Here is a 175,555-nt window from a genome sequence, read left to right as displayed (position 1 = left end):
AGTGTTCGCCAGGCACTTCGTACAACCTCGTGTCACTCACCCTCGCAGGTGGGAGTCGGTGTCCGTGTCGCTCTGACCTGGAATAAGTTACGCGAAGATCAACACAACACCAAATCGCCTGGTCACAGCGCTGCGCTTTGTAAACTTCAGGGAACCCAGTACCTCTGCGCCAGTTCTTCGATGATCGGATCTCCCTCTTGCGCCAATTCGAGGGCTTCGAGGTCGTCCGACACCGACAACAATCGGGAATCGTCACCTTCTGCATCGTGAATCGGGCGTCGGCCATCCTCGGAGAGTTGGCGCAACAACTTCTCGCGCACGCGGGCCTTCAACGAATCAGCCATACCGCCAGCATGTGCCTCAGACCAGACGATGTCGAGTACTTACTCGTCATCCTTCTTGCCGAAGACCCTTCTGGCTGTCGGGATCAAGACGATCAGTGCACCGAGAAGCACGATCAGTGAGAAAACCTGCATTGCCATTTCGACCTCACTCACATTCAGGCCGGCGCTAGCCAGCTACCCCAAGGGGTGTTCCGCACAACCGTAAAGGCAACAAGCGTTCCGAGCACCGCGATTGTCATTGCCGGCGCAAGCACGATCATCCGATCGGTCAACCCGTTCCATCTGCGCACAACCCACCGCCCCCACGCGACAACCAGTATCGCGATGAACGGAACGATCAACACATTGCTCGACAACGACGCACCGATATCGAGATGCGTCAGATCATTGACTGCTCGAAGGCCACCACACGCCGGGCACCACAGACCTGTCACCGCATACATGGGACAGACCCCGTAGCTTCCGGAATTGTGCGGATCTCGGACGTGCAAAAGCACAAAAGCCGAGACCCCCACTGCAGCGACGCCGGCCGGAGCGCTCAGCGCCCGCCAGCCCCGCACTGCGGAGGTCTCGGTCTTCATACGATCCACTGTAGAAGCTGGTGGCCACCGACTGCTGCGGCCACGCGAACCCGTTCTATCTCGCTCGAATAACGACTGAGCGAACAATCATGTCGTGCCAGCACTGGCTCTTCGAATCCCAGAGCGGCCACAAGTAGTTGAGGAAGCACGCTCCGCCGAGGATCGCTTCCAATATCCATCGCAGGAGAGCCATGGGTGGTCCCAGCGGAACACCGTCGGACTCTCGAACCACGGAGATGCCCAGCCACTTCTTCCCCAATGACTGGCCGGTATTGCCCTGACGGAAGACGTAGTTCCAGACCTCGATCAGGAGGGTCAGAACAATCCCGATCCCGATGACCAAGAGGCCGACCGAATTTGCACCTTCCGTAGTGACGGTTCCGTCGTCATACGTGGTGACCTCCGCTCCCGAGAACGCGATCACCGCGCCGATGATCGCGACGATCACGCCAGGTAGCGGCACGATGAGGTAATCGAGCAAATACGCGCCGACACGCGAAATCCAGGAGGCGTACGGGTAGGCAGGTTGCGGAGGCCCATATCCCTGCGACGACACGGGAGGCATCTGCCCGTACTGAGGTGGCTGTCCGTACTGCGGTTGCTGCCCGTACTGCGGTGGCTGGTTCGGCTGCTCGCCAGATCCCCAGTTCTGCTCCGACATGGCGATTCTCCCCTGCTCAGGCGCGTGTACGCAGGATCAGGATAAACGGGGCATCGAGTATTTACCGGCAAACGACAAGAGCCCCGCACCAGAATTTCCTGATACGGGGCTCTTGGCCGAGCTGCCTGAGAGAATCGAACTCTCGACCTTTTCATTACGAGTGAAATGCTCTACCGACTGAGCTAAGGCAGCGTGCCTTTCGGCGATGGCGAGTCTAACTGGTCAACCCCCGGAACGCGAAAACGGGGGTCGGAAGGCTTCGCCGATACTCGCAACCATCGCGTCGAGAGCCCACTGCAACTTGACGTTGAAATCGACGGCTTCGCGGCATGCCAGCACTGCTTCGATGCACTTCAGTAGACCTTCCGGTGACGTCCGCGATGCCAGATCGGATGCCCGCTCGGCCATATCAGGATGAGTGGACGTGGACGACGACCCCAACGCGTACGACAAGGCGTCGCGGTACATGCCGGCAAGATCGATCAGCGTCCGGTCGAGAAGATCACGCTTGGCCCGCGTATCCCTCGATTTCTGCCGCGCTTCGAGTTCCTTGATCAATCCGGCAGACCCTCGGAGCGTGCCGGCTGTGCCCTTACCGGTTCCGCCGCCGCCGAGCGAGACCTTCAGTTCTTCGAGTTCACGTTCCTTGACGTCGGTGAAGAGTGTCTTGGTTTCGGACTCGATCGACTTCACCAGGTTTTCGGCTGCTTTGTACGCCGTCGATGCGGACGCGGCATCAAAGGCAAGCCGGAGCGACCGCGCACGTTCGTCCCGCGCGACATCGTCGGTAGCCAAGCGTCGCGCTCGGCCGACGTGACCACCGCTGATCGATGCGGCAAATCTCGCCTGGTCGGGAGCCAATCCGTCACGCCCGATCAACACCTGGGCAATCGACTCGACAGACGGCGTCACGAGAGCCAAGTGCCGGCATCGCGAACGGAGTGTGACCGACATGTCCTCTGGGTCCGTGGTGGGAGCGCAGAGCAGGATCACCGTGCGGTCCGGCGGCTCCTCGACAACTTTCAGAAGCGCATTGGCCGCGCCCTCGGTCAATCGATCCGCGTCCTCGACGACGATGACCTGCCAACGACCGGTCGTTGGCCTGCGCGACGCGATATTGACGATCTCGCGCATGCCTTTGACGCTGATGCTCAATCCGTCGGGAATGATCCGTCGTACGTCACCATGGGTTCCCGCCATCGTGGTTGTGCACGCATGGCACTGCCCGCATCCCGGTTCGCCGTCGGACGTGCACTGCAGGGCTGCGGCAAAGCACAGCGCTGCCACGGACCGCCCGGATCCGGGAGGCCCCGTGAAGAGCCACGCATGGGTCATATCGGATCCGCTGGAGTCGCCTCTGGCGGACAGCGCGGCGGCTCGCAAACTCTGCTCGACGTCGTGCTGACCTACCAGCCGACCGAACACACCACGTTCGGTCACATCACTACTCATGCAAAAACCTTAACCGTCGGCACCGACGAGTCCGGCTCAGTCCTTCTTCGCCGGAGCCTTCTTGGCAGCCGCTTTCTTGGCCGGGGCCTTCTTGGCGGCGGTCTTCTTCGCAGCGGCCTTCTTCGCCGGGGCTTTCTTCGCAGCGGCCTTCTTCTTCACCGGTCCGCGGGCACGACGGTCAGCAAGCAACTCCGACGCACGAGCATCCGAGATGGATTCGACGGCATCGTCCTTGCGCAGGCTGGCGTTGGTCTCACCGTCGGTGACGTACGGACCGAAACGACCGTCCTTGATCACCATCGGCTTCTCACTGACCGGGTCGACACCCAGCTCACGCAGCGGCGGAGTAGCCGACGCCTGACGTCCACGTCGCTTGGGCTCTGCGTAGATCTTGAGCGCGTCGTCGAGGGTGACCGTGAACATCTGCTCTTCGTCGGCCAGGGAACGCGAGTCGGTGCCCTTCTTCAGATACGGACCGTATCGGCCGTTCTGAGCGGTGATCTCTTCCTTGCTCTCGGGATCGACACCCACGACGCGCGGAAGGGACAGCAACCGAAGTGCATCCTCCAAGGTGACCGTCGCCAAGTCCATGGACTTGAGCAGCGATCCGGTGCGCGGCTTGGGGCCCGCAACCTTCTTGGCAGCCTTCTTCGCGGGAGCCTTCTTGGCTGCGGCCTTCTTCACCGCAGTCTTGGTGGTTCCCGCGCTGACCTCTTCCGGTTCCGGAACCGGCACGATGTCCGGCTCCGGCTCGGCCGGCGGTTCGGGGAGAATCTCGGTCACGTAAGGACCGAAGCGGCCCTCCTTCGCGACAATCTCGTTTCCGGTCAGAGGATCGACGCCCAGCTTGCGACCTTCTTGAGGCGTCGCGAACAGCTTCTCGGCGTACTCGGGGGTGAGCTCGTCCGGCGGCAGGTCATCGGGAAGATTGGCCCGCTGCGAGATCAGATCGCCTTCGGGATCGTCCGGATTCTGAACCATGCGCTCGAGGTACGGACCGAATCGGCCGACACGTACGTGAACCTCACGACCCTCGGCGTCGTCGAACAGCCGGATGGAGTTGACCTCGCGGGCGTCGATCTCCTCGAGATTGACGCCGACCATCTTCTTGAGGCCGCCTTCGCGGGCGACCGAACCTTCGGCACCGTGCTCGCCACCGAAGTAGAAGCTGCTCAGCCAGTTACCGCGCTGCTCACGTCCACCGGCAATAGCGTCGAGGTCGTCTTCCATGCCTGCGGTGAAATCGAAGTCGACCAACCGGCCGAAGTGCGCCTCGAGCAGACCGACCACGGCGAAGGCAACCCACGCCGGAACCAGTGCGCTGCCCCGCTTGTAGACGTATCCGCGGTCGAGGATGGTCTTGATGATCGACGAATACGTCGACGGTCGGCCGATACCGAGCTCTTCCAGAGTCTTGATCAGGCTGGCTTCGGTGTACCGCGCCGGCGGGTTGGTGCTGTGACCGTCGGGATCGAGCTTGGTTGCCGTGACTTCCTGGCCCTTGACCAGTATCGGAAGCCTGGATTCGGCATCGTCGGACTGACCGCCTGCCTCTTCGTCGACGCTCTCGACGTAAGCCTTGAGGAAGCCCGCAAATACGATGGTGCGACCGGACGCGGAGAACGTGCAGTCCTCACCCGTGCCGGCCGTGCCGGAAATGCGAAGCGTCAGCGTGTTGCCCCGAGCGTCGGCCATCTGCGAAGCCACGGTGCGCTGCCAGATGAGTTCGTACAACTTGAACTCGTCGGCGTCGAGCTTGGAGTGCAACTGCCCCGGCGTCTGGAACACATCGCCGGCCGGACGGATTGCCTCGTGCGCTTCCTGCGCGTTCTTGACCTTGCGGGTGTACTGACGCGGCGTCGGATGGACGTACTCCGGGCCGTACAACTCGGTGGCCTGCGCACGAGCAGCAGCGATCGCCGACTCGGACAGCGTCGTCGAGTCGGTACGCATGTAGGTGATGTAGCCGTTTTCGTACAGACGCTGCGCGATACGCATGGCCCGCTCGGACGTGAAGCGAAGCTTGCGACCAGCCTCCTGCTGCAGCGTCGACGTCATGAACGGCGGGTACGGCTTGCGGGTGTACGGCTTGTCTTCTGCAGACGAAACCGTGAGGTCGACGCCGTGCAAAGCCTCGGCCAGTCGACGCGCGTACGCCTCGTCCAGCACAGTTACGGCACTGCCCCTGAGCTTTCCGTCCGGTCCGAAATCGCGACCGGAAGCAACGCGGGAACCGTCGACCGAGACAAGACGCGCACCGAAACTGCGTGGGCTGGCGTCGGCGCCGGCATCAAGCGTGGCGGAGATGTCCCAGTACGAAGCCGACTTGAACGCCATGCGCTCACGCTCACGCTGAACGATGACACGGGTAGCAACCGACTGGACGCGGCCCGCCGAGAGCCTCGGCATGACCTTCTTCCAGAGCACCGGGCTGACCTCGTAACCATAGAGACGGTCGAGGATACGGCGGGTTTCCTGAGCGTCGACGAGGTCGATGTCGAGCTCGCGGGTGTCTTCGGCAGCAGCACGAATTGCCGGTTCGGTGATCTCGTGGAAGACCATTCGACGAACCGGAATCTTGGGCTTCAGGGTCTCGAGGAGATGCCATGCAATGGCCTCACCCTCGCGGTCGGGGTCAGTTGCGAGGAAGAGTTCGTCAGCGTCCTTCAAGAGTGACTTGAGTTCGGCGACCTTGCCCTTCTTCTCCGGGCTGACGACGTAGAGCGGTTCGAAGTCGTGATCGACGTTGACGCCGAGACGGGCCCACGGCTCGCCCTTGTACTTGGCCGGAACATCCGCTGCGCCGCGCGGCAGGTCGCGAATGTGACCGACCGATGCCTCGACTACGTAGTCCTTACCGAGGTAAGGAGCGATTTTGCGCGCCTTGGTCGGTGACTCGACGATCACGAGGCGACGAGGGTTACCGGACGCTCCCTGACCGCTGCCGTTGTCCGCTTTAGCCACCTGCTGCCCGAACCTTCCTTTGGACGATCACTGCCGTCGGCAGTTCTTCAGAACTAGACGTGTGGAGCAAGTTATACCCCGTGTCTCTCTTTACAGAGTGACATACCCGCACGACATTCGTGCAGATCAGTACAGTATGGACACGGTCAGATTTGTGGCCAGGCCGCTTCGACGTCCACGTGACGGGGTGCCTCGCCCAGGTATTCGACGAGCTTGGTCAGTCGCTTCTTGCCGGCGATACGAAGCCCTGGACCGGGCGTCCGGTTGCCCAGCTGAGTAGGTGCGATACCCACTCGCATCAAGGCTTGCGCCAACGGCGCGTGAGTCTGAGTCGCGTGCGGATCGAGGCCGAAAACGAAGCGTTCGCCGTCCTCTTCCATCCTGCCGGACGAGACTGCCCAGACCCGGAGCTGGCGGGGATTCGGAACCCATCCAGCCGGGACGGACTTCACGGCACCTTTGGTCCACTGCACGGACAGGGGCAGCAGGGCCGGCGTCGCCTGAGTTCGGACGAGCGGGCTTCCTTCATCACTACGCGTCACTTCTGCGCCGAGTCCGCATTGTGCGATCAGCTCGGCGATGGCCTGGGCCCGCCAGTCTCGATCTACGACGATCGAGATCCGAGCACGATCTTCGTTTGTCACCACCTGACCGTGTCCGGCCAGCATGCCGGCCAGGTCTGTCACGGCAGGGGGAATCGACTCGGCGGAGAAAAAGGACAGTTGGCTCACAGAGTGCAACGTAGGGCACGAGGACCGTTGCGACATAAATAATGGGACCTATTACGAAAAGGTCTGTCCCCCATTGCGGCGAGGCAACGAGGGACAGACCGTGTCCAGCTCGGAAGATTCAGACCGCGCGAACGCCTGTCGCCTGGGGCCCCTTGTTGCCCTGCCCTACCTCGAACTCCACACGCTGGTTCTCCTCGAGGGTACGGAAACCGTTGCCCTGGATCTCGGAGTAATGAACGAAGACGTCTGCGGAACCGTCTTCGGGAGCGATGAAGCCGAAGCCCTTTTCAGCGTTGAACCACTTCACAGTGCCCTGTGCCATGCTTTTCCTTCTCTTTCTAACACCGGATTCGATGAACTGCGCTTATTCAATCCATCGGGCCCGTTCCGGCCGCAGTACCAGCTGATTTCCCCCCAGGCTTGCATCCTCGCAGGAAAGGGCAAGAGCACCACGTCCGCAACAAAAGATCCTGCGAGCGTGCACTTTCTCAAGCCTACGAACACAGAAGCTGCGACCGGTTGTCAGTCAACCATGTTCTGCGCGTGCACAACAGTCGAAATACGTTAAGAATTTGCTACCGAATATCACCGGCTTCGACCCGCCGCAGTCGGCCGCCACCCCGTGCCGCCACTTCCGCCAGCCGATGCGTATCATCAAAACTGCAGGTAACGGCAGTTTCGAACTGTCGGGACACCCGAACGCCGATCCCGGAGAGTCACGTGAACGCAGCCTCCCGCATTCCTGATCCCGACGCGGCGCCGAGCGAAACCTACGGACAGATGCTCCTCGGTCGCGTCGTCGCCGGCGTGAGCGGGAACGAAGATCCACTGACGTTCACCGCTCAACTACCTGCTCGCAGCGCCCGGTTCGCCGAATGGCCGGAGTGGTTGCACCCCAGCGTGGTCCGTTCCCTGAACGAGCACAGTGTGACCGCTCCTTGGATCCACCAGCGCACTACCGCAGACCTTGCACACAGCGGAAACCATGTTGTGGTCGCCACCGGCACCGCCTCGGGAAAGTCACTGGCATACCAACTCCCCGTCCTGACCGCGATGGCTTCGGACCCTCTTGCCACCGCGCTCTACCTCTCCCCCACCAAAGCTCTCGGCAGCGACCAACTACGGGCAGTGCTGTCCCTCACCGACTTCGACGCCGAACTACGGGGAACCAATCCGAGCGCGTACGACGGGGACACGTCACAGGAGCTGCGCACATGGGCGCGTGAAAACTCCCGTTGGCTGTTCACGAACCCCGACATGCTGCACATCTCTCTGCTCCGCACCCATCAACGCTGGGCGCACTTCTTCCGCAATCTGAAATACGTGATCGTCGACGAATGCCACTCCTACCGTGGTGTCTTCGGATCGAATGTCGCCCTCATCATTCGCCGACTCCGACGCATCGCGGCCCGATACGGCGCCGACCCCACGTTCATCCTGGCCAGCGCCACCACCGCAGACCCCGGAACAGCGGCTTCGCGGCTGATCGGGGCGCACTGCACCGAGGTCACCGACGACGGATCACCCCACGGGCCACGAACCGTCGCACTCTGGGAACCGCCACTTGTGCCGGCACTCACCGGCGAGAACGGCAGTCCAGTCCGTCGCCCCGCCGGCGCCGAGGCCGCCCGGATCATGGCGGATCTGATGATCGAAGGCGCTCGCACCCTCACCTTCGTACGCTCACGCCGCGGCGCGGAACTGACCGCCATGACCACCAAACGGCTACTCGCAGAAGTCGACACCGATCTGGCCGAACGAGTCGCCTCGTACCGCGCGGGATACCTCGCCGAAGACCGCCGCGAACTGGAAGCAGCACTTGCGGACGGCACTCTGCTTGGTGCGGCAACGACCAACGCGCTCGAACTGGGCGTGGACATCGCAGGGCTCGATGCCGTTGTCGTAGCGGGTTTCCCGGGGACCGTTGCCTCGTTCTGGCAACAGGCCGGACGCTCCGGTCGACGCGGCGAGGGGTCGCTGGTGGTCCTGATCGCCCGAGACGATCCCCTCGACACCTACCTTGTTCACCATCCTTCGGCCATCCTCGAGAAACCCGTCGAGGCAACCGTGACGGACCCCGGAAATCCCTACATCCTGGGACCACAATTGCTCTGCGCAGCAATGGAACTCCCGCTCTCCGACGCCGAGGTCGACTCGTTCGGAGCCATCGACGTCCTCACCAAGCTCGCCGAAGAAGGCAAGATCCGGCGACGCGCCCACGGTTGGTTCATCACCGCAGATTCCAACCCGCACGGCTCACTGGACATCCGCGGCGGCATCGGCACCCAAGTAGCAATTGTCGACGGCGAATCCGGGCGGATGCTGGGAACCGTCGACACCGGACGGGCACCCGCCACCGTCCACCCCGGTGCGGTCCACATTCACCAGGGCGATGCGTACGTGGTGGACGAACTCGACCTCGAAGTCGGTCTGGCACTGGTCCATGCGGAAAATCCGGACTGGACCACCTCGGCGCGCGAAACCACCGAGATCATCATCACCGAACAACTCGAACACAAGAATTACGGCGACATCACCGTCGCACTCGTGCGCGTCGAAGTGACCCATCAGGTTGTGGGGTACCTCCGACGCCTCAACTCCGGCGAAGTCCTCGATTCCATCGAATTGGATATGCCCGCACATACGCTGGAGACCAGGGCCGTGATGTACACGGTCACACCGGAACTACTCGAATCCGTCGGCGTCTCACCCGAGCGGTTCCCCGGGGCGCTGCATGCGGCAGAGCATGCAGCGATCGGACTCTTGCCATTGGTCGCCATCTGCGACCGAGGCGACATCGGCGGAGTGTCGACGGCAATCCACGCCGACACCGGTCTGCCCACCGTGTTCGTCTACGACGGCCACGCCGGTGGCGCGGGATTTGCCGATCGGGGGCACAGTGAACTCTCACGCTGGCTTTCCGCAACCCGCGACGCAATTACGTCGTGCGAGTGCGCCAACGGTTGCCCCTCGTGCGTCTACTCCCCCAAGTGCGGCAACGGAAACGATCCACTCGACAAGGACGGCGCCGTGAAGATTCTGACGGCCGTCATCGACACCATCAGCTGACTAGTCGACAGGGCCCGCGCGCGCCGACGCCTCCGCATCGCCGATACCGAAGCGGGACAACAATACCGGCGCCCGCACTTGAACAATGACATCCCAGTCCTCGACAGTGCACTCCGCGAGTACTGTTCGCATCCGCGTCGCAACGTCGATTGCCGCGGCGCAGCCTGCCTCCGCGCCGCGCTCGAGCGCTCCGGCCCCCGCCAAGGCCGAGAGATCCGCAGACGACTGGGCGGTGTGACGAGCGGTGACCGCCGAACCCACGTGCAGCAGCCCACCCGTCACCGCGACGATCCCGGCCAGCGCAATACACGAAAACACTGTTGCGATACCGTCGTCCGCCTGCAGAGTCATCAGTCCGCTCCTGGTTCCACGGCTGCGACTGCTTCTGCGGTGATGTCCAACATCGGCAGCAAAACACTGTCGGCGCTCACCACCGCCACGGCAAATCCGTCCACGATCTGCACGGAAATCCGGGCGTCGGATGGTGCGATTCGGCGCGACGTGGTGACCGCGTTGTCCCCATCACCGCGGGCAGTCAATCTCGCCGCCTCACGAGCAGCATCCACACACCGAACCTGCATCGTCACCGCCAGAACCGCGCCGACGCACAGCACCACCACAGTGATCATCGAGGCGAGCGCAATTGCTGCCTCGACCGTGACTGCACCGTCATCAGCCTCGCGGATGCTACTCGTGGACAACATCACACAGCCGTCTTGAGCGCTTTGTCGATAATCCCGGTGAGCGCCGTGACAATGGAATCCCCGGTGACCACCGAATAGAGAACCGCTCCGAATGCCGCGGCCGCAATGGTCCCGATTGCATATTCTGCCGTGGACATTCCGTCGTCCTCGGCGACGAGCAACGTCAACCTCGCTGACAACTTTCCCATCATTCCGAACATCGTTTTCCCCTCCTGTAAGACCACGACAGTTGTTCTGCCGCGGAAGAATCGTGGTTCTTCTCAGATAAGCCCGTCGCCGAGTACCGACGACGCCAATCCGATCACCACCGGCACTATCCCCAGCGCGAGAAACGCAGGCAGGAAACAGAGTCCGAGCGGACCACTGATCAGCACGCCCGCGCGTTCGGCGGACGCGGCAGCAACATCCTCCGCGTCATCTCGACGGCGTTCTGCAAGTTCCGCCATCGAGACGGACAGCGACGTCCCCGACCGTGACGACCGGCGCGCCAGTCGGGCAAGTGATTCGGTGTCGGGATCCAACGCAGCTTCGCCCCAGGCCACATCCGGATCGGCGCCAAGGGTGAGCAGATCCGATACACGCTGCAAAGCGCCGTCCATCGGCGCCGGCGCAGTAGCGGCAACAGCCCCCACTGCTTCGGCAACCGGTAAACCGCCACGAAGGCATGCAGCTAGAAGGTCGAAACTTGCTGCGACTGCCAGAGGATCGCCGACCGGTGGCTCGTCCGGCAGAACTGTATACACGGCACTTCTGTCGAGCATTGTTGCCATGCGTGGCAGTGACATTCGGGTGTCCGGAACTATCCATAACGACAGCGCGATCGTCACTACTCCCAGCCAGATCACGAGGTAACCTTCGACGTGATCTTGTCGGTCCACAGGAGGCCGAGAGCTACCAACCCCGTTCCGACTACCAGCATCACTCCGCCGGCGCCACCCCCGAACAGCACCTGCAACGGCGCCGCCCCCATCAGCTCACCCAATCCGATGCCGAGGACCGGCAACCCCGCCAGTACCGTCGCGGTAGCTCGCGCGCCGGCCAGTCCGGCCTCGGTGCGCTGACGGAAACGGTTGCGACCCAACATATCCGTCCGCACAGCTCCTAGAAGTTCGGCCAGCGCCAGACCGTATCGTTCAGCGACAGACCACGCTGACGCAACACGCACCAACTCCCTGTCGACGAGCGAACCACCGGATCGGAATGCATCGGCTGCACTGCCACCCAACCGAGCTCGCGCCGAACCGCGACGGAATACTTCCCCCACAGCGCCCGAGCACTCCTCACCGGCAACGGAACACGCGGACGCCGGGTGCGCACCGATCCGCAACTCTGCAATCAGGACCTCCAATCCGGCAAGTAGCAACGCCAGTTCCGAGTCCCTTGCCAACGATGCCTTCGTCCGCCGAGCACGAAAGAGCGCAGTTCCCACTGCAATCGCGGCGGCGACCAATGCAGAGATACCTCCGAACAACGCACCCAGTACCAGTGGCAGTGCAGCGACAATCAGCGTCCACGGCACGGTGAATGATGCCTTCCCCCGCGAATCTGCGAATTCGAGGAGCCTGGAACGCGAATTCACCGTCGGAGCAACCATCACCGACAGCGCGCACAGCAGCAACGTGGCGCTCATGCCGGCAGCCCGTCCCGATCACTGCGCCCATCCCGATCACGGAGGCGCAGCATTCTTTCGAGTTGATCGCGCCCCGGACCCGCAGCCGGCCATGCCTGGTTGATGTGTACGAATCCGTCTGCGCCGCGGTTGATGACCCCGATCTGCTCGAGTCGCCGAGAACCGTCGGCGGAGCGATGCACGTGTAGAACCACCTGGACTGCGGCTGCAAGTTGACTGTGCAACGCATGTCGATCCATTCCTCCCAACGCGGCCAAGGCCTCCAACCGCGCCGGCACTTCCTCGGGCGAATTCGCGTGGATGGTGCCTGCCCCGCCGTCATGGCCCGTATTCAGGGCCGTCAGAAGGTCGATGACCTCGGCTCCCCGCACTTCGCCCACGACAATGCGGTCGGGTCGCATGCGCAACGCCTGTCGCACGAGATCACGTACCGCTACCTCGCCGACGCCCTCCACGTTCGGCGCGCGTGCGACCAGACGAACCACATGCGGATGTGGCGGAGCCAGCTCGGCCGCATCCTCGACGCAGATGATCCGTTCCCTGGGGTCGACCGCACCGAGCACAGCCGACAGCAATGTCGTTTTCCCCGCACCGGTGCCACCGATCACAAGAAAAGCCAAACGGCACATGATGATTCGATCAAGCAGCGCACGCGCCTCCGGTTCGATCGCCCCGCGAGCGCACAATGCGTCAAGACCTTGCGTTGCAGGTCTGAGCACCCGTAGCGACAAGCAGGTTCCCCCCTGTGCGACCGGCGCGAGAACAGCGTGCAACCTGACACCGAAATGCCCGTCGCCGACTCCGCGTAACCGGCCGTCGACCCACGGCTGTGCGTCGTCGAGTCGTCTTCCGGACGACAAGGCCAAACGCGCAGCAAGGCGTCGCACCGCTGCCTCGTCCGCAAATTTCACGCTCGTTCGTTCCAGTCCCACCCCACGATCGACCCACACCTGGTCCGGAGCAGTCACCAGGACATCCGCGACTCCTGGTTCATGCAACAAAGACTCGAGCGGCCCGGCGCCGGTCAGCTCGGTCTGGAGAATTCGCACGACCTCGAGCAGATCTGTATCACCGAGCACTCCGGCGGACTCAGCCCGAACGGCGTCGGCGACCGTCGCCGCTGTCGGCTCAGCGGCCGTCGACGCCGCCAACCGATCACGGACCCGATCGAGCAGTTCCGCCGTGACCAGACCACTCATGCTGCAACACTCCAGGAACGTGATCCCGCCGCGAGTCCGTCCAGCACCGCGTCCGCTCCGAGGGTCAGCGCGCACTTGCGTCGTAATTCCAGCCCGCCGCGTTCGAGCATCGACCCGAGCGAGCGGTGTCCCCGGACAACTGCGATCAACGGCAACCCGAGCATGGTCGCAACATCGGCCCCGCGGAGACCACCCGGAGCCGGTCCGCGCACCAACAACCCGATATTCGAATTATGTTGCGCCGCCCACATTCCCACCTTCTCCGCAGCGACGCAGGCTGCCACCGTCGCGGGAACAACCATCACGACGGCATCCGAACCCTCCAATACGGCCTCACCCTCCAGTCCTCGACAACCGGAAACATCGCACACGACAAGACCGCCGGATCGTCGGCCGGCGTCGAGCACCGCCCCGAGCGCAGTGACCGAAGGACCACCGATCTCCCCGCGGCTGCACGAGAGCACCCGCAGGTGCTGCCCGCGAGCGGGCAGAGCATCACGAAGCGCATCCGCCGACAAACGCCCACCCTCAACCGTCAACGCCGCCCATCGCAACCCTGGAACATTTTCGACACCGAGCACGACGTCCGCGCCGCAACCAAGTGCGTCGACGTCGACAAGCATCGTCGGGATGCGACGGGCGGCGGACGCCAAGGCGATCGCCGCGGCGCTTACCGAGGCACCAGCTCCGCCACACGCGCCGACAACGGCGACAACTGTGCCCTCGCCACGGCTCACCAAGTGCTCGGCTAACACTGCAACCAGCGCATTCTCGTCCGCCGGCAGTGTGAATATCGCCTGGGCGCCGATCGAGGTCGCGTATTTCCACTCGTCGAGCGTCGGTTCGGACTCACCGACAAGGAAGACGCGTGAACGCCTCGGGTTGCGGCTCGAGCACGCCTTCGCGTGTGCAATGTCCAGCACCACCGCGGATGCCCTGTTCCATTGTTGGCGCGACACCGGTTGTGGCCCCTCGTCCGCCGACTGATCAACGGCAGCCACGACGCGCCGCACGCTGGCAAGAACCAGCGGATCTTCGACCAACACAAGGACATCCGCGTCGACATGCCCTGATTCCCCTGAAGCATTCGAGTTCATGAGCACGAGCCTGAGCGTTGTCGCCGGTAAAGAACAGATACCCGAATCGAGCTGTGGACAACTCGGGTTCTGTGGATAACTCTCAGTTGACGAAGCCGAGTTGATGTACCCGAGAAAGTGGACAACCCCCGCCTGGGGGGAGGCGGGGGTTGTCTTGTCTGTTCAGCCCCGGGGGGTTGGGCTGAACACAGTCCGAGCAAGTCGAACTGCCGTAATCCTACACTGCAAATGTCCGGGAAATGCAAGCCTGAACAGCAGCGATTCGTAAGTGTCGCCGTTCATTTCCCGGTTGTGGTGACGCAACCGAACCGACTGTCGGACTATCCTCGGTAGCTGTGACCGACAAGCTTGGGAATGGACTGACAACCGGGCGGACTGCCGCTTTCTTCGACCTCGACAAAACCGTCATAGCCAAATCCAGCACGTTGGCTTTCAGCAGGCCGTTCTTCGCGCAAGGATTGATCAACCGGCGCTCGGTTCTCAAGAGCAGCTACGCGCAGTTCCTGTTCCTGCTCTCGGGCGCCGATCACGATCAGATGGAGCGCTTGCGCGCACACATCACCGCGATGTGTGCCGGCTGGGATGTGGAACAGGTCAAGTCGATCGTCGCGGAGACTCTGCACGACATCGTCGACCCCCTCGTCTACGCCGAGGCCGCCGACTTGATTGCCGACCACAAGGTGCGCGGCCACGATGTCATCGTGGTGTCCGCGTCGGGCGAGGAGATCGTCGCTCCGATCGCCCGCGCACTGGGAGCAACACACTCGGTCGCGACGTCGATGAAGGAAGAGGACGGGCACTACACGGGCGAGGTCGACTTCTACTGCTACGGCCCCGGCAAAGTGGAAGCCATGGAAAAACTCGCAGCCGAGTACGGATACGACCTCTCCGCGAGTTACGCCTATTCCGACTCGATCACCGACTTGCCGATGCTCGAGGCCGTCGGGCATCCGAGTGCCGTCAACCCCGACCGCGCGCTTCGCAAGGCAGCAGCCGGAAATGGTTGGCCCATACTGACTTTCTCGAATCCGGTCTCGCTTCGCGCTCGGCTGTCAGCACAGTCGGGCACCGCTGTGGCGACTACTGCAGCGCTCGGAATCGGAGCTGTGACAGCCGGTGTTGTGACGTTTGCACTACTTCGCCGAAAACGGTGAAACTTCAAGCACACAAACAAAAATTGACACTTGCTGTGAGCCGCAACACAGGGTACAAAGGAGTTACGGAAGAACGGAAGGCCAGGAACGGCTCAGAAGAGAAGGACCGTTTCCCCAACCCGGATTCCCAGCACGGGCACTAGGGCACCCACGCGGAGCACAAGCCACTATAAGGGCAGAAGTGTTGTGGGCCTGCGAGATTCGTTCAATTTGAGCGAGGACTCCGCACAAGTTGCGGGGACGACCTCAAAATGGCGATCCCTCGCCGAGGCCATCCACACAACCCACCGAGCACGCTTGGTAACGAGTAGTCCGTGCTAACGGGCGGCGAAGTCGATAATCGGCAGCGCCGCCCGTTTTGTGTGTGGAACGAGCCCGATGTGGAACCAGCCCGATGTGGGTTAGCTCGGACTCGCGGCGTCGGCAATCGACGTTGCCTCGCGAGCACCAGCTTCAAGCGCGCCGCAACACAGAATTACCCAACTCCCGACGCCTTCCGGACGACCGGAAGCAAATCCCGCGGCTCCATCGGCGTACGCCTGCGGCCTACGCAGCCAACTGACCTCAGGGACGCCGAGGTTGTGGGGATCCAAACCGGACGAGACTGCGACGAGTCGGGACGCGGCGCGCGCCACAATGCCGTCGGCGGTACCGAACGGACTCAGTGCCAACAATTCGCCGTGCACGACTGCCGCAAGAACCGGAGCCGGCGCCGACGTTCCACCCGTCACCAGTTGGGCGAGAGCGTCGAGACGCTCGCCGACGCCCGGATCCATGCGAGGTCGTCCCAGTTCGTCAGGATCCTCGACCAGATCTGCCGCCGCCAGTAGGTGCAACCTGGCCAAAGCCTGCAGCGGCGCCCGTTTCCACGTGGACTCCATCAGTGGCAGACCGTCACCGTCCAGCGCCTGCGCAACCCGCAGGGCGCCGGCAAGAATCGGATCACCGGCCATCCCCTCTGCCGGCAGCTCCGTCGACCCTCCCGCCAAAGACGCCGATGCCCGAGCGGCGCGGACTGCAGCTTCGGCAGCCGTCGTCGGCCATCCGCGTCGGTTGGTTTTGTGCCGATGCACCTCACCGAGTGCGTCGCGCGCGTGATCAGCGGCGGCGCGTACGCCTGGAAGATCGACGAGGGGCTGCAAGGGGTCCGTCACGATCAACGACGGTACCCTTGCAGCCCCTCTGTGGACTTGCCTACCTACCTGTTGCGTCAGCTTCCCAGCTTGATGGACCCACCGGGAATCGCGTCGAGCAACTTGCGTGTGTAGTCCTGCTGCGGATTGCCGAACACGTCGTCGATCGGCGCCGATTCGACGATCGAGCCGCGCGACATCACCAACACGTTGTCCGCGATCTGACGAACCACGGCCAGGTCGTGCGTGATGAAGAGGTACGTCAACCCGAACTCTGCCTGCAGGTCGTTGAGCAGGGTCAGAATCTGATCCTGTACGAGCACGTCGAGAGCGGACACCGCCTCGTCGCAGATCACGACCTCCGGCTGCAAGGCCAACGCTCGCGCAATTGCGACGCGCTGACGCTGTCCACCGGACAGCTCGTTCGGGAACCGTCGCATCACCGACTGGGGCAGACCGACCTTGTCGAGAAGTTCGCGGACGCGAGCCTCACGCTCGGCTTTGGTCCCGACCTTGTGGGTACGCAGCGGCTCTTCGATCGTGCGGTAGATCGAGTACATCGGGTCGAGCGTGCCGTAAGGGTTCTGGAAGATCGGCTGCACTCGGCGACGGAACGCAAAAGTTTCCTTCGCACCGAGTTCGGACACGTCCTGACCGTCGAAGACCACGTTGCCTGCAGTGGGCTCGAGCAAACCGAGAACCATCTGCGCGACCGTCGACTTACCGGAACCCGATTCGCCGACGATCGCCGTGGTGGTTCCGCGGCGGACCTTGAAGGACACGTCGTTCACAGCTGTGAAGTCGGTGGTCTTGCGGAAACCCTTGCGCAGCTTGAACACCTTGGTCAGATGATCGACAACAAGAACGTCGTCGGTCGCCTTGCCGAAGGACTCTGCCGTACTTTCCTCGGCCTTGACCGCTTCGGCGACCTCTTCCGCCTGTTCCCGAATCTCGGCGCGGGCCACCGACGAACTGAGTCGCTTCGACGCCAACGACGGCGCAGCAGCGACCAGCTTCTGCGTGTACGGATGTTGCGGACGCTTCAGAATCTCCAGTGCCGGACCGGATTCGACGATACGCCCCTTGCTCATCACGATCAGGTGCTCGGCGCGCTCGGCGGCCAAGCCCAGATCGTGGGTGATGAGCAGAACAGCGGTGCCGAGTTCCGTTGTCAGACCATCGAGGTGGTCGAGAATCTGACGCTGAACCGTGACGTCGAGCGCCGACGTCGGCTCGTCCGCGATCAGGAGCTTCGGACGAGCGGACAACCCGATCGCGATGAGTGCGCGCTGCCGCATACCGCCCGAGAACTCGTGGGGGTACTGCCCCAACCGGCTCTCGGCGTCAGCGAGACCTGCCTCCTCGAGCAGTTCGGCGGCCCGAACCTTGGCTGCCTTGCCCTTGGCGATCCCGTTGGCGGCCAGTGCTTCCTCGATCTGGAAGCCCACTTTCCACACCGGGTTCAGATTCGACATCGGGTCCTGCGGAACCAAACCGATCTGGCTGCCCCGGATGTGGACGAAGTCCTTCTCCGAGACCTTCGAGATGTCCTTGCCGTCGAAGATGATCTCGCCTGCCGTCACCTTGCCGGTGCCGGGAAGCAGATTGATGATCGAGTGCGCGGTAGTGGACTTACCCGAACCCGATTCGCCGACGATGGCGACCGTCTGACCCGGATAGACAGTCAGGCTGACGCCTCGAACTGCCGGAACCGGACCGGAATTGGACTGGAACGACACCTCGAGATCACGAATCTCGAGCAGCGGAGTTTCCTCCGAGGTGAGAGTTTCCTTGGTGGTCATCGTGCTCACCGCTTCCGCGACTTGGGATCGAGGGCGTCGCGCAGCGCGTCACCCATCATGATGAATCCGAGGACGGTGATCGCCAAAGCCGTTGCCGGGTAGAACAGAATGGTCGATCCCTGACGCAGCGTCACCTGAGCGTTGCTGATGTCACCGCCCCACGAAACCTCGGTGGACGGGAGCCCGATACCGAGGAAGGACAGCGTCGCCTCGGCAACGATGTACGTGCCGAGCGAGATGGTGGCCACCACGATGATGGGAGCCAACGAGTTCGGGATGACGTGGCGAATCAGGGTCTTGAGCTTCGAGACACCCAACGCTTCCGAAGCCATGACGTAATCGTTGTTCTTCGCCGAAATCACCGCACCACGAGCAATTCTTGCCATCTGCGGCCAGCCGAAGAGCGCCAGGACGCCGACGACGGTCCAGATGGTGCGATCGGTGAACAGCTGCATCAGAACGATGGCAGCGAGGATCAGCGGGATACCGAAGAAGATGTCGGCGACACGGGAGAGAATCGAATCGGTCCAGCCCCCGTAGAACCCGGACAGTGCACCGAAGATCACTCCGATCACCAGCACCGACGCCGTGACGCCGACGCCCACGAGTACGGATGCGCGAGCACCGTAGATGGTGCGCGAGTAGACGTCACAGCCCTGACGATCGAAACCGAACCAGTGCCCTGAGGTCGGCCCCTGCATGCTGTAGGTCAGATCGCAGAACCGCGGATCGGTGCTCGTGAACAAGCTCGGAAACGCTGCGATGACGATGACCGCGAGGATGATGATCGTCGAGATGATGAACAGGGGACGCTTGCGCAGATCGCGCCACGCGTCGGTCCACATGCTCGTCGGCGCCTGATCGAGCGTGACGGCGTCCGTCTCCCCCGGTGCCGCAACTTCGGGCGGTGCCACGAAATGACTTTGCCGGACTGCACGTCCGGTCTTCACGGTCTCAGACATAGCGGATCCTCGGATCGAGCGCGGCGTACAAGAGGTCGACGAGCAGATTCGCGATCAGGTAGATCACGATCAGGATGGTGACAAACGAAACCACCGTCGGCGCTTCACCTCTGGTCACCGCCTGGTAGATCGTGCCGCCGACGCCGTTGATGTTGAAGATGCCCTCGGTGACGATGGCGCCGCCCATCAACGTCGCGAGGTCGGCACCCAGGAAGGTGACCACGGGGATCAGCGAGTTGCGCAACACGTGCACGCGAACCACTCGTCCGCGGGAAAGTCCCTTGGCGGTGGCTGTTCGCACGTAGTCGGCACTCAGGTTCTCCGCCACGGACGTTCGGGTAAGTCGCAGTACGTAGGCAAACGAGACCGAACCCAGAACCAGGGCGGGGAGCAGGAGGTTCTTGAAGCTGGTGTTGCCACCGACCGTCGGCGGGACGATGCCCCATTTGACGCCGATGAAGAACTGAGCCAGGAAGCCGATCACGAAGATCGGGATGGCGATGAGAACGAGGCTGAACAGCAGGACGGTGCTGTCGAAGAATCCGCCCTTACGCAGGCCGGCGATGAGGCCGAAGCCGACACCGAAGACCGTCTCGACGATCAGTGCCATGAAGGCAAGTTTCATCGTGATCGGAAATGCCTGTGCCAGAACTTCACTGACAGGCCGTCCGGAGAACGACGTGCCGAAGTCCAGCGTGAAGATGCCCTTCAAGTACAGCAGGTACTGCTGATAGAAGGGGAGATCGAGGTGGTAGCGCTCCCGAAGCTGCTGTGCAACAGCCGGACTGAGCGCCTTGTCGCCCGCCAACGCGGCAATCGGATCACCGGGAAGCAAGAAGACCATGGCGTAGATCAGAAGAGTGGCCCCGAGAAAAACCGGGATCATTTGAAGCACTCGGCGACCGATGTACCAGAGCATCGGATCACCTCCTTGTCGATGATCGTGTCCGTCAGCGGACAATCCGACGTGAACACGAGTTCGGGGCGGCAGGCAGAGCGCCTGCCACCCCGAACTCACGTTTCAGATGCGAATCGTTCTACGCGTCAGTTCTTTTCGATGTCTTCGTAGACCGGAATACCATTCCAGCTGATGGTGACGTTGGAGACGTTCTCCGACCATCCACTGGCTGCGTTGCGGTACCACGTCGGAACTGCAGGCAGGTCCTTGAGCAGGACTTCCTGAGCCTGGTCGAGCAGTTCCTGAGCCTTCGCCTGATCGGTCTGGCCGGCCGATTCGCGCAGGAGGCGGTCGAACTCGGGGTTGGAGTAGTCACCGTCGTTGGAGCTGCCACCGGTCTGGTAGTTCTGCGCCAGGAAGCCGTACTGCTGCGGGTAGTCACCCTGCCAGCCGGCACGGAATGCACTCTGGATGGTGCGGTTGGTGGCTTCGGTACGGATCTGAGCAAAGGTGGGGTACTGCTTGCCCTTTGCGTCGATGCCGAGGGTGTTGCGGATGCTGTTCGACGTGGCGTCGACCCATTCCTGGTGTCCACCATCGGAGTTGTACGCGATCTCGAAGCTGCCCGACCACGGAGCAATTGCATCGGCCTTCGCCCAAGCAGCCTTGGCTGCCTCGGGATCGAACTTCACGTTGCCGTTTCCGGTCAGCGAGTCGTTCCAACCCTCGATTGCGGGACTGGTGAAGTCGAGCGCAGGCGTCCTGGTCTTGTTGTAGATCTGCTGCGTGATCTGATCGCGGTTGATCGCCATCGAGATCGCCTGACGGCGGAGCATGCCCTCTTCGCCGCTGAAGTGCGGCAGGCGCCCCGGGATCGTGACCAATTCGATGGTTGCCGACGGCTGGTTGACCGTGCGTCCGGGCAGGTCCGACTCGAAGGTCGTGACCGCGCTCGGCGGAACCTGGTCGAGAACATCGACATTGTTGGCCAGGAGATCGGTGTACGCCGTGTCGAGGCTGTTGTACATGATGAAGTCGACGCCGGCGTTCTTCGGCTTGCGGTTGCCGTTGTAATCCGGGTTCACGACCGTGTCGATACGGACGTTGTGCTGCCACGCACCCGTTCCGTCGAGCTTGTACGGACCGTTACCGATCGGATTCTCACCGAACGCGGTCATGTCCTGGTAAGCGACCTCAGGCAGCGGGTAGTACGCCGAGTGGCCGAGGCGGTCGGGGAACGCCGATTCGGGCTGCTTGAGTTCGATCGTGAAGGTGGAGTCGTCCACTACCTTCAGACCCGACATCGTCTGCGCCGTCGGGACCTCGGCTGCAACTTCGTCGAAGCCCTTGATCGGATCGAAGAACGAAGCCTGAATCTGAGCATTGGTGGAGAGAGCGCCGTAGTTCCACGCGTCGACGAACGACTTCGCGGTGACCGGGGTGCCGTCGGTGAAGGTCCAGCCCTCCTTGAGCTTGACGGTGAAGTTCTGACCATCCGTACTGTCGATGGACTCGGCCACCTCGTTCTCCGTGCCACCAGCGGCGGTGTACGAAACGAGGCCGGCAAATACGGCGTCGACGACGCGGCCGCCCATGTTCTCGCCCGTGTTCGTAGGGATCAACGGGTTCTGGGGCTCGCCCGCCCAGGCGTTGACGACCCCGCTGGACGATCCGCCCGACGAATCGTCGGACGAACATGCCGTGATCAGCACTGCCGTCATTCCGAGTGCGACCGCACCGGTCGCTATGCGTGAGATACGCAAAGGAGTTCCTTCCACATCTAATAGACCCCGAGCATGCTCGTGGCCTGCCGACAGCCGTAACTGCCGGCGTCGTGTCGCCTACAACTGAAGATGAACGTAACTTCGAGTTGCGGTCGAATAATGGTTTGACAATAGACACATCAACCTCGAAGTGCGCACCGCACCCATTGTTGAAAATTTGGGGGTAATTCAATTCGGACACATTCATTCGTCGTCGGAAGCGACCACCCGTCGCATCGATTCGACCGATCGTCGCAGGACAACGAGTTGCAACGTGATGCAACGGTGCGTTTGCGCGAGCTTGTGACTACCCTCACACGGAGTCAGAAAAGTGTCGATCAATGTGGAAAGAAGGCCGTCAGCCATGACAAGCGCAGCCGAAACGGACGTCCCCCAGGCATATCCGCCGAGCGCAGAGTTCGCTGCGGCCGCCAACGCGGGACCGGAACTGCAGGCTGCCGCAGATACCGACCGCCTTGCTTTTTGGGCGAATCAGGCTGAGCGCCTTCACTGGCACCAGAAATGGACCGACGTCCTCGACTGGACCGACGCCCCCGTCGCGAAATGGTTCGTCGGCGGACAGTTGAATGTCGCCTACAACTGCGTCGACCGCCACGTCCTCGCCGGCAACGGCGACCGCGTTGCCATTCACTTCGAAGGCGAACCCGGCGACAGTCGCGACCTGACCTACAACGACCTCCTCGCCGAAGTGAGCCGCGCGGCAAACACTTTCACCGACCTCGGACTCGTCGCCGGTGACCGTGTCGCGATCTACATGCCGATGATCCCCGAAGCGATCGTCACCATGCTCGCCTGCGCCCGCCTCGGCCTGACCCATTCGGTCGTCTTCGCCGGATTCTCCGCCACCGCGCTGCGCTCACGCATCGACGACGCGCAAGCCAAACTTGTTGTCACCGTGGACGGTCAGTGGCGCCGCGGCGCCGCAGCACCCATCAAAACAGCGGTCGACGAATCCGTCGCCGGCGCCGACTCCGTCCAGAACGTGTTGGTAGTCAACCGAACCGGCATCGATGTCGAGTGGACCGACGGCCGCGACCTGTGGTGGCACGAGACCGTCGCCCAGGCTTCACCCGAGCACGAGGCACAGCCGTTCGACGCCGAACATCCCCTGTTCATCCTCTACACCTCCGGCACCACCGGAAAACCCAAGGGCATCATCCACACCTCCGGCGGCTACCTCACCCAAGCCTCCTACACCCACCACAACGTCTTCGATCACAAGCCAGGCAAGGACGTGTACTGGTGCACCGCCGACATCGGCTGGGTCACCGGACACTCCTACATCGTCTACGGCCCCCTCTCCAACGGTGTCACCCAGGTCGTCTACGAAGGCACCCCCAACTCCCCGAACGAGCACCGCCACTTCGACATCATCGAGAAGTACGGCGTCTCCATCTACTACACCGCACCCACCCTCGTGCGCACGTTCATGAAGTGGGGGCGCGAGATCCCCGACGCCCACGACCTGTCCTCGATCCGTTTGCTCGGATCTGTGGGCGAGCCGATCAACCCCGAAGCGTGGCGCTGGTTCCGCGACGTCATCGGCGGCAACAAGGCTCCCATCGTCGACACCTGGTGGCAGACCGAGACCGGCGCGATCATGATCTCTCCGCTGCCCGGTATCACCGCCACCAAGCCCGGATCCGCGATGGCGCCGCTACCCGGCATTTCCGCGAAGATCGTCGACGACGACGCCAAGCCCCTCGGCCCCGGCGGCAACGGATACCTCGTCCTCGACGAGCCGTGGCCGGCGATGCTCCGCGGCATCTGGGGCGACATGGACCGCTACCGCGACACCTACTGGTCCCGCTACGCCGAAGAAGGCTGGTACTTCGCCGGTGACGGCGCCAAATACGACGACGACGGCGCCCTCTGGGTCCTCGGCCGCGTCGACGACGTCATGAACGTCTCCGGCCACCGCATCTCCACCTCCGAAGTGGAATCGGCACTGGTCAACCATCACGGCGTCGCCGAAGCCGCCGTCGTCGGCGCCGCCGACGAGACCACCGGACAGGGCATCGTCGCGTTCGTCATCCTGCGCGAAGGCGTCGAGAACACCGGTGAGGTTCTGATCGCCGAGCTCAAGGCGCAGGTCTCCACCGACATCAGCCCCATCGCCAAGCCCCGTCAGATCACCATCGTGCCGGAACTGCCAAAAACCCGATCCGGCAAGATCATGCGCCGCCTCCTACGCGACGTAGCCGAAGGCCGCGACCTCGGCGACACCTCAACCCTGGTCGACCCCAAGGTATTCGACGCAATACGCGGCAAGTAGGGCCTGCGGCCCCTGTACGCCTTTCTGGTAGTCCCCGCTACCGGAAAGGCGCACAGCAGGGCTACGCCCCTACATCATCGAGCGATTCGTCCTTCGTCTCACGCATGACGAGCAATGCAACAAACGTCAGAGCCGACGCGACGAGTAGGTAGATCCCGACCCAGCCGACGCCGTAGTGGTCGACCAGGTAGACCGCGATGAACGGCGCTACTGCCGCACCGAGGATGCTTGCGGTGTTGTAGGCGATACCGGAACCCGTGTACCGGACGTTGGTCGGGAACAGTTCCGGGAGAACAGCACTCATCGGTCCGAAGGTCAGGCCCATGAGGATCATGCCCACAACGAGGAAGGCCAGCATGCGGCCGTCACTCATACCGTCGGTGTGCAGGAAGAGTCCGAATGTGAGGCCGAACAGCATCATTGTCGCGGTGATGACGAGCAGCGTGATCCGTCGACCGTAGCGGTCGGCCAGCCACCCGGACACCGGGACCGCAGCTGCGAAGAACACAACCGCAATGAGCTGCAGGACAAGGAAATCGGTGTACTTGAAGCCCGCTCCCGTACCGCCGTCCGCAGCGGTTTTGCCGATTCCGTAGCTCAGGACCCACGTGGTCATGAGGTAGAACAGCGTGTAGGTGGCGAGCATGACGAATGTGCCGATGATCAGCTGACGCCAGCTTGTCTTGAATACCTCGGCGAGGGGTGTCTTGACCTTCTCGCCGCGCTCGACGGCGCGCGCGAACACCGGCGTTTCTTCGAGCCGCAGACGCACGTACAGACCGATCATCACCATGATTGCACTGAGCAGGAACGGAATTCGCCAGCCCCACGAGAGGAATGCTCCGTCGAGGTCCGGGTTGGCGCTGTCGTGGTCCATCATCAACGAGATGGTCAGGAACAGTCCGTTGGCAAGGAAGAAGCCGATGGGTGCGCCCAACTGTGGCCACATGGCCGCCCAGGCACGTTTGCCTTCCTTTGCGGTTTCGGTGGCGAGCAGCGCTGCTCCGGACCATTCACCGCCGAGGCCGAGGCCCTGACAGAAACGCATCAGCGCGAGTAGCGCAGGGGCGAGCAACCCGACTTGTGAATAGGTCGGCAACAGGCCGATGAGGAAGGTTGCGACGCCCATCGTCAGGAGCGAGCCGACGAGGGTCGCTTTACGTCCGACCCGGTCGCCGAAGTGACCGAACAGAATCGAGCCGAGTGGACGCGCCACGAATGCCAGACCGAATGTCGCCAGCGACGCGAGGAGCGCGGTGGTGTCGTTGCCTTTGGGGAAGAACAGAAGCGGGAAGACCGACACCGCTGCCGTTGCGTAGATGTAGAAATCGTAGAACTCGATCGACGTACCGATCATGCTCGCGACAACGATTCGACGGCGAGGTACGCCGCCGACAGTTTCGCCGCCCGCCGGCGTCGGCGGGTTCTTACTCAGTGACGTGCTCACTCGTGATGCTCCTGCAGCTGTACGAACATTGCGCTATACGAACATTGCCCAATTGGTGGGATGAATCTCAGTCAGTAGGAATTGAACACCCTGCGCGTTTTCTCGCGCAAATTCGGGTTCTGGGCCGAATCCGCGATAAAATTCCGTAAAGGTGAGCCGGGAAGTCTGGTCGGCACGTGATTCGTCGCGTCCACATGTCTGCAAACCGAACAAAGGCGTTGCTCCCGCGTGATCTCCACAATGCGTTCCGAACTGTCCCGATACCTACGCACCGAAACCGTTGGCGGCTCTATCCTGCTGATCGCCGCTGCCATTGCTCTGATCTGGGTGAACTCACCACTCGGCGACAGCTACATCGCGCTGCGCGACTTCCAGATCGGACCGTCTGCGCTGCACCTGAACCTCAGTCTCGGCACGTGGGCGCAGGACGGTCTGCTGGCCATTTTCTTCTTCGTGGCCGGCCTCGAGCTCAAGCGCGAACTGGTTGTCGGAGAGCTCTCCGATCGCAAAGCTGCAGCGCTTCCGATCATCGCGGCATGTGGCGGAGTTCTCGTTCCCGCGCTCATCGCGGCGTCGATCGGCTTCGGCACTCCGGGGATGGACAAGGGTTGGGCGATCCCCGTTGCCACCGACATCGCGTTTGCCCTCGGCATCCTCGCCCTGACCGGTTCCCGGATACCGGCCAGCGCCCGCGTGTTCCTACTCAGTCTTGCGGTAGTCGACGACCTCCTGGCCATCATCTTGATCGCGGTGCTCTTTACCGCGTCGATCGCGATGTTGTGGCTGCTCACCGCCGCTGCGGCGCTTGCGGTGTACGCCTACGCCCAACACAAACGCATCACGACGCCGTTCCTCTACGTGCCACTTGCCCTGCTCACCTGGTACTCGATGCACGAGGCCGGTATCCACGCCACTCTCGCCGGCGTCGCGCTCGGCCTGCTCACCCGAGTTGTCCGCGACAAGGACGAGGAATACGCCCCCGGCACCCGACTCGAACATCGCATCCAGCCGTACTCCGCCGGCTTCTGCGTTCCGGTGTTCGCACTGTTCGCGTCCGGCGTTCCCATCAACGCCGAGGTACTCGGCGACATCTTCACCGACCCCGTCGGGCAATCCGTCTTTGTCGGCCTCCTCGTCGGAAAAACTGTGGGAATCTTCGGAATTTCCCTGCTCGCGATCAAATTGGGCATAGCCACGAAGCCCAAGACACTCGAACGCAGAGACATGTTTGCCCTCTCAGTGCTCGGCGGCATCGGGTTCACCGTTAGCCTGCTTGTAGCAGACCTCGCACTGGACGGGGTCGGCGATGGCAGCGAGGCCGAAATAGCGAAGGCCGCAGTTCTCGTGACATCGTTGATAGCGTCGCTGATCGGATCAGCGCTGCTGTGGCGACGTGGACGGGTTCATGCGGCGCGAGCTGAAGCCAATGCCATAGCCACAGACGCGAGAGAACTACCTGGAGAGGTCGACAAGTGAGCGTGACCAACGGAGAGAGCCAACGCTTCACCGGAGATGGGGTGCCGAACACGGTGTCGTCCATTCCTCTCACCGACGTAGACGCCCGAACACCGGCTGAAGCCTCGATCGGCGCACTGGTCAGGGATGCGACGGCTCAGGTTTCGACACTGGTGCGGGCCGAAGTCGAGCTTGCCAAGGCCGAAGTCACCGGTGAGGTCAAGAAGGGGCTGCAGGGCAGCGTCTTCTTCATTCTGGCCTTCACTGTTCTGCTGTTCAGTTCTTTCTTCTTCTTCTTTTTCCTGGCGGAATTGCTCAGCGTGTGGCTCGAGCGTTGGGCCGCTTTCCTGATCGTGTTCCTGATCATGGTGCTGACCACCGCGGTACTCGCACTTCTCGGTTATCTGCGGGTTCGCAAGTTGCGGGCCCCCGAGAAGACGATCGAATCGCTCAGGGCCGCAAAGAGCGTCATTCCCGGCAGCCACGACGACACAAAGCCGTCGGTCGACTTCAACGCGCGCAGGTAACGAAGCAGCTGTGTCAGCCCCAGATCCATCCACCGTCAGATTCGACGGCCCCTGGATTCACCGGGACATTCATGCCAACGGCATCCGGTTTCACGTCGTCGAGGTCGGCGACGCTGATCCGGATGCCCCGTTGGTGGTTCTCCTGCACGGTTTTGCCGACATCTGGTGGTCATGGCGCCACCAGTTGACGGCTCTGTCCACGCAGGGTTTCCGAGTGGTTGCCATTGATCTACGCGGCTACGGTGACTCCGACAAACCGCCCCGCGGATACGACGGTTGGACGCTGGCCGGCGACGTGGCCGGACTGATCCGGGCGATGGGATACGGCAAGGCCACGCTGATCGGTCACGCCGACGGCGGCCTGGTGTGCTGGGCAACCGCGATCCTGCATCCGCGACTGGTGCGGTCGATCGCTCTGGTGTCGTCGCCGCATCCGCACGCACTCAAACAATCAGTCCTCCGCGACCGCTACCAGCGCAAGGCACTCTTTCCGGCGTTCCTGGCGAACCAGCTTCCGTTCCGCCCGGAACGGCGTCTGACTGCCGACAACGGCGCCGAGGTGGAGCGTCTGGTGCGCTCCCGCTCGGGTCCTGCGTGGCCCGAGCAGGCCGAGTTCGGTGACGTTGTCTCCAAGTTACGTTCAGCGATCCGCATTCCGGGGGTCGCTCATTCGACGCTGGAGTACCAGCGGTGGGCGTTCCGAAGTCAGCTTCGCACCGAGGGGCGCCGGTTCATGCGTCTGATGGATCAGACACTGCACATTCCGATCCTGCAGATACACGGCGAACTCGACCCGTACATTCTCACGCGGACAATACGACGCGGTCGGCGTTGGGCGCCCGGCGAACAGTTGCACCCCGTCTCCGGAGTCGGTCATTACGCCCATTGGGAAGCCCCACAGCGCGTCAACGACGCGCTCCGGGACTTCCTGGCAGCCGACTAGCTACTCAGAGGATGCAGACGCCGGTGGAGACCGGCGTCGACGCGCTTTCCGCCATGGCGAGTTGGCGCGACACCTCATTGGCAGTGAGGACGAACCCGGTGTCGGTGTCGTCGATGGCGGCACCGAACACGACACCGAGCACTTCACCCTGATCGTTGACCATGGGCCCACCGGAATTGCCCTGTCGAATCGATCCACGAACGGTGTACACCTCACGCTGTGTGGTGCCGGCTTTGTAGATGTCAGGACCGTTGAGGTTCAGGATTTCGCGAACACGAGCCGCGCTGGCCGTGTACGGACCTCCACCCGGATATCCGAGCACCAGTGCGTTGTCCCCCGTTTGAGCGGGCTGAGCGGCAAACGGCAGAACCGGCGCCTCGAGTCCGGGCACCGCGAGGATCGCGATGTCGACGGCCGAGTCGAAGAGCACAACCTGGGCGGGTAGTGCACCTTGCATCGTGTCGACGGTGATGCTCTCGGTACCCGCCACGACGTGTGCGTTGGTCATGACACGCTCAGGCGCGACGATGAACCCGGAACCTTCGAGCGCGCGCTGGCAACTCGGCGCGACGCCGTTGATGCGCAGAACGCTCGGACGCAACTGCGCGGCCAGCGGGCTCGCCAGAACACTCGCGTCCGGCGCTTCCACTTCGGTGATGGGTGTGCGGCCGAACGGACCGATGACATCGGGCAATCCCGAGGTGTCGAGCAGCGCCGAGAATTCCGTCGGAATCTGCCGCAACCATTGCGGCGCGAGGTCGTCGACACCGGCCAACACGTTCGACCCTCGGACTGCTGCTGCGACGTTGGGCTGAGACGACGACGTCAGCGGAATTGCCAAAAGCCACGCGGCAACCACCACGGCAACTGCTTGAAGCCCTGCACCGATCACGCTGTCCACTGATCTTGCGGCCGGAGAATGCATACCGCTGCGCGCGGCTCGGCCCAGAACCATGCCGGCAACTTCGCCGATGATCACCAACACGACGATCAGTGAGATGCCGGCGAGGATGCGCAGCTTGCCCTCGGTCACATGCACCAGAACATGCGGTGCCAGCAGAATTCCGGCGACAGCACCCAGAATCACACCGACAAAAGCCAACGCCGACGCTACCGCGCCCTGACGCCATCCCGATGTCGCGGCGATGAGAGCCACCACCACGATCGCAAGATCGACCCACCGCGAACCTGTCATCGGGGAACCGCCGAATCTTCGATGTCTTCGCCCAGTTCTGCGAGCGCTGTGTCCAGATCACGCACGTCGTGATGATCCCAGGGGATTTCCCAACCGGACACCTCGAAGAGTCCGGCCAGTATTCCGGCAGTGAAGCCCCACACGAGCATGCCGTCGGCCAAAAACGCCGGACCTTGGTACCCGGCCTGGTGACGCACCTGGAAGCGGTTGTCGGGGTCGAGCAGAGTGCGCAGCGGAACCCGCGCGACACGGCCGACCTCGCCGGAATCCTGGATGCCCACCGAGACCGGGTCTTCCCAATAAGCGATCACCGGGGTCACGTCGAATCCGGACGGCGGAATGAATATTTCGGGCAACGTCGCCAGCGGGAGCACACCGCGCGGGTCGAGACCTGTTTCTTCCTGCGCCTCGCGCAGCGCTGTGCCGATCGGACCGTCGTCACCGTCGTCGGCGGCACCGCCGGGGAAAGCGACCTGTCCACTGTGCTGGCGCATAGTCGACGCGCGTTGTGTCAGTAGTACGTCAGCGTCGTCCGGCATCCCACCGAGGCACATGGGATCAGCCTCTCGGGATCCTCCGAAGAGGACGAGCACCGCGGCGGGCCTGGTGGTCGTCCCGCGCGGCGGCCGACGGTCGAGCACGGGGTTGAGTCGATGTGGATCAGTGGGTTGGGTGCTGGCTACAGCACGTAACCATTCGGGAACGGATGAGCTCATACGACAACTCCCAAATACTGCGCCGTGGCGGCAGCTATCTCATCCGCACTGCGGAACGGTTGAGGCAACACCTTCGCGACGGTTCCGTCGGGACGAATGAGCACAGAGACCGGCAGCACAGGTGGCGCGCCGACGGCAATCTGCACCTTGCTCGAACCGTCCTGAACTCCGGGTAGTCGAACGGAATAGTCGATCAGTCGGGTCAAAGCGTTTTCCTGGTTCGGATCGGAATGCACGGTCAGCACAGTGATACTGTCCCCCGCGCGATCCGCAAATTCCTGCAAATGCGGCAGTTCTTCGGCGCATGGCGCGCACCAGTACGCCCACAAATTCAGCAGCGCGGGCTTACCTCCCAGCGCGGCAGCAAGATCGACCGAGCTTCCGTCTGCAACACAGTCGAGCGCGATCCCAGCGAGTGCGGCGCCGGCCGGAGCTTCGGCGGTAGGCGTCGGGCACGCTGTCAGTCCGGCTTGCCCACGAAGCTGATCGAGCGATTCGGACGACGGGGTGAACGTCGGCGGCCGATAGGCGGACGTCGAGGAACCGCCAGCCGAAACCGGGGTGTCATCTCCCCCGCGCGGCCAGATCGCAACAGCGAGCGCAACAACAACCGCAAGCACAACAAGGGACCACCGAGCAGCATTGGACATCTGGGTCACAACCCGGCCAGAGCAAGCAGATGCTCCGTCTCCGGGCCCTTCACCAGCGCAGCAGCTTCAATTTTGTCGGTAGGACCAAGCCCGTAGGACGGGCAGTCCTTGGCCAGAACGCACACTCCGCACGCCGGCTTACGCGCGTGACAGACGCGTCGTCCGTGGAAGATCACACGATGTGACAGCAGGGTCCATTCCTTACGTTCGATCAAAGCCCCGACAGCATGTTCGACCTTGACGGCATCTTCTTCCTCCGTCCACTTCCACCGACGCACCAAACGCCCGAAGTGGGTGTCGACGGTGATTCCCGGGACGTCGAACGCATTTCCCAGAACCACGTTGGCTGTCTTGCGACCGACTCCCGGCAACGTCACGAGGTCTGCAAGTTTGTTCGGCACTTCGCCGTCGTAACGCTCGAGCAGCGCCTGACCCAATCCGATCAGCGAGTTGGCCTTGTTCCGGTAGAAGCCCGTTGACCGGATGTACTCCTCGAGCTCGGTCCGGTCGGCTTCGGCGTAGGCCTTGGCGTCGGGATAACGGGCGAACAACGTCGGGGTGACCATATTGACGCGGACGTCAGTGCACTGCGCCGACAGGATTGTCGCCACCGTCAACTCGAGGGGCGTCGTGAAGTCGAGTTCGCAGTACACATGTGGGAAGGCAACGGCTAGTTTCCGGTTCATCCGACGCGCGCGACGGACCAGCGCGAGATGGGATTCCTCGTCGCGAGCGCCGGCAGACCGGCGGGTCGCTGAGCGCTCGGTCGGGGTGGTCTGCACTCAGACAACTGTACGGATACTCCCCGACATGACATTTGGTCGTGTCGATTCCGAGATGTTGGCCGTGTTTACTCTCCTCTATGCAAGGACTCGCCGTGATTCTCTTCCCAGTGCTGTTGATGCTTTTTGCGCTGGCCATGGAACGGGTCGAACGGAGACTGCGTCGACTCTCGGTTCGGGAGAACGAGGTGGCGGAGTTCCTCGACCAGGCTGGTCCCGACGACGTCGCGTCGCTGGCGACCGATGGGTTCCCTCATGCGTTTGCCCGCTTCCACCTGCGCCGGAAGGGTCGACCGGCCATCGCTCCGCGGCAATCGGGCGCAGAAGAACTGCCCACTCGCTAAGGCGATCGAAGAGGCATACAAGGTAGTCAATTTTATTCGCCATCAGGATAATTTCGACGCTTTCGTGGCATCAATCACTCGTGCCGAGCGCGTGGGACGTAGACTTCGATGCCGTACCTGTTGTATTCAACACGGACTGTGTCTGACGCAGCGTCTCGCTCGCACGAGTGAAGGCCTGCGTCTGGGCGGTTCGTGAGTACAAACCAAGCACAACCGGGTACAAAGTTAGATAGCGCAAAAAATGACACCACAAACGAACAAATCCCAACAAGGAGCGCACGTGGACGACGTCCTGGCAAGAGCCGGCATCTTCCAAGGAGTCGAGCCCTCAGCGGTAGCGGCGCTGACCAAGCAGCTGCAACCCGTCGACTTCCCCCGTGGACATGTCATCTTCAACGAGGGTGAACCCGGTGACCGCCTGTACATCATCGTGTCCGGCAAGGTGAAGATCGGTCGACGCTCACCTGACGGTCGCGAGAACCTGCTGACGATCATGGGTCCGTCCGACATGTTCGGCGAACTGTCCATCTTCGACCCGGGTCCCCGCACCTCGACGGCCACCACCGTCACCGAGGTTCGTGCCGTGAGCATGGACCGCGACGCTCTCAAGGCTTGGATCCAGCAGCGCCCCGAAATCGCCGAGCAGCTGCTCCGCGTTCTCGCACGTCGCCTGCGTCGTACCAACAACACGCTCGCCGACCTGATCTTCACGGACGTTCCCGGCCGTGTCGCCAAGGCACTGCTGCAGCTCGCACAGCGCTTCGGCACCCAGGAAGGTGGCGCGCTGCGCGTCACTCACGACCTCACCCAGGAAGAGATCGCCCAGCTGGTCGGCGCTTCCCGTGAGACCGTCAACAAGGCTCTGGCCGACTTCGCTCATCGCGGATGGCTGCGCCTCGAAGGCAAGAGCGTCCTGATCTCGGATTCCGAGCGTCTCGCGCGTCGCGCACGCTAGTTCTACCGTCTCGACTCTTTCGGCCGCTCCCACATCGGTGGGGGCGGCCGAAGTCGTTTCCGACGCTCGGCGCGACGGGTATAGCGCGCAACCACATAGGCATTTGTGTCACGTGCGAGCGCTGGCATGCTCGATGGAACAGCCACGACTCCAAGGGGATGCATGTCCGAGATAATCGCTTCCGCTGCTGCGGGGAAGTTCCGCGGCATCCGACGCGACGGTTCGTTGTATTTCGGCGCGATCCGCTACGCAACCGCGGCCAGATTCCAACGGCCCGAACCTGCCGCATCTCATACCGGCATTCTCGACGCCACCATGCCAGGCACCGTGTTTCCTCAACCACCGTCGCGACTCGAGCGTGTCATGGGAGCGCCGCACCCCGAGCCTGAGCAGAGTGAGGACAGTTTCACCGTCACCGTCACGACGCCCTCGTTGTCCGGTAGCCGGCCCGTCATGGTGTGGCTGCACGGCGGTGGATACTCCAGCGGCGGAGGTTCACTGGCGTGGTACGACGGCGGCGCGTTGTCGGCCGAAGGCGATGTCGTGGTCGTATCGGTCAACTATCGCGTAGGCGTACTCGGCTATCTCCTCCTCGAGGGCGTCAGCGAGGGCAACCTCGGCGTCCACGATCAGATCGCGGCCCTCGAGTGGGTACGCGAGAACATCGCGGGATTCGGTGGTGATCCCAATTCGGTCACCGTGTTCGGCCAGTCCGCCGGCGCTCATTCCATCGTGAACCTGTTGAACAGTAATAACTCTCGGCCTTTGTTCCACCGGGCAATTCTGCAAAGCACCCCGCGGCTGGACCTCAACTTCACCAAGACCGCTGCGATCGAGAACGGCGAGACCTTTGCCCGACTGCTCGACGGCGATCCGAATACCGCTCCCCTCCCCCTAATCCTGGACGCCTTCCGCGCCACAGCCGTCGAGTTCGGCAGACGGTCTGAAAATGTTGTTCAGCCACCCTTTGCCCCGATATCCGACGTTGCACCACTTACCGCAAGCACCGACAGTGGCGTGACAGAGGTAGTCATCGGATATACCCACGACGAGGGATCCGCCTTCGTTCGCGGGCTCCCCGGCGGCTCCATGGCCGACGAAACCACGTTGACGCAGAACATGTTTGCCGAGACGGTCGCAGAACTGGCCGATACCTTCACTCAGGCGGGTACCTCGGTCTACACCTACCGATTCGACTGGACACCTCCCGAGAACATCTTCGGTGCTACGCATTGCATCGAACTTCCGTTCATCCTCGGCACCGAAAAGTCTTGGCACGGTTCACCCATGCTGGGCATAGCCGACTGGACCACCGTCGACGAAATGGGTAGACGCATCCGCACGCTCTGGACTTCGTTTGCACATAACGGAAGTCCGGACAACGAGAACACCTGGAAGAAGTTCTCGCCCGACGAACCGATCGGAATCACCTTTACCTGAGCAACTTCGGGCGGTATTCCCCGCTAGGATTGCAGATATGGACATGCCCAAGCTCCTCGACGGGCGACTCAAACTTCGCCACCTGCTTCTGGTCGACGCCCTGAGCCGTCAGGGCAGCGTGGTCGGCGCCGCTGCCGCACTGCACATCACACAACCTGTGGCAACCCGCAGCCTCCACGACATCGAGTCCATCCTCGGCGTCTCCCTGTTCGATCGCGGACCACGCGGCATCACCCCGACAATATTCGGCGATGCCTTCACCACCCACGCTCGGGCGGTCATCGCTCAGCTCACCGAAGCGGGTCGACACGTCGTCGAATTGGCCGACGCACACCGCGGAACCGTCATCGTGGGAACACATCTCGCCGGTTCCAACGTCTTGCTGCCCGGCGCCATTGCGCGGCTGAAGGTTCAGCATCCGCTACTGACCGTGATCGTCCGCGAAGGCACTCCGGAGCAGTTACTCACCGACTTGGAGGCCGGTCGTATCGACCTCATCGTCGGCCGACTCACAGCACCGACAGACGACCGCGCCGTCAGACGCAATCTCTACGCCGAGTCAGTTGAACTTGTTACCCGCGTGGATCATCCACTGACCAACCGTGACGAGGTGCAGCTCGATGAACTCCGCGAGTTCCCCTGGATCCTGCCCGGCGTCGAAACGGTGCTCCGACGCGAACTCGAGGAGTTCTTCGCCAGGAACGGTCTCCCCTTACCCGAGAACCGGGTAGAGGCAACGTCTTTCCTCACGGTGCGACAGCTCTTGCTGGAAACCGACATGATCGCTGTCCTTCCGAGTCTGATTCATCGCGACGACACCCGCTTGACCACACTCCCGATCACCCTGGATCCCATCGGTCACAGCGTCGGTCTCACGTCGTCGGCGACGAGGACGTCCAGTCCGTCGGCACAGGCACTTATCGCGTCGTTGCGCAGTTTCGCGGAAGAACTCATGAACCAGTAAACGTTCGAAAGCCCGCTCCCGGAGCGGGAGCGGGCTTTCGAATATCGTTACACGTCAGGCGTTTTCTGCCACCCGCTGCTCTTCGTGCTGCAATCCCCGCGATGAGTCGGGCACCACCTTGAACAGCGCTATCGCGCCAACCAGACTGATCGAGCAGATCGACGCCAGGTACCACGTCACGCCCACAGATGATCCCGTGGCGTCCAGCAGAGCCGTCGCAATCATCGGAGCCAATCCGCCGCCCAGAATTGCACCACTCTGCAGAATCAACGACGAACCCGAGTATCGAACCTTGGCCGGGAACGTGTCGGCAATGATGCTTCCCTGGACACAATGAGTCACCGGAATGATCAGTCCCATTCCCAGGAACGCCACAACTGCAACGACCTTGTTCTCGGTGTTCAGCAGCGGGAAGAACGCGATGCACCACAACAGGATTGCGGCGGATCCTCCGATGAACATGTGCCGTCGACCGTACTTGTCGGCCACCTTGGTCCAGATCGGGATGGAAAGGAACCACAGGACCGCTGCCGCGGTGACACTGAGCACCAGGAATTGTTTGTCGTAGCCCAGATGTTGAGTTCCGTACGACAGAGTGAACACCATGAAGGCATATGCCACGGCGGAGTTCGCCAAACACGCGGCCAGCGTCAGTGACAACCGGGGGAACCCGACCTTGAGCGACTCACGCAGCGGGAACCGGACTATCTCGCCCTTCTCCATGATCCCGGCAAACGAGGGCGATTCGGTAACCCGCAACCGGATCACCAGACCGATCGCCACCAGAACGAAGCTGAGCAGGAACGGTATGCGCCAACCCCACGATTGGAAAGCCGAGTCCGACATCAATGCACTGGTGGTCAGGAAGATGCCATTGGCCAGAACAAGTCCGGCTGGGGTGCCCATCTGTGGGAAACCCGCATACAGGTTCTTCTGCCCGGCTGGTGCGTGCTCCATCGACATCAGCGTGGCACCGGCGCCCTCACCGCCGAGGCCGATGCCCTGGACAACTCTCATCGCCACCAGAAGTACCGGCGCCCAGAAACCGATGGAATCGTAATTCGGAATGAGTCCGATCAGTGTGGACCCGACTCCCATCATCACCAGAGACACCACAAGCGTCGCCTTGCGACCGATCCGGTCACCGAAGTGCCCGAACACCAAGCCGCCGACGGGCCTGGCGATGAACCCGACCGCAAAGGTGCTGAAGGCTGCGAGGGTGCCGGCGGTCGGACTCAGACTCGGGAAGAACTGCTTGTTGAAGATCAGCGCTGCGGCTGTTCCGTAAAGAAAGAAGTCGTACCATTCGAGGGTTGTGCCGGCGAGGGTTGCCATGGCAACCCGGCTGCGGGCAGCTTTCTCCGGCAACGGCTTTCCGTCACTGGTTACGCTTGTGGTCATCGCGGATACCTATCGATTGGATGAGTGGCAGTACGGTACGGTGAAATCTGTTTTTGCCGAGCATGTTTCAAAGGTTGTCTGAATTATGCTCATTAGAGACATGACTCACAAATGCCGAAATCACCGTGCGGCATACCGGAAATGGTATAGCTGAAGGATCAGCCGATCCCCAAGAAGCGTTCCGCATTTCCCCGCGAGATCAGTTGGCGTGCAGTCTCGTCCAAGAACTCACTCTTGCGCACCACCTCACCTACCGGTCGCTCGCCGAGGGGATACGGGTAATCGCTTCCCACCATCACCCGGTCAACGCCCACTGTGTCCACCAGTAGTCGCAGTGCACGTTCGTCGAAGACGACAGAATCCACGTAGAACCGGCCCAGATAGTGCGACGGCGGGAATTCCGATGTACCGATAATGTCGTTGCGGCCGTACCAGGCGTTTTCCATCCGGCCGAGCCAGAACGCGAAAGATCCGCCGCCGTGGGCAAATCCGATCTTGAGTCGGTCGTCGATCTTGTCGAACACGCCGCCGAGAATCAGCGCGAGTATCGACAGATGCGTTTCTGCGGGCATTGCGGTGAGCCACTGCGCCATCCACCGATCCAGGCGCGGTGAGGACGCCATGTCCCACGGGTGCACGAAGACCGGAACATCCAGTGACGCGCAGTGCTGCAGGAATGTCACGACTCCTTCGCTGTCGAGATCGAGGTCGCCGACGTGATTGCCGATCTCGACGCCTCGGTGCCCGTTGGCGATGCATCGTTCGAGTTCGCGGCACGCAGCATCGGTGTCCTGCAACGGAACCTGACAGAACGGGATAAGTCGATCTTTTGCCGGTTCGACGATCTCGAGCGCCAGGTCGTTGAAGATCCGAGAGATACGACTGGCCTGCTCGCCTGTTCGGCCGTAGTTGAAGAATGCCGGTGTCGGCGAGACGACCTGGGTGTGGATACCGTCGGCATCCATGTCACGCAGGCGCACCTCGGCGTCCCAGGCGTCGGATTGGATCCGTCGGAACTCCTTGGTGCCCATCATGATCATGGCTTCGGTTTCCGACTCCACTTTCAGCCACGGCGCGTCCGGGCCGGCATCAGCCGTGAGATCGGGCCACCCGTTGGGCACGTAGTGGGTGTGGATGTCGATCATGTTGCTCATCGCTCAGCCCTTGCCGGGATGGAGCGTGCCGCACTTGTCACACGTGCGGGCGTCTTCACTCTCGTAGAACGTGACGAAGACGGGCGGAAGGTCGGCCACGATGTCGCGTACCTGAAGTTCGACTTCGTAGATCTTGTGATTGCACTCCAGGCAGTACCACTGGAAGTGCTCCAATGTTCCTTCCTGCCTCACTCTTTCGATCACCAGACCGATCGATCCTGCGGTGGGGCGCTGCGGCGAATGGGGCAGGTTTCCCGGCAGCAACCAGCTCTCGCCCTCGCGGATGTCGACCCGCACCGGTCCGTCTTCGGTCATGACGTTGACGTGGATGTCGCCCTCGACCTGGTAGAACCACTCCTCGTACGGGTCGAGGTGGTAGTCGGTCCGCTGGTTGGGCCCACCGACAACCTGCACGATGAAGTCGTCTCCGAGTGCCATCGTCTGGTTGTTGACCGGTGGCTGCAGCAGGTGGCGGTTGTCGTCGATCCATTTCTTGAAGTCGATGACGGGAGGAATGGTGGTCATGATGCGTTCTCCGTGTTCTCGATTGACAGCCGTCGGGCGGCGGGGTTCTCGATTGACAGCCGTCGGGAGGCAGGCACGTAGGCCACACCGGAAATCTCGATGAGCAAGTGCGGGTGGGGCAATTGGTGAACTGCCACTGTGGTTCTCGTCGGACCGTTTTCATCGAATAGTTCGGCGTAGACCTCGTTGTATCCGCCGAAGTCGTTCATCGACACCAGGTATGACGTGACCTGAACCAGATCACGCAGTTCACCACCCACCTCGGCGAGGATCGCCGCGATGTTCTCGATGACGGCACGTGTCTGCGCGCGAATGTCGAGCGCCGTGGTGCCCATCTCGTCGACCTCGACGCCCACAAACGTATTGTCGGGCCGACGTGAACTGGTACCGGAGACGTAGACGAAGTCACCTACCACCTTGACGTGCGGGAACTTTCCGCGCGGCTTTGCCATCTTCTCGATGACCTGCGCCCCACTCATCGCCGTACACCATTCACCGAGACGGTACCCAGTCCGTCGATGCTGCACTGTGCGACTCCCTCGTCGAGTCGCACGGCAGCAGTCGCTGCGCCGGCCAGAATCACGTAGCCGGCCCGGAGCGGAATGTGCCGACGGCGGGCGATATCCACCAGGGCATGCAACGCGTGCACGGGATCTCCGAGGATTGCTGCCGTGGAACCGGTTACCGTTTCGCTTCCTACCTTCATGCGCACCACCAAGTTCGCGGCACTGCGCATCGACTGCCACGGGCCGATGACATATCCGGCGGCACTGGTGTTGTCGGCGACAACGTCGGTGTAGGTGAAGCGGAAGTCGCGGTAGCGCGAATCGATGATCTCCATCGCCGGAGCAACCGCGTCGACGCAGGATTCGATGTCCACGCTCGGGTCGTCGAGATCGACGTCCTTCGACAGTCGGTACGCAACTTCGGGTTCGATCTTGGGGTGGATGAACGTCGATAGTTCCAGGTCACCGCCGTCCGTCACCGCCATCGCGTCGGTCAACTGCCCGACGATCACTTCGGAGACACCCATCTGCGCCATCTTCGCTTGGCTGGTGAAGCCGAGCTTGATGCCCACCACCGATTCGCCACGGGCAGTGCGTCGTTCGATGAGTTCGTTCTGAATCCGGTAGGCGTCGTCGATGTCGATAGTGTGATCGTCGGCGAGGCTCGGAGTGTCGGTACGGCTCTGCGCAGCGTCGTCGAGCCGACGCGCGAGCGCGGATACGGTGTCTTCTGGGGCTGTCATCACGCCTCGCTCATTTCTCTGGAACTTCCTGCGGTTTCGATGTTCACAGTTGCACACACACATTTGTCGGTTCGGTGTAGAAGTGCAGCGAGGACTCGCCACCCTCACGTCCGATGCCGGACAGGCCCATGCCGCCGAAGGGGGATCGCAGTTCACGGGTGAACCACGTGTTGACCCAGGAGATTCCGACGTTCATCTTCTGCGCGACGCGGTGTCCGCGGCGCAGGTCGTTGGTCCACACGGAGGCCGCCAAGCCGTACTCGGTGTCGTTTGCCAAGGCGATCGCTTCTGCCTCGGTATCGAACGGGATGAGTGCTGCGACGGGTCCGAAGATCTCCTCGCGCACGACGCGATTCTTGTTGGTCAAGCCAGTCCACAGGGTGGGTTCGATCCACGATCCACCGGACAGATCCTGCCCGAGATCCGGAATTCCGCCACCGGTAAGCACTTTCGCGCCCTCCTGCTCGGCGATCTCGAAGTAGTCGAGAACCTTCTTCCGGTGCGCCTGCGAGATGAGCGGGCCTGTCGTCGTCGCAGTGAGCGTCGGGTCACCCAGACGCAATCCTGCGGCCCGCTCGACCAGCCCACCGGCGATGTCGTCGAAAATGCTGCGGTGCACGTACACCCGTTCGGTGCACAGGCAGACCTGGCCGGTGTTGGTGAACACCGACTTGGTCAGACCCGTCAACGCTTCGTCGATGTCGACGTCGTCGAACACGATCGCGGCGTTCTTGCCGCCGAGCTCGAACGAGACCGGACGCACCCGTGGTGCAACGGTTTTCATCACGTGCGAGCCGGTTGCCGAAGATCCGGTGAAGGTGACACCGTCGATACCGGGGTGGGTGGTGAGGAACTCGCCCGCAGAATTCGCACCGAATCCGTGCACGACGTTGTAGACGCCGGCAGGCAGGCCGACTTCTTCGAGCACCTCGGCCAGCAACGACGCCGTCGCCGGCGTCTCTTCGGAAGGCTTGACCACCACGGAGTTTCCGCACGCCAGCGCGGGCGCCACCTTCCAGGTCAGGAGAAGCAGTGGCAGGTTCCACGGCACAATGACCGCAACCACACCGAGCGGCTTGCGGATCGCGTAGTTCAGCGCCTGCTTGCCGCCGGCCAGATCCGTGACAAACGATTCCTGCCCCGCTGCGGCGACGATGTCGGCAAACGTACGGAAGTTCGTGAGGGCACGAGCAACGTCGAGTTCGCGCGCCTGCGTGATCGGCTTGCCCGTATCCGCCATCTCCGCGGCGACAAATTCCTCGAACCGCTCCTCGATCCGATCCGCGGCCCGTCGCAGCAGCGCGGTGCGCTCCCGGACCGGTGTATCCGCCCAACCGTTGTCCAGAGCACGTCTGGCGGAGGTCACAGCCCGATCGACCAGGGCCCGGTCGGCCTCGTGGACCTTGGCAAGAACACGGCCGGTTGCGGGGTCCACCTGGTCGAAGCTCGACGACGCGTCGGGTTCGACGTAGGAGCCATCCACGTAGTTGCGGATCCATCCGTCGCATTGTGAGGTCATGGACTAACTATTGGCCCCGAACCCATATCAAACAAATGCAAAAACTGCCGCCAGCTATACCTCAATTGGCATAACAGGCACATCCCCGTCGCTTCGCTCGCCCCGGCGGCAGTTCCGCAACACAGTTCAACGACGCAGATACGCCAACTGCACGTTGACCGATTTTTCTGCCACCGGCCAGAGTTTCGGATCGACATCCGAATAGACGTGCTCGACCACGTCGCGTACCGACGCGGAATCGCCGAGCGAGACCAATGCCGTTCGCACCTGATCGAGCCGTTCTTCGCGATGCGCGAGGTAGTGCTTCGAAATCTCCTGCAGGTCAGGCAATTCCGGGCCATGCCCAGGAAGAACGGTTCGCCCGTCACCGAGTTCGATGAGCGCACGCAGCGATGCGAGGTAGTCCCCCAGATCGCCGTCCGAATCATCGAGAACCGTTGTGCCACGGCCGAGTATCGTGTCACCCGTCAGCACACTGCCCTCGTTCTCGATGACGATCGAGACCGAGTCCGCGGTATGACCGGGAGTTGCCACGATACGCAGGCGCAGCCCGGCAACCTCGATGAGTTCACCGTCGACGAGCGTCGTACCGCTGCCGCGCAGAAACTCGGGAGAAACGGAACGCACTGGCGCCGAGGTCAATTCGTGAAAACGGCTCACTCCGCCGGTGTGATCGAAGTGCCGATGCGTGATCAGGACCAACGCCACCGCGCCGACTCCGGCCACTCGCTGCAGATGTTCTTCGTCGTTGTCACCGGGATCGACGACTACATACTGGTCACTGCCCGGCGCCCGCAGAATCCAGGTGTTGGTGCCGTCGAGCGTCATCATGCCCGGGTTGTTCTCGAGCATGACCGACGCGATGTCGGTGACGCGGCGAAGCTGCGCGTATGCGGGATGAACCGTTGTCATCAGCGAACTTCTACGATCAGTTCCACCTCGACAGCGGAGCCGAGGGGAAGTTCTGCAACACCGACAGCGGAGCGAGCGTGAATGCCTGCGTCGCCGAAGACCTCGACGAGGAATTCGGACGCGCCGTTGATCACGCCGGGCTGACCGGTGAAGCCTTGCGCGGAGGCGACAAATCCGACGACCTTGACCACACGAACCAGGTTGTCGATGCCAACCAGAGCGTTGATCGCGGCAAGAGCGTTGAGCGCGCAGACACGCGCGGCGGCCTTTGCGTCAGCATCCGACGCGTCCGCGCCTAGCTTGCCCGTCAGCGACAGCTTTCCGTCGACAAAAGGCAACTGGCCCGAGGTGTAGACGTGATCGCCACTACGAACCGCAGGGACATAGGCAGCGACCGGCGCCGCAACCGCGGGCAGTTCGATGCCGAGTTCCGCGAGACGCGCTGACCAGGTCTGTGTTGTTTCGGTCATGCGCCTGCAACCTTCGGACGCTTGAGGTATGCGACGTGCTGTTCGCCCGACGCGCTCGGAAGAACCGTCACCAGCTCCCAACCGTCGACGCCCCAATTATCGAGGATGGCCTTCGGGTTGTGGACCAGCAACGGAGTAACGGTGTATTCCCAGGAAGTCAATTCACTCATGCGGTGAGCCTATCCCGCGCACATCTTCGGCCCCAGACTTATAGGCTCGCGGTGTGGTTGCATCCCAAGATGAGCTGAGCAAGAGCTGGCCGGAGTCCGCATCGAAGGCCCGCCTGCATTTTGTGTCGGGAAAAGGCGGGACCGGTAAGTCGACGGTAGCCGCCGCCTTGGCGCTGGCGTTAGCCGAAGGCGGCCGACGCGTTCTGCTGGTGGAAGTGGAGGGCCGCCAGGGAATTGCGCAGCTCTTCGACGTGCCACCGCTGCCCCCGCAGGAAACGAAAGTCGCAGCTGCCGAGGGTGGCGGTGAGGTGATGGCGTTGGCCGTCGATATCGAGACGGCTTTCCTCGAGTACTTGGAGATGTTCTACAACCTGGGCTTCGCGGGCCGCGCGATGCGCAAGTTCGGCGCCATCGAGTTCGCCACGACCATTGCACCTGGCCTGCGTGACGTACTGCTCACCGGCAAGATCAAGGAGTGCGTCATCCGCACCGATCGGACCGGGAAGCGCGTATACGACGCTGTTGTCGTCGACGCCCCGCCGACGGGCCGGATCGGCAGTTTCCTCGACGTCACGAAGGCTATGGCCGATCTCGCCAAAGGTGGGCCGGTGCATTCGCAGAGTGAGGGCGTCGTGCGACTGCTGCACTCGCCGGAAACAGTGGTGCATCTGGTGGCGCTACTCGAGGCTCTGCCCGTGCAGGAAACCGCGGATGCCGCCTTGGAATTGGCGCGCGACGAGCTCAATCTCGGCGCGATCATCGTCAACCGCACCAGCCCGAAGTTCCTGCCGGAGGGCACTCTGGCGGGTGCTGCGGCCGGAGAGATCGATGCCGCGTCCATTCGATCCACGCTCACGGATGTCGGCCTCGAACTGTCGGACGACGACTTCGCCGGATTGCTGACGGAAACCATCGAGCACGCGTCTGTTCTCGAAGCGCAGGAATCCAGTGCGGAGAAACTGCAGGAGATCGACGGCGCCCGACTGCACTTGCCTACTCTGGCCGACGGCGTCGATCTGGGTGGCCTCTACGAACTGGCCGAATACCTCATGGAACAGGGTGTCCGATGACCGAAACCACCGAAAACGCGGTCCCTGACAATGTCATGGTCGGCAGTTCCAGAACCGGACGCCGCAGTGCTCCGGTGCTCGACATCTCGGCGATCATCAACGATCCGACCGCACGAATTGTGGTGTGCTGCGGCGCGGGTGGCGTCGGCAAGACCACCACTGCGGCGTCGTTGGCGTTGCGGGCGGCCGAGCAGGGCCGACGCGTCGTCGTTCTCACGATCGATCCGGCGAGACGGCTGGCTCAGGCTCTGGGCGTCGCGGAACTCGACAACACACCGCAACCAGTGAAACTCGGTCCGGAAGCAACGGGCGAGTTGCACGCGATGATGCTCAACATGCGTCGCACGTTCGACGAGATGGTACTCGAGCACTCCAGCCCCGAGAAGGCTCAGCAGATCCTCGCGAACCCCTTCTATCAAACCGTTGCCACATCGTTCTCCGGCACTCAGGAATACATGGCGATGGAGAAGCTGGGACAGCTCGCGTCGAACGACAAGTGGGACCTGGTGATCGTGGATACGCCGCCGTCCCGGAACGCACTCGATTTCCTGGACGCTCCGCAGCGACTGGGAACCTTCCTCGACGGCCGGATGATCCGGTTGCTCTCAGCTCCGGGGCGGGGTTTGACCAAGCTTGTTGCCGGCGCCATGGGATTGGCACTCAAGGGTGTGTCGACGATCGTCGGAAGTGCGATGCTCGCTGACGCGTCGGCGTTTGTTCAGTCGCTCGATTCGATGTTCGGCGGCTTCCGTGAGCGCGCAACCAAGACGTACGAACTCCTGCGTCAGCCAGGCACCCATTTTCTGGTGATCGCTGCTGCGGAACCTGACGCGTTGCGGGAAGCGGCGTTTTTCGTGGACCGCCTGGCCGGAGATTCGATGCCGCTAGCCGGGTTGGTGTTGAACCGAACACATCCGACTCTGACCGCACTGCCGGCTGATCACGCGGCAACGGCCGCGGACAAACTCGCAGCCAAGGAGACCCCGACCGACGCCGAGGCACTAACGGAGGCGGTGCTTCGCATTCATGCTCACCGCGCAGCAATCGCCAAACGTGAGGTGGCGCTGCTGAGCCGGTTTACCGCAGCTCATCCGAGGGTGCCGCTGATCGGCGTTCCGTCACTGCCGTTCGAGGTATCAGACCTCGAGGCACTGCGCGCTGTGGGCGATCAGCTCACTCGGAAGGGCTAGATCAGGAAAGGCTAGACCAGAAAAAGCTAGGTCAGACAGCAGTTGACTGCTGGTGGCGTCGATCCTCGAAGAATTCGGACCACGAGTCGACGTCGGGGTGCTGCTTGAGGAGAGCGCGTCGCTGGCGTTCGGTCATCCCGCCCCACACTCCGAATTCGACGCGGTTGTCGAGAGCGTCGGCGCCGCACTGCATCAGGACCGGGCAGTGTCGGCAGATTGTTGCTGCCTTACGTTGCGCGGCACCTCGAACGAAAAGCTGATCCGGATCTACTTCGCGGCAGCGTGCCTGTGTTACCCAGGCGATGCGAGCCTCTGCTTGTTCGACATCCAAACGGCTACTCGGGGTGGCTGTGTACATTCTCTGGTCCCCTCTACAAAGTATGTCCGTCGCCTCGAGGGCGAGCAGCACAACATCTCTGCTTCCGTCGCGGGATATCACGACGAAAGCTGAGACACATTCGTGATCGAGTGTTATGTCAATCACACCGTTCACACAATTTAGGTAAAGAAACGCCCAGACGCAAGACGGGCGTCCACCTTTTTTGGTACGGCAGTACAAACCGGGTGTTCAGGACGTTTTATTCGGCACGAATTCTTCGCGTGCCACGTCCATGGGGTGCGCACACGTACTCTGTAGATCGTGTCGATTGCAAAAACAGTGGCGAAGCTCGCCGGAAGCTCTGCCTTGGCCGGTGTCCTCGTTGCCGGAGTGATGTTTCCGCTGGCAGGCGGACTCGGATTCGCATCCAATCGAGCCGCGGACACGGTCGACAACGTTTCAGCTGAGTTGGTCGACGGCACGGTCCCCGCGGTATCGACGATGGTCGATTCGGCGGGCAATCCCATCGCCTGGCTGTACGAGCAGCGCCGGTTCGAAGTCCCGAGCGACCAGATCTCGAACAACATGAAGTTGGCGATCGTCTCCATCGAGGACCGTCGATTCCCCGATCACAAGGGAGTGGACTGGCAGGGAACGCTGCGCGCCTTCCTGACCAACACCACCTCCGGTGAGGTCCAGCAGGGTGCGTCGACGCTCGATCAGCAGTACGTGAAGAACTACCAACTGTTGGTCGTCGCAAAAACCGATGCTGAGCGCCGCGCCGCGATCGAGACCACTCCGGCTCGCAAGATCCGCGAAATCCGGATGGCGCTCACCCTGGACAAGGAACTCACGAAGGACGAGATCCTCACCCGCTACCTGAACCTGGTGCCGTTCGGTAACGGTTCCTTCGGAATCCAGGATGCCGCTCAGACGTACTTCGGCATCGACGCCAAGGACTTGAGCGTTCCGCAGTCCGCGATGCTCGCCGGCATGGTTCAGTCGAGTTCGGCCTTGAACCCGTACACCAACGTCGAAGGTGTCACCGAGCGCCGCAACACCGTGCTCGACACCATGATCACCAACATTTCCGACCGGGCCAACGAGTTCCGGGCGGCCAAAGACGAACCGTTGGGTGTTCTACCCACCCCAAATACGCTCCCGCGCGGATGCATCGCGGCCGGTGACCGCGGATTCTTCTGCGACTACGCACTCAAATACCTCTCGGACGCCGGGATCAGTCGCGAGCAGATCAATGAGGGCGGCTACCTCATCAAAACCACGCTCGACCCGGCGGTGCAGGCATCCACCAAGGCTGGTCTCAACGCAAACGCCAAGGCGGACCTTGACGGCATCGCCAACGTCATGAGCGTGATTCGGCCCGGCCAGGACTCGCACAAGGTCGTGGCGATGGCCAGCAGCCGCACGTACGGTCTCGACGCCGACGCCAGCGAAACCGTCCTGGCTCAGCCGTATTCACTGTCAGGTGACGGTGCCGGCTCGGTGTTCAAGGTCTTCACCACCGCCGCCGCCATGGAGAAGGGCCTCGGCATCGACGCGATGCTCGATGTTCCCCGCCGCTTCGACGCCAAGGGCTTCGGTAGTGGCGGCGCGGCGGGATGTCCGGTGTCCACGTACTGCGTCGAGAACGTCGGTAACTATCCGGCGACGATGTCGGTGACGGATGCTCTCGCGCAGTCGCCCAACACCGCGTTCGTGAAGCTCATCGCAGCAACCGGTGTGACGCCGACAGTCGATATGGCCGTGCGTCTCGGCCTGCGTTCGTACGCCGAGCCCAATACGTCGGGCTTCGACGATCGCAGCATGGCCGACTTCCAGAAGGAACAGAATCTCGGCTCGTTCACGCTCGGCCCGACCTGGATCAATCCGCTCGAACTGTCGAACGTCGCGGCAACATTGGCGTCGCACGGCAAGTGGTGCCCGCCCAGTCCGATCGATTCCGTCGTCGACCGCAACGGCAAGCCGGTGACGGTCACGGAACAGGGCTGCGAGCAGGTAGTCGAGCCCGGATTGGCCGATACCCTCGCCAATGCGCTCAGCCGCGACGACGTGGGTGCAGGTACATCTGCGGGTGCCGCAGGCAGCGCTGGATGGTCTCTGCCGATGTCCGGTAAGACCGGTACCACGGAGACCCACAAGTCTTCGGCGTTCCTCGGCTTCACGAACAATCTGGCCGCGGCCGTCTACATCTTCGGCGACTCCCCGACTCCGGGTGAGATCTGCTCGACTCCGCTTCGCCCGTGCTACAGCGGAAACCTGTACGGCGGTACCGAACCGGCTCGGAGCTGGTTCGCCGCGATGATGCCGGTTGCCAACAATTTCGGTCCGACGGCGCTTCCGCCGATCGATCAGAAGTATGCACGTGGCTCGCAGAACGGACAGGTTCCCGAGGTTGTCGGATTGAGCCAGTCCGCTGCCACGTCCCGCCTGCAGGAGTCGGGATTCACCGTCAACGCGGTGACGTCCGCATCGGGCGCGCGTGCCGGAACTGTCACCGGCGCGTCTCCGTCGGGCTCGGCGATACCGGGTTCCACCATCACGATCTACATCAGTGACGGGTCGGTACGCGCACCGGTAGCACCGGCGGCACCGGACGGCTCACCTGCTCCGGCCTCACCGGCACCCGATTCGCCGGCACCCGGAGCGCCACAACCGCGCTAACACCCGCACGAAAGAACGGCCGCACCCTCACACGAGGTTGCGGCCGTTCTCTTTTGTCGGTGGAGCTGACAAGCGCTGTCGGTGACGCCTACAGGCGAGACTTCACGGCAGCGGAGATACGCGCGCCATCAGCCTTACCCTTGGCCAAAGCACTGGCGGCCTTGATGACCTGACCCATCTGACGCATACCCGGACGCTCGCCGAGCTCCTCGGCTACCTGCGCCATCGCCGTGTCGACGACGTCGACAAGTTCTGCGTCGGTCAACGGCGTCGGCAGGTACTCGTCGATGATCTGCGCTTCGGCGCGCTCTTTCGCGGCAAGTTCACCACGGCCGTTCTCGGTGTAGATTTCGGCGGATTCCCCGCGCTTCTTCGATTCCTTGGCAAGAACCTTGATGATTTCTTCGTCGGTGAGGACTCGCGCTTCCTTACCGGCAACCTCTTCGGTCTGAACTGCTGCGATGAGCATCCGGAGGGTGCCGGTGCGAAGCGGATCCTTGGCCTTCATGGATGCGACCATGTCGGAACGGAGTTTGTCTTTGAGCGTTGCTGTCGTGTCGGACATGGGGGAAACGCTACGCGCACGCCCCGCCTCCCGTCCCCTTAGTTATATCCTTGACTGGTGTCTGACCAGTTCCGCACCAACCTGACCCGCACCGCACTTGGTGCCGCGGGCGTCGCTGCACTCGGAATCGGGTACGCATCCGGCATCGAACGCAATGCTTTTACGTTGCGCGAGGTGACGATGCCCGTACTCGAGCCGGGGTCGTCGTCGTTGCGGGTTCTCCACCTCAGCGATCTGCATATGATGCCTAACCAGCGATTGAAGCAGAACTGGTTGCGTGAGCTCGAAAGCCTCGACCCGGATCTCGTGGTGAACACCGGCGACAACCTGTCGCACCAGCGCAGTGTCCCCGCAGTTGTCCAGGCACTGGGCGACCTGCTCGCACGCCCCGGTCTATTCGTGTTCGGCAGCAACGACTACTTCGCTCCGAAGCCGAAGAACCCGTTGAGCTACCTCTTCGACAAGAAGAAGCGCATCACGGGCGATCCGCTGCCGTGGGGAGACCTGCGGGCTGCATTTACCGAACGTGGTTGGCTCGACGTGACGCATGTACGACGCGAACTCGAGGTGTCTGGCATCAAGATCGCGACGGCAGGCGTCGACGATCCGCATCTCAAGCGCGATCGTTACGACACCATCGCGGGCCCGCCCAATCCCCTGGCTCAGCTCAAGCTCGGTTTGACGCACTCCCCCGAACCCCGGGTGTTGGATCGGTTCGCCGAGGACGGCTACGACCTTGTTCTCGCCGGCCATACACACGGCGGGCAGCTGTGCCTGCCGTTCTACGGCGCGCTTGTCACCAACTGCGAGTTGGACCGCTCCCGCGTGAAGGGCCCGTCCAAGTGGGGTGCTCACACACAGCTTCACGTGTCTGCCGGCATCGGAACCTCGCCGTGGGCTCCGGTACGTTTCTGCTGCCGCCCCGAGGCAACCCTGTTGACGTTGGTGCCGTCTACCGGCCGCGAACCGGAGCACTCCACCGAGCGCGGTTCCGCTCACTCAGCTGCGCCGGTTTTACGCAACTGACCTGCGGATTTAATGCCTGCCGACTTCGTGCTGTAAGCTAACCGAGGTTCGACACGGGGTGTGGCGCAGCTTGGTAGCGCGCTTCGTTCGGGACGAAGAGGTCGTGGGTTCAAATCCCGCCACCCCGACAGTGAAGAACTTGAAGAAGGCACTTTTTCCTCGCGGAGAAGGTGCCTTCTTTTGTTGTACCGTGCTCTCCAGGAGGTGGTTACCCATGGGCAAGAACGAGGACTTCGCGCACAACGACATCGCCAGTCGCAGTCGACGTGAGAAGGCGGTGGGTCTGGCCAAGTTCGCATGGAATCGTGGGATCACCGCCGCCGAACTACTCGACATGCCCGACGATCGACTGCGCAAACTCGCGCGTGCCGCCGACGCGAATCCCCCGAGCACCCGGGAGACCTGGACCATCGCAGCCGGTCTCATCGACGAGAAGGATCAGTGGGCAGCGGCGCATCCTGATCGCGCTGAGGCGCAGCGCACGCACGCCGACGAGAAGATCATGTGGGTGAAGAAGCCTATCGAGCCGTGGCTTTAGTACTTCGTTCCTCGAGGCACGCCAGGACGCGGGCCGCGTTCTTCTCCAGGACAGCCGCGTAGATATCGATGTCACCGCTGTCCGGGGTTCCGCTGAGTACCGAGATCGCAAGCACGTCACCCACCGAGTAGATCCCGTGATTGAACGGGCTCCGCGGCGACACGTACGGAAATGACGTGGTCGAAACGATTCTTGAATCGCCGAGAGTCATGACGGCCGGTCCACGATTGACGCTGCTCGCTACAGTTCCCAGTTTCGGATCCGATGACAATTCAGGTTTGACCGCAATAGCCGGAAGTTCGTATTGCAGCGCACGTACGGCCCGGTATGCGTCAGGATATTCCGCTTTGCCGTGGTTGTTGTTTGTGGTGATCGCGGCAAGTCGTTCCGCAATATCTTGTTTATCCATCGCCAGATCGACGTGATAGCAACCCATGTGATTTTGTCCGCGCACCTCTGCCCCTACGGGGGCGCCGGACATCACCTGCATCGAGCGTGGACTCTTGTCACCAAAATGTTCTTCCAGTGATAACGAGATGATCGTCTGGGCGATAGCCGTCACTGTCACGCCTGGCCACATTTTCTTGGCTTCTCGAATCGCCACCAGATCGAGCATGATGGCGGCAGCCGACCGCTTGCCCGTAAAGGTCACGGCACCACCGCCGGAATCCGGTGCGTCGTATTTCCGGGTTTCCGGCAGAGCACGAAATGCGCGGACATACCGGCGCGGAGTTCCGAGGAGTCCTTTGACGGACGACCACCACGGGTTCGGCGCCGTGAGTTCCGGAATGAAGTCGGGTAAATGCTTCGACGAGAACAGGTCGTGAACAATCGCGTTGTACACATGCCCGTCACCTAATGCATGCGAGCCCTTGAGGATCACCACCGTTGCTTCACCCTGCACCCCTGGGGCATCACGAACACCTCGAACAACGTGCAACCGCCACAGACATTCGTAGGGATCGACGATCCGTGCGGCAATGTCGGCGAAGTATTCGAAAACACCTTTCCACGAGGATATTTCGACATTGTCTTCGACATGCTTGGTGATATCGAAGGGTGCGGAGTCGATCCAATAGGGAAACCCGAACCCGCCGGGAACTGTGGTCACGGTCCACCGCAATTGTGGGATCCTCGACGCGCGTGCACCGAGGAACTCGAGTAGTTCCTTCTTGTCGAGCGGAGTCGAGTCACCCGAATCGAACAGGAAAATCGTCAGGACATCAGTGGAGCGGGTTTCCATATTTGCGGGAATCAATTCGAAATCCACTGAGGTCAGTTGTTTGGCAGGCACGACAAATCTCCGATCCAGCCTAATCGAGACAAAGCGGGCATGAAAAGGGTAAACAACCACTACCCGCTTCGCGAAATGTTCGCCCGATCGTTTACACCCCGGCGACGACGCATAGGCCGCGTTTCCGCACCCAACCTGTGCAGCGTCGCTTCCAGAACTCCCCATCGTTCGCGACTTGATTCCGGCAGAGAACGAACGATCTTGGCAACTTCGCGCAAGGAATCTGCAAGTGCGATCTCTTCACCATCGAGCAACCCGCTGTAGTTCACATCCAAGAGATACGGCGTGTCGACGGTTGTCAGAATTGCAAGGTTGTCGAGAAATATCTCGAGATCGCGAGCGGCAGCAGAGTCGTTATCTGCTTCCGACGCCGCGACATAGTCGAAGTCATTCTTCCATAATTCAGTTCGCAGATTGTCTTGGCGCAGAGTTATCACTGTTCCGATCTTTCTCTGTCGACCGTTATGTTCGTCGAGAGCGAGCACCTCGTGAGCAAGCCTGAGCACGTTGTCATCGGTCATTGAAGCCCCGACAACAACCAGGTGACCAGTAGCCATGAGGGACTGAACAATTGATCCCAGCGGGCGCCGCTCTGCGTCGTATCTGACGAAATCTCGTCTGCTCAGCACGATACTGTCCGGGTCTCCGCTGTCGCCATGCATCTTGAGTATCCAGGGGCGGCTTGCGGTTGCTTCCTCCCTTGGGAGCACCGCTATCGAACCTCGGCCGTGAGCAGATTCGAAAGCTTTCTCGTAGAGCGAGTCGTAGTTGGTGGTGACCACTTTGGTCACGCCCAGTGAAGCAAGTAGGCAATGAGACAGCGTCGGCTTGGCGCCACCCCCGGTCAACTCGACAACGCTGGCGCCCAATCCTTGAGGATGCAATGCCTTGGACAGCAGTTGTGCGCGATCCAAAACTCCGAGACCGGAGAACAATTCGGCATCGATAGACGGAAGCGCTTCGCTTCGAATCCGGTCAAGGAGACTGTCCCACGAAGGCAATCCGGCCGGAATACTGACTCCCGCACCCAACAACAACGAGACGTCACCGGCACGCAGTCGATCTGCTAGCTGCTGGACCTGCGGAGGTACTCCGGCGCTACACAGATGCCCACGCCGAACAGATTGGTAGGCAGCATAATCGGCGGCATTGGCAACGACAAATGCTATATCGAAGTCGTATTTGTCGGCGCACACTGCTGCGGCGTCGATCAGTGCCTTGATTACGTGGCCGCGTACTCCACCCTGGCCACCCAAGCCCACTCCGAACGTCGGCAACGCAACGAGCGGTTTGACTCGGCTACCGCCCGGCTGAATTCCAGTTCTGGCGATCACGTCAAGGACTTCGTAGACGCCCTCCACCAACCAGTCCACCGAAATCCGCGACGCGACATTCAACAGCCAAGCTGGACGCCCCTCCTTCGGAAAGGACCGAACCCGACCAGCGCCGGCCGGTGCGAAGTCCAACTGTGCAGTGAGTCCAAGCACAGGCCACCAGTGCTCGCGTGGTAGGAAACTACCGCTCGTCGAGACGACAGCTGCGTCCCAGTCAACCGATTCGAGCCGTCCGCGAACAACAAACACATGCCCTGCACCTGCATCGTTCCCAGCCACACACGACTCCCAGCGATCTCCAGCACAGGTGTCCGCAAACCGCTGCGCTTACACCCCAGCGACGGTTTCCTTGGCCCAACGGTAATCCGCTTTTCCGCTCGGTGAGCGGAGGATCGCCGGTACAAGAACGATCGAACGGGGAATCTTGTACCCCGCCACATGAATCCGGCAGTGCTCGGACAGGGCATCTGGTTCCACATCTTCGAACCCAGGCCTGATCTGGACAACCGCAGCCACTTTCTCCCCGAACCGCGCGTCGGGTGCACCCGCCACGAGGGCGTCGAAAACCGCTGGGTGAGTCTTGAGCGCCTGTTCCACCTCTTCGGGATACACCTTCTCTCCGCCCGAGTTGATGCACATGGAACCGCGTCCGAGCAGCACGATCGTGCCGTCCACTTCCATCGTTCCCATATCGCCCAGGACTGCCATCCGTACACCGTCGACAACGGGGAACGTCGCGGCTGATTTCTCCGGATCGTCGAAGTAGGCCAGTGGCACATGCCCCGCTCGTGCGATGTAGCCGACGGTATCCGAGCCCGGTTCGATCCGACGGAATTCCTCGTCGACCAGAATCATGTTGGGGTTGGAGCGAATTCGCTTCGTTCCGTCCTCGCCGAATTCGACGACGCCGTCGTTACCGGATTCGGAGGCACCGAACGCATCTTTGATCACCAACCCGGGAATTCGAAACTTCAACTCTTCCTTGAGGTTCGGCGAGAACAGCGCGCCGCCGGATCCGATCAGTTTCAACGAGGAGATGTCGTACTTACCGTCGGCCGCGGCGATCGCATCGGCGATCGGACGGGCGATCGCGTCGCCGACAACAGTGATGCCGGTGATCTTCTCGGCCTCGACGAGCCTGAGCACGTCGAGGGGGTCGAAGCTCCGGGTCAGGACTCGCGGCGCTCCCATCAGAAAGGCAGTGAGCAGCGAGTAGATGGCAGCGCCATGCATGAGCGGTGGAATGAGCAGCAGCACAGTGGGATTGGTATTCGCAATCGCAGCGTCGACCACTTCTTCGAGACTACGACGCGGCGGCCCGCTGAGGTTGGCTCCGGACAGAGCAGCGAAGAAGAAGTCTTCGTGGCGCCAGACAACGCCTTTGGGCATACCCGTAGTTCCGCCGGTGTAGATGATGAAATGGTCATCGTCTGAGCGAGTCTCGAAATCCCGGACGTCGGACGCTGCGGCCAGTGCAGTTTCGTACTCGTCGCCGACGATGAGAACGTGGTCGATCTCGGGGCACTGCGGTACAACGCCCAATGCAATCTCCGCGAATTCATCCTCGACCAGTAATGCCACCATCTTCGAGTTGGTATAGACGTACGCAAGTTCGACGTCGGTGTAGCGGAAGTTGACGTTGATCGGAACGGCCCTGATCTTCATGCAGGCCAGTAGCGCTTCCACATATTCAACGCAGTTCCTCATGTGGATTCCGACGTGCTGCCCCGGTTTGACGCCGACGGACTGAAGGTGGTGCGCCAATCGGTTGGACCGTAGTTCGAGTTCCCGATAAGTGAGACGCCTTTCCTCGAGAATCAGCGGTGTTCGATCGGGAATCGCATCGGCAACGGCCTCGAACAGATCGGCAACGTTCAGGGTCATCGGGTTCCTCACGTGTCTTCGCTCACAATTGGCAGGTCTTTCGCGAAGCTAACACTTTTACCGAGTCGCCGAATGCAAAATGCGGAGTAGGTTCCGTTAGTCGGGATCAGCAATGTTCGCCCCGAGACCAGCTAAAAGTGCCCAATACCACAAGCGTAGCCTTGCCTAATGCTCACTCGTACTTCATTCCGGACCCGCACATCGGTCCGGATCGCCATGGTTGCGCTGGCGACAGTATTTGCAGCAACAGCCTGTGGAACTTCCGACGCCGGAAGTAACGCCAACGGAAACACCGACGTCGCGACCGGCGGCAAGCTGTTCAGCACCGCCGACACGGAAACCGCGAAGCTCGGTAGTGACTCCGCTCCCGGCGAGTTCCCGCGCACCGTCACACATGCACTGGGCGAGGTCACACTCGAGACCAAGCCGACCCGAGTCGTCGTCCTGGACAGCGGAGAGTTGGACGAAGTCCTCTCACTCGGCATCACCCCGGTCGGTATCGCCAGCCCGGAAAGCGCAGCCGGCCAGCCGTCGTACCTCGCCGACAAGTTGGTGGGCGTCCCCGATGTCGGCACCACCAACAATCTCAACCTCGAAGCCATCACTGCCCTGAAGCCCGATCTGATTCTGGGCAGCAAACTGCGCCAGGACAAGCTGTACCCGCAGCTGTCCGCGATCGCGCCGACGGTCTTCAGCATCCGTCCCGGATTCCCGTGGAAGGAGAACTTCCTCCTTGCCGGTGACGCACTGGGTGAAGAGACGAAAGCCGAGCAGATCCTCAACGACTACCAGGCCCATGCCGACGAGGTCCGCGCGTCGATCGACGGTTCCCCGACCATCTCGCTGGTCCGCTTCATGTCCGGCAAGCTGCGTCTGTACGGAAACCTGTCCTTCATCGGCGTCATCCTGAAGGACGTCGGACTCCCCCGTCCGGCAATCCAGGACATCGACGAACTGGCCGTCGAGGTTAGCCCGGAAACGATCACCCAAGCCGAGGGCGATCAGATCTTCTACTCCAGCTACGGAAGTCCCGCTGACACCGGTCAAACCACCGTCACCGCCGGCCCCTTGTGGGCAACGATGGACGCCGTCAAGGACGGTCGCGCCAGCGAAGTCAGCGACGAAACCTGGTTCCTGGGTCTCGGCCCGACAGGCGCCAACTTGGTTCTCGAGGACCTGCAGGCCAAGCTCGGAAAGTAGTTACGACAGAAGACGGCGAGGGGAATTGCTATTTCCCTCGCCGTTTTTTTTGATTCGGCCGATGGCTACAGTGTTCTCGTGCCTCTTCTCGGTCCAGAAGATCGCTTGCCCGGATGCCCAAAGCGCATTCTCGTAGCGGGAACATCCGGTTCCGTAAAAACGACCTTGGCCTCCCGAATTGGAACGCTTCTCGGCATCGAACACGTCGAGATCGACGGTCTCTATCACGGCCCGAACTGGACACCGCGAGAGCAATTCCTGTTCGACGTCACAACATTCAGTTCGGCGCCGCGGTGGGTGACGGAATGGCAGTACCGGTCCGTTCGCGATCTACTCGCCGATGAAGCGGATCTTCTTGTGTGGCTGGACCTGTCGCGCTGCACCGTGATGCGCCAGGTTATCGTTCGGACGGTACAGAGGCGGCTGGGGCGAAAAGTCTTGTGGAACGGCAATATCGAGCCACCACTACACACGTTCTTCTCCGACCGAGATCACATCGTTCGCTGGGCCTGGAACACGCACCGTACGAGTGCACTCCGGATCGCGGCACTGCGAGATCGGCGACCGGACCTCACGATTGTCTGCCTACGGACCCATGCCGACATCGAACGGTGGATCGCGGGACCGCTGCAAACTAGGGCGTGAACCGGTCGACTCTCCGGAGTCGAGCGGCATTTTTGTTCAGCGATTGTCTTGCTCGAGGTGTTCGTTCATCGTCGAGTGCAGGTCGACGAGAAATTCCTCGAATCGACTGAGCAGTTCAGGCGGGTATTTCTCCATCATGGCGTCGAGTCGTACGGCGAGTGGTCCGAAGAACTCGTCAGCCAGGTCCTGCACATGCGCACTGCTGTGCAGCGTGACCACTCGACGGTCTGCATTCTCGCGGGTCCGGACGATATGTCCCGCCTTTTCCAGGCGGTTGAGCAACGCGGTAGTGGCGCCCGACGTCAGTGAGATCCGCTCTCCAAGACGTGCGGGTGAGAGCGGCGCACCTTTCTCCTCAGCCGCGGTGATTTCCATCAGAGCAGTTGCGTCGGTGGAATGCAGACCAAGCCACGACGCGAATCGATGGCTGAATTCGGTGAACGTCGCACCGTACGCGCGGAATTCATCCATCAGCCGCTCCCGCTCCACGGAGATGTCGCGCGGTGCTTCCACCTCGGTGATCCCACCTTTCCTGTGCCAGACGGCGGCCGGTCGAGCCCAGCGCGCACATTGACAACTTACCGTCCCAAATATACCTTCATCGTGAAGTTACTTCACAATGGAGGTTTATTCATGAACATCTCACCCACCACCCGCAAGTGGTTGGGCCTGATCGCCATTGCACTCGGCGTGGCACTGATCGTCGTCGACACCACCATCGTCAACGTCATAGTCCCCTCGATCATCGAAGATCTCGGAATCAATTCCGTTCAGGCTCAATGGATCCAAGAGTCCTATGCAATCGTGTTCGCGGCACTCCTGCTTCTGGTCGGCAGAGTTGCCGACCTGGTCGGCGCCCGTCGCGTCTTCATCGCCGGTGTCGTCGTGTTCGGCGCAACGAGCCTGCTGGCCGGACTGGCACCGAACGGCGGCCTGCTCATCCTGGCGCGATTCCTGCAGGGCGCCGGCGCGGCCATGATCCTGCCCACCTCACTGTCGCTTCTGAACGCGATGTTCACCGGCAAAGCCCGCGGCCAGGCATTCGCAGTGTGGGGTTCCACCATCGGTGCAGCTTCCGCCCTCGGCCCATTGCTCGGCGGCTGGCTTGCCGAACACGCTTCGTGGCGTTGGGCATTCGGGATCAACATTCCGCTTGCTGCGCTCATTCTCGTCGGCGCAGTGCTGTTCATCGCTCCCTCGCCGCGCACCACTGGGCGCATCGACGCCACCGGAGCGGCACTGTCCATCGCCGGCCTGGGCATGCTGGCCTTCGGCCTCGTCGAGGGACGTACGTACGGGTGGCTGACCACGAAGCAGCCCTGCGAACTGTTCGGCCTGTCATGGTCCAGCGGACCGTCCCCGGTTCTGATCGCGCTGGTTCTCGCCGTCATCTCGCTCGGCGCATTCGCCTACCGGCAAACCATGCTCACCCGTAGTGACGATCCGTCGCGGGCACTGATGGACGTGCGGTTGTTCTCCATCTCGTCGTTCCGCAACGGCAACATCGCGACGCTGATCATCGGACTCGGTGAGTTCGGAATCGTTGCGGTGCTTCCACTCTGGCTTCAGTTCACGCTTGGATACAGCGCACTCCAAGCCGGACTCGCCCTGGTCCCCATTGCCATCGGCAGCTTTGTCGCCAGTGGCGCCAGTTTCGGACTGGCATCGAAGGTCTCGCCGTTGGGCTTGGTCCGTATCGGTCTGGCTCTCGAAGCGCTCGGCCTCGCTGGTCTCGGATTCATCGCTGCGACAGACAGCCCCTGGTGGACCATTGCCGCAGTGCTGTTCTTCTACGGCATCGGCGTCGGATTCGCGACGGCGCAGGTAACCAACGTCGTGCTCGAGGAAATTCCCGAACAGAGCGCCGGTCAAGGCTCCGGCATTCAGAGTGCGTTCCGCCAACTCGGATCCGCACTGGGTATCGCCATCCTCACCACGGTCTTCTTCAGCACTCTCAATTCCACTCTGAACAACGACCTCACCGAATCCGGTGTCGACCAAGCTCAGGCCGATCAGTTGACGCGGGCGGTCACCGACAGCGCCGGCGCGGCCATCGACTCGCTGGCCGGCTCGCCGAGCACTGCCTTCGTTGCCGACGCAGCCCAATCCGCAATGACACATGGCATCACACTCGGCGGATACCTTGCGGCCGGATTTGTTGTAGTTGGCCTGATCGCCACGGCACTCATCCCGAACAAGCCGTTCTCGTCACCCGAGCAGGAAACGAAGGCAGCAGCGGACGTCGGCTGACGCAGAAAAACTTGCACGGTGAGACTCAGGCAGACGGCATGAACCGGTCGATGAAGGTGTTGCTGAAGACTCGGTGCGGATCGTATTTGTCGAAGGTCGCGAGGGCGGCGTCCCAATTTCCGTCACCGCCCGCCCGGAAGGTGGCAGGGATTGTGCGCGTGAGGAATTCGTCGTCCTGATAGGCGGCGTCGTTGGTGAATGCCCAACCCTTCGACCATTCGGGCCGGAAGGTGGCGTAATCACCGGAGTAGTTCGCGACCATCCACCGTTCCATATCCCGAAGGAACGCCGGCAAACCCGGAGTTCCGGGAATGGACACCACATTCATCCAGATGGCGGTGTCCCAGTCGTCGCGATCCGACCGCGGCCGCACCGCCGATAGATCCGGCACGCCGGCACTGTCCACCAGGACTTCGCCGTTGTCGTCGACGCCGCACAGGCGCACTTCGAAGGGCATGTTCACGGGATACTGCCCCATCGATGCGAGGTGCGTCATCCGCTCGTTCAACCACGTTGTCATCTCGTGGATGACACGGGCGATGTTGGAACGCTTCGTGATGACCGCACCGCCGCCCGCGACAACTCGCACCGTGGTGTGTCGCAGATAGAACAGCACGTCCTTGGACCAGCCCCACAGGTCGTCGGTGTCCGTGAGCACCAATCCGGCTGCAACGGCGCCGAACTGGGAAGCGCCGAACAGCGGCGTAGCCGCTTGCAATCCCTTGGCCACCATCCCGAGTGGGGTGGTGACTGCTTCGGGGAGTGCATCGGAGAAGAAGTAGTTGTACGGGCCGTGCACTTCCCTCGACTCGGGCGGTTTGACCGGCGTCGGTGTCCAGATTTTCAGCCACGGCGTGGACGTGAAGGGGAACCAGATAGCTTCGACGCGTCCGGACGCTTCGACAAAGCTCTCGTAGGTGCGACCCGGCGATCCTGGCGGTGCAAAGAGTTCCTGCCACGGGATATCGGTGAAACTCTGGCAGCGCAGCCGGTAGTTCTCGCCGGCTTGCAGGGTGACGGAGGTGACGAATGTGCGCCCGAGATGGGTCAGAAATGCCGTGCTCTCGACATCGGAGCGGGCGAATTCGCGAAGCGTGTAGCTCCCCGAACTGCTGTCCCACACCACGACGGTCATGGCCGTGATCAGGTTGCTCAGTGATCCGAACGACTGTCCGGGGGTAATGGTTTCTCCCGCTGCAGGATAGGTTGCGCCGTGGGCTCCGATTGCGAGCGCGCCGGCAATGGACAGATCCCCGATGGCCGGAGAGTTGGCCCAACCCAAGCCATGGTCCTGCAGCGCCGTGAGGATCGACTCGATGCTGGCACCGGCACCGGCGGTTACGACGGATTGCTCTCCGTCGCTGTGCACCTCGACGGAATTCAGGTGAACCATTGTGTCCACCAACAGCACTCGATCCACTGGTGCACCCGGGACCACTGTCAGCGGGCTCCACCCGTGCATCGTGCCGCGAGCGCGGACGGTGTACCCGTTGCGGTGCGCCCAGTTGGCAAGGGTCACCACGTCATCGGAGCTGCGAGCCGTTGCCGTCCACACGTGATCGAGAACGATCTCCTTGGACCAGTTGGCGTAGGCCTGCTGGGAAAGCGGGATACCGGCCGGGAAGTCGGGCGGCGGAGCGAGGGTGGATTGTGGGCCCCATGGCACCGCTCCGGCCGGCGACCAGGTCAGGCCTGCGAGCGCAGCGGCGCCGACACCGGCCGCCAGGAATCCCCGCCTGCTGACGGATCCGGCGTTGGATGGTCGATCCACTGCGCTTTGATCTGCTGAACCGCTGCGTTCCACGGACTACTCGTCTCTGCCGAATCGGACTTACGTTAGAGATGAACCTAGAACAAGTTCCATTACGATGCCAGTGGTTCCGTAATAAAAAGTTACGGAGTCGGTGAGAACACCGCATAGATGGCTTCGGACGCACCGTCGAACGCACCGACGATCAGCCAGACAGTGAGGAGCGTGAGCGCCGGGCCGATCAACACCTTTTCGAGGTTGCCACCCGCGCGGATCGACAGGAACGACGGAAGTCGCTGTTCCCACCACCGTTTGCCACCCAACGGAATGAGCGGCGCAAGAAACGGCACGCCTTCCTTGGTGATGGCATCACCCAGACAATGCGTCGCACATCCGAGCGCAACTGCGACGCCCAATCCGGTGGACCCAGCCTCGCTCGGATACTGCTGCCACGTCACCGCAGACAGGACCAGCGCCAACGCGGAGACGACCAGCCAGCCCTTGTCCTTCGCAAAGTCCCCCGCGAGACCGCGAATCGCCAACCCCAGACAGAAGAACAACGTGATGATGATTGCGGGCTTTCCGAACTGGACAACCAGCGCGGAAACGCCGGCGCCCAACCCGGCCGCAAACAACGCCGTGTGGGTGAGTGTCCGGTGACCACCACGCCGCTTACCGTCCTTCTTGCCTTTGGTGATCCGATAGAAGGCAACCGATATCGCATCAACACCCTGTGCCAGCGCCTTGCTCAGTGGCCCGAACGACCGGGAAACCGTCGACTGGCTCGTGTCGAGATCCGGAAGCAAGGCAGCACCCGCACATACCCCGGCAAACGTCAGGGTTTCGGCAGTGGAGGTAGGCCCACCCCAGTCGAGGGGCAAGAGTTCGGCAACCACCAGACCCACAGCAGCACCGGACATCGCGTGGGTGGGGCCCATGACCATGAAACACAACACCTTTCGAAACGCGCCCTGTGTCTAGTCCATCGGACTCGACCCAAGACACCACACACATGACGCCGATGGCGACGGCCTCGGCATGTTCGCCGAGACCGCCACGAACGTAGCAAGTGCTACCGACAGACTTCACCGTCGTCGTTCTCGAGTTCAGTACGGTCGTACCGTTCCCGGTCAAAACGGTTCATGCGTAGCTCCTTTCGCGTGTCACCCCGCTGAGCTATTTCGCGTGTCACCCCGCGGCGACAGCGCAAGACAGAGCAACCCCTTCAACCAGCGGAGCGACCCCGGCCACGTCGAGTACTTCTGCCGGAACACCCTCGATCGCCGGGGCCCACTCGACGGTCGGCAGCGCCGGCATTCCCTCACGTGCAATGAAGGTCGCAGCTTCGCTCGGTACTTCAATCGTGAGCGCCGCTGTACCGGCCTCCTCCGCGCGCACAACCTTGCCCTCGTCGATGAGCTTCTGCAGCTCCTCGTCGGAAATCGGCGTCGCGGCACCGCACGCTGCTTCCGGTTCCACACCGGGCTCGGACGGAGCAGTCGCGATGGATCGCACGGCCACCGGCGATCCGTCGGCAATGGGGTTGGAAGCCCAGGCGATTCCCGGAGTCACGGCCAGCCCGAGTACCGCCATGGACGCCACCACCACACCGGTCCGCCTGGCCCGCTTGCCGTTCACTGTCAATCGCGTCATCGTTGCTCTCCTTGATCGAACGTTCTCGAATTCTCGGCGCGGTCGCATCCGAGAAACCCGAGGCTATGAAGCCAACCCTGCAGATCTGTTGTCGGTTTCTTAGGAGTTGATGAGAAAGCGGTGGCCCTCGCTCGGCGCGAGGCCGTCGACCGAAATCCGGTGGCACTATGGCTGGGGTGAGTACACGCGAGCGCATCCTGATCGTTGACGACGACGCAAAGGTACTGAATTCGCTCGAACGTGGACTGCGACTGTCCGGCTTCGACACGGCAACAGCGGTAGACGGCCGTTCTGCCTTGGCCTCGGTGAGCAAGCAGTGCCCGTCTGCCCTCGTTCTCGATGTCAACATGCCCGGTCTTGACGGTGTCGGGGTGGTGACAGCCTTGCGGGCGATCGGCAACGACGTTCCGATTTGTGTACTCAGCGCCCGAAGTTCGGTGGGGGATCGCATTGCCGGGTTGGAGGCGGGCGCCGACGACTACCTCACCAAGCCTTTCGAGTTGGCGGAGCTTGTTGCCAGACTGCGCGCCTTGCTACGACGAACGACGCGAAGCGCCCCGACTCTCGATCACCCGATCACGGTGGGACCTCTGACTGTGGATCTCCGCGGTCATCGCGCCCATATCGGCGGCCGGCGAATCGAACTCACCAAACGAGAATTCGACCTGTTGTCCGTCCTCGCCGAGCATGCCGGCGTGGTGCTGAACCGCGCACAACTCCTGCGACTCGTCTGGGGCTACGATTTTGCCGCCGACACCAATGTCGTCGATGTGTTTGTCACCTACCTACGCAAGAAACTCGAGATCGACGGTGCACCTCGGGTAATCCACACAGTCCGCGGGGTCGGCTTCGTCTTGAGGGCCGAACGGTGAAGCGGCCGCTGTCACTGCAGACCCGAGTAGCCATCGCGTCGGGTCTGGCCGCCGGCATCGTCATTGCCGCGATCGGAATTGCGTTTGCGGTCTTCCTGCGCGTGGGCGGCTCCGAACAACTGGAACGCACTCTCGATTCGGTCACTCTCGGCATTGCGTCGAGTTCTCCGGCTGCAATTCTGTTCGAGTCACCCACCGCAACAACACAACCGCTCGTAGTCGACCCCGGCTTCAATGCCACGGGCATCAGCGCGTTGGCTACTACCGACGTCCGCAGTCGAGATGTGCTCCTCCCGGGCGACAGCGGAGCTGCACTCGCCGTCACCATCCCCGAAGATCCACTCGCGCAGGCAATCCGCGAGCAGCAGTTCCAGGTGGCGGCTGCGGCAGTGGTCGCGATTCTCGCCGCGGCCGGGCTCGGTTGGTTCCTCACCGGCCGAGCTGTCCGCCCCCTGCAGCAATTAACCGAGACCACCAGTTCGATCGGCAGCAACCTCGACGTCGAAGGACTCTCCCTCCGGGCACCGTCAGTCCGTGGGACGCGCGAAGCCGAGGAACTGTCCGAAGCAATCCACAGCATGCTCAGCCGGATCGAAAGCGATCGAAGCCGCACCGAGGAAGCGCTGGAGTCGGCACGCGATTTCGCTCGCGTCTCCGCTCACGAGCTGCGTACCCCGCTGACGTCGATGCGCACCGATCTGGAAGTTCTCGCGACGCTGGACCTCACGGAAAGTCAACGCCGCGAACTGGCCGGCGAGTTGTTGGAGGCGCAGCGCCAGATCGAGCGCACCCTCACCGATCTGGAAACACTCGCCCTGGGTGACGTGGCCGATCCGAAGGACTGCGCCGACGTCGATCTCGTGGAGGTAGCCGATCGCGCCGTCGCAGATGTCGCTCGACTGCACCCCCAGGTCGCCGTCCGTTTGAAAGCGCCGGACGAGCTTTCGGTCCAGGCATTTCCCGCAGGCATTCGTCTGGTGCTGACCAACGCCGTCACCAACTCCGTCCGGCACGGCCACGCCGACGCGGTCGAAATCACCGTCCGAGCCGGGGTGAGCACGGGATCCGCCACGATCGTCGTCGACGACAACGGTGCCGTAATAGCCCCGACCGAGAGAGAAGCGATGTTCGAGCGCTTTGTTCGCGGAACCGGCGCAGGCGAGTCCGGGAGCGGCCTCGGACTTGCCCTTGTCGCTCAACAGGCTCAATTGCACGGTGGCAGCGCACGACTCGACGCAAGCCCTCTCGGCGGAACCCGATTGACCTTCTCCATCAACCCAATTCGACGTGCAGGGCCTCCAACAGCGGTTTTGCAGCCTCGTCGAAAAAGCGGTCTTGCGTATCGCCACCGATCTGCACCAGCGCCACATCGGTGAAGCCCGCATCCTTGTAGGCTTTGACCGCTTCGACGATCGCGTCGAGATCTGGACCACACGGGATGTTTTCTGCCACATCTTCTTTGCGGACGAACTGCGACGCGGCAGCAAACCCGGCCGGGGTCGGCAGCTCGGAGTTGACGGGCCAGCCGAGACCGAACCATCGGAACTGCTGATGGGCCCTGGCGATGGCGACGTCTCGATCGTCATCCCAGGAAATCGGAATCTGACCGATTGCCGTGCGCGCCGGAGGAAGTCCGAACGCGCGACCATGAACATGCTTCCATTGATGAACGAGCCGCGAATCAGGTTCCACACCGATCAGATCGTCCGCCATCGGCCCGAATCGCTCGACGGACTTGTCACCGGACATCGCAATCGCGAGTGGGACAGGAATTTCGGGCAAGTCCCAGATACGTGCCGACTGAACGTCGAAGTACTCACCCTTCCAGGTCACCAGATCTCCGGAATGCAGCGCCCGAATGATGGCAACCGCTTCCTCCAGCATGTCCATCCTGGCATCGATCGACGGCCATCCGTCACCGACCACATGCTCGTTGAGACACTCGCCGGTCCCTAATCCGAGCGTAAACCGCCCATCCGCGAGTATCTGCACCGTCGCGGCCTTCTGAGCGATCACCACGGGGTGATAGCGAATACTCGGACACGTCACATACGTCATCAGATCAACCGATCCGGTGGCGTGCGCAATCGCTCCGAGAACGGACCAGGCGTACGGGGCGTGCCCCTGTTCGGTCAGCCACGGCGAGTAGTGATCACTCATCACCTCGAAGTCGAACCCGGCCTGCTCGGCCCGAACCGCATGTCGGACCAGGTCCTTTGGCCCAGCCTGCTCCGTCATCAACGTGTAGCCGATACGCATCATGGCCGATCATCTCCTCAACCCGAGTGCCGAAAGGGCTGCGCAGTGCCGAATTGGCCGCACTGACAGTCCTACGACTCGACTGCCCGCCGAAGCCTCAGTCGAAACAGTCTCGGCTGGCGCGGATCATGGAATGTACGTGAAAAGTGAAGGAGAATCGTCGTGGATTTTGTCGTCGAATTCATTCTTGCAACGCTGTTCTACTGGTGGGGGCTACTCTGAAACGAGAAAATGCGGGCCGCTGCAAGGAGTTGGATTCCCTTGCAGCGGCCCGCATTCTTACGTACGAGGTTGCCTCTTACTGACCGGCGCGCACGCCTTCTTCGACGCGCTTGCCCAGATCGGCGTCCACGTTCTTCCAGTACTCGAAGACGCGCAGCAGAACTGCTTCGCTTACTCCGGCACTTGCGTGACCGACGATGTTGCTCACGAGGCGCTCACGCGCTGCGTCGTCGAGGACCTCACGGACCAAGGTTCCGGCCTGAGTGAAGTCGCCGTCCTCAGCGTGCTCGATGTATCCGGCGCGAACTGCTTCACCGTCGAACGACCACAGGCCTTCGTCACCGGCAACCGACGGATCGGCGTGCGGTCCGCCATATGAGTTCGGCGCGTACACCGGCGTCGACGGCGAGTTGAAGCTGTAACGCATGGCGCCCTCCTTGGAGTAGGAGTTCACCTCGTTCTTCGGTGCGTTGACCGGCAGATCGGCGTAGTTGGTGCCGATGCGGTAACGATGGGCGTCGGCGTAGGAGAACACACGGCCGAGGAGCATCTTGTCCGGGCTGAAACCGATGCCCGGCACGACGTTCGACGGCTCGAACGACGCCTGCTCGATCTGCGCGAAGAAGTTCTCCGGGTTGCGATTGAGAGTCCACTTGCCGACCTCGATGAGGGGGTAGTCCTTCTGGGACCACACCTTCGTGAGGTCGAACGGGTTGAAGCGGTAGCCCTCGGCCTCGTCGACCGGCATGATCTGAACGTTCATGGTCCAGCTCGGGAAGTTGCCGGCTTCGATTGCGTTGTACAGATCCGCGCGGTGGTAGTCGGGATCGCTGCCGGCGAGGCTGTCGGCCTCTGCCTGCGTCAGGAACTCGATGCCCTGATCGGTCTTGAAGTGGTACTTCACCCAGAACCGCTCACCGGCGGCGTTGACCCACTGGTACGTGTGCGAGCCGAAGCCGTCCATGTTGCGCCACGTCTTCGGAATTCCGCGGTCACCCATCAGCCACGTCACCTGGTGCGCGGATTCGGGACGCAAAGTCCAGAAATCCCACTGCATGTCGTGATCGCGCAGACCCGAACCCGGCAGACGCTTCTGCGAACGGATGAAGTCGGGGAACTTGATTGCGTCCTTGATGAAGAACACGGGAGTGTTGTTGCCGACGAGGTCGTAGTTGCCCTCTTCGGTGTAGAACTTCATGGCAAAACCGCGCGGGTCGCGCCATGTGTCCGGAGAACCCTGCTCACCGGCAACGGTCGAGAAACGCACCAGCGACTCGGTCTTCTTCCCGGGCTGCAGGAACTTGGCCTTGGTGTACTTGCTGACGTCGTTCGTGATGACAAGTTCACCAAAAGCGCCGCCGCCCTTGGCATGAACGACGCGCTCCGGGACGCGCTCACGGTTGAACTGGGCCAGCTTCTCGATCAGGTAGTGGTCGTGAAGCAGGACCGGTCCCTGAGTACCTGCAGTCAACGACTCGTCGTCGCTGGCTACGGGAATACCGAAGTTGTTCGTGGTGGGCTTGGTCATGGCGAAGCCTCCTAAAAGTCAAATGGGCTGTGCGGCAATATGGGCCGTACTGCTAGCGGGCTGCATCGTGATTCTGTGAAACCGCGTCGGAAACAATGCCCGACTCGGCAGAACTCTTCAGGCAATCGTTGCAACGGCCCCAGAACACGACCTCGGCTTCATCGATCTCGAAGCCGTGACGGTCGGACGGTTCAAGGCAGGGAGCTTGGCCGACAACACAATCGACGTCGACGACCTTGCCGCAGCTACGACAGACGAGGTGGTGATGGTTGTCCCCGGTTCTCGTCTCGAATCGTGCGGGTGAACCCGCAGGCTCGATGCGTCGTAGCAACCCTGCGCTTACGCATGCCTTCAGCACGTCGTAAACGGCCTGGGTGGATACGGATCCCAACTGTTGCCGCACCTGCGCTGCAACAGAATCTGCGTCCGAATGCGGTTGGGCTGTAACCGCATTCAGAACTGCAAGACGAGGCGCAGTGACTCGCAACCCGGCCGCACGCAGTTGCGCCCGGAGGTCGAGATCCTGCCCGTCATCTTGCATGGTTCCAGTATGCGCCTTTTCTGGAATTAGTCAAGAAAAGGGTTCCCTAACCAAATAAGTGACGCGGCTCATAGCCTTGGCCAGGGAACAAAACAGCTCGGGCGTCCGTTGATCACTCCGTCGGCGCCCGAACAAGCCCCGGGCCCCACCCCATTGTCGCTGCGAGCGACCTACCGCCGAGAGGCGCCTGTGGGGCGTCGACGCCGAAGGCCGTACAGCGTTTTGCTGTACGGCCTTCACCTTTTTCTCGGTCTAGACGCGCTTGGCGGGGCCCGTCCTCATCCTTCCGTCCGTGATGACGATTCCGTGGTGCGAGCCTGCTACCAGCCAGTTCGGCAAGGTCGATCCCTCGGATTCGACGTCGACGCGCGCGTAACGGAATCTGCCCGTGAGCCGCGCCGACGCGAGAGCCAACCGACCACCCTCGGTGGGTTGCGCAAAGCCCAGAGCTCCCATGATGGGCAGGCGCGGCCCCTTTGCCCGCGCAGTGCTGTTCACCTGCCAACCGTGCCCCTGCGCAGCCACACGGCCCAGGACATCCCCGTCGAACTGCGCGAGAACCTTCGGTAGTTCCCAATGGGTGCGGCCACCGTGCACCGAAGATTCCGAATCCACCGCGATGAAGGGCACCGCCATCCGAGGCATCGGCCCGATCCGCCTACCCGGCGCCCGCAGGACCGGACTCGCCAAGATTTCTCGATACGGCCCCACCGGAGAGTCCAGATAATCGACCATCATCGCCAAGGTCATCGGGATAGTTCTGCCCTCCGGCCCGAGTTCACGTGCCGCCGACGTGCTCCGATGCCACCACAACGTGGCCCGCACCCGCGCCGGCCACGGCGGCGGATCACTCGCCGGCCAGTCCGTGCGTTCGCTTGCAGATTCAGGGACGCTCCACATCGGGCACCTTCTCGGTTGGAAAAATCAGGGGAAGTCTCAGGGCGCCCGAAGCATGCTCGGGCACTACCGGATTGGACGGCGGCGTCGGGACGAGCCGAACGTACGGATCACCTACAGCCGGCCGGGCGTCATCTCCGCCGGCGTTCGGCCACAGCGCGCACGCCCGCTCAGCTTGAGCGGTGATGGTCAGCGAGGGGTTCACACCGAGATTGGCACTCACCACCGAGCCGTCCATCACGTGTAACCCGTTGTGCCCGTAGGCGCGCAGATAAGGATCTACCACGCCAGTCGACGGCGAATCACCTATCGCGCATCCACCGAGGAAGTGTGCCGTCATCGGAATATTCACGATTTCGGCGATGGAACCACCTGGATCACCGTCGATCTTCTGCGCAACTTTACGAATAGCAGTGTGACCTTGTGGAATCCACGTCGGTGGCGGATCACCGGGGCCGGGGCGACTGGTCAGAGAACGCCCGAACCTTCTTGTGTTCTTCGACAGTTCGAGCGAATTGTCGTCCGTCTGCATGACCAGCGCGATGACAGTCCGCTCGGACCAGTTCCGCACAGATAAAGACCGGGCAAATGCGCTCGGGTGACGTGCGGCAACTGCCAGCGTCTTCAGGACTCGCGGCACCTTGCCGCCGCCGTCGCTGAGAACAGTCTGCAGGAGACCTATTGCATTGCTGCCCTTGCCGTATCGCACGGGTTCGATGTGCGTGTGATCGTCCGGATGGAACGACGACGTGATCGCAACGCCCTGCGTGAAATCGCGTCGACGGGACTTCGATGTTGCCGCAAGCACCGCTTCGGAATTGGTGCGAACCACAGTGCCCAGTGCATTCGACAGATGCGGCAGCGCTCCGGATTCCTTCATCCCGAGCAACAATCGCGCTGTCCCGTAGGTACCAGCAGCCACTACCACCTGGTCGGCGGTGAAAATCTGTTCGCGCTTTCGAATACCGTCGGTCCGGCGCGCGAGAAGTTGATACCCACCGCCCTTGCGTGGCCGAAGTTCCCGCACAGTGGTCAGCGGATGAACTCGCGCCCCGGCATGTTCGGCCAAGTGCAGATAATTCTTGACCAATGTGTTCTTCGCACCGACACGGCACCCCGTCATGCAGCCACCGCATTCGGTACACCCGGTTCTCTCCGGTCCTTTGCCTCCGAAGAACGGATCGGGCACCGACACTCCGGCGTCCCCGAAGAAGACGCCAACAGGGGTAGACGTGAATGTCTCGCCCACACCCATTTCTTCCGCGACTTCCTTCATTACGGCGTCGGCGGGCGTGAACGAAGGGTTGGTTCGCACCCCGAGCATTCGTTTCGCCTGGTCGTAGTACGGCGCCAACTCGTCATGCCAGTCGGTGATGTGCGCCCATTGACGATCCTCGAAGAACCGCTTGGGCGGCTGATACAAGGTGTTGGCGTAGTTGAGTGATCCGCCACCAACTCCGGAACCCGCCATGACCAGCACATCCGGGAGCAGGTGAATACGTTGAACCCCGTAGCACCCGATCCACGGTGCCCACAAGTACTTTCGCAGACGCCAGCTGGTTTCGGGGAGCTCGTCGTCGGCGAATCTGCGACCAGACTCGAGCACTCCGACGCGATAGCCCTTCTCCGTCAGACGAAGAGCGGCAACGCTACCGCCGAACCCCGACCCGATGACTACGACGTCGTAGTGCGTTGCCGTCATGCCTCGACGCTTTCGATCTTCCGGGCCGAGTAGTTCTCCCGATCGAAATTCCCCAGCAGAGAACGGAATGTGAAAGTGAACGTCGGCCACTGCACCGAGTTACGTCCCTCCGCATCGATGTACCAACTCGAGCAGCCGCCCTTGTTCCACACCGTGCGCTTCAATTCGTGCTGAATTCCCTTGTTGTACTGCACCTGTACCGACTCATTGACGTCGAGGGTGTCGAGCCCCTCCCGCTTCATGGTGTTCAACGCGTCGTTGACGTACTCGGCCTGAGACTCGAGCATGTACACGATCGAGCTGTGGCCGAGGTTGGTGTTGGGACCGTACATCAGGAACAGATTCGGGAAGCCGCTGACCGTCGTTCCCTTGTACGCGCTGGGGCTACCGTTCCACTGTTCGGCCAGCGTTGCACCGCTCCTCCCCGTTATCAGGTGTGCGACAGGTGGTTCCGTCGGCGTGAATCCCGTCGCAAAAATGATGGTGTCGACTTTGTGCTCGATTCCGTGCCCGTCGACCACTCCGTCTTCGGTGACCGAGACGAGCCCACTGTCGACTAGGCTCACGTCCGCTCGATCGAGGGTTCGCAACCAGTCGTTGGACAGGAGCATTCGTTTGCAGCCGATCGTGAAATCTGGGGTTAGCTTCCGGCGCAATTCGGGGTCCTTCACCTGCCGCCGCAGATGCGCCTTTGCCACCATCTCGAAGGCCGGCAACACCCAGGTGGCATGCGACATCGCCGCACCCAAGGCTTCCCGAAAGCCGTAGACAGTCCCTCGAACAGCCTTCTGCGCCGCGGGAACCTTGGCGTACAGAGCCTTCTGAACTGAGGGAAGTGATCTGTCCGCCCGCGGAATCACCCAGGCGGGAGTTCGCTGGAACACTGTGACATGAGTTGCCTCCTCCACAATTTCGGGAACGAATTGCACCGCCGACGCACCGGTACCGATCACCGCGATGCGCTCGCCTCGCAAGTCGTGCTCGTGGTTCCACGTCGCCGAATGGAAAGTGGTTCCGGAGAACCGGTCGAGACCGGGAAAGTCGGGAACCTTGGGCGTGGACAATGCTCCGGTAGCAGCGACCAGAGCCTTGGCCGTCAGCAACCCCTGGGAAGTCTGTATGTGCCACAGCGACATTCCCTCGTCCCAGACCGCGGCTTCGAGTTCGCAGTTCAGAACCACTCGATCTCCGACGCCGGTATCAGCGGCTACCTTCTTCAGGTAGGCATAGATCTCGGGCTGACGAGCAAAGGTGTGGCTCCAGTCAGCGCTCGGCGCAAAGGAATACGAGTACAGCGCCGTCGGCACGTCACACGCACAACCGGGGTAGGTGTTGTCTCGCCACGTGCCACCGACATCGGCGGCGCGCTCGATCAACACGACATCCGCTGCCGGGTCGTCGCGAAGCACTCTGGCCGCCAAGCCCATACCGGCGAACCCGGCGCCGACTATCAGCGTTTCTACATGTTCGGGAAGTTTCACTTGTTCTCCACTCGGGATTGCCAGGCCGGTAGCAGCCGCGCGCGCAGCGCTTCGTCGGCTTCCGGGGTACGGAACAGGGCGGACACCGCAAGCCCTCGGACAAGTTCGACAGTCAATTCGACTGCCTCGGAATCGAAGCGATCACCGAAGACTTCGGCGCTACCGAACTCGAGTGCCTCACTCACCTTGCGCTCGAGTGGCACAGTTGCCGCATGCAGTGCGGGGTCGGTACGCGCCGCCACCCACAGTTCGAGGGCTGCGTAGAAAAGTGGACCGGAAAACGCGTCGGCCAGTACCTCCAGTCCGCAGCCACTGTCCACCTCCGCGGAAAGGATTTCAGCCAGTCGTTTGTCCACCAGATATTCGACGGCGGCGACGACCAGAGATTCCTTGGTCGGGAAATGATGGAGCTGAGTACCGCGGGATACACCCGCTCGCCGAGCGATCTCCTGGGTGCTTGTCCGCGCGTAACCCAGTTCGACCAGCGATTCAATGGCTGCGTCCAGTAGTCGCCCACGCATCGTGGCTGTACGTTCTGCCTGCGTACGGCTTACTTTCACATCGGAAGTGGTCTCGGTCACATGATGACTGTAGATCGAAAACATAAAACAGTCCAGGCTGACTTCAAATAAACTTTCTCAATCAGTACCATACGGTATAGTATGGTTAATCTCGCGACTCTGCTATCAGGCGGTGACATGACAGCAAGCGATCGAACCCCTACGGCATTCCCCTATTGGGAAGGCATACAAAAACCCGGAATTGCTCGCGCACGCACAATCGTCAAAAAGCTGACCGGTGCCGACATCTTCCCCACTACCGAACAGGCACAACAGTTCTGTAATGATCTCTTCACTGGAGATCCCGTCGCCGAACGATTTGTCGACGAGGTCTATCGCGGCGAGACCGGGGCGAAAACCGGCCGCGCCATGCTCGAAACCGCCCTTACCCATGGCATCGACGCCATGCCGGACGCTCCGGAATCCATGCGCGCACTGTTCGAGGAATTCGAAACGGTACCGGACTGGGTTGATCCGGCACTGGTCGAGCAGGGCGCTGCAATCTGGCGGCGCTGGGGCACAATGCTGTTCAGTTTCGCAGGAGCGGAGACACTGGAAATCTACACCGAATCCGCAATTGCCACGCCGCTCTCCCTCGCCGGCGGGTATGCGGGCGACAACGCATTGCGCCGGTTCCTCGAAACCTGCCGATTCTGGATCGACGTATCCCAACCGGGCGCACTGCTCCAACCTGGATCCGCAGGTCGCGCAACAGCTCTCAAGGTTCGCGTGATGCACGTGTCCGTGCGGTCGCGAGTAGCCGATCACCCGGAATGGGATACCTCGAAGTGGGGGCTTCCTATCAGTCAGAGCTACATGCTCCTGACTTTGATCGCCGGCAGCGTCACCCCTGGCCTCGCACTGTGGACACTCGGCTACCACACGACGCCGTCCGAGATCCGGGCTCTGATCCACTTCCAGAAGTACATGGGACACCTTTTGGGGGTGCGCACCACGTGGTACCCGGAAACTGCCACGGATTCCCTACGCGCACTGGCCATGACGATCGTGTCGCGGTCCTACGACTCCGGCAAGCACGGCAGTGAGTTGATCGAGAGTTACCCGAAGGCTTTTGCGCCACGCGACGGCCATAGCGGACTCACCCGGCTACGAGAGGCGTACAACTTTCGCATCAATTCGGTGTACGCCGCGATGTTCATGGCCCCTGGTACACGGCGCAAGTACCGGATGCCCGGTGTCATTCCCTGGCTACTCATACCCGTCCTGAGATTGCCACTCATCACCGCGATGGAATTGATCAGGCGCTGCGTCCCCGGAACCGGCGCGATCGTGGAAAAGGTGATGGTCAAGCACCGCGAGAACTGGTACCAGGCTCAAATGAAGGGCCGCGAGGCCACATTCGATGCAAGTGGCGCACTACGACGATAGGAGTCGCTCGATGACGACAATGAATATCGTGGAAGCGTGGAACGGACCGGGACGCAAAGACGGTGAGATCACTCGAACGCACCCGAGCGACAACGGCGCGCATCCATCAGACAACAAGTTTGCTTTCGAACACTGGTACTTCGACGCTCACCTCGACAGTGGGCACATCGTGGTTGCGATGCTACAACTGCGCGAACTCGTCAATCGCAAACCCGGAATCGAAATCCATATCTATTCCCCGGACGGTACGCGCCGGGAAGTCGTCAAGCCGTATTCCTCCGCCGACGTCAGTGCATCAACGGACAAGTGCGATGTTCGGATAGGCCCGAACAGCGCTGTAGCCGAATTCGATTCGGGAGACCTGCCGGTACACAGAGTGCATCTCGAAGAAGAAGACATTGTGTTCGATCTCGAATTTCGCAACGACGTACCGAGTTGGATGCCCGGACGCGGACAGACCACGTACGGGGACACCGAGTTCTTCGCCTGGGTTGTCGGCGCACCGCGCGCCTCGGTGACGGGCACCGTCACTATCGGCGGCGCCACACTCGATGCCCGTGGTCGCGGCTATCACGACCACAACTGGGGCGTCGGGGACATGAAGCGGATCATCGATCGCTGGTACTGGGGGCGGTTGTATGTCGACGACTTCTCACTGGTCTACGCCACCGTGCACACCCAGAAGAAATACGGCGAGCACTGGTCGCTGCCGCTGATGCTGGCCCGCGGTAGCAGTGTCGTTCTGAGCAACGGTGAACTGGAAATGACCGAAGGGCCGACTGTCTTCCACGACGTCGCGAATCGCTCGTTTCCGTCGACGCTGCGTCTCCACATTCCGGGGTCGGTGGATCTCACGCTGACGGTGCGCGAGGTAGTTCATGCGCACGACTTCCTGGCTGACGTTCCGGTAGCCCGAACCCGACTGGTCAAGCCCGTACTGAATCGACTTCTCGGCCGCCCCGGATATTTTCGTTTCCGTTCCGACTTCGTTCTGAAGGTGACGATCGACGGGGAAATGATCGAACGGACAGGATCAACTCTGCACGAGATGGTTGCGCTCAAATGAGCGATCAGGCATTCGAGTGTGGACGTTGCGCCATCAGCTTTCCTGCGTCAGCAACGTGAAGATTTTTCGGAGCTCGGCGCTGGTGGGCGTCGGGAGACTGCCTCGGCCGTGCACGAATCCGATTCCGGCATACACCAGAGCACCTGCCCGCAGGCGTGCACCTTCGGCGTCAAAATTCAACTCCAACAGTGCTTCCTGGATGATATCGAAGATTCGTTGATCGAGCTGACGCACAGCCTCGGCGACTTTCTCGTCACTTCGTGCCCATTCTCGCACCGCGATCTCGACGGACCAATTACGCTCGTCGATCAGTAGTTGGGCCATCATCTCGAATCGCTGCTCCACCGGAATTGATTCGACAGACGCGAGCCCTCGCACAGCGTCGTTCTGTGTGCCGCACCAATAGTCGGCCATCGCTTCCATCAGCGCGCCGAGATCGTCGAAATGCCAGTAGAAGCTGCCTTTGGTGACTCCGAGTTCGTCGCACAACGTGGAAATCTTGACCCCGGAAACCCCCTCTCGCACGAGAAGATCAAAGGCCGCGTCGAGCCAACTCTCGACGCTCAGACGGTTGGCCCGCGCCATCAGCGCAGGCCGTTCTCGCGGGCGCGTTCAGTTCTCACTCTCACTCCTCGATCATAGATGCCTACGGCTGGTCCATCGCATCACTGCGTGACACCACGTCCACCTTTGCAGCGCCAGTTCGTTGCCTGACCTACGTCGCGGGTGTTTCGAATTCTTCTGCACCGAGCTGTATTTCACCGAGTTGTGGACATAGCCGACTTCCATACCATACGGTGCGGTATGGAAGACTGAATCTCGGAGGAGGTGCAATCGGTGAGCCAAAGGTTCACGAGGCGTGCTTTGTTTCGTGCGATCGGCCTCGCTGGAACCAGCGCGGCTTTGGTGTCGGCTACGCATACTCCGACCCGGAGCGAACTGCGCAGTCCACTGATCTTTCACTCACCTCCCATGACGCCCTTCGTCGATGAACTCCCCCGGCCGCGTGTTATTTCCGGAACAGGAACCACTCTCTCACTCGACGCCGCTGTACACCGCCACCAATTCCACCGGGATTTCGATGCTGTGCCGTCGCTGGGGTTCGGCGGTGACCACTACCTGGGCCCCACCATCGAATGCCATGTCGGAGAGGCACTCACACTGAACTTCACCAACCGGCTCGAACGCCATCCACTGGCAGACGACATGGACACCAGCATCCACGGAGTCACCGAAGATCACCGGCTGGCTCCCCCGTCGTCGCTGCACCTTCACGGCGGTGTCACACCACCCGGCAGCGATGGGCATCCGCTTCTAGCCATAGCTCCCGGACGCAGCATCACTCACCATTTTCCGAACGAACAGCACGCGGGCCATTTGTGGTACCACGATCACGCCATGGGCATCACCCGCTTGAATGTCTACGCCGGGTTGGCCGGTCAGTATTTCCTGCGTGACGAATTCGACACCGGCCGAGAGGGAAACCCACTGGGACTACCCGCCGAAGAGTACGAGATGCCCCTGATTCTCCAGGAGAAGATCTTCACGGCCGACGGGCATCAATCCGTGCGTTCCACCCCGATCGTCCCGCAGGGTTCCTGGGAGGGCGGTGCCGTCGGAGACGTCGGTGTGGTCAACGGCAAGGTATGGCCGCGGATGAATGTGGCACGCGGTTTGTACCGTTTCCGCATCATCAATGCCGGGTCGTACAGCGTGTGGAACCTGCACTTCAGCAACGGGATGCACTTCGCGGTCATCGGCAACGAACATGGCCTACTCGACGCTCCGGTACGCACGACAAGCTTTCGGCTTTCACCCGGCGAACGCATCGACGTGCTCGTGGATTTCACCGGCTTCCGCGAAGGTGATGCCGTCGAATTGATCAACGACGAGCAACCACCCTTCCAGGCTGCAATGCTCGGCGAGGTAGCGATGCCGGTGTTCTGCCGTTTTGTCGCCGATTCCCGTCGTGGGTTCATCGGCACTGTGCCGAACTCGCTTCGCGGCGGCGCACGGCAACCGTCGGCGCTTCCGCCGCTCGAGGTTCCCACGGTGATCCGAACGGTGACCGTCTCTCAGCCGTACGCACTCCGCCTGCCTCCGGCCATCATGTCTCTCAACAATCTGCGCTTCGACAGCACCGACATCGAAATGCCCCGGCAGGGCACCGTAGAACAATGGGACATCGTCAACATCACGCCCGATCCACATCCCATCCACCTTCACCTTGTGATGTTCCGCATTCTCGGACGCGCACCCTTGAAGACCCTCGAATATCAAGCGGCACATCCTCAACCGCCTATCGGTTACAAGTGGACGCCTGCTGCCGACGAATTTCTCGGGGGCCCCATGATCGGGCCGGCGCCGTGGGAGTCCGGATGGAAGGACACCGTGCGGATCGACGGCGGCACCGTCACCCGAATCATCGTAAGGTTCCCCACCGCCGAGGAACTCGGATTCGATCCGGACGCATTATTCAGCCCGGACGACCCAGCTCACCCTGGCCATCACACTGCGGCACAACAGATCCAGGGCTATGTGTGGCACTGCCATATTCTCGACCACGAGGACCACGACATGATGCTGAAATATCGTACGGTCCGATGACCTCGACGCTCCCGCTACCTGATCCGGTCACCCGCTCGCAGGAGGTTGCTGGGAACGGCATGACCCACAATCTCTTCCGCGACACCTGCCGCGCGGATGGACGCGTCCAGATCGATCCCCGTCGCAATGCCCATGTCGCCCAGCATGTAGACCAGTTCTTCGGTGGCGATGTTTCCACTGGCGCCGGGAGCAAACGGGCAACCACCCAGCCCACCCGTGGAGGCATCGAGGTTCCGAACTCCGTGCTGCACCGCTGTCAGCGCGCAGGCAAGACCACTGCCGCGTGTGTTGTGGAAATGAACACCTAAATTGAAGTCGCCGACATGGGTGTCAACCGCATCGATCAACTGCGCGACGCGTCCCGGAGTTGCCGTGCCGATAGTATCCGCGATCGAGAACTGATCGGCGCCGAATTCCCTGGCCTGCTCCGCAATCCGCAACACTCGATCAGGATGGGTAGGTCCGTCGAACGGGCAGTCCCACGCCGTCGAAACGATGACTTCGACTCGACCTCCGGCGTCGTGAACAATCTTGACCACCTCCCCGATCCGCTCGGTAGCCTGCTCGGTGGTGGATCGAGTATTGGCTTCACTGTGACCGTTCGAGGCCGAGACGACATATTCGACGGTTCCCATACCGGCCGCTACCGCCCGTTTTGCGCCGCCGATTCCGGCCACCAACGCGGAGAACTCGACACCTGGCCACCGGTGCAGTTCTGCTGCCAGCGCTTCTGCGTCGGCTAGAGCCGGCACGGCGCGCGGTGACACGAATGACGTGGCCTCGATGCGCGGAACACCGGTTGCAACAAGAGCTTCTACGAGTCGAAGTTTCTCCGACAATGGCACCGGGGCCTCGATCTGGAGCCCGTCGCGCGGACCCACTTCACGAATGCTGACTTCGGTAACCGTCATGTCAGATCACTCCCTTCTCGAGCAACGTTGCCTGCTCGTCGTCCGAAAGCCCGAGGAGTCCACCCCAGACGGAGGCGTTGTCCTGACCCGGCGACGACGCTCCCGCATTCCGCACAGAACCTGGTGTCTCACTGAAGGTCGGCACAACGCCCAAGCCCAGGACGTCCTCACCGATCCGGTCGTCGTAGTGACCGACCAGCATTCCGCGCTCGATCAACTGTGGATCCTTGACCACGTCTTCGACGGTATTGATCGGTCCGGCAACAACTCCCACCTCTGTGAGACGCTCCACCAGACTGTCGGGGTCCTGCAGCGCGACCCAAGCGCCGATCAACTCGTCGAGCTCGTCCTGATGTTTGCCGCGCGCAACATGATTGGAGAATCGGTCGTCCTGCGCCAGTTCCGGTCGACCCATTATCGTGCACAGCCGCACGAAGAGCGTGTCCTGATTGGCCGCGATGACCACCCAGTTCCCCACGGAGGTCTGATAGATGTTGGAAGGCGCGATTCCTTCGAGCCTGGTTCCCGAGGGTTGACGGATGATGCCGCCGCGATCGTAGTCGGGAATCGTCGATTCCTGCACTGCCAGACACGATTCTGTGAGTGCAACGTCCACAACCTGGCCGCGGCCGGTTCGCTCACGGGACAGAAGCGCCGCCAGCACACCTTGTACTGCGAACATCCCGCCGAGCGAATCCCCGAGCGAGAGTGCGATACGCGGCGGTGCCTGGCCGGGATAACCGTTCAGGTGCCGGAAACCGCTGACAGCTTCGGCCACCGAGGCATACCCAGCGCTCTTGGCCTTCGGCCCGGTCTGCCCATACCCGGATACTCTGGCCAGCACCAGTTTCGGATTGCGCTCGCTGAGCACGTCGAACCCCAGACCCCACTTCTCGAGAGTGCCCGGGCGGAAGTTCTCGACCACGACATCCGCGTGTTCGACCAGATCCAGAAACAGTTCCCGACCTTTCTCGACCCGCAGATCCAGCGTGACACAGCGCTTGTTGCGGGCGTGGACCGTCCAGAAGAATCGGTGACCGTCCTGCTCCGCCTGTCCCCAGGTGCGAAGCGGGTCTGGGCGATCCGGCGACTCGATCTTGATCACGTCGGCACCCATGTCGCCGAGCAGTTTCCCGGCGAAGGGTCCGGCAATCAACGTGCCGAGCTCGATTACCCGGTATCCGTCCAGGGGCCCGGTGGGCGCACCTTCCGACACAGCAGCCTCCTCGTGGGAACGTCTCTCCCTACGAAAGGTTACGTCACCAGCCGATACCTCAACATCATGTCGTGATCCTCGTGATCCAGCATGTGGCAGTGCCAGACGTACCCTTGCAGATCGCCTGATCCACCACCGTGTCCACTGTGTTCCATCGCAGGTTCCTTCATCGCAGGATCTACCACCGCAGCTCGGGGGAACGTGGCGTCGGGATCGAAGCCCAGTTCGTCGGCCGTCGGGAAGCGCACGATGATGCGCGTGATGGAGTTGGCATCCACGATGACGGTATCCTTGGCGCCCGTCTCCCACACTTCCGGCGCCCGCATCGGCGAGGTCACGAAATCGTCCGCCGACGGCGTCCAGCGCGTCCCGAGATCCGGCAACGGGTACGCAGCCGTGTACGCAGGTGTGTTGATGCTCTGCCTACCCAAGACCCGGAAAGTCACCAGGTGTAGGTGAATCGGATGCGGCTCTGTTGTGACGTTGATCAGATTCCACTGCTCGACGGTTCCCTGACGCGGCAATTCGATATCAGAGTCGGTATACCGCAAGTTGTTGAGCGACATGGTGATCGACGGATAGCTCGACGGCCGGGACAGTTGCATGATCGTCAGATTGCGGACTACGTCGGGCACATCCGGGGGTGGGGCAGCGGAACTCAATTGCTGCGGCACCGACCCGGTGAAACCCTTCGCGCTACTCACGTCGAACCGCGCGAACAGGGGCATCACCTGCGTACCTCGTTGCGCCACAGCCAAAGGCACCGGTTCATCGTTGCGCAGTTCCACACTGGTACCCGGTTCGAGCAAGCCGAAGTCGACCAGGAGATCAACCCGCTCGCCCGGGCTCAGACGCACATGATCCGTCGGCGCTGACGCTGCGAGCAATCCGGATTCGGAGCCGATCACCCAGAATCGCATACGATTTCCGAAGTACAGATTCCACACCGAGTACGACGCGGCATTGAGGACACGCAGGCGGTACAACCCCCGCGCCACTTCGATTCTGGGCCACACAACGCCGTTCACCACGCCAACGTCTCCGGGCGTCGCTGGATCCCAGGCACCCTGTGGTGTTGTCCACGTCGACCTGACGCTTTGCCGTCCGTCGGAGGTGAATACCTTGTCCTGCAATATCAGTGGCAGTTCGAACTCCCCCGACGGTAAGCCGAGCGGATTGCCGGCCGTACCGGTGTCGTAGTTGTCGCGAAGCAGATACATACCGGCCAAGCCCGCGTAGACGTTCAGCCGAGTCATCCCCATGGCGTGGTCGTGATACCAGTGATTACCGCTACCGCTGGGATTCCCGTTACCGGGGGCATTGCCGAACTCGTGCACCAATCCTTCGCCCGGACGCTGAATCAACTCGGGATTCCCGTCGTACTGCGGCGCGGTGACACCGCCATGCAGGTGCAGCGACGTGGGAACCTGTGTCCGATCGTTGTCGCTGAGACCGTGCAGACGCGAATCCACATCAGCGGCAAGAGGATGCGTGGTGATGTCGTTGGCGTACCGCAGCGTTAACGACTGCTCGACATGAGCCTCGATCGTCGGCCCGAGGTAGTCCATCCCGCCGTACCCCAGCGAAGGCGAAGGCGCCAGGTCAGGATGGAACCGGTGCATCGACGACGCGGCACGAAGCTCCAGGTCGCTACCGGCCAATTTCGGCGGAAATACCAGCGCCTCACGAAAGGGTTCCAACCGTGGCGAAGGCAATTGGAGCGGCCGCAGCGGGTCGATGTCAGGCAAAGCTGCGTGCGCAGATTCCCGAGCTGAAGCGGACCCCACCGACAGCGCGCCAAGTCCTGCCATCAATCCCAAGCCCTGCAGCACCGCGCGTCGACGGATCTTGTGCGGCTTGCCCACCACAGGTTCATCCACTACAGGCCCCTATCGCTGACGGCATCCGGACCGGATTACCCCTGCGGCTTCGAGGTCAAACACCGACTGCCTTCCGCCGAGGACTCGAAATCCTGATCGACGAGACCGAGTCGAGAGTTCGAGAAAACCCTTGAACTCGAAACTGTGTTCGATTAGGATGGAGTTATGCGGATCGGGGGATCCGAATCGGGGGAATTCAATGAGAATCGATACGTCAGATGTGGTTTCCGGTTCTGCCGTGGGATTACGGTCCAGGCTGTGGCAAGCGCCGGTAGCTGACCTTCGTTCGGCCGCAATCGAGGCGAGCGCGGAGATTTTGCGACTCGAAGCGATCCGCGTGGCCGTGGTCGACGAACTCTCGCTGCGCCCGGACGACCATGTGCTCTGCTACCGCGGCGTCGGCCGATGGCTGGCAGCAAATACGATGCTGCAGATCCCTGCCGGAAACAAGATCGCCGCCCTTGGCGTCGCACTGCGGGCGTTTCCCGCAGTCGCACAACGCTTCGACGCCGGAGATTGCTCGTTTGATCATGCGGCACTGATTATTTCGTTCTGCGAGTCCCCACCAAAAGGAATGCCGGCCGAGGCACTTCCCCAGTGCATCGACGTTCTCCTGGCTGCGGCATCAGGAGTCGACGCGACAACAACCAAGCTGCGGTACGTCATCGCCACGTTGGAGCGAATGTTCGAGTCCGACAACATTCCACCGGCCGAAGATATCGACCGGAACGAGCTCCGGATCGCGTCGACGTTGAACGGTCGGGTTGTCGTTCGAGGCGATTTCGACGCCGTCACCGGCGAAATGCTTCTCTCTGCCCTGTCGAATCTGACCATGCCCACCCCAGCACCGGACGGAACTCCTGATGCCCGTTCGGCAGCCAAGCGAACAGCCGACGGATTCACCGAACTGATCCGCCGCTATCTCGATTGCGCAAAAACCGGTATCGACGGCGGCCAGCGGCCGCATCTGAACGTGCACATCAATGCCCGAGATCTCGCCGAACATCGCGACTGCGCGGCGCAGGAAGCCGTTGCAGAGGAAGAAGCTTCACTCGATCCGGACCTCTCCGATCTCGACGTGGGCCACATGCCGTGGATGGGACCACTGTCGGTCTCGCAGACCAGACTGCTCGGCTGCGACTGCTTCCTGTCGACAGTCCTACTCGACGACCACGGAGCGCCACTCGATGCGAGACCCGGAAAACGATTGGTCACAGCCGAACAACGGGTCGCATTGATCGCCCGGGACAAAGGCTGCGCCTTCCCAGGGTGTGAGTGCGTGCCGGCGTGGACCGACGCCCACCATATCCGTCACTGGTCGAACGGCGGGCCGACGGTGATGAACAACCTTGTCCTGCTGTGTCGTTCACATCATCGGCTCATGCACCGCAAAACCGGATTTGTTGGCAAATGGGAGATTCGGATGGGCGCCGACAACAAACCCTGGTTCATTCCGCCGCCGGCGATCGACCCGCAGCAACACCCCAGACCGGCAAACAACACCTATCGAACCTGAGAAAACGTCTCAGGCACAACAGAACACGGCCGAGCACCGCATCGAAGGAGACCTCGATGCGGTGCCAAAAGCCGTGGGTTCAGTCAGACTGCCTGCGGAACTTTGGTGATGCGCGGGAATCGCTCCCGAATTTCCGCCGGCGTGACCACCCTCGGGTCGAGAGGTTGCTCGTCACGCAGATGACGCTCCAGCACCTTGCCGGTCATCGGCGCAATGACTTTCAGAGCAGCGGTCATATTCTTCGGCGAACTACCCACACGCACCGCAGTTCGCACTGCCGGTGCAATTGCCTTGTCCAGCAACGCCGGTTGATCAAATCCACCCATGGTTCGCATCCAGCCAGGCAATGTTGCGATTGTTGCCGGCGCGACCAATCGACTGAAAGTCGCGAACTTCGTTTTCCCCTGCGCCCTGGGCGTTCTCAGCAGATAGTGCATCGCTCGGTTGGCACGTTCGGAGGTACACAATCTGGGCCTGACTTCTGCAAAGTACTCACGTACCTCTTCGCGGGAGCGTGGAACGTCGGATGCCTTGCATGTCTGCAACTGCGCGGCAACTACACATTCCTCCCAGTACCGCTGCTCTTCGACGGCAGAAAGTGTACCCGGACCGTACATTTCGTAGCACTTGAGCACCGAATGCCAACCGGTCACATGGATCCAGAGTTGCGAGGCCGGATTGTTTGCACTGTAACGAGTTCCGGTGATCGGTTCGATGCCCGTGGCCTGAGCATGAACCGTCATGAGATGGTCGGACAAGGCCATCACCGTCCGCCCATCGGCGGTCGCGACGGTCAGGAAGTATGCCAGTGTTCGGTCGAGTCGCCCCGCTGGATCACTGTAGATACCACTCATATCTGCCACCGCCGCGGCAAGGAAGGGGTCGAAGTGCTCGAGCACCACCGACCGCTGGAAGCCGATCAATGCTGTCGGCGCGGCCCAGATCTTCCAACTGGGTGATCCTGGGCCGAAGAAGCCGTAATCCTCACGCGGTCGATCCATAGCCAGTCCAGACATTCGAGGTCCCCTTCATCTCTGCCGCCCCACCAACCACCATTGAATACAACGCCACCGTAACAATTGCGGACGCCGAATACAACGGTTGCGTATTATTCACGAAGAAGTGGCAGGCAGATTAGGGTGGGAGCGGAGGTGAGGCACACGATGACCAGGTCACAGGCAGACACAACGGACACACCGCGACGCAAATACGCCCCTCGCATGGCGCCGGAGCAACGACGCGAACAGCTCCTCGACGCAGCATTCGAGATCACCGGCCGCGTTGGCCTGCACAACCTCAGCATGGAATCCGTCGCTGCCGAAGCCGGCGTCGGCAAGCCTGTCCTCTACACGATTTTCGACACCAGGACCGATCTCGTCGCCGCACTCCTACGCCGCGAGCACGAGCGAGCCATCACTCAGGTGCTCGAAACCATGCCGACAGATCTGAGCGAGCTCGGCCCAGCGGCGTCATACACCGGGACCGTTGGCGCCTTCGTCGACGCCGTACTCGAGAACCCGACGCGCTGGCGCCTGATTCTGACGTCTGTCGAGAACGCCCCCAGCGAGTATCACGGCTTGCTGAAGCTCTCTCGCGGAGCTGTCTTCGCCCGCGCCGAAGAACTGGCGCGCGCCGGGATTGCCCTCGAACCGAAGCTCGAAGGCCTTGATCCGGTTCTCCTCGCACACACCATGATGTCGTTTGCCGAAATGCTCGGACGACTGGCCGTCAGCGACCCCGAAGCCTATACCCGAGAACGACTTTCCGCTTTTGCGGTTGCTCTCGCCCAGTCGGTCGGGCGTTAGCAGACCACTGAAACCTGTCGGTCGGATCTGCTTCAATACACGCATGACATCACCATCGATCGAACCGCTGCAGCTCTTCGAAACATCTCCCGGAAACTGGTCACTGATGCTCACCGACCAGCACTTCGGCAAGGTGGCAGCGGTATTCGAGCAGGTAGAGGGCTTCGAAGGTTCCGGCTACGACTGGGCGTCGGTGGCCCATGCCGTGGTGGGTCGGGATGCACAGCATCTTGAGGGCCGCTTCGGCACCGATCCCGAAGCGGGCATGTTTGTTGCGTACGGCGGCGACCACGAAGCTCTTGGTGAACTCGGTGTGCTTCTCGCCAAGGCGTATTCGGATGCCGAGTACCTCGGCGGACTCGTCGCTATTTCCGAACTCGACTAGAACTCCCTATCGAAACGACATCGGCCCCACACCTAGGTGCGGGGCCGATACCGAACGAAAGATCTAGCCGACCAGCAGCTCGGCAATCTGAATCGTGTTGAGCGCGGCACCCTTACGCAGGTTGTCGCCCGAGACGAAGAGCGCGAGTCCGCGGCCTTCGGGGACACCCTCGTCCTGACGGATGCGACCGACCAGCGACGCGTTGCCACCGGCGGCGGCGAGCGGCGTCGGAACCTCGACCAGCTCGACGCCCGGAGCGTCGGCCAGCAGTTCCTTGGCGCGAGCAACCGAGAGCGGGTTGGCGAATTCCGCGTTGATCGCGAGCGAGTGCCCGGTCACGACGGGTACGCGCACGCAGGTGCCCGAAACCAACAGATCGGGAAGCCCGAGGATCTTGCGGCTCTCGTTGCGGAGCTTCTGATCCTCGTCGGTCTCGCCGCTGCCGTCATCGACCAGCGAACCTGCCAGCGGCAGGACGTTGAACGCGATGGGGGCGACGTAGTTGTTCGGGGCCGGGAACTCGACAGCGCTGCCGTCGTGAACCAGCTTCTCGGCGTCACCGACAACGGCGCGCACCTGGCCGAGGAGTTCCTCGACGCCGGCGATGCCGCTACCGGACACAGCCTGGTAGCTGGAGACGATCAATCGCTGCAGACCGGCTTCGTCGTGCAGAACCTTCAGCACCGGCATCGCTGCCATTGTGGTGCAGTTGGGGTTCGCGATGATGCCCTTGACCAGGTTCTTCGCGTCCTGCGGGTTGACTTCGCTGACCACGAGGGGAACCTCGGGATCCTTGCGCCATGCGGAAGAGTTGTCGACAACCGTCGCACCGGCCGCGGCAAAGCGCGGAGCCTGCGCACGGGACAGCGTCGCACCGGCGGAGAAGAGGGCGATGTCGATGCCTTTCAGATCCTCGTCGGACGTTGCTGCGGCATCCTCGACAACGATCTCTTCGCCGCGGAACGTCAGCTTCTTACCGGCGGAGCGTGCCGATGCAAAGAACCGCACCTTGTCCGCGGGGAAGTTACGTTCTTCGAGCAGAGTGCGCATGACGATGCCGACCTGACCGGTCGCACCGACAACAGCGATTGTTGTCATGAGAAATTACCGTCCTGTTCCTGCGTGTACTACAGCTTCTTCGTCGCCGCCGAGACCGAAAGCGGCGTGGATAACGCGCACGGCGTCGTCGAGTTCGGTGTCCTTGACCAGCACGGAGATGCGGATCTCGGAGGTCGAGATGAGGTCGATGTTGATGTCGGCCTTGGCCAGTGCCTCACAGAACGTGGCCGTGACGCCCGGGTGGCTCCGCATTCCGGCACCGACCAGGGAAACCTTGCCGATGTGGTCGTCGAACAAGATCTGTGTGAAGCCGATGTCTTCCTGACGCTTGGTCAGGATCTCGACGGCGCGGGGGCCGTCGGCGGTCGGCAGCGTGAAGGTGATGTCCGTCTTGTTGGTCTCCACCTTGGAGATGTTCTGCAGCACCATGTCGATGTTGATCTCGGCATCGGAGACAGCGCGGAACACCTTGGCAGCATGTCCCGGTGTGTCCGGCAATCCGACAACGGTGATCTTGGCTTCGCCGCGATCGTGCGCGACTCCGGTGATCAGGGCCTCTTCCACAGGAATGTCCTCCATCGATCCGGACACGATTGTTCCGGGCTTGGTGGTGTATGACGAACGGACGTGCACGGGCACGTTGTAACGACGGGCGTACTCGACGCACCGGAGCATGAGCACCTTGGCACCACACGCTGCGAGTTCGAGCATTTCCTCGAAGGAAACCGTCTCGAGACGGTGAGCGTCGGGGACGATGCGCGGGTCGGCGGAGAAAACGCCGTCGACGTCGGTGTAGATCTCGCACACGTCGGCGTTGAGCGCAGCTGCCAACGCAACGGCGGTGGTGTCCGATCCACCGCGTCCGAGCGTCGTGATGTCTTTACTGTCCTGGCTGACGCCTTGGAATCCGGCGACCAGAACGATCGAGCCTTCGTCGAGCGCCGTGCGAACACGGCCGGGCGTGACGTCGATGATCTTGGCGTTTCCGTGGCTGCCGGTCGTGATGACTCCGGCTTGTGAGCCCGAGAACGAACGAGCCTCAGCGCCGAGAGAATGAATTGCCATCGCAACCAAGGAGTTGGAGATGCGCTCACCCGAGGTCAGCAGCATGTCCATTTCACGGGCCGGCGGGGAAGGGCACACCTGCTGAGCCAGGTCGAGCAGCTCATCGGTGGTATCGCCCATCGCAGACACCACGACGACGACATCATTGCCGGCCTTCTTGGTCTCGACGATCCGTTCAGCGACTCGTCGGATGCGCTCGGCGGTTGCCACCGAGGATCCGCCGTACTTCTGGACGACGAGAGCCACGCGTTTCTACCTCCAGGTCGAAATTGTTTACAGATACCAGAGGTCGAGCTTACCGACGTGGTCCTGGGACTTCCCGACGCGTACTGACCTCGGCCCTTACCTCGGGTTCGGATTCACGCCGGATCAGTTGCGAGATTACGTTTCGCATTGACGTCGCGGAACGTGAACCACCGGCAACGTAACCGACCACGGCGACGGCAACTCCGCAGGCGAGAAGGATGCGGATGCTGCTGACCAGTGAACTCGCGACGGTGTCGAACACTGCAACAGCCGCATCCGGGGACACGATGTCTTGATTGTGTAAATAATCCCGACGCACGACGGTCAGCGCCAGGCCGCGGTGCTCAACGCACCGGTCACGATCAGGACACAGCAGAGTATCCATCGCGACGCTCGGGTCACAGGCGATTGCCGCGAGTGGGCTTGATCTTGGCCGTGATGCGGTGGATACGGAGGTCGTCGGGAGGTATCCGGAAGGTCTCGTGCACGTTGACCGTCATCAGATTCTTGCCGAACAACCCTGCGTCGAGGAGGTACTCGGCTACGACATTGTCGCCGTCGACGCTCCATTCCACATCTCGGATCGCACGCACCAGACGAAACTGTGGACCGCCGGACAGGCTGCGCCGCAAGTGATTTCCCGAGAACCCGGTTTTGATCCCCGCCTCGTGTCGCACGGCATCCGGAGCCAGCGGCACTGAATTACCGTCGTGTGAGAGAAGCGCATCGAGGTATGCGCGCGCCACAGCAATTCGAGGATCATCCATGCGATCAGTCGATCATTTCGGAGCACGAAACAACAGCACCGTTCAACGACAATTTCGGCATGTCGCCGAGACCCCACCTCATTCGCCGACATTCCAGGAGTAGAGTGCAGTGCATGCAGCGCGCACTCCTTCTTGGTTGCCGCGACGGGGTCTGATCCAGACTGGCCTCCCGTCGCGGGGTTTTGTGTGCGCCGGTCGACCAAGCCTTCCGGACTTTCGGTCTTGACCAACAGGTCATCAGGCCGGGTCCACAATCGTTGGAGATCACCCCATGTCCCCCGCTGACGCATTCACCACCGGCACTCGCATCATCACGCCTCCCACCAAGCCGGCACCGGCCGACCAGCCTGCGTGGAACACGCAGAAGAACTCGTCGATGCCCACGTTCCGTTACCGGCCATTCTCCGAAGAAGTCGAAACGGTCACGCTGCCGGACCGCACTTGGCCGGACAAAGTCATCGACCGCGCCCCGCAGTGGTGCGCGGTGGACCTGCGTGACGGCAACCAGGCCCTGATCGACCCGATGAGCCCGGCGCGTAAGCGTCGTATGTTCGATCTGCTGGTCCGGATGGGTTACAAGGAGATCGAGGTCGGCTTCCCGTCGGCAAGCCAGACGGACTTCGACTTCGTCCGCGAAATCATCGAAGACGGCGCAATCCCGTCCGATGTCACCATCCAGGTGCTGACGCAGTCGCGTCCCGAGCTGATCAAGCGCACGTTCGAGGCGTGTGAAGGCGCTGAGAACGCGATCGTGCACTTCTACAACTCCACCTCGATCCTGCAGCGTCGTGTCGTCTTCCGCGCCGACAAGGCCACGATCAAGAAGATCGCCACCGACGCCGCCGAACTGGTGCTCGCCGAGTCGAAGAAGTACCCGGACACCAACTGGCGCTGGGAGTACTCCCCCGAGTCCTACACAGGCACCGAGCTGGAGTACGCCAAGGAAGTATGTGACGCCGTCACCGAAACCCTGGGTGCCACGCCGGCAAACCCGGTGATCCTGAACCTGCCCGCGACGGTCGAGATGGCCACGCCCAACGTGTACGCCGACTCCATCGAGTGGATGCACCGCAACCTGGCTCGCCGCGACTCGGTCATCCTGTCGCTGCACCCCCACAACGACCGTGGCACCGGCGTCGCTGCAGCCGAGCTGGGCTACCAGGCCGGCGCCGACCGCATCGAAGGCTGCCTGTTCGGCAACGGCGAGCGCACCGGCAACGTCTGCCTGGTCACCCTCGCCCTGAACATGTTCACGCGTGGCGTCGACCCGCAGATCGACTTCTCCAACATCGACGAGATCCGTCGTACGGTCGAGTACTGCAACCAACTGCCCGTCCACGAGCGCCATCCGTACGGCGGCGACCTGGTCTACACCGCGTTCTCCGGCAGTCACCAGGACGCCATCAACAAGGGCCTCGACGCCATGAAGATCGACGCCGACGGCCAGAACGCCGACGTCGACGACATCGTGTGGCAGGTTCCGTACCTGCCCATCGACCCCAAGGACGTCGGCCGCAGCTACGAGGCCGTCATCCGCGTGAACTCGCAGTCCGGCAAGGGTGGCGTCGCGTACATCATGAAGGCCGATCACGGTCTGGTGCTGCCGCGTCGTCTGCAGATCGAGTTCTCGCAGTCCGTCCAGAAGATCACCGACGGCGAGGGCGGCGAGGTTTCGCCGAAGGAAATGTGGGACGTCTTCCACGAGGAGTACCTGGCTCCCGTCCGCCCGCTCGAGCGCATGAAGCAGAAGGTCACCGCGTCCGAGGAGGACGGTGGCACTGATGCGATCACCGCGATCGTAAAGGTGAACGGCAAGGAGCAGGAGATCTCGGGTACCGGTAACGGCCCGCTCGCGGCCTTTGTCGACGCTCTGGGAAGCATCAACTTCGACGTTCGCGTTCTCGATTACTCCGAGCACGCCATGTCCGCTGGTGACGACGCTCAGGCTGCCGCATACGTCGAGTGCGCCGTGACCGGCCCCGACGGTCAGAGCACCGTCGTCTGGGGCGTCGGTATCGCTACCTCGATTACAACGGCGTCGCTGCGAGCAGTGGTTTCGGCAGTTAACCGCGCTAGCTAGGACAACTGTCGAGTGTGGCTCCTATCCATTCGGATAGGAGCCACACTTGTCTGAACTTCACATCGATTTTCGATGAACGACGTACGTCCTGAATCGGATATTAAAGAATTCATTACCGTTATTTCATCCTTTGAGGATGATGCGGATGTGGTCACCGCGTGAGATAGTTCATCTCAGACAATTCCGACCTGCGAAATGGGGCTCGACATGGATTCCTTCTGGGATTTCCTCTGGGTGATACTCGTCAGTTTTGCGTTCGTCGCATACCTGATTCTGCTGTTCTCAATCATTACGGACCTGTTCCGCGACCACAAGACTTCAGGCTGGAAGAAGGCTATCTGGGTATTCTTCCTCTTCGTCATTCCCTGGCTCACGGCGCTCATCTACCTGATCGTCAAGAGCGACGGTATGGCTCAGCGCTCCATGGAGGCAGCGCACCAGGTCAAGCAGGCACAGGACAGCTACATTCGTGAGGTAGCGGGTAAGTCTCCCGCCGAGGCAATCGCAGACGCGAAGGCACTTCTCGACGCCGGCACCATTACCGAAGACGAATTCGCCTCCCTGAAGGCCAAGGCTCTGGCAGCCTGATTCATCTTCAGTTCAATTGCAGGTTGCACCATCAAAGCGGGAGCGGCACTAATCGTGTCGCTCCCGTTTTGTTTATTCTCCGACGGCCCGTGCAACGTCGCGGAACGCCGCGAGCACCACTGCGATCGCGGGACTTCGATCGGCGCGCAATCGCGTGGCCAATTCATAGACCCGGGCAGCACGCACACCGGCGATCGGTTTCCTCGACACTGCAGGATGTGTGATCGCGTGCCGCGGCATCAACGCCACTCCGTGTCCGGCGGCGACCAGCTCCTCGATAACCCGGAAATCGTTTATCCGATGTCCGACGCGAGGTTGCACACCGGTAACAGCCGCAACTGACATCAGTACGTCGTCGACCGGAAATCCTCCGCGCACACTGATCCAGTTCTCGTCCACCAACTGATCCAACCGAACCGAATCCTGCTTTGCCAGAGGATGATCCGGCCGCAGCACCAAGTCGATGGGCTCACGCATCAGAGGCTGCACGCTCACCCGCGGAAACGACGTCTCCGCAGCGCGTTCGTCGCGATGGGTGAGGATCACGTCGTGATCGGCCAGAAGCCGCGGCACCGCAGACGCCGGCTGATCCACGTCGCACGCATCGATGTCGACGCCGGACCCTTCGAGTGCCGTCAACACCCTGGGCAGCAGCAGCGCCGCCCCGGACGGAAAGAACGCCACCCGCACCTTGCCTCGCGGCGAACCCCGGTACGACGCCATCTCCGCGTCCGCACGTTCGAGAGCGGCCACCACGTCGTCGGCGCGCAGCACCAACGCACGGCCGGCGTCGGTGAGCCTGAGTTTGCGCCCGTCCGGTTCCAGGAGCGGCACACCGGCCTCGCGGGCGAGGATCTTGAGCTGCTGCGAGACTGCGGACGGAGTCATGGAGAGGGCGTCGGCGGTGCTTCCGACCGTTCCTCTGTCCGCCAGCTCACGCAGCACTCTCAACCGGGTTGCATCCATGTAGAAAAACTACATTAATGGTCCATCTTTATTCGCTTGTCCTGATGCTTTACACAGCTCACGATTAAAGACATGACTCCTCGCGACCGCCTTCTCGGATTGACCGTCGCGATCATGTGGGGATTGAACTTCCTGGCGATCCGGGTGGGACTCGACCACTTCCCGCCGTACTTCTTCGCCGCGCTGCGCTTTTTACTCATCGCGATTCCCGTGATGATCTTCGTGCCGCGCCCTCAGGTTCCGGCGCGATGGCTGTTGCTCTACGGCTTCGGTTTCGGTTTCGGCCAATTCGTCTTCCTGTACTGGGCGATGCACACGGGTATGCCAACCGGTCTCGCCTCGTTGGTCCTGCAGTCGTCCGCTCCCTTCACTGTTCTACTGGGCGCAGTTCTGTTGCGGGAGAAGCTCAGCGCGTGGCAGGTGTCCGGCATCGGTGTTGCCGTGGCGGGTATGGCCCTGATCGGATGGGATCGCTCGCACCAGGCCGCGTTGTTACCAGTGATCCTGACCCTGCTGGCCGGCTTGTCCTGGGCTTTCGGCAACCTCGGTAGCCGCCTCGCGGCCGCGGGTACCACCGGGGACCCAGCGCCCATGCGCCTGATGTTGTGGATGTGCGTCATTCCTCCGCTGCCGATGCTTGCCCTGTCCGCTGCCGTCGAAGGTCCGAGCACGGGCTGGGAGGCCCTCGGAACCTCGTTCAGTGCCGACGGGTGGCCGGCGCTGATCGGACTCGCGTACATCGTGTTGATCGGCACCATCGCCGGGTCGGGCATCTGGACCATCCTGATGGGACGCTATCCCGCAGGCACGGTCGCACCACTCTCGCTGCTCGTCCCGGTAGTGGGAATCGGCGCATCCTGGCTGTTCCTGCACGAAAATCCCAGCGCATTGTCACTGGTGGGAGCCGTAGTCGTGATCGCCGGGGCAAGCGCCGCCCAGATCCGACGCACCCCCAAGGCCGCTGTTCCGTCGAACACACCCGTACGACAAGCACCTGCACGACTCGAAGTCTGACGGCGCGCTGTGCCAAACTCGGGCCGTGGGAACTGGACTATCGATCACGACACGCGGAAAGCTCGCCCTGCGCGCTGCCGCCACAGCCTCCTGGGCATCGCAGAAAGCCGGCCGCGGCAAGGGCTCCATGATCGGTGGGCTCATCGCCCTCAAGATCGACCCGACGCTGATGACCCAACTCGGACGCGGGAAGCGAACCGTTGTCGTCACCGGCACCAACGGCAAGTCGACAACAACGCGCATGACGGCAGCGGCACTCGCGACGCTTGGTGACGTAGCAACACAGGCCGACGGCGCCAACATGGACGCCGGAATCGTCGCGGCACTGGCAAACCGGATGAACGCGCCGGTCGCGGCACTCGAAGTCGACGAACTTCACGTTCCCCATGTCGCCGACGCCGTGAACCCCGAAGTGATCGTGCTCCTGAATCTGAGCCGCGATCAGCTGGACCGCGTCGGCGAGATCAACATGATCGAACGCAAACTGCGGGCATGCGTCAATGCGCACCCGAATGCGGTCATCGTCGCCAACTGTGACGACGTGCTGGTCACCTCCGTGGCATACGACGCCCCCAACGTCGTGTGGGTTGCGGCCGGCGGCGGCTGGGCAAGCGATTCCGTCAGCTGCCCGCGCACCGGCGAACCCATCGTGTGGGAGGGAAAGCACTGGCGCAGTACCGGTTCGGACTTCGCGCGGCCCGAGCCGGCGTGGTGGCTCGACGACGACAATCTCTACGGCCCTGATGGCTTGAAGATTCCGATGACGCTGACGCTTCCCGGAAAAGCCAACCGCGGCAACGCAGCTCAGGCCGTCGCTGCTGCAGTGGCCTTGGGCGCGGATCCGGTCGGCGCAGTTGCCGCCGCGTCGACGGTCCAGGAAGTTGCCGGGCGATACAGCACCGTCCAGGTGGGCTCCCATTCCGTCCACATGCTCCTCGCGAAGAATCCCGCCGGCTGGCAGGAAGCACTGTCGATGATCGACCCTTCCGTCGACGGCTTGGTCATCGCCGTGAACGGGCAGGTCCCCGACGGCGAGGATCTCTCCTGGCTGTGGGACGTGAAGTTCGAACACTTCGAAGGCGTCAAGGTAGTCGCGGCGGGTGAGCGCGGAACCGACCTCGCGGTGCGCCTCACCTACGCCGGCGTCGAGCACACCTTGGAGCCGGATCCCTTGCGCGCCATCGCGTCCTGCCCGCCCGGTCGCGTCGAAGTTCTTGCCAACTACACGGCATTCCGCGATCTGAACACCGCAATCGCCAAGGAGACTCGCGATGTCTGATTCGACAGTGCGCATCGGGCTTGTCCTCCCCGACGTCATGGGCACCTACGGCGACGGCGGTAACGCCCTGATCCTGCGTCAGCGCCTGCGCATGCGCGGCTACGACGCCGAGATCGTCGACATCACGCTCAACGACCCGGTGCCGGATTCACTCGACGTCTACGCCCTCGGCGGTGCTGAGGATTCTGCGCAGCGCCTCGCTACCCGGCATCTCGCGAAATACCCCGGACTGCAGCGCGCGGCCGAACGCGGCGCACCCGTCCTCGCTATCTGCGCTGCCATCCAGGTTCTGGGAAACTGGTACGAAACCTCGAGCGGCGAGCGCGTCGACGGCGTGTCGATGCTCGACGTCACGACCGCACCGCAGGAAAAGCGCTCGATCGGTGAAGTCATCACGAAGCCCTTGATCAAGGGGCTCACCGCACCGCTGTCTGGTTTCGAAAACCATCGTGGCGGAACCACTCTCGGCGCCGACGCGTCCGGCTTCGCACGCGTCACGCACGGTGTCGGCAACGGTGTCGGCGACGGCCTGGAGGGCGTCACCCAGGGTTCCGTCATCGGCACGTACATGCACGGACCGGTTCTGGCCCGCAATCCCGAGTTGGCGGACCTGTTACTGATGCGCGCTCTGGGCGTGGACTCACTCGAGCCCCTGCACCTGCCCGAGGTCGATCAGCTTCGCAAGGAACGACTCTCGGTTCGCTGATCTGTAGAGCTGGAGCGCTTCTGCATCCCGGCACTTCTGCTTACCGCACCAGGGCGCCTGGAAACGTAAAGTCGACACGGACCGCCCGACCACGAACAGGACGCCAATGAGTACCCTGCAAACTCTGGATCGTGGGCTGCGTGCGCTCGACATCATTGCCCAGTTCCCGACCGGGATTTCGGTTGCGGACCTTGCTCGTGAGCTCGACGTGCACCGAGCCATCTGCTATCGCATCGTTTCGACACTCGAAGCACATTCGCTGATCGCTCGCATCGAGGATGGACGCATTCGTCTTGGTGTCGGAGCCGCGGTTCTCGGTTCTTGCTTCGAGCCACAGCTCAACCGGGACGGGCAGTCCCTACTCCACTCACTGGCAAACACCACGCGTGCAACCGCCTTCATATCCGTTGCGCAAGGCCAGGATTGCGTTGTACTGATGGTCGCCGAACCCGAAGACACACTCATCCGAGTGGGATACAGAACCGGCACGCGACACCCCCTCGACAAGGGTGCTGCCGGTATCGCGATATTGGCCATGCGGCCCGACGCTGCGTCTGATTCCGAAGAGATCAAACGGGCACGCAAGGACGGATACAGCCTGACTGTGGGGCAACTCGAGCACGGCGCCATCGGCATTGCCTCCGGGATTGCACTGCCGGAGAACCTCGGATCGGCTACGAACCTCGAACGCAGCGTCGGCGTCGTGGCGATCGACGGTCTCGACACTGAACTCGCTGCCCAAGCCGTGATGACCACAGCGCGAGAACTCGAACGCCTCATCTCTGCCTGATCGTTCCGTCGGGGAAATCTTCGCCCGACTGTGTTTTTCAGCCATCTTGACCTTTGAATGTGACCTCACTTACCCTGTGCGAAGTGCGCTCAAAGCACACTATGTGCGCTATTAGTAACTTCACAGTTCAGGACGGTTTATAGAGATGTCAGAAGTCATGAACGGATGCCCGATCGATCATGCGGCTCTTAACTCGGGATGTCCGGTATCCGGAAAGGCAGCCAGCTTCAATCCCTTCGGCGGCGACTACCAGGTGGACCCCGCTGCGTCGCTGCGCTGGTCCCGTGACGAGGAGCCCGTGTTCTTCAGTCCCGAAATCGGCTACTGGGTCGTCACTCGTTATTCGGACGTCAAGGCCGTCTTCCGCGACAACATCCTGTTCTCGCCGTCCATCGCACTGGAGAAGATCACCCCTGTCTCGGAGGAAGCCACCGCCACCCTCGCCAAATACGACTACGCGATGTCGCGCACCCTGGTGAACGAAGACGAGCCGGCGCACATGCCGCGTCGCCGCGCATTGATGGATCCGTTCACGCCGGCGGAACTCGTGCACCACGAGCCGATGGTTCGGCGCCTCGTCCGCGAGTACGTCGACCGCTTCGTGAACTCAGGCAAGGTCGACCTCGTCGACGAAATGCTGTGGGAGGTCCCGCTCACCGTGGCGCTGCACTTCCTCGGCGTGCCGGAGGAGGACATGGACGACCTACGCAAGTACTCCATCGCGCACACCGTCAACACCTGGGGCCGACCCGCACCCGAGGAACAGGTCGCGGTCGCCGAAGCCGTAGGCAAGTTCTGGCAGTACGCAGGCACGGTGCTCGAAAAGATGCGCAAGGATCCCTCCGGCCACGGCTGGATGCCCTACGGACTCCGCGTTCAGAAGGAACAACCGGAGGTCGTCACCGACTCCTATCTGCACTCGATGATGATGGCGGGAATCGTTGCCGCTCATGAGACCACCGCCAACGCATCAGCAAACGCATTCCGCTTGTTGCTCGAAAACCGGAGCGTGTGGCAGGAGATCTGCGAGGATCCCAGTCTGATCCCGAACGCCGTCGAGGAGTGCCTGCGGCATTCTGGCTCAGTTGCCGCGTGGCGCCGACTGGCCACTGCCGACACCCGAATCGGCGACATCGACATCCCGAAGGGCTCCAAGCTCCTGATCGTCACATCGTCCGCGAACCGCGACGACCGCCATTTCGAGAGCGGGGACGAGTTCGATATTCGCCGCGAGAACTCCAGCGATCACCTCACTTTCGGCTACGGCAGCCATCAGTGCATGGGCAAGAATCTGGCTCGCATGGAGATGCAGATCTTCCTCGAGGAGATCACCACACGACTCCCACACCTGGAACTCGTCCCCGATCAGGAGTTCACCTACCTACCGAACACCTCATTCAGAGGTCCGGATCATGTTTGGGTGCAGTGGAATCCGGACGCAAACCCTGAACTCCGCGATGCTTCGATTCTCCTGCGACGACAGCCCGTGAAGGTCGGCGAGCCGTCCAAGACCAATATCTCGCGCATGGTGCGAGTGGAGGCGATCACTCCCGCCGCCGACGGCGTGGTCACGGTGACCCTTTCCGATCCTTCCGGCAAAGCACTTCCGAAGTGGACGCCGGGCGCGCACATCGACATCGATCTCGGCGATCTGACGCGGCAGTACTCGCTGTGCGGCAACCCTCACGATCTGTCCCGCTACGAGATCGCCGTGCGCGAAGAGTCCGAGAGCCGGGGCGGCTCGCGCTACGTGCATCACACTCTCGAAGCCGGAAACACCCTCAAGATGCGTGGGCCCCGCAACCATTTCAAGCTCGATCCGGCTGCCGAGCGCTACGTCTTTGTGGCAGGCGGCATCGGTATCACGCCGATCGTGACAATGGCCGATCACGCCAAGGCCGCCGGCAAGGACTACGAGATCCATTACTGCGGACGCGATGTCGCCACGATGGCGATGCTCGACAGGCTGAATGCCGATCACAGCGACCACCTTGTCGTGCATTCCAGCGCCTTGGGCAACCGTCTCGACATCGCGACAGTGTTCTCCACTGCGACGGCACACACTCAGATCTACTCCTGTGGTCCTGAACGACTGCTCTCCGCGCTCGAGGAGGCTACTGCGCACTGGCCGGAAGACTCGCTGCACGTCGAGCATTTCACCTCGACGCTCGCGACACTCGACCCGTCCAACGAGCACGCGTTCGAGGTCGAACTCCGCGACTCAGGTCTGACAATCCAGGTCGCTGCCGATCAGACCGTCCTCGACGCGTTGCGTGCCTCCAATATCGACATCCCCAGCGATTGCGAGGAAGGCCTGTGCGGATCGTGCGAGGCCCCCGTACTCGACGGCGCGGTGGATCACCGAGACATGGTGCTCACGAAAACCGAACGCGCTCAGAATAAATCGATGATGACCTGCTGCTCGCGCGCCTGCGGACAGAAGATCACACTCGCGCTCTGACCCAGATTTCCCCGTTTCTTCCCGACCCGAAAGGATCCTCATGGGATCACAGACAACCCAGGTCTCCGACCTGGAAGAACCTCCCGTCAGCGACGCCGTTCCCCGCAGTAGTTTCAAGCGCGTACTGACCGGCAGCATGGCTGGTGCCGTTCTCGAGTGGTATGACTTCGCGATCTACGGCATCCTCGCCGCAACCGTACTGGGGCCGCTTTTCTTCCCGGGCGACAGCGGCGTTGCGAAGCTGCTGCTCGCACTCGCCACCCAGGGCCTGGGCTTCGTCGCCCGGCCGCTCGGCGGCATCGTATTCGGGCACCTTGGCGACAAGTACGGCCGCAAGCCGATGCTGGTGACCACCTTCATTCTGCTGGGTACGGCGACTGCCGCGATCGGATTGCTACCCACCTACGAACAGGTGGGCATCTGGGCCACTGTCGGGTTGGTGGTACTGCGCATGATCCAGGGCTTCGCGCTCGGCGGCGAGTTCGGTGCCGCAGTGCTGCTGGTCAGTGAGTACGGCGAACCCAAGCGTCGCGGTTTCTGGGCCTCGTGGCCGCAGGCCGGTGCTCCGATGGGTACGGTTCTGGCCACTGTCGTGGTCTCGATTCTCGTATTCGCAGTCCCGGACGAGGCGTTCGACCAGTGGGGTTGGCGCATCGCCTTCCTGTTCGCGATCCCGCTGCTCGCCATCGGCTTCTGGGTGCGCCGCGGCGTCGAGGAATCGCCTGTGTTCAAGGCCGCACAGGAGCAAGCCGCACAGGCTCCGCAGGAAGAACGCTCGAGCATTGTCGAAGCCTTGTCGCGACCGAGTGTGGTGCTCATCGGTCTCGGTATGCGAATCGGTGAAAACATCGCTTTCTACATCTATACGATCTTCGTTATCGCTTACGCCACCACATATTTCGACTTTGCGCGCGGCGATGTCATCATGGCCGTTACCTTCGCCTCGGTGTTCCAGTTCGTTGGCATGATCGGTGGCGGAGCGTGGTCCGACCGTGTTGGCCGCCGCATCGCAATGCTCGTGCCCGCTGTCGTCCTCATGATCTGGGCGCCGGTCTTCTTCTGGCTCGTGCAGCTCGAGAGTCTTCCGATGCTGTGGCTCGGTGTGTGCGTCGGCGCACTGTTCCACGGCATGCTCGCCGGCCCGGAAGCAGCCTGGATCACCGAGTTGTTCCCGACCCGCTACCGTTATGCCGGCTCCTCGCTGGTGTTCCAAGGTTCGTCGATCCTCGCCGGTGCGCCCGCCCCGTTCATCGCCATCTGGCTCATCGAGAACCACGGCGTCGGCATGGTCGTGGGTTACCTGGTGATCACGATGTCGATCACTGTGATCGCCCTGTTGGCAAGCCGCGAGACCAAGGGAGTCGACCTCGACAAGGTCGAGTAGTCACTGCAGCCCCGAGGACGTCGAGAACGGCAACGAGGTTATTGGGCGGACCTTCTCCGACTCCCGTGTGGTGTCTGTAGAGACTCGGTTTGCAACGCATCGTCGGAAATCTGGATCTGCGCCTGGGATCTGGATTTTCGACGATGCGAGACTGAACCGACGGCCTTACTCTGGTCGTCATTTCGAGAACACGCCTCGCGATCAGTGCGCGGCAGAGTCCTTCGTTCCCTCGGTGAGAACCAACTCCACTGCCAGCAGTGCCGCGCAGGCCAGACCGGCCACCAATTCCGGGACGGCGGTGAAAGTACCGCCCAGGATCACCGCAATAGCGACGCCGAATGGCACGAGGGTTCGCGTAGACGAATCGTGCAATCGGATGTGAATGAACCACAGTGCTGCCAGGATGACGGCCACCGGCACCGTGACGGCCGCACCGGTCACCAACGCGCTGCCTTCGGCGTGGCCGGTCCAGTAGTCGACGCGGGAAGCCAGGCCGGCACCGATGGCAGCGGCGGAGGCAAAGATGAAGTAGTGCCCGAAACCCCAGACGAAGGGCGAGACGTTGTCGCCGCCGAGAGCGTCGCCGGCGTTTCGCTGGAAGTACAGCCACCACAGGCTGAAGACGATCAGGATTCCGCCGACCACGACGTACGCCACTTTGGCCGCCGGATGTTCACCGGACACCGCGTCTTGAATCGCGACGGTGGTGGACAGAATCGTTTCGCCGAGAACGATGATGAAGAACAGTGAGTACCGCTCGGCGATGTGGTGTGGATGCCAGGGCGTCATTCCCGGCTTCTCCGACCACACCGGCACAGCAAATTCGCACAGCACCAGGAACAGGAACGTCGGAACGTAGATCGCGGCCGGTACAAAGTAGAAGCCGATCCACCCGAGTTGAACGAGCACGATGCCGAGGGCGTATCTACGGGCGGTGAGTGCGTGTTCGGGATCGTTCCTCGACACTCGAACCCATTGAATCACCAGGGCTATTCGCATGATGACGTAGCCGAGAATGATCAGCAGCGGATCGTTGTCGAAGAAGCGCGGAATCCCGGCTGCCAGTACCAGCGCGCCCAGAATCTGGAAGATCGTCAGAAGTCGTGCAATGCCGTCGTCGTTGTCGTAGGCGGAGGCAAACCACGTGAAGTTGAGCCACGTCCACCAGATTGCGAAGAACGCCATCGCGAAGTGCCCGACACCTGTGGCCGCGTGCCCTTCACTGATCGCGTGGTGAAGGCCCGTGGCTGCCTGGGCAACTGCCACGACAAAGCACAGGTCCGTCAGCAGTTCGAGTGGTGTGGCTACTCGATGTGCCTCATGCGGATCACGGGGAACCAACGGCCGGATGAATGAATTGATACGACTCACGGTTCGCAGAGTAGCGCTCCGATAGCGGATGCGCTGGACCCACTCAGCGAGATTGTCCACTACAGCCGGGTTTGTCGTGATACGTGTAGAGGGAACAACTCCTGTCTGCGGTAGTCCTGCGGCAGTGACAATCAGCCTGCGGGCTCAGTCGCGTAACGAGGTAGTTCTCCATGTCCATTGCACTTTCCGAAGACCAGCGCGCTCTTGCGCAGTCGGTTCGCAGTTACATCTCGCGAGCGGACCCACTCGCCGAGGCTCGCGAGAGTCTCGACAATCCGACGCACGAATTGCCGTCGGGGTGGTCGACTTTCGCCGAGCTTGGCTGGTTGGGCGTCCACCTGCCGGAGGAATACGGTGGCGCCGGGTTCGGCTTGCCTGAATTGTCCGTGGTGGTAGAAGAATTGGGATCCGCGGTGACTCCCGGGCCGCTGCTTCCGACGGTGTGGGCATCGGCGGTGATTGCCGCGGCAGGAGCTACCGAACAACAGGCCGAACTCCTTCCGGGCCTGATCGACGGAACCGCCGTCGCAGCAGTCGGAATCGCCGCGACGGCCACCCTATCGGGCGTCAGTGTCGAGATTGCCGAACCTGTCGAGGTTCTGTGCGCCGCGATGGCCGACATTCTTCTGGTCGCGATCGGTGAGGACGTTGTTGTACTACGGCGCGAACAGGTACAGATCACCGGAGCTCCGACGCTCGATCCGACGCGCCCGCTCTCTGCGGTGACCACAAACGGTAGCGTCGACGCCGTTGCGGTTCTGCCCGGCGCGAGTGCCAACGCAGTGTCGATCGGACGCACCCTGGCGGCTGCCGAAGCCGCGGGCGTGATCACCGCGGCCACGAACCTGGCTGTCGAATATGCCAAGGCCCGCTTTGCTTTCGGCCGCGCAATCGGCTCCTTCCAGTCGGTAAAGCACATCCTTGCCAACATGCTCGTGGACCGCGAAATGTCGACCGCTGCAGCGTGGGATGCGGCCCAGGCAGCCTCCGACAACAAGGATCAGAGCGCCCTCGCCGCAGCTGTTGCCGTGGTGACCGCCCTCCCCGCCGCCATGCGGGTAGCGCAGAAGTGCATCCAGGTGCACGGCGGAATCGGCTACACGTGGGAGCACGACGCCCACCTGTATCTGCGTCGTGCGGGCGCATTGAACGCCTCCTTCTCCCCCGTTGTCGCGCGAGCCGATATCGCCGACGCCACCGCCGCCGGGATCCGACGCGAATCGAGCATCGAACTGCCCGCCGAGGCCGACGAGTACCGCACGCAGGCTCGGGCTTTCGTCAAAGAAGCCGTCGCGGCACCTGCTGATCAGCTTCGACGCCTACTCGTCGACTCGGGTTATGCCGTTCCCCATTGGCCGAAGCCGTGGGGCCGCGGCGCGGGCGCCGTTGAGCAGTTGGTTCTGGAAGAGGAACTGTCGGCACTCGAGTTGCCGCAGTACGGAATCGGCGAATGGGTCCTCCTTACCGTTGTCGGACACGGCACGGCGGAACAACACGAACGCTTTGTCGACGCCAGCCTCATGGGCACCGTGAAATGGTGCCAGCTGTTCAGCGAACCCGGCGCCGGTTCCGACGCAGCAGGCATCACTACCAGGGCTCGGCACGTCGACGGCGGCTGGATTGTCAACGGCCAGAAGACCTGGACCAGCGGCGGTGTGACCTCCACGCACGGCATGGCAACTGTTCGCACCGACCCGGAGGCGCGAAAGCACAAGGGCATCACCATGATGCTGATCGACATGTCTGCGCCCGGCGTGCAGGTGCGTCCGATCAAGCAGATCACCGGTGATTCTCATTTCTCCGAGGTATTCCTCGACGACGTGTTTGTTCCCGATGCCGATGTGCTCGGTGAAGTCAACGGCGGCTGGGGAGTTGCGCGGTCCGCACTCGGAAACGAGCGTGTCACCATAGGCCGGGAACGACTCGGTCTTGGCGTCACCTACAGCATCCACGATCTGTTCACCGTGGTGCGCGAACAGAACTCGGGCATGGATGACACGGTGGCCGACCTGGTTGCCGAGGATCTGGCGCTGCGGGCATTGACCACCCGAATCGCGGAACTCGCGGTGCTCGGCGCAGGACCGGGCCCCGAGGGCGCGGTCCTGAAACTCGTCGGCAGCGAACACGGTCAGCGACTCGCCGACGCCGGACTGCTGCTCTCCGGCTTCCTGCCCGCAGGCAGCGAACTGAAAATGCCTGTCCATCACAGTTTTCTGGAAGTGCGCTTCCAGACCATCGCCGGTGGTACGTCGGAAATCCTCCGCAACCAGATCGGCGAACTCATTCTCGGACTACCCAGGGAGCCAGCTCTTGCCTAACTCAGTTGATACCTCGCTCACCGGTCGCACCGCTGTCGTCACCGGCGCCGGAGCCGGCTTGGGCCGCACCGAAGCACTCGCATTGGCCTCTCGCGGTGCCAGTGTCGTGGTCAACGACATCGGTTCTGCTGCAGACGATGTCGTGCGCGAAATCGAAGCTCTCGGATCCCGTGCTATTGCGGTGACCGGCGACGTCAGCGACTGGTCGCTGGGAGATCGCCTGGTGGAAGCCGCGGTCGATACCTTCGGCAGCTTGGACATCGTGGTCAACAACGCCGGAATCACCCGCGACGCGATGCTCTTCAACATGACCGAGAAGCAGTGGGACGACGTCATCGCGATTCACCTCAAAGGCCATGCGGCGCTCTCCCGCTCGGCTGCGGTGCATTGGCGCGCCGCGGGCAAGGCTGCTGGTGGCCCGGTGTACGGACGCGTCATCAACACGGCGTCCGAAGCGTTTCTGCTCGGCGGTGCTGGTCAAGCCAATTACGCTGCCGCCAAAGCGGGCATCGTTGCACTGACGCTGTCCACCTCACGTGGACTGGCGAAGTACGGCGTCACCGCCAACGCGATCTGCCCACGTGCCCGCACCGAGATGACGGCCGGCGTCTTTGCCGACGGCGAACCGGATACGGGACTCGACATCATGGCACCCGAACGTGTTGCCACCTTCGTCTCTTTCCTGGCAACTCCGGCAGCACAGACGATCAACGGCCAGGTGTTTGTCGTCTACGGCGACATGGTGGCGTTGATGGCCCCGCCCACGGTGCAACAGAAGTTTGTTGCCGCGGACGGGGTCTTCACAGTAGAAGAGTTCGCAGATCAGCTGGTGCCCTATGTCGCCGAACTACCTGCGGGACAAACCTACACCGCGAGCAGCATCATCGAACTGGATACAACTGGCACCTAACCACTGTGCGCCTTTGTTAACCGCCCGCGGTTAACAAAGGCGCACAGCACGCTAGCTCGGCAACATCGCCAATCGGCCATGTGCGCGAAATTCCGCTTCTATGGCGTCTCGGCCACCGTCGTCGAGTAAGACGTACTCACGCGTTCGTCCCACCCTGGTGTACACGGAATCGTCTGTGGCCCAAGCTGCGCGCCGTAGCGGCGTCTTGTTGACCTTGTTGCTTCCGGTCAAGGGCAACCGATCGATGACCCGAACGAATCGTGGCCACCACTTTGCGCCCATGTCCGGCTGCTCGTCGAGGAAATCACCGAAGCTCTTGGGGTCGAAGCTCACGCCGTCTTCCATCTCGACCACAACCATGACCTGGTCACCGGTCCGCGGGTCCGGAACGGCGAAAATCGGGGCGGCAGCCACTCCCGGAACCCGTTGCAAGACACGCTCAACCGGCGCGGCAGAGAAGTTCTCGCTGTCCACGCGCAACCAGTCGGAAGACCGTCCGGCAAAGTAGAAGTAGCCGTCGCTGTCGCGGTAGGCCAGGTCGCCGGACCAGAAATCGGCGCCCTTGACTCGATCCGCCATCGCCCCGGGGTTCTTGTAGTACCCCTCGAACGTGTGAGCCAGGCCGATTGCCACCATCTCACCGATCGCCTCGGCGTTGACCAGACGACCGTCGCTGTCGAATTCCGCAGGCGGGCATTCGATACCTGTCGCTTCGTCGAGAACCCGGATGTCGAGACCGTTCTGCGGAATACCCAGAGAGTCCCGGGGCGTCTGCGGTGTGCGCCCGATCCGGAACACCCCTTCGCTGAGCCCGTAGCCCTCCATCACGGTGCATCCGTACCGCTCGGAGAATCGTCGGACGTCGGTTTCCGACGCCTCGGTGCCGAAGGCCAACTCCAGGGTGCTCTGCGCATCCCGGGGATCTTCGGGGCTGCTCAACGTGTACGACAGTGCCCGGCCGACATAGTTGACGTACGTGACGCCGTAGCGGTGGATATCCGGACCGAACTTGCTGGCCGAGAACTTCCTTGTCATGGCAACCGTCGCGCCGACGCACATCGCCGGCGCCAGGTTCAACATCACCGCGTTGCCGTGGAAGAGCGGCATGCACAGGTAGGTCACGGAATCGCGGCGCAGCGATACCCGATCGACCATGGCAGCTGTCAAGCGTGCCAGCCGTCCCTGTCCGACGATCACGGCCTTCGGTGCACCCGTCGAACCGGAACTGAAGAGCAGCAACGCTTTTTCTTCCGGTGTCGGCACAGTCTCGGGTAATGCTGCTCCGCGGAACGGCGCCAGGAAGTCGGCGTACTCGGGGCTGTCGATGTTCAGGATGCGCTCGGGTGGCAGACCGTGGCCCGTGCCGTCGACGAGATGCGCCAAGGCGTTCTCGGTGATGACGACGTCCACGTCTCCGTGGCTGATGTCATGTGCCAGCTCCGCGCCACTGCGACTGGCGTTGATACCGACAACGGCCGCGCCGGCCAAAGGTCCGGCGCCCAGCCAGAATACGAAGTCCGGAACATTCTCGAGCAGGATGCCCACGTGGATCTGACGGTCGCCTGGTTGCGGCACCAACGACGTCAATGCCGCTGCACGATCGGCACTTTCCTGCACCACCTCACGCCACGACCACGAAGTGTCCTCGTATCGAAGTCCAACTTTGTCGTCCTCGGCGCGGCTTCGAATGATTTCTGCGTACGTATCCACGTCGCTCCTTACTTCAGTAGTTCAGCCGGCACCGGGGCGGGCGGGTTGAAGGTGAGATAGTCCCCGGGGAAGCCGTCCTCGTCGAGGTCGTCGGGCTGCCAGCCGGCGAGCAGACCACTGCCGTCGAGCGCATGTACGGAACGACCGAACTCTTTGAGCAGGGGCAGACTGTATGCGACACGGCCGGTTACCTCGGACGGTTCAGCAGTGCAGAGCAGGAGTGCCGCTTCGGCCATCGTGTCCTCGGGTTCGGACGGCCATCCCGGAACCGCTGCGGCAGCGTGCTCGGTTGCGACGCCACGGTTGGGCGCAAGCGAATTCACCGCAATGTTGTCGCTGTACAGCTCCATCGCGGATCCGGTGCTGATCCGGTCCATCATCGCCTTCGTTCCGCCGTACAGAACTGATCCGGCCAGCGGATGCGGCGCAAAAGGCGGCCCGACGCGTGGCCCGGCCTGCCGGGACGAGATGTTGACGATCCACCCCGCGCCGTTCGCGCGCATGCTCGGGATGACCGCCTTCATCAGGTCCCAGGTGTTCCACACGTTCGTTTCGACGGAGTCGTAGAACCACTCTCGCGGCATGTCCGCAAACATTGTCTCGTAGCGCCGCGACGCAGCCACGTTGTTGACGAGGATGCTCACCGGTCGTCCGAAGCTGTCCTCGATCCGCGCGATCAGTGCGGCGCGATCGAGTTCAGGAGTCCCCAGATCGACGGCAAAGCTTTTCGCGGTTCCTCCTGCCGCATTGATCAATCCGACGGTTTCCTCGAGCGAGCCTTGCAGGCTTCCGTCGCCGGCACGCAATGTGCGCGAGACCGCCGCGACCGGTATCCCCTCTGCTGCAATGCGTCTCGCAATCGCCCGGCCGATTCCCCGGCTGGCTCCCGTGACGACCGCGAGGCCTGTGAATCTGGTGCTGTCATTCGTCATGCGTTACACCTTCCATTTCCCCGACCACCGTGTCGGGCTGGGTTCCTTGACGCGTCCGCTACCGCAGAACTTGCGGCAGAGGACCAAGTTGTACAAGCTGACGGCCGCGGTTCCGGCCGGTCAGTACGTTTTCCAATGCCTGCGGGGCATTCTCCAACCCGTCTACGACGTCCTCGCGATAACGCAACCGCCTTGCGTCGAGTTGTTCGATTGCCCACTCGCGGTAGCGCGGATAGTGCTCGTAATGGTCGTACACCACAAAGCCTTGAATTTTCAGTCGCTTGCGAAGAACCGGGCGCAGTGGTGGCCCGAAGTCGGCTTCGGCGCCGTTGTACTCACTTGCCATGCCGCACACCACAACCTGACCGAAGTCGTTGAGCTGCTCGAACACCGCGGCCAGCGTCTCACCGCCGACATTGTCGAAATACAGGTCGACGCCATCCGGGCAGGTCCTCGCCAGTCCCGCAGCGATCGTCTCGTCGGTCCGATCGATGCAGTCTGCAAAACCGAGTTCGTTCACGACGTAGGCGACCTTGTCACCACTTGCGATGCCGACGACGCGGGCGCCGGCCAGCGCAGCCAATTGTCCGGCCACCATCCCGACGGCGCCGCCCGCAGCCGAGATCACCACCGTCATACCGGCTTCGAGCGTCGACGCGAAGTGCAGTCCGCAGTACGCCACAAATCCCGGCCTACCGAGTACTCCCAGTTCCGCTTCCAGTCGAAATCCCGGACGTGGCTCCAACAAGTCCAGGTGCTCGCCTCGGACCGTGTGAAAGACCTGCCACGTATTTCCGCCACGAACCAGGTCCCCTGGCACAAAATCCGGGTGCCGCGACGTGACAACCTCACCAACCAACGCACCGTCGAGGCCTGCCTGTGGTGGGCTCACCCCTGCCAGCACTATGTCGCCGATCCCGGCCACCGCTCCGAGCGGTCCCGGGCGTCCGTCAGCGGACGGTAGCCGCCGCCTGGCGCTGGGATCGATCGCCAGATAGCAAGCCCGGAACAACACCTCACCGTCTTGCGGCTGCTGAATGGAAGCCATCTCGACCGAAAAGTCTTCCGCCTGTGGAAGACCCTGGGGTGCGCGCAGCACGCGCACCGCCAGGTTCTCCCCCGTGGTCATACAGGTGCGCCGATCGAAGCACCCTTCTCCAGAACATTGCCCAGTTCCATGCCGATCGCGCCTGCGCTGCCGAGCGAGAAGGCGATCTGACGCCCCCACAGGAAGTAGCGATGGATCGGGTAGTCGACATCAGCGCCGATACCGCCGTGCAGATGCTGGGTTGCGTGAACAACTCGGAGTCCACCGCGCGATGCCCACCACTTGGCCACCAGTGCAGCAGCTTCCGCTTCACTCTCCACTCCGGTGTCCATCAGCCAGGCCGCGCGTTGCGCGGTCAGTCGGATGCTCTCGGTATCGAGATACGCGTCGGCGGCCCGGACGGATACAGCCTGGTTGGTGGAGATGGGTCGACCGAACTGGATACGCTCCGAGGTGTACTTTGCTGCCATGGCCAGCGCTTCTTCGCACACACCAACAGCCAAGGCTGCCAGAGCAACCCGAGCTCGACGCAGCGTCCACTCGTAGATGGCCGCGCCGTCGCCAGGCAGAACGTCAACGGCGCTGACGGTGGCCCCGTCGAACTGCACAGTGCTGTTACTTTCACGGTTTGTCACGCTCAACGTGGTGCGCGAAAGACGATCGGTGCGCACGATCATCACGCTGGTTCCGCCGTCGGGCATCGCCACCGGAACAACCACAGCGTCGGCAACGTCAGCAGCGGACACCGAATCGACGATTCCGCGCAGCGTCCATCCGTCACCCGTTGCCTCTGCCCGCACCCGCAGGTTGGCACCGTGTCCGATGTCGAACGCGCCGGTGACAATCACGGAACCGTCGAGCAGTCCTGGAAGCCACGACGCTTTCTGCTCCGCGCTGCCAAACTCTGCAATCGGCAGCGCCGCCGTTGCGACGACCGACCACAGCGGTACCTGCGCAACGCGTCGACCCTGCTGCTCGAGAACTGCAGCGAGCCCAAGCATTCCGAGCCCCGCACCGCCCACCTCTTCGGGCAGGGCGATTCCCAGAACGTCGGAATCGGCCAGCACCTTCCACAGGTCGGCGTCGAAACCGCCTGCGCTCTCCACCGTACGTAGTCGGTCGACTCCGGACTTCGCAGCAAAGATCGATTCACTCAGATCCCGCACCGCGGACAGATTGTCGTCGAATTCGAATTCCATGTCAGCTCTTTTCGTTCGGTGTTGCAGCCGGGCGACGACGCGCAGCAAGCGTCATACCCAGGCACTTGGCCGCGACAATTTCACGCATGACTTCGTTGGTGCCACCGCCGAAGGTATTGTTCTGAGCGCGTCGGCCGAGGTTCTCGACGCGGCCTTCGAGCACTGCACCCGGAGTTCCCGGACGCAGCAATCCCTTGGCTCCCAGCACTTCCTGCAGCATTCCGTACGTAGTCACGACGGCTTCGGTGCCGAAGATCTTGGCGGCAGCAGAATCACCACCGCCCAAGGTGTTTGCGGCAACGTCGGCAACGAGTCGCAAGTTCATCAAATCGGCTGCACTGAGCAGCGCGTAGACCTCTGCCAGCTTTTCCCGGACCCATGGGATGTCGTAGACGTGGCCGTCACCGGCCGGTTCCGTCTTCGCCCACTCGACCACCTCGGCAAAAAGCTCGTTGGCGATACCACCGCGGGCGGCCAAGGCAACCCGCTCGTGGTTGAGCTGGTTGGTGATGAGCTTCCAACCCTGATTGAGTTCACCGACAACGTTGGTGAGCGGTACCCGCACATCTTCGTAATAGGTTGCCGAGGTGCTGATTCCACCAACGGTGTGGATTTCCGTAACGGAGAATCCGGGAGCGCTTGTCGGTACCAGTACCACCGAAATGCCCTGATGTGTCGGGGCATCCGGATCGGTGCGCACGGCCAGCCACACCCAGTCGGCAAAGACGCCGGCGCTGGTGAAGATCTTGTTGCCGTTGATGACAAGCTCGTCACCCTCGATGCGAGCTCGCGTTTCGAGAGCAGCGAGGTCGGTACCGGCGTTGGGCTCGGTGTAGCCGATGGCAAAGATCAACTCGCCGGCCAGGATCGGGCGCAGGAAGAAGTCCTTCTGCGCCTGGGTTCCATGCTTGATCAACGCGGGGCCAACCGTGTTCAACGTGACAAGCGACAGCGGTGCATTGGCGCGAATCACCTCGTCGTAGAACACGTACAGAGCTTCGGGGTTCTCCCCGCGGCCACCGAATTCTTCCGGCCACCCCAAGCCCAACCAGCCGTCCTTGCCCATCTGGCGCAGGATGCGATCGAAGACGGGTCCGCCTTCGGTCTGATCGACCAACGCGCGGCGATCCTCGTCGTTGATGATTTCGGCGAAGTACGCGCGCAATTCCTTGCGCAGAGTCTTCGACTCCTCTGACAAATCCAGGTACATGGGTAAGACTCCTCGAGAATATGGCTAGGAGCGCGGCAGGCCGAGAACGCGCTGCGCGATGACATTGAGTTGAATTTCGACGGTTCCGCCGCCGAAGAGAATCGATGGCAAACCGATGTGATCGATGCCGTAGTTGGCACGGGGATCGACCACTGCCGCACGTGGTCCCAGCAAACGGAGCAGATCTCGCGAACCCTCACGTTGGGCCAGTGCGTTGTATACCTTGGAGACGCTGATCTCGGCGCCGGGTTCTTGACCGGCCAGTCGGGCCGAAACGCCGCGCAGGTTCATGGCGGAGAGTGCCAGTTCGCGAGAAATACTGCGCCCCAGACCTTCCACTGCATCCTCGCGCGAGCAGTCGTGACTGCCGTCGGCGATAACCTGACGGAACTGCTCACTCGAACCGTGATGCAGACGCGAACCCATGCTCAGACGTTCGTTGGACAGTGTGGTCGCTGCAAGCTTCCAGCCCTGTCCCGGTTCGGCAACCAGGCACTCGTCCGGGACGAACACGTCGTCCAGGAACACCTCGTTGAACTCCGACTTGCCGGTGGACTGCTTGAGCGGCCGGACGTCGATGCCCGCCGACGTCATGTCGACCAAGAAGTACGACAGCCCACGATGTTTCGGAGCATCCGCGTCGGTGCGGGCGAGGCAGACGCCCCAGTCCGCTTCGTGCGCACCCGAGTTCCAGACCTTCTGCCCCGAGATGACCCAGCCGCCGTCCACCTTGCGCGCCTTGGTGCTCAATCCGGCCAGGTCGGAGCCTGCTCCCGGCTCGCTGAAGAGTTGGCACCAGATGATGTCTGCGCGCAGAGTCGGGTCGACGAACCTGTCCTGCTGCTCGGCATTGCCGTGTTCGAGAATCGTCGGCAGCACCCATTCGCCGATCACTGTGGACGGTTGCGCCCATCCACGCGTGGCGAACTCGTGAGCGATCACTGCCTGTTCCTGGGGACCTGCCCCCAAACCGTAGGGTTCGCGGTAATGCGGGGCAACAAGTTTGGCCTCGGCAAAACGAGCACGCCTGGCGCTTCCCTTGGCCGGAGCCCAACTCGCGTCGGTGGTTCCGTCGTCTGGCAGCAGTTCCACGTCGGCAAACACCCGACGTACTTCAGCCCGCAAGTCCGGCAACATGTCGGGATCGACAAACGAGAAGTCACGAACCGCGTCAGCAGAGCGCTCACCCAGTGTGTGTGCCCACCTCTCCTCCGCACCGACAACAGCCGCGATGCTGAGCGCGCGACGCCAGTACAGATGCGCGTCGTGCTCCCAGGTGAAGCCGACGCCGCCGAGCAACGTGACACATTCGAGTGCGTTCTCGATCCCGATCGGCAACGCCGCAAGAGCAGCCTGAGCGGAAACGAGCGTCTGCTGGTCCACGTCGTGTTCTTCCGACCGGGCTGCGTCCCAGGCTGCTGCACAGGCAATTTCGGAACGCACGAGCATCATGGCCGCTTTGTGCTGCACGGCCTGGAAGCTGCCTACCGGGCTGCCGAACTGAACCCGAGTCTTGACGTACTCGACTGCTGTGCGCAGCGCCCAACCCGCAAGCCCGCTGGCCTCGGCGGCGTACACGGTATTGACGATCAACTCGACGCGGTGCGGCGATAATCCGTCGACAATCTCCGCGGCCGACACCTGATGCTCGGTCAGAGTCAACGTGCCGATGGAGCGTGTCAGGTCGATTCCGTCCTCGACCTCCACTACCGCGGTGGCTGCCGGCGTAAGCCGGAACCACAGCGCACCTTCGCTGCTACGAGCCTGTACCAGAACGACATCCGCGCCGGGCAGGCCAAGGGCGGGGTCGGCAGTACCACTGACAGTCCACCCGGCGGCCGAGCGCTCCGCAACCAGAGAACCGCTGCAGACCGCACCGGTGGCACCATTTCCCAACTCGCCCAGCATGGTTGCCGCCGCGCTACCGGAACCGGCCGCAAGGACTCCACCGGTGATGACAGTCGGAACATACGATCCGGGGTAGAGCGTCATTCCCAACTGCTCGACGACCACTGCAAGTTCTGCAAGACCGGCACCGTCACCGCCGTATTCCTCCGGCAGATGCACCGCATGCAGACCCTGGCTGACCAACGCCTTCCAGGAATCCGGTTGCTCGCCGGCTGCGTAGCGCGTGAAATTGGCTCGGGTATCGGCAACTGCGCTGTTGCGGGCCGCAAACGCGGCTACCGCTTCGGCGAGATCACGGTGGTCTTCGAGCAGGGACAGTGCCATGGTGGGTTCCTCAATCTTCGGTTTCTACTTCGGCGTCAGATACGTTCGAGAATCAGACAGGTGGTTGCGGCCGACGCGCAGATCGCGATGAGGGCGATGGACTTGTCGCGTCGTTCCAATTCGTCGATCGCATTGGCCAACAGACGAATACCGGTTGCCCCGGCCGGGTGACCGAGCGCAATGGCGCCACCGTTGACGTTCAGCAGGTCGTGGTCGACGCCGTGTGCTTGCGCAAAGGACATGGGCACCGAGGCAAACGCTTCGTTGACCTCGAAAAGATCAATGTCGGCGATCGTCAGGCCCGTGCGTTCCAACACAATGGACGCGGCGTCCACGGGACCGTCGAGCATGAACTCGGTGTCGCCGCCGATGACGCATTGCGCCAGTATCCGGGCCCGCGGCCGCACGCCCAGTGCCGAAGCGCGAGTTGCCGACATCAGCAGAGCAGCACTCGCACCGTCCGAGACCTGCGAAGACGTTCCAGCGGTGTGCAACCCACCCTCTTGAACGGTGCGCAGCTTGGCGAGACCTTCCAGGCTCGACTCGCGCAGTCCCTGATCACGGTGAACCGGAGTGTCCGACCCTGGAACCACCACGTCGATGATGTGCGAGTCGAATCGGCCGGCGTCCCACGCTGCAGCGGCCCGCTGTTGCGAGCGCAGCCCGAAGGCGTCGAGATCCTCGCGGCTGAAACCACGTTTGACGGCAATACGATCTGCTGCGGTGTACTGATCGACGGTATCGAGTGACCACGACTCGGGCCGCGGCGTTCCGAGACCGGTGCCCACCTTGTAGGTGAGCGGAGCCCGCGACATCAGTTCCACCCCGCAGGCCACGCCCACGTCGACGGCTCCGATGGCAATCTGGCCCGCCAGCAACTGCACCGACTGCTGCGCGGTTCCGCACTGAGCGTCGATCGTGGTGCAGCCCGCCTTCAGCGGAAGCCCGGCATGCATCCAGGATGTCCGCACGATATTGCCGAACTGTTCACCGAGCGGCGTGACGCAGCCACCGATGACCTGATCGACGGCCTTCGGATCCACTCCCACCCGATCCAGCACACCGGACTGCGCATAACCCAACAGTTCCGCCGCGTGAACACCGGACAGCCATCCCTCACGCTTGCCGAACGGTGTTCGTGCAGCGTCCACGATGACGGGCTTCATGCCAACTCCTCGGTTCGTAATGCTGTCAAGTCCGGTAGTGCTGTTGTGTCCGGTAATGCAGTTCCGTCCAGACCGCGCACGGTCAAGGCCCACTCGTCGATCAGGTCCAAGCTGACGCACGAACGCGCGGTGAACTCGGTGTCGCAATCACACAGCGCCGTGACCGCTTCCACCATTTGTTCCATAGATTCGACCTGATCCGGCCGAATAGTCTCACCGACCAGGACTCTTGCGCCCTCACTGAGCACCGCTGCCCGCGGTTCGATCGTGTTGACGCGCACGCCCTCGCCGTAGAGTTCGACACCCATGCCGTTGCTGATGCGGTTCAGCGCGGACTTGGAGGCGCCGTACACGGTCATCGCGGTTCCCGGTTCGATCAAGGTGAACGGCGGACCTTGCCACTGTTTCGTGGTTCCACTGGACACATTGACGATCCAGCCGTATCCGTTTGCCACCATGCCGGGTATCACGGCTTGCATCAGGTCGAGTGGCGCGTGGACGTTTGCCTCGAAGACCACACGCCGCCGACGGAGCGGGTACTCGGACAGCGGCGCGTATATCGCTGCTGCCGCGTTGTTCACCAAAATGTCGATAGTCCCGCCGAGCTTCTCGATTGCCTGAGCCACGACGGTGTCGCGCTGCTGCTCGTCGGTCAGATCCGCGACCACTATCTCGACCTTGGTTCCGTACTTCGCAATTCGAGCGGCAGTCTCCTCGAGACTGCCAGGCAGGGTCGCGTGGGCACCGAGCGTCCGCGCCACGAGGGCGACGTCGGCACCCTCCGCTGCCAGTCTTTCTGCGACGCCCGCACCGATTCCGCGACTGGAACCGGTGACAAGCGCCCGGCGGCCGTCAAAGCGCCTCGTCATGCTATTTGAACTTCGAGGCGAAGCGATTGATGCTCTCGGCAATCCGGGCAACTTCGTCGTCACGCAGGCCGTGACTCATGCCGAGCGTCATTCCTCGGGCAAAGACCGCGTCGGCTTCCGGCAATCCTTCGGCCGGCTGACGGAACTCGATATTGTTCATCATCGGGTGACGAGTGACGTTGCCGCTCCACACAGTTCGGGTGTCGATGCCGTCGGCCTCGATGGCTTCCTGCAGGTCGCTACGCGTGAATGGTGCGTTCTCGTTGATCATCACGGGGTAGCACAGCCACGCCGTATCGAGACCGTCGAGTTCTACCGGCGTCGTGAAGAATTCGGGGTGAGCACCGTACGCCGCCGTGAAAGCAGCAAACGTGGCCTTACGCGTCTTGTAGTTCTCTTCCAGCTTGTCGAGCTGCACGACGCCATAGGCTGCGCCGAGCTCGGAGGGCTCGAAGTTCCACGACATGAGCTCGAAGATGAAGTCGTTGTCGTAGTCGACGCCGTCGAGTGTTTCACGGAAGACTCGGCCGGACTTGTTGCTGCCGAACAGGTTCGGCTCGCTACGACGGCCCCAGCGGCGAAGCAGCAGAGCCTTGTCGCGGCTGGCTTCGTCGTCGACACACACCATTCCGCCGGTTCCCGCGCACGTGATGATGTGTGCCATGGAGAAGCTGGTGACAACGATGTCCGCCCGGGAGCCGGTCGGAGTGCCGCGGAGCGTGGCTCCGATCGCGTCACACGAATCTTCGATCACCTTGAGCCCGTGGCGATCTGCGATATCGCGAATGACGTCCCAGTCCGGGCAGTTGCCGGCCAGGTTCGGCATCAGGATGGCACCGGTCTTCTCGGTGACCATGGCCTCGATCTTGGTGACGTCGACGTTGAACGTGTTGGGTTCAACGTCCACGAACACCGGCACCAGGCCGGCACGCACGATCGGTGCGATGTCGGTGGAAAACGTCAACGGCGATGTGATGACCTCGCTACCGGCGGGGAGTCCGAGCAGCTCGACTGCCAAGTACAAACCCGAGGATCCCGAGTTGCACATGACGCCGAACTTCTTGCCCGCCAAGGCCGCGATGCGTTCTTCCATCTCGAAGACGTTCTTGCCGATGCGCAGCCCCTGGTGCCCGCTGCGCAGTACGTCGACAACCGCCTGTATTTCTTCCTCGCCGTGGGTGGCCCTGGCGTAGGTGATCCGCTCGCTCATCTTTGTTCCTGCTTTCTCGAATATGTGCGGCAGATTCAGCGATCTGCCGAGAGGACGAGCGCACTGTGTGGGACGGGAGAACCGCCGGTCACGAGCACGTTGTCCAGAGTTTTGGTGGGTTGGTTGGTGGAGGTGCCGCGAATCAGGCGAACGCCTTCGGCAATTCCGTTGACGCCGTGGATGTATCCCTCACCGAGTTGACCGCCGTGTGTGTTGATCGGCAGGCGGCCGTCCAGTTCCAGATTGCCGTCGGCAATGAAGTCCTTGGCCTCGCCGCGTCCACAGAAGCCGTACTCCTCGAGCTGCAGCAGCACCATCGGGGTGAAGGCGTCGTAGAGAATCGCGGCGTCGATGTCGTCGGGGCCGATACCGGCCTGGTTCCACAACTGACGAGCGACCAGTTCGACCTCCGGCATGCTGTCGATGTCGTCACGGTAGTAGCTGCTCATCGAAATCTGTTGTGGACCAACACCTTGTGCTGCTCCGGTGATGATGGCCGGCTTGTGCGGCAGATCCCGTGCGCGCTCCGCGCTCACGATGACCAACGCCTGCCCGCCGTCGCTCTCCTGGCAGCAGTCCAGCAGACGGATCGGATCGGCGATCATGCGCGAGTTCTGATGATCCTCGATCGTGATCGGCCGCTCGTAGAACCAGGCTTTGGGGTTGTTGGCAGCGTGCTTGCGTGAGAGGACCGAGATCTGCCCGAAATCCGCACTGGTTGCACCGTACTTGTGCATGTAGAGCTTGGCCAGGAACGCTTCCTGCTGAGCGGGAGTGAGTAATCCGTACGGGTTGATCCAGTTCCGGTATTCCTGGTCGGTGGTCTGGTTGTACGCAAAGGCGGGCGGACCGGCCCCGAAGCGATGCCCGGAACGCTCGTTCATGGCGCGGTAGACGACCACGACGTCGGCAACACCGCTCGAAACGGCCAGTGCGGCCTGCTGAACGGGCGCACACGCGCCGCCACCGCCGTGCGGGATCCGACTGAAGAAGCTCAGTTCCGGGATACCGAGGGCGCGCGCGACGGCGATCTCGGGGTTGTTCTCCATGGTGAACAGCGAAAATCCGTTCACCTCTTCTGCCTCGATCTGAGCGTCGTCGAGCGCGGCGATCACCGATTCGCACGCCAACTGCCATTCGCTGCGCCCGGAATTCTTGGAGAACTCCGTCGCTCCGATGCCGGCGATTGCCGCTGCTCCGGAAAATCCTCGACTCATGCCGACACTCCTTCTACCGGTGCCACGGTCACCTTGGCACTGACGTGTGTTCCTCGTTCGTTGCGTCCGACCACGGCGATCGTGACGGCCGGGCCGACCTTCTCCACTACCTCGCCGGTGAAGGTCATCGTGTCACCGGGAAAGTTCGGAACTCCCAGCCGCAGTGAAGTTTTGACGATCCGAGAATTCGGTCCGGACCAATCGGTGATGTACCGGTCGATGAACCCGTTCGTGGAGTTGATGCTCATGAAAATGTCCGGGGTGCCACGTTCCTGGGCCTTGCCAGGATCGTGGTGCACGTCCTCGAAATCCTGCGACGAGATGGCCGCCGCGACGATGAGCGTCCGGTCCAGCGGCAGTTCTAGTGTGGGAAGGTTCGAGCCCACATCACACTGGGGAAAGGTCATCTCTCAGGCCTCCCCGCGGCGCCGAAGCTGCGGCAGGATCTCACCGTGAGCGTGCTCGGAGAAGCCGACTTCGAGTTCCATGCCGAATGCCAAGTCGTCGTGGTCGATTCCGGCGATGTCGGCAACCAGACGGGTCCCTTCTTCCAGGTCGACCAAGCCGACGGCAAGCGGGTACTCGAAGGCGGGATCCTTGGGGTGGTGAATCACCGTGAAACTGTGCAGTGTGCAGCGACGCGTGGATTCGACTGTGTCCCAACTGAACGAACGGCACGACGGGCAGGCGGGCGCAGGTGGGTGGCGAAGCGTCTTGCAGTCGGCACAACGCTGAATCTCGAGACGGCCTTCCTTGGCTGCCTCGAAGAAGAAGTCGTTGTCTCCGGTGACGGTCAGCCCCGGCACCGAGGTCCGGGGAACAGGTACTGCGTTTGTCGATGTTTCGGCCGCGCTCATGCGGGCACCTCCTGCGTGTCGGGGTTGAACCTCAAGATCCGAAATCGCTCTTCCACCAAGGTCTTGCCGTTGCCGTCTACGTAGTTCTTGAACAACGTGATGAAACAGCCGTGCCCGAGGCCGGTCTGCTTGAAAGGCGATATGGACTCGATCGTGAAGTGAGCGGTGACGTGGTCGCCCGGATTCAGTTCCGCGAAGTACTCCTGCTCCACATTGGTGGCGACAACCGAGGTGTAGCCGGCTTCGTCGAGCAGTGCGAGTAGGCGTGAGTAGGAAAAGTCCTCGGTGACGCCGTCGGCGCGGAGCTGCTGAACCTCGCGATAGCGCCGGTACCCGGACATCACCCAGGTCGAGATCATCGCGGGCGGGCAGACGACGTCGCGCCTACCGGTCGCCCTGGCCGCGTCGGCGTCCACGTAGACCGGGTTGTTGTCCTCGTGTGCTTCCACCCAGTTGCGAATCATCGCCTCGTTGACGGCGTAACGCGCAACTCGTGGCGGTTCGGCCTCCGTCCCGATGAATTGCGGGAACTGTGCCTCCAAGCTCTGCACTGAAACCTCCAGTAGGGTTAGAGTTGATCAAGCGCTTGATCCTGAAGTTAGCATAGGAGCCGGAAAGTTGAAATACGGCGCCGGATCACACCTGATCGGGTACGAACTCAGGCCGTCAGGCAGGATTGCTCGAAAGAGAACACCTGCCCGAAACGGGACAGATCAGCAGCGGAGAGCATGTGGCAGCCACACCCGATCGTCGAGACACAATCCTGGAAAGCTCGGCCGAACTGTTCGCGAAGAAGGGCGTCGCATCCACGACGGTCCGCGACATCGGCGAATCAGCAGGCGTGTTCTCCGGCAGCCTGTACCACTACTTCAAATCCAAAAACGCGATTGTCGCCGAACTGCTCCGGGTCTTCATGGCGGATATTCAGGAACGGTTCAACCAGGTCGAGCGCTCGGCCGACGGGCCGGAGGCGGTGTTGCGGGGCCTCATCCGGGAGACCTTGATCGTGATCGAACTTCACCCGCACCCCACCGCGATCTACCAGAACGAACGGACATACCTTCGCGACAACGATCTGCTGCAGTCCGTCGACGGCCCCTCTCGCGAGGTTCGCGAGCATTGGCTCAAGGCCATTGCGGAAGGCGTCGAACAGGGGATCTTTCGCAAGGACATCGCCCCCGAGATCTTCTATCGGTCGGTGCGCGACACCTTGTGGTCGACAAACCATTGGCCGGACCGCCAGAAGTACACCACCGAGGAGTTTGCCGATCTGATGATCACGCTCTTCCTCTCCGGTTTCCGAATCCCGCCTAAATCCTGAGTTCCGGCAGCTCGATATCGATCGAGGTGCGGCCTTGCGGGAGCAGGAACGACACTCCGAAGACAACCACCGCGCACGCAGCGCACACCAGATAGGCGACGGCAAAACCTGCCCACGACGTCGAATGCTCACTACCGGCGACAACATAAGCGGCCAGGATAGTTGCCACCGTCGCACTGCAGAGAGTGCTGCCGGAGGTACGCAACAACGAGTTGACCCCGTTTGCCGCCGCAAGGCGCTGACGCGGCACCGCTACGAGAATAAGCAGCGAGAGGGTGCTGTAGACGATCGCGGTTCCGATAGCCGTAATGAACAACGCGACAACCACTCCCCACAGGGGTTTACCCGCAACAGCGTGAATTCCGTAGCCACCGGCAAGAAATGCAGCGCCGGTCAACATCGCTGTACGCGAACCGAATCGGTCGGTGATGCGCACGGCGACCGGCGAGAACAGAACCATCGCGATGCTGGCGGGAATCTGGCACAGCGCCGCGGCGATGATGGTCAACCCGTATCCGGCCCCAGGACCCTGTGCGCCTTGCAATAACTGCGTGGTGATCAGCGTGTTGCCGAAGAACGCAAAGCCGACCAGAAGCGCGGCGATATGCGGGATCAGCACCGCACGCTTGACCAGGGCGCGAACGTCCACCAGAGGATTGACATTGCGTCGTTGCTGAAACACCCAGAGCGTGAAGAGAAGCGCCGACGACAACAGCATCGAGATCACCGAACCGCTCGCCCATCCCCAACTGCTGCCCTGTGTCATCGGGACAAGCAGCAAGACGAGCGCGGCGCTCAGGCCCACCGCACCGACCCCGTCGAAGCGGCCGGACGGACTGACTTCCGACTCACGGATGAACAACGCGGCGGCAAGAGTCACCGACAACCCGATTGCCGTGGTGATCCAGAACAGCACATGCCAGTTCGAGTACTGAGCGATCATCGCCGAGAACGGAATACCAAGGGCGGTACCAACTCCGAGCGTCGAACTCATCATGGCGACGGCGCCGTTCACCTTGTTCCGGGGCAGTTCGTCGCGCAGCAGGGAAATTCCGATGGGGATGACAGCGGCGCCTGCACCTTGGAGAGCGCGCGCGAAGATGAGCACGGAGATATTCGAGGACACCGCGCACAGCATCGATCCGAGCGTCATCAAGAAGAACGCGACCAACAACATTTTCTTCTTGCCGAACATGTCGGCCAGACGCCCGAAGATGGGCGTGACGACGGCGCCGACCAGAAGTGTCACCGTCACAAGCCAAGACACCGCGGTGCGACTGGCGCCGGTGAAGTGCGGAAGTTCGGGAAGCAGCGGAACTATGACGGTTTGCAAGACGGCCTGAAAAACAGCGCCTGCGGAAACGATGGGGAACAGGAAACGGGAGCGCGCTACAACCGGTGGGACTGCTGGTGCACGGTCCAGCGTCGTCAACCTACCGCCACCTGTTCTCTAATAGTAAATATCCGTTCACCTACAGTAGGTGAACGGATATTTACCCCGCAAGTACAGTGACTACGATCACCCGTCGAGAAGTTTCTGCACCAACGGCGCATAAATCGCGACAACCTCGGCCTGAGTGCCCGTCGCGTGACCGGCCAACATCCGTCGACGCATGACGGCCACTCCGGCCACCATCGACATCGCCAATTCGGCGCGTAGTCGCGCGTCCGGCCCCGACAACCGAGCGGCCAGCGCGTCGATCATCTGCGTCGAATAGTTCTCACGCAGTTTGCGGTTGCTTTCCTCACTCACCCCACTCATGAAGAGCAGGCTCACCGACAACGGCTTGTACGGTTCCTGCGGTTTGGTGAACAGCGACACCATCCGCTCACCGAGAGAATCGTTCGGAGCGTCGAAAACGGTATTCGCCGCCGCCCGGAAGTCGACCAACTCGTCGTACAACTGCTCTTTCGAACCGAAGTACTTGATGATGAGCGGTGCGCTGACCCCGACGTCTTCCGCGATGTCCTTGAGCGTGATTTCTCGATAGGGCCGCGTAGCGAAGGCCTTGCCGGCAGATTCCATGATCTGCGCGCGCGTCTCCTCCGAACTACGACGCCCCGACCGTGTACTCGTCATCAGGCGTTCCTGGACAATTCGCGGCGTCCGGACAATGCCCTGCCCAAGGTCAGCTCATCCGCGAATTCGAGATCGCCACCCATCGGCAGACCGGAAGCCAAGCGCGAGACCGTCAAACCCGGAATGTCGCGCATCATCCGAACCAGATACGTCGCCGTTGCCTCCCCCTCGGTGTTGGGATCGGTCGCGATGATCACCTCGGACACGTCCACGCCATCCTCTTGGTTTGCGATGCGGGCCAACAACTCCCGAATGCGGAGCTGATCCGGCCCGACGCCGGACAACGGATTGAGTGCTCCACCGAGAACGTGATAGCGCCCCTTGAACTCCCTCGTCCGCTCCACCGCCTGAACGTCTTTCGGTTCTTCTACGACGCAGATCACCGTTCGGTCGCGACGAGAATCCGCGCAGATCCTGCACTTCTCCTGATCGGACACAGTTCCGCACACCGTGCAGAACTGAACGCCGTCGCGGATGCGCTGCAGTGCATTCTTCAACCTGTCGATCTCCGGCGGTTCAACCGACAGAAGATGAAAGGCGATGCGCTGGGCGCTCTTGGGACCGACCCCGGGAAGTTTCCCGAGTTCGTCGATCAGATCCTGAACGGGACCTTCGTACACGCGGGCTCGTCTCTAGAAACCGGGGAGACCGGGAAGGCCTCCGCCGAGTCCGCCGGCCAAGGGGCCGAGCTTCTCTGCTGCAACATCCTGAGCCTTGCGCGATGCGTCTTCGATGGCGCCGATCACAAGATCCTGCAGGGTTTCGACATCGTCAGGGTCGACGACCTTGGGATCGATCTGCAGACCGACCACCTCACCGGTGCCCTTGACCGTGGCAATAACCAGTCCGCCACCGGCCTGGCCGGTCACCTCCGCCTGAGCCATTTCCTGCTGCGCAGCCATCAACTGCTGCTGCATCTGCTGAGCCTGAGCCAGCAATGCGGACATATCGGGTGCTCCACCTGGTTGCACGTGCGGTCCTTTCTCCAGAGTTATCCCCACCAGCGTAGTCGGTGCGCGCTACCGTGAGCGGGTGCGCCGAAACCCGTCAGAGATCACAAAACTGCCTAATCGTCGTAGCCTCACGCTTGGTGTGGCTCTCGCAGCTACCTTGATCACCGCTGGATGCACTATCCCGACGGGCACAGCCGAGAGCGCCGCTGCGGTCACACCGGCGGCTGCGCCCGCTACCGAACCACTTATCGGCAAAGTCGTCTTCCTCGATCCCGGACACAACGGCGCGAACGACGACACCATCGACACCCAGGTCCCCACCGGCCGCGGCGGCACCAAGAACTGCCAGACCACCGGTACCAACACCGACGCCGGATTTGCCGAACACACCTTCAACTGGGAAGTCACAAGCCTGGTCAAGAGTGAACTCGAAGCCGAAGGCGCCACCGTCCTCCTGAGTCGGCCAGACGACACGAGCGTCGGATCATGCGTCGACGCCCGAGCCGAGGCAGCCAATGCGTCCGGCGCCGACATCGTCGTCAGCATTCACGCCGACGGCGCCGACGCCAGTGCAGAAGGCTTTCACGTCTGCTACTCCGCGCCGCCCCTCAACCCCGTTCAGGCCGGACCTTCCGTGACACTGGCCGAAACCATGCGCGACTCCTTGATCGGCGCCGGACTCACACCGTCGACGTACATCGGCGAGAACGGCCTGTCGCCACGCGCAGACCTCACCGGACTCAATCTGGCGCAGCGGCCGTCGATTCTCGTGGAACTGGGCAACATGCGTAACGCCGACGAAGCCGCCCGGATGAGCAGCCCCGCAGGCCAAGCCGAATACGCCTCGGCGATCTCGGATGGCGTGCAGGCGTTTCTGACAAGCCAGTAGTCAGCTTTCTGTGGACAACCTTCCTGTGGATAACCACGGCTTATCCACAGGCTGATTTCGCAAGCGCCACAGCGGCGCCGCGCCAGCTACCGTTCCGGCATGGGCACGTTCCTTCAAGCAGATCTTGATGCACTACAGCAACTTTCGACGGATCTCCAAGCTCGAGCCGACGAGGTTGCCGGAGTCGACGCCATCGCACCGGTCGCCGACGCCTATCTGTTCATGGCCGGGCGAATCTCGGCATTGGCAGACGCCACCGCCCACACCGCGCGCCTGCTCGGAGCGGCAGACCGTGACTTCGCTGCCGCGCTTCACAGGATCTGAATTTCGATGCGTCCGACTATCTCCGACGTTCACGCCTTCTCACCTGAGCCACTGCGAACCGCGAGTTCCCAACTGATCGAGGCAGATCGGCGGGTCGAAGACATACTCGACGCGGCCCGACGCACGGTAGAGCGCGAATTCGACGTCTGGAAAGGCGAAGCGGCAACAGCGGCCGCCGCCGAACTCTCGGCCACACTTCGCGTGTCCGGTCGAATCTCCATTGCCGTACGAAATGTGGCGGACTGTTATGCCGGAGCGGCAAATACGCTCGGTCATGCGTACCGCGCAGTCAACATGATCGTCGACGACGCGACTCTCACGCACGGTCTGACCGTCACCGACAACGGCGAGGTCTTTCCGCCGGCACCTGCAACACCGGGGAGTCTTGCAGACATTCTGCAAGGAGACCACTATGCCGAGGCTGCAGCAACTTTTGGCATCAGGCTCTCCGAGGCCCTCGACGCCGTGAAGCAGGCCGACCACACTGCCGCCGAGGCTTTGGCAACGGCATTCGGCCAACTCGCAGAGCTTCTGGGTCCTCCGGTCGCGGTTGTCAGTGACCCCATAGGCCTTCCCGGCAACCCCGCCGCACTGAGCAACTACTGGAACACCCTCTCCCCCAGTGAAAAAGACGCACTGGCGCTGCGCTATCCGGCAATCGGGAATCGAGACGGACTCCCCGCGCTTGACCGCGACTACTACAACCGGCGCTACTTGGAATCGATGCGCGAATCTTCGGCAAGTACCTACGCCGCCGTCGCCGCAGAGCTGCGGCCGGACATGTTCCTCCTGTCGGTGAGCCCCGACGGACACACCGCCATCGCACTCGGAAATCCCGATACCGCAGACAATGTCGCAACCCTGGTTCCCGGAACGGGGACCACCGTCGCCGGAATCGGCGGAGACCTTCAGAGAACCAGGGCGATGTACGACGCGGCCCGCGTGGCGTCGCCCGGATCCGTCAACTCGGTCATTCTCTGGTCCGGATACGATTCTCCACCAACCATTCCCGGTGCGGGGCTCGACCGCTACGCCGACGCTGCCGCACCCGCGCTGGACGCATTCCAAGACGGCTTACGCGCGTCCCACGACGGTCCTGCCTCGCACAACGTGGTCATCGGGCATTCCTACGGCAGCACCGTCATCGGCGCCGCCACCACCGACGGAGGCTCACTGAACGTCGACGATCTGGTCTTCGTCGCGAGCCCAGGTGTCGACGCGGAGCGCGTCGACGAATTGCGACTCGATACGACGGCGGAAGCCGATATGGGTGAACACGTCTACGCAACAACAGCATTCTGGGACCCCGTGCAGCTGATACCGAGAGCGCTCGGGATACACGGTTTCGATCCGGCCGACCCCACGTTCGGCGCCCAGGTATTCACGAGCGCACCAGGCTCACCGGGATTGGCAGTGCACAGCGACTACTGGAATGCAGAAAATCCGGCCCTGAAAACTCTGGGCCGGATCATCAGCGGGAAGTGAGCAGGAACTACCCGAGTTCACGCTTGAGGTTGTCAAGCACCGTAGCCTGAATGCGCTGCAAGCCCTTGGGCGCAAACGTCCGCTCGAAGAATCCGCCGATACCCGTAGCGCCCTGCCACTGCGTCAGCGTTGTCACGGTGGTACCCGTTCCGTTGGGGGCCACGGTCCACGTGGTCACCATGCTGGAATTGGCATCCTTCTCCGTGATGACGTTGCCCTCGACCGTGACCGTCGCCTTGACGTTGCGCGAACGCTTTTCCGTCGCCTTGAGGGTCCACTCCGCAACTGTTCCGTTGCCCTGGCCACCACTGAGCACCTTGTAGTCGAGGTACTGCTCCGACAGAATGCGCGGGCGCACCGTCTCGTAATCGGAGAGTGCCGCGAGCACCTGCTCCGGTGTATGTGGAACGACCGTCGAACTCATTGCGTTGACCTGACCCATTACCCGTACTACTCCTCAGTTGACTACCTGCATGCTGCACAGACCCTTGTTTCCATACTGCCTGTTCCTGCCCGGTATCTCGACTATCGACCAGATCATGTGAGCTGGTTCACTATCGGTGCCGCGAATCCGCGACCGTTTGCAACAACTCGATCAAATTCCCGCAAATCGACCCCTACCGATGGCCCCCAGCAACCGCTAGGGATAGCGTCGAGGTTGTGACTCTCTCGTTCAATGGGGTAGTTCCGAAGTTTTCCAGGATCCGGGCAGGTAAGCGTCCGGGTTCCGACGGCGCGCGCGAAACCGGTTTTGCGCGGCACCGGGAAGGCGTTGCGCGACTTCTCGCGTCGTATCACGCGATACCCCCCGATGGTTCGGTCCGACTGGCCAAGAAGACCTCCAACCTGTTCCGGGCCCGTGCCAAGTCGTCGATTCCCGGCCTCGACGTCAGCGGGCTCACCGGTGTGATCGCCGTCGACCCGGTGGCGCGGACGGCAGACGTCGCCGGCATGTGCACGTACGAGGACCTTGTCGACGCAACGCTTGCGTACGGGCTGGCGCCACTTGTCGTGCCCCAACTCAAGACCATCACGCTCGGTGGCGCCGTCACCGGGCTGGGAATCGAATCCACGTCCTTCCGAAACGGATTGCCGCACGAATCCGTTCTGGAGATCGACATCCTCACCGGAAACGGCGAGATCATCACCGCCACGCCGGACGGTGAACACGCCGAACTGTTCTTCGGTTTCCCCAATTCCTACGGCACCCTCGGTTATTCCACGCGGCTCAAGATCACCCTCGAACCGGTGAAAAAGTATGTAGCCCTGCGCCATCTGCGTTTCGATTCATTGAAAGCACTCGAAACCACGATGGACCGCATCGTCACCGACCGGGAGTACGACGGCGTCGCGGTCGACTACCTCGACGGTGTCGTCTTTACCGATGCCGAGAGCTACCTCACGCTCGGAGTTCAGACCGACGACGATGGGCCGGTCAGCGACTACACGGGACAGAACATCTTCTACCGTTCGATCCAGCATCCGTCGCTGGTGCATCCCAAAACCGATCGCCTCACCATCCGGGACTACCTGTGGCGCTGGGACACCGACTGGTTCTGGTGCTCGCGGGCCTTCGGAGCCCAGAACCCCAAGATCCGGCGCTTGTGGCCCAAGCAGTACCTCCGCAGCAGCTTCTACTGGAAACTGATCGCCCTCGACCACAAGTACGACATCGGCGATCGCCTCGAAAAGCGCAAGGGAAAGCCCCCACGTGAACGCGTCGTCCAGGACGTCGAGGTGCCCATCGAACGAACCGCGGATTTTGTCTCGTGGTTCCTCGAGGAAATCCCGATCGAACCGCTGTGGCTGTGCCCGTTGCGTCTTCGCGAGCCCAGTCCCGCCGGAGCCTCCGCAGCGCGGCCGTGGCCGTTGTACCCTCTCGAACCCAAGCGCACCTACGTCAACATCGGCTTCTGGTCTTCGGTGCCGATCGTTCCCGGTGAGCGCGAGGGAGCAGCAAACAGATTGATCGAGGACAAGGTCGGCGACTTCGACGGACACAAGTCCCTCTACTCGGACTCCTATTACTCGAAGGAAGACTTCGAGGCGCAGTACTACGGCGGCGACCGCTACCTGCACCTCAAGGATCGCTACGACCCCAATTCGCGTTTATTGGACCTATTTTCTAAGGCGGTGCAACGGAAATGACCACGTTCAAGGATTCCAAGAACCAAGAAAAGCTCTCCATCGCAGAGATTCTCGAGACGCTTTCCGACGGCATGCTGCCGCTTCGATTCACCGCCTACGACGGTAGTGTCGCCGGACCTGAGGATGCCGACTACGGCCTCCACCTCAAGTCGACCCGCGGAACCACCTATCTTGCAACAGCTCCCGGCGATCTCGGCATGGCACGCGCCTACGTCTCCGGCGACCTCGAAGCCGAGGGTGTTCATCCCGGCGACCCGTACGAGATCCTTCGCGTCATGGGCGACGAACTACACCTCAAGCGCCCCTCCGCACTGACGCTTGCCAGCATCACCCGCTCCCTCGGCTGGGATTTGTTGCGTCCCATCGCGCCGCCGCCGCAGGAACACCTTCCCCGCTGGCGCCGCGTCGCAGAAGGACTGCGGCACTCCAAATCTCGTGACGCCGAAGTCATCCATCACCACTACGACGTCTCCAACACTTTCTACGAGTACGTCCTCGGCCCCTCGATGACCTACACCTGCGCGACCTACGAGAACGCCGAACAGACTCTCGAGCAGGCACAGGAGAACAAGTACCGCTTGGTGTTCGAGAAGCTCGGACTCCAAGCAGGCGACCGCCTCCTCGACATCGGCTGCGGTTGGGGTTCGATGGTCCGCTACGCAGCCCGCCGCGGCGTCAAGGTGATCGGCGTGACCCTCTCCCGCGAACAAGCCGACTGGGCACAGAAAGCCATCGAGGACGAGGGGCTCGCCGACCTCGCCCAGGTTCGTTTCTCCGACTATCGCGACGTTGCCGAATCCGGTTTCGACGCAATCTCTTCCATCGGACTGACCGAACACATCGGCGTCGGGAATTACCCGGCGTACTTCGAATTCCTCAAGGGCAAACTTCGCGAAGGTGGGCGTCTGCTCAACCACTGCATCACCCGACCGGACAATCGCAGCAGTGCCAAGGCCGGCGGGTTCATCGACCGGTACGTCTTCCCAGACGGTGAGCTCACCGGTTCCGGCCGCATCATCTCCGAGATCCAGAACGTGGGACTCGAAGTGCGGCACGAGGAGAACATCCGCGAGCACTACGCCCTGACCCTTGCGGCGTGGTGCCAGAATCTGGTCGACAACTGGGAGGTCTGCGTCGCGGAGGTCGGTGAAGGTACCGCTCGCGTGTGGGGCCTCTACATGGCCGGCTCACGCCTGGGCTTCGAGCGCAATGTCGTTCAGCTGCACCAGGTTCTGGCTGTCAAACTCGGCGCCAAGGGCGAGGCACATGTGCCGTTGCGCCCGTGGTGGAAGGGGTAGGGGTAGGGGCCTTCGGCTCCTGTGCGCCTTTTTGGTAGTGCCCGCTACCAAAAAGGCGCACAGGTGGCGCAGTCACTCGGCCGGGATCTTGCCCAACCACCTCGACGCAACACCGCTTCGACCTCGCGAGCAACCTCGCACGGTGTTTTCGCGACTTCGTCGAAGCCGTAGACCAACCGCGGCCTGCCGGCGAGTTCTGCCGCGTTGTCGCGTCGACGGTCCCGGAAGGCCACTTCGGCCATCGAGTGCGCCCACCGCCCGTCCAGGCGGACTGTCAGCGGCACGCCGTGCTCGGTGTAGTCACAATCCTCGTACAACGTTCGCCCGTCAACGCGAACAGGCGATTGTCGCCGCGCCGACGGCAAACAATGAGCCTGCTCGACATCAACCGCATAGTGATATTCCAGCGTCGACTGCACACCATCGGCCAGCAGACGTATCGCAGCGGTGAGTGCACCTTTGTACCGATGAGGGGTTCGTTCGTCGATTCGACGACGGATGTCGTTCAACGGAATTCGGGCATTGGTGACGGTCGTGATCAGCGAAACATAGGCGCCACGCGCGGTGGTCTCTGCTGTGGCCAGATCCAGCGCCGTGTCGGCTTTCGACGTGCGCGGGACGACGGTTCCCACTCCGATGTGGATGTGCGCGCGGGACCGGTGAACCACCACGCCAGGGTGGACGACACCACCCACTCTGATGACCGCGCCGGAGGTTCGCCCGGGAACACTACGGATCGTCGCTGACTGACAACGAGCAGATTTCCCGTACGGCACGGTGAGGTGGATCGGCTTCGTTTCGTCGACCCGCAGCATGCCCCATTCCTGTGCTGCGGTGTCATGGCTGAGAATCGTATGGTGGCCGCCGTACAACCAGGCCGCGTGCACCATCATCTCTCGGGTCAGGGGGCCTGCGGATACCGCATAAACGCCATGCAGCACTCGTTGCCACTCACCACGATCCAGGAAATTCCGCACAGCACCTCGGTTGTACCCGAAATCGGAGAGCTGCCCCTGCCGTATCAAACCCGATTGCGCGTCGAGCAGCCTGAGAAATTCGCTTCCACCACGATAGGTATTCATGGTGGCAAGCGTTCAACGGCCCGCCGACAGAACTGGCCGAAAACAGGCCGTTGAAATTGATCTGTGGATAACTTCTTTAGTTGGGGATAAACCCCTGTGCGCCTTTCTGGTAGCGACAACTACCAAAAAGGCGCACGGGGGCTACGCCCCTACTTCAGCGACGCCGGCGGCGTGAACCGCTCACCGTACTTGGCTGCCAATTCCTCGGCGCGAGCGACAAATCCGGCCTTGCCGCCCTCGTAACCGGTGACGAACTGGCTGACGCCACCCGTCCAGGCCGGGTAGCCGATACCCATGATGGAGCCGATGTTGGCGTCGGCCGTCGTCATGAGGACACCTTCGTCGAAGCACTTGACGGTCTCGATGGCTTCGATGAACAGCATGCGGTCGATGAGATCCTGAAGCGGCGCTTCCGTCGATCCCGACTTGAAGGCATCACGCAGACCCGGCCACAGGCCGGTGCGCTTGCCGTCTGCGTACTCGTAGAATCCGCCGCCGCCGAGACGACCGGTGCGACCACCGTCGACGAGGGTGTTGATGACGTCGCCTGCCGGATCTGCGGGCAATTCCTTGCCTTCGGCCTTGGCAGCATCCGCGCTTTCCTTGCGGATCTTCTGCATCAGAGTGAGGTTGAGCTCATCCGAAAGCTGCAGCGGCGCAGCCGGGTACCCTGCCTGCATACCGGCCTGCTCGATGGTAGCCGGTTCGATACCCTCGGCCAGCATGCCGATGGCTTCGTTGATGAAGGTGCCGATGACGCGCGAGGTGAAGAAGCCGCGCGAGTCGTTGACCACGATCGGCGTCTTACGGATGGCCTGGACGTAGTCGAATACGCGAGCCAATGCCTCGTCGGACGTCTTCTCACCGCGGATGATCTCCACCAGCGGCATCTTGTCGACAGGCGAGAAGAAGTGGATACCGATGAAATCTTCCTGGCGCTTCACACCGGTCGCCAGACCCGTGATGGGAAGCGTCGAGGTGTTGGAACCCAGTAGTGCGTTGGGCGCAACGATGTCCTCGATCTCCTGGAACACCTTGTGCTTGAGTTCCTGGCTCTCGAAAACTGCCTCGATGACGAAGTCGACGCCCGCAAAATCGGCCGGGTCAGCCGTCGGGGTGATCTTGGCAAGAAGTGCGTCGGACTTCTCCTGCGTGGTCTTGCCACGCGAAAGTGCCTTGGCTTCAATACCTTCGGAGTAAGCCTTGCCCTTGTTGGCAGCCTCGATGGTGACGTCCTTGAGGACCACCTCGAAGCCCGCCTTCGCGGACACGTAGGCAATGCCTGCACCCATCATGCCTGCACCGAGAACGCCGACCTTGGTGATCGGGGTCTTCCCGATACCGGCGGGACGTGAGCCGCCGCCGTTGATGGCCTGCAGGTCGAAGAAGAACGCCTGGATCATGTTCTTCGCAACACGACCCGTCACGAGGGACGTGAAGTAACGAGCCTCGATGAGCATTGCGTTGTCGATGTCGACCTGCGAGCCCTCGACCGCTGCGGCCATGATGGCACGCGGAGCGGGCATGGGAGCACCCTTGAGCTGCTTACGCAGGTTCGCCGGGAACGCCGGAAGGTTGGCGGCAAAGGCCGGGGTGGACGGAGTTCCACCGGGGATCTTGTAGCCCTTCTTGTCCCAAGGCTGAACGCCGCCTTCGGGATTGGCCTTGATCCATGCCTTCGCGGCCGGAACCAGTTCCTCGACGGAACCGACAACCTCGTCGACGATGCCAACTTCCTTGGCCTCTACCGGTCCGCGCTGCTGACCCTGCAGGAGCAGGTTCAGGAGGGCGTTCTGCAGGCCGAGCAGACGGACGGTGCGCACGATGCCGCCGCCGCCGGGGAGCAGTCCGAGAGTGACCTCGGGCAGACCGATCTTGACGCCCTTGACGTCAGCGGCAATGCGGTAGTGCGTCGCGAGGGCAATTTCGAGGCCGCCGCCGAGCGCTGCACCGTTGATCGCGGAGACTACGGGCTTGCCGAGGGTCTCGAGTCGACGCAACGCGGCCTTGATCGTTCCGACCTCGGCGAAGATGTCGGGAGCCTGCTCGGGCCCGACCTTGATCATGTTCTTGAGGTCACCGCCCGCGAAGAACGTCTTCTTGGCCGAAGTGAGGACAACTCCGGTGATGGAGTCCTTCTCCTCGTACAAGCGGTCGACAGTGGCCTGCATCGACGCCTTGTACAGGTCGTTCATGGTGTTGGCGCCCTGGTTGGGGTCGTCCATGGTGAGCAGGACGATGCCGTCGGAGTCCTGCTCCCAGTTGATCATGTTGTTCTCGGTCACGCTGATTCGTCTCCTGTAGTCCGGTCGCGTCAGACGCGCTCGATGATGGTGGCAACGCCCATACCGCCGCCGATGCACAGCGTGACGAGAGCACGCTTGCCACCGCGACGCTCGAGTTCGTCGACCATCGTGCCGAGAATCATTGCGCCAGTGGCGCCGAGCGGGTGTCCCATGGCGATTGCGCCACCGTTGACGTTGAGCTTCTCGTCCGGAATGTTGAGGTCCTTCTGGAACTTCAGGACGACGGAGGCAAAAGCCTCGTTGATCTCGAACAGGTCGATGTCGTCAACCGTCAGGCCGGCCGCAGCCAGAACCTTCTTGGTTGCCGGCGTCGGGCCGGTGAGCATGATCGTGGAATCGGCACCGCTGGTCGCCGTCGCGACGACGCGGGCACGCGGGGTCAAATTCATTGCCTGACCGGCACTCTCGGAGCCCACGAGCACCAGTGCGGCGCCGTCGACGATTCCCGAGCTGTTACCACCGTGGTGAACGTGGTTGATCTTCTCGACCCAGTGGTACTTCTGCAGCGCTACCGCGTCGAAGCCGCCGACCTCACCGACGACACTGAACGCGGGTGCAAGTCCGGCAAGGTTTGCCGCCGTGGTGCCCGGACGCATGTGCTCGTCGTTGTCGAGAACGGTGATGCCGTTGATGTCCTTGACCGGGACAACGGACTTGGCAAAGTATCCGCCGGTCCAAGCCTTCGCGGCCAGATCCTGCGAGCGGACGGCGTACGCGTCGACATCGTCACGCGAAAAACCCTCGATGGTGGCGATGAGGTCTGCGCCGACGCCCTGCGGAACGAAGTAGTTGTCGTAGTTGGTGGCCGGGTCCAGTGCCCACGGTCCGCCGTCCGAGCCCATCGGGACCCTCGACATGGACTCGACGCCACCGGCGATCACGAGCTCGTCCCAACCGGAGCGAACCTTCTGGGCTGCCATGTTCACGGCTTCCAAACCGGACGCACAGAAGCGGTTGATCTGCACGCCACCGACGGTGTCAGGAAGCTTCGCGTCGTTGACAGCGATGCGCGCCATGTCGGCACCCTGATCGCCCACCGGCCCGACGATCCCGAGGATGAGATCGGAGATCCGGTCTTCGTCGAGATCGGGGAAGCGCACGCGCAGTTCCTGGATCAGACCCGTGACCAGCGAAATCGGCTTGACCGAGTGCAAAGACCCTGTCTTCTTGCCGCGGCCTCGCGGGGTACGGATGGCTTCATAAATGAATGCCTCTGTGGTCACTGTGAGGTGTTCCTTCCGTCTAATTCGTCGAACCGGCCTGCAGTCAGACCTCCGGTCCACCCACTGTAGAACGTGTTCCAAATTATTGGGAAGGACCAAAGCGATCGTGCTTGATGACCGAGAGGATCAGACGGGCCGCACCTACTCGAGCTTGCGTGCTCCCAGGACGTCCTTGAGCAGTTCCTTTGCCACTTCCTCCGGGTCGCGACGGGTTGTCGGATCGGCAGGTTGCGCAGCCTCCGCGAACATCTGCTTTTCTTCTTCCGGCGTTGCCGCGGCAGGTGTCGCTTCGTAGTCGACCTCGGGGGCCGGTCCAGGGTCGTCCGGGTAATCCGGAGCCTCGGGCGGCGGAATGTCGTCGGAACCGCGATCTGCGCCCTGCGGCCGCGATGTCGACGCAGGAGTCTTGGCCGCCCGCTCCTGACTTGGCCGCGAGAACCGTGGCGCTGCCGCCGGGCGCGCCGGAGCCTCGGCCGCCTTGGCTGCCGGACCCGAACCGGCCGGGACAACCGGTGCACCCTCCTGGTATTCCACTTGCCAAGTGCCACCGAACATTTCGGAAAGCACTTCACAGATGACCGCCGCATTGTGCGGCGAGGTGACACGTGCACCGAGCACCGGAGTGACATGCGCAATCACCAACACATGGCCACGCACATCGTGAACCGTCGCGGCCGACAGCATGGCCGGTAGGACCTTGTTTCGCTCACCCACCTTGTTGCGCAACGTATTCCACGACTCGCGGAGCGTTTCGACGGTCGGGCCTGCCGAAGCTGGGGCCGCGACCGGTACCTCTTCCTCAACCGGAGTGGGCTCGGGTTCCGGTTCGGCAACCGGCGCGGGCTCGACAACGGGCTCAGGCGCAGGTTCGGGTGCAGCCTCAACTACCGGAGCAGGTTCGGGCTCAACAATCGACTCAGGCGCAGGTACAACCTCAACCACCGGCGCAGGCGCGGGTTCCGGCGCGGCCTCGACTACAGGCGCGGGCGGCACAACCTCCGGCTCTGCTTTGCGCTGCGACGGACGCTGGAACTTGGACTCCACTGGGGGCTCTGGGGACGGCGTCGGCGCAGCATGCACTGGCGGCGGAGCCGTACTCGAAGCAGCAACAGCGGACCCTACCGGCGCGAAACCTGCTGCCGGGATACCTCTTTCGACCTTTTCCAACCGCTGAAGCAGAGCCGATTCGGAATCCGACGCCGATGGCAGCAGCATCCTCGCGCACATCACTTCGAGCAACAGACGAGGGGCGGTGGCGCCGCGCATCTCACCCAGCCCGGCGTGGACGGTCTCGGCAAAACGCGTCAGGGTGGCCGGTCCGACGTTCTGAATCTGTTCACGCATGGTGACCAGTTCGGCTTCGGGTGCGTCGACCAATCCTGTTTCGGCAGCGTCGGGAACTGCTTGCATCAGGATGAGATCGCGGAGGCGTTCGAGAAGATCGAGTGCAAATCTACGGGGATCGTGCCCGGCGTCCATGACACGTTCGACGGTTCCGAACAGCGCGGCACCGTTACCGGCGGACAGTGCGTCCACGGCCTCGTCGATGAGGGCCACGTCGGTAACGCCGAGAAGTGAGAGAGCCCGCGGGTAGGTGACGCCTTCGTCGCCGGCTCCGGCCAGGAGCTGATCGAGAACGCTGAGAGAGTCACGCGGCGATCCGCCACCGGCCTTGATGACCAATGGGTACACCGCCGGCTCGACAGCGACGTTCTCTTGCGCACACACGTTCTCGAGGAGCCCGCGCATCGTGGACGGCGCGAGAAGCCGGAACGGATAGTGGTGCGTACGCGACCGAATGGTCGGAAGGACCTTTTCAGGTTCCGTGGTCGCGAAGACGAAGATGAGATGCTCGGGCGGCTCTTCCACGATCTTGAGGAGCGCGTTGAATCCCGCCGCCGTGACCATGTGGGCCTCGTCGATGATGAAGATGCGGTAGTTCGACTCGGCCGGCGCGTAGAAGGCTTTGTCGCGAAGCTCACGGGTGTCGTCGACACCACCGTGACTCGCGGCGTCGAGTTCGGTGACATCGACGTTGCCGGAACCGCCAGGACCGAGCGCGATGCAGGAGTTACACACTCCACACGGCGTCGACGTCGGGCCTTCCTTGCAATTCAGTGAGCGCGCCAGAATACGAGCTGACGACGTCTTTCCGCAGCCACGAGGGCCGGAGAACAGATAGGCATGGTTGATACGCCCTGCGTCGAGGGCGGTGCTCAGTGGTGCGGTGACATGTTCCTGCCCCACCACCTCGGCGAAGGACGCCGGTCGATACTTCCGGTACAGGGCCACGCGCAAAGACTACCGGCGAGGTACGACAGCTCGCCCGGTGCGGGTGCAACGCCCAGACGGATACGAAACATGTTCGCAACATGGTCGCAGCGCAGTGGAAACCACACGCACCCATCGTGGATGCCGAGCATGTGGACAGGTCCGCATGTGGGAGGAGAAAACTGTGCCCGCCACCATCGACGCCGGAGCAACCGCCTGGTTGCTCATCAGCACCGCACTCGTTCTACTGATGACTCCAGGCCTTGCCCTGTTCTACGGCGGCATGGTCCGCTCGACCGGCGTACTGAACATGATCATGATGAGCTTCGTCTCCATCGCGCTTGTCACCGTGGCCTGGCTGTTCGTGGGTTACAGCCTCGTATTCGGTGACGATCACGGCGGCATCATCGGCGGACTCGAACACCTCGGGATGGCAGGTATCGACCCGTCGACCGTGCACGGGAACGTTCCGGAAGTGCTGTTCGCGACCTTCCAACTGACGTTCGCCATCCTGACCGCAGCACTGATCAGTGGCGCCATCGCAGACCGGGCAAAGTTTTCCGCCTGGATGATCTTCGTCCCGATCTGGTCCCTCCTCGTCTACGCACCGGTCGCTCACTGGGTGTGGAATCCGGACGGTTGGCTGGCTCGAATGGGAGCCCTCGACTACGCGGGCGGCTTGGTCGTCGAGATCGTCTCCGGCGCGTCGGGCCTCGCTCTGGCTCTGGTCCTCGGTCAGCGCATGGGATTCAAAGCCGAGTCGATGCGTCCGCACAACCTTCCCTTCGTCCTGCTCGGCGTCGGCCTGCTGTGGTTCGGGTGGTTCGGTTTCAACGCCGGTTCCGCTCTTGCCGCCGACGGTATGGCCGCGCAGATCTTCCTCAACACCCTCGTCGCCGGTTGCACCGGTCTGTTGGGCTGGCTGTTCGTCGAGCAGAACCGCGACGGCCATCCCACGACCTTCGGCGCCGCGTCCGGCGTCGTTGCCGGCCTTGTGGCAATCACGCCGTCCTGCGGAACCGTCAATATGTTCGGGGCCGTGATCATCGGACTGATCGCCGGCATCGTCTGCTCCTATGCCGTTGGCTGGAAGCACAAGCTCGGCTACGACGACTCCCTCGACGTGGTCGGCGTGCACCTCGTCGGCGGCATCATCGGATCCCTGTTGATCGGACTCCTCGCGACGGCCGTCATGACCGGCGGCCCTGAAGGACTCTTCTACGGTGGCGGTCTTGCACAGCTCGGCAAGCAGTTTGTCGGTGTTGTCGTCGTCGCGCTCTATGCCTTCGGTGTCACCTACGGCCTCGGCAAGCTGATCGATCGAACCTTCGGCTTCCGCATCTCACGCGAAGACGAGGCCCGCGGAATCGACGTCGCACTGCACGCCGAGTCCGCCTACGAGCACGGCGTCCTCGGACACGGTCCGATCGGCGGCCAGAACCCCAGTCCGTTCCTTCAGCGTCAGCGAGAGGAACGTGGGGAACGAGAACGCGACCGGGACTGAAGGCAGGGGTCAGCGGGGATCACCGCCTGCACAAGGCTCGTAGACCGAACTCGCGAAATCCGGGACGCTAGGCGCCGGCGAACCAGCGAGGGGCTCCTGCTCTTCCCATGACTCCTTGGTGATGGTCATCGGCAGGTAGGCCTCCTTCAACGCTTCCCAGGCCGCAGTTCCCGCCTCAGGAGCCACGCCGGTCAGCTCTGCCATCCACTTCCCCATCACGGCGGCGTTTTGCGGATTTTGCGAGAAATCGTAGGTGTCCCACATCGCCTTGCAGTAGTTCATGACGTCATTCGGACGCTCTGCGATCGTGCCGCAGGACGCGGTGGGATAACCGTGATTGAGACCCGACAGCGCATTGCCGGGCTTACCGATGATGTCCGTGACACGCACGAACTCGGATTCGGAGAGCTGCGACGCCATGGTGGGACCGTAGTAGAGGACGTCGACCTGTTTGGCCTTGAACGCCGCGATTGCGGTGGCAGGCGCTCCGACTCCGACAAAAGTTATGTCCTTGGCCGGATCCATACCCGCCTCTTGTGCCATCTGGCTGATCCACAATTCCATTCCCGCACCACGGGCTGTCACGCCGATCGTTTTGCCTTTGATGCTTGCCATCGTGGTGTCGGGATCGGCTGGGTCACCGGCAATCTCGGTTCCCGGTTGCGCGATCACATCCATCGTGTTGCCCACCAGGGAGCCAAGAGCTTTCACGCATGCGCCCTTCTCGATCGCCGGCCACAGCATCGCCGGCACCATCGAACCGACCGTGAGGTCGTTGGAGATCACCGCGGCGGCAACAGCATTGGTCAAGGCAGGTGGATTCAATTCGACGTTGACTCCACGCTTGTCGAAGAACCCCTCGTTCTCGGCGACGACGGTAAGCAGATCGGTGGGCACCCCCTGGGTGACTCCGATCCTCATGACGGAACCCTCTGCCGAAGCGGCATCACTCCCGCATGCTCCCAAAGTGAATGCGGCAACTGTCGTAGCGGCGATGAACATCGTCTTCGATGTCCGGAAACTTTGCGTGTTCAACTGATGTCCTCGAATACTCAAGTGGGTGACGGAATGTGGAGCCTGGACTAGATGACGACGCCGCCGTTGGCGCTGATCACCTGGCCGACGAGATAGTGATTTTCACCGGCTAGGTAGAGCGCCAGGGACGCATATTCCTCAGGCTTTCCGAGCCGTCCGACCGGGATCATTTGATAGAGATTCTGCTTTTCCTCGTCGGTGGCATGTTCGAGGTAGGCCGCGAACGGCGGAGTGAGCACACCTCCGCACGCGATTGCGTTCACAAAGATGTTGGCGCCCGCTACATCCAGGGCGACAGTCTTGGTCAGGTTCGCTACGGCGGCCTTGCTCGCGGAGTAACCAGGACTGTGCATACTTGCGGTGGATATACCGGCGACAGAGGAAATGTTGACGATCCGGCCGTACTGCTGAGGTTCCATGTACTTCAGTGCCTCGCGGGTGCAGTAGAACAGGCCGTGCACGTTGACATCCCACCACCGGAGCCAGTCGTCATCATCGAGGCTGCTGGTAATTCCGACTGCGCGCCGAGGAACAGGTGTCGTGACGTACTTGTAGTGCTTGTTACGTCGAATCTCGTCGGCCGGCGAGGTCGGCACAATTGCCGCATTGTTCACGAGAATGTGGACGGTACCGAATCTCTCTGCTGCAGCCGTGAACATCTCGGCCACTTCACTTTTCGACGAGACATCACAACGGACCGGAAGACTCTCGCGCCCCAAGCCCTCGATCTCGGCTGATACCTCTGCGAGTTTGTCGCCCTGAACATCACACAGGACAAGGTTCGCGCCTTCCTCAGCCATCGCGAGTGCGATAGCCCGGCCAAGACCTTGTCCGGCGCCCGTGACAACCGCAACCCGGTTGAGAAGTTTCATGCACAATCCCTTTCTCGAAGAAATACGTGTGCCGACAAAACGGTGTGGACAACAGGGTTTTCGGGCACCGAGCATGTCGCGGGGCAACGCTCGGCCCAATCGATGTGACGACCATCACGCTACAGTCGGCCCCGGCGACCACATTGACAGATTGGGTCGATATCCTTGACAACATGGGACAACACGTCGAGAGTTCGGGCCGTCGATGCTGAGGCTACGTAGTGCTGTCTTGAACGGATATGTCGAAGTGGCACAGTCGGTTGGACTGAATCCTCACCCCCTGATGCGGGTTGCCGGGATCGACCCCGCCTCGTTTGCCGCGACGCAGGGATGGATCGCAGCGAAGTCCGTGAGCGAGTTGCTCGAACTCTCCGCATCACAATCGGGCCGTGACGATTTCGGCCTCAGAATGTCCCTTGATCGCGGTGTGTCGAACCTCGGTCCGGTGGGCCTGATCGCACGCGAGGAGCCCGACGTACGGAGCGCACTCGGAATCGTATTGCGCCACATGAAATTACACAACGAAGCAATCCGTCTCGATTTGACAGAATCTCGCGGCCTGGCCACGATTCGAGTGACGCCGATGGACGGGATGATCCTGGGACAGCAATCGGTGGATCTGGTTGTCGCGTCGACCCTACGAGTCCTGTGCGATTTCCTGCCCGACGAATGGCTACCGATATCCACCTGTTTCACACACGCTGCGCCCGCCGACGACGAGATGCACATTCGCATCTTCGGCCCGTCCATCCACTTCGATCACGAGATCGACGGAATCATCATTGCAACAAGCGATTTGGATGCACCAAATCGACTGTCCAACCCCGTACTTCGTCCGTTCGCCCAAGAGTATCTCGGACTACTCGCACCGCCGGAGAACCCGTCCCTGGCCGGACAGGTCCGAGACCTGATCGCCACACTGCTACCGACAGAGCATTGCTCGGTGACGCGTATCGCGCGCAGTCTGGGGATGGACAGGCGGACATTGCATCGGCGATTAGCGCAGTCGGGTGAGACGTACTCGTCGATTCTGGATGCGGTGCGACGCGATCACGCCACCTTGTCGATCGAGCGCGGGGATCGCTCCCTCACCGAAATCTCGGTGGAACTCGGATTTTCCGAGTTGAGCGCGTTCTCGAGGTGGTTCCGCCAACAGTTCGGATGCAGTCCGAAGGCCTGGCCGCAACAGTAAGTCCGGGCCGTTCACCGACTGCTTCGATGATGTCCGAGGTAGGCAATAGTGGACCGACTGGCGGTACAGCCGTCAGCCAACTGGAGTAATCGGTGTCGACCGAACCTTCTCGATGAACTCGCGGGTTTCCTCGGCATCGCGCGGACGGTAGAGGCGCATGCCGTAATAGAACTTCTGCCCCTCCGTCGCGCGGATGACGTTCGGCTTGTTCGCTACGCGGTCGTCGCCGAACCAGATGCTGATGGTGCCGTCGTCGTTGCGAACCAGTTCGCTGTCGGACAGGCCAGGTCGGTCGACGTCGAGCCAGCCCATCCCGTCGTACTTGATCACCGAGAAGTATCCGTTGCGCTCGTAGTCCAGCGGCGGAACAGCAAAGGTCCACACATCCACACCGGTGGATGTGGCCACCGCCTGGAAGTATTGGGCATCCTCGGGCGGCAGACCACCCCAGCCCAGGCGGGCGCCCAACAGGTGCTGGTAAGAATCCGTACTGACGGGGGTACCGAAGCCCTTGGAGAAGTCCGCCTCGGCGGCATGAGTTTCCAGCTCGGCGCCGACCGACTTGCGGGTGTCCTCGTCGAACTCCCGGCCTCGGTACGGATTGGACGTCGCGGCGGTGATCCGGCGTGCATCCTGCAACTCGTGGGCGCGGGCGAGCCCGCCCCCGGTCGCGGTGCGGCCCGCCACATACACATGAGTGCCGGTGGACAGGTCGGCGTTGCGCACTGTCAAAATCTCACCGGGGTAGATGACACCGACGACGTAATGGTTCTCGTCGATGATCTCGGCCACCTGGTATTCGCTGGACGGCGCGAGCGAGAAGGTGGCTTCCTCGGTCACGTCGACGACGGCGAAGGAGTAGATCAGGTCCACGTTCGACCGGATCACGACCTGGGTTTCGACGTTCACCGGCACCCTGGAGTGAAAGTACCTGTTGACGGGGGCCTTGGTGAGCTGCTCCCGGAAGTAGTGCGCGGTTTCAGCCTCGACGAAGTTGTCTCGGGTTACGATCTCGGCCACGGGGCGTCCCTTCTCGAATCAACAGATCAACGACGACGCTAATCGCCCGTGGAACCGCTGCCTTCGCCCGCCGCGGGTGAATTCACTGGCTGCGATATCTGCCCGCCCTGCATCATCGGCCGAGTTAGATCGAGCCCGCATCCCTGGAGAACCCTTTCGCGTCAGGGCGTGACCGACGCCTTCGCTGTGGACGGTTCAGCGCACTCTGGCGATCCCTCGCCCATCCGATCGCGACGATGTGCATGATCGACCGCCACACCTCTGCCCTGTCACGTGTGTTCGCGACAGGGCCTTCTCACTGGCGGGGTCAACTAATCAATCACGGCTGCCTTACGGGCCAACCGCCGCGCGTGCTCGCTGCGCGAGAATCAGTGCGAGTTCAGCGTTGCGCGCAACTCCCCCAACATGTCACGGAACTCCTTGCTGCTTTCCAGGCCGGCCTCATCTCGAGGTCGATCCATCTCGATTTTCATATCCACCACAACCTCACCGGCGCGCATGGCAACTACCCGATCCGCGATGAGCAATGCCTCGTTCAGATCGTGTGTCACGAAAACCACGGTCTGCCGTTCCTGGCTCCACACATCAAGGAATTCGTCGCGAACCACGTCGCGGGTCTGCGCATCCAGCGCCGAGAACGGCTCATCCATGAGGATCAATGCCGGCTTCATCACCCACGTCCGGGCGAGAGCCGCACGCTGACGCATGCCCTGCGACAGTTGCCACGGGTACCGGTCCGCTGCAGCCTCGAGTCCGACTCTGCGCAGCATCTCCATCGACCGCTCACGCCGCTCGGCCTTTCCGACATGAGCAAGCTCCATACCGAGCTCCACATTCTGCCTGGCCGTACGCCACGGATACAGCGCGTCACGGGCGAACATGTATCCCATCTCCGAACGCGCCTGCGCCGGACTGGTGCCCAGCACCGAGACGGAGCCGGTGGTCGGATGAATCAATCCCCCCATCAGATTCAGCGCTGTTGTCTTTCCGCAGCCACTGTGTCCTACCAGTACCAACAGCTCACCCCGCTTACCCGTGAGCGAGAGATCTCGAACTCCGGAGAAGGTGCTCGCGCCAGCTGGCGTGTAATCCAATGTTGCAGAACGAATCTCGAACGCGGGGTCTTCGACTGCAACGGCGTTGTCGGTTCCCACAGCTTTCACTCCTGTATACGTCATCATGCGTCCTGCGGGGGTTGCCAACGAAGAATCGACTTCTCGATACGCCCGGCGGCAGCGTTGAACACTGCGGCGATCACTGCAAGAACGATCAGCGCGGCGTACACCGTCCCGAGGTCGAACGCAGCCGAGGATGCCGAGATCTGCTGCCCCAAGCCACTTGTCGAGGCGATGAGTTCCGCGCCGACTACGCCGAGGAGCGAGTAGATCAGGCCTAGCCGAAGACCGGCGAAGATGGACGGCACGGCCACCGGCAAGAGCACCTTGTAGAAGCGCTGCCACTTACTCGCTCCCATGACCACGGACAGCCGAAGCAATTCCGAGTCGGCACTCGAAACACCGGCCCTGGTATTGATGGTGATGATGAAGACAACCAGCGTGAATGCCAGGACGATTTTCGAGGTCGAACCGATACCGAAGTAGATGACGAACACCGGGGCAAGAGCAATGCGCGGCATCGCATTGATCGCGTCCAGGAACGGAGAAACCACGGCCTCGACGCTCGGCGCCAGCGCGAGCCCGATGCCCGCGGCAATACCGATCACCGCGCTCAGAATCAATGCGATAAAGGCCGCAGACACCGTCGACCACAGGTCAGGCCAGAAAGTGCCTTTCTCCTGCCAAGCTAGAAAGGCCTCCCACACGAGCTTCGGGTTCGACACCACCAGCTTGTTCTCACCGGCGTAGTTGTAGCTGATCTGCCAGGCAGCCAGTATCGCGATCAGCAGCGCTATCTGCACCGCGAGTAATGATCCGCCGGAAAGTTTGGCCTTGGCGCCGGTCGCGCCGACAACAACTTTCTTACCCTTCGGCTTCTTTTCCTCTGGTGGGACAGGTTGAAGTACCGGGTCGACGCGCGTCGTCGCGACGGCAGCGGGAGGGGTCATCGCGGATCACCACCCGTGCACGGCTCGTAGACCGAGCTGGCGAAATCCGGCGCAACGGGAGCCGGCGAACCAGCCAACTCGGCTTGCGCTTCCCACGATTCCTGCGTGATGGTCATCGGCAGATACGTCGATTTCAGTGCGTCCCAGGCTGCCGGCCCCCCGGCAGGCGAGACACCGATCAGCTCGGACATCCATTTGCCCATCGCCGCAGCGTTTTTGGGATCCTGCGCAAAATCGTAGGTGTCCCACATCGCCTTGCAGTAGTTCAACAAGTCGTTCGGGCGTTGCTCGATCGTGTTGCAGGACGCCGAGGGATACCCCTGAACAAGCGAGGAAAGCGCATTCCCAGGCTTGCCGATAATGTCCGTCACGCGCACTACTTCGGATTCGGGCAACTGCTCGGCCATAGTGGGGCCGTAGTAGAGAACGTCAACCTGCTTGGCCTTGAACGCCTGGATTGCTGTGGCCGGCGCTCCGACTCCCACGAACGTGACGTCCTTGGCCGGGTCCAGACCGGCATCGTTGAGCAGCTGCGTAATCCACAGTTCCATGCCGGATCCACGGGAAGTGACACCGATGGTCTTTCCTTTGATGCTCGCCATAGTGGTGTTGGGATCGGTGGGGTCACCGGCGATCTCGGTGCCCGGCTGCGCAATCACATCCATCGTGTTTCCCAGCGTGGAGCCCAAAGCCTTTGCACAAGCGCCCTTGTCGATTGCCGGCCACAAGGTCCCGGGCACCATGGTCCCGACAGTGATGTCGTTCGAAATGACGGCGGCGGAGAGGGCGGTGGTCAAGGAGGGAGGCATCAGTTCGACGTTGACCCCACGCTTGTCGAAGAAGCCCTCGTTTTCAGCAACAACGGTGAGCAGATCGCCTGGCACTCCCTGAGTGATTCCGATCTTCATGACAGAGCCGTCGGCAGAGGCAGAATCACTGCCGCAGGCACCCAAACTGAATGCGGTCGCTGTAGTGGCGGCGATGACCGCCGCCTTCCGTGCCCAAGAACGTTGTGAACTCATCTGACTTTTCTCATACCCTTAGTGTCTTGTGAAGGTAGTCGCTACGAACCGGGATGCGAGCCAACACAATTGGTGTGCGCAAAATGCGCCGGCGGCTGTACTGAGCGTGTCCGGGGCACGGCAGTACTGGCGCGCCCCGGACAAAACATGCAGGTTGACGAAAAATCAGGCGTGGTGGGTGAAACCCAACTGACCCGGCCGACGATTCGGCGCATAACCCAACTTCGCCAACGTCTCATCGGTATCGGCATACCTCTGACCGATCCGGTAAATATCGCGAGCTTCCTTACCCGTAGCCACCTCACGGCCCAACTCACCCGCAATACGCACCAACTGCTCGATCTGCTGCACCGACGTCATCTTCTCGCCCTTACGGCCCCAAATCGTGTCCTCGTTACCGCACCGCGCATGCAACCCCATCGCGATCGCCATCGTGTTCACCGGCAACACACTGCGCATCAACGTCTCGAGCGTCAGACACGCACCATCAGGAACCCGCGAAACGAAATTCATCATGTTGTACGGATTCGGACCGTCGAACCCACCACCGATCGCCACCCACGTCAAATTCACCGGACCCGTGTAGATCCCCCGACGGATCAACCGCTCCACCGTCTCGAGCTGCGGAATACTCGAGAGCTGGAAATGCGGCTGAATACCCGCCTCCTGCAACCGACGCAAATGCTCCGCCACCCACTCCGGACCCGCCGGAACCGTCATCTCCCGATACGTATTCGCCAACTCCGGACGCTCCATCGACGTCCCCGCAATATCATCCGGGGTCATCAACTCCATGATGTTCATCTGCGACGTATTGATCGCAATCGTCACCTGATCCGGAGCCGGATCCAACGTCGCCAACATATGCCGCACATCATCGGAAAGCCACTTCGCATCCGCACCTTCACCTTCCGGCGCAAACGAAATCGACCCACCCACCTGCAAAATCATCTCCGGCACAGCCTCACGCAAACGGCCCAACAACTCGTTGAACTTCGAAAGCCGCTTCGAACCCTTACCGTCAAGCTCACGAACATGAATATGCAACACCGTCGCACCCGCGTTGTAGCAATCCACCGCAGTCTGAACATGCTCGTCCATCGTCAACGGCAGATCCTCCGCAAAATCGTCCGGCTCCCACTCCGGACCATACGGCGCAACCGTAATCACAAGCTTCTCCTGAACCTCCGGGAACAAGGCGTCATCGTGAAAATGCATAACAAAACTCCAATCAGATGAGAGCTGAGAAAGAAGGGGCGCAGTCCGAGACGACGTCAGTGTCAGCTCGCACCCGAAGGTCGTTGCATCACAACATGTATCGTCCCGTTCCACTCGAATGCCTGTGATTTGCCGCGCACTCGACCTTCCTGGTGATGGAGATCACGATAGCCGTGTCGAAGCAATCAAACTTGACGCATTGAGACAGGATTCTTGACCCTTGGGGCAGCCAAGGCCCGCATGACCCACTGAGATTACGAGTCCCGAAACGTCAATAGGCTTGTCTCATTATGTCAAATATCGATGGACCGATCCGGCTATCGTGACCCCGATACAAGAGTGTCGAGCGCCTCGTAGATCGCGCCGTCACAACGTAAATCGGGTTCCGCCCCCGGCGATCAACCACAGTGGCAGACCCGCGCCGGCGCTACGCCCCGAACATCACCAAACAACCCCGGAGACGGCAATGACCAACCCTTCCGCGAACGCCCCCTCAGTACCCACCGTCGTGATCGTGCCCGGCCTACGCGACCACGTCGACGAACACTGGCAGACTTTGCTGGAAAACAAGCTGGACCGGGTACGTAGCGTGCCTCCCCTCTCGGAGAACAAACTCAGCCTGGCTGCCCGGATCGCAGCCCTCGACGCGGTGATCAGCGACATCGACGGACCGATCGTGCTTGTTGCCCACAGCGCCGGTGTCATGATCACAGTCCACTGGGCTCTACAGGCGAATCGCCCGATCGTGGGCGCGCTGCTGGCAACTCCCGCGGACCTGGAACGCCAACTACCCGAGGGTTATCCGATGCTGGAGGATCTCAACAGCAACGGATGGTTGCCCATTCCCCGTCGCCAACTGCCGTTCCCGAGCATCGTCGCAGTGAGTTCGAACGACCCGCTGGCCGATCGGCTCAGGGTGGCCAACATGGCCGAGGTCTGGGGCAGCCGTCTGGTCGACCTCGGCGACGTCGGGCACCTGAATCCTGCCTCCGGGTACGGGGAATGGTCGCAGGCCGAGGAATTCATCGACGAGCTGACCCAGGTTCGCGAAGACGTGGTCTCGTAAACGCTGACCTGAGCTTCTACCTACACTTCGAAGGACACGCAGCGATGCTCAATTTATCTGCATTACTGGAAGATTCGGCTCGGCGATACCCGGATCGAGATGCCGTCGTGCTCGGCAACGAACGCCAGTCATACGCGGAACTGAACCGCCATGCCAACAAGATCGCAAGCCTGATCGTGGCCCGAGGCGTGCAACCCGGCGACAAGGTTGCGCTCTCCTGCCCGAACATCCCCGAGTTCCTCGCGGTGTACTACGGGATCCTCAAGGCTGGTGCAGTGGTGGTACCGCTCAACATCTTGCTGAAGGGCCGGGAGATTGCGTACCACCTCAACGACTCCGATGCGAAAGCCTACTTCTGTTTCGAAGGTGGCCCCGACCTGCCGATCGGCGAGTACGGCCTCGACGGCTTCCAGGGTGCTCCCGCGTGCAGTCACATGTTCCTGATCACTGCCGATCCGCAGGGGCCGTCGCAACTCGCGGACGTCCACACGGTTGCCCAGGCGATCGCTGCGACGCCAAACGAGTTCGAAACCGTGGTGCGAGAACCGGCGGATACAGCAGTGATTCTCTACACCAGCGGAACCACCGGAGCTCCGAAAGGCGCAGAGCTCACTCACTCCAACATGGTTCTCAACGCGCTCTGCGCCAATCGCCTCTTCGACAGCACCCCAACACAACTCGATACGTGCCTGATCACGCTCCCACTGTTCCACTCCTTCGGCCAAACCGTCGCCATGAACTCCGCACTTTCCGTCGGCTCGACGCTGGTCCTGATGCCCCGGTTCGAGGCCGCCGCTGCGCTCGCGTTGATGGAGCAGGAAAACATCACGGTCTTCGCCGGCGTGCCCACTATGTACTGGGGTCTGCTCGGCGCGCTCGACGAAGGAAATGTGGATGTCGAGAAGATTGCGCGGAACATGCGCAAGGCGATCTCCGGCGGCGCAGCGTTGCCCGTGGAGATTCTCACCCAGTTCAAGAGGCAGTTCGGCGTCCAGATCCTCGAAGGCTACGGGCTGTCCGAGTCTTCGCCGTTGGCACTGTTCAGCGACCCGGAGCGTGATCCTCGGCCGGGATCGATCGGAGTCCCGATCTGGGGCATCGAGGCGCGACTGGTGGACAAGCACTGGAACACCGTCACCGGCCAGGATCAAGTCGGTGAGATCGCTCTGCGCGGCCACAACGTCATGAAGGGCTACTACAACCGCCCCGACGCCACTGCCGAAGTCATGCATGACGGCTGGTTCCGCACCGGCGACTTGGCTCGCGTCGACGACGACGGCTTCTACTACATAGTGGATCGCGCGAAGGACCTGATCGTTCGCGGTGGATTCAACGTCTACCCTCGCGAAATCGAAGAAGTCCTCGTGACCCACGACGCCGTTTCGCTCGCCGCCGTCGTCGGGTTGCCCGACGAGAGACATGGCGAGGAGATCAAGGCGTTTGTCATCCTCCACCCGGCAGCGCAGATCACGGCTGACGACCTGATCGCGTGGTCGAAAGAACAGATGGCCAGTTACAAGTACCCCCGCCACGTCGAGTTCGTCACCGAACTGCCGATGACCGCAACCGGGAAAATTCTCAAGCGCGAACTCGCGGCCGCCTCAACCGCCCGCTAGACCTGCTCGTATCGAACAACAAACGGAGGAATGATGACCGAGGACACCAACAGCTATCCAGTAGTCGAGGCGATGAAGGCCGGCGGCGGCTGGAATACGCTCTGGGACGGGTTGTACGACATGGACCCGAACTGGACCGAACTGTATATGAAAATGGCGATGGAGCCGTACCAGAGCGGTGTCCTCTCACCGAAAGTTGTTCAGCTGCTGTGTATCGCCGTCGACGCCTCCGCCACCCACATGTATGCACCGGGTACCAGGCGCCACATTCAGGCAGCCTTGGACATGGGGGTGACACCGCAGGAGATTCTCGAGGTCCTCAAGCTGGCGACCGTGGTGGGTATCCACTCGTGCAACATCGGCGTTCCGATCCTCGTCGAGGAGATGGAAGCACACAAGCAGCGTCAGTCGGATAACTGACTTCGGCAGTTCTTCTGTGCCACAACATCAGCTGACAGACGAATGGGCACCTACTCGCAAATAGCGGGTAGGTGCCCATTCGAGTTGCAATGCCGGATCAGGCATTCATTGCAGGCGCTTTCTGAAGATTCTCCAGACGACGAATACCGGCCGGGTACGCACGCTTGCCCGCAATAAAGGCAACCACGGCGGCAATGTAGACCAAGGGTGAAAGCTGCAGCGCTCTCAGGAGTCCGAGATGATCGGCAAGAATGCCGATGACAAAGGGACCGAGCGCCAGTCCGAGCAGGTTGTTGGCGACCGTCAGCGTTCCCATGGCCGATGCACGGATCGAATGATGCGTGAGGTTGGCGACCATCGCCGCTGTCGGACCCGAACAGCCGGCGGAGAAGAATGCACCGATTCCCAGAAGTACGAGTTGCGCTGTGCCCGTGCCTAACCGGAGACCGATACCCAAGGACACCAGGGAGATCACACAGTAGACGATCGCCGTCGTCCACTTCTTTGCCGAGTTGTCACGGCTGAACCGGTCGGTGATGAATCCGCAGACCACCATGCCGCTGCCGACCAGGAGAACGAACACCGAAGCCATGACCCCGGCCTTGTCCGGCGCAAGATCGTAGTAGCGGTTGAAGAAACTCGGCAACCACGCCAGAAGTACAGCGGCAGTGAACATCTGCAGCCCGCCACCGATATAGGCGAACAGCACCGCCGGATTGGTGAACAATGTCGATACCGGCGCCCGGTACCCATCCGGTTCCGCTGCGGCGCCGGCGGAACCCTCGACGGCGTAAGCGGCCAACTTCTTCTCGGTAACCAGAGCGCGGAACAGCGCAACGAGGATGAGACCGAAGATCGCCATCGCGGCAAAGGACCAACGCCAACTGAACTGAACGGCGATGAACCCGCCGATCGCAACACCGATCACCGAACCGAACGAACCACCGGCCATGAAGGCACCGGCCAGCATTGCATGCACTCGCGGTGCAAACACGCTGAGCACCACGGCAATACCGACACTGCCGTATGCGGCTTCACCGACACCGACGAGGAATCGCGCACCGAGCATCTGTTCATAGGACTGGGCAATCGCGCACAGCAGAGTAGCGACACTCCACAACACGGCCATCAGGATCAGGCTCTTGACGCGGCCCCAACGATCGGCCAGAAGTGAGAGCGGGAACGTCAGCAACCCGACCATCAGCGCGACAACACTGCTCAACGACGCCAAATGCGAATCGGAGAGATCCCAATCCGCTTTCAGGATCGGGAAAACCGCGCTCAGGACCTGTCTGGACATGTAGTCCGAGAGCAGGAGGCCGAAGGCCAGCGCAAAAACGATCCAGGGGTATATCTTTCGCCGTCCACCGCTGCTGCGTGCGGTGTCCACGCTGAGCGTGGAAGTAGCCTGTAATCCCATGATTCTCCTTGGAGCATTCGAGGAAGGAAGACGACGGCGGAACCCTGGTCGAGGTATAAGTTTCCGGAAATCGCCTGATGGACAAAAGGTTCGGAAATTTTCTAGCAACAAGCTCTGGAGATGACTCGGGGGCATGAACTGTCACAGCTCATGCCCCCGGAACTACCGTCAGGCGTGGTGGGTGAAACCCAACTGACCCGGCCGACGATTCGGCGCATAACCCAACTTCGCCAACGTCTCATCGGTATCGGCATACCTCTGACCGATCCGATAAATATCGCGAGCTTCCTTACCCGTAGCCACCTCACGGCCCAACTCACCCGCAATACGCACCAACTGCTCGATCTGCTGCACCGACGTCATCTTCTCGCCCTTACGGCCCCAAATCGTGTCCTCGTTACCGCACCGCGCATGCAACCCCATCGCGATCGCCATCGTGTTCACCGGCAACACACTGCGCATCAACGTCTCGAGCGTCAGACACGCACCATCAGGAACCCGCGAAACGAAATTCATCATGTTGTACGGATTCGGACCGTCGAACCCACCACCGATCGCCACCCACGTCAAATTCACCGGACCCGTATAGATCCCCCGGCGGATCAACCGCTCCACCGTCTCGAGCTGCGGAATACTCGAGAGCTGGAAATGCGGCTGAATACCCGCCTCCTGCAACCGACGCAAATGCTCCGCCACCCACTCCGGACCCGCCGGAACCGTCATCTCACGGTAGGTGTTCGCCAACTCCGGACGCTCCATCGACGTCCCCGCAATATCATCCGGGGTCATCAACTCCATGATGTTCATCTGCGACGTATTGATCGCAATCGTCACCTGATCCGGAGCCGGATCCAACGTCGCCAACATATGCCGCACATCATCGGAAAGCCACTTCGCATCCGCACCTTCACCTTCCGGCGCAAACGAAATCGACCCACCCACCTGCAAAATCATCTCCGGCACAGCCTCACGCAAACGGCCCAACAACTCGTTGAACTTCGAAAGCCGCTTCGAACCCTTACCGTCAAGCTCACGAACATGAATATGCAACACCGTCGCACCCGCGTTGTAGCAATCCACCGCAGTCTGAACATGCTCGTCCATCGTCAACGGCAGATCCTCCGCAAAATCGTCCGGCTCCCACTCCGGACCATACGGCGCAACCGTAATCACAAGCTTCTCCTGAACCTCCGGGAACAGGGCGTCATCGTGAAAATGCATAACAAAACTCCAATCAGATGAGAGCTGAGAAAGAAGGGGGACGATCAGAACGGTGCGTCGCCGACTATTCCGGCGCGTTCCATCTTTCGAACTGCAGGCCAATAGTCCTGCACTGCATAGTGTTGCGTTGAACGGTTGTCCCAGATTGCGACGCTGTTCTCGGTCCAGCGCCACCGAACCTGATACTCGGGAATCTGGGCCTGGCTTGCGAGGTAGTTGAGCAAGTTACTCGAGCCAGGAGCGAAGTCGATGCCGTATCGAATGTTCTCCGGTGTGTGGTAATTGACGAGGTGCGTCGCAAACGAATTGACAAAAAGAATCTTCTCGCCGGTCTCGGGATGCGTTCGCACAACGGGATGTTCGGCGTCCGGAAAGCGCTCCTTGAGCTGATGGCGCTGTTCGATCGGCATCCTGGCACCGAAGCTCGATTCGATACTGTGCCGGGCTTTGAGGTCCTTGATCTGGTCCTTGATGCCGGCAGGCAGATTGTCGTATGCCAGTGCCATGTTCACCCAGATGGTGTCACCTCCGACGGGTGGTGTTTCCACACAGCGGAGCACGCATCCCATCGGTGGGTTCACGCGCCACGTCGCGTCGCAGTGATAGGCATTCTCGAAATGCTCCGGCGGACTGTCGAGGTCTTTGTAGATGCGGACCAGCCCGGGATGGTCGGGATCGCTACCCAGCGCGGGATGATCCTCGAGGTCGCCGAAGCGTTGTGCCAGTTCTACGTGCTGCGCCCGGCTGAAGTCCTGGTCACGGAAGAACAGAACCTTGTGCTCGAGCAGGAGCGATTTGATTTCGGCGAACAAAGCGTCGTCGCGAGCGACAACGCCGAGGTCCACTCCGGACAGTTCGGCACCGATGGAGCAGGTCAGCTTCTCGACGGTGATCGACCTGGTGGCCGTATCAATCAGCGTTGCAGTGTTATTCATGACGATTCCCCTTTCGACGGATGGCGTCAGACGGTAAAGACGGAGGAACCGATACTGCGGCCGGATTCCAGATCGTGGTGCGCACGCACCGCATCTTCGAGTGCATACCGCTGATTGATTCCGATCTTGATCCGCCCCTCTTCGACGTGCGAGAAGAGCTCGGCGGCCAATTCGGCGCGCTCCGCCGGATCGGCGATGTAGTCGGCCAAGGCCGGTCGAGTGACAAAAAGAGATCCCTTGACCGCCAACTGCATTGCGTTGATCGGCGGCGTCGGCCCTGATGCGGTTCCGAAGCACACCATCAGCCCTCGGCGTGCCAAGGAGTCGAGTGAGACCTCGAACGTGGACTGCCCGATGCTGTCGTAGACAACCGGCACACCGACACCACCGGTGATCTCCTTCACCCGCGCAACAACATCCTCGCGGGTGTAGATGATGACCTCGTCGCACCCGTGCGCCAGGGCAACAGCTGCCTTCTCGTCTGTGGAAACAGTCCCGATCACCTTGATGCCCAGTAGCTTTGCCCACTGAGTGAAGATCAAACCAACTCCACCTGCAGCAGCGTGCAGCAGAACGGTATCCCCTGCCTTCAGCGGGTAGATGCGGCGCAGAAGGTAAGCCGCCGTGAGGCCGCGCATGGTCATCGCTGCTGCCGTCTCGAAATCGATACCGTCGGGCAACGCGATCAGGTCGGCAGCCGGCATGATGCGCTCGGTGCTGTACGCCCCGAGCGGACTGCCGGTGTAGGTCACCCGATCCCCCACACTGAAATCGGCAACACCCGCACCGACCGCCTCGATAGTTCCGGCACCCTCGACGCCCATACCGGCAGGCAATTGTGCAGGGTAGAGGCCACTTCTGAAGTATGTGTCGGCGAAGTTGAGTCCGACGGCGCCGTGGCGAATCCGGACCTCACCAGCCCCGGGCTGACCTACCTCGACCTCTTCCCAACGCATGACAGACGGGGTACCGATCTCATGGAATCGAATGGCGTGTGCCACGATGCTCTCCAATTCTGTGGGCATACTCGACAAACTCGGTCGAGCTATGTTCGTACGCAACAACTTCCAGAAGTTACTTTCGACTCCGGGGTCGCGATCTGATGTGAACAACACTAGGTGAGATCCGGCTCACATGCTTAACTGTACGAGACACGCAGCACAACATTTCGGGACATTAAGTCAAGAACTAAGGAACCTCGTGAAGCCACTCGCCCGCTATGCGTCGCTCAACCGCTACGTCGACCTGTGTCGCTCGGTCCACATCGATGCCGTCGACCTGATGAGGAGCGTCGGCCTCGCTCCGGCAAGCCTGGCCAACCCCGATCAGTGGGTGCCAGCAGCCTCGATTGCCGCGCTCCTCGAACTGTCCGCAACGGAATCCGGGCGCGAAGATTTCGGCCTCCTCCTCGCCGAACTCCGCAGGCTGTCCAATCTCGGGCCGCTTAGCCTGGTCATCAGGGAAGAACCCGACGTCAGGAGCGCACTGGACGTCCTGATCCGGTACGAGCACACCTACAACGAGGCACTGCGCATCCGTCTCACCGAAGTCAGCGGATTGGCCACCCTGCGCATCGGCCTGGAAGTCGGCGATCCTGCCAATTCGAGGCCAACCGCAGACTCGGTCGACACCAGGCAGACCGTCGAACTCGCCGTCGGCGCAACCGTGCAGATCCTGCGGAGCTTTCTCGGGCCTGCCTGGCATCCGGTGAGCGTCGGATTCACACACAGTGCTCCGCAAGACACCAGTACACATCGACGAATTCTCGGCAACGCGGTGGACTTCGATCACGAGTTCACCGGAATCGTGTTCTATGCGAGCGATCTAGATGCCCGCAACGAACTGGCCGATGAGCTACTTCGCCCATATGCACGAGCATTCCTCGACTCGCTTCCCGCCGCAGATTCCTCCGATACCCTCAGCCGTACAAGGGAATTGATCGAAGTGCTGCTCCCCACCGGACGATGCTCCGTCGAACATGTGGCTCGGAGCCTCGGCTTCGATCGGCGAACCCTGCACCGCCATCTAGCAGAATCGGGTGATACCTTCACGGCTGTTCTCAATTCGGTACGCAGTAGCCTCGCGCAACGCTTGGTGTCGAACCCACGCTATTCGTTGACCGACGTTGCCGTGCACCTCGGATTTTCTACTCAAGGCAGTTTCTCGCGGTGGTTTCGCACGCAGTTTTCGATGAGCCCCAGCGAATGGAAAGCCCAGCGCCAAGGGTGAGAACGATCAGCTGACCAGCACAACACCGACCAAGGCGATCAGGGCCACCCAGACCGTCGACAATGCAGCCAAAACGAATGGGCGCACTCCGACTCCGCGGATCACACTCAGTCGCACACCGAGCCCGAGGGCAAACATCGCAGCCGCCAACAATGCGGTTTGCACCGTCTTCGCTACGCCGAGAACCTCTTCCGGGAGAATCCCCGTTGAGCGCAGCCCCATGAATGCGATGAAGGCCAACGTGAACAGGGGCACCAGCGGCGGCCGCTTCACCTGGAGATTCGAATTGTCGGACATGGCACGTTGACGGATACTCAAGAACGCCATGACCGGCGCCAGCATCAGCACACGAGCAAGTTTCACAATGGTGGCAACACCCAATGCGGTGGCACCGAGAGCACTGCCGGCGGCAACAACCTGCGCAACCTCGTGAATCGACCCACCGGCCCACATGCCCGCGCTGACGTCATCGAGTCCGAAACTCCTCGCCAACAACGGAATTGTCGGAATCATCAACGTTCCGAAGATCACCACCAACGCTACCGCAGTAAGTAACTCTTCTTCTTTTGCATTTACCACGCCATCCGCGGCGGCCACAGCCGCGGCGCCGCAGATCGAGAAGCCGCACGCAATCAGAATTCGCTGTGTCCACGACAGACCCAAAAGCTTTCCGGCATACATTGTTCCGGCGATGCCAAGAACAACGATCGCCACGACGACGGCGATCACACCCCAGCCGAGACCGACGATGTCGCTGAACATCAACTGCAGACCGAGCAAGGCAATGCCGATTCGCAGCAGCCGTTTAGACGAAAATGTCAGTCCCGGCTGGAATTTCGCAGGCAGCGTGACAAGATTCGCCACGATCGCACCGGCGACGATGGCAATCAGCAGCGGGCTGACAGCGGAAAAGAGCCGCCCGACCCCCAGCGCGATTGCCGCACCGACGGCGCACAGAGCCACTCCGGGCACGAGCGCAGTGATACTCGCCCACCGCCGCACAGGCGCCGGCGAGGTAACGGCCGGTTTGTCGACCACGGACTTCACATCGCTGTTCACCCGTCCAGAGTCCGTCAGAAATCACTGGTGCGGTAGCTCGATTTCTGCTATCACGGCATATCAATACGATATGTCCGGGTAATTGGGTATAGCCTGAATGCATGACCCGACGCTGGCCGGACCTCACCACACTCGAGCTACTGGTCGGCGTCGATGATCACGGAAGCCTCAGCGCTGCAAGCCGTCTCGCGCATATCGCGCAACCCAACGCCAGCCGTGCGATCAAAGCGCTGGAACGCCAACTCGGTATGCCCCTGATCCACCGAAAATCGACCGGGGCGACGTTAACTCCGCAAGGCACTGTCATCGTCCATTGGGCCCGGCGTGTCCTGGCCAATTCGACACAGCTACTCGACGTGGCCGAAGGAATGCGGACCGAGCGATCGGCGGAGTTGACGGTCTGCGCCAGCATGACTGTTGCCGAACATCTGATTCCGGCGTGGCTGGGCACTTTTCGTGCGTTACACCCCGACGTCACAGTGCATCTGCAGGTCTACAACTCGACGCGTGTCATCGAAGCGATCGACGTGGGAATGTGCGATCTCGGATTTGTCGAATCCCCGACTGTCCCCAGGCACCTACACAGCATCACCGTCGCCCGCGATTCACTCGTAGTCGTTGTCGATCCCGATCACGCGTGGGCGCGTCGGCGTAAACCTCTCACCATCGGCGAACTGGCCATGACGCCGTTGCTGGTCCGCGAGCCAGGATCCGGCACTCGGACCACTCTCGATGTTGCGCTTTCGGAGTACGAGCGCGCGACGCCCCTGCTCGAGCTCGGTAGCTCGGCCGCCATCCGAACCAGCGTCCTCGGCGGTGTCGGACCGGCAGTGCTGAGCACTCTTGCAGTCAGTGAGCAGGTGAAATCGGGTGACCTTCGGGTTGTCCAGGTGGACGGCCTCGACCTCGCCCGCACCTTGCGAGCCGTATGGCGGCCGCCGCGGCAACTCGAAGGGCCGGCAGGCGACTTGGTGAAGCTGGTGCGGGCGAGTAGTACGCAGTTCGGCTGACTACTTTGCCTTTGCTGCAGCCTTGGCGGCTTTCTTGAACTCGCGGACCTCGAGGAGCGTCTGCTCGTCGACCACGTCGGCTATGGACCGCCGTGACCCGTCGAGTCCGTAATCCCCGGCTGCTTCGCGCCAACCGTCAGGCTGGACGCCGATTTGTTTGCCCAGCAGTGCCAAGAAGATTCGGGCCTTCTGATCGCCGTAGCCGGGCAGCGCCTTGAGTCGTTTAAGCACTTCCTTGCCGTTCGGATCACCCGACGTCCAGATCGCAGCGGTGTCACCGTCGTACTTTTCGACGATGAACTGGCACACGGATTGGATGCGTTCGCCCATCGACTTCGGGAAACGATGGACTGCCGGCGTCTGCGCGCAAATCTCGATGAACGCGTCCGTGTCCATCTCCGCGATGCGACGGACGTCGAGACCGTCCATGCGATCCGCGAGCTTCTTCGGCCCCAGAAATGCCGTCTCCATCGGAACCTGCTGGTCGAGCAACATTCCGAGCAACAAGGCCAACGGGTCCTCGGAGAGGAGAGCATCCGCTTCGGGATCACCGACGAGATTCAGATGAAGTGCCATACATCCGATCCTGCCATGTCAGGCCGGTGTGTCCGCAGCTTCCAGATTCGGCACTGTCCATTTCTTCCAACCGAACACGATCAGCGTCATGGCAGCGGCCACGACAAACACCCACAGATAGACAGCCACCATGGCGATTCGCAGGTAGTCGGGCGAGGGCAACATAAACATTCCCATGCCGATAAAGCGGTCGGTGCCCTGCATATCCGCCGCGGGTATCGGCCACGTGTGCGACCAGTTCAGGACGGGCAGGAGGAACACGATCGGCACGACCCAAGCCCAGATCTTCTTCGACGCCATCGCGTAGTGAGAAGCCAGGATCACCAGCGGAACAAACCACACCCAGTGGTGACCCCACGAGAACGGGGACACGGTTGTGGCGGTGAGCCCGGTCATGGTCAGCCCGAGCAACTTCTGCCCCCTGCGGTGAGCCATCCACGCAGCTCCCAGTCCGAGACACACGGCCACCACGCTGCACCCGAGAACGAGCACCTTCGACGGCGTCGGCGTATGCGTCAACTGGGCGATCAAACCCGACACCGACTGATTACTCGGTGAGTCGGTACGTCCCACCCGATCGCTGTCGAAGAGCGTGCCGGTCCAGTAGGTCAACGCGTCGCTGTACATCACGATGAAACCCAAAGCCACCGTCGCGGCGAACGTGATCACCGCAGTCACCAAGGCGCGCCACTGCTTCGTGATGAACAGGTACGCCCAGAAGAACGCCGGAGTCAGTTTGACCCCCGCCGCGATCCCGGCGCCGATACCCCGAAGGCGACTTTTTTCGTCCCGGCCCAAATCCCACACGATCAACAGCAGCAGGAAAATGTTGATCTGCCCGAGCCACAGCGTCGTGCGTACCGGTTCCATGAACAGGAAAATGACCGTGGCCAACGCGCTCACCGCATACGTCTTGACGCCGAGGCGGTAGCCGAGATATTTCCAGCACAGCACGACCACCGCAAAAAGCGCGAGAACGTTGAGAACCGTCCACACGACGATCGCCTGTTGAAACGTGAGCACCGCCCACACCGTGAACAGGATCCCCGCGAACGGGGTGTACGTGAACATCATTCCCTGCAGAACCGGACCGTCGTACAACGGCAGTCCCTGCACCACAAAACTGCCGCCGTGGCGGTAGACGTCAAGATCGAGGAAATTGTGGAAAATGCCCCAATAGATCACATCCATCGGAACACCGAACAGAACCATCAGGACTGAAGCAACAGCAAGCACCACGAGAACGACAAAGCCGATCACACCGACTCGCATTATTCGCTGCGGAGTCGCCTGTCGTAATTCAGATGCCCCTGAACTCATCTCCACCACAGCACTTTCCGAAGCATTGACTGCACCCGCCACGTACAACCTCCGGATATGCGCCAATGTCAGGAACTGGTGCACCGAACGCTACAAGAGATGACCGACGCTCACGACTTGGGCGCGCCGTCACAGGCGACTCAGCTTTCGGTGAGACGCGATTCTGTTGCCGCCAACAGGACACACGTCGCGACACCGTCCATGGCTACCTCGAGATCCCCGAGTGAAGGGAAACTCGGGGCCAGACGAATGTTCCGATCATCCGGATCCGTGCTGTACGGGAAGGCAGAACCGGCTGCAGTGAGCGCAATACCGGCATTCTTCGCGAGTTCGATGACGCGCTTTGCCGTGCCGTCGACAACGTCGAGGCTGATGAAGTAGCCGCCCTTCGGCTCGGTCCACGACGCGACCTTCGACGCACCCAACCGATCCTCGAGGATCTTCAGAACCAACTCGAACTTGGGCGCGAGCAATTCGCGATGCTTCTCCATATGTGCGCGAACGCCATCCGCATCACCGAAGAATCGCAAGTGGCGGAGCTGGTTGATCTTGTCCGGGCCGATACTCTTCTTACCGAGGTACTTCTGGTACCACGCAAGGTTCTCGGCAGAGGCACCGAAGAAACTGACGCCGGCACCGGCAAAGGTGATCTTGGACGTCGACGCGAACACCAGCGGACGGTTGGGATGTCCGGCTTCTGCAGCCATCGTCAGAACGTCGTACGACGGTGCGATCTCACCGAACAGTGGGTGAACCGCGTACGCGTTGTCCCAGTACAAACGGAAATCAGGCGCCGCGGCCGGCATCGACGCCAGCTCGGAGACGATTTCTTTCGAATACACCGCACCGGTCGGGTTGGCGTACACCGGAACAACCCACATCCCCTTGATCTGCGGATCCGCGGCAACCAGTTCCGCGATCTTCGCGACGTCAGGACCGTCGTGGTTCATCGGGATCGCGATCATCTCGATGCCCAACGACTCGGTGATCGCAAAGTGGCGGTCGTAACCCGGAGCCGGGCAGAGGAACTTGATCTTCTCTTCGCGCGCCCACGGCTGCGCCGAATCAGGAGTGCCGTGAAGAAGTGAGAACACCACGTTGTCGTGCATGATCTCGAGGCTCGCGTTGTTGCCGGCAAGAAGGTTGGCAACAGGAATGCCCAGCAGTTCACCGAAAATCGCACGCAGTTCCGGCAGCCCCGTCAAGCCACCGTAGTTGCGGCAGTCGGTGCCACTGCCGTCACGGAAATCACCGTCGCCCGGCAGCGCAAGCAACGCTGCGGAAAGGTCGAGTTGCTCAGGCGAAGGCTTACCGCGAGTCAGATCGAGGACGAGCTTCTGGGCCTGCAGCTGCGAGTACTTCGCGCTCTGACTCTCATGCTCGGAGGTGAGTTCTTCATGGCTCATCAACCCGATCTGGGTTTGGATAGGCATCCGGAGCGGCCTTTCACCGACGAGGCGGGGTCGGGATATGTGAAAAAATAGAGGACCCCGCGCACCCGGCAGAGCCCGTTGACCCTTGCTGCCTTCCGGCCCTGGGGGAGTTCACAGGATGCGCGCCGCGCGGGATCCAATGAACAGTGTAGACGGCCTTCCGGAACCTTGGGACACCACCCGCCGCGTTTCGGCCGGCAGCCGAATTGCCGCCACATAGCCGCAGGTCAGATACCCGTTTAACGCTTCAGTCGTTCTCTTGGGTATGCTTCTCCACGGAGGATTCGCCTAGTGGCCTATGGCGCTCGCCTGGAACGCGGGTTGGGTTAACGCCCTCAGGGGTTCAAATCCCCTATCCTCCGCCAAAGGAACCCCCTGTGAACTGCTGAGAAGCGGTTCACAGGGGGTTCTTTTTTGCGAGCGTTTTTTGCCGGGTTTCAGGCACGTCGCATGAACGAACCGCCGCCGAAGGGCGGGTCGTCGTCGACCGGTGCCCGGCCAGCTCGTCGCAGCAGATGAGTCTCGGGTACGGCCGGCACCTGATTGAACGCCTCCATTGCCCTGGCGACGCGAGAGTCGCGAAGGAGAGGCGCGCGTAGTTCCTGCGCGGCCGCCGCTGCTGCCGCGCAGGCGGTTCGGTGGGACGCTGTGATCGCGGCGGAGAGTGCAGCGGCGCCGGCCCCGAGGCAACTTTCGGTCAGTTGCAGGTCGGTAATCGCACCGAACGCGTCGACCTCGACGCTGACGGCACCACCTCCGGCATCTGCGCGGGCGCGAACTTTCCCGACCTCGATGTCGACTTGGCGGGCAAGGACAGTCAACTCCGGAAACGAGGATGCGGGCCCGGTCATGGCTGATCGATCTGCACGGGCGCGTTCGGATGATCCGACGCTTCGGGTCGAGGGAAACACGGCGACGACCCGCTCAGGCCCGCTCCTCGTGGATGCTCGTCGAAGACCATCCGATATCCATCCGGCAAAATGGTTTCGGTGCTCGTCGTGTCCCCGGCGGAGTCGTACGTTCGAAACTTCCAGCCCCGCTCAGTCCACAGATTGCGGATCGTATCGCCGAAACCTGGAATGCTCGCAGCGTCAGAAGACTCGAGGAAATACGTCACGCCGTAGTCCACGGATGTGTCCTTCGACAGATTGCTGTCGTTGCACGGGACGGTGCCACCCGGGCTGAGGGTGACTTTTTTGTTCAGCTCGGAATACCGCGTCAGGTAGGCACCCGGCGGCAGTGCCGCGATCGTTTCGGTCAGGTACTCGATCACCTTGGCCTGGGCCTGCGGGCGGGTCAGATTCATGTCGGCTTCCGTCACTTTTCCGTTCTCCGTCGTCGTACACGCCGACAGCAGCACTGCCACCGCGATACTGCTCGAGCCGAATGCTTTACGGCGTCGAGTTGCGTTGGTCATGGCGCTCCTAGTCCGGCGATCACATGGCCCATACCGGCAAGAGCCGGATTGTTGTTTTCCCAGTACTCACTGTGCGCGGCCGGGCTGGGGAGCTCACCCAGCAGACCGGCGTCGATCCCCGTCCCGGGTGCGGATTCGACAACGGTGGCACCGAATCCGATCAATGGAAGATCGTTCGCGGGATTCGCGCCATGCGAGAGACTGCCGAACACGTCCCCAATCATCGGAACCGGATCATTGGCCGCGGCGGTGGCGTATACGTGGCCGCCGACATGTCCGGGATCGATGCCCTCGAGGGAGAGTCCCTCGACCCGGTCCATCCCCACTCCGGGGCTACCCACGAAAAACAGATCGTTCGCGTCGATCGATCGTCCGCCCGAGGCCGCAGCGCCGATCACGGTCGATCCGTAACTGTGTCCGATAACCGTGTTGTGCGAAGGCGTGCCGTCGTGGGATGCACGGAGACCGTCTTGGAACCGGTCCAGCGATCCGGCCCCACCATCGGCATACCCGTCGAGCCCTGCTTGCGGGATCGTTTGCGGCGCATCGTATCCGTACCAGGTCACCACGGAGGTCGATCCCTCGAGCCCCGCGAACCGTCGCTGGTATTCCGTCGAGTCCAACATCATTTGGGAGCGGTCGATGTCGCCGCCGATGGTTCCCAGGTGGCTGCCGGTGCCAGGTACGAACGTTGCGACGTTCGTCGCGGTGTCGGGATTATTCAGTGCCACGATGGCCCGACCTTTGTCGTCGACACCGAGCAGATACTTCTCCGAATCACCCTCCTCGGCGAGAGTGGGGTCGATCTGGTCGGCGAGGACGCCGTAACCGTCGAGACGCTGCTGCAGGTCCGCGCGTTGCTGCTGCCACCGCTCGTAGTCGCGGCGCGCCTGCTGGTCCGCCTCGTCCACGCTGCCCGCATCCGACGGAATGTCGCGACCCTTGGCCCAATCGGGGTGCTTGCCGTCGAGGTCGGCGAGTTCGTTCGACGTCGACGACTGCAGGTTGCCGAGGTTGATCCGGTTGAAATGATCGCGATCTGCGGCTGGCATCCCGTCCCTGTTCCCGATTCCCGGATCGAACGCCGCGAGAGCATCTTTGTCGTTGGGGGACAGCGATTCCCAGAATTCGTTGAACTCCCTCGCACCGACCGGGGGGAACGCGTTGCCGTCGAGGATCGCGGCCACCACCGCGCTCATCGTCTGCTGGGCGCTTGGGGACTGTGCGAGATCAGCGAGGTCTCCTGCTGCCTTCGACAAGGCCGCGGCAGCACCCTCGTCGAGGCTTCCCGCCATGTGCAAGGCCGGAACCAGTCTCGCCTCGAAGCTGTGCGCCTTCTCGTCGAACGCAGCCTGCCCCAAGATGTCGAGTGCAGTGTTACCGCTTCCGTACCGAGGTGCGCTCACCCGACCGTCATCGGCGACAGCCATGCCCTCGGCGATCGCACTGTCCGCAATGTCGATCACCGCCGCCCGCGCCGGCCCCAACGCGGCGGCAGCTTCACTCAACGCGTCGGCTTCGGCGAATACTCCTGTGGTCAGATGTGTCGCGGCAATACTGTCAGCCAAGGCTCGCGCCGACGCTGCAGCCGAGGCTTCGCCTTTCCACTGATCGAGCGCGAAGTCGACCGCGCGATGCGCTGATTCCACAGCGTGCATGAAGTCCCGGTTCTTCTGCTCCAATGCCGTTGCAGCGGCGGCTAAACCAGTCGGATCCCAGGCGCGGACCTGGGAGATCGTCGCCATCTACACGGCCGCTTGGTAGGTGGCCAGCCGGTTCCGGAATGCGACCTCGACAGCGTCGTAGCTGCTCGCACTGGATTGGGCAGCGTCAGCCATCGACGTCAACATCTCCGAGGTAGCGCGGTATCCGGTGGTAATCGGGTCACCGGCCCTCGCGGCGGCCGGGCCGCTCGCCGAATCGGGCATCGCCGCTGCCGCGTCAGCGAGAATTCCCGACACGTCGATGCCGGCAATCACGGCTCCTTGGTTTCTCACCGCGTCGGCCAACGCCCGTAGCGACTCGGCGTCTGCTTGCAGTACTTCGTTCCCCATCTGAGCCCCCCGGCTACGTATCGACGTGCGAAAAAGCAGCGTAGCAGCGCATTGCCTGGAACCCTGGGTCGTTCTTGTTTGCGAGTTTCCCGCTCCGCTCGCCCGAAGTGGCCCGGTCGATAGTGATCTGCGACACTGACTGAAGTCGGTATTGACGGGTTGTCGGTATTGACGGGTTACCGAGACGAGCAGCAACAGGGCGGCACTACATGAGCGTGATTCTCGCGGCGACGGATCAGCCTGCGCTAGCGGAAACCTTCGGCATCGAACTCGAGCGCGTCGGCCACACCGTTCATCTGTTCGCGTCCGGACGAAACAGCCTCGACGCACTCGGCACCGACAGCTTCGACGTTGCCGTTCTCGATCTTTCACTCCCGGACATCGACGGCTTCGAGGTCGCCCGCCAAATCCGGCTCCGCAGCGAGATTCCGATCATCATGATCGTCGAGTCCCCCGAAGACATCGACGACGCACCACCACAAGTCGCGTCGGATTTCGCCATCAACCCACTCGACGCTCGCAGCCTCGATTCTCGGATAACGAGCCTCCTCCGCAGTACGCCCACCCCACAGACGGACAAGCGAGAGCGCCACGGCGAGTTGATAATCGACCGCCGATCCATGACCGCCACCATCCGCCGTCGACGCCTCGACCTCACGCGAACCGAATTGCGCCTGCTCCTCGAAATGTCGATGCACCCCGGCCACGTCTACTCCCGAACCCAGCTCCTCGCAAAGGTGTGGGGTGAAACGAATTCAACCAAGACTCGCGCCGTCGACGCCAATATTCAGAGCTTGCGGTCGAAAATCGAATCCGACCCGGCCAATCCCAAGTACATCAAGACCGTGCGCGGATTCGGATACAGGTTCGGTCCGATCGACTGACAAGAATCATCGGAAAACCACGGTGTCGGTAGCTCTGGCTAGGTTCGTGAAATGAGCTGGTACCTGCGAGAACTACTGCGTAGTGAAGCTCCCGACTGGCACGGCCCCGGGGACAGTGGTCACGTTCTCGGAAGATGTCCGAATAATCAATCGCCGCCCCGACCCCATCCTGAAGAATCAGTGGCATGACTACAGCCGATATCTCCCCCGCAGATCGCTACCGTGACCTCGCCGCCGGCTTCACCCAGCGGATCGACGCAGTACCTGAGGACCGGTGGGACAACAACTCTCCGTGCGAAGGGTGGACGGCTCGCGATGTGGTCCGGCACGTGATCGACAGCGAACGCGACATGGTCAAGGTCGTCGGCCTCGAATTGGCGCCGGGACCGTCCGTCGACGACAACCCGTCCGCCGCCTGGGCAGCAGTGCGCGATTCGATGCAGGCGATTCTCGACGATCCGGAAAAGTCGACCCTCGAATACGACGGACATTTCGGCCGCACCAACCTGGGAGCCACCGTCGACGGTTTTCTGTGCTTCGATCTGGTCATTCACGGCTGGGACCTTGCAGCCGCTACGGGCACCGACACCTCGATTCCGGAAAAGGACGTCGATTGGGTGTCACAGATTGCTGCCGGCCTCGGTGATTCCATTCGTATGGCAGGGGTGTGCGGCCCCGAGATCCCGGTTGCCGATGATGCCGACAAGGCAACCAAACTCCTCGCATATCTCGGCAGGGCCGTCTGAAAAACCACCCCTGACGTGCGGATTGCTTCGATACGCGGGTAATGTCCGTCGCATGCCTGAACGTCGGAAATCAGCCACCAACCCGGACTTGCTGGCCACGGCGCTTTTCGATGTTGCCGCCGAATCAGGACTCGAGAATGCGAGTGTGCGCGAGGTGGCAAAGCGCGCCGACGTCTCGATCGGCGCCGTGCAGCACCACTTCTCGACCAAGGACGAGATGCTCACATTTGCTCTGCGCACTCTGGCAGAGCGAATGCTGAGCCGTCTCACCCAATCCCCAGCCGGAACCGACCCGCACGTTGTGCTGTTCCAGGCTTTGTCACAACTGCTTCCCCTCGACGAGCAGCGCACGCGCGAAGCACACGTCCTTGCCGCATTTGCCATCCGGGCTGTCACCAGCGAATCGTTGGCGGAAATTCGCCGGACGATGCTGTTCACTATTCGCACCGGCATCTGCGCAGTTCTGATCGGAATCAGATTGCCTGAAGCTGAAACCCGCGCAGCGCTGCTCCTCGCAACCGTCGACGGACTCGCACTCGACGCGATAGGCAATCCCGGCATGTATCCGCCGCACTATCTCGAATACGCCCTGGAGAGTCAGATAAAGCTCACCCTCCACGACATGGAAATTCCCGACGCTCTTGTATCCAGGGGCTGACGTGCCGGGATCAGGACGATTTGCACCGAGCCCATCCGGCGATCTACATCTGGGAAACCTTCGCACTGCCCTCCTTGCCTGGCTGTTTGCCCGGACCTCCGGTCGCGACTTTCTCATTCGCGTCGAAGATCTGGATCGTGTGCGGCCAGGCGCCATGGAACGTCAACTGAGTGACCTGCGAGCGCTGGGCCTCGACTGGGACGGCGACGTCGTCAAACAGTCCGACCGACTGCCGCGGTACGCGGACGCGATCACGTCGCTGACCGATCGCGGGCTGACGTACCCGTGCTTCTGCACCCGCAAGGAAATTCAGCAGGCACCCTCCGCGCCACACGCCCCGGACGGCGCCTACCCCGGAACGTGCCGGAATCTCACTCCTTCCGAGCAAGCCGACAAGCTGGCCTCCGGCCGTAAACCCGCACTGCGCCTGCGTGCCGAGACGACGTCATTCTCCGTGCGAGATATGTTGCACGGCAACACATCCGGAATGGTCGACGATGTGGTGCTACTCCGCGGAGACGGGGTTCCCGCATACAATTTGGCAGTTGTGGTCGACGACGGCGCCCAGAACGTCGATCAGGTTGTCCGCGGCGACGACCTCCTGACATCAGCACCGCGCCAGGCCTACCTGGCAACACTCCTGGCCATCACACCGCCGATCTACGCCCATGTCCCCCTCGCACTCAATTCCGAAGGCAAGCGTCTGGCCAAACGGGACGGGGCGGTCACGCTCTCCGATCAACGCGACCTCGGCCGCACCCCAGCCGAAGTTCTGACTCTGATTGCGTCGAGCATCGGATTGGCCGAACCTGGTGAAGTAGTTTCGCCGACGGAATTGGCTGATCGCTTCGATCCACAGAAGGTTCCGGGCGACCCCTGGATCTTCACATCTGTCGATCCCCTGGATCCCGTCAAGGGATCTTAGACAATAGTTAATCATTGGCAATTGCCGCGGAGTGAAGTACCGTTTCGGCATAGGTGAAGGGAACCAGGACGAGGAGCCCTGGGCAGGTTACAAGCGGGGCTTGCCCTCGACATGACCAAAGCACCCGCTGGAGGGCAACCGCACGGCAGTGCGTTAGGGCGGGAACAGAACGAAAAGGAATCCGCATGGTTCGCGAGCTTCGCGAGGCACTCGACGACCATCAATTCGAAGTGCTGTACCAACCCCAGGTACACCTGGAAACCTCGACTGTTACCGGCTACGAAGCACTCCTACGCTGGCGCCATCCCCTTCGTGGAGTCATCGAACCACAAGATTTCATGCGATCTGCTGAATTGTCCGGCTTGATCATTCCCATCGGATTGCAAACCCTCGACTTGATCTGCGCACACATCTCCCACTGGGATGATCAGTTGAATATCGCGGTGAATTTCTCGCCACGCCAGCTGTCGACCGACAATGCTGCCCGAGAAATAATCGACACCCTGGACCGCTCCGGCACCCCGCACAACAAAGTCATCGTAGAAGTCACCGAACTGGGCGTCGTCGGCCAGAATGCCGCCGCCACGCTGGCGACGCTGCACAAAGAAGGCATCCGGATAGCGCTCGACGATTTCGGAGCCGGCTTTGCGTCCTTTGCGGCTCTGTCGGAACTGCCACTCGATATCCTGAAGATCGACCAGAGCCTCACCTGGGCTCTCAGCGACGCGCAGCACTCGTCCGAGCGGGCATTCATCGTGATGGAGTCCATCGCAGCGATCGCCGACAAACTGGGAATGGAGTCCATCGCCGAAGGCGTCGAGACTGCCGAACAAGCAGCAGCCGTCACTCGCGCAGGATGCACCACAGGCCAGGGTTACTATTTCGGCAAACCCCTCCCCGCCGATGCTCACACCACGGCAATTCAGGAACCGCCGCTCGCAGTCGCATCACCTGCGCAGCATCGACGCTGGCGTTAGACGGAACCCACCGCCGCTATAAAAATCACGAATATCACCCACATGGCGATAACCGAGGCACCGACGGCAATACCCGCAATCGCGAGCCCACGCCCCTGCTGGCCTGTTTGTTTAATCTGATTGAGCGCGACGACGCCCAGAATTATCGCGACAATCGCGCCGAGTCCGTAAAAGCAACCGCCGACTATCGCCGTCACCAATGACGCGATCGCAAGGCCGTTCGTTCCCACCGGTTGCACGTACCCACCGAACTGGCTGGGAGGTCCGTACTGCGGTGGCTGCTGGTACTGCTGGTACTGCGGCGGCTGTTGGTACTGCTGGTACTGCGGTGGTTGTTGGTATTGCGGTTGTTGATACTGCGCTTGTGGCTCTGGGGTCGGGGTGTACGACGGCGGTGGATAACCCGGGTACTGCTCGATTGGCGATGGTGTCGCCGGAATCTCCCAATACGACTCCTGCTGTCCCGCAGATTCTCCGTAACCTTCCTGCGGGAGGCTGGGAACCTCGCCATATCCGGGTTCAGGCACGTATTTATCGGGAGATATCTCGCCGTTCTCCCCGGAACTCGTCATGAAACGCAGCCTAAACCACAGGTGACATCAACACACGAGGGCGTAAGTGACACCAACATCTATCGCTTATGGCGGTTAAGGTCGTAATCACTGTCACACTCGAATGCTGTGTCCGGCTTGAACGCTTCGACGCGCATTCACGACTGAGGGGAAACAATGACGACCGGCGGTTACGACCCCAACAAGAATCCGAACGACGGAAACCAATCACCACAAGATCCGTACAGCCAGCCGCAATCACCGCCACCAGGTAGCTACCCTCCCCCGGTCACGCCGCCAGCAGGATCGCAGCCGGGTAACTACCCACCTCAGGGGAACGTTCCACCTCCGCCGGGCAATTACCCCCCGCCCGGCGGCTATCCGCCTCCTGGAAACTACCCACCGCCGCAGGGCAACTATCCACCGCCTCAGGGGAATTACCCGCCGCCCGGTGGCTATCCGCCTCCTCCCGGAAACGTCCCCCCGCAGGGTGGCGGTTACTTTCCCCCGCCGCCTGCAAACGACTACGGCGCAGGGTTCGGTGGACCCCAGCTTTCTGTTGGCGCAGCATTGACCTACGGCTGGGAGCGATTCAAGAACAACGCGCTCATCTGGGTCGGCATCACCTTGATTGCGGCAGTCATCTCGATCGGCATCAACTTGCTGTTCGGTGGCTTCAGCACCGACACGACAACGTCCGTGTCTGCGATGTCCGTCATCGGCGGATTTGTCTCGTTACTGGTCGGCATCCTCATTCAGGCCGCGTTCGTCCGCGGAGCCCTTCACGAAGTGGACGGAAATAAGCCTGCCATCGGATCGTTCTTCCAATTCACGAATGTAGGCGCGGTAGTTCTCGCGAGCATTCTCGTCAGTATCGCGACGGGAATCGGTTTTGTACTGTTGATCATCCCAGGCATCATCGTTGCGTTCCTGACCTATTTCACTCTGCAATTCGTGATCGATCAGAATCAGGATCCTGTCACCGCAATCAAGTCGAGCGTCAGTGTCATCTCGAAGAATGTGGGACCACTGGTCCTCCTCACACTCGCGCTTGTCGGTATCAACATCGTCGGCGCTCTGTTGTGCGGATTGGGTCTGCTCGTCACCGGACCGATCACTCTGATCGCCGGAACCTACGCGTATCGCGTCATCACGGGACGCTTCGTCGCTCCGATCTGATCGACGTTCCTGACACAGCGAAAGGCCCGGCAGTTCCACGTCGAACTGCCGGGCTTTCTGCTGTGTTCTGGGCAACTGGACGGTCGCCAACTCGCTTGGAGACACCCTGAGGTGCTTGGATTGCGGACGTGACAGCTCAGGATCAGCAAGACTCATCGACTCAAGAGACCAAATTTGCGCACGTCAGCCTCGGTTATTATCCGACGATCGTCGCGCTGTTCACCGCAACGCTGCTGATCTCGAATGTGGCGGCGACCAAGGGGGTCGCCTTCTTCGCGGATTCCGAGTTATCCCTCGGGCCCTTGCAGATCCTGCCCGTCATCACCGACGGTGGCTTCTTCCTCTTCCCACTCGCGTACGTCCTCGGTGACGTTCTCAGTGAGGTCTACGGCTTCAAAGCCACCCGGCGCGCGATCTACCTCGGATTCGGCGCGCTGATTCTTGCTGCCGCATGTTTCTGGATCGCTGTGCAACTGCCGTCGGCGGCCTTCTACGAGAACCAGGCCGCCCTCGAAACCGTCGTCGGTGTCATTCCCCGACTCCTGGTCGCCGGCTTGGCCGCCTACCTCGTCGGACAGCTTCTGAACTCCCTGGTCCTGGTCATGATGAAGAAGCGCATGCAGGAGAAGCACCTGTGGGCACGTCTCATCGGCTCGACCGTCGTCGGTGAATTCGCCGACACCCTCATCTTCTGCTCCATCGCGGCCGGCGTCATCGGCATCAGCACATGGGAAGACTTCATCAACTACGTGTTGGTCGGCTTCCTGTGGAAAACCCTTGTCGAGATTCTGGTCATGCCGATCACCTACCGCGTCATCGCCTACGTGAAGAAGCGCGAACCGACTTACGCCTGAGTCTGCGGGGCCTTCGGGCCGTAGAACTTTCCGAGCATGTCCGCCTTGAAGTCGTGGAAGTACCCGCCTTCGATGCTGGCTCGGATGTCGTCGACCAGCTTCACGGTGAATCGCTCGTTGTGGATGGTGCAGAGCGTCGACGCGAGCATTTCTTTCGCTTTGAAGAGGTGATGGATGTACGCGCGGGTGTAGTTGGCGCAGGTGTAGCAGTCACACTCGTCGTCGATAGGTGTGAAATCACGGCGGAATCGGCTGGTGTTGATGTTGAACCGGCCGGAGCGCACGTAGATCGCGGCATTGCGCGCAACACGGGACGGATTGACGCAGTCGAAGGTGTCTGCACCGTTCTCGATTGCGACGAAAAAATCGTCCGGTTCGCTGATTCCGAGCATGTGACGCGGCTTGTGCTCAGGCAGTTCCTCGTTGCACCAACGCACAATTGTGCCGAGGTTCTGCTTCTCGAGGGCGCCGCCGATGCCGTAGCCGTCGAACCCGTACCCGTTCTCGCCTTCGATCGACTCTAGGCCGCGGCACGCTTGACGACGCAGATCCTCGTACTGCGCGCCTTGGATCACGCCGAAGAGAGCCTGATAGGGCTTGTCGGCGCGTTCGGCGGTGAGCTTCTCGTGCTCGTTGATGCAGCGAATCGCCCACGCCTGCGTGCGCTCGACCGATCGCTCCTGGTAACCGCGCGTATTGAGCAGCGTGGTGAGTTCGTCGAACGCGAACATGATGTCGGCGCCGAGTTGATGCTGGATCTGCATCGACACCTCGGGGGTGAACCGATGCTTGCTGCCGTCGAGGTGCGATTTGAACGTGACGCCCTCGTCATCGACCGTCGCAAGACGCTCTTTGCCCTTCGCGATCACGTCGTCGGACTGCACGCCGACGGCTTCCATCGCGAGTACTTTCTTGAACCCGACGCCAAGTGACATCACCTGGAAGCCGCCGCTGTCCGTGAAGGTGGGTCCGTCCCAGTTCATGAATTTGCCCAGGCCACCAGCCTCGTCGACGATGTCGGCACCCGGCTGCAAATACAGGTGGTACGCATTTGCGAGAACCGATTGCGTGCCCAATTCCTTGATCGACTCGGGGAGCACAGCCTTGACCGTCGCCTTGGTCCCGACCACCACGAACGACGGCGTCGCGATATCGCCATGCGGTGTGTGGATGGTGCCGGTTCGTCCGAGCCGGTCCTCGATTCGCGTCCCCATCGTGAAAATCGACTCGGGACGCTTCGAAGGAGACGCGTCGGACTCAGGCTGTACTGCAGAATTCACGTGCCAATCCTGTCATAACCGCGGATGCAGCTGCGGCAGCATGCTCTACTGCCCCGCCAGAACAGCGGCGTCTACGGCTTGACGTCGGCCCACTCCGGTCCAGGTCAGACCTGCCCGAGTCAGGACGTCTCCGTCAAGCAGATTTCGCGTGTCGATCACTCGCGCGGTGCCCATCAGCCCGGCGATCCGCGGCCAATCGAGCGTCCGGAACTCCGGCCATTCCGTGAGCACTACGGCGGCATCGGCTTGTGCGAGCGCGGCATAAGCGTCAACGGCCAGTTCGATGCCCTCCAAATCCGGATGCGACGTCGACGCGGGAAGTGCGGGGTCGTATCCGACCAGCTCAGCGCCGGCCTGCCGCAGCAGAGCAGCGATCACAAGGGCTGGAGAATCACGCAGATCATTGGTGCCCGCTTTGAAGGTCAAACCGAGCAAGGCCACGCGCGAGTGGCTGAGTGAGCCGTTTCGATTGCCCGTGACTGCCAGTCGAATTTTGTCGACCATCCGCTGACGTTGACGAGTATTCGTATCGATCGACGCCCGCATGAGACGGAACTCGAAATCAGCCGCATCGGCCACCTGAAGCAACGCCTGCGTGTCCTTCGGGAGGCACGATCCACCCCAACCTGGACCTGGATTGAGGAACTCACGACCGATCCTGCGGTCGTAGCTCATACCTTCCGTCACATCCAGGATGTCGGCGCCCAGTCGCTCACACAGTTCGGCTACCGCGTTGACGTACGACAACTTCATAGCCAGAAATCCATTGGCCGCGTACTTCACCAATTCGGCACTTGCCGAGTCGGTGAGCACTGTCGGCGCACCGAGCCTGGAGTACAGCGCCGCGACGCGTTCTGCAGCGTCCTGGGCCTCCCCACCGACGACGATCCTGTCGGGGTTGAGGAAGTCGCGCACTGCGGCACCTTCTCGCAAGAACTCTGGATTGCTGGTGACTGCGACGTCGGATCGGCCTAATAACTCAGCGGTTCGGACGGCGGTGCCGACAGGGACCGTGGATTTGTTCACGATCACGCAACCAGCCGGGAGTGTGTCCCGGATTTCGTCCAGGACCGCCTCGACAGCTCGCAGATCGGCAACGCCACCGACACCCATCGGTGTAGGCACACAGAGGAATACCACCTCGACACCCTCGGCATGCTGTTCGAGCGCGACCGCCGCGCCGACGGTGAACGAAAGACGGCCGGCAGCAAGCCCTTCCACGACTAATTCCGACAGGCCCGGCTCGAGGATGTCCACCTTTCCGTCGCGTAACCGTCGAATCTTGTCCTCGTCGACGTCGGCGCAGATCACATGATGTCCGAGTGACGCCAAACATGCACCGGTTGTCAGCCCTACGTACCCCGTACCGACAACAGCTATCCGTCGTGCAAACACTTAGCCTCCACTGAAATCGGCTATCCCCCGGGACCGAAAAGATGTTGCGGTTAAATTGCCGAGATGGGCTATCCAACCGTTATTCTTCACCTTACATCGACAAGTGCGATATTCTCCCTGGTAACTGGCATGAGCATGCAGAAATCAGCAACTAGCTAGTGACCACGACACCGGAACCGGACATACATGAAAAAGCGGCCTGACCGCATTTCCGGCAAACCTCACGCAGGAAGGCAACAGTGACCCGTCGCATCGGTTACGCACCCGGCGTATACGACATGTTCCACATCGGGCATCTCAATATCCTCAGTCACGCAGCGAGCCAATGCGACTACCTGATCGCAGGGGTTGTGTCCGACGAGATGGCGCGCCTCGCCAAAGGCCGCAATCCGGTAATTCCTCTCGCCGAGCGGATCGCAATCGTCGCAAGCATCAACTGCGTCGACGAGGCCGTCGCCGAAACCAAGCCACACAAGATCGATACCTGGCGCGACATCGGCTTCGACGCGATCTTCAAGGGAGACGACTGGCGAGGAACGCCGAAAGGTCTTGCACTGGAGCGGGAATTCGCTGCGGTCGGTGTCGAGGTTGTCTATTTTCCCTACACGCTCGACACCTCCAGCACCCTGCTGCGCGCAGCCCTGGAAAAGTCCGTCAATTCGCGGCAGACCGGCACCGAGTAGACCATGCTTCACAACAATCTTGCAGGAAACGGGCGGCAATCGATGAGGACATCACTTATTCACAAGTTCGCATCATCGCCGCGGATGGTCGGGGCCTCCGCGCTGCTGGCGGTAGCTGCCCTCACAGGCTGTTCCAGCCTGGCCACCTCCGATACGCCGACCGGCGCCATCGCCACACCGCCGCCAGGCGTCACCGTCGGCACGCCGCCGTCACCCGGTATCACCGAAGACCGCGCCGAGAACATCTCGACGCTGCCGCCGGTGCCGATCAACCAACCGAGCCCACTGTCCAACGGCCTCGAGGTAACGGCGGTGAGTGCCGAACCGCTCGAACTCACCGCCAACGGCCCCGGTGAGATCGCCGGCAGCGGCCTGAGTGTGACGCTCGACTTCGTAAACAATTCCACCACTGATATCTCACTGGACAGCCTGACTGTCAACGCCTTCTACGGCGACGGGTTGCCGGCTGCTCCCGGCGCAATGGATACAGCCACACCAGTCGACGGACTGCTACCTCCAGGCGACCACAGACAGGGTGTGTACGTGTTCCAGATACCGGCGGACGGGCTCGACTCCGCGGTATTCGAGGTAGGCCACAGCGATTCCCAGAACGTCATCGCCGTCGCTCGCTGATAACGACAGAGCACATCAGTATCGCGTACCGCTGGCTACTCCCCAAAGTACGACACCGCCCGCCTCCTCGAATCGCAGGGGCGGGCGGTGTCGTATACACGTCTACTCCGGTTCAACGACCTCGAAGTTGTCGAACCGGACCACCACTGCCTCGGTGGACGACCCCGAGATATACACAGCCAACCCAGACGAACCCATTTGCTGCAGTTCAGGAGTGGAATCGGTGACGGATCTGGTCCACTGCACTGGCTCGGACATTTCCTCGTCCCACACCTTTACCTGCAAGGTCGACGGTGACACACCGAGAACCTGGGCACGGACCCGCAGATGCTTACCTGCCGTGTACGTCAGTCCAGGCAATGTCACGACCGAACCGAGCACCGTTTCGGTACCCGCCACCACTTTGGTCAACGACACCTGTACCGAACCGTCAGCGAGAATCCTTACCCGCGAACGGTAATCGCCGGAAGCCCCACTCCGCAGCACGGTCGACAGATACGCGCCGCCACCGGTCGGCATCGCTTCCAGCCACATCGAATGTGACACGTCGACGTCACCATCAGCAACGGCGGGCAACAACATGGTCGCCGAGCGGCCGGCCGGAACCGTCACCTTGGCCGAACCCGAGTCCACCGACGCCTTGGCGCCACCACCGGTCACCGACCACGTCCCACCGACCTGCGCTTCGCCGAGGCCCGAGATCGTTTCACGGTCGAAGTTGTCGATGGCAACCTCGCCGTCCGGCGGGACAATTGCATCCTGGACCGTAACAGGATGTGTCGCAGTGCTTTTCGCTCCTGAATTATCCACAACCGTCAAGGTCACATTGTAAGTACCGGCGGCCGTATACGTATGGTTCATCCTCGCGTCCGGACCCGTAGTCGTGGCACCCGTCGCATCGTCACCGAAGTTCCACTCGTACGAAACGACGGTCCCGTCCGCATCTGTGGAAGTACTGCCGTCGAAGGCGACTGCCAGATCCGTCACCGTCTCGGTGAACGCCGCCACCGGCGGTTGATTAGCTACCACGCCCTGGCCACGTTGCCAATGCGCCTGCACCGCATCCGAACTCAATGCCGAGTTGTAGACCGCGACCTCGTCGAGCGCGCCTGAAAAGTTGGAACTGAGAGGTGCCGATGGCCAACCTCCCAGGCTGTCGCCGCCGACCCGCCAGTACCCCGCGGTGCGGTACTCAGCCTGAACGGTGTCGACACGTTCTGCTACCTGCGCACCGTCGACGTACAGTCGCATCCCGGTGGACCCCAGGACACCGACGACGTGATGCCATTTGCCGTCGTTGTACGACGTCGGACTGGTCACCGTACGGAATCCGTTCGCGTTCGCACCGAACGACAGCTGGCCCGAATTGCTCATGTACACATGACGATCGCTGTAACTGCTGTTGTTGGTGTTCGCGCTGCCGAAACCGATGATCTTCCCTCCCCAACGGGTGGTCGTGTTGAACCACGCCTCGGTGCTGAACGACTGAGGCCCGAACTGTGCGGACCCACCCGTCTTCGATCCGGTCGTGAACGACGTGGAAGGGTTCGGATCACC

At 61.8% G+C, this 175,555-nt stretch carries 163 protein-coding genes, 3 tRNA genes and 1 other RNA gene (1 of these 167 only partly in view); 60 read left to right on the top strand and 107 right to left on the bottom strand.

Annotated features, from left to right (window positions below):
• Positions 1-146: 146 nt before the first annotated feature.
• From C7T36_RS16185 to C7T36_RS16150, 8 genes are all read right to left on the bottom strand, one after another.
• Positions 147-344 (bottom strand): hypothetical protein, encoded by a 198-nt coding sequence (locus tag C7T36_RS16185; protein WP_033235958.1) that lies wholly within the window; start codon positions 342-344, stop codon positions 147-149.
• Positions 345-499: 155 nt separating this feature from the next.
• Positions 500-925, bottom strand: coding sequence for a DUF2752 domain-containing protein (locus C7T36_RS16180; RefSeq protein WP_045066574.1), 426 nt, complete (start codon positions 923-925; stop codon positions 500-502).
• A gap of 55 nt (positions 926-980) precedes the next feature.
• Positions 981-1,586: an RDD family protein gene (locus tag C7T36_RS16175; RefSeq protein ID WP_033235956.1), complete on the bottom strand. Its 606-nt coding sequence runs from the start codon at positions 1,584-1,586 to the stop codon at positions 981-983.
• Between the two features lie 119 nt (positions 1,587-1,705).
• Positions 1,706-1,778 (bottom strand) — tRNA-Thr (locus C7T36_RS16170).
• Positions 1,779-1,808: 30 nt separating this feature from the next.
• On the bottom strand, positions 1,809-3,038 hold the full coding sequence (locus C7T36_RS16165) for a DNA polymerase III subunit delta' (protein ID WP_033235955.1): 1,230 nt from the start codon (positions 3,036-3,038) through the stop codon (positions 1,809-1,811).
• Between the two features lie 36 nt (positions 3,039-3,074).
• Positions 3,075-6,002 carry a type I DNA topoisomerase gene (topA, locus tag C7T36_RS16160; protein WP_045066573.1) on the bottom strand — a complete coding sequence of 976 codons (2,928 nt, stop codon included), beginning with the start codon at positions 6,000-6,002 and terminating at the stop codon, positions 3,075-3,077.
• A 146-nt stretch (positions 6,003-6,148) separates the two neighbouring features.
• Positions 6,149-6,733, bottom strand: coding sequence for a hypothetical protein (locus C7T36_RS16155; RefSeq protein WP_045066883.1), 585 nt, complete (start codon positions 6,731-6,733; stop codon positions 6,149-6,151).
• Positions 6,734-6,851: 118 nt separating this feature from the next.
• On the bottom strand, positions 6,852-7,055 hold the full coding sequence (locus C7T36_RS16150) for a cold-shock protein (RefSeq protein ID WP_033235953.1): 204 nt from the start codon (positions 7,053-7,055) through the stop codon (positions 6,852-6,854).
• A gap of 458 nt (positions 7,056-7,513) precedes the next feature.
• On the opposite strand from C7T36_RS16150, the gene C7T36_RS16145 reads away from it, so the two are divergent.
• Positions 7,514-9,802, top strand: coding sequence for a DEAD/DEAH box helicase (locus C7T36_RS16145; RefSeq protein WP_045066882.1), 2,289 nt, complete (start codon positions 7,514-7,516; stop codon positions 9,800-9,802).
• Here C7T36_RS16145 and C7T36_RS16140 read toward each other — a convergent pair whose 3' ends face one another.
• Genes C7T36_RS16140 through ssd form a run of 7 tightly spaced genes read right to left on the bottom strand, consistent with a single transcriptional unit; the run spans position 9,803 to position 14,432 of the window.
• Positions 9,803-10,153, bottom strand: coding sequence for an Rv3654c family TadE-like protein (locus tag C7T36_RS16140; RefSeq protein WP_033235952.1), 351 nt, complete (start codon positions 10,151-10,153; stop codon positions 9,803-9,805).
• A complete protein-coding gene (locus tag C7T36_RS16135; RefSeq protein ID WP_045066572.1) occupies positions 10,153-10,506 on the bottom strand; it encodes a TadE family type IV pilus minor pilin in 354 nt (117 codons plus the stop codon). Before C7T36_RS16135 ends, C7T36_RS16140 begins: the two co-directional genes overlap by 1 nt.
• Positions 10,506-10,706, bottom strand: coding sequence for a DUF4244 domain-containing protein (locus tag C7T36_RS16130; protein WP_033235950.1), 201 nt, complete (start codon positions 10,704-10,706; stop codon positions 10,506-10,508). The genes C7T36_RS16135 and C7T36_RS16130 overlap by 1 nt, the downstream gene beginning before the upstream one ends.
• A gap of 60 nt (positions 10,707-10,766) precedes the next feature.
• Entirely contained in the window at positions 10,767-11,291 is a 525-nt protein-coding gene (locus tag C7T36_RS16125) for a type II secretion system F family protein (RefSeq protein WP_045066881.1), read from the bottom strand.
• Between the two features lie 56 nt (positions 11,292-11,347).
• The gene (locus C7T36_RS16120) at positions 11,348-12,136 is read right to left on the bottom strand and encodes a type II secretion system F family protein (protein WP_045066570.1); all 789 of its coding nucleotides are present in this window, start codon (positions 12,134-12,136) and stop codon (positions 11,348-11,350) included.
• A complete protein-coding gene (locus C7T36_RS16115; RefSeq protein WP_045066569.1) occupies positions 12,133-13,335 on the bottom strand; it encodes a TadA family conjugal transfer-associated ATPase in 1,203 nt (400 codons plus the stop codon). Before C7T36_RS16115 ends, C7T36_RS16120 begins: the two co-directional genes overlap by 4 nt.
• Positions 13,332-14,432, bottom strand: a complete 1,101-nt coding sequence (gene ssd, locus C7T36_RS16110; protein WP_045066880.1) for a septum site-determining protein Ssd — start codon at positions 14,430-14,432, stop codon at positions 13,332-13,334. The genes C7T36_RS16115 and ssd overlap by 4 nt, the downstream gene beginning before the upstream one ends.
• Positions 14,433-14,767: 335 nt before the next feature.
• Between ssd and C7T36_RS16105 the strand changes: the two genes are divergently transcribed.
• Positions 14,768-15,586 carry an HAD-IB family hydrolase gene (locus tag C7T36_RS16105; protein ID WP_033235947.1) on the top strand — a complete coding sequence of 273 codons (819 nt, stop codon included), beginning with the start codon at positions 14,768-14,770 and terminating at the stop codon, positions 15,584-15,586.
• A gap of 401 nt (positions 15,587-15,987) precedes the next feature.
• Here the strand turns inward: C7T36_RS16105 and C7T36_RS16100 are convergent, their stop codons facing one another.
• From C7T36_RS16100 to C7T36_RS16080, 5 genes are all read right to left on the bottom strand, one after another.
• The gene (locus C7T36_RS16100) at positions 15,988-16,740 is read right to left on the bottom strand and encodes a hypothetical protein (protein ID WP_033235946.1); all 753 of its coding nucleotides are present in this window, start codon (positions 16,738-16,740) and stop codon (positions 15,988-15,990) included.
• A 56-nt stretch (positions 16,741-16,796) separates the two neighbouring features.
• Positions 16,797-18,521, bottom strand: coding sequence for an ABC transporter ATP-binding protein (locus tag C7T36_RS16095; protein WP_106939760.1), 1,725 nt, complete (start codon positions 18,519-18,521; stop codon positions 16,797-16,799).
• 5 nt (positions 18,522-18,526) lie between these two features.
• Complete coding sequence (locus C7T36_RS16090; RefSeq protein WP_045066566.1) at positions 18,527-19,483, bottom strand: ABC transporter permease; 957 nt, start codon at positions 19,481-19,483, stop codon at positions 18,527-18,529.
• Positions 19,476-20,402 (bottom strand): ABC transporter permease, encoded by a 927-nt coding sequence (locus tag C7T36_RS16085; RefSeq protein WP_033235977.1) that lies wholly within the window; start codon positions 20,400-20,402, stop codon positions 19,476-19,478. The genes C7T36_RS16090 and C7T36_RS16085 overlap by 8 nt, the downstream gene beginning before the upstream one ends.
• A 125-nt stretch (positions 20,403-20,527) precedes the next feature.
• Complete coding sequence (locus tag C7T36_RS16080; protein ID WP_033235976.1) at positions 20,528-22,144, bottom strand: ABC transporter substrate-binding protein; 1,617 nt, start codon at positions 22,142-22,144, stop codon at positions 20,528-20,530.
• A gap of 364 nt (positions 22,145-22,508) precedes the next feature.
• On the opposite strand from C7T36_RS16080, the gene acs reads away from it, so the two are divergent.
• Positions 22,509-24,440 carry an acetate--CoA ligase gene (gene acs, locus C7T36_RS16075; protein ID WP_045066564.1) on the top strand — a complete coding sequence of 644 codons (1,932 nt, stop codon included), beginning with the start codon at positions 22,509-22,511 and terminating at the stop codon, positions 24,438-24,440.
• A 61-nt stretch (positions 24,441-24,501) separates the two neighbouring features.
• Here the strand turns inward: acs and C7T36_RS16070 are convergent, their stop codons facing one another.
• Entirely contained in the window at positions 24,502-25,887 is a 1,386-nt protein-coding gene (locus tag C7T36_RS16070; protein WP_033235943.1) for an MFS transporter, read from the bottom strand.
• Positions 25,888-26,127: 240 nt separating this feature from the next.
• Between C7T36_RS16070 and nhaA the strand changes: the two genes are divergently transcribed.
• Genes nhaA through C7T36_RS16055 form a run of 3 tightly spaced genes read left to right on the top strand, consistent with a single transcriptional unit; the run spans position 26,128 to position 28,812 of the window.
• The gene (gene nhaA, locus C7T36_RS16065; protein WP_033235942.1) at positions 26,128-27,363 is read left to right on the top strand and encodes a Na+/H+ antiporter NhaA; all 1,236 of its coding nucleotides are present in this window, start codon (positions 26,128-26,130) and stop codon (positions 27,361-27,363) included.
• The gene (locus C7T36_RS16060) at positions 27,360-27,869 is read left to right on the top strand and encodes a phage holin family protein (protein WP_033235941.1); all 510 of its coding nucleotides are present in this window, start codon (positions 27,360-27,362) and stop codon (positions 27,867-27,869) included. The genes nhaA and C7T36_RS16060 overlap by 4 nt, the downstream gene beginning before the upstream one ends.
• A 10-nt stretch (positions 27,870-27,879) precedes the next feature.
• Positions 27,880-28,812, top strand: coding sequence for an alpha/beta fold hydrolase (locus tag C7T36_RS16055; protein WP_045066563.1), 933 nt, complete (start codon positions 27,880-27,882; stop codon positions 28,810-28,812).
• A gap of 4 nt (positions 28,813-28,816) precedes the next feature.
• Here the strand turns inward: C7T36_RS16055 and marP are convergent, their stop codons facing one another.
• From marP to nth, 4 genes are read right to left on the bottom strand one after another with little or no spacing between them, the layout of a single operon-like run.
• Entirely contained in the window at positions 28,817-30,007 is a 1,191-nt protein-coding gene (gene marP / locus C7T36_RS16050) for an acid resistance serine protease MarP (protein ID WP_033235939.1), read from the bottom strand.
• Positions 30,004-30,723 carry a CoA pyrophosphatase gene (locus C7T36_RS16045; RefSeq protein ID WP_045066561.1) on the bottom strand — a complete coding sequence of 240 codons (720 nt, stop codon included), beginning with the start codon at positions 30,721-30,723 and terminating at the stop codon, positions 30,004-30,006. Before C7T36_RS16045 ends, marP begins: the two co-directional genes overlap by 4 nt.
• A complete protein-coding gene (locus C7T36_RS16040) occupies positions 30,720-31,373 on the bottom strand; it encodes a TlpA disulfide reductase family protein (RefSeq protein WP_045066879.1) in 654 nt (217 codons plus the stop codon). Before C7T36_RS16040 ends, C7T36_RS16045 begins: the two co-directional genes overlap by 4 nt.
• Before the next feature lie 5 nt (positions 31,374-31,378).
• Positions 31,379-32,155, bottom strand: a complete 777-nt coding sequence (gene nth / locus C7T36_RS16035) for an endonuclease III (protein WP_045066560.1) — start codon at positions 32,153-32,155, stop codon at positions 31,379-31,381.
• Between the two features lie 80 nt (positions 32,156-32,235).
• Here nth and C7T36_RS16030 point away from each other — a divergent pair, with 80 nt between their 5' ends.
• From C7T36_RS16030 to C7T36_RS16015, 4 genes are all read left to right on the top strand, one after another.
• On the top strand, positions 32,236-32,499 hold the full coding sequence (locus tag C7T36_RS16030; RefSeq protein ID WP_033235936.1) for a hypothetical protein: 264 nt from the start codon (positions 32,236-32,238) through the stop codon (positions 32,497-32,499).
• A gap of 280 nt (positions 32,500-32,779) precedes the next feature.
• Positions 32,780-33,454, top strand: coding sequence for a Crp/Fnr family transcriptional regulator (locus C7T36_RS16025; protein ID WP_003943506.1), 675 nt, complete (start codon positions 32,780-32,782; stop codon positions 33,452-33,454).
• 162 nt (positions 33,455-33,616) lie between these two features.
• Positions 33,617-34,894 carry a carboxylesterase family protein gene (locus tag C7T36_RS16020; protein WP_045066559.1) on the top strand — a complete coding sequence of 426 codons (1,278 nt, stop codon included), beginning with the start codon at positions 33,617-33,619 and terminating at the stop codon, positions 34,892-34,894.
• A 37-nt stretch (positions 34,895-34,931) separates the two neighbouring features.
• On the top strand, positions 34,932-35,858 hold the full coding sequence (locus C7T36_RS16015) for a LysR substrate-binding domain-containing protein (RefSeq protein WP_045066557.1): 927 nt from the start codon (positions 34,932-34,934) through the stop codon (positions 35,856-35,858).
• A 54-nt stretch (positions 35,859-35,912) separates the two neighbouring features.
• On the opposite strand, the gene C7T36_RS16010 is transcribed toward C7T36_RS16015, so the two are convergent.
• The 9 genes from C7T36_RS16010 to C7T36_RS30150 form a co-directional block, all read right to left on the bottom strand.
• Complete coding sequence (locus C7T36_RS16010) at positions 35,913-37,259, bottom strand: MFS transporter (protein ID WP_033235932.1); 1,347 nt, start codon at positions 37,257-37,259, stop codon at positions 35,913-35,915.
• Between the two features lie 158 nt (positions 37,260-37,417).
• Positions 37,418-38,413 (bottom strand): amidohydrolase family protein, encoded by a 996-nt coding sequence (locus C7T36_RS16005; RefSeq protein ID WP_045066556.1) that lies wholly within the window; start codon positions 38,411-38,413, stop codon positions 37,418-37,420.
• Positions 38,414-38,416: 3 nt separating this feature from the next.
• Positions 38,417-38,938 (bottom strand): 3-hydroxyanthranilate 3,4-dioxygenase, encoded by a 522-nt coding sequence (locus tag C7T36_RS16000; protein ID WP_045066554.1) that lies wholly within the window; start codon positions 38,936-38,938, stop codon positions 38,417-38,419.
• On the bottom strand, positions 38,935-39,417 hold the full coding sequence (locus tag C7T36_RS15995) for a RidA family protein (protein ID WP_045066553.1): 483 nt from the start codon (positions 39,415-39,417) through the stop codon (positions 38,935-38,937). Before C7T36_RS15995 ends, C7T36_RS16000 begins: the two co-directional genes overlap by 4 nt.
• Positions 39,414-40,187 carry a 2-keto-4-pentenoate hydratase gene (locus tag C7T36_RS15990; protein ID WP_045066551.1) on the bottom strand — a complete coding sequence of 258 codons (774 nt, stop codon included), beginning with the start codon at positions 40,185-40,187 and terminating at the stop codon, positions 39,414-39,416. Before C7T36_RS15990 ends, C7T36_RS15995 begins: the two co-directional genes overlap by 4 nt.
• A gap of 43 nt (positions 40,188-40,230) precedes the next feature.
• Positions 40,231-41,706 carry a 2-hydroxymuconic semialdehyde dehydrogenase gene (locus C7T36_RS15985; RefSeq protein ID WP_045066550.1) on the bottom strand — a complete coding sequence of 492 codons (1,476 nt, stop codon included), beginning with the start codon at positions 41,704-41,706 and terminating at the stop codon, positions 40,231-40,233.
• Between the two features lie 126 nt (positions 41,707-41,832).
• A complete protein-coding gene (locus tag C7T36_RS15980) occupies positions 41,833-42,618 on the bottom strand; it encodes an MBL fold metallo-hydrolase (RefSeq protein ID WP_045066549.1) in 786 nt (261 codons plus the stop codon).
• Entirely contained in the window at positions 42,618-43,088 is a 471-nt protein-coding gene (locus C7T36_RS15975) for a RidA family protein (protein WP_033235926.1), read from the bottom strand. Before C7T36_RS15975 ends, C7T36_RS15980 begins: the two co-directional genes overlap by 1 nt.
• Positions 43,085-43,258 (bottom strand): hypothetical protein, encoded by a 174-nt coding sequence (locus tag C7T36_RS30150; RefSeq protein ID WP_092805866.1) that lies wholly within the window; start codon positions 43,256-43,258, stop codon positions 43,085-43,087. Before C7T36_RS30150 ends, C7T36_RS15975 begins: the two co-directional genes overlap by 4 nt.
• 53 nt (positions 43,259-43,311) lie before the next feature.
• Here C7T36_RS30150 and C7T36_RS15970 point away from each other — a divergent pair, with 53 nt between their 5' ends.
• Both C7T36_RS15970 and C7T36_RS15965 read left to right on the top strand, forming a co-directional pair.
• On the top strand, positions 43,312-44,328 hold the full coding sequence (locus tag C7T36_RS15970; protein WP_045066548.1) for an ArsA-related P-loop ATPase: 1,017 nt from the start codon (positions 43,312-43,314) through the stop codon (positions 44,326-44,328).
• Positions 44,329-44,363: 35 nt separating this feature from the next.
• A complete protein-coding gene (locus tag C7T36_RS15965; protein WP_045066878.1) occupies positions 44,364-45,518 on the top strand; it encodes an ArsA family ATPase in 1,155 nt (384 codons plus the stop codon).
• 31 nt (positions 45,519-45,549) lie between these two features.
• Here the strand turns inward: C7T36_RS15965 and C7T36_RS15960 are convergent, their stop codons facing one another.
• Positions 45,550-45,876: a WhiB family transcriptional regulator gene (locus C7T36_RS15960; protein WP_033235923.1), complete on the bottom strand. Its 327-nt coding sequence runs from the start codon at positions 45,874-45,876 to the stop codon at positions 45,550-45,552.
• Positions 45,877-46,176: 300 nt separating this feature from the next.
• Here C7T36_RS15960 and C7T36_RS15955 point away from each other — a divergent pair, with 300 nt between their 5' ends.
• On the top strand, positions 46,177-48,519 hold the full coding sequence (locus C7T36_RS15955) for a transglycosylase domain-containing protein (RefSeq protein WP_045066547.1): 2,343 nt from the start codon (positions 46,177-46,179) through the stop codon (positions 48,517-48,519).
• An 88-nt stretch (positions 48,520-48,607) separates the two neighbouring features.
• On the opposite strand, the gene C7T36_RS15950 is transcribed toward C7T36_RS15955, so the two are convergent.
• A complete protein-coding gene (locus tag C7T36_RS15950) occupies positions 48,608-49,084 on the bottom strand; it encodes a GatB/YqeY domain-containing protein (RefSeq protein ID WP_033235921.1) in 477 nt (158 codons plus the stop codon).
• Between the two features lie 57 nt (positions 49,085-49,141).
• Between C7T36_RS15950 and C7T36_RS15945 the strand changes: the two genes are divergently transcribed.
• The 3 genes from C7T36_RS15945 (at position 49,142) to C7T36_RS15935 (ending at position 50,648) form a co-directional block, all read left to right on the top strand.
• On the top strand, positions 49,142-50,110 hold the full coding sequence (locus C7T36_RS15945; RefSeq protein WP_033235920.1) for a metallophosphoesterase: 969 nt from the start codon (positions 49,142-49,144) through the stop codon (positions 50,108-50,110).
• 54 nt (positions 50,111-50,164) lie between these two features.
• Positions 50,165-50,238: transfer RNA gene (locus C7T36_RS15940), tRNA-Pro, on the top strand.
• Between the two features lie 86 nt (positions 50,239-50,324).
• Positions 50,325-50,648: a hypothetical protein gene (locus tag C7T36_RS15935; RefSeq protein WP_045066546.1), complete on the top strand. Its 324-nt coding sequence runs from the start codon at positions 50,325-50,327 to the stop codon at positions 50,646-50,648.
• On the opposite strand, the gene C7T36_RS15930 is transcribed toward C7T36_RS15935, so the two are convergent.
• The 3 genes from C7T36_RS15930 to C7T36_RS15920 are packed head-to-tail and all read right to left on the bottom strand — an operon-like array spanning position 50,629 to position 55,160.
• The gene (locus tag C7T36_RS15930) at positions 50,629-51,942 is read right to left on the bottom strand and encodes a wax ester/triacylglycerol synthase domain-containing protein (RefSeq protein ID WP_033235918.1); all 1,314 of its coding nucleotides are present in this window, start codon (positions 51,940-51,942) and stop codon (positions 50,629-50,631) included. The genes C7T36_RS15935 and C7T36_RS15930 overlap by 20 nt on opposite strands.
• Before the next feature lie 59 nt (positions 51,943-52,001).
• The gene (locus C7T36_RS15925; protein ID WP_051730657.1) at positions 52,002-53,555 is read right to left on the bottom strand and encodes an SIR2 family protein; all 1,554 of its coding nucleotides are present in this window, start codon (positions 53,553-53,555) and stop codon (positions 52,002-52,004) included.
• A 48-nt stretch (positions 53,556-53,603) separates the two neighbouring features.
• Entirely contained in the window at positions 53,604-55,160 is a 1,557-nt protein-coding gene (locus C7T36_RS15920; protein WP_033235917.1) for an acyl-CoA synthetase, read from the bottom strand.
• Positions 55,161-55,328: 168 nt separating this feature from the next.
• On the opposite strand from C7T36_RS15920, the gene C7T36_RS15915 reads away from it, so the two are divergent.
• Both C7T36_RS15915 and C7T36_RS15910 read left to right on the top strand, forming a co-directional pair.
• On the top strand, positions 55,329-56,360 hold the full coding sequence (locus tag C7T36_RS15915; protein WP_033235916.1) for an ABC transporter substrate-binding protein: 1,032 nt from the start codon (positions 55,329-55,331) through the stop codon (positions 56,358-56,360).
• A gap of 78 nt (positions 56,361-56,438) precedes the next feature.
• The gene (locus C7T36_RS15910; protein ID WP_045066545.1) at positions 56,439-57,005 is read left to right on the top strand and encodes an ATPase AAA; all 567 of its coding nucleotides are present in this window, start codon (positions 56,439-56,441) and stop codon (positions 57,003-57,005) included.
• A 36-nt stretch (positions 57,006-57,041) separates the two neighbouring features.
• Here the strand turns inward: C7T36_RS15910 and C7T36_RS15905 are convergent, their stop codons facing one another.
• Positions 57,042-57,476 (bottom strand): MarR family winged helix-turn-helix transcriptional regulator, encoded by a 435-nt coding sequence (locus tag C7T36_RS15905; protein ID WP_230590308.1) that lies wholly within the window; start codon positions 57,474-57,476, stop codon positions 57,042-57,044.
• A gap of 162 nt (positions 57,477-57,638) precedes the next feature.
• Between C7T36_RS15905 and C7T36_RS15900 the strand changes: the two genes are divergently transcribed.
• Complete coding sequence (locus tag C7T36_RS15900) at positions 57,639-59,255, top strand: DHA2 family efflux MFS transporter permease subunit (protein ID WP_045066541.1); 1,617 nt, start codon at positions 57,639-57,641, stop codon at positions 59,253-59,255.
• Between the two features lie 25 nt (positions 59,256-59,280).
• Here the strand turns inward: C7T36_RS15900 and C7T36_RS15895 are convergent, their stop codons facing one another.
• The 3 genes from C7T36_RS15895 to C7T36_RS15885 form a co-directional block, all read right to left on the bottom strand.
• Positions 59,281-61,026 carry a cholesterol oxidase substrate-binding domain-containing protein gene (locus C7T36_RS15895; RefSeq protein WP_045066877.1) on the bottom strand — a complete coding sequence of 582 codons (1,746 nt, stop codon included), beginning with the start codon at positions 61,024-61,026 and terminating at the stop codon, positions 59,281-59,283.
• Positions 61,027-61,148: 122 nt separating this feature from the next.
• Positions 61,149-61,949, bottom strand: a complete 801-nt coding sequence (locus C7T36_RS15890; protein ID WP_033235971.1) for a metal-dependent hydrolase — start codon at positions 61,947-61,949, stop codon at positions 61,149-61,151.
• A 244-nt stretch (positions 61,950-62,193) separates the two neighbouring features.
• Complete coding sequence (locus C7T36_RS15885) at positions 62,194-62,658, bottom strand: hypothetical protein (RefSeq protein WP_045066540.1); 465 nt, start codon at positions 62,656-62,658, stop codon at positions 62,194-62,196.
• A gap of 167 nt (positions 62,659-62,825) precedes the next feature.
• On the opposite strand from C7T36_RS15885, the gene C7T36_RS15880 reads away from it, so the two are divergent.
• Together C7T36_RS15880 and C7T36_RS15875 are read left to right on the top strand one after the other, a co-directional pair.
• On the top strand, positions 62,826-63,530 hold the full coding sequence (locus tag C7T36_RS15880; RefSeq protein WP_033235912.1) for a response regulator transcription factor: 705 nt from the start codon (positions 62,826-62,828) through the stop codon (positions 63,528-63,530).
• The gene (locus C7T36_RS15875; RefSeq protein WP_045066538.1) at positions 63,527-64,906 is read left to right on the top strand and encodes a sensor histidine kinase KdpD; all 1,380 of its coding nucleotides are present in this window, start codon (positions 63,527-63,529) and stop codon (positions 64,904-64,906) included. The genes C7T36_RS15880 and C7T36_RS15875 overlap by 4 nt, the downstream gene beginning before the upstream one ends.
• Here C7T36_RS15875 and C7T36_RS15870 read toward each other — a convergent pair.
• The 7 genes from C7T36_RS15870 to C7T36_RS15840 form a co-directional block, all read right to left on the bottom strand.
• Positions 64,803-65,792 (bottom strand): LLM class F420-dependent oxidoreductase, encoded by a 990-nt coding sequence (locus C7T36_RS15870; RefSeq protein ID WP_033235910.1) that lies wholly within the window; start codon positions 65,790-65,792, stop codon positions 64,803-64,805. The two genes, C7T36_RS15875 and C7T36_RS15870, sit on opposite strands and share 104 nt — an antisense overlap.
• 295 nt (positions 65,793-66,087) lie before the next feature.
• On the bottom strand, positions 66,088-67,539 hold the full coding sequence (locus C7T36_RS15865; RefSeq protein WP_033235909.1) for a catalase: 1,452 nt from the start codon (positions 67,537-67,539) through the stop codon (positions 66,088-66,090).
• Positions 67,540-67,591: 52 nt separating this feature from the next.
• Positions 67,592-68,080 carry a Fur family transcriptional regulator gene (locus C7T36_RS15860; protein WP_045066537.1) on the bottom strand — a complete coding sequence of 163 codons (489 nt, stop codon included), beginning with the start codon at positions 68,078-68,080 and terminating at the stop codon, positions 67,592-67,594.
• Positions 68,081-68,332: 252 nt separating this feature from the next.
• Complete coding sequence (locus tag C7T36_RS15855) at positions 68,333-68,980, bottom strand: hypothetical protein (protein WP_045066535.1); 648 nt, start codon at positions 68,978-68,980, stop codon at positions 68,333-68,335.
• Positions 68,964-70,679 carry a GMC oxidoreductase gene (locus C7T36_RS15850; RefSeq protein WP_045066534.1) on the bottom strand — a complete coding sequence of 572 codons (1,716 nt, stop codon included), beginning with the start codon at positions 70,677-70,679 and terminating at the stop codon, positions 68,964-68,966. Before C7T36_RS15850 ends, C7T36_RS15855 begins: the two co-directional genes overlap by 17 nt.
• The gene (locus C7T36_RS15845) at positions 70,676-72,160 is read right to left on the bottom strand and encodes an NAD(P)/FAD-dependent oxidoreductase (RefSeq protein ID WP_045066533.1); all 1,485 of its coding nucleotides are present in this window, start codon (positions 72,158-72,160) and stop codon (positions 70,676-70,678) included. Before C7T36_RS15845 ends, C7T36_RS15850 begins: the two co-directional genes overlap by 4 nt.
• Positions 72,157-72,681 (bottom strand): TetR/AcrR family transcriptional regulator, encoded by a 525-nt coding sequence (locus tag C7T36_RS15840; protein ID WP_239654700.1) that lies wholly within the window; start codon positions 72,679-72,681, stop codon positions 72,157-72,159. The genes C7T36_RS15845 and C7T36_RS15840 overlap by 4 nt, the downstream gene beginning before the upstream one ends.
• Before the next feature lie 177 nt (positions 72,682-72,858).
• On the opposite strand from C7T36_RS15840, the gene C7T36_RS15835 reads away from it, so the two are divergent.
• Together C7T36_RS15835 and C7T36_RS15830 are read left to right on the top strand one after the other, a co-directional pair.
• Positions 72,859-74,109: an oxygenase MpaB family protein gene (locus tag C7T36_RS15835; RefSeq protein ID WP_045066532.1), complete on the top strand. Its 1,251-nt coding sequence runs from the start codon at positions 72,859-72,861 to the stop codon at positions 74,107-74,109.
• Between the two features lie 10 nt (positions 74,110-74,119).
• Entirely contained in the window at positions 74,120-75,175 is a 1,056-nt protein-coding gene (locus tag C7T36_RS15830) for a lipocalin-like domain-containing protein (RefSeq protein WP_106939759.1), read from the top strand.
• A 33-nt stretch (positions 75,176-75,208) separates the two neighbouring features.
• Here C7T36_RS15830 and C7T36_RS15825 read toward each other — a convergent pair whose 3' ends face one another.
• Entirely contained in the window at positions 75,209-75,760 is a 552-nt protein-coding gene (locus C7T36_RS15825; protein WP_033235901.1) for a TetR/AcrR family transcriptional regulator, read from the bottom strand.
• 387 nt (positions 75,761-76,147) lie between these two features.
• Here C7T36_RS15825 and C7T36_RS15820 point away from each other — a divergent pair, with 387 nt between their 5' ends.
• Positions 76,148-77,782, top strand: coding sequence for a multicopper oxidase domain-containing protein (locus C7T36_RS15820; protein ID WP_308811200.1), 1,635 nt, complete (start codon positions 76,148-76,150; stop codon positions 77,780-77,782).
• A gap of 14 nt (positions 77,783-77,796) precedes the next feature.
• Here C7T36_RS15820 and C7T36_RS15815 read toward each other — a convergent pair whose 3' ends face one another.
• Genes C7T36_RS15815 through C7T36_RS15805 form a run of 3 tightly spaced genes read right to left on the bottom strand, consistent with a single transcriptional unit; the run spans position 77,797 to position 81,720 of the window.
• Complete coding sequence (locus tag C7T36_RS15815; protein WP_033235900.1) at positions 77,797-78,693, bottom strand: hydroxymethylglutaryl-CoA lyase; 897 nt, start codon at positions 78,691-78,693, stop codon at positions 77,797-77,799.
• Position 78,694: 1 nt separating this feature from the next.
• Positions 78,695-79,909 carry a CaiB/BaiF CoA-transferase family protein gene (locus C7T36_RS15810; RefSeq protein WP_045066528.1) on the bottom strand — a complete coding sequence of 405 codons (1,215 nt, stop codon included), beginning with the start codon at positions 79,907-79,909 and terminating at the stop codon, positions 78,695-78,697.
• Positions 79,910-79,947: 38 nt separating this feature from the next.
• Positions 79,948-81,720: a multicopper oxidase family protein gene (locus C7T36_RS15805; protein WP_181317485.1), complete on the bottom strand. Its 1,773-nt coding sequence runs from the start codon at positions 81,718-81,720 to the stop codon at positions 79,948-79,950.
• Positions 81,721-81,988: 268 nt separating this feature from the next.
• On the opposite strand from C7T36_RS15805, the gene C7T36_RS15800 reads away from it, so the two are divergent.
• Positions 81,989-83,305, top strand: a complete 1,317-nt coding sequence (locus C7T36_RS15800; protein WP_045066527.1) for an HNH endonuclease signature motif containing protein — start codon at positions 81,989-81,991, stop codon at positions 83,303-83,305.
• Positions 83,306-83,388: 83 nt separating this feature from the next.
• Here C7T36_RS15800 and C7T36_RS15795 read toward each other — a convergent pair whose 3' ends face one another.
• A complete protein-coding gene (locus tag C7T36_RS15795; RefSeq protein ID WP_084702613.1) occupies positions 83,389-84,321 on the bottom strand; it encodes an oxygenase MpaB family protein in 933 nt (310 codons plus the stop codon).
• A 147-nt stretch (positions 84,322-84,468) separates the two neighbouring features.
• Here C7T36_RS15795 and C7T36_RS15790 point away from each other — a divergent pair, with 147 nt between their 5' ends.
• Positions 84,469-85,110: a TetR/AcrR family transcriptional regulator gene (locus C7T36_RS15790; RefSeq protein ID WP_033235896.1), complete on the top strand. Its 642-nt coding sequence runs from the start codon at positions 84,469-84,471 to the stop codon at positions 85,108-85,110.
• Between the two features lie 43 nt (positions 85,111-85,153).
• Positions 85,154-85,495 (top strand): Imm51 family immunity protein, encoded by a 342-nt coding sequence (locus C7T36_RS15785; protein ID WP_045066524.1) that lies wholly within the window; start codon positions 85,154-85,156, stop codon positions 85,493-85,495.
• Between the two features lie 63 nt (positions 85,496-85,558).
• On the opposite strand, the gene C7T36_RS15780 is transcribed toward C7T36_RS15785, so the two are convergent.
• From C7T36_RS15780 to C7T36_RS15765, 4 genes are all read right to left on the bottom strand, one after another.
• Positions 85,559-86,593, bottom strand: coding sequence for an aspartate-semialdehyde dehydrogenase (locus C7T36_RS15780; protein ID WP_045066523.1), 1,035 nt, complete (start codon positions 86,591-86,593; stop codon positions 85,559-85,561).
• Between the two features lie 6 nt (positions 86,594-86,599).
• Positions 86,600-87,865, bottom strand: coding sequence for an aspartate kinase (locus tag C7T36_RS15775; protein ID WP_019746567.1), 1,266 nt, complete (start codon positions 87,863-87,865; stop codon positions 86,600-86,602).
• A 49-nt stretch (positions 87,866-87,914) separates the two neighbouring features.
• Positions 87,915-88,151, bottom strand: a complete 237-nt coding sequence (locus C7T36_RS15770; RefSeq protein WP_239654677.1) for a hypothetical protein — start codon at positions 88,149-88,151, stop codon at positions 87,915-87,917.
• Positions 88,152-88,263: 112 nt separating this feature from the next.
• Positions 88,264-88,632 (bottom strand): hypothetical protein, encoded by a 369-nt coding sequence (locus C7T36_RS15765; RefSeq protein ID WP_045066519.1) that lies wholly within the window; start codon positions 88,630-88,632, stop codon positions 88,264-88,266.
• A gap of 271 nt (positions 88,633-88,903) precedes the next feature.
• Between C7T36_RS15765 and leuA the strand changes: the two genes are divergently transcribed.
• Together leuA and C7T36_RS15755 are read left to right on the top strand one after the other, a co-directional pair.
• A complete protein-coding gene (leuA, locus tag C7T36_RS15760) occupies positions 88,904-90,712 on the top strand; it encodes a 2-isopropylmalate synthase (RefSeq protein WP_033235892.1) in 1,809 nt (602 codons plus the stop codon).
• 207 nt (positions 90,713-90,919) lie between these two features.
• Positions 90,920-91,300 carry an SHOCT domain-containing protein gene (locus C7T36_RS15755; protein WP_033235891.1) on the top strand — a complete coding sequence of 127 codons (381 nt, stop codon included), beginning with the start codon at positions 90,920-90,922 and terminating at the stop codon, positions 91,298-91,300.
• A gap of 72 nt (positions 91,301-91,372) precedes the next feature.
• Here C7T36_RS15755 and C7T36_RS15750 read toward each other — a convergent pair whose 3' ends face one another.
• The gene (locus C7T36_RS15750; RefSeq protein WP_045066518.1) at positions 91,373-92,266 is read right to left on the bottom strand and encodes a LysR family transcriptional regulator; all 894 of its coding nucleotides are present in this window, start codon (positions 92,264-92,266) and stop codon (positions 91,373-91,375) included.
• 72 nt (positions 92,267-92,338) lie between these two features.
• On the opposite strand from C7T36_RS15750, the gene C7T36_RS15745 reads away from it, so the two are divergent.
• From C7T36_RS15745 to C7T36_RS15720, 6 genes are all read left to right on the top strand, one after another.
• Positions 92,339-93,280, top strand: a complete 942-nt coding sequence (locus C7T36_RS15745; protein WP_033235889.1) for an EamA family transporter — start codon at positions 92,339-92,341, stop codon at positions 93,278-93,280.
• Positions 93,281-93,305: 25 nt separating this feature from the next.
• Complete coding sequence (locus tag C7T36_RS15740) at positions 93,306-94,559, top strand: Mur ligase family protein (RefSeq protein ID WP_045066517.1); 1,254 nt, start codon at positions 93,306-93,308, stop codon at positions 94,557-94,559.
• Positions 94,552-95,265, top strand: coding sequence for a type 1 glutamine amidotransferase (locus C7T36_RS15735; protein WP_033235887.1), 714 nt, complete (start codon positions 94,552-94,554; stop codon positions 95,263-95,265). Before C7T36_RS15740 ends, C7T36_RS15735 begins: the two co-directional genes overlap by 8 nt.
• 106 nt (positions 95,266-95,371) lie before the next feature.
• A complete protein-coding gene (locus C7T36_RS15730; protein ID WP_033235886.1) occupies positions 95,372-96,055 on the top strand; it encodes an IclR family transcriptional regulator in 684 nt (227 codons plus the stop codon).
• Between the two features lie 157 nt (positions 96,056-96,212).
• On the top strand, positions 96,213-98,516 hold the full coding sequence (locus C7T36_RS15725) for a cytochrome P450/oxidoreductase (protein WP_045066874.1): 2,304 nt from the start codon (positions 96,213-96,215) through the stop codon (positions 98,514-98,516).
• A gap of 40 nt (positions 98,517-98,556) precedes the next feature.
• On the top strand, positions 98,557-99,900 hold the full coding sequence (locus C7T36_RS15720) for an MFS transporter (RefSeq protein ID WP_045066516.1): 1,344 nt from the start codon (positions 98,557-98,559) through the stop codon (positions 99,898-99,900).
• Positions 99,901-100,101: 201 nt separating this feature from the next.
• Here C7T36_RS15720 and C7T36_RS15715 read toward each other — a convergent pair whose 3' ends face one another.
• On the bottom strand, positions 100,102-101,271 hold the full coding sequence (locus tag C7T36_RS15715; RefSeq protein WP_045066873.1) for a low temperature requirement protein A: 1,170 nt from the start codon (positions 101,269-101,271) through the stop codon (positions 100,102-100,104).
• 170 nt (positions 101,272-101,441) lie between these two features.
• Here C7T36_RS15715 and C7T36_RS15710 point away from each other — a divergent pair, with 170 nt between their 5' ends.
• The gene (locus C7T36_RS15710; RefSeq protein WP_045066515.1) at positions 101,442-103,589 is read left to right on the top strand and encodes an acyl-CoA dehydrogenase; all 2,148 of its coding nucleotides are present in this window, start codon (positions 101,442-101,444) and stop codon (positions 103,587-103,589) included.
• A complete protein-coding gene (locus tag C7T36_RS15705) occupies positions 103,582-104,499 on the top strand; it encodes a 3-oxoacyl-ACP reductase (protein WP_045066514.1) in 918 nt (305 codons plus the stop codon). Before C7T36_RS15710 ends, C7T36_RS15705 begins: the two co-directional genes overlap by 8 nt.
• A 51-nt stretch (positions 104,500-104,550) precedes the next feature.
• Here the strand turns inward: C7T36_RS15705 and C7T36_RS15700 are convergent, their stop codons facing one another.
• The 13 genes from C7T36_RS15700 to C7T36_RS15640 are packed head-to-tail and all read right to left on the bottom strand — an operon-like array spanning position 104,551 to position 118,700.
• The gene (locus C7T36_RS15700) at positions 104,551-106,209 is read right to left on the bottom strand and encodes an AMP-binding protein (RefSeq protein WP_045066513.1); all 1,659 of its coding nucleotides are present in this window, start codon (positions 106,207-106,209) and stop codon (positions 104,551-104,553) included.
• 8 nt (positions 106,210-106,217) lie between these two features.
• The gene (locus C7T36_RS15695; protein WP_045066511.1) at positions 106,218-107,141 is read right to left on the bottom strand and encodes an SDR family NAD(P)-dependent oxidoreductase; all 924 of its coding nucleotides are present in this window, start codon (positions 107,139-107,141) and stop codon (positions 106,218-106,220) included.
• A gap of 58 nt (positions 107,142-107,199) precedes the next feature.
• A complete protein-coding gene (locus tag C7T36_RS15690) occupies positions 107,200-108,270 on the bottom strand; it encodes an NADP-dependent oxidoreductase (protein WP_052683463.1) in 1,071 nt (356 codons plus the stop codon).
• Positions 108,267-109,388 carry an acyl-CoA dehydrogenase family protein gene (locus C7T36_RS15685; protein ID WP_045066510.1) on the bottom strand — a complete coding sequence of 374 codons (1,122 nt, stop codon included), beginning with the start codon at positions 109,386-109,388 and terminating at the stop codon, positions 108,267-108,269. The genes C7T36_RS15690 and C7T36_RS15685 overlap by 4 nt, the downstream gene beginning before the upstream one ends.
• Position 109,389: 1 nt before the next feature.
• Positions 109,390-110,598 (bottom strand): acyl-CoA dehydrogenase family protein, encoded by a 1,209-nt coding sequence (locus tag C7T36_RS15680; protein WP_033235880.1) that lies wholly within the window; start codon positions 110,596-110,598, stop codon positions 109,390-109,392.
• Positions 110,599-110,622: 24 nt separating this feature from the next.
• Complete coding sequence (locus C7T36_RS15675) at positions 110,623-112,830, bottom strand: acyl-CoA dehydrogenase (protein ID WP_045066509.1); 2,208 nt, start codon at positions 112,828-112,830, stop codon at positions 110,623-110,625.
• A 35-nt stretch (positions 112,831-112,865) separates the two neighbouring features.
• Entirely contained in the window at positions 112,866-113,996 is a 1,131-nt protein-coding gene (locus C7T36_RS15670) for a steroid 3-ketoacyl-CoA thiolase (RefSeq protein ID WP_033235878.1), read from the bottom strand.
• Positions 113,993-114,865, bottom strand: coding sequence for an SDR family oxidoreductase (locus tag C7T36_RS15665; protein WP_033235877.1), 873 nt, complete (start codon positions 114,863-114,865; stop codon positions 113,993-113,995). The genes C7T36_RS15670 and C7T36_RS15665 overlap by 4 nt, the downstream gene beginning before the upstream one ends.
• Before the next feature lies 1 nt (position 114,866).
• A complete protein-coding gene (locus C7T36_RS15660) occupies positions 114,867-116,075 on the bottom strand; it encodes a DegT/DnrJ/EryC1/StrS aminotransferase family protein (protein WP_045066507.1) in 1,209 nt (402 codons plus the stop codon).
• A gap of 35 nt (positions 116,076-116,110) precedes the next feature.
• The gene (locus C7T36_RS15655) at positions 116,111-117,292 is read right to left on the bottom strand and encodes a lipid-transfer protein (RefSeq protein WP_045066506.1); all 1,182 of its coding nucleotides are present in this window, start codon (positions 117,290-117,292) and stop codon (positions 116,111-116,113) included.
• Positions 117,289-117,699, bottom strand: coding sequence for an acyl dehydratase (locus C7T36_RS15650; RefSeq protein ID WP_033235874.1), 411 nt, complete (start codon positions 117,697-117,699; stop codon positions 117,289-117,291). Before C7T36_RS15650 ends, C7T36_RS15655 begins: the two co-directional genes overlap by 4 nt.
• A gap of 3 nt (positions 117,700-117,702) precedes the next feature.
• Positions 117,703-118,149, bottom strand: a complete 447-nt coding sequence (locus C7T36_RS15645; protein ID WP_045066505.1) for a Zn-ribbon domain-containing OB-fold protein — start codon at positions 118,147-118,149, stop codon at positions 117,703-117,705.
• On the bottom strand, positions 118,146-118,700 hold the full coding sequence (locus tag C7T36_RS15640; RefSeq protein WP_033235873.1) for a MaoC family dehydratase N-terminal domain-containing protein: 555 nt from the start codon (positions 118,698-118,700) through the stop codon (positions 118,146-118,148). Before C7T36_RS15640 ends, C7T36_RS15645 begins: the two co-directional genes overlap by 4 nt.
• A gap of 179 nt (positions 118,701-118,879) precedes the next feature.
• Between C7T36_RS15640 and C7T36_RS15635 the strand changes: the two genes are divergently transcribed.
• Entirely contained in the window at positions 118,880-119,470 is a 591-nt protein-coding gene (locus C7T36_RS15635; RefSeq protein ID WP_033235872.1) for a TetR/AcrR family transcriptional regulator, read from the top strand.
• On the opposite strand, the gene C7T36_RS15630 is transcribed toward C7T36_RS15635, so the two are convergent.
• The 4 genes from C7T36_RS15630 to C7T36_RS15615 form a co-directional block, all read right to left on the bottom strand.
• Positions 119,460-120,902 (bottom strand): MFS transporter, encoded by a 1,443-nt coding sequence (locus C7T36_RS15630; RefSeq protein WP_045066503.1) that lies wholly within the window; start codon positions 120,900-120,902, stop codon positions 119,460-119,462. The genes C7T36_RS15635 and C7T36_RS15630 overlap by 11 nt on opposite strands.
• 87 nt (positions 120,903-120,989) lie before the next feature.
• On the bottom strand, positions 120,990-121,550 hold the full coding sequence (locus C7T36_RS15625; protein ID WP_033235871.1) for a TetR/AcrR family transcriptional regulator: 561 nt from the start codon (positions 121,548-121,550) through the stop codon (positions 120,990-120,992).
• Positions 121,550-122,170: a recombination mediator RecR gene (recR, locus tag C7T36_RS15620; RefSeq protein ID WP_033235870.1), complete on the bottom strand. Its 621-nt coding sequence runs from the start codon at positions 122,168-122,170 to the stop codon at positions 121,550-121,552. Before recR ends, C7T36_RS15625 begins: the two co-directional genes overlap by 1 nt.
• Positions 122,171-122,182: 12 nt before the next feature.
• Positions 122,183-122,521: a YbaB/EbfC family nucleoid-associated protein gene (locus tag C7T36_RS15615; protein ID WP_033235869.1), complete on the bottom strand. Its 339-nt coding sequence runs from the start codon at positions 122,519-122,521 to the stop codon at positions 122,183-122,185.
• Positions 122,522-122,642: 121 nt separating this feature from the next.
• On the opposite strand from C7T36_RS15615, the gene C7T36_RS15610 reads away from it, so the two are divergent.
• The 3 genes from C7T36_RS15610 (at position 122,643) to C7T36_RS15600 (ending at position 125,201) form a co-directional block, all read left to right on the top strand.
• Complete coding sequence (locus C7T36_RS15610; RefSeq protein WP_239654676.1) at positions 122,643-123,392, top strand: Rv3717 family N-acetylmuramoyl-L-alanine amidase; 750 nt, start codon at positions 122,643-122,645, stop codon at positions 123,390-123,392.
• Positions 123,393-123,491: 99 nt separating this feature from the next.
• Positions 123,492-123,716 (top strand): hypothetical protein, encoded by a 225-nt coding sequence (locus C7T36_RS15605; protein WP_045066502.1) that lies wholly within the window; start codon positions 123,492-123,494, stop codon positions 123,714-123,716.
• Between the two features lie 6 nt (positions 123,717-123,722).
• Entirely contained in the window at positions 123,723-125,201 is a 1,479-nt protein-coding gene (locus C7T36_RS15600) for an alpha/beta hydrolase (RefSeq protein ID WP_045066501.1), read from the top strand.
• Positions 125,202-125,208: 7 nt separating this feature from the next.
• Here the strand turns inward: C7T36_RS15600 and C7T36_RS15595 are convergent, their stop codons facing one another.
• Entirely contained in the window at positions 125,209-125,643 is a 435-nt protein-coding gene (locus C7T36_RS15595) for an SRPBCC family protein (RefSeq protein WP_033235866.1), read from the bottom strand.
• Positions 125,644-125,903: 260 nt separating this feature from the next.
• Between C7T36_RS15595 and C7T36_RS15590 the strand changes: the two genes are divergently transcribed.
• On the top strand, positions 125,904-127,349 hold the full coding sequence (locus C7T36_RS15590; protein WP_045066870.1) for an FAD-binding oxidoreductase: 1,446 nt from the start codon (positions 125,904-125,906) through the stop codon (positions 127,347-127,349).
• Positions 127,346-128,647 carry a class I SAM-dependent methyltransferase gene (locus C7T36_RS15585; protein WP_045066499.1) on the top strand — a complete coding sequence of 434 codons (1,302 nt, stop codon included), beginning with the start codon at positions 127,346-127,348 and terminating at the stop codon, positions 128,645-128,647. Before C7T36_RS15590 ends, C7T36_RS15585 begins: the two co-directional genes overlap by 4 nt.
• Positions 128,648-128,691: 44 nt before the next feature.
• On the opposite strand, the gene C7T36_RS15580 is transcribed toward C7T36_RS15585, so the two are convergent.
• The 4 genes from C7T36_RS15580 to C7T36_RS15565 form a co-directional block, all read right to left on the bottom strand.
• On the bottom strand, positions 128,692-129,729 hold the full coding sequence (locus tag C7T36_RS15580; protein WP_045066498.1) for a type IV toxin-antitoxin system AbiEi family antitoxin domain-containing protein: 1,038 nt from the start codon (positions 129,727-129,729) through the stop codon (positions 128,692-128,694).
• A gap of 149 nt (positions 129,730-129,878) precedes the next feature.
• Positions 129,879-131,999 carry a 3-hydroxyacyl-CoA dehydrogenase NAD-binding domain-containing protein gene (locus tag C7T36_RS15575; RefSeq protein WP_106939758.1) on the bottom strand — a complete coding sequence of 707 codons (2,121 nt, stop codon included), beginning with the start codon at positions 131,997-131,999 and terminating at the stop codon, positions 129,879-129,881.
• 44 nt (positions 132,000-132,043) lie between these two features.
• Entirely contained in the window at positions 132,044-133,258 is a 1,215-nt protein-coding gene (locus C7T36_RS15570; protein ID WP_033235863.1) for an acetyl-CoA C-acetyltransferase, read from the bottom strand.
• Positions 133,259-133,399: 141 nt separating this feature from the next.
• Complete coding sequence (locus tag C7T36_RS15565) at positions 133,400-135,550, bottom strand: DNA polymerase III subunit gamma and tau (RefSeq protein ID WP_045066496.1); 2,151 nt, start codon at positions 135,548-135,550, stop codon at positions 133,400-133,402.
• Positions 135,551-135,713: 163 nt separating this feature from the next.
• Between C7T36_RS15565 and C7T36_RS15560 the strand changes: the two genes are divergently transcribed.
• The gene (locus C7T36_RS15560; protein WP_033235861.1) at positions 135,714-137,033 is read left to right on the top strand and encodes an ammonium transporter; all 1,320 of its coding nucleotides are present in this window, start codon (positions 135,714-135,716) and stop codon (positions 137,031-137,033) included.
• 9 nt (positions 137,034-137,042) lie between these two features.
• On the opposite strand, the gene C7T36_RS15555 is transcribed toward C7T36_RS15560, so the two are convergent.
• A complete protein-coding gene (locus tag C7T36_RS15555; protein WP_146153445.1) occupies positions 137,043-138,068 on the bottom strand; it encodes an ABC transporter substrate-binding protein in 1,026 nt (341 codons plus the stop codon).
• Between the two features lie 47 nt (positions 138,069-138,115).
• A complete protein-coding gene (locus C7T36_RS15550; RefSeq protein WP_045066492.1) occupies positions 138,116-138,940 on the bottom strand; it encodes an SDR family NAD(P)-dependent oxidoreductase in 825 nt (274 codons plus the stop codon).
• 247 nt (positions 138,941-139,187) lie between these two features.
• On the opposite strand from C7T36_RS15550, the gene C7T36_RS15545 reads away from it, so the two are divergent.
• The gene (locus C7T36_RS15545; RefSeq protein ID WP_204368972.1) at positions 139,188-140,132 is read left to right on the top strand and encodes an AraC family transcriptional regulator; all 945 of its coding nucleotides are present in this window, start codon (positions 139,188-139,190) and stop codon (positions 140,130-140,132) included.
• A gap of 72 nt (positions 140,133-140,204) precedes the next feature.
• Here C7T36_RS15545 and C7T36_RS15540 read toward each other — a convergent pair whose 3' ends face one another.
• The 5 genes from C7T36_RS15540 to C7T36_RS15520 all read right to left on the bottom strand — a co-directional run bounded on the left by C7T36_RS15540 (position 140,205) and on the right by C7T36_RS15520 (position 145,457).
• Positions 140,205-141,152 carry a DUF1214 domain-containing protein gene (locus C7T36_RS15540; RefSeq protein WP_052683462.1) on the bottom strand — a complete coding sequence of 316 codons (948 nt, stop codon included), beginning with the start codon at positions 141,150-141,152 and terminating at the stop codon, positions 140,205-140,207.
• Between the two features lie 368 nt (positions 141,153-141,520).
• Positions 141,521-142,333, bottom strand: coding sequence for an ABC transporter ATP-binding protein (locus C7T36_RS15535; RefSeq protein WP_095887704.1), 813 nt, complete (start codon positions 142,331-142,333; stop codon positions 141,521-141,523).
• Positions 142,330-143,217, bottom strand: a complete 888-nt coding sequence (locus C7T36_RS15530; RefSeq protein WP_095887703.1) for an ABC transporter permease — start codon at positions 143,215-143,217, stop codon at positions 142,330-142,332. The genes C7T36_RS15535 and C7T36_RS15530 overlap by 4 nt, the downstream gene beginning before the upstream one ends.
• Positions 143,214-144,239, bottom strand: a complete 1,026-nt coding sequence (locus C7T36_RS15525) for an ABC transporter substrate-binding protein (RefSeq protein ID WP_033235858.1) — start codon at positions 144,237-144,239, stop codon at positions 143,214-143,216. The genes C7T36_RS15530 and C7T36_RS15525 overlap by 4 nt, the downstream gene beginning before the upstream one ends.
• 165 nt (positions 144,240-144,404) lie before the next feature.
• The gene (locus C7T36_RS15520; protein WP_033237424.1) at positions 144,405-145,457 is read right to left on the bottom strand and encodes a 3-keto-5-aminohexanoate cleavage protein; all 1,053 of its coding nucleotides are present in this window, start codon (positions 145,455-145,457) and stop codon (positions 144,405-144,407) included.
• 466 nt (positions 145,458-145,923) lie between these two features.
• Here C7T36_RS15520 and C7T36_RS15515 point away from each other — a divergent pair, with 466 nt between their 5' ends.
• The 3 genes from C7T36_RS15515 to C7T36_RS15505 are packed head-to-tail and all read left to right on the top strand — an operon-like array spanning position 145,924 to position 148,559.
• Positions 145,924-146,523, top strand: coding sequence for an alpha/beta hydrolase (locus tag C7T36_RS15515; RefSeq protein WP_045066488.1), 600 nt, complete (start codon positions 145,924-145,926; stop codon positions 146,521-146,523).
• Positions 146,524-146,567: 44 nt separating this feature from the next.
• Positions 146,568-148,139, top strand: a complete 1,572-nt coding sequence (locus C7T36_RS15510) for a long-chain fatty acid--CoA ligase (RefSeq protein WP_045066487.1) — start codon at positions 146,568-146,570, stop codon at positions 148,137-148,139.
• A 33-nt stretch (positions 148,140-148,172) separates the two neighbouring features.
• Positions 148,173-148,559 carry a carboxymuconolactone decarboxylase family protein gene (locus C7T36_RS15505; RefSeq protein WP_033237408.1) on the top strand — a complete coding sequence of 129 codons (387 nt, stop codon included), beginning with the start codon at positions 148,173-148,175 and terminating at the stop codon, positions 148,557-148,559.
• 97 nt (positions 148,560-148,656) lie between these two features.
• Here the strand turns inward: C7T36_RS15505 and C7T36_RS15500 are convergent, their stop codons facing one another.
• The 4 genes from C7T36_RS15500 to C7T36_RS15485 all read right to left on the bottom strand — a co-directional run bounded on the left by C7T36_RS15500 (position 148,657) and on the right by C7T36_RS15485 (position 153,136).
• Complete coding sequence (locus C7T36_RS15500) at positions 148,657-149,979, bottom strand: MFS transporter (RefSeq protein WP_045066485.1); 1,323 nt, start codon at positions 149,977-149,979, stop codon at positions 148,657-148,659.
• 168 nt (positions 149,980-150,147) lie between these two features.
• Positions 150,148-151,200, bottom strand: a complete 1,053-nt coding sequence (locus tag C7T36_RS15495; RefSeq protein ID WP_033237424.1) for a 3-keto-5-aminohexanoate cleavage protein — start codon at positions 151,198-151,200, stop codon at positions 150,148-150,150.
• Between the two features lie 44 nt (positions 151,201-151,244).
• Positions 151,245-152,135 carry a TauD/TfdA family dioxygenase gene (locus tag C7T36_RS15490; protein ID WP_045066482.1) on the bottom strand — a complete coding sequence of 297 codons (891 nt, stop codon included), beginning with the start codon at positions 152,133-152,135 and terminating at the stop codon, positions 151,245-151,247.
• A gap of 26 nt (positions 152,136-152,161) precedes the next feature.
• On the bottom strand, positions 152,162-153,136 hold the full coding sequence (locus C7T36_RS15485; protein ID WP_045066867.1) for a quinone oxidoreductase: 975 nt from the start codon (positions 153,134-153,136) through the stop codon (positions 152,162-152,164).
• A 199-nt stretch (positions 153,137-153,335) separates the two neighbouring features.
• Here C7T36_RS15485 and C7T36_RS15480 point away from each other — a divergent pair, with 199 nt between their 5' ends.
• The gene (locus C7T36_RS15480; protein WP_045066481.1) at positions 153,336-154,364 is read left to right on the top strand and encodes an AraC family transcriptional regulator; all 1,029 of its coding nucleotides are present in this window, start codon (positions 153,336-153,338) and stop codon (positions 154,362-154,364) included.
• A gap of 6 nt (positions 154,365-154,370) precedes the next feature.
• Here C7T36_RS15480 and C7T36_RS15475 read toward each other — a convergent pair whose 3' ends face one another.
• Positions 154,371-155,423: a YeiH family protein gene (locus C7T36_RS15475; RefSeq protein WP_045066480.1), complete on the bottom strand. Its 1,053-nt coding sequence runs from the start codon at positions 155,421-155,423 to the stop codon at positions 154,371-154,373.
• 101 nt (positions 155,424-155,524) lie between these two features.
• Between C7T36_RS15475 and C7T36_RS15470 the strand changes: the two genes are divergently transcribed.
• Positions 155,525-156,433 (top strand): LysR family transcriptional regulator, encoded by a 909-nt coding sequence (locus C7T36_RS15470; protein WP_045066477.1) that lies wholly within the window; start codon positions 155,525-155,527, stop codon positions 156,431-156,433.
• Here C7T36_RS15470 and C7T36_RS15465 read toward each other — a convergent pair whose 3' ends face one another.
• The 4 genes from C7T36_RS15465 to ffs all read right to left on the bottom strand — a co-directional run bounded on the left by C7T36_RS15465 (position 156,434) and on the right by ffs (position 159,904).
• A complete protein-coding gene (locus C7T36_RS15465) occupies positions 156,434-157,009 on the bottom strand; it encodes an HhH-GPD-type base excision DNA repair protein (protein ID WP_033235040.1) in 576 nt (191 codons plus the stop codon).
• An 18-nt stretch (positions 157,010-157,027) separates the two neighbouring features.
• Positions 157,028-158,281, bottom strand: coding sequence for a glycosyltransferase 87 family protein (locus C7T36_RS15460; RefSeq protein WP_258190610.1), 1,254 nt, complete (start codon positions 158,279-158,281; stop codon positions 157,028-157,030).
• Between the two features lie 188 nt (positions 158,282-158,469).
• Positions 158,470-159,762, bottom strand: a complete 1,293-nt coding sequence (locus C7T36_RS15455) for an aminotransferase class I/II-fold pyridoxal phosphate-dependent enzyme (protein WP_033235042.1) — start codon at positions 159,760-159,762, stop codon at positions 158,470-158,472.
• A 42-nt stretch (positions 159,763-159,804) separates the two neighbouring features.
• An RNA gene (gene ffs / locus C7T36_RS15450) (signal recognition particle sRNA small type) lies at positions 159,805-159,904 on the bottom strand.
• Positions 159,905-160,039: 135 nt separating this feature from the next.
• Here ffs and C7T36_RS15445 point away from each other — a divergent pair.
• Positions 160,040-160,127: transfer RNA gene (locus C7T36_RS15445), tRNA-Ser, on the top strand.
• Positions 160,128-160,199: 72 nt separating this feature from the next.
• Here C7T36_RS15445 and C7T36_RS15440 read toward each other — a convergent pair.
• Genes C7T36_RS15440 through C7T36_RS15425 form a run of 4 tightly spaced genes read right to left on the bottom strand, consistent with a single transcriptional unit; the run spans position 160,200 to position 163,233 of the window.
• A complete protein-coding gene (locus C7T36_RS15440) occupies positions 160,200-160,613 on the bottom strand; it encodes a YbaB/EbfC family nucleoid-associated protein (RefSeq protein WP_033235052.1) in 414 nt (137 codons plus the stop codon).
• Positions 160,610-161,179 (bottom strand): hypothetical protein, encoded by a 570-nt coding sequence (locus C7T36_RS15435; protein ID WP_045066473.1) that lies wholly within the window; start codon positions 161,177-161,179, stop codon positions 160,610-160,612. The genes C7T36_RS15440 and C7T36_RS15435 overlap by 4 nt, the downstream gene beginning before the upstream one ends.
• Positions 161,176-162,924, bottom strand: a complete 1,749-nt coding sequence (locus tag C7T36_RS15430; protein ID WP_052683461.1) for an alpha/beta hydrolase — start codon at positions 162,922-162,924, stop codon at positions 161,176-161,178. The genes C7T36_RS15435 and C7T36_RS15430 overlap by 4 nt, the downstream gene beginning before the upstream one ends.
• On the bottom strand, positions 162,925-163,233 hold the full coding sequence (locus tag C7T36_RS15425) for a hypothetical protein (RefSeq protein ID WP_033235054.1): 309 nt from the start codon (positions 163,231-163,233) through the stop codon (positions 162,925-162,927).
• Positions 163,234-163,442: 209 nt separating this feature from the next.
• Here C7T36_RS15425 and C7T36_RS15420 point away from each other — a divergent pair, with 209 nt between their 5' ends.
• From C7T36_RS15420 to C7T36_RS15400, 5 genes are all read left to right on the top strand, one after another.
• The gene (locus C7T36_RS15420; RefSeq protein WP_045066471.1) at positions 163,443-164,117 is read left to right on the top strand and encodes a response regulator transcription factor; all 675 of its coding nucleotides are present in this window, start codon (positions 163,443-163,445) and stop codon (positions 164,115-164,117) included.
• Between the two features lie 185 nt (positions 164,118-164,302).
• Positions 164,303-164,863: a TIGR03086 family metal-binding protein gene (locus tag C7T36_RS15415; protein WP_045066469.1), complete on the top strand. Its 561-nt coding sequence runs from the start codon at positions 164,303-164,305 to the stop codon at positions 164,861-164,863.
• A 52-nt stretch (positions 164,864-164,915) separates the two neighbouring features.
• On the top strand, positions 164,916-165,521 hold the full coding sequence (locus tag C7T36_RS15410) for a TetR/AcrR family transcriptional regulator (protein WP_045066468.1): 606 nt from the start codon (positions 164,916-164,918) through the stop codon (positions 165,519-165,521).
• A 1-nt stretch (position 165,522) separates the two neighbouring features.
• Positions 165,523-166,446, top strand: a complete 924-nt coding sequence (gene gluQRS / locus C7T36_RS15405; RefSeq protein ID WP_045066465.1) for a tRNA glutamyl-Q(34) synthetase GluQRS — start codon at positions 165,523-165,525, stop codon at positions 166,444-166,446.
• A gap of 185 nt (positions 166,447-166,631) precedes the next feature.
• On the top strand, positions 166,632-167,423 hold the full coding sequence (locus C7T36_RS15400) for an EAL domain-containing protein (RefSeq protein ID WP_045066463.1): 792 nt from the start codon (positions 166,632-166,634) through the stop codon (positions 167,421-167,423).
• Here C7T36_RS15400 and C7T36_RS15395 read toward each other — a convergent pair.
• Positions 167,420-167,995 (bottom strand): DUF4190 domain-containing protein, encoded by a 576-nt coding sequence (locus C7T36_RS15395; RefSeq protein ID WP_033235059.1) that lies wholly within the window; start codon positions 167,993-167,995, stop codon positions 167,420-167,422. The genes C7T36_RS15400 and C7T36_RS15395 overlap by 4 nt on opposite strands.
• Before the next feature lie 156 nt (positions 167,996-168,151).
• Here C7T36_RS15395 and C7T36_RS15390 point away from each other — a divergent pair, with 156 nt between their 5' ends.
• Positions 168,152-169,153, top strand: a complete 1,002-nt coding sequence (locus C7T36_RS15390; RefSeq protein WP_084702611.1) for a hypothetical protein — start codon at positions 168,152-168,154, stop codon at positions 169,151-169,153.
• Positions 169,154-169,281: 128 nt separating this feature from the next.
• On the top strand, positions 169,282-170,007 hold the full coding sequence (locus C7T36_RS15385) for a queuosine precursor transporter (RefSeq protein ID WP_033235061.1): 726 nt from the start codon (positions 169,282-169,284) through the stop codon (positions 170,005-170,007).
• Here C7T36_RS15385 and tgt read toward each other — a convergent pair.
• Positions 169,998-171,221 carry a tRNA guanosine(34) transglycosylase Tgt gene (gene tgt, locus C7T36_RS15380; protein WP_045066865.1) on the bottom strand — a complete coding sequence of 408 codons (1,224 nt, stop codon included), beginning with the start codon at positions 171,219-171,221 and terminating at the stop codon, positions 169,998-170,000. The two genes, C7T36_RS15385 and tgt, sit on opposite strands and share 10 nt — an antisense overlap.
• A gap of 111 nt (positions 171,222-171,332) precedes the next feature.
• Positions 171,333-172,682, bottom strand: a complete 1,350-nt coding sequence (locus C7T36_RS15375; protein WP_045066460.1) for a UDP-glucose/GDP-mannose dehydrogenase family protein — start codon at positions 172,680-172,682, stop codon at positions 171,333-171,335.
• Positions 172,683-172,921: 239 nt separating this feature from the next.
• On the opposite strand from C7T36_RS15375, the gene C7T36_RS15370 reads away from it, so the two are divergent.
• On the top strand, positions 172,922-173,365 hold the full coding sequence (locus C7T36_RS15370; RefSeq protein ID WP_084702609.1) for an adenylyltransferase/cytidyltransferase family protein: 444 nt from the start codon (positions 172,922-172,924) through the stop codon (positions 173,363-173,365).
• 84 nt (positions 173,366-173,449) lie between these two features.
• A complete protein-coding gene (locus tag C7T36_RS15365) occupies positions 173,450-173,998 on the top strand; it encodes a hypothetical protein (protein WP_162487731.1) in 549 nt (182 codons plus the stop codon).
• 102 nt (positions 173,999-174,100) lie between these two features.
• On the opposite strand, the gene C7T36_RS15360 is transcribed toward C7T36_RS15365, so the two are convergent.
• Positions 174,101-175,555: the final stretch of a LamG-like jellyroll fold domain-containing protein gene (locus C7T36_RS15360; RefSeq protein WP_052683459.1), read on the bottom strand. It continues 1,827 nt past the right edge of the window; the window shows 1,455 of its 3,282 coding nt (coding positions 1,828-3,282); its start codon lies off the right edge, out of view; the stop codon is at positions 174,101-174,103.

This window comes from Rhodococcus sp. AD45-ID (assembly GCF_003023755.1).
Taxonomy (GTDB): domain Bacteria; phylum Actinomycetota; class Actinomycetes; order Mycobacteriales; family Mycobacteriaceae; genus Rhodococcus_F; species Rhodococcus_F globerula.
Note: the sequence above shows the minus strand (reverse complement) of the source record. Positions and strands in the feature narration are given on the sequence as shown.

Excerpts from the sequence above, each read along its gene's own strand:
- C7T36_RS15625 (WP_033235871.1), bottom strand. The coding sequence starts at position 121,550 with ATGACGAGTACACGGTCGGGGCGTCGTAGTTCGGAGGAGACGCGCGCG.
- C7T36_RS15870 (WP_033235910.1), bottom strand. The coding sequence starts at position 65,792 with ATGATGCGTATCGGCTACACGTTGATGACGGAGCAGGCTGGGCCAAAG.
- C7T36_RS15990 (WP_045066551.1), bottom strand. The coding sequence starts at position 40,187 with ATGACAGCCCCAGAAGACACCGTATCCGCGCTCGCGCGTCGGCTCGAC.
- C7T36_RS16010 (WP_033235932.1), bottom strand. The coding sequence starts at position 37,259 with ATGACCACAAGCGTAACCAGTGACGGAAAGCCGTTGCCGGAGAAAGCT.
- C7T36_RS15835 (WP_045066532.1), top strand. The coding sequence starts at position 72,859 with ATGACAGCAAGCGATCGAACCCCTACGGCATTCCCCTATTGGGAAGGC.
- C7T36_RS15935 (WP_045066546.1), top strand. The coding sequence starts at position 50,325 with ATGGGCAAGAACGAGGACTTCGCGCACAACGACATCGCCAGTCGCAGT.
- C7T36_RS15415 (WP_045066469.1), top strand. The coding sequence starts at position 164,303 with ATGACTACAGCCGATATCTCCCCCGCAGATCGCTACCGTGACCTCGCC.
- C7T36_RS15805 (WP_181317485.1), bottom strand. The coding sequence starts at position 81,720 with ATGGCAGGACTTGGCGCGCTGTCGGTGGGGTCCGCTTCAGCTCGGGAA.
- C7T36_RS15820 (WP_308811200.1), top strand. The coding sequence starts at position 76,148 with ATGACGCCCTTCGTCGATGAACTCCCCCGGCCGCGTGTTATTTCCGGA.
- C7T36_RS16125 (WP_045066881.1), bottom strand. The coding sequence starts at position 11,291 with ATGTCACTGCCACGCATGGCAACAATGCTCGACAGAAGTGCCGTGTAT.
- C7T36_RS15675 (WP_045066509.1), bottom strand. The coding sequence starts at position 112,830 with ATGGCACTGTCCCTGCTCGAAGACCACCGTGATCTCGCCGAAGCGGTA.
- C7T36_RS16165 (WP_033235955.1), bottom strand. The coding sequence starts at position 3,038 with ATGAGTAGTGATGTGACCGAACGTGGTGTGTTCGGTCGGCTGGTAGGT.
- C7T36_RS16005 (WP_045066556.1), bottom strand. The coding sequence starts at position 38,413 with ATGAGCAACATGATCGACATCCACACCCACTACGTGCCCAACGGGTGG.
- C7T36_RS16015 (WP_045066557.1), top strand. The coding sequence starts at position 34,932 with ATGGACATGCCCAAGCTCCTCGACGGGCGACTCAAACTTCGCCACCTG.
- C7T36_RS15950 (WP_033235921.1), bottom strand. The coding sequence starts at position 49,084 with ATGTCCGACACGACAGCAACGCTCAAAGACAAACTCCGTTCCGACATG.
- C7T36_RS15465 (WP_033235040.1), bottom strand. The coding sequence starts at position 157,009 with ATGGCACTTCATCTGAATCTCGTCGGTGATCCCGAAGCGGATGCTCTC.
- C7T36_RS15430 (WP_052683461.1), bottom strand. The coding sequence starts at position 162,924 with ATGGCGACGATCTCCCAGGTCCGCGCCTGGGATCCGACTGGTTTAGCC.
- C7T36_RS16130 (WP_033235950.1), bottom strand. The coding sequence starts at position 10,706 with ATGTTCGGAATGATGGGAAAGTTGTCAGCGAGGTTGACGTTGCTCGTC.
- C7T36_RS15860 (WP_045066537.1), bottom strand. The coding sequence starts at position 68,080 with ATGCAAGATGACGGGCAGGATCTCGACCTCCGGGCGCAACTGCGTGCG.
- leuA (WP_033235892.1), top strand. The coding sequence starts at position 88,904 with ATGTCCCCCGCTGACGCATTCACCACCGGCACTCGCATCATCACGCCT.
- C7T36_RS15780 (WP_045066523.1), bottom strand. The coding sequence starts at position 86,593 with ATGACAACAATCGCTGTTGTCGGTGCGACCGGTCAGGTCGGCATCGTC.
- C7T36_RS15660 (WP_045066507.1), bottom strand. The coding sequence starts at position 116,075 with ATGAGCGAGCGGATCACCTACGCCAGGGCCACCCACGGCGAGGAAGAA.
- C7T36_RS15515 (WP_045066488.1), top strand. The coding sequence starts at position 145,924 with ATGACCAACCCTTCCGCGAACGCCCCCTCAGTACCCACCGTCGTGATC.
- tgt (WP_045066865.1), bottom strand. The coding sequence starts at position 171,221 with ATGGGGACGCGAATCGAGGACCGGCTCGGACGAACCGGCACCATCCAC.
- C7T36_RS15680 (WP_033235880.1), bottom strand. The coding sequence starts at position 110,598 with ATGTACCTGGATTTGTCAGAGGAGTCGAAGACTCTGCGCAAGGAATTG.
- C7T36_RS16175 (WP_033235956.1), bottom strand. The coding sequence starts at position 1,586 with ATGTCGGAGCAGAACTGGGGATCTGGCGAGCAGCCGAACCAGCCACCG.
- C7T36_RS16150 (WP_033235953.1), bottom strand. The coding sequence starts at position 7,055 with ATGGCACAGGGCACTGTGAAGTGGTTCAACGCTGAAAAGGGCTTCGGC.
- C7T36_RS15495 (WP_033237424.1), bottom strand. The coding sequence starts at position 151,200 with ATGCATTTTCACGATGACGCCCTGTTCCCGGAGGTTCAGGAGAAGCTT.
- C7T36_RS15575 (WP_106939758.1), bottom strand. The coding sequence starts at position 131,999 with ATGATCAACTGGGAGCAGGACTCCGACGGCATCGTCCTGCTCACCATG.
- C7T36_RS15710 (WP_045066515.1), top strand. The coding sequence starts at position 101,442 with ATGTCCATTGCACTTTCCGAAGACCAGCGCGCTCTTGCGCAGTCGGTT.
- C7T36_RS30150 (WP_092805866.1), bottom strand. The coding sequence starts at position 43,258 with ATGAGTGAATTGACTTCCTGGGAATACACCGTTACTCCGTTGCTGGTC.
- nhaA (WP_033235942.1), top strand. The coding sequence starts at position 26,128 with ATGCGTTCCGAACTGTCCCGATACCTACGCACCGAAACCGTTGGCGGC.
- C7T36_RS15470 (WP_045066477.1), top strand. The coding sequence starts at position 155,525 with ATGACCCGACGCTGGCCGGACCTCACCACACTCGAGCTACTGGTCGGC.
- C7T36_RS15980 (WP_045066549.1), bottom strand. The coding sequence starts at position 42,618 with ATGACAACGGTTCATCCCGCATACGCGCAGCTTCGCCGCGTCACCGAC.
- C7T36_RS15750 (WP_045066518.1), bottom strand. The coding sequence starts at position 92,266 with ATGGATGCAACCCGGTTGAGAGTGCTGCGTGAGCTGGCGGACAGAGGA.
- C7T36_RS15850 (WP_045066534.1), bottom strand. The coding sequence starts at position 70,679 with ATGACGGCAACGCACTACGACGTCGTAGTCATCGGGTCGGGGTTCGGC.
- C7T36_RS15665 (WP_033235877.1), bottom strand. The coding sequence starts at position 114,865 with ATGACGAGGCGCTTTGACGGCCGCCGGGCGCTTGTCACCGGTTCCAGT.
- C7T36_RS16030 (WP_033235936.1), top strand. The coding sequence starts at position 32,236 with ATGCAAGGACTCGCCGTGATTCTCTTCCCAGTGCTGTTGATGCTTTTT.
- C7T36_RS15735 (WP_033235887.1), top strand. The coding sequence starts at position 94,552 with ATGTCTGATTCGACAGTGCGCATCGGGCTTGTCCTCCCCGACGTCATG.
- C7T36_RS15510 (WP_045066487.1), top strand. The coding sequence starts at position 146,568 with ATGCTCAATTTATCTGCATTACTGGAAGATTCGGCTCGGCGATACCCG.
- C7T36_RS15900 (WP_045066541.1), top strand. The coding sequence starts at position 57,639 with ATGAACATCTCACCCACCACCCGCAAGTGGTTGGGCCTGATCGCCATT.
- C7T36_RS16120 (WP_045066570.1), bottom strand. The coding sequence starts at position 12,136 with ATGAGCGCCACGTTGCTGCTGTGCGCGCTGTCGGTGATGGTTGCTCCG.
- C7T36_RS15795 (WP_084702613.1), bottom strand. The coding sequence starts at position 84,321 with ATGTCTGGACTGGCTATGGATCGACCGCGTGAGGATTACGGCTTCTTC.
- C7T36_RS16185 (WP_033235958.1), bottom strand. The coding sequence starts at position 344 with ATGGCTGATTCGTTGAAGGCCCGCGTGCGCGAGAAGTTGTTGCGCCAA.
- C7T36_RS15685 (WP_045066510.1), bottom strand. The coding sequence starts at position 109,388 with ATGGAATTCGAATTCGACGACAATCTGTCCGCGGTGCGGGATCTGAGT.
- C7T36_RS15505 (WP_033237408.1), top strand. The coding sequence starts at position 148,173 with ATGACCGAGGACACCAACAGCTATCCAGTAGTCGAGGCGATGAAGGCC.
- C7T36_RS15745 (WP_033235889.1), top strand. The coding sequence starts at position 92,339 with ATGACTCCTCGCGACCGCCTTCTCGGATTGACCGTCGCGATCATGTGG.
- C7T36_RS15595 (WP_033235866.1), bottom strand. The coding sequence starts at position 125,643 with ATGGGTCAGGTCAACGCAATGAGTTCGACGGTCGTTCCACATACACCG.
- C7T36_RS15915 (WP_033235916.1), top strand. The coding sequence starts at position 55,329 with ATGCTCACTCGTACTTCATTCCGGACCCGCACATCGGTCCGGATCGCC.
- C7T36_RS15975 (WP_033235926.1), bottom strand. The coding sequence starts at position 43,088 with ATGACCGAAACAACACAGACCTGGTCAGCGCGTCTCGCGGAACTCGGC.
- C7T36_RS15725 (WP_045066874.1), top strand. The coding sequence starts at position 96,213 with ATGAACGGATGCCCGATCGATCATGCGGCTCTTAACTCGGGATGTCCG.
- C7T36_RS15800 (WP_045066527.1), top strand. The coding sequence starts at position 81,989 with ATGAGAATCGATACGTCAGATGTGGTTTCCGGTTCTGCCGTGGGATTA.
- C7T36_RS15830 (WP_106939759.1), top strand. The coding sequence starts at position 74,120 with ATGACGACAATGAATATCGTGGAAGCGTGGAACGGACCGGGACGCAAA.
- C7T36_RS15855 (WP_045066535.1), bottom strand. The coding sequence starts at position 68,980 with ATGTGGAGCGTCCCTGAATCTGCAAGCGAACGCACGGACTGGCCGGCG.
- C7T36_RS15650 (WP_033235874.1), bottom strand. The coding sequence starts at position 117,699 with ATGACCTTTCCCCAGTGTGATGTGGGCTCGAACCTTCCCACACTAGAA.
- C7T36_RS16020 (WP_045066559.1), top strand. The coding sequence starts at position 33,617 with ATGTCCGAGATAATCGCTTCCGCTGCTGCGGGGAAGTTCCGCGGCATC.
- C7T36_RS15730 (WP_033235886.1), top strand. The coding sequence starts at position 95,372 with ATGAGTACCCTGCAAACTCTGGATCGTGGGCTGCGTGCGCTCGACATC.
- C7T36_RS15985 (WP_045066550.1), bottom strand. The coding sequence starts at position 41,706 with ATGACCTCACAATGCGACGGATGGATCCGCAACTACGTGGATGGCTCC.
- C7T36_RS15785 (WP_045066524.1), top strand. The coding sequence starts at position 85,154 with ATGACATCACCATCGATCGAACCGCTGCAGCTCTTCGAAACATCTCCC.
- C7T36_RS16090 (WP_045066566.1), bottom strand. The coding sequence starts at position 19,483 with ATGTCTGAGACCGTGAAGACCGGACGTGCAGTCCGGCAAAGTCATTTC.
- C7T36_RS15840 (WP_239654700.1), bottom strand. The coding sequence starts at position 72,681 with ATGCGTGGGCGACTACTGGACGCAGCCATTGAATCGCTGGTCGAACTG.
- C7T36_RS16135 (WP_045066572.1), bottom strand. The coding sequence starts at position 10,506 with ATGTTGTCCACGAGTAGCATCCGCGAGGCTGATGACGGTGCAGTCACG.
- C7T36_RS16115 (WP_045066569.1), bottom strand. The coding sequence starts at position 13,335 with ATGAGTGGTCTGGTCACGGCGGAACTGCTCGATCGGGTCCGTGATCGG.
- C7T36_RS15365 (WP_162487731.1), top strand. The coding sequence starts at position 173,450 with ATGGTCGGGGCCTCCGCGCTGCTGGCGGTAGCTGCCCTCACAGGCTGT.
- C7T36_RS15605 (WP_045066502.1), top strand. The coding sequence starts at position 123,492 with ATGGGCACGTTCCTTCAAGCAGATCTTGATGCACTACAGCAACTTTCG.
- C7T36_RS15905 (WP_230590308.1), bottom strand. The coding sequence starts at position 57,476 with ATGGATGAATTCCGCGCGTACGGTGCGACGTTCACCGAATTCAGCCAT.
- C7T36_RS15965 (WP_045066878.1), top strand. The coding sequence starts at position 44,364 with ATGGTCGGCAGTTCCAGAACCGGACGCCGCAGTGCTCCGGTGCTCGAC.
- C7T36_RS15600 (WP_045066501.1), top strand. The coding sequence starts at position 123,723 with ATGCGTCCGACTATCTCCGACGTTCACGCCTTCTCACCTGAGCCACTG.
- C7T36_RS15460 (WP_258190610.1), bottom strand. The coding sequence starts at position 158,281 with ATGCGAGTCGGTGTGATCGGCTTTGTCGTTCTCGTGGTGCTTGCTGTT.
- C7T36_RS16045 (WP_045066561.1), bottom strand. The coding sequence starts at position 30,723 with ATGAGCTCATCCGTTCCCGAATGGTTACGTGCTGTAGCCAGCACCCAA.
- C7T36_RS15995 (WP_045066553.1), bottom strand. The coding sequence starts at position 39,417 with ATGAGTGGGGCGCAGGTCATCGAGAAGATGGCAAAGCCGCGCGGAAAG.
- C7T36_RS15865 (WP_033235909.1), bottom strand. The coding sequence starts at position 67,539 with ATGACCAAGCCCACCACGAACAACTTCGGTATTCCCGTAGCCAGCGAC.
- C7T36_RS15525 (WP_033235858.1), bottom strand. The coding sequence starts at position 144,239 with ATGAGTTCACAACGTTCTTGGGCACGGAAGGCGGCGGTCATCGCCGCC.
- C7T36_RS15695 (WP_045066511.1), bottom strand. The coding sequence starts at position 107,141 with ATGACGAATGACAGCACCAGATTCACAGGCCTCGCGGTCGTCACGGGA.
- C7T36_RS15580 (WP_045066498.1), bottom strand. The coding sequence starts at position 129,729 with ATGAATACCTATCGTGGTGGAAGCGAATTTCTCAGGCTGCTCGACGCG.
- C7T36_RS16145 (WP_045066882.1), top strand. The coding sequence starts at position 7,514 with ATGCTCCTCGGTCGCGTCGTCGCCGGCGTGAGCGGGAACGAAGATCCA.
- C7T36_RS16180 (WP_045066574.1), bottom strand. The coding sequence starts at position 925 with ATGAAGACCGAGACCTCCGCAGTGCGGGGCTGGCGGGCGCTGAGCGCT.
- C7T36_RS15410 (WP_045066468.1), top strand. The coding sequence starts at position 164,916 with ATGCCTGAACGTCGGAAATCAGCCACCAACCCGGACTTGCTGGCCACG.
- C7T36_RS15435 (WP_045066473.1), bottom strand. The coding sequence starts at position 161,179 with ATGACCAACGCAACTCGACGCCGTAAAGCATTCGGCTCGAGCAGTATC.
- C7T36_RS15825 (WP_033235901.1), bottom strand. The coding sequence starts at position 75,760 with ATGGCGCGGGCCAACCGTCTGAGCGTCGAGAGTTGGCTCGACGCGGCC.
- C7T36_RS15400 (WP_045066463.1), top strand. The coding sequence starts at position 166,632 with ATGGTTCGCGAGCTTCGCGAGGCACTCGACGACCATCAATTCGAAGTG.
- C7T36_RS16000 (WP_045066554.1), bottom strand. The coding sequence starts at position 38,938 with ATGACCACCATTCCTCCCGTCATCGACTTCAAGAAATGGATCGACGAC.
- C7T36_RS15670 (WP_033235878.1), bottom strand. The coding sequence starts at position 113,996 with ATGAAGCCCGTCATCGTGGACGCTGCACGAACACCGTTCGGCAAGCGT.
- C7T36_RS15655 (WP_045066506.1), bottom strand. The coding sequence starts at position 117,292 with ATGAGTCGAGGATTTTCCGGAGCAGCGGCAATCGCCGGCATCGGAGCG.
- C7T36_RS15690 (WP_052683463.1), bottom strand. The coding sequence starts at position 108,270 with ATGACCACGGGGGAGAACCTGGCGGTGCGCGTGCTGCGCGCACCCCAG.
- C7T36_RS15645 (WP_045066505.1), bottom strand. The coding sequence starts at position 118,149 with ATGAGCGCGGCCGAAACATCGACAAACGCAGTACCTGTTCCCCGGACC.
- C7T36_RS15920 (WP_033235917.1), bottom strand. The coding sequence starts at position 55,160 with ATGACCCTGAACGTTGCCGATCTGTTCGAGGCCGTTGCCGATGCGATT.
- C7T36_RS15765 (WP_045066519.1), bottom strand. The coding sequence starts at position 88,632 with ATGGATGATCCTCGAATTGCTGTGGCGCGCGCATACCTCGATGCGCTT.
- C7T36_RS15885 (WP_045066540.1), bottom strand. The coding sequence starts at position 62,658 with ATGACGCGATTGACAGTGAACGGCAAGCGGGCCAGGCGGACCGGTGTG.
- C7T36_RS15530 (WP_095887703.1), bottom strand. The coding sequence starts at position 143,217 with ATGACCCCTCCCGCTGCCGTCGCGACGACGCGCGTCGACCCGGTACTT.
- C7T36_RS15490 (WP_045066482.1), bottom strand. The coding sequence starts at position 152,135 with ATGAATAACACTGCAACGCTGATTGATACGGCCACCAGGTCGATCACC.
- C7T36_RS15520 (WP_033237424.1), bottom strand. The coding sequence starts at position 145,457 with ATGCATTTTCACGATGACGCCTTGTTCCCGGAGGTTCAGGAGAAGCTT.
- C7T36_RS15960 (WP_033235923.1), bottom strand. The coding sequence starts at position 45,876 with ATGTACACAGCCACCCCGAGTAGCCGTTTGGATGTCGAACAAGCAGAG.
- C7T36_RS15390 (WP_084702611.1), top strand. The coding sequence starts at position 168,152 with ATGACGACCGGCGGTTACGACCCCAACAAGAATCCGAACGACGGAAAC.
- C7T36_RS16140 (WP_033235952.1), bottom strand. The coding sequence starts at position 10,153 with ATGACTCTGCAGGCGGACGACGGTATCGCAACAGTGTTTTCGTGTATT.
- C7T36_RS15755 (WP_033235891.1), top strand. The coding sequence starts at position 90,920 with ATGGATTCCTTCTGGGATTTCCTCTGGGTGATACTCGTCAGTTTTGCG.
- acs (WP_045066564.1), top strand. The coding sequence starts at position 22,509 with ATGACAAGCGCAGCCGAAACGGACGTCCCCCAGGCATATCCGCCGAGC.
- C7T36_RS15880 (WP_033235912.1), top strand. The coding sequence starts at position 62,826 with ATGGCTGGGGTGAGTACACGCGAGCGCATCCTGATCGTTGACGACGAC.
- C7T36_RS15440 (WP_033235052.1), bottom strand. The coding sequence starts at position 160,613 with ATGACCGGGCCCGCATCCTCGTTTCCGGAGTTGACTGTCCTTGCCCGC.
- C7T36_RS15720 (WP_045066516.1), top strand. The coding sequence starts at position 98,557 with ATGGGATCACAGACAACCCAGGTCTCCGACCTGGAAGAACCTCCCGTC.
- C7T36_RS15890 (WP_033235971.1), bottom strand. The coding sequence starts at position 61,949 with ATGGTCATGGGCCCCACCCACGCGATGTCCGGTGCTGCTGTGGGTCTG.
- C7T36_RS15815 (WP_033235900.1), bottom strand. The coding sequence starts at position 78,693 with ATGACGGTTACCGAAGTCAGCATTCGTGAAGTGGGTCCGCGCGACGGG.
- C7T36_RS15790 (WP_033235896.1), top strand. The coding sequence starts at position 84,469 with ATGACCAGGTCACAGGCAGACACAACGGACACACCGCGACGCAAATAC.
- C7T36_RS15550 (WP_045066492.1), bottom strand. The coding sequence starts at position 138,940 with ATGAAACTTCTCAACCGGGTTGCGGTTGTCACGGGCGCCGGACAAGGT.
- C7T36_RS15585 (WP_045066499.1), top strand. The coding sequence starts at position 127,346 with ATGACCACGTTCAAGGATTCCAAGAACCAAGAAAAGCTCTCCATCGCA.
- C7T36_RS15420 (WP_045066471.1), top strand. The coding sequence starts at position 163,443 with ATGAGCGTGATTCTCGCGGCGACGGATCAGCCTGCGCTAGCGGAAACC.
- C7T36_RS15395 (WP_033235059.1), bottom strand. The coding sequence starts at position 167,995 with ATGACGAGTTCCGGGGAGAACGGCGAGATATCTCCCGATAAATACGTG.
- C7T36_RS15500 (WP_045066485.1), bottom strand. The coding sequence starts at position 149,979 with ATGGGATTACAGGCTACTTCCACGCTCAGCGTGGACACCGCACGCAGC.
- C7T36_RS15535 (WP_095887704.1), bottom strand. The coding sequence starts at position 142,333 with ATGATGACGTATACAGGAGTGAAAGCTGTGGGAACCGACAACGCCGTT.
- C7T36_RS16040 (WP_045066879.1), bottom strand. The coding sequence starts at position 31,373 with ATGTCCAATGCTGCTCGGTGGTCCCTTGTTGTGCTTGCGGTTGTTGTT.
- ssd (WP_045066880.1), bottom strand. The coding sequence starts at position 14,432 with ATGAACTCGAATGCTTCAGGGGAATCAGGGCATGTCGACGCGGATGTC.
- C7T36_RS15425 (WP_033235054.1), bottom strand. The coding sequence starts at position 163,233 with ATGGGGAACGAAGTACTGCAAGCAGACGCCGAGTCGCTACGGGCGTTG.
- C7T36_RS16095 (WP_106939760.1), bottom strand. The coding sequence starts at position 18,521 with ATGACCACCAAGGAAACTCTCACCTCGGAGGAAACTCCGCTGCTCGAG.
- C7T36_RS15455 (WP_033235042.1), bottom strand. The coding sequence starts at position 159,762 with ATGCCTATCCAAACCCAGATCGGGTTGATGAGCCATGAAGAACTCACC.
- marP (WP_033235939.1), bottom strand. The coding sequence starts at position 30,007 with ATGACAGGTTCGCGGTGGGTCGATCTTGCGATCGTGGTGGTGGCTCTC.
- C7T36_RS16085 (WP_033235977.1), bottom strand. The coding sequence starts at position 20,402 with ATGCTCTGGTACATCGGTCGCCGAGTGCTTCAAATGATCCCGGTTTTT.